At 40.2% G+C, this 220,956-nt stretch carries 179 protein-coding genes and 2 tRNA genes (2 of these 181 only partly in view); 52 read left to right on the top strand and 129 right to left on the bottom strand.

Translation table 11 applies throughout. The features are described from left to right. On the bottom strand, nt 1-251 hold the start of the coding sequence (gene msrP, locus ACUR5C_RS06140) for a protein-methionine-sulfoxide reductase catalytic subunit MsrP (RefSeq protein ID WP_454467480.1). 718 nt of this gene lie to the left of the window's left edge; 251 of the gene's 969 nt are visible here — the first part of the coding sequence; the start codon lies at nt 249-251; its stop codon lies off the left edge, out of view. A 343-nt stretch (nt 252-594) separates the two neighbouring features. On the opposite strand from msrP, the gene ACUR5C_RS06135 reads away from it, so the two are divergent. Together ACUR5C_RS06135 and ACUR5C_RS06130 are read left to right on the top strand one after the other, a co-directional pair. Further along, entirely contained in the window at nt 595-870 is a 276-nt protein-coding gene (locus ACUR5C_RS06135) for a DUF3579 domain-containing protein (protein WP_454467479.1), read from the top strand. Nucleotides 871-981: 111 nt separating this feature from the next. After that, nucleotides 982-1,434: a DUF4124 domain-containing protein gene (locus ACUR5C_RS06130; RefSeq protein WP_454467478.1), complete on the top strand. Its 453-nt coding sequence runs from the start codon at nt 982-984 to the stop codon at nt 1,432-1,434. 28 nt (nt 1,435-1,462) lie between these two features. On the opposite strand, the gene ACUR5C_RS06125 is transcribed toward ACUR5C_RS06130, so the two are convergent. The 3 genes from ACUR5C_RS06125 to pyrD all read right to left on the bottom strand — a co-directional run bounded on the left by ACUR5C_RS06125 (nt 1,463) and on the right by pyrD (nt 5,064). After that, nucleotides 1,463-1,747, bottom strand: coding sequence for a glutaredoxin family protein (locus tag ACUR5C_RS06125; protein ID WP_454467870.1), 285 nt, complete (start codon nt 1,745-1,747; stop codon nt 1,463-1,465). Further along, complete coding sequence (rlmKL, locus tag ACUR5C_RS06120; protein ID WP_454467477.1) at nt 1,747-3,912, bottom strand: bifunctional 23S rRNA (guanine(2069)-N(7))-methyltransferase RlmK/23S rRNA (guanine(2445)-N(2))-methyltransferase RlmL; 2,166 nt, start codon at nt 3,910-3,912, stop codon at nt 1,747-1,749. Before rlmKL ends, ACUR5C_RS06125 begins: the two co-directional genes overlap by 1 nt. Before the next feature lie 132 nt (nt 3,913-4,044). Next, on the bottom strand, nt 4,045-5,064 hold the full coding sequence (gene pyrD / locus ACUR5C_RS06115) for a quinone-dependent dihydroorotate dehydrogenase (RefSeq protein WP_454467476.1): 1,020 nt from the start codon (nt 5,062-5,064) through the stop codon (nt 4,045-4,047). Nucleotides 5,065-5,409: 345 nt separating this feature from the next. Here pyrD and ACUR5C_RS06110 point away from each other — a divergent pair, with 345 nt between their 5' ends. The 5 genes from ACUR5C_RS06110 to ACUR5C_RS06090 all read left to right on the top strand — a co-directional run bounded on the left by ACUR5C_RS06110 (nt 5,410) and on the right by ACUR5C_RS06090 (nt 12,798). Then, a complete protein-coding gene (locus tag ACUR5C_RS06110) occupies nt 5,410-6,666 on the top strand; it encodes an efflux RND transporter periplasmic adaptor subunit (RefSeq protein ID WP_454467475.1) in 1,257 nt (418 codons plus the stop codon). A gap of 37 nt (nt 6,667-6,703) precedes the next feature. Beyond that, entirely contained in the window at nt 6,704-7,441 is a 738-nt protein-coding gene (locus ACUR5C_RS06105) for an ABC transporter ATP-binding protein (RefSeq protein WP_454467474.1), read from the top strand. A gap of 23 nt (nt 7,442-7,464) precedes the next feature. Next, on the top strand, nt 7,465-9,888 hold the full coding sequence (locus tag ACUR5C_RS06100) for an FtsX-like permease family protein (protein ID WP_454467473.1): 2,424 nt from the start codon (nt 7,465-7,467) through the stop codon (nt 9,886-9,888). Between the two features lie 110 nt (nt 9,889-9,998). Further along, the gene (locus ACUR5C_RS06095) at nt 9,999-11,411 is read left to right on the top strand and encodes a sigma-54-dependent transcriptional regulator (protein ID WP_454467472.1); all 1,413 of its coding nucleotides are present in this window, start codon (nt 9,999-10,001) and stop codon (nt 11,409-11,411) included. Between the two features lies 1 nt (nt 11,412). After that, nucleotides 11,413-12,798 carry a sensor histidine kinase gene (locus ACUR5C_RS06090; protein WP_454467471.1) on the top strand — a complete coding sequence of 462 codons (1,386 nt, stop codon included), beginning with the start codon at nt 11,413-11,415 and terminating at the stop codon, nt 12,796-12,798. Between the two features lie 389 nt (nt 12,799-13,187). Here ACUR5C_RS06090 and topA read toward each other — a convergent pair whose 3' ends face one another. The 3 genes from topA to ACUR5C_RS06075 form a co-directional block, all read right to left on the bottom strand. Next, nucleotides 13,188-15,893, bottom strand: coding sequence for a type I DNA topoisomerase (gene topA / locus ACUR5C_RS06085; RefSeq protein WP_454467470.1), 2,706 nt, complete (start codon nt 15,891-15,893; stop codon nt 13,188-13,190). Between the two features lie 302 nt (nt 15,894-16,195). Next, complete coding sequence (locus ACUR5C_RS06080) at nt 16,196-18,700, bottom strand: ABC transporter permease (RefSeq protein WP_454467469.1); 2,505 nt, start codon at nt 18,698-18,700, stop codon at nt 16,196-16,198. After that, entirely contained in the window at nt 18,697-19,416 is a 720-nt protein-coding gene (locus tag ACUR5C_RS06075; RefSeq protein WP_454467468.1) for an ABC transporter ATP-binding protein, read from the bottom strand. Before ACUR5C_RS06075 ends, ACUR5C_RS06080 begins: the two co-directional genes overlap by 4 nt. A 144-nt stretch (nt 19,417-19,560) precedes the next feature. On the opposite strand from ACUR5C_RS06075, the gene ACUR5C_RS06070 reads away from it, so the two are divergent. Then, complete coding sequence (locus tag ACUR5C_RS06070) at nt 19,561-20,250, top strand: arylesterase (protein WP_454467467.1); 690 nt, start codon at nt 19,561-19,563, stop codon at nt 20,248-20,250. A gap of 401 nt (nt 20,251-20,651) precedes the next feature. Further along, a complete protein-coding gene (megL, locus tag ACUR5C_RS06065; RefSeq protein ID WP_454467466.1) occupies nt 20,652-21,857 on the top strand; it encodes a methionine gamma-lyase in 1,206 nt (401 codons plus the stop codon). A 172-nt stretch (nt 21,858-22,029) separates the two neighbouring features. Here the strand turns inward: megL and ACUR5C_RS06060 are convergent, their stop codons facing one another. Together ACUR5C_RS06060 and ACUR5C_RS06055 are read right to left on the bottom strand one after the other, a co-directional pair. Continuing rightward, nucleotides 22,030-23,763 (bottom strand): thiamine pyrophosphate-binding protein, encoded by a 1,734-nt coding sequence (locus tag ACUR5C_RS06060; protein WP_454467465.1) that lies wholly within the window; start codon nt 23,761-23,763, stop codon nt 22,030-22,032. Between the two features lie 282 nt (nt 23,764-24,045). Beyond that, entirely contained in the window at nt 24,046-25,254 is a 1,209-nt protein-coding gene (locus ACUR5C_RS06055) for an aspartate aminotransferase family protein (protein WP_454467464.1), read from the bottom strand. 269 nt (nt 25,255-25,523) lie between these two features. Here ACUR5C_RS06055 and astA point away from each other — a divergent pair, with 269 nt between their 5' ends. From astA to ACUR5C_RS06040, 3 genes are all read left to right on the top strand, one after another. After that, nucleotides 25,524-26,543, top strand: a complete 1,020-nt coding sequence (gene astA / locus ACUR5C_RS06050) for an arginine N-succinyltransferase (protein ID WP_454467463.1) — start codon at nt 25,524-25,526, stop codon at nt 26,541-26,543. Nucleotides 26,544-26,675: 132 nt separating this feature from the next. After that, nucleotides 26,676-28,013: an N-succinylarginine dihydrolase gene (gene astB, locus ACUR5C_RS06045; protein WP_454467462.1), complete on the top strand. Its 1,338-nt coding sequence runs from the start codon at nt 26,676-26,678 to the stop codon at nt 28,011-28,013. A 131-nt stretch (nt 28,014-28,144) separates the two neighbouring features. Continuing rightward, on the top strand, nt 28,145-29,434 hold the full coding sequence (locus tag ACUR5C_RS06040; RefSeq protein WP_454467461.1) for a dicarboxylate/amino acid:cation symporter: 1,290 nt from the start codon (nt 28,145-28,147) through the stop codon (nt 29,432-29,434). 125 nt (nt 29,435-29,559) lie between these two features. Here the strand turns inward: ACUR5C_RS06040 and ACUR5C_RS06035 are convergent, their stop codons facing one another. The 3 genes from ACUR5C_RS06035 to ACUR5C_RS06025 form a co-directional block, all read right to left on the bottom strand. Beyond that, nucleotides 29,560-31,497: a S9 family peptidase gene (locus ACUR5C_RS06035; protein ID WP_454467460.1), complete on the bottom strand. Its 1,938-nt coding sequence runs from the start codon at nt 31,495-31,497 to the stop codon at nt 29,560-29,562. Between the two features lie 193 nt (nt 31,498-31,690). Next, nucleotides 31,691-32,821 (bottom strand): protease SohB, encoded by a 1,131-nt coding sequence (sohB, locus tag ACUR5C_RS06030; protein ID WP_454467459.1) that lies wholly within the window; start codon nt 32,819-32,821, stop codon nt 31,691-31,693. Nucleotides 32,822-32,946: 125 nt separating this feature from the next. Continuing rightward, nucleotides 32,947-35,157, bottom strand: a complete 2,211-nt coding sequence (locus tag ACUR5C_RS06025; protein WP_454467458.1) for a hypothetical protein — start codon at nt 35,155-35,157, stop codon at nt 32,947-32,949. Nucleotides 35,158-36,042: 885 nt separating this feature from the next. On the opposite strand from ACUR5C_RS06025, the gene ACUR5C_RS06020 reads away from it, so the two are divergent. From ACUR5C_RS06020 to ACUR5C_RS06010, 3 genes are read left to right on the top strand one after another with little or no spacing between them, the layout of a single operon-like run. Continuing rightward, nucleotides 36,043-37,965: a PrkA family serine protein kinase gene (locus ACUR5C_RS06020; protein WP_454467457.1), complete on the top strand. Its 1,923-nt coding sequence runs from the start codon at nt 36,043-36,045 to the stop codon at nt 37,963-37,965. A 14-nt stretch (nt 37,966-37,979) separates the two neighbouring features. Then, nucleotides 37,980-39,236, top strand: a complete 1,257-nt coding sequence (locus ACUR5C_RS06015) for a YeaH/YhbH family protein (protein WP_454467456.1) — start codon at nt 37,980-37,982, stop codon at nt 39,234-39,236. A 19-nt stretch (nt 39,237-39,255) separates the two neighbouring features. Beyond that, on the top strand, nt 39,256-40,776 hold the full coding sequence (locus ACUR5C_RS06010) for a SpoVR family protein (RefSeq protein WP_454467869.1): 1,521 nt from the start codon (nt 39,256-39,258) through the stop codon (nt 40,774-40,776). Nucleotides 40,777-40,791: 15 nt separating this feature from the next. On the opposite strand, the gene fadR is transcribed toward ACUR5C_RS06010, so the two are convergent. Continuing rightward, nucleotides 40,792-41,526 (bottom strand): fatty acid metabolism transcriptional regulator FadR, encoded by a 735-nt coding sequence (gene fadR, locus ACUR5C_RS06005; protein WP_454467455.1) that lies wholly within the window; start codon nt 41,524-41,526, stop codon nt 40,792-40,794. Nucleotides 41,527-42,045: 519 nt separating this feature from the next. Between fadR and nhaB the strand changes: the two genes are divergently transcribed. After that, complete coding sequence (gene nhaB / locus ACUR5C_RS06000) at nt 42,046-43,683, top strand: sodium/proton antiporter NhaB (protein ID WP_454467454.1); 1,638 nt, start codon at nt 42,046-42,048, stop codon at nt 43,681-43,683. 780 nt (nt 43,684-44,463) lie between these two features. Here nhaB and ACUR5C_RS05995 read toward each other — a convergent pair. The 5 genes from ACUR5C_RS05995 to ACUR5C_RS05975 form a co-directional block, all read right to left on the bottom strand. Next, nucleotides 44,464-44,961 (bottom strand): GNAT family N-acetyltransferase, encoded by a 498-nt coding sequence (locus tag ACUR5C_RS05995; RefSeq protein ID WP_454467453.1) that lies wholly within the window; start codon nt 44,959-44,961, stop codon nt 44,464-44,466. Between the two features lie 4 nt (nt 44,962-44,965). Beyond that, on the bottom strand, nt 44,966-46,480 hold the full coding sequence (putP, locus tag ACUR5C_RS05990) for a sodium/proline symporter PutP (RefSeq protein ID WP_454467452.1): 1,515 nt from the start codon (nt 46,478-46,480) through the stop codon (nt 44,966-44,968). A gap of 144 nt (nt 46,481-46,624) precedes the next feature. Then, on the bottom strand, nt 46,625-48,181 hold the full coding sequence (gene gshA / locus ACUR5C_RS05985) for a glutamate--cysteine ligase (RefSeq protein WP_454467450.1): 1,557 nt from the start codon (nt 48,179-48,181) through the stop codon (nt 46,625-46,627). Between the two features lie 280 nt (nt 48,182-48,461). Continuing rightward, complete coding sequence (locus tag ACUR5C_RS05980) at nt 48,462-48,929, bottom strand: DUF2802 domain-containing protein (RefSeq protein WP_454467449.1); 468 nt, start codon at nt 48,927-48,929, stop codon at nt 48,462-48,464. Nucleotides 48,930-48,971: 42 nt separating this feature from the next. Further along, nucleotides 48,972-49,472, bottom strand: a complete 501-nt coding sequence (locus tag ACUR5C_RS05975; RefSeq protein ID WP_454467448.1) for a chemotaxis protein CheW — start codon at nt 49,470-49,472, stop codon at nt 48,972-48,974. A gap of 689 nt (nt 49,473-50,161) precedes the next feature. On the opposite strand from ACUR5C_RS05975, the gene aroF reads away from it, so the two are divergent. From aroF to trpA, 7 genes are all read left to right on the top strand, one after another. Next, nucleotides 50,162-51,181 (top strand): 3-deoxy-7-phosphoheptulonate synthase, encoded by a 1,020-nt coding sequence (gene aroF / locus ACUR5C_RS05970; protein ID WP_454467447.1) that lies wholly within the window; start codon nt 50,162-50,164, stop codon nt 51,179-51,181. Next, complete coding sequence (locus ACUR5C_RS05965; protein WP_454467446.1) at nt 51,178-52,851, top strand: anthranilate synthase component 1; 1,674 nt, start codon at nt 51,178-51,180, stop codon at nt 52,849-52,851. Before aroF ends, ACUR5C_RS05965 begins: the two co-directional genes overlap by 4 nt. 30 nt (nt 52,852-52,881) lie before the next feature. Next, entirely contained in the window at nt 52,882-53,505 is a 624-nt protein-coding gene (locus ACUR5C_RS05960; RefSeq protein WP_454467445.1) for an anthranilate synthase component II, read from the top strand. 88 nt (nt 53,506-53,593) lie between these two features. Next, nucleotides 53,594-54,613, top strand: coding sequence for an anthranilate phosphoribosyltransferase (gene trpD / locus ACUR5C_RS05955; RefSeq protein ID WP_454467444.1), 1,020 nt, complete (start codon nt 53,594-53,596; stop codon nt 54,611-54,613). Beyond that, nucleotides 54,610-55,992, top strand: a complete 1,383-nt coding sequence (gene trpCF, locus ACUR5C_RS05950) for a bifunctional indole-3-glycerol-phosphate synthase TrpC/phosphoribosylanthranilate isomerase TrpF (protein WP_454467443.1) — start codon at nt 54,610-54,612, stop codon at nt 55,990-55,992. The genes trpD and trpCF overlap by 4 nt, the downstream gene beginning before the upstream one ends. Before the next feature lie 39 nt (nt 55,993-56,031). Further along, a complete protein-coding gene (trpB, locus tag ACUR5C_RS05945; RefSeq protein ID WP_454467442.1) occupies nt 56,032-57,210 on the top strand; it encodes a tryptophan synthase subunit beta in 1,179 nt (392 codons plus the stop codon). 68 nt (nt 57,211-57,278) lie between these two features. Beyond that, entirely contained in the window at nt 57,279-58,091 is an 813-nt protein-coding gene (gene trpA / locus ACUR5C_RS05940) for a tryptophan synthase subunit alpha (RefSeq protein ID WP_454467441.1), read from the top strand. Nucleotides 58,092-58,100: 9 nt separating this feature from the next. On the opposite strand, the gene ACUR5C_RS05935 is transcribed toward trpA, so the two are convergent. The 6 genes from ACUR5C_RS05935 to purL all read right to left on the bottom strand — a co-directional run bounded on the left by ACUR5C_RS05935 (nt 58,101) and on the right by purL (nt 67,082). After that, nucleotides 58,101-59,177 carry a hypothetical protein gene (locus ACUR5C_RS05935; protein WP_454467440.1) on the bottom strand — a complete coding sequence of 359 codons (1,077 nt, stop codon included), beginning with the start codon at nt 59,175-59,177 and terminating at the stop codon, nt 58,101-58,103. A gap of 260 nt (nt 59,178-59,437) precedes the next feature. Then, nucleotides 59,438-59,815 carry a hypothetical protein gene (locus tag ACUR5C_RS05930; RefSeq protein WP_454467439.1) on the bottom strand — a complete coding sequence of 126 codons (378 nt, stop codon included), beginning with the start codon at nt 59,813-59,815 and terminating at the stop codon, nt 59,438-59,440. A 92-nt stretch (nt 59,816-59,907) separates the two neighbouring features. After that, on the bottom strand, nt 59,908-60,495 hold the full coding sequence (locus ACUR5C_RS05925) for a MarR family winged helix-turn-helix transcriptional regulator (protein WP_454467438.1): 588 nt from the start codon (nt 60,493-60,495) through the stop codon (nt 59,908-59,910). A 72-nt stretch (nt 60,496-60,567) separates the two neighbouring features. Then, nucleotides 60,568-62,142 carry a protein adenylyltransferase SelO gene (locus tag ACUR5C_RS05920; protein WP_454467437.1) on the bottom strand — a complete coding sequence of 525 codons (1,575 nt, stop codon included), beginning with the start codon at nt 62,140-62,142 and terminating at the stop codon, nt 60,568-60,570. Between the two features lie 35 nt (nt 62,143-62,177). Further along, nucleotides 62,178-63,056, bottom strand: coding sequence for an ATP-grasp domain-containing protein (locus ACUR5C_RS05915; protein ID WP_454467436.1), 879 nt, complete (start codon nt 63,054-63,056; stop codon nt 62,178-62,180). 132 nt (nt 63,057-63,188) lie between these two features. Continuing rightward, nucleotides 63,189-67,082 (bottom strand): phosphoribosylformylglycinamidine synthase, encoded by a 3,894-nt coding sequence (purL, locus tag ACUR5C_RS05910; protein WP_454467435.1) that lies wholly within the window; start codon nt 67,080-67,082, stop codon nt 63,189-63,191. Between the two features lie 370 nt (nt 67,083-67,452). Between purL and mltF the strand changes: the two genes are divergently transcribed. Continuing rightward, nucleotides 67,453-68,940: a membrane-bound lytic murein transglycosylase MltF gene (mltF, locus tag ACUR5C_RS05905; RefSeq protein WP_454467434.1), complete on the top strand. Its 1,488-nt coding sequence runs from the start codon at nt 67,453-67,455 to the stop codon at nt 68,938-68,940. Nucleotides 68,941-69,002: 62 nt separating this feature from the next. Here the strand turns inward: mltF and nhaA are convergent, their stop codons facing one another. Both nhaA and ACUR5C_RS05895 read right to left on the bottom strand, forming a co-directional pair. Continuing rightward, nucleotides 69,003-70,175 (bottom strand): Na+/H+ antiporter NhaA, encoded by a 1,173-nt coding sequence (gene nhaA, locus ACUR5C_RS05900; RefSeq protein WP_454467433.1) that lies wholly within the window; start codon nt 70,173-70,175, stop codon nt 69,003-69,005. 32 nt (nt 70,176-70,207) lie between these two features. Continuing rightward, the gene (locus ACUR5C_RS05895; protein ID WP_454467432.1) at nt 70,208-71,200 is read right to left on the bottom strand and encodes a CorA family divalent cation transporter; all 993 of its coding nucleotides are present in this window, start codon (nt 71,198-71,200) and stop codon (nt 70,208-70,210) included. Nucleotides 71,201-71,963: 763 nt separating this feature from the next. Between ACUR5C_RS05895 and ACUR5C_RS05890 the strand changes: the two genes are divergently transcribed. From ACUR5C_RS05890 to ACUR5C_RS05880, 3 genes are read left to right on the top strand one after another with little or no spacing between them, the layout of a single operon-like run. Continuing rightward, the gene (locus ACUR5C_RS05890) at nt 71,964-74,138 is read left to right on the top strand and encodes a PAS domain S-box protein (RefSeq protein ID WP_454467431.1); all 2,175 of its coding nucleotides are present in this window, start codon (nt 71,964-71,966) and stop codon (nt 74,136-74,138) included. Continuing rightward, the gene (locus ACUR5C_RS05885) at nt 74,135-74,575 is read left to right on the top strand and encodes a response regulator (protein WP_454467430.1); all 441 of its coding nucleotides are present in this window, start codon (nt 74,135-74,137) and stop codon (nt 74,573-74,575) included. The genes ACUR5C_RS05890 and ACUR5C_RS05885 overlap by 4 nt, the downstream gene beginning before the upstream one ends. Then, on the top strand, nt 74,565-76,250 hold the full coding sequence (locus ACUR5C_RS05880) for a diguanylate cyclase domain-containing protein (protein WP_454467429.1): 1,686 nt from the start codon (nt 74,565-74,567) through the stop codon (nt 76,248-76,250). The genes ACUR5C_RS05885 and ACUR5C_RS05880 overlap by 11 nt, the downstream gene beginning before the upstream one ends. A 98-nt stretch (nt 76,251-76,348) precedes the next feature. Here the strand turns inward: ACUR5C_RS05880 and ACUR5C_RS05875 are convergent, their stop codons facing one another. From ACUR5C_RS05875 to ACUR5C_RS05785, 19 genes are all read right to left on the bottom strand, one after another. After that, the gene (locus ACUR5C_RS05875; protein WP_454467428.1) at nt 76,349-77,800 is read right to left on the bottom strand and encodes an aminotransferase class V-fold PLP-dependent enzyme; all 1,452 of its coding nucleotides are present in this window, start codon (nt 77,798-77,800) and stop codon (nt 76,349-76,351) included. Between the two features lie 217 nt (nt 77,801-78,017). Continuing rightward, on the bottom strand, nt 78,018-79,391 hold the full coding sequence (gene pmbA / locus ACUR5C_RS05870; RefSeq protein WP_454467427.1) for a metalloprotease PmbA: 1,374 nt from the start codon (nt 79,389-79,391) through the stop codon (nt 78,018-78,020). 13 nt (nt 79,392-79,404) lie between these two features. Next, complete coding sequence (yjgA, locus tag ACUR5C_RS05865; RefSeq protein WP_454467426.1) at nt 79,405-79,932, bottom strand: ribosome biogenesis factor YjgA; 528 nt, start codon at nt 79,930-79,932, stop codon at nt 79,405-79,407. A gap of 46 nt (nt 79,933-79,978) precedes the next feature. Continuing rightward, a complete protein-coding gene (gene tldD, locus ACUR5C_RS05860; protein WP_454467425.1) occupies nt 79,979-81,415 on the bottom strand; it encodes a metalloprotease TldD in 1,437 nt (478 codons plus the stop codon). Nucleotides 81,416-81,468: 53 nt separating this feature from the next. After that, nucleotides 81,469-82,341 (bottom strand): carbon-nitrogen hydrolase family protein, encoded by an 873-nt coding sequence (locus tag ACUR5C_RS05855; RefSeq protein WP_454467424.1) that lies wholly within the window; start codon nt 82,339-82,341, stop codon nt 81,469-81,471. 53 nt (nt 82,342-82,394) lie between these two features. Then, a complete protein-coding gene (locus ACUR5C_RS05850; RefSeq protein WP_454467423.1) occupies nt 82,395-86,543 on the bottom strand; it encodes a YhdP family protein in 4,149 nt (1,382 codons plus the stop codon). 23 nt (nt 86,544-86,566) lie between these two features. Beyond that, entirely contained in the window at nt 86,567-88,039 is a 1,473-nt protein-coding gene (gene rng, locus ACUR5C_RS05845) for a ribonuclease G (RefSeq protein ID WP_454467422.1), read from the bottom strand. Further along, a complete protein-coding gene (locus tag ACUR5C_RS05840; protein ID WP_454467421.1) occupies nt 88,036-88,641 on the bottom strand; it encodes a Maf family protein in 606 nt (201 codons plus the stop codon). Before ACUR5C_RS05840 ends, rng begins: the two co-directional genes overlap by 4 nt. 57 nt (nt 88,642-88,698) lie before the next feature. Then, nucleotides 88,699-89,184 (bottom strand): rod shape-determining protein MreD, encoded by a 486-nt coding sequence (gene mreD, locus ACUR5C_RS05835; protein ID WP_454467420.1) that lies wholly within the window; start codon nt 89,182-89,184, stop codon nt 88,699-88,701. Next, nucleotides 89,168-90,019: a rod shape-determining protein MreC gene (gene mreC, locus ACUR5C_RS05830; protein ID WP_454467868.1), complete on the bottom strand. Its 852-nt coding sequence runs from the start codon at nt 90,017-90,019 to the stop codon at nt 89,168-89,170. Before mreC ends, mreD begins: the two co-directional genes overlap by 17 nt. A gap of 119 nt (nt 90,020-90,138) precedes the next feature. Further along, a complete protein-coding gene (gene acpS, locus ACUR5C_RS05825) occupies nt 90,139-90,528 on the bottom strand; it encodes a holo-ACP synthase (protein ID WP_454467419.1) in 390 nt (129 codons plus the stop codon). Beyond that, entirely contained in the window at nt 90,525-91,265 is a 741-nt protein-coding gene (gene pdxJ / locus ACUR5C_RS05820; protein WP_454467418.1) for a pyridoxine 5'-phosphate synthase, read from the bottom strand. The genes acpS and pdxJ overlap by 4 nt, the downstream gene beginning before the upstream one ends. Nucleotides 91,266-91,301: 36 nt before the next feature. Further along, nucleotides 91,302-92,030: a DNA repair protein RecO gene (gene recO, locus ACUR5C_RS05815; protein ID WP_454467417.1), complete on the bottom strand. Its 729-nt coding sequence runs from the start codon at nt 92,028-92,030 to the stop codon at nt 91,302-91,304. A gap of 52 nt (nt 92,031-92,082) precedes the next feature. Next, on the bottom strand, nt 92,083-92,997 hold the full coding sequence (era, locus tag ACUR5C_RS05810) for a GTPase Era (protein WP_454467416.1): 915 nt from the start codon (nt 92,995-92,997) through the stop codon (nt 92,083-92,085). Continuing rightward, entirely contained in the window at nt 92,978-93,673 is a 696-nt protein-coding gene (gene rnc / locus ACUR5C_RS05805) for a ribonuclease III (protein WP_454467415.1), read from the bottom strand. The genes era and rnc overlap by 20 nt, the downstream gene beginning before the upstream one ends. A 9-nt stretch (nt 93,674-93,682) precedes the next feature. Beyond that, nucleotides 93,683-94,090 (bottom strand): DUF4845 domain-containing protein, encoded by a 408-nt coding sequence (locus tag ACUR5C_RS05800; protein WP_454467414.1) that lies wholly within the window; start codon nt 94,088-94,090, stop codon nt 93,683-93,685. Between the two features lie 81 nt (nt 94,091-94,171). After that, a complete protein-coding gene (gene lepB / locus ACUR5C_RS05795; protein WP_454467413.1) occupies nt 94,172-95,104 on the bottom strand; it encodes a signal peptidase I in 933 nt (310 codons plus the stop codon). A gap of 58 nt (nt 95,105-95,162) precedes the next feature. Next, nucleotides 95,163-96,965 carry a translation elongation factor 4 gene (lepA, locus tag ACUR5C_RS05790; protein WP_454467412.1) on the bottom strand — a complete coding sequence of 601 codons (1,803 nt, stop codon included), beginning with the start codon at nt 96,963-96,965 and terminating at the stop codon, nt 95,163-95,165. A gap of 273 nt (nt 96,966-97,238) precedes the next feature. Continuing rightward, nucleotides 97,239-97,709 carry a Dps family protein gene (locus ACUR5C_RS05785; RefSeq protein WP_454467411.1) on the bottom strand — a complete coding sequence of 157 codons (471 nt, stop codon included), beginning with the start codon at nt 97,707-97,709 and terminating at the stop codon, nt 97,239-97,241. A gap of 316 nt (nt 97,710-98,025) precedes the next feature. Between ACUR5C_RS05785 and ACUR5C_RS05780 the strand changes: the two genes are divergently transcribed. Next, the gene (locus ACUR5C_RS05780; RefSeq protein ID WP_454467410.1) at nt 98,026-100,032 is read left to right on the top strand and encodes an amidohydrolase family protein; all 2,007 of its coding nucleotides are present in this window, start codon (nt 98,026-98,028) and stop codon (nt 100,030-100,032) included. Nucleotides 100,033-100,159: 127 nt separating this feature from the next. Here the strand turns inward: ACUR5C_RS05780 and ACUR5C_RS05775 are convergent, their stop codons facing one another. Further along, a complete protein-coding gene (locus ACUR5C_RS05775; RefSeq protein ID WP_454467409.1) occupies nt 100,160-102,169 on the bottom strand; it encodes a methyl-accepting chemotaxis protein in 2,010 nt (669 codons plus the stop codon). 165 nt (nt 102,170-102,334) lie between these two features. After that, nucleotides 102,335-103,459, bottom strand: coding sequence for a tRNA-queuosine alpha-mannosyltransferase domain-containing protein (locus ACUR5C_RS05770; RefSeq protein ID WP_454467408.1), 1,125 nt, complete (start codon nt 103,457-103,459; stop codon nt 102,335-102,337). Between the two features lie 218 nt (nt 103,460-103,677). Between ACUR5C_RS05770 and ACUR5C_RS05765 the strand changes: the two genes are divergently transcribed. Then, complete coding sequence (locus tag ACUR5C_RS05765) at nt 103,678-104,499, top strand: mechanosensitive ion channel family protein (protein ID WP_454467407.1); 822 nt, start codon at nt 103,678-103,680, stop codon at nt 104,497-104,499. 100 nt (nt 104,500-104,599) lie between these two features. Here the strand turns inward: ACUR5C_RS05765 and ACUR5C_RS05760 are convergent, their stop codons facing one another. From ACUR5C_RS05760 to ffh, 28 genes are all read right to left on the bottom strand, one after another. Continuing rightward, the gene (locus ACUR5C_RS05760) at nt 104,600-105,922 is read right to left on the bottom strand and encodes a chemotaxis protein CheW (protein ID WP_454467406.1); all 1,323 of its coding nucleotides are present in this window, start codon (nt 105,920-105,922) and stop codon (nt 104,600-104,602) included. Between the two features lie 90 nt (nt 105,923-106,012). Beyond that, nucleotides 106,013-106,783 (bottom strand): ParA family protein, encoded by a 771-nt coding sequence (locus tag ACUR5C_RS05755; RefSeq protein WP_454467405.1) that lies wholly within the window; start codon nt 106,781-106,783, stop codon nt 106,013-106,015. A gap of 32 nt (nt 106,784-106,815) precedes the next feature. Next, complete coding sequence (locus tag ACUR5C_RS05750; protein ID WP_454467404.1) at nt 106,816-107,751, bottom strand: OmpA family protein; 936 nt, start codon at nt 107,749-107,751, stop codon at nt 106,816-106,818. A 4-nt stretch (nt 107,752-107,755) separates the two neighbouring features. After that, entirely contained in the window at nt 107,756-108,499 is a 744-nt protein-coding gene (locus tag ACUR5C_RS05745; RefSeq protein WP_454467403.1) for a flagellar motor protein, read from the bottom strand. Continuing rightward, nucleotides 108,499-109,590 carry a protein-glutamate methylesterase/protein-glutamine glutaminase gene (locus tag ACUR5C_RS05740; protein ID WP_454467402.1) on the bottom strand — a complete coding sequence of 364 codons (1,092 nt, stop codon included), beginning with the start codon at nt 109,588-109,590 and terminating at the stop codon, nt 108,499-108,501. The genes ACUR5C_RS05745 and ACUR5C_RS05740 overlap by 1 nt, the downstream gene beginning before the upstream one ends. 63 nt (nt 109,591-109,653) lie before the next feature. Beyond that, entirely contained in the window at nt 109,654-111,882 is a 2,229-nt protein-coding gene (locus ACUR5C_RS05735) for a chemotaxis protein CheA (protein ID WP_454467401.1), read from the bottom strand. Nucleotides 111,883-111,891: 9 nt separating this feature from the next. Further along, nucleotides 111,892-112,638, bottom strand: coding sequence for a protein phosphatase CheZ (locus tag ACUR5C_RS05730; RefSeq protein WP_454467400.1), 747 nt, complete (start codon nt 112,636-112,638; stop codon nt 111,892-111,894). A 28-nt stretch (nt 112,639-112,666) separates the two neighbouring features. Continuing rightward, entirely contained in the window at nt 112,667-113,041 is a 375-nt protein-coding gene (cheY, locus tag ACUR5C_RS05725; RefSeq protein ID WP_454467399.1) for a chemotaxis response regulator CheY, read from the bottom strand. 102 nt (nt 113,042-113,143) lie between these two features. Next, nucleotides 113,144-113,860, bottom strand: coding sequence for an RNA polymerase sigma factor FliA (locus tag ACUR5C_RS05720; protein ID WP_454467398.1), 717 nt, complete (start codon nt 113,858-113,860; stop codon nt 113,144-113,146). Nucleotides 113,861-113,941: 81 nt separating this feature from the next. Beyond that, a complete protein-coding gene (locus ACUR5C_RS05715; RefSeq protein ID WP_454467397.1) occupies nt 113,942-114,778 on the bottom strand; it encodes a MinD/ParA family protein in 837 nt (278 codons plus the stop codon). A 125-nt stretch (nt 114,779-114,903) separates the two neighbouring features. Next, on the bottom strand, nt 114,904-116,433 hold the full coding sequence (gene flhF / locus ACUR5C_RS05710) for a flagellar biosynthesis GTPase FlhF (RefSeq protein ID WP_454467396.1): 1,530 nt from the start codon (nt 116,431-116,433) through the stop codon (nt 114,904-114,906). A 118-nt stretch (nt 116,434-116,551) separates the two neighbouring features. Next, nucleotides 116,552-118,654: a flagellar biosynthesis protein FlhA gene (gene flhA, locus ACUR5C_RS05705; protein WP_454467395.1), complete on the bottom strand. Its 2,103-nt coding sequence runs from the start codon at nt 118,652-118,654 to the stop codon at nt 116,552-116,554. A gap of 45 nt (nt 118,655-118,699) precedes the next feature. Beyond that, nucleotides 118,700-119,827: a flagellar biosynthesis protein FlhB gene (flhB, locus tag ACUR5C_RS05700; protein ID WP_454467394.1), complete on the bottom strand. Its 1,128-nt coding sequence runs from the start codon at nt 119,825-119,827 to the stop codon at nt 118,700-118,702. 3 nt (nt 119,828-119,830) lie between these two features. Then, nucleotides 119,831-120,610, bottom strand: a complete 780-nt coding sequence (gene fliR, locus ACUR5C_RS05695; protein ID WP_454467393.1) for a flagellar biosynthetic protein FliR — start codon at nt 120,608-120,610, stop codon at nt 119,831-119,833. 12 nt (nt 120,611-120,622) lie between these two features. Continuing rightward, nucleotides 120,623-120,892, bottom strand: coding sequence for a flagellar biosynthesis protein FliQ (gene fliQ, locus ACUR5C_RS05690; protein ID WP_454467392.1), 270 nt, complete (start codon nt 120,890-120,892; stop codon nt 120,623-120,625). A gap of 22 nt (nt 120,893-120,914) precedes the next feature. After that, a complete protein-coding gene (gene fliP / locus ACUR5C_RS05685; protein WP_454467391.1) occupies nt 120,915-121,652 on the bottom strand; it encodes a flagellar type III secretion system pore protein FliP in 738 nt (245 codons plus the stop codon). After that, entirely contained in the window at nt 121,649-122,134 is a 486-nt protein-coding gene (fliO, locus tag ACUR5C_RS05680; protein WP_454467390.1) for a flagellar biosynthetic protein FliO, read from the bottom strand. The genes fliP and fliO overlap by 4 nt, the downstream gene beginning before the upstream one ends. A 14-nt stretch (nt 122,135-122,148) precedes the next feature. Continuing rightward, nucleotides 122,149-122,535 carry a flagellar motor switch protein FliN gene (gene fliN, locus ACUR5C_RS05675; RefSeq protein WP_454467389.1) on the bottom strand — a complete coding sequence of 129 codons (387 nt, stop codon included), beginning with the start codon at nt 122,533-122,535 and terminating at the stop codon, nt 122,149-122,151. Nucleotides 122,536-122,538: 3 nt separating this feature from the next. Beyond that, entirely contained in the window at nt 122,539-123,534 is a 996-nt protein-coding gene (fliM, locus tag ACUR5C_RS05670) for a flagellar motor switch protein FliM (protein WP_454467388.1), read from the bottom strand. Nucleotides 123,535-123,540: 6 nt separating this feature from the next. Then, a complete protein-coding gene (locus ACUR5C_RS05665; protein WP_454467387.1) occupies nt 123,541-124,086 on the bottom strand; it encodes a flagellar basal body-associated FliL family protein in 546 nt (181 codons plus the stop codon). Between the two features lie 445 nt (nt 124,087-124,531). Further along, nucleotides 124,532-125,983, bottom strand: coding sequence for a flagellar hook-length control protein FliK (locus ACUR5C_RS05660; RefSeq protein WP_454467386.1), 1,452 nt, complete (start codon nt 125,981-125,983; stop codon nt 124,532-124,534). A gap of 153 nt (nt 125,984-126,136) precedes the next feature. Next, a complete protein-coding gene (locus ACUR5C_RS05655; protein ID WP_454467385.1) occupies nt 126,137-127,861 on the bottom strand; it encodes an acyl-CoA dehydrogenase family protein in 1,725 nt (574 codons plus the stop codon). 82 nt (nt 127,862-127,943) lie between these two features. After that, nucleotides 127,944-128,360, bottom strand: coding sequence for a response regulator (locus ACUR5C_RS05650; protein WP_454467384.1), 417 nt, complete (start codon nt 128,358-128,360; stop codon nt 127,944-127,946). A gap of 706 nt (nt 128,361-129,066) precedes the next feature. Next, a complete protein-coding gene (rplS, locus tag ACUR5C_RS05645) occupies nt 129,067-129,423 on the bottom strand; it encodes a 50S ribosomal protein L19 (protein ID WP_454467383.1) in 357 nt (118 codons plus the stop codon). Next, nucleotides 129,416-130,210: a tRNA (guanosine(37)-N1)-methyltransferase TrmD gene (trmD, locus tag ACUR5C_RS05640; protein WP_454467867.1), complete on the bottom strand. Its 795-nt coding sequence runs from the start codon at nt 130,208-130,210 to the stop codon at nt 129,416-129,418. The genes rplS and trmD overlap by 8 nt, the downstream gene beginning before the upstream one ends. A 16-nt stretch (nt 130,211-130,226) precedes the next feature. Continuing rightward, nucleotides 130,227-130,757 (bottom strand): ribosome maturation factor RimM, encoded by a 531-nt coding sequence (gene rimM, locus ACUR5C_RS05635; protein ID WP_454467382.1) that lies wholly within the window; start codon nt 130,755-130,757, stop codon nt 130,227-130,229. Nucleotides 130,758-130,773: 16 nt separating this feature from the next. Next, nucleotides 130,774-131,019, bottom strand: coding sequence for a 30S ribosomal protein S16 (gene rpsP / locus ACUR5C_RS05630; protein WP_454467381.1), 246 nt, complete (start codon nt 131,017-131,019; stop codon nt 130,774-130,776). 226 nt (nt 131,020-131,245) lie between these two features. Then, entirely contained in the window at nt 131,246-132,628 is a 1,383-nt protein-coding gene (gene ffh, locus ACUR5C_RS05625; RefSeq protein WP_454467380.1) for a signal recognition particle protein, read from the bottom strand. A gap of 216 nt (nt 132,629-132,844) precedes the next feature. Between ffh and ACUR5C_RS05620 the strand changes: the two genes are divergently transcribed. The 3 genes from ACUR5C_RS05620 to ACUR5C_RS05610 all read left to right on the top strand — a co-directional run bounded on the left by ACUR5C_RS05620 (nt 132,845) and on the right by ACUR5C_RS05610 (nt 135,464). Continuing rightward, complete coding sequence (locus ACUR5C_RS05620) at nt 132,845-133,636, top strand: cytochrome C assembly family protein (RefSeq protein ID WP_454467379.1); 792 nt, start codon at nt 132,845-132,847, stop codon at nt 133,634-133,636. Between the two features lie 26 nt (nt 133,637-133,662). Beyond that, nucleotides 133,663-134,961: an HlyC/CorC family transporter gene (locus ACUR5C_RS05615; protein WP_454467378.1), complete on the top strand. Its 1,299-nt coding sequence runs from the start codon at nt 133,663-133,665 to the stop codon at nt 134,959-134,961. A gap of 206 nt (nt 134,962-135,167) precedes the next feature. Beyond that, on the top strand, nt 135,168-135,464 hold the full coding sequence (locus ACUR5C_RS05610; RefSeq protein WP_454467377.1) for a DUF6316 family protein: 297 nt from the start codon (nt 135,168-135,170) through the stop codon (nt 135,462-135,464). A gap of 70 nt (nt 135,465-135,534) precedes the next feature. Here the strand turns inward: ACUR5C_RS05610 and ACUR5C_RS05605 are convergent, their stop codons facing one another. The 6 genes from ACUR5C_RS05605 to ACUR5C_RS05580 are packed head-to-tail and all read right to left on the bottom strand — an operon-like array spanning nt 135,535 to nt 141,559. Continuing rightward, complete coding sequence (locus tag ACUR5C_RS05605) at nt 135,535-136,695, bottom strand: DUF3570 domain-containing protein (RefSeq protein ID WP_454467376.1); 1,161 nt, start codon at nt 136,693-136,695, stop codon at nt 135,535-135,537. Further along, nucleotides 136,682-136,915: a DUF4266 domain-containing protein gene (locus ACUR5C_RS05600; RefSeq protein WP_454467375.1), complete on the bottom strand. Its 234-nt coding sequence runs from the start codon at nt 136,913-136,915 to the stop codon at nt 136,682-136,684. Before ACUR5C_RS05600 ends, ACUR5C_RS05605 begins: the two co-directional genes overlap by 14 nt. Before the next feature lie 3 nt (nt 136,916-136,918). Then, nucleotides 136,919-137,422 carry a TlpA family protein disulfide reductase gene (locus ACUR5C_RS05595; RefSeq protein WP_454467374.1) on the bottom strand — a complete coding sequence of 168 codons (504 nt, stop codon included), beginning with the start codon at nt 137,420-137,422 and terminating at the stop codon, nt 136,919-136,921. Between the two features lie 48 nt (nt 137,423-137,470). Then, nucleotides 137,471-138,133 carry an outer membrane beta-barrel domain-containing protein gene (locus tag ACUR5C_RS05590; RefSeq protein ID WP_454467373.1) on the bottom strand — a complete coding sequence of 221 codons (663 nt, stop codon included), beginning with the start codon at nt 138,131-138,133 and terminating at the stop codon, nt 137,471-137,473. Further along, on the bottom strand, nt 138,103-138,861 hold the full coding sequence (locus ACUR5C_RS05585) for an outer membrane beta-barrel protein (RefSeq protein WP_454467372.1): 759 nt from the start codon (nt 138,859-138,861) through the stop codon (nt 138,103-138,105). Before ACUR5C_RS05585 ends, ACUR5C_RS05590 begins: the two co-directional genes overlap by 31 nt. Nucleotides 138,862-138,898: 37 nt before the next feature. Further along, the gene (locus tag ACUR5C_RS05580; RefSeq protein ID WP_454467371.1) at nt 138,899-141,559 is read right to left on the bottom strand and encodes an HzsA-related protein; all 2,661 of its coding nucleotides are present in this window, start codon (nt 141,557-141,559) and stop codon (nt 138,899-138,901) included. Nucleotides 141,560-142,324: 765 nt separating this feature from the next. On the opposite strand from ACUR5C_RS05580, the gene ACUR5C_RS05575 reads away from it, so the two are divergent. The 4 genes from ACUR5C_RS05575 (at nt 142,325) to ACUR5C_RS05560 (ending at nt 148,353) form a co-directional block, all read left to right on the top strand. Then, nucleotides 142,325-143,554, top strand: coding sequence for a hypothetical protein (locus tag ACUR5C_RS05575; protein WP_454467370.1), 1,230 nt, complete (start codon nt 142,325-142,327; stop codon nt 143,552-143,554). Between the two features lie 2 nt (nt 143,555-143,556). Next, complete coding sequence (locus ACUR5C_RS05570) at nt 143,557-146,031, top strand: LamG domain-containing protein (RefSeq protein WP_454467369.1); 2,475 nt, start codon at nt 143,557-143,559, stop codon at nt 146,029-146,031. 13 nt (nt 146,032-146,044) lie between these two features. Beyond that, nucleotides 146,045-147,643 carry a hypothetical protein gene (locus tag ACUR5C_RS05565; protein ID WP_454467368.1) on the top strand — a complete coding sequence of 533 codons (1,599 nt, stop codon included), beginning with the start codon at nt 146,045-146,047 and terminating at the stop codon, nt 147,641-147,643. A 131-nt stretch (nt 147,644-147,774) separates the two neighbouring features. Beyond that, on the top strand, nt 147,775-148,353 hold the full coding sequence (locus ACUR5C_RS05560) for a hypothetical protein (protein WP_454467367.1): 579 nt from the start codon (nt 147,775-147,777) through the stop codon (nt 148,351-148,353). A gap of 34 nt (nt 148,354-148,387) precedes the next feature. Here ACUR5C_RS05560 and ACUR5C_RS05555 read toward each other — a convergent pair whose 3' ends face one another. From ACUR5C_RS05555 to ACUR5C_RS05540, 4 genes are all read right to left on the bottom strand, one after another. Further along, entirely contained in the window at nt 148,388-149,761 is a 1,374-nt protein-coding gene (locus ACUR5C_RS05555; RefSeq protein WP_454467366.1) for a B-box zinc finger protein, read from the bottom strand. Nucleotides 149,762-149,797: 36 nt separating this feature from the next. Further along, nucleotides 149,798-150,199, bottom strand: coding sequence for a group II truncated hemoglobin (locus ACUR5C_RS05550; protein WP_454467365.1), 402 nt, complete (start codon nt 150,197-150,199; stop codon nt 149,798-149,800). A 454-nt stretch (nt 150,200-150,653) separates the two neighbouring features. Further along, nucleotides 150,654-151,460, bottom strand: a complete 807-nt coding sequence (locus ACUR5C_RS05545; protein WP_454467364.1) for a CheR family methyltransferase — start codon at nt 151,458-151,460, stop codon at nt 150,654-150,656. A 16-nt stretch (nt 151,461-151,476) separates the two neighbouring features. Then, nucleotides 151,477-152,403, bottom strand: a complete 927-nt coding sequence (locus ACUR5C_RS05540; protein ID WP_454467363.1) for a chemotaxis protein — start codon at nt 152,401-152,403, stop codon at nt 151,477-151,479. A 199-nt stretch (nt 152,404-152,602) separates the two neighbouring features. Here ACUR5C_RS05540 and flgA point away from each other — a divergent pair, with 199 nt between their 5' ends. Genes flgA through flgN form a run of 3 tightly spaced genes read left to right on the top strand, consistent with a single transcriptional unit; the run spans nt 152,603 to nt 154,194 of the window. Continuing rightward, nucleotides 152,603-153,370 carry a flagellar basal body P-ring formation chaperone FlgA gene (gene flgA / locus ACUR5C_RS05535; protein WP_454467362.1) on the top strand — a complete coding sequence of 256 codons (768 nt, stop codon included), beginning with the start codon at nt 152,603-152,605 and terminating at the stop codon, nt 153,368-153,370. Between the two features lie 9 nt (nt 153,371-153,379). Beyond that, nucleotides 153,380-153,682, top strand: coding sequence for a flagellar biosynthesis anti-sigma factor FlgM (gene flgM / locus ACUR5C_RS05530; RefSeq protein ID WP_454467361.1), 303 nt, complete (start codon nt 153,380-153,382; stop codon nt 153,680-153,682). Between the two features lie 50 nt (nt 153,683-153,732). Then, complete coding sequence (gene flgN / locus ACUR5C_RS05525) at nt 153,733-154,194, top strand: flagellar export chaperone FlgN (RefSeq protein WP_454467360.1); 462 nt, start codon at nt 153,733-153,735, stop codon at nt 154,192-154,194. Between the two features lie 95 nt (nt 154,195-154,289). On the opposite strand, the gene rnt is transcribed toward flgN, so the two are convergent. Beyond that, nucleotides 154,290-154,898 carry a ribonuclease T gene (gene rnt, locus ACUR5C_RS05520; protein ID WP_454467866.1) on the bottom strand — a complete coding sequence of 203 codons (609 nt, stop codon included), beginning with the start codon at nt 154,896-154,898 and terminating at the stop codon, nt 154,290-154,292. Between the two features lie 265 nt (nt 154,899-155,163). On the opposite strand from rnt, the gene ACUR5C_RS05515 reads away from it, so the two are divergent. After that, entirely contained in the window at nt 155,164-156,063 is a 900-nt protein-coding gene (locus ACUR5C_RS05515) for a flagellar protein MotY (protein ID WP_454467359.1), read from the top strand. Nucleotides 156,064-156,073: 10 nt separating this feature from the next. On the opposite strand, the gene ACUR5C_RS05510 is transcribed toward ACUR5C_RS05515, so the two are convergent. Continuing rightward, entirely contained in the window at nt 156,074-156,964 is an 891-nt protein-coding gene (locus ACUR5C_RS05510; RefSeq protein WP_454467358.1) for a fatty acid desaturase, read from the bottom strand. Between the two features lie 105 nt (nt 156,965-157,069). Then, nucleotides 157,070-159,445 carry a phosphoenolpyruvate synthase gene (gene ppsA / locus ACUR5C_RS05505; RefSeq protein WP_454467357.1) on the bottom strand — a complete coding sequence of 792 codons (2,376 nt, stop codon included), beginning with the start codon at nt 159,443-159,445 and terminating at the stop codon, nt 157,070-157,072. Between the two features lie 125 nt (nt 159,446-159,570). On the opposite strand from ppsA, the gene ppsR reads away from it, so the two are divergent. Next, on the top strand, nt 159,571-160,389 hold the full coding sequence (gene ppsR / locus ACUR5C_RS05500) for a posphoenolpyruvate synthetase regulatory kinase/phosphorylase PpsR (RefSeq protein WP_454467356.1): 819 nt from the start codon (nt 159,571-159,573) through the stop codon (nt 160,387-160,389). A 175-nt stretch (nt 160,390-160,564) separates the two neighbouring features. Here ppsR and ACUR5C_RS05495 read toward each other — a convergent pair whose 3' ends face one another. Continuing rightward, complete coding sequence (locus ACUR5C_RS05495) at nt 160,565-161,005, bottom strand: FAD synthase family protein (protein WP_454467355.1); 441 nt, start codon at nt 161,003-161,005, stop codon at nt 160,565-160,567. Nucleotides 161,006-161,248: 243 nt separating this feature from the next. Here ACUR5C_RS05495 and ACUR5C_RS05490 point away from each other — a divergent pair, with 243 nt between their 5' ends. Then, on the top strand, nt 161,249-162,694 hold the full coding sequence (locus ACUR5C_RS05490) for an OmpA family protein (RefSeq protein WP_454467354.1): 1,446 nt from the start codon (nt 161,249-161,251) through the stop codon (nt 162,692-162,694). A 379-nt stretch (nt 162,695-163,073) separates the two neighbouring features. Here the strand turns inward: ACUR5C_RS05490 and ACUR5C_RS05485 are convergent, their stop codons facing one another. From ACUR5C_RS05485 to ACUR5C_RS05385, 21 genes are all read right to left on the bottom strand, one after another. Next, nucleotides 163,074-163,802: a hypothetical protein gene (locus tag ACUR5C_RS05485; protein WP_454467353.1), complete on the bottom strand. Its 729-nt coding sequence runs from the start codon at nt 163,800-163,802 to the stop codon at nt 163,074-163,076. A 148-nt stretch (nt 163,803-163,950) separates the two neighbouring features. Then, nucleotides 163,951-164,097 carry a hypothetical protein gene (locus tag ACUR5C_RS05480; RefSeq protein ID WP_454467352.1) on the bottom strand — a complete coding sequence of 49 codons (147 nt, stop codon included), beginning with the start codon at nt 164,095-164,097 and terminating at the stop codon, nt 163,951-163,953. Nucleotides 164,098-164,431: 334 nt separating this feature from the next. Further along, nucleotides 164,432-164,851 carry a hypothetical protein gene (locus ACUR5C_RS05475; protein ID WP_454467351.1) on the bottom strand — a complete coding sequence of 140 codons (420 nt, stop codon included), beginning with the start codon at nt 164,849-164,851 and terminating at the stop codon, nt 164,432-164,434. Between the two features lie 169 nt (nt 164,852-165,020). Then, nucleotides 165,021-165,359, bottom strand: a complete 339-nt coding sequence (locus ACUR5C_RS05470; protein WP_454467350.1) for a hypothetical protein — start codon at nt 165,357-165,359, stop codon at nt 165,021-165,023. Nucleotides 165,360-166,466: 1,107 nt separating this feature from the next. Then, entirely contained in the window at nt 166,467-167,477 is a 1,011-nt protein-coding gene (locus ACUR5C_RS05465) for a hypothetical protein (RefSeq protein WP_454467349.1), read from the bottom strand. A 4-nt stretch (nt 167,478-167,481) separates the two neighbouring features. Then, nucleotides 167,482-167,919, bottom strand: coding sequence for a hypothetical protein (locus ACUR5C_RS05460; protein ID WP_454467348.1), 438 nt, complete (start codon nt 167,917-167,919; stop codon nt 167,482-167,484). 3 nt (nt 167,920-167,922) lie between these two features. Then, nucleotides 167,923-172,140: an IPT/TIG domain-containing protein gene (locus ACUR5C_RS05455; RefSeq protein ID WP_454467347.1), complete on the bottom strand. Its 4,218-nt coding sequence runs from the start codon at nt 172,138-172,140 to the stop codon at nt 167,923-167,925. Between the two features lie 46 nt (nt 172,141-172,186). Next, entirely contained in the window at nt 172,187-172,894 is a 708-nt protein-coding gene (locus tag ACUR5C_RS05450; protein WP_454467346.1) for a TadE/TadG family type IV pilus assembly protein, read from the bottom strand. Between the two features lie 3 nt (nt 172,895-172,897). Further along, complete coding sequence (locus tag ACUR5C_RS05445; protein ID WP_454467345.1) at nt 172,898-173,326, bottom strand: tetratricopeptide repeat protein; 429 nt, start codon at nt 173,324-173,326, stop codon at nt 172,898-172,900. After that, nucleotides 173,319-173,681, bottom strand: a complete 363-nt coding sequence (locus ACUR5C_RS05440) for a DUF192 domain-containing protein (RefSeq protein WP_454467344.1) — start codon at nt 173,679-173,681, stop codon at nt 173,319-173,321. Before ACUR5C_RS05440 ends, ACUR5C_RS05445 begins: the two co-directional genes overlap by 8 nt. Next, entirely contained in the window at nt 173,671-174,534 is an 864-nt protein-coding gene (locus tag ACUR5C_RS05435; protein ID WP_454467343.1) for a type II secretion system F family protein, read from the bottom strand. The genes ACUR5C_RS05440 and ACUR5C_RS05435 overlap by 11 nt, the downstream gene beginning before the upstream one ends. Nucleotides 174,535-174,542: 8 nt before the next feature. Then, nucleotides 174,543-175,391, bottom strand: a complete 849-nt coding sequence (locus tag ACUR5C_RS05430; protein ID WP_454467342.1) for a type II secretion system F family protein — start codon at nt 175,389-175,391, stop codon at nt 174,543-174,545. Beyond that, nucleotides 175,384-177,105, bottom strand: coding sequence for a TadA family conjugal transfer-associated ATPase (locus ACUR5C_RS05425; RefSeq protein ID WP_454467341.1), 1,722 nt, complete (start codon nt 177,103-177,105; stop codon nt 175,384-175,386). Before ACUR5C_RS05425 ends, ACUR5C_RS05430 begins: the two co-directional genes overlap by 8 nt. 2 nt (nt 177,106-177,107) lie before the next feature. Continuing rightward, the gene (locus ACUR5C_RS05420) at nt 177,108-178,421 is read right to left on the bottom strand and encodes a type II and III secretion system protein family protein (protein WP_454467340.1); all 1,314 of its coding nucleotides are present in this window, start codon (nt 178,419-178,421) and stop codon (nt 177,108-177,110) included. Nucleotides 178,422-178,460: 39 nt separating this feature from the next. Further along, the gene (cpaB, locus tag ACUR5C_RS05415) at nt 178,461-179,393 is read right to left on the bottom strand and encodes a Flp pilus assembly protein CpaB (RefSeq protein ID WP_454467339.1); all 933 of its coding nucleotides are present in this window, start codon (nt 179,391-179,393) and stop codon (nt 178,461-178,463) included. A 27-nt stretch (nt 179,394-179,420) separates the two neighbouring features. Continuing rightward, nucleotides 179,421-179,621: a hypothetical protein gene (locus tag ACUR5C_RS05410; protein ID WP_454467338.1), complete on the bottom strand. Its 201-nt coding sequence runs from the start codon at nt 179,619-179,621 to the stop codon at nt 179,421-179,423. Between the two features lie 25 nt (nt 179,622-179,646). Continuing rightward, nucleotides 179,647-180,339, bottom strand: coding sequence for a hypothetical protein (locus ACUR5C_RS05405; protein ID WP_454467337.1), 693 nt, complete (start codon nt 180,337-180,339; stop codon nt 179,647-179,649). Next, nucleotides 180,339-181,208: a hypothetical protein gene (locus ACUR5C_RS05400; RefSeq protein ID WP_454467336.1), complete on the bottom strand. Its 870-nt coding sequence runs from the start codon at nt 181,206-181,208 to the stop codon at nt 180,339-180,341. Before ACUR5C_RS05400 ends, ACUR5C_RS05405 begins: the two co-directional genes overlap by 1 nt. Before the next feature lie 8 nt (nt 181,209-181,216). Then, on the bottom strand, nt 181,217-182,632 hold the full coding sequence (locus ACUR5C_RS05395; protein ID WP_454467335.1) for a Tad domain-containing protein: 1,416 nt from the start codon (nt 182,630-182,632) through the stop codon (nt 181,217-181,219). An 88-nt stretch (nt 182,633-182,720) separates the two neighbouring features. Further along, nucleotides 182,721-183,014 carry a Flp family type IVb pilin gene (locus ACUR5C_RS05390; RefSeq protein WP_454467334.1) on the bottom strand — a complete coding sequence of 98 codons (294 nt, stop codon included), beginning with the start codon at nt 183,012-183,014 and terminating at the stop codon, nt 182,721-182,723. Nucleotides 183,015-183,287: 273 nt separating this feature from the next. Next, nucleotides 183,288-184,226 (bottom strand): OmpA family protein, encoded by a 939-nt coding sequence (locus ACUR5C_RS05385; protein WP_454467333.1) that lies wholly within the window; start codon nt 184,224-184,226, stop codon nt 183,288-183,290. Between the two features lie 668 nt (nt 184,227-184,894). Here ACUR5C_RS05385 and ACUR5C_RS05380 point away from each other — a divergent pair. From ACUR5C_RS05380 to ACUR5C_RS05365, 4 genes are read left to right on the top strand one after another with little or no spacing between them, the layout of a single operon-like run. Further along, entirely contained in the window at nt 184,895-185,599 is a 705-nt protein-coding gene (locus ACUR5C_RS05380) for a YIP1 family protein (RefSeq protein ID WP_454467332.1), read from the top strand. A gap of 18 nt (nt 185,600-185,617) precedes the next feature. After that, nucleotides 185,618-186,799 (top strand): efflux RND transporter periplasmic adaptor subunit, encoded by a 1,182-nt coding sequence (locus tag ACUR5C_RS05375; RefSeq protein WP_454467331.1) that lies wholly within the window; start codon nt 185,618-185,620, stop codon nt 186,797-186,799. Nucleotides 186,800-186,805: 6 nt separating this feature from the next. Continuing rightward, nucleotides 186,806-187,510 (top strand): ABC transporter ATP-binding protein, encoded by a 705-nt coding sequence (locus ACUR5C_RS05370; RefSeq protein WP_454467330.1) that lies wholly within the window; start codon nt 186,806-186,808, stop codon nt 187,508-187,510. Next, nucleotides 187,503-188,732, top strand: a complete 1,230-nt coding sequence (locus ACUR5C_RS05365; RefSeq protein WP_454467329.1) for an ABC transporter permease — start codon at nt 187,503-187,505, stop codon at nt 188,730-188,732. The genes ACUR5C_RS05370 and ACUR5C_RS05365 overlap by 8 nt, the downstream gene beginning before the upstream one ends. Nucleotides 188,733-189,316: 584 nt before the next feature. On the opposite strand, the gene ACUR5C_RS05360 is transcribed toward ACUR5C_RS05365, so the two are convergent. The 13 genes from ACUR5C_RS05360 to ACUR5C_RS05300 all read right to left on the bottom strand — a co-directional run bounded on the left by ACUR5C_RS05360 (nt 189,317) and on the right by ACUR5C_RS05300 (nt 208,097). Continuing rightward, nucleotides 189,317-190,606 (bottom strand): tetratricopeptide repeat protein, encoded by a 1,290-nt coding sequence (locus ACUR5C_RS05360; protein ID WP_454467328.1) that lies wholly within the window; start codon nt 190,604-190,606, stop codon nt 189,317-189,319. Nucleotides 190,607-190,624: 18 nt separating this feature from the next. Beyond that, nucleotides 190,625-191,242 carry an energy transducer TonB gene (locus ACUR5C_RS05355; protein ID WP_454467327.1) on the bottom strand — a complete coding sequence of 206 codons (618 nt, stop codon included), beginning with the start codon at nt 191,240-191,242 and terminating at the stop codon, nt 190,625-190,627. 1 nt (nt 191,243) lies between these two features. Continuing rightward, nucleotides 191,244-191,645 (bottom strand): ExbD/TolR family protein, encoded by a 402-nt coding sequence (locus ACUR5C_RS05350; RefSeq protein ID WP_454467326.1) that lies wholly within the window; start codon nt 191,643-191,645, stop codon nt 191,244-191,246. A gap of 32 nt (nt 191,646-191,677) precedes the next feature. Continuing rightward, entirely contained in the window at nt 191,678-192,202 is a 525-nt protein-coding gene (locus ACUR5C_RS05345) for a MotA/TolQ/ExbB proton channel family protein (protein ID WP_454467325.1), read from the bottom strand. Nucleotides 192,203-192,205: 3 nt separating this feature from the next. Next, nucleotides 192,206-193,582 (bottom strand): MotA/TolQ/ExbB proton channel family protein, encoded by a 1,377-nt coding sequence (locus ACUR5C_RS05340; protein WP_454467324.1) that lies wholly within the window; start codon nt 193,580-193,582, stop codon nt 192,206-192,208. A 2-nt stretch (nt 193,583-193,584) separates the two neighbouring features. After that, nucleotides 193,585-194,373 carry a DUF3450 domain-containing protein gene (locus ACUR5C_RS05335; RefSeq protein ID WP_454467323.1) on the bottom strand — a complete coding sequence of 263 codons (789 nt, stop codon included), beginning with the start codon at nt 194,371-194,373 and terminating at the stop codon, nt 193,585-193,587. A gap of 648 nt (nt 194,374-195,021) precedes the next feature. Then, entirely contained in the window at nt 195,022-197,862 is a 2,841-nt protein-coding gene (locus tag ACUR5C_RS05330) for a TonB-dependent receptor plug domain-containing protein (protein WP_454467322.1), read from the bottom strand. A 287-nt stretch (nt 197,863-198,149) separates the two neighbouring features. Next, nucleotides 198,150-203,012: a S8 family serine peptidase gene (locus tag ACUR5C_RS05325; RefSeq protein ID WP_454467321.1), complete on the bottom strand. Its 4,863-nt coding sequence runs from the start codon at nt 203,010-203,012 to the stop codon at nt 198,150-198,152. 81 nt (nt 203,013-203,093) lie between these two features. Beyond that, nucleotides 203,094-206,099 carry a TonB-dependent receptor domain-containing protein gene (locus tag ACUR5C_RS05320; RefSeq protein ID WP_454467319.1) on the bottom strand — a complete coding sequence of 1,002 codons (3,006 nt, stop codon included), beginning with the start codon at nt 206,097-206,099 and terminating at the stop codon, nt 203,094-203,096. Between the two features lie 365 nt (nt 206,100-206,464). Beyond that, nucleotides 206,465-206,926, bottom strand: coding sequence for an envelope stress response membrane protein PspC (gene pspC, locus ACUR5C_RS05315; RefSeq protein WP_454467318.1), 462 nt, complete (start codon nt 206,924-206,926; stop codon nt 206,465-206,467). Then, complete coding sequence (pspB, locus tag ACUR5C_RS05310) at nt 206,913-207,152, bottom strand: envelope stress response membrane protein PspB (protein ID WP_454467317.1); 240 nt, start codon at nt 207,150-207,152, stop codon at nt 206,913-206,915. Before pspB ends, pspC begins: the two co-directional genes overlap by 14 nt. Before the next feature lie 14 nt (nt 207,153-207,166). Continuing rightward, nucleotides 207,167-207,835, bottom strand: coding sequence for a phage shock protein PspA (gene pspA, locus ACUR5C_RS05305; RefSeq protein WP_454467316.1), 669 nt, complete (start codon nt 207,833-207,835; stop codon nt 207,167-207,169). 46 nt (nt 207,836-207,881) lie between these two features. Further along, complete coding sequence (locus tag ACUR5C_RS05300; protein WP_454467315.1) at nt 207,882-208,097, bottom strand: hypothetical protein; 216 nt, start codon at nt 208,095-208,097, stop codon at nt 207,882-207,884. A gap of 212 nt (nt 208,098-208,309) precedes the next feature. Here ACUR5C_RS05300 and pspF point away from each other — a divergent pair, with 212 nt between their 5' ends. The 6 genes from pspF to ACUR5C_RS05270 all read left to right on the top strand — a co-directional run bounded on the left by pspF (nt 208,310) and on the right by ACUR5C_RS05270 (nt 214,933). Continuing rightward, on the top strand, nt 208,310-209,413 hold the full coding sequence (gene pspF / locus ACUR5C_RS05295) for a phage shock protein operon transcriptional activator (protein ID WP_454467314.1): 1,104 nt from the start codon (nt 208,310-208,312) through the stop codon (nt 209,411-209,413). 115 nt (nt 209,414-209,528) lie between these two features. Further along, nucleotides 209,529-211,094, top strand: a complete 1,566-nt coding sequence (locus tag ACUR5C_RS05290; protein ID WP_454467313.1) for an ABC transporter substrate-binding protein — start codon at nt 209,529-209,531, stop codon at nt 211,092-211,094. Next, nucleotides 211,087-212,064: an ABC transporter permease subunit gene (locus ACUR5C_RS05285; protein ID WP_454467312.1), complete on the top strand. Its 978-nt coding sequence runs from the start codon at nt 211,087-211,089 to the stop codon at nt 212,062-212,064. Before ACUR5C_RS05290 ends, ACUR5C_RS05285 begins: the two co-directional genes overlap by 8 nt. Beyond that, nucleotides 212,061-212,948 carry an ABC transporter permease subunit gene (locus ACUR5C_RS05280; RefSeq protein WP_454467311.1) on the top strand — a complete coding sequence of 296 codons (888 nt, stop codon included), beginning with the start codon at nt 212,061-212,063 and terminating at the stop codon, nt 212,946-212,948. Before ACUR5C_RS05285 ends, ACUR5C_RS05280 begins: the two co-directional genes overlap by 4 nt. A 9-nt stretch (nt 212,949-212,957) precedes the next feature. After that, nucleotides 212,958-213,965, top strand: a complete 1,008-nt coding sequence (locus ACUR5C_RS05275) for an ABC transporter ATP-binding protein (protein ID WP_454467310.1) — start codon at nt 212,958-212,960, stop codon at nt 213,963-213,965. Continuing rightward, a complete protein-coding gene (locus tag ACUR5C_RS05270) occupies nt 213,962-214,933 on the top strand; it encodes an ABC transporter ATP-binding protein (protein WP_454467309.1) in 972 nt (323 codons plus the stop codon). Before ACUR5C_RS05275 ends, ACUR5C_RS05270 begins: the two co-directional genes overlap by 4 nt. Before the next feature lie 27 nt (nt 214,934-214,960). Here ACUR5C_RS05270 and ACUR5C_RS05265 read toward each other — a convergent pair whose 3' ends face one another. The 6 genes from ACUR5C_RS05265 to clpX all read right to left on the bottom strand — a co-directional run. Beyond that, the gene (locus ACUR5C_RS05265; protein WP_454467308.1) at nt 214,961-216,862 is read right to left on the bottom strand and encodes a SurA N-terminal domain-containing protein; all 1,902 of its coding nucleotides are present in this window, start codon (nt 216,860-216,862) and stop codon (nt 214,961-214,963) included. A gap of 83 nt (nt 216,863-216,945) precedes the next feature. Continuing rightward, nucleotides 216,946-217,022, bottom strand: a tRNA-Asp gene (locus tag ACUR5C_RS05260). Nucleotides 217,023-217,060: 38 nt separating this feature from the next. Next, a tRNA-Val gene (locus tag ACUR5C_RS05255) sits at nt 217,061-217,136 on the bottom strand. A gap of 15 nt (nt 217,137-217,151) precedes the next feature. Then, nucleotides 217,152-217,424: a nucleoid-associated protein HU-beta gene (hupB, locus tag ACUR5C_RS05250; protein WP_142942036.1), complete on the bottom strand. Its 273-nt coding sequence runs from the start codon at nt 217,422-217,424 to the stop codon at nt 217,152-217,154. Between the two features lie 237 nt (nt 217,425-217,661). Then, nucleotides 217,662-220,073: an endopeptidase La gene (lon, locus tag ACUR5C_RS05245; RefSeq protein WP_454467307.1), complete on the bottom strand. Its 2,412-nt coding sequence runs from the start codon at nt 220,071-220,073 to the stop codon at nt 217,662-217,664. Between the two features lie 291 nt (nt 220,074-220,364). Beyond that, nucleotides 220,365-220,956, bottom strand: the end of a protein-coding gene (clpX, locus tag ACUR5C_RS05240; protein WP_454467306.1) for an ATP-dependent Clp protease ATP-binding subunit ClpX. The gene runs 698 nt beyond the window's last position; 592 of the gene's 1,290 nt are visible here — the last part of the coding sequence; its start codon lies off the right edge, out of view — the gene reads right to left on this strand; its stop codon occupies nt 220,365-220,367.

Here is a 220,956-nt window from a genome sequence, read left to right as displayed (position 1 = left end):
TGTTTATTAGTAGAAAATTCATAAAAATTGTTATGGTGAGTTATCACAAACTCTGAGCTTAACTCGTTGCGAAGCGACTGGCCTGATAGGTTAACTTCATTAGCTTTACTCACCAAAGGAATCGACGCAATCCCTGCTGCTAGCCCCATTTGGCGGATAAAGTCTCTCCTTTTCCAAAAAACTTTCTCGCTTGTGACCAAGCTTTCATTTATCGCTATTTTTTTTCGAAGCTGCTGCGACTCATATCCCATACATTCAATCCAATTAGTTACCTATAATACAGAGAGTTTTACGACCCCAATCTGTTACGATTAAAGTAAAATTAAATAGGTCACAAAACTATGCCTTAACTAAAGCGAATATACGAGAGTTAACCAATTTAAGATTATTTAAATTTTACTCGCCTCTATGACAGCTTTATTTGCTACACTTAAAGTGCAATAGAGATACAGCTTAAGCAAAACACCAGCGTGATTTAAAACTTAAGTAAAATGCGAAACGCTTTAGATTGGCCGCCGAATATCTCTATTGACAAAAACCGGAAGTCTGGCATTATTCCGCGCGAAGTTTAGTATTCTGATGAGTATTTGTTAAATGATAGAAATCGATTTTAGCCGCCTAATTTTAAAAGGGATCACGCTTGAAGGACAAAAATTCAGGCCAAGTGATTGGGCTGAACGCTTGTGCGGCAATTTATGCACTTTTCGCAACCGCAGAATGTACTACTCGCCTTTGTTACGACCCGCAGTTATTGACGGCATTAAATGTGTTATTATTGATCCACGGCTTAACGATGAACATGCAAACTTACTTAAAGATGTCATTCATTTTGCTAACAAGAACAATTTACAGACTGAAAAAGAACAATAAGTTTCTCATTTTTATATAAAAAATTAACAAAAGCCTTAACTTTTCCCCCCTTTTCCGTCTATATTAGCAATAATGCAATTGATTCAACACTAAATTGAATAGGACACCCCCATGAAAAATGCTCTTTTGCTCATAAGTATTATCTTTTATGCGCTTGTAGGAAGTAGCTCAGTTAGCGCTGCTGAAGAACAGTTTATTTATAAATGGAAAGATAAAGACGGTATGGTTCACTACACCGAAAGACGCCCTGAACCAGGTATTCAATTTGAAAAAGTAAGAAAGAGAGTCGACAAAGGCTCTCTACCAACAAAATCGTCGACTTCTTCAATCGATGGCGAAAAATCAGAAGCTGAAGCTCAAGCAGAAGATTCGTATTCTAAATGGCGTCAACAAAACTGCAAAGTGGCCACTCAAAACTTGGATGTACTTCAAAATGCCGACAGAATATCCAAAGACGATGGTGAAGGCGGTAAGCGCTTAATGACCGAAGAAGAAAAGCAGGCTAATATTCAAAAAATGACCGAACAGAAAGCGAAATATTGCGGTCCAGCAAAAGAAAGTTAATTAGTACTCCATATAAAAAAAGAGAGGTTTACCTCTCTTTTTTTATATCTTTTACCCACTCCATAAGCTCAGCAAACTGAAAAGGCCAATATAATCGCTGATTAAAATTATCTAAACTAGCCTCTAGTACGGGAATTTTCTCTCCTAGCTCTTCTATAAGCTCATCGGATTCGGCAATATCAATTTCGCAAACATTAAATTCAACACCGGTAATCTTGGTTTGAGCTTTAACATAACTAAGCATTAAAACAACTTGTTCGCAAAGATGACAACCAGCAGTTGAATATAAGTTTATTTGTATGGAGGCTTTCATCACTTGTGTTTTACAATTTCCCAACAGCGGTGTAAATTTTTACGATTAAAATCAGGCGCTTGAGTTTGCTTAGAAATCTCTTTCATTGCAACTCCTACGTCTGGCTTATATTTCATTTCAAACTTGGTAAAGTTATTAGAAAAATATAAGGTCCCCCCATCAGACAGTAAGTTCAAACACTTTTCTATCAAATCTACATGGGCTTCTTGAACATCAAAATGGGTTTCCATTTTCTTTGAGTTAGAAAAAGTCGGCGGATCAAGAAAAATAACATCAAATTTTTCGTCACTGTTTTGCATTGAGTCTATCCACTCAATACAGTTTTCACGCACAAATTCGTGTTTAGAAAGGTTAATTTTATTTAAACAAAAATTACGCTTAGCCCACTCTAAATAGGTTCTCGACATATCAACATTAGTGGTCTTTTTTGCGCCAGCGGTTGCCGCATAAACTGATATGCTCGCGGTGTAGCAAAACAAATTTAAAACCGACTTACCCGCTGCTTTAGCTGCAATCATTTGACGGGTATTACGGTGGTCTAAAAATAGTCCGGTATCTAAATAATCAATTAAATTAACTTCTAGTTTTCTACCTGCCTCAACAACGGTAAAGTAATTTTCAACTTTGCGTTGATTGTCTTTCGCTGACTTTTGATACTGCCAATCACCTTTTTGTTGACGCCGCTGCTTAACAAATACGTGACTCAACGGAATTTCAAACACACCTGCAGCGACTCGCTGAATATCTTTTAAACGTCGATTAGCGGTTGCTTCATCAATCGATTTTGGTGGTTTATATTCTTGTATATGTAGTTTATTTTCGTAAACATCGATAGCGGCATTATATTCGGGTAAATCAGCATCATAAACTCGATAACAAGTGATCCCTTCTTTAGCTAAGTATTTTTTAATTTTAGCCCTGTTTTTTATGAGACGATTAGATAATTGAATCGCTTGCTCAGACAACTTAGCAGAAAAATCTTTATCAACTTCATTTTTGTTGGCTTGCTTTAAAAATTTACTTTCATCTATGTTTAGGTTTAGTAGCTCACAAGCGATACTACCGTTATTAAATTTATAAATTTTTTCTGCGCGTATTCCCAATGCGTGACCAAAAGCCTTGTCTGGCGATAATACCGACGCGCGCCATTGATTAAACTTATGCTTTAATAACTCACCTAGCTCAGAATACAATTCTATGACTTGATATCGCTCGCCTAACCTTTCACTGTACGGAGGGTTAACGATTAATAAGCCAGGTTGAGAGAAGTCTTTATCGGCTAGCTGATCAATTGCCGCGATTTGAATATTAATTTTATCTTCTAATTCGGCCAAACCTATATTCGCTTGCGCGTTTCTTACTGCTTTTGGATTTTGATCACTGCCTTCAATCACATAGTCACTTGCAGCCAACCCAGCAGCTTTACTTTGATTGGCCTCAGCAACAATTGAGTCCCATAATGCGGGGTTAAATTGATTCCACCCAGTGAGCCCTAAATACTCTCTTTTTAGCCCAGGAGCAATATTAAATGCCATCATGGCAGCTTCTACCAAAAAGGTTCCCGAGCCACACATAGGATCATAAATTCGCTTAAACTTTTTAGGCCAACCTGCTCTAATGAGTAATGCTGCTGCCAAGTTTTCTTTTATTGGCGCGCTACCACCTTGAGTTCTGTAGCCCCTATGGTGCAGTCCCTCGCCTGCTAAATCAATTGACAAAGTCACTTGGTTACGACGTATTCTGCAGTGAATAGCAACATCTGGCCGATTAAACTCTACATCCGGTCTAGACTCACCAGCATCTCTAAAATAGTCAACAACAGCATCTTTGACACGCTGTGCTATATATTGTGTATGCGATAAATTAGAGCGATAACTTTGTGCATTAACCACAAAAGAAGCGTTATTTTTAAGATGTTGCGACCAGTCAATAATAGAAGCTTGTTGGTAAAGCGTATCTTCATCTTCGGCATTAAAGGTGGCTATAGGGTAAAGCACACGGCTCGCCACGCGGCTCCACATTAAAACTTGATACACGCCACGCCAGTCAGTTTCAAATTGAACCTGAGAAAGCCCTTCTTTGGGCGACTCGATATCTAACGCTTTGAGCTCATCGACTAAAACGTACTCAAGACCTTTGGCACAAGTGGCAATAAAACGTGGCATGACATTACTCTAAGTTAATATTAGAAAGTTATCTAAAATTTTTATTTAGTATAGCGACTTCTTTTAACAAACACTAAATACCACTTATTCCTTTAAGCTAGCAAGTTTTGAATGTTTAGAAAGTGTTTAGTATTATTTGAGCTTTGCTAATTTGCTAATTAGGCTTGGCCCTTTATATATAAAGCCTGAATATATCTGGATTAGCTCGGCTCCTGCGTCTAACTTAGCTTGTGCGGTTTCAATGCTATCAATACCGCCAACTCCAATAATAGGAAACTGACCATCGACTTGTTCAACCAGTAGCTTTAATATCTTAGTGCTTTGCTCGAAAACCGGCGCTCCACTCAGTCCACCTTGCTCATGAGCATGCTTTAAACCCTGAACTTGCTCTCTACTAGCCGTCGTATTAGTGGCAATTACACCGTCAACACAATGTTTTTTAAACGTTTTAGCCAAGCTAATAACTTCCGCTTCGGTTAAATCAGGCGCGATTTTAATTAATACTGGAATTCTGCGCTTAAAACTTTCACTTAATTCAGCTTGTTTCTGTTTAATAGCAGAAATTAACTCATCGAGCGCCTCACCAAATTGCAGTTGTCTCAAGTTAGCAGTATTGGGCGATGATATATTAACCGTAATGTAGGAAGCATAAGGGTATACTTTTTCCATGCAAATCAAGTAATCTTGGGTTGCTTGCTCTACCGGTGTATCAAAATTCTTACCAATATTTATGCCTAAAACACCCGTGTATTTAGCGCTTTTTATATTTTCAATTAGCTGATCGACACCATCGTTATTAAACCCAAAACGGTTAATTAAGCCATTTGCTTGAGTAACACGGAAAAGTCTCGGCTTTGGATTGCCTGGCTGTGGCCTTGGTGTAACAGTACCAACCTCAATGTGACCAAATCCAAGCGCTGCAAAAGCATCAATACACATCCCGTTTTTATCCAATCCAGCAGCTAGCCCCAACTTATTAGGAAACTTTATGCCAAAAATCTCAACGGGATTATCCACCACTTTTTGGGTAATCATCCAACGGAAAGGCGACTTTTCAATTCGCTTTAGCCATTTAAGCGTTAAATCGTGAGTTCTTTCAGGGTCCATACGAAATAAAATAAAGCGAACAAGCGGATATAACAGTTTAGTCATTTGAGGAAATATAGGCTGAAAAATTAAGGTGGGCGATTATACCCGATTTTTTCTTCGTGTAGGAATTTTGTTCAACACAAAAACCATTTGGTTGTTTAAGCCGACCTGCTAGTGTCACTTAAACAGAGCTTAACGCCTGTCGGTTAAACTTTAGCCTCTGCTTCATCAGTGTATCAATTTAGCTACATTTCAATAAAGCTCTTTGTATCAAATTCGACACAGTCAAACATTCTTAAAAAACACCATTAGATTTAGTTCTTTGTTTTCAGAGACTTAACTTTCAGTTAAAAGATGGCACGCGACTTGATATAACTAAGCAAAGCGAGTTAATAGAGTTAATCAAAAATGGACATAAAAAGAGAACTAAGAGCAAAACCCGCATGGAAAAAATATTGGTATATTGCGCCAATAAGCCTGCTTATTTCCTTAGCGGTGTGGGGAAAATCCTTTTTAGGCGATTCTTCTTTTGTCATTGAAAAAGACAAGATTCAAATTGCAAAAATCGAGAAAGGCCAATTTAAAGTTGAGGTTAGAGCTATTGGCGTTTTAAAACCAAGCGAGGTGCTCCTGGTCCCCACCCTATCATCCGGTCGAGTAGAACAAATTTTAGTTAAACCCGGCACCAATGTTGAGAAAGGCCAAACTCTCGTAAAGCTTTCCAATCCAGAGACTTTAAGAGAACTCGATAAAGCCCAATGGGAATTTCAAGCAACAAAAGCAGAAATGCAGGCATCAATTGTTGCTTTGGAATCTCAGTTAGTTGATCTCGAAAACGCTGTGGATGATGCCGAATATAATTACAAAAGTGCAAAATTAAAACTTGATGCCGAATCGGCGTTAATCAACCAAGGAAATGCTTCGATCTCTAAACTAGATTTTCAAAGAACACAACTTTCCGTAGATCGCCAAATGCAACGCTGGCAAGCGCAAAAAAAGCGTAAACAGAAAATGATCGACAATGTGAATGCCAATAAAGTCGCTCAACAAGCTAGGCTGGAACTTGCAGAAAGTAAATATAAAAGCGTGCAACAACAGCTAGAAAACCTAACTGTAAAATCATCGATGGCCGGAGTTGTTCAAAAAGCAGATTTAGTCTTGGGTCAACAACTGAATATTGGTGCAAGCGTTGCTACAATTGCCAGCAAAGACTCTTTGTATGCGCAGCTACAAGTTCAAGAACTTCAAATTAAAGATATTCAGTTAGGTCAACAAGTAATTATAGATACACGCTCAAGTGAAATTAAGGGTTTAGTGACTCGCATAGATCCAAGTGCCAATGCAGGTTTAGTGCAGATCGATGTCGAGTTATCAAGCAAACTTCCTGGAGAAGCAAGACCGGAGTTAAACGTAGAAGGGCGAATTGTCACTGCACAAATTGAAAATGCGTTATATGTAAAGCGCCCGGCATTTGCCCCAACGAATAGCCAAGTCACTTTATTTAGGGTGTCTGATGATCACCAATTTGCTTATAAAGAAAGAGTACAGCTAGGTTTGAGTTCAGTAACTCACATTCAGGTTTTATCTGGACTAGACAATGGAGACTCGATAATTACTTCCGATATCACCGATTTTCAGCAACATAAACAAGTGCTAATTAACTAACCCATACACTACCAACTGTTATTATAGGGAGCTCCCAATGTCGGCTTTGATTCAACTCAACAATATTTGTAAACACTTTATAACCGAAGAAATTGAAACACGTGCAGTGAATAATATCGATCTTACAGTCCATAAAGGTGATTACATTTCATTGAGTGGTCCGTCAGGCTGTGGAAAGTCAACTCTACTATCTATTTTAGGTTTGTTGGATAGTGCAAGTAGCGGAACCTATACACTTGACGGTCATGATGTTTCGAAATTAAATAGAAGCCAAAGAGCTAATATTCGAAACAACCAAGTTGGGTTTGTCTTTCAATCCTTCAATTTAATTTCTGATCTCAGTGTTGCAGAAAATGTAATGCTTCCTCTAACTTATCAAAAGGGACTAGATAAAAAGTTAATTTTATCCAAAGTTAATGATGTTTTAGAAAAAGTAGAAATGTCTCACCGAAAAAACCATTACCCTTCCCAACTTTCAGGTGGACAGCAACAAAGAGTTGCAGTTGCAAGAGCACTGGTTAACGAACCATCGTTTATCTTAGCCGATGAACCGACAGGTAACTTAGATTCTAAAAATGCTCAAGCGGTTATGCATCTATTATCGGAATTGCATCAGGCTGGAAGCACCATTTGTATGGTTACCCACGACCCTCGTTCAGCTGAACTTGCTAGCCGTCGAGTTGAAATGTTCGACGGGCAAATAGTCACAGATTCAATTTCAAACACGGCTAATAAAAATGCTGATACCGTGATTCTTGAAACCGCTTTGGCTTAAACTAATAAGAAGAGTATAAATCCATGTCACTAGTTTTAGATATAAAATACGCTTCAAGGCTATTATTAAAAACACCAAAGTTCGCGGCGCTTACACTGTTCGTTCTTATTGGCGGACTTTCCATTAGTCTATATACATTTTCATTTCTTTATACGCTTGTATATAAGCCATTGCCGCTTCCTGAAGGAGAGTCAATAAAACGTCTGTTAATCGCTACCAATGGAGATGGACGAAGAATTCCCGCTTATGAATTCTTAGAAATCCGCGATAAATTAGAAAATTTTTCCGAAATAGGCGTTTACGATTCTGCGCCATTGCGTCTTTCAATTGGAGACGCTGGAAAAACGATAAACGCATCATTTGTTGAACCAGAAATGTTTAATTTCTCTAGGACTAAAGTGCTCTTGGGGAGAGAGTTGTCGGCTGAAGATATGCATTTGTCAGCTAATCCCGTCGCAGTGATAAGCCACTATACTTGGACGAATGAATTTAAATCCGACCCAGAAATTCTCGGTAAGGAAATGCGCTTAAATGACGAGTTAACCACTATTGTAGGCGTAATGCCCGAAGGATATGGTTTTCCTGTAAGCTCTCGGGTGTGGTTACCGATTCCAGAAAGACTAACTAAACTTCAGCCTGAATCACGAAATAACATTCAAGTATACGCGCGACTTAAGCCCGGAATCGACGTAAGTCAGGCGGAAGCTGAAATCGACCAGGCAATTAATGCTGTCTATCAAGAAACTTCAAAGCTCTATGACAAGGAAGACGGCCGATTGAGTGCTAGCTTACTTACATTTGGCCATGCCCAAACAGATGGGGATGGAAATGTCATGTTTACTTTTTTCAATCTCCTTGCTTTTTGTATTCTTTTATTAGCCTGTATCAATACCGGAAATTTGCTCTTGGCTAGAGCGATAGATAGACAAAAAGAAACCGCTATTCGAGCTGCGCTTGGTGCGCCGATCACAAGGCTAACATTGCAAATAATGTGGGAAGGAATAATTATTACCTTGCTTGGCAGTGTATTGGCCGTTTTACTGGTTGCCGAATTGCTCGACTTTACCGAAACTATAATGCATTCAGCATTTGGCGGTGGTCTTGCTTTCTGGTGGCATTGGGGAATGGATATACCGACTTTGCTGATGGCAGTAGGATTTACATTCGTCACATTATTTCTTGCGTCATTTATTCCAGCATGGCGAACAGCTAACCAAGACATCAATAATACTTTACGCGATGGGACGCGAGGTGCTCAAGGAAAAAAAGCGGGTAGAATGACTAAATCTTTAGTCACTCTTCAAATATTTATTATTTCAATACTTATGCTAATTGGGTCTTTCTCTGCATTTATTTCTCAGTTTTTACTCAGCATTGAAACTAAGGAGGACTTCAGTCAAATCATTAGTGGCCAAATTCTTCTACCCAACGATAAATACGAAAAGCCAGAGCAACAGCGGATCTTTTTTGAAACTTTTTATAATCGAATCAAAAGTAAGAATAATGCAACCAATGCAGTAGTCCAAGGATATTTTGGTGAAAAACAATTTACCCTTGACGATGTCAATATGATTGATACTGGCCAGCCTAACTACCTAGACGTTATCGGTATTATTGGTAGCCCAGACTTTTACGGTCCGAAATTACTTGAGGGTAGGCATTTAGATACAAGAGACAATCCAAATTCACAAAGGACTGGCTTAGTCAGCCAATCGATGGCGAAACGCTACTGGCCAAATTCTTCTGCGCTAGACAAAAGAGTTAAAGTTGCCATTAACGACAAAGAAGAATGGATCTATATTGTGGGAGTCATGGAAGATCTTCTTGAAGGTACGCCGGCAATTGTTACCAGCAACGACGCGAACGACAGACTATACGTATCTGGATATCAATACCCAAAGAGATATCAGTTTATTAATTTTCACTATATTGGAGCAGAAGAAATCGCCGTAGAGTCATTTTATCAAGTGCTATTTTCATTAGACCGAAGCATAGAGCCGTTGCGGGTTGAGCCGGCAGAACAGAATAGAAATCTTATCAAAAAAATGATGAAAATCACTTCGGACCTTACTTTTGGCATAGGCGCATTTGCTTTACTGTTGGCGTTAACAGGCATATATGGGCTGACTTCAAATTCTGTGAATCGACGAGCTCACGAAATCGGCATAAGACGAGCTGTTGGTGCAACGGATAAAGATGTTATCTCAATGTTTTTGAAACAAGGTAGTAGACAGCTTGTGATAGGACTAGGGCTAGCCTTATTACTATTTGCCTTAATGGCGTATGTTTTCAATGGGTTTAGTGGTGCAGGGATTCCTAGCGCAATATATTTATCTTTAGCTGTTACTGTTACGATTGGCTTGAGTTTGGTCGTTATGATCGCTGTGTATATACCAACAAAAAGAGCTGTCAATATGGAGCCCAGCGAAGCACTTAGATATGAGTAAAGACAGCCAAAGATTCGACTAATACCTGTTGCAGCTAGATAGGAGCTTACGTAAACTAGCTCCTATCTAGCAATTATGCTTACTGTTCAAATTAAACTAAAAACTACTCTATGAAGAAAACCATACTTATAGCTGATGATGACACAGATGTTCTAGCTGGATTGGAGTTTCTATTAACCGAAGAAGGTTTCAAAACACTTAAGGCCAACTCCCCTGCCGAAATTATCAGTATCATCAACAATCAAAGCGTTGACTTGATATTAACCGATATGAATTTCAGTCGAGACACAACTTCGGGTGGAGAAGGCATTACGCTTTTAAAAACGCTTAACCAATTAGAGCTATCTACTCCCGTAATCGTGATGACAGGCTGGGCTACAATCGATGTGGCAATTGAATCGCTAAAAGCAGGTGCTAGCGATTTTGTACAGAAACCTTGGAATAATGAGCACCTCATTAGTTTAGTTCAAACCCATTTAAAGTTCGCAACAATAGAAAAACAAGCCGTTCGTTTAAAACAACAAAACAACTTACTCAACAGCGAAGCACACCCGCTTGAAGGTAATAACATTATTGCCACTTCCAGCGTAATGAAAGAGCTAATGGCGACATTAAGCGAAGTTGCCAAATCCGATATGAATATCCTGCTTACTGGAGACAATGGAACAGGTAAAAGCATGTTAGCACAATATGTGCATCATGCTTCCAACCGTAAAAACCAAGCATTTGTCTCAGTCAACATGGGAGCAATAAGCGATAATCTCTTTGAAAGTGAAATGTTTGGTCATAATAAAGGCGCTTTTACTGACGCGAAAGAAAATCGAATTGGCCGCTTCGAAATGGCTGAAGAAGGCACTTTGTTTTTAGACGAGCTAGCCAATATCCCCCTTAACCAGCAAGCAAAACTGCTGAGAGTTTTAGAAGAAGGAAAATTTGAGCGCGTAGGCAGTAGCAAAACAATTAATGCCGATGTAAGAATTATTTCCGCCACAAATGCAAACTTAACTGAGTTTATTCAGCAATCACTCTTTAGACAGGATTTGTATTATAGGCTCAATACCATTGAAATAAAGGTACCATCATTAAGTGAGCGCCAAAGCGACATTGAACCACTAGCAGAATATTTTCTTAACAAATATAGCCGAAAATACAACAAGGCTAAGCCCGCGTTATCTAACGATGCCATAAGAATAATGCAAAGTTATTCGTGGCCAGGAAATATTCGAGAGCTCAGTCACTTAATGGAGCGAGTATTATTCATTTGTAAAAATTGTCAAATAGAACCAAACCATTTAAATCTAAATGATAACTTCGTTAACAATAACAATAACAGTAATAATCATGGCGACGATTCTAAGTTTGCGGAGCTTAATCATGGCAATTTAACCTTAGAAGAAATAGAGCAAGCAGTATTAAAGTCTCGATTAGAAATGCATGGTGGCAATGTCACAGAGACAGCAAAATCTTTAGGTCTTAGCCGCAGCGGCTATTACCGTCGCGTGCAAAAATATGGCCTTGAATAAAATGAACACTAAAATCATGATGTTATCTAGGGTTTTAGCAAAAGTTAAACAATTAAACCCATTTAAAGATTATGCTAGCGAACAGGCAGGTTTAGTTTTAATTGCTAGTGTTCCTTGCTTGACTCTCGCCCTGTTTTGTATGCGTTTTGCAGGTGCGTCCTATTACTTGATTAGCTTCTTTGCCATTATATTTTTGTTGCTAATAATCTATGCCGCACTTACAGGAAAAAATAGAGCCAACTATCAGCTACAAACACTCTCTAATTTAGTTGAAGCTATGATCGATGGTGACTACACATTAAGAGGAAGAAAGCAGTCTAACCCAGCCTTCCAAGACTTGTTGAATCGGATAAATCTACTTGCAGATAATTTGCATAAACACAAACTAAAAGCAGAAGAAAGCCAATTACTATTGGAAAAAATAATACAACAAATGGATGTGCTAGTATTTGCAACAGACAATAACAATCATATTGTGATGATTAACGACGCGGCGAGAAAAACGCTAGGCTTTAATTCCAGTTTAGACAATGGTTATAAACTTAGCGATATCGGCATGGAAGACCTAGTTGGCTATAAGAATTCGGGTGTAGTCAAACTAAACAAGAACTCAATTAGTGGAGAATTCGTTTTATTTAAAGATCAATTCTATAGTGACAACCAAAAACATCAACTTTTCCTTTTAACTCGCATAGAAAAATTGCTAAAGGAAAAAGAGCGTGAAGCGTGGCAAAATTTACTCCGAGTATTAAGCCACGAACTGAACAACTCATTAACGCCAATCGCAACCTTTAGCACTACGATGCTAAGAAAAATCAACAAGGAACAGCAAGTAACCGATATCGAGAAATTTAAAGATGGGCTGTCTATCATCAAAGAAAGAGCGGAATCATTAAATCAATTTATTACAAGTTACAGTCAACTTTCACATTTGCCACAAGCAAACAAACAAGACTTTAACTGGGCAAAAAAGCTCAAACAGCTTAGCAAGCTTTTTCCGGATTGCTGTGTAATCAACAACTTTAAGTTCAAGCAAGACCCAAAGCATGTGATACAGGCCGATCCTCATCAAATGGAACAAGTTTTTATCAATTTACTCAAAAATGCGCGTGAAGCTATGGCGGGTTTAGAGCTTAAAAAAATTGAGATAAATGCAGAAGTAGCAAACGAAAACCTAATAATCACAATAAAAGATTGTGGCTCAGGAATAGCTAACCCGAAGAATCTATTTGTTCCATTTTATACTACCAAAAAATCCGGAAGCGGGATTGGACTAACCTTGTGCCAACAAATCTTATCGAGTCACGATGCAACTCTTCATTTAACGAATAGAGAAAACTCTGCTGGCGCACAGGCAACTATTGTTTTCCCGGTAAAAGTCAATTAGCCGATAGACCCTATTATTTAATTTATAATAGGGCGTTTCACATTTGATACTCAATGTTCATGACTCTCTTACCAGATTCTCGCCTATCAATTGGTATTTTACCCACTCTTTAAATCTAGGAAGGCGAGCTAAATTTGCTTAATTGAAAAAATGAGAGCAATTGCAACTGGAGAAAGATATAACGCCTTAAATTAATGCAATTATAATTCTAGAGATGCTTACAAAGTGTTATCCGAGTGAGTCAGTAGCCTTGCTGTAACTGAAAACTTAACTAGGCTGAAGCTTATTAGACTTGATAGGTTTAATCGCGTTCAAGTGTAGCCTGTTAAAATCACTGCGAGTAACTTGTAGGTTGAAACGCTTTTTCCAACCTACAATGATTACTAAGCTTATTTTTTAGCTGCAGCCTTTTTCTTGGCAGGCGCCTTTTTCTTGGTTGCTTTCTTTTTAGTCACTTTTTTCTTTAGCGTTTCTTCCCAAGTGCCATTAACATAGTGAGCGCTCCAGCCAGTCGCTTTTCCATCTTTTTCGCTGGTGACATACTGCTCTTTCATTTTACGGCTAAAGCGATACATTGCTTTATTACCATCAGGGTCGACAACAGGTGCGGTCGTTAAATATTCAAACTTAGGGTCTAGTTGGTCTTTAACAGTTAACAACTCTTCCACTAAAGGTGCACGTGTTTCACGGTTTCTTGGAAACTGACTGGCAGCCAAGAAAATCCCTGACGCGCCATCACGCAATATGTAATGATCATCTACCTTTAGACACTTAAGATTAGGCATTGGGATTGGATCGGCTTTTGGCGGTGCCGCTTCTCCATTTCTTAACAACTTACGTGTGTTTTTACACTCGCTATTGTTACACCCAAAATATTTGCCAAAGCGGCCTACTTTAAGTTCCATGTTGTCGCCGCACTTATCACATTCGATAATTGGGCCGTCATAGCCTTTAATTTTAAAAGTACCCTCTTCAATGAGGTAGCCTTTACAAGTTGGACTATTGCCGCAAACGTGCAATTTGTGTTGCTCATCCATCAAAAAGCCATCCATTGCTGAATCGCATTTAGGGCAGCGCTTTTTCAAGAGAAGGTTTCTGCTTTCTGCTTCTTCGTCTTTGTCGACCGCTTCAATTTCATCGTCTGTGATTAAATTCATTGTATGAGAACAACGTTCTTTAGGTGGCAGCGAAAATCCACTACAACCTAAGAAAGTCCCCATTGATGAATTGCGGATCATCATGTTATGAGTTTTACACTCCGGACAAATCATTTCCATTTCAACCGATTTTTGATTTTCCATTCCGCCTTCTTCTACTGGCAGTTCAGCCTTGGCTAATCGGTTAGTTAAGTCTTCATAGAATTTAGTTAAAGTATCTTTCCAGTACTGATCACCCTGAGCGATAACATCTAATGTTTCTTCCATTTTAGCTGTGAAAGAAAAGTCCATTAAATTATTAAAGCTCTCGCTTAAACGATCGGTAACGATTTCGCCCATTTTGTTGGCGTAAAATCGTCTATTTTTCACCACTACATAACCCCGGTCTTGAATGGTCGAAATAATAGAAGCATAGGTCGATGGACGCCCAATGCCTCTCTTTTCTAATTCTTTAACCAGCGCAGCTTCACTATATCTTGGGGAAGGTTTGGTAAAATGCTGCTTAGGTAGTAACTCTTTTAGGGTTAGCTTTTCACCAACAGAGACTTCGGGTAATATCGCCTCGTCGTCATTTTTGCCCTTTCTTGGTGGCTGAACAGCCGTAAAGCCGTCAAACTTCACTACTCTGCCTTTAGCCGCCAATTTGAAATCGCCCGCTTTTACAATCAAACTCGTCACATCATAGATTGCATCTGTCATTTGACATGCAATAAATTGACGCCAAATTAAGCCGTATAATTTAATTGCATCATCATCAACACCTTTTAAGTGTTTCTCTCGTGTACCTGCGTTAGTAGGTCTTATCGCTTCATGAGCCTCTTGCGCCCCTTCTTTACTAGAATAAAATTTGGGTGATTCTGGTAAATATTTGTCGCCATAATTTTTTTGTATATAATCTCGGCACATAGCGAGTGCATCTTGGCTTAAAAACGTTGCATCGGTACGCATGTAAGTGATGTAACCCGCCTCATAAAGCCGCTGTGCCAGCATCATGGTTTTCTTAACATTGTAACCAAGTCGAGTACTCGCCGCTTGTTGCAGTGTTGAAGTTATATAGGGGGCACTTGGCTTACTCTTAGACGGCTTTGAGTCACAGCTTTCAACTATAAAGTCTTGCTGTTTAAGATCTTCAAGCGCTGCGTCACTTTCTTTTTTGTTGGTTGGGCGATATTTCTTGTCTTTAAATCTTCTAACTTCTAAGTTGATTAACTCGTTACTGTGATTAAGCGAGTCAGCATACAAACTCCAATATTCTTCTGGAATAAATGCCCGAATTTCTCGCTCCCGCTCAACAATTAGCTTAACTGCAACTGACTGTACTCTACCTGCTGAAAGGCCGCGAGAGACTTTTTTCCATAAAAGTGGAGATACCATAAACCCAACAACACGATCTAAGAAACGTCTGGTTTGCTGAGCATTAACAAAATTCATATCTAATTGAGTTGGTTTAGCGAATGCTTCACCGATAGCTTTTTTAGTTATTTCGTTAAAAACAACTCTTTGATAGCGGTCATCATCGCCGCCTATCTCTTCACGCAAATGCCATGCGATTGCCTCTCCCTCTCTATCCAAATCCGTTGCGAGATAAATAGTGTCGGCATCTTTAGCGTAAGACTTTAACTCTTTAATAACTTTTTCTTTACCTGGCAAAATATGGTAAGTGGCTTGCCAGTCTTTTTCAGGATCAATTCCCATACGCTTAAATAAAGCTTCTTTGGCTTTTTTGGCTTTGTGGATTACCTTTTGGTCAGGAGATAGTTTACGGGTTTCGGCGGCCTTTCTGGCCCGTTCTTTAGGATCAGAAGACGCAGTAGCAACTTTGGTAGGCAAATCTCTCACATGACCTACGCTCGACTTTACGATAAAGTCTTTACCTAAGTATTTGTTGATAGTCTTTGCTTTTGCCGGCGACTCGACAATAACTAATGATTTACCCATGAAGAATAAAAATTCCTGATATATTTAAAATAATAGTAAAAAGCAGATTGCTGCTTTGCAATTAAGCTTAGCCTGAGAAACGCGATATAAGATCGCTTTATATTGCGTCTCGATTTATTGTTATTTGTCACTCACCTATTTACTAGGTCACAGCTTAACGAGCACCTACTTTAGCGTCTTACTTGTTTACTGCCTTTTTATTTTATGGTCAATTACCCTAGCTTAGTCAACACTTAATTTAAGTTTTTAAATATTAACCGCCAAATGGGTAGCTATAATTGCGCAATATTGAACCGAATTAACTAACTATTTTGCCTTAACAATGTAATGGGAGATGGCTTTGTTACTCGCTTTACCCCTTGCCAAGAGGCAATTAGCATAAATCCAACCGTGGCTACAGGAAGCACCGCCCAAAGACTCCAATGAAACTCAAACTCAATTTCAAAAATAAAACGATAAAGTACAAATGAAACTAGCTCAATTGCCATAATCGCCATAATAGAGGACAAAACTCCTAGCCAAAAATACTCAAAACGAAAGCTCTTACTAATAAATTGCTTACTCGCTCCCAAGGTTCTTAGAATCGCAGATTGCTTGTATTTTGAATCAAAAGTGTGCTCCATAGCAGCCCACAGCAAAGCCAAACCAGCGGCTACTACAAAGAGCATTATCACTTCAATTGCGCGACTTATTTTTTCAATTATAGATTGAATTTCAGCTAAAATTGCGTCTAGTTCGATTATGCTAACGCTTGGATAGTCACTAACAATTTTCGCTAATAACGGCTTTTGCTCTAGCGATAATTTAAAGCTAGCGATATAAGTAGCGTTAAACTTATCTAATGCACCAGGATTTGAGATCACATAAAAGTTAGGAGTAAAAGTTTGCCAGTCGATACTTCTAATGCTCACAATTTCCGCATCCCAAGGCTCCGAGCCAATATTAAAATTAAGTTTATCCCCTATTTTAAGTTGTAGCGCGTCGGCGGTTTTTTGCTCAATAGAAATTTGTGCGGAGTCATTCTCAGCTTGCCACTGCCAGCGGCCACCGACAACTTGATTACCCAGAGGTAACTGTTGCGCCCAAGTCATATTCAGCTCACGGCGCAACGAGTTATGCGATAGTGACTTTTCCTCAACCGCTTGTTTTACATCTACACCGTTAATTCCAGTAATACGCCCCCGTACCATCGGGTACAAACCAGAAAAAGTTAAATTATTCTGTTCAAAAAATGTTTCTAGTGGTTTTACATCTTGCGGTTTAACATTGACTAAAAAGTGATTGGGCACATTGTCACCTAGACTTTGCTGCCACTTACTAAGTAGCTCACTTTTTACTAAAATGACCAACGCAATCACAAATAAAGTTATGCTAAATGACAGCAAGTGCATTAAGGTAAAACTTCTATTAGCATTAAGCTGACGAATGCTAAATTTAACTTCAGGCGATCGAATCAAAGGCAGCTTAGTCGCGGCTTTAAGTAGTAACGCTGCAATAAGCGCAAAAACAAAAGCTACCCCGACTAACCCTAATAAAACACTTAATAATAATTTTAAGTTTTGCATTTGTAACCACATGACAAAAACTAAAGTTGCCGCGGCTAAAGCATAAACACCCCAGCTTTTTAAGCTCATTGGAGCAAGTTGACGGCGCAAAACTCGCATCGGTGGTACTGACTGTATTTGCAACAAAGATGGAAAGGCAAACCCAAAGAGCAACAAAGTAGCCGCAACGAAGGGTAGCAGCAATACTTTGTAGTTAGCAGCTGGCAGTTGTTTAACCACACTCTCAGCAAAGCTTTCTACCAAAACCGCCTCAAATAAAATTCCGAAACTGGCCCCCAAGGCTATTCCTGTAACGCATACAAAAATTAGAATAAAACTAAACACACTAAATACTTGCGCCCTATTTAGCCCAAAGCAACGCATGAGTGCGCTCAAATCAAATTGGCGATGGGCATAACGGTTTGCCGCAAGTGCTACGGTGAGACCTAACAAAATCATGGTTAATAAGGTTGATAGGCTTATATATTTTTTGCTTCTAGAAATTGCAGAACCAGCAATTGGTGACTCGTCAAAAACTGTTACTAGCCGCTGACTCGAGGAAAGCAAAGGCTTTATTTTAGCGGCATACTGATTTATCGATTCAGGTTCACCAGCAAATAAGTATCGATAAACGATGCGACTGCCAGGCTGAACCACTTTGGTTTTGTCTAAATCATCTAAGTTAATGATTGCAGCCGGCGCAATATTAAACAAGGTGCTGCCTTGACCAGGCTTTAATGCGATAACCCCGCCAAGCTTTAAATGGGTGTATCCTAATTCAATTTGACTTGTTTGGGTTAAATTTAAACTATTGTAAATTCTCGGTTCTACCCATAGCTCTCCTAACGGAGGCATATTAACGGCCTGTTTTTGTGTTGCATAGGGTGTTTGACTTATTTCAATTTGACCTCTTAGCGGGTAGTTACTGCTTACGGCTTGGATTGAGGCTAGTTGCAGTTTTTCATTGGCAAATAATACACTTGAAAATTCTACCGACGTTGCTTGTTGTAGATTATTTTGACTTGCCATATCAAGCCAATCGGAAGGTAGTTCTTGCGGCGAAGTAATCACTAAATCGGCGCCAAGTACATCTGCAACTTCTTTATTTGTTGCCGCTTCAAACCGCTCTACAAGTAAAAAAATAACACTAATAGAGGCCACCGCAATACTCATAGAGAGTATTAACAGTAACAAGTCACCACGCTTAGAGTCTCGCTTAAAAATTCGCGCGGCAATTTTAAATGTAACAGCTAAAAAACTCATTCAACTGCCTCAGGCTTTAAATCATCGTTGGTATTTTTATTGCCGTTATGTTGCTTAAAATCGATAATTTTTCCCGCACGCAAAGCTAACGAATGGTCACACTTTTGAGCAAGGTGTTGGTCGTGTGTGACCAGCACCAAGGTGGTTTGGTGTTGTTCATTTAAATCAAACATTAGCTGGATAATTTTTTGACCAGTTTCAGTATCTAAGTTACCAGTTGGCTCGTCTGCAAGTAACAGTTTGGGCTGAGTCACAAATGCTCGAGCCACAGCCACGCGTTGCTGCTCTCCACCAGAAAGTTGGTTAGCGTGATGCTTGTAGCGCTTGCCTAAGCCCACCGCGTTTAGCATGGCTTTTGCTTTTGACTTTGCCGCTTTGTCGCCTTTCAGCTCTAATGGCATCATCACATTTTCAAGGGCCGTTAAACCACTGATCAGTTGAAAGCTTTGAAAAATAAACCCCAAGTTTTCCATTCTCGATAAGGCTCGCTGCTCCTCACTAATATCGAAAATAGATTGGCCATTTAGAATTACTTTGCCGCTTGTTGGCGTATCTAAACCGGCTAACAGCCCTAAAAGAGTCGTTTTACCCGAACCTGATTCACCCACAATTGCAAGACTTTTAGCTTGCGCTAACTTAAAAGAAACATCTTCGAGAATACGTAATTGACGATTTTCTATCGCAACCGACTTACTTAAGTTTTCAGCAATTAACATTCAAACTCACTTTTTGTTATTCCAAATTAATTCGTATATCATGCACTATCAAAAAATAGTTGGTGCAAGACACTCAATTGGTGGCAATCAAGCAGACCAATTCAACACTTTCATTTAACTTAGTTTCAGTTAAACAGGTACCGCATGAAAAGCAACCCTAACTTCAGTCATTTAAAAACCATCTTATTGCTAATCGTTTGTTCAACTTACGTATTTTACGCAAATTCGATCACTGCTACTGAAACTTCGATTAACAGCAACTTAGAAACGCGCATTTTGGTTTTTGGCGATAGTTTAAGTGCTGCCTACAACATGCCACAAGATAAAGGCTGGCCCAAGTTATTACAAGACCTCATAAAAAACAAGCAACTCAATATAAAAATCATTAATGCAAGTATAAGCGGTGAAACAACTGAAGGTGGACTGGCACGCCTACCAAAGCAATTAAAACAACACCAGCCTAATATTGTTTTAATTGAGCTTGGCGGAAATGACGGACTCCGTGGCTTCGACTTAAGCCAAACCCGACAAAATATCGCCAAAATGGTAGAGCTATCTCAAGCACATGGGGCCAAAGTGCTACTAGCCGGTATTCAATTGCCGCCGAACTTTGGGAGAACCTACACGACAAAATTTTATGATATTTATCAGCAAATAAAGGAAACTTACCAAGTTTCTCTAATCCCGTTTATTTTAGAGGGTGTAGCAACGAACCGCGAACTCATGCAGGCTGATGGCATTCACCCCAATGAGCTGGGCCAGCCCATCATTATGCAAACAGTTTGGCAGCATCTTCAACCCATACTTGACCTAAATAAGGTTAAATCAAGTTAAAGTAATAACTATTTAAGTTCAATCACTGAGCCTGTCATCTTGCGCATCTAAATAGAATGCGGCAAAAACTTGAGTCCCCCACTCAACATCAAAAGCAACCCTGTTTAAAACTTCAATTCACTGCTTAAATAACAGAGCCTTTAGCTTCACATGAAACAAAGCCAACTTTTAAGCTACGCCCTCAAGCAAGGCGAGACACAATGCAACGTTAAATACAGATTTTTCATTGCTTTATTCCGCAAAGACAAACCAATACATTTTTTAATTATTAGAAAAACAAATACCCCAGAATAAACTTGAAAGCCAACCGGTTCTAAGTTATTTTGCCTATATTACTGCTTAGCCTAGGTAGTTTTCTGCTAAGTAACTGGTTCGAAAAGTGAAAAAATCAAAGGTAAAAAATGACTCATTCTTCTCATCTTGACACTAAAACAATTCATGCTGGAAAAATAAAAGATAAACAGTTTGGAGCGCTTAGCACGCCTATTTATCAAACTTCGACCTTTACCTTCGAAAATGTTGCACAAGGTGCCGCCCGCTTTATGGGTGAAGAAGAAGGTTTTATTTACGGACGCTTAGGCAATCCAACGGTCCGTGAGCTTGAAATGCGAATGGCAGCACTTGAGTTAACCGAAGATGCTGCTGCCTTTGGCTCTGGTATGGGAGCTGTTTCTGCGACCTTGTTAGCCAATTTAGAGAAAGGTGATCATATAGTCGCTTCTGCAGCGCTTTATGGCTGCTCTTTTGCCTTGTTAAATCATAAATTCGCCCAGTTTGGAATAGACGTAAGCTTTGTCGATATGACTGACGCTAAAGCCATAACTGCTGCAATAAAGCCCAACACGAAAGTCATCTATTTTGAAACACCCATAAATCCCAATTTAGTTGTGATTGATATCCAGATGGTCGCAGACATCGCTAAAAAGCATAATTTAGTTAGCGTTGTTGATAACACTTTTATGTCACCGGCGCTGCAAAATCCAGCAGAATTTGGGATCGACTTAATTGTTCACAGTGCAACCAAATACCTTAATGGACACGGTGATGTTATCGCAGGCATTACTTGCGGCAGTAAAGCACAAATAGAAAACATTAAACTTACAACCCTTAAAGATATGGGTGCAGTAATGAGCCCTAATGATGCTTGGCTTATTATTAGAGGACTAAAAACCCTATCTGTGCGTGTCGAAAGGCACTGTCAAAATGCACAAAAAGTCGCAGAATACCTGCAAGCCCATCCACGCATAAAACAAGTCAACTACCCAGGGTTAGCGGATCATCAAGGATACTCTCTCATCGGTAAACAAATGAAATCTGGCGGCGGAATTATGGCTTTTGAAATTGATGGAAGCTTTGACGACGCAGTATGCTTTATGAATAGCCTGTCACTTTGTGCCATTGCCGTTAGCTTAGGCGATGCGGAAAGCCTAGTTCAACATCCTGCCTCAATGACTCACTCTCCCTACACTCCAGAAGAGAGAGCCGCCGCAGGAATTAGTGAAACCTTAGTGCGCCTTTCTGTAGGCTTAGAGTTCGCAGACGACATAATTGCCGATATTGACCAAGCCTTAAACACCATGACTAACCGACTTAAAAACGTCATTTAAACTATTAGCCGCAGCCATTAACATCATTTAATGGCTGCGGCCAAAAGCACTGATTTATATAGACTTAATAAACAGATTGCTAACAACAGACCACTAACAATAGACTATGAACAATAGACAATAGACTACAAACAACAAACACCCAAGCTCACTCACTCAACACCTAGCTTACTTACCCAACACCTAGCTTTCTTAACAGAGCTCTGTTTACCATACGTACTTTAGTATTCAGAGAGAGCCTTTTAAGGTTGGTCTTAATAACTCCTTGCGTAAAGCAAGTAGGCTTTGAATAATCAATATTAATATCCACCACTACAGGCCTCCCCTGCTCTGCTATTTCAAGAGCGCGACTTATATTACTGGCAATGGACTGATTATTTTCTATTTTTACGTAATCGCACCCATTACTTTGTGCGAATAAAGACAAATCAATGGTATTTAACTGGGTGCAAGTTTTACGGCTATAGGTTCTGTCTTGCGCTTGAGAGATCTGTGCAAGTTCGCCATCTGAGAAAACAAAATTAACGCTACCAATATTATTAGCAGCTGCACCGGCTAATTCAATGCCAGACATTAAGAATGCTCCATCACCAACAATGCTAATCACTTGTTTTTCTGGGTGGGTAAGTTTCGCTCCAATAGCGGCTGGAACAGCATATCCCATACAGTTAAAGTCGGTAGGCAGAATAACCTGCCTTGGCTGACTAAACGACATTAACTCTGCACTTAAAAAAGTATGGTTACCATCATCAATCGAGATAATCGCATCATCATCTAAGGCTAATTTTAACGCCTCGAAAAAACGCATTGGGTTAACCTTCTCGCTTTGGTCTAATGTCTCCCAGGTCTTTAAATATTGTCGTTTATCTTCTGCTATTTGCTTTAGTCGTCGAGTTTGGTCTCGTGCGCTTAAAGTAAACTCAAGCGCCGCACGCAACGCGACAAGCACTTGCTTGGCGTCCCCAATAAGTCCTACGCTGGCGTTATAGTTTCGGTTTATAACGGTCTTATCTATATCAATATGAATCAGATTCTGTGGCACTTGGATACCATAGCTGCCGGTTCCAACCTCACTAAACTTAACGCCAATAGCGATCAAACAATCGCAGTCCTTAAACGCATTACGAGCTGCTGGTACAGCTGCTTCGCCAAAACCAAAGCCACAGTGGAGCGGATGCTCACTACTAAAGCTACTTAAACCCTGTAAACTAGTGGCTACCGGCGCTGCCAAATATTCTGCAAGCCATTCAACTTCTTTGCGCGCATCGACAGCCCCCCAGCCGACGAATAATCCAACTTGTTTGGCCTCATCGATAATACTTACAGCGGCTGATACCAATCGTTTATCTACCTCATAGGTGGTGTTAGGGGGAGCATAATTAGGAATTGTATCTATAGTGCCTTTATCCAGTTGTAAATTCACTGGCACTTCAACAAAAACCGGACCAGGCACGCCGTCAATAGCGGTGTTGTATGCTTGAAAGATAGTGCTAATAAGTTGCTGGTGGCTTTCTACTTTGAACTGAGCTTTTGTAATGGGCGCTAACATGGGGTGCTGCGCAATATCGTGTAATTGGTAGCTAAACTGAGAGTCGCTTCTTATCCCTCCAGCAATAATTAATAGTGGAATACCGTCTAAAAAAGCTTCAGCAATTGCACTAGCCGCGTGAGTGACTCCAGCGCCCGGAACAATCAGTAAGCATCCAATATTTGAGCTAGTCCGACTCACCGCGTCAGCCATAAACCCTGCGTGACATTCATGGGTCACTAAAATTGGCGTAATTTTACTCGACTTATGCAGCTCGTCGTAAAGCTCAGTATTGTGAACCCCTGGAATTCCAAACGTATGCTCTATGGGTAATTGCTCTAAAGCATGCCTAACTAGCCAAGCGCCGGATCGTTTCATTTAAATTTACTACCTATGTAGGTCGATTAAATGATTTTTAGCGTAAATACCTTTAAAAATCCAATTATCTCATTATTAAAATAGAGATTACGGCCGATACTGACGAGCTAACTTTAAAGATTAATACCAGCTAGTGTTGAGGAAAATACCCAAATAACTCACCGCTCATCAGCGGCATTAGCTACCCAAACAGCTTGCTAAAGCGAGTTAAAAACACAAAAAAAGCGCCTTAACTAATCACAGTTAAGGCGCTTTAATTTTAAGGCTTTGGGAGCGCTTTATTTAAGCTGCAACAACTTGCGCAACTGCCTTTTCGAAAGCGCGCATTCCAGCATCAATTTCTGCTTCTGATACCACTAAAGAAGGAGCAAACCGAATAACGTTAGGGCCAGCCATTAAGATCATTAAATTTTGCTCTAACGCAGCAACCATAAAGTCTCTTGCTTTACCGGCAAACTTTTCGTTCAGTGCAGCGCCAATCAACAAGCCTTGACCTCTTACCTCAGAAAAAAGCGCGTATTTTTCGTTAATCATTTGCAGCTTAGTATTAAAAAGCTCACGCTTCTCATTAACACCTTGGAGCAACGCTGGCGTGTTGATTAAATCAAATGCTTTAGAAGCCACCGCGCAACCTAATGCATTTCCGCCGTAAGTGCTCCCATGAGTGCCTATTTTTAAAGCCGCAGCAAATTTGTCTTTGGCTAACATAGCGCCAATCGGAAAGCCGCCACCAAGCGCCTTAGCACTGGTTAAAACGTCTGGCTCTACATTGCTCTGCATATAGGCAAATAGTTTGCCAGTTCGCCCCATACCGGTTTGAATTTCATCTAAAATCATCACTGCGTTAAACTTATCGCATAGCTCTCTGACTTTTTGCATAAACTCAGGCGTTGCCGGAATAATTCCACCCTCGCCTTGCACTGGTTCTAATACGATGGCACAGGTTTTATCCGAAACGGCTTTTTCTAACATTTCGATATTATTAAATTCTAAATGTGTGATTCCCTGCGGTAATGGCTCAAAGCCTTCGGTATACTTTTCTTGTCCGCCTACGCTTACTGTAAACAAAGTACGTCCGTGAAAACTTTGCTTAAATGAAATAATTTCGTTTTTTTCTGAGCCAAAGTTTTCAGATGCGTATTTTCTTGCTAATTTAAACGCCGCTTCGTTGGCTTCGCCGCCAGAGTTGGCAAAAAAAACTTTGTCCGCAAAAGTATTATCAACCAACTTTTTAGCTAACTCTAACGCAGGTTCGTTGGTAAAAACATTACTTAAATGCCACAGTTTTTGTGCTTGCTCGGTTAACGCAGAAACTAACTCAGGATGACAGTGACCTAGTGCGTTTACCGCGATACCGCCTGCAAAATCGATGTACTCATTACCGTCTTTGTCCCATAATTTTGCGCCCTTGCCTTTAACCGGAATAATCTTTAATGGAGCATAATTTGGAACCATTACGTCATTGAAAGTTTCCCGAGTCACATTTGTCATGATATTTACCTGTTTAAAGTTATAAAGTTGGATAGTGTAAAGCCCCGTATCATCGCTAATTTCATACATTGTTTCCAGTGTTCAAGCGATTTTTTTTGAAAAAGTAGGAATTTACACATAATCTTAAGCTGACTTTCAAATTCCCTCCGTCCAAGGCAAATTATTCTCAATAAAATAAGCGAACACTTTTACCTTAGTCGCATTTGTTGAGTATAATGCTGGGTCAACTATTGACTCGATGACTCAGTTTTCACAGGAGAAAGCGCTATATGATGGTAATTAGGCCAGTAAAAATGGAAGATCTTCCCTCGATTGTCGCTTTATCAGCGAAAACCGGAAGTGGATTAACCACCTTGCCTCATAGCGAAGTTCATTTAAAAGCCAAAATTCAAGACTCAATAGACGCTTTTAACAAGAAAGACTTACCGCCAATGGACGAGTGTTATCTTTTTGTACTTGAAGATACCACTACAGGCGAAGTTGTTGGAACGAGCGGTATTGTGGCATCGGTAGGCAGCAGGCAGCCTTTTTATACCTATAAATTAAATACCGAAGTTCATTACTCTAAATCAATGGACATTTACCGCAAACTCAATTTTTTGACCTTAACAAACGACTTTACTCACGCATCTGAAATTTGTACTTTGTTTCTGTCTCCTGACTTTAGAGGCGGTGGTAATGGCCAGCTCTTGTCTAAATGCCGCTTTTTATTTATGGCGCAACACCCGCAGCGCTTTGGCGATAGAGTGGTTGCAGAAATGCGCGGCGTTTCCGATCAAAACGGCCAATCGCCTTTTTGGGAGAGCGTGGGACGCCACTTCTTTGGTGTTGACTTTGACACGGCAGATAAAGAAAACGGAGAAGGTAATAACCAGTTTATCGCAGAGCTCATGCCGCATCACCCGGTGTACATTCCTATGCTCTCTCCTGAAGCACAGGCCGTACTCGGACAGGTTCACCCTCAAACCAAACCAGCCTTACAAATGCTAAAAGCAGAAGGATTCCGCTATACTGGTTACGTCGATATTTTTGATGGAGGCCCCACGATTGAAACCCCAACAGAAGAAATAAGAAGCGTAAAGGAGAGCTTTGAATTAGAGGTCGAAATTGGCGCCGCGCCTAGTGAAGGAACCATGCATGCGTTGCTCAGCAACACAGGGCTCAAGTCGTTTAGAGCCTGTTTAGCTAAACTAGCTCCGCCACAAGACAATAAGGTTACTATTGCACCTGAAACAGCGAACGCATTAAATGTTCAAGCTGGGGAAAAGATTAGAATTAGATATTATTAAATCTGCCCACTTTAACTTGGTTAATTCAGTTAGTATGGCTCAATTAACCACTAACTATTTTCATAAGTGAAGGGTCTTCCACTTAACCAAGCGGCCACGTTTATCGTTTAATTCAATCAAAGAGTAATTAACATGCAAGCTTTTGAAGTTAATTTTGATGGTCTAGTAGGACCAACCCATAATTACGCGGGGTTATCAGTTGGTAATGTCGCTTCCTTAAAAAATGCTGATCAAGCGTCTAGCCCTAAACAAGGAGCGCTGCAAGGTCTGGCAAAAATGAAAGCGCTTGCGGACCTTGGGCTCAAGCAAGCAGTTTTGCCGCCGTTAGAGCGACCTGACGTTCATGTTTTACGCCAGCTGGGGTTTTCTGGCAGTGATGCCGAAGTTATTCAGCAAGCAGCCAAACAAGCGCCTGCGGTGTATGCTGCAACTTGTTCTGCCTCTAGCATGTGGACCGCCAATGCATGTACTGTTTCTCCTAGTGCAGATACAAGCGATGCTAAAGTTCATTTTACCGCAGCCAATTTATCTAATAAGTTTCATCGTTCAATCGAGTCGCCTACTACAGCCAGAGTACTTGAAGCAATCTTTGCAGATAAAGCCCATTTCGCTCATCATCAACCTTTACCTCTTGGCGATCATTTTGGTGACGAAGGTGCGGCCAATCATACTCGCTTTTGCCAAGACTATAACTCTCAAGGAGTCGAGTTTTTCGTGTTTGGCAAATATGCCTTCGACAATAGCCAACCAGCGCCTAGTCGGTTTCCTGCTAGACAAACCTTTGAAGCATCGCAAGCAATTGCACGATTGCACAAACTTTCACCACAAAAAACCGTTTTTGCTCAACAACACCCCGATGTGATTGATGCGGGCGTATTTCACAACGATGTAATTTCGGTTGGTAATCAAGACTGCTTATTTTACCATGAGCAAGCATTCTTAAATACCCAGAGCGTACTTGACCAACTACAATCGGCTTACGGCGAAAAAGAAATGCACTTTGTTGAAGTGCCTAGCGCTGCCGTTAGTGTCAATGACGCAGTTCATTCTTACCTATTTAACAGTCAGTTAGTTACCCTTAAACCAGGCCATATGGCGATAATTGCGCCAGGTGAATGCCAAGAAAACGAAAATGTTAGACGCTACCTTGAACAAGTGATCGCAGCTGACAACCCAATTAAGGAAGTAAAAATATTCGATGTTAAACAAAGTATGCAAAATGGCGGAGGCCCCGCTTGCTTAAGACAACGAGTGGTACTTAACGAAATCGAAATAGCAGCGGCAAACCAGTCAGTTTTTATGAACGACAGCTTATTTAGCACGCTAAACACTTGGGTCGAAAAACACTATCGCGACTCGTTAACTGAAAAAGACTTAGCCGATCCACAATTATTAGTCGAGTCGCGTAGCGCGTTAGACGAACTCACTCAAATCTTAAATATTGGCTCAGTTTATCCGTTTCAACGGTAATAATTACAACGATAGAACGAGGTCAGCATTGCCTCGTTCTATTCCTTAATAGCCACTTTAGTTTCTTTTTTGAAACTGCTATTCTTGCAGACAAATTAAAAGAACAACTCACTCAATAGAGACTAATTACCATGAATTTAACTTCAAAAGTGCTTATCGGCATGTTCGCTGGTTTGTGTGTCGGCCTGCTAATCAACTGGCAAGGCTTAAACACTAGCGGTTCGGTTATAAACGAATATTTTGTTAATGGATTATTTTTAGTCGTCGGAAAACTATTCGTCAATGCGCTAAAAATGTTAGTTGTGCCGCTGGTCTTTTTCTCACTTATTTGCGGCGTTTGTGGAATTGGAGATATACGCCTACTGGGTAAAATAGGCACAAAATCTTTTGCGTTATACATGATGACGACCGCAATCGCAATCGCAACCGCCATTGTAATTGCAGCAGGTTTAGGAATTGGCAAAGACATGAATATTGAGTCGGCAGCTAGCTTCAGTGCTGCTGAAGCGCCCGCATTAACTCAAGTCTTAATTGACATAATTCCAGGCAACCCAGTTCAAGCTATGGCTTCTGGCGATATGTTATCAATTATCTTCTTTGCGGTTTTGGTTGGAGTCAGCATTTTATTAGTCGGTCAAAAAGCTAACGGCTTAGTTAAAAATATCGAATTATTAAACGACGTTATGATGAAAATGGTTTCCATAGTGATGGCTACGGCGCCTTACGCAGTATTTTGCTTGCTCGCAAAGGCAATGGCAGAGCTTGGTTTTGGGTTGTTTTTAGAGTTAATTTGGTATGTCGTTGCTTTAGTCACCGCGCTTATGTTTCACCTTTTTGTGACTTTGCAAGGAACTCTCTACGTTTTTACGCGGCTAAACCCATTAACCTTTTTACTCAAAATAAGAAACGCGCAAATTTTTGCGTTTAGTACATCAAGTTCAAATGCGACCATTCCTGTCACTCTGCGAACGGTGACTGAGCGAATTGGCGTCAAAAATTCTGTTGCTTCATTTACGGTTCCCTTTGGCGCTACCATCAACATGGATGGCACCGCAATTATGCAAGGCGTAGCAACCGTATTTATTGCAAATATTTACAATGTTGATTTAGGCGTTTCGGGCTACATCACAGTAATTTTAATGGCCGTACTCGCTTCAATTGGTACTGCAGGTGTTCCTGGCGTTGGCCTCATTATGCTGTCTATGGTATTCGCTCAAGTCGGTCTACCGCTTGAAGGAATAGGTCTTATACTTGGAGTAGATAGATTACTTGATATGATAAGAACATCGGTCAATGTTTCCGGAGATGCCGTCGTTAGTACTATTGTGGCCAAGAGCGAAGGGCAACTTGATTTAGAAGTTTATCACGACGCTAATGCCGGTATTATTGAAGAGGAAGATGCAGTTCAACACGCCACTTAGGCAACTATTAGCAGCAACTATATTTTCTAGTACCAACTATTTTTTAGTATAAATTTTAAATGCCCCAATAATAAAACTGTTTATTATTGGGGACTCTAATGACAAATATTGGTGGATTAGAAAAATTAAAAGTGGTGTATTTTAATTGGCTCTAATTTTTCTTCTGACTCAATTCCTAAAATAGTTCGATAGAAATAAAGCTCTGCATTAAACGCTTTAACTATCGTTTCGGCTTGCCTAAACCCGTGACCTTCACCGGCAAATAATAGATAACTATAAGGAATTTTCTTTTTCTCTAAGGCAGCGACCATCATCTCAGCTTGATTAGGTGGAACCACTTTATCGTCTTCACCTTGCAATAATAAAATTGGACAAGACAACTTGTCACTAGAATGAATAGGCGAGCGTGCTTGGTAAACCGCTTTGTCTTCAGGATAATTTCCGACAAGTTTGTCTAAATAGCGAGCTTCAAATTTATGCGAGTCTGCCGCTAAGCACTCTAAATCAGCGACCCCGTATCGACTCATTCCGGCCGCAAAAACATCATGAAATGTCAGTGCACATAAAGTAGTATAACCACCGGCGCTACCACCACGAATTAACAATTGTTCCGCATTGGCAAGCCCTTTTTCTACTAAATAGTTTGCCGCAGCAATACAGTCTTCAACATCGACAATACCCCAGTTGCCCAATAAAAGCTCCCGGTAACGCTTTCCGTAGCCAGTACTGCCCGCATAATTCACATCAACCACGGCAAAGCCTCTATTAGTCCAAAACTGGATAGCAGGATTTAACGAGTTATCACTAAATGATGTGGGCCCGCCATGGCTCATTACAATCAGCGGTGGTGCAGTTTCGTCGTCACACTGAAAACGGCTATTTTTCGGCGCATAATAAAAAGCATACGAAGTTCTTTGTGGATCAGCCGAAGAAGGCGAATTAAAACTGATTGGCTCCGCCATACTGATGTCTTCTTGCTCTAAAATAAATTGGCTTTTATCAGATAACAAAAGGCATTGCTTGCTTTCTATGTCATAACGATAAATTGCTATTTCATCGGCCGGACTCGCAGCACAAAAATAGAGCGCATTGGCGTCGCCCAGCAACGCGCCTTCAAAGTGCTTAAACGGCAAAGGGATAGGCTCTATATGGCCAGTTTCTGGGTCAATATGCACCAGTTTTTGTTGCCCATTTTCAAAACTGAGCGCATACAAAGTGTTATCTGGGTTAATGACGTATGTTCCCAAGCCAAAAATCCATTGTGGCACACCAAAATCTCGATCAATCGGGGTTAGTGCGTTCAACACGCCATCACGTTGCGAGTAAATATTATCCCAGCCACTCGCATCGCTCAAATAATGTAAAACACCATCGTCACTCCACTCTGGCTGAAAAACCGCACTGGTTTCACCGCCACAGACTTTATGTTCTGCACTAATACTTCCATCAGCATGAAAGTCAGCCAGCCATAATTCAGAGGCATCCCACGGCATATCTGGCTGGTTCCAGCATACCCAGCTTAGTCGATGCCCACCTTTTGAAAAGCGAGGTGAAAGATAAAAGTCGAAGCCTTTATGCAATACACGACAATCCATGGTGGCTATCTCAATTAGTACTAACTCATTGATGACATTCTGCTCAAAATGTGTTTCGCGAACCGCTACCAAAAACTTTTCATTTGGTGACAGCTTAAAGTCAGCATAACGCATTTCTTGATTAGCTTGTTGCTTGGTTAAACAAGTTAATTCGCCTGCGGCAAACCGGTACACCTGATTATCTTTAGCATTAGAAAAATAAACGTTACCCTTTGAGACGCAGTAATCACCGCCGCCATACTCATGAACTTTACTGCGTACGCTAATATCTGACGGCAGAACTTCAGTTCTTTGGCCACTAGCATCAGCGCTAACTAAAGCGCCTCGGCCATTTTCTTGAGCGCGAATTTCAATCCAGTAACAACGGCTATCATCTAGTGCCAAGTGTCCAAACCGCCGCCCTTTGTCGGCAAGTATTTCAGCAGTTAAGGTAGAGGGCCAACTTCCATAGGCTTGGTTTATTTTCATAGAACCTTCTCAGTGTAATCATTTAGTTTAAATGCCAATATCAGTTCACTAGCATAAACCTAAATATAGTAATAATGCGTAAATTTGTGTAGTGAATCGGTGAGCTATTCAAAGATAAACATGACTAACGGCTCAAAATTGATTTTGATTAGCTCGCTTAAATTAGTCGAGCTAATCAGTTTTAGGTAGGCTGCTAGCTTTTAAATAATCTAGATTCAATGCTTTTTTGCCAAATACTAAAAAAGCCCTTTTGAATCGCAGTTTGAATTGAAAAAGAGAGTCTTTCTGATAAAGGCTTCTTTTCTTGATAGTTTATTTCAAACACATCGCACTCCTGTGCATTTTGTAAGATAAAATCATCACTTGTTTGAATTTCATCAATTAAACCTAATGCCAAAGCTTGTGTACCGTACCAATGCTCGCCAGTCGATACTTTATTGATATCAATACTCGGCCGGTTGTCGGTAATAAACTGTTTAAATAAGTCGTGAGTTTCTTCTAACTCCTGCTTAAACTTTTCTCTTGCCACTTCCGTATTTTCAGCGAACATAGTTAAAGTTCTTTTATACTCACCGGCAGTGTGTTGCTCATAATCTACTTTATTGTGTTTTAATAAGCGGTGGAAATTAGGCACTTCTGCAACAACGCCAATTGAGCCAATGACAGCAAAAGGTGCGGCTAATATTTTGTCTGCTACACACGCCATCATATAACCACCCGAAGCCGCAACTTGATCAACAGCGATGATCAATTCTAGTCCAGCATCTTTAATGCGAGTTAATTGAGAAGCTGCTAACCCGTAGGTATGAACCATACCGCCAGGGCTCTCAAGACGAAGCAACACCCTATCACCTTTGTCTGCTGCACTAATTACCGCAGTAATCTCTTCGCGCATGCTTTCAACATCAGAAGCTTCCATATCACCGTCAAAGTTCAATACAAATAATCGACTTTTCTCATCGGTCTCTTCGTCGCGATCTTGATTAGCTTCGTCATTACTTTCACTAGACTGCTCTGGCGTTGCTTTTGGTTTGGTTTTTTTGCTTAATTTGGCCTGTTTTTTACGCTCTTTTTCTTCTTCTTTCTCTTTCTTCTTTTTATCCTTCATTAAGGCTTTATATTCAGCTTCACTAAGGATTTCCTTTAACATGCCGTCTTTTACGTCTTCTAAATCTTCAGTTAAGTTAATAACTTCAATATGCCCTTCCATATGCTTTTTGGTCTTTTGACCGGCGGAGGCGATCACTCCAATTACAATGACTATCGCTAACACAATTGTAATTGACTGCGCTAGAAACATGCCGTATTCAGCTAAAAATTCCAATTAACACCTCGAATAAAAGTTAATAATCATTAAACCTGCTGATCTTACGGTAAATCAGCGGTTTAATAAACAAAAAAGCCTCCCGAAGGAGGCTTTAAATTGACACAGTCTTAATTGACAGCGAATTATTCAACTAACAATGACGGATCACTCACTAACACTGCTTTAGAACCCGCTGGCGTTGACAAGAATGACGCGATTTGAGTTTGCATTTCAACGGTAATTTCCATACTTTCAGCAGGAGAAAGCACCGATGAATGTCCGCCGGCATTTAACCGAGAAAAGAAGCGTTCACCAGGCACAAAACCGGCTTCGCTCGCTGTTAAGTTAGTCGCACCTAAATAAGCTGCTAAAGGTGTTGTCCCCGACTGAGGTGCATTAGCGACTAAGTTAGGAATAACCATATCATTTGCGTTTTGAAACACTAAAGTTGGAATGTTATTTGCGACCGCAAACGCCGAAGTGCTCGAAGGATCCATGCTATCAATCACAGTTTGAGTAGCAAACATAAAGCTAGCATAGTCCGCGGTTCCTCTAACCACGCCTTGAGCAGCAAGCCCTGCGTGAATTGCTGGACCAAATGCAGGAGAAGAATCTAGCATTAATGCAATTCCGCTAGATGGGTTTGCTAATACCGCTGACTCAACATAATCAGAGTGGCCTAAAAAGCCAGTACCTAAAATAGCGCCCAACGAGTGCCCCATAAACTTAACTTGAGTTACGTCAAAATCTGGAGAATCATCACCGTCGATATCCATAAAAGGGATCGCTTTTTCTAGCGCAAGTAAATCAACGATTGCTTGGCGGCCATTATCTCTTGAAACTAATAAATTAGTTAAGTTAATGGTATGAGCGCCAGAAGCGTCTGCCACTTGGTCAGGACCAGGCGCACCGGTCTCGTTATTGACATAATCGACCCCAAATGTTCTCTCTCTTACGCCGCCATTAGCATAGCCTTCAAAAATACCCAACATACCGCCAGAGCCTGCTTGTAATCCTAAGTGAACAGGGTTATTCGCGGTAATGCCATGTAACGGTAAATCCATTGAAACTACCGCAGTACAAGTTGGTGGAGCAGCCATGGTATCTGCAATACCAAGCATGGCGGTTCTATTAGAAGTAATTCCGTGTTGGAATATCATCACAGGATAGCCGCTGGCCGGTTTGGCACAGCCCAAGGCAACTTTTGGCATAGACACCAGTAAAGGCACAACCTCTTGACCAGTTGCAGCTGGAAGCTTGTTGGCATAAGTGGTTACATCACCAGCAAACGGATTTGGAATTGAGCCTCCTTGACCGTCAGGAAAAGCGCTTGCGCCACGCCAAAAATCAGTTAACACAGACATTGGATTGGCTTCGCCCAAATGACTTGGGTTACCTAAACTATCTGGTGCAGTTAAAAAGTAAGAGAGTCCAAACTCACCTTTATGTAGGTCTGCATAACCTAAACCTGTAAAAGGTGCTGTGTCGGTAAATAAAGAGCTGAAGCTCGTATAGGGAACTCCGCCTGCCGCAAGAAAACCATCAATATAAACCATTTTGGTTGTACTAATCACATCACCGATAGATTGCACCGTAAACTGAAAACTAAGTGCTATATCTTCTTTGGCAATACCGGCCTCAGCCGAAGTTGCTGTCTCCATCGCGTTAACTAATTGGCGAAGAGGTTCTAAAGCAGAAGTTGGCAATCCACTTTGGATTGGCGATGTCGTTTTTGCAATAGCGTATTGTCCATCTGGAACGATTTGGTTTCCATTGGTATCTAAAATACCATCGGTAACAACTACCATGTAGCTTTTTTGCTGAGTTAAAGGTCTTAAAGGCACGACAGCAACAGAGAGGGTTCCTGCATAAGTTGCTACAAAGTCAACTCCAGGCGTTAACTCGCGCGAAATGCCCGTCACCGGTCCGCTAGGAACAGGAATGCCGGTTCCAGGAAGCGCTTCTGGTCTTGCGACGTCAACTTCAAACATACGTACTGTAGTTCCAGGAATTACACTGCTTGGATCTAGATCTGCGCCATCTGGGTTTTTAAATGAAAAGGCAAAAGGCGCGGTTGCAGACCAACCATCAAGGGCGCTAAGCGCCACTTTGGGATCGCTATAATTCGTTTCGTCTGCTACAGGAACATTCAAGGTGAGGTTTGTAGTTCCACTGAACAGAATATCATTGGGTAAAGGTAATTTGCCTGCACCAGGCTCAAATACTGGCATAGTTAACGCTACCTGTCCTACACCGCCAGTTCCTCCTGGAATAACTGGTTCTTTAGGGGTATCACTACACCCTGCAACGCCTAATACGCTAGCTACGGCGACTCCCAAAACGAGCTTGTTCATTTATCTCTCCCATAGAGGCAATTAAAAAAGGTTTAACGTCAAGTATATTGCTTAACTATTAAAATACGCAGTAAAAAACACCGTGTATCAAAAAAAAAGCAATGTGGACTAACCCTATTTCTGATTATTAATTAATTATTGTGAGTAGCTACAGCATGCCATGCCACTCGACCAACGCTAATCCTACTCATAATCACCTTACAATAGCAAGTGTTCAGACCAGTTAAATGCAGATTTAAAAGGTTTACGGCGATAGATCGCTAATTCCACACAGCAATGTTTTCATTCGATACCAATAAACAAAGGATTCTAACTAGCGAAAATAGGATACTTTTTGAATTCATTTAGACTCAACAAACATAAAGCAAGCGCGCTAAACCGCTGATTTGGTATTATTCACTTTAGCCAATTCTTTATCTAATTTGTCGACCCAAGCCAGCCTTTTTCTGCAGCGCAACAAAGTAAACAGATTAATGTCGCTTAAATTATGAACAGCCCCACCAGAAAATCTTAAAATATACCTTTATGAGCCAACAATGCCCTTTAGTTAACAACTTGGCTAGGTTGAGTTTTTTACCCGCTAATCGGTAAAAAGGTTTTGCCAAATAATACCCAACAAGGGTTTTAAGTTTAGTTCTAACCAGTAACTAACCCTTAGGTATAACGGTTAAAACTTATTTGTTAAATTTTATTAACTTTAGCTGCATTTTTGGAATAACAAGACTAAGCTTAATATAAGCCCGGTTATTTCAAAAAAAAAAAGAATAACTGGAAAGAAATTGGGGCAGCGGAGTATTGCTATGTATCCAAATTTCGCTGTCTTATAAAGCACACTTTTACTTAACGAGTTGGTGACTTTAACTTTATTATAAAGTGGAGACAGGAATGAGCATTTTTAACCAGTATCAGCAACGCTACGAAAGTAAAAAACAAGAAGAATATAGCCTTTCAGAATATCTAGAATTATGTAAATCTGACCCTTCGGTCTATGCCAACGCTGCCGAGCGAATGTTAATGGCGATTGGTAAGCCGGAAAAAGTCGACACCTCAAAAGAGCCTCGGCTTAGTCGAATATTCTCCAATAAAGTCATTTCGGTTTACCCTGCATTTAAAGAGTTTTACGGCATGGAAGATGTGATAGAGCAAATCGTGTCTTATTTTACTCATGCTGCCCAAGGACTAGAAGAATGTAAGCAAATACTCTACTTACTTGGGCCGGTCGGCGGAGGTAAATCTTCATTAGCAGAAAAGCTAAAAAGTTTAATGCAAGCTATGCCTATTTACGCCATTAAAGACTCGCCTGTGTTTGAGTCTCCTTTGGGTTTGTTTAATGCCGATGAAGATGGCGATATTTTACAAGATGAATACGGTATACCTAAACGCCACCTAAATAACATTATGTCACCTTGGGCTGTTAAGCGGCTACACGAATATGGCGGCGACATCAGCCAGTTTAAAGTGGTTAAAATCATGCCATCTATTTTAGATCGCATCGCGATAAGCAAAACAGAGCCTGGCGACGAAAACAATCAAGACATTTCATCTCTTGTAGGTAAAGTTGATATCAGAAAGCTAGAAAACTTTGCCCAAAATGATCCCGATGCATACAGTTATGACGGTGCACTTTGTAGAGCTAATCAGGGCTTAATGGAATTTGTCGAGATGTTTAAAGCCCCAATTAAAGTTTTACACCCACTTTTAACCGCGACCCAAGAAGGCAACTTTAACGGCACCGAAGGAATGTCTGCTATGCCATTTCAGGGCGTAATTTTGGCTCACTCCAATGAATCTGAATGGACCAGCTTCAGGAACAACCGCAACAATGAAGCGTTTCTTGATAGGGTTTATATTGTCAAAGTCCCCTACTGCTTGCGAGTTAGCGAAGAAGTCAAAATTTACCAAAAACTACTCGCTCATTCATCACTATATAAAGCGCCTTGCACTCCAAATACATTACAAATGCTGGCACAATTTAGCGTGCTGTCTCGCATCGTAAAGCCTGAAAATTCGAGCGTCTACTCTAAAATGAAAGTATATGATGGAGAAAGTTTAAAAGACACTGATCCAAAAGCTAAGTCCTATCAAGAATACCGAGACTACGCCGGTGTTGATGAAGGCATGAACGGGCTTTCTACCCGCTTTGCTTTTAAAATACTGTCGAGAGTATTTAATTATGACCAAACTGAAATAGCAGCTAACCCTGTGCATTTACTTTATGTTCTGGAAAAGCAGCTAGAGAAAGAACAGTTCCCACAAGAAACCCACGAGCGTTACCTTTCGTTTATTAAAGAGTTTTTAGTGCCCAATTATGTCGACTTTATAGGCAAAGAGATTCAAACAGCTTATTTAGAATCCTACTCCGAATATGGTCAGAATATTTTTGACCGTTACGTAACTTATGCCGATTTTTGGATCCAAGACCAAGAGTTTAGAGATCCTGAAACCGGAGAGAATTTTGACCGAGCTGCACTAAACGAAGAGCTAGAAAAAATTGAGAAGCCTGCCGGCATATCTAATCCTAAAGATTTTCGAAATGAAGTGGTTAATTTTGTACTACGTGCTAGAGCTAATTACCAAGGAAAAAATCCTAAGTGGACTAGTTATGAGAAGCTTAAAGGCGTAATTGAAAAGAAAATGTTCTCTAACACCGAGGAGCTATTACCGGTCATTTCCTTTAATGCTAAGTCGTCTAAAGAAGATAGCAAAAAACATGACAACTTTGTCAACCGCATGGTCGAGAAAGGCTATACGGCCAAACAAGTCAGATTACTTTGCGAATGGTATTTACGCGTTAGAAAATCTTCTTAAGCGGAGCCTTCTGTATGCAAGTTATTGATCGCAGGTTAAATCAAAAGAACAAGAGCACTGTGAATCGACAGCGCTTTATTAGGCGCTATCGAAAGCAAATTAAGCAAGCAATCACTAAGCAAATTAATAAGCGAGGTGTTAAAGACTTTGACCTCAACGAAAATGTTAGTATTCCCAGTAAAGATATCAGCGAACCGACTTTTCGCAGCGGAGAAGGAGGAATAAAGGAAAGAATTTACCCAGGCAACAAAGAGTTTACTCCAGGTGATAGAATTAAGCGCCCTCCTACAGGCGGACAACAAGGCGGCCGGCGAGCTAGTGACAAAGGTGAAGGAGAAGATGACTTTGCGTTTGAAATTTCTAGTGAAGAATATATGGAGATACTTTTTGAAGGCTTAGAACTTCCTAACTTAAAGAAAAATAAACTTAAAAAAATCGTTAACTACAAGCCGATACGTTCAGGCTTTAATACCGATGGTACACCATCAAACATTGATATTGTTAGATCATTAAAAGGCTCATTAGCGCGCAGAATCGCGAGTCAATCACCGTTAAAAAAACTGCTAAAACAAAAACACGAACAACTCGAACAGCTGCCCGATGATTGCCCTTCAAGTGAGCGTCAAGCATTAATGGAAGAAATAGCAAAAGTTGAGCAACGTATTAAAAATGTTCCTTATCTCGATTCATTTGATCTGCGCTATAAAAACTTTGATAAATTACCACAACCCACAACCAATGCTGTCATGTTTTGCTTGATGGATGTTTCTGGCTCTATGGATCAAAAAACTAAGGAAATGGCAAAACGCTTTTACATCCTATTATATATGTTTTTAAAGCGCACCTATAAAGATGTTGAAGTGGTTTATATTCGCCACCATACCCAGGCTAAAGAAGTCGATGAAGAAGAGTTTTTTTACTCTCAAGAAACTGGCGGAACCATCGTTTCAAGTGCACTCAAGATGATGCTATCAATTATTCAAGAGCGCTTCCCTGCAACCGACTGGAATATTTATGCAGCACAAGCATCCGATGGTGATAATTGGAATGATGACTCAAAAATTTGCCATAAAATAATGAGCGAGAAATTGCTGAAATTAGTCAGATATTATACTTACGTAGAAATCACCCAGAGAGAACCACAAAACTTATGGTACGAGTATGAAAATTTAAAATCTAGCCATCAAAATTTTGCCATGCAAAAAATTGCAGAGCAAAGCGATATTTATCCTGTTTTTAGAGACTTCTTTCAAAAGCAGTCGCAACAATAATAGAGGTGATAGATTGGCTATAGAAAAAACAAAGCCTATTTCAACAACCGCTGACTGGACCTTTGATTTAATTCAAGAGTACTACGATACCATTGCGTCTATCGCAGATGACTTTGGCTTAGACACTTATCCAAATCAGTTAGAGGTGATTAGTGCCGAACAAATGCTCGATGCATATGCCAGTGTCGGTATGCCAATTGGATATAATCACTGGTCATTTGGCAAACACTTCATTCAAAATGAACAGTCCTATCGGCGCGGTAGAATGGGGCTTGCTTACGAAATAGTGATTAACTCCAGCCCTTGTATTGCCTACTTAATGGAAGAAAATAGCATGATGATGCAAGCGCTCGTCATTGCTCATGCTAGTTTTGGCCACAACTCCTTTTTTAAAGGCAATTATTTATTTAAAACATGGACCGATGCCGAAGCGATAATTGATTATTTAGTCTTTGCGAAAAACTTTATCGCCCAATGCGAGCTAAAGCATGGCGTAGACGAAGTGGAAGCAACAATTGACTCTTGCCACGCGCTTATGAATTACGGTGTTGACCGTTACAAACGCCCTAGCCCAATTTCTATGCGAGAAGAACGCCAACGACAAAAAGATCGTGAAGCTTTTTTACAATCACAGGTAAACGAACTTTGGCAAACGATTCCAAGTCACGAACGCAATAATAGTAAGGCTGAACGAGCAAGGTTTCCGTCTGAACCACAGGAAAACATTCTCTACTTTATTGAAAAAAACGCGCCATTAATTGAGCCATGGCAGCGTGAGATTGTTCGCATTGTGCGCAAACTAGGGCAATATTTTTACCCGCAAAGACAAACTCAAGTAATGAACGAAGGTTGGGCTTGTTTTTGGCACTACACCATTTTAAACGAGATGTACCATCGTGGTCACGTTACCGACGGCTTTATGTTGGAGTTTCTCCAAAGTCACACTAATGTAGTGGCACAACCTGAATTTGACAGCCCCTATTTTAACGGCATAAATCCCTACGCTTTGGGTTTTGCCATGATGACAGATATAAGACGTATTTGTGAGAACCCTACCCAAGAAGATCGTTTATGGTTCCCTGAAATTGCTGGATCGCCGTGGCGAGAAACCCTCGAGTTTGCCATGAAAAACTTTAAAGACGAAAGTTTTGTCGCGCAGTTCTTATCGCCCAAATTAATCCGAGACTTTAAACTTTTTGCAATTGTTGATGATGACGAAGACAGCGAGCTAGAAGTTGCCGCAATTCACAATGACGAAGGCTATCGCATAATACGTCAAAAACTATCTAATCAGTATAATTTGAGTATGAATGAACCAAACATTGAAGTGTATTCTGTTGATGTGAAAGGTGATCGCTCTCTAACATTACGCCATGTTCCACATAACCGCGTGCCACTAGCCGACAATACAGAAGAAGTACTTAAACATTTACATCGCTTGTGGGGTTTTGATGTAAAGCTTTGTGAACATAATGAAAACGGAGAACTAACTGAAATAGCAGCTTGCCCTCCAACATCATCAACTCAAGAAAATACTTAGGCGTTTAAAAATATTTTAACGTGCGTTGATTTCGTCTATTTCTTTTAATGACGACAAATTCGCGCGCATTTCAGACCATAACTGACCAGTTTTTCGCCCATAATTCCAAATCGCATCATTGAGTAATGCAACGTCTTGTTTGTCTATAATTTGGCTTAGCTCGTGATAATAATCTCTCGCTAACTGTCGAGTTTCTGGATTAGCAAAATAAAACCGACCAATACGATGATAGATGTTTTTAAACCCATTAAGCATTAACACGTAAACCGGATTACCAGATAACTCAGCACATTGGTGCTGCACTCGCCAGTCAAACTGAATAAAAGCTTCGGCAGATTCAGGCACTTGGTCAACTTCAGCCAAAACACTTTTCATTGATTCTGGGTTTTCTTTCATTGCAAAACGAAAGTAAATACCACCAAATTGAGTACGCACGTCTAGTAGTTGATCTGCCAACTTTAATGAACCCGCATCGTCTAATCGAGTGATAGTTTCTAAAATATGTAATCCGGCAGTTTCCCATATATTATTAACTTTAGTCGGCTTACCGTGTTGAATGGTTAACCAACCATCACGAGCTAATCTTTGCAAAACTTCTCGCAATGTCGTTCTAGTTACGCCAATTAATTCAGATAGTTCACGCTCAGCGGGCAAAATAGTGCCAGGAGCAAATTTACCATTCCAAATTGAGTCAACAATGTACTCTTCAGCAAATGCTGCAGGGCTTCTAGCAGTTATCAGGTTTGACATTAATGTTTCCTACTCCAATTGGCGGTTAATTAAACGCAATTAGTCAATTTTTTGCTTTGAACAACTATTTTTAAAAGGCAGTTTGCTCGCATTTTTTATTGTTCAGCCCACTGTTTTTTGGCAAGAGCGGTGGCTGCTTAAAAAGCCACTTCAAATGCTCATTGCAGAGCAATTATAAGGCGCTCAGCAACTCTCCGAAACCTTGAAAAAACCCACTGGTCTGATTTGTTGTAAGGATACGCTTTTTATTAATTTAACGCAAAAGAAGATTGATTCCGTCACTTTTCACACATAGCTCACTGTGTGAAGCGACTACTTCTTCGTTAAATTAACCTATTTGTACCTAAATCATTCACAAGCTTTTAATTTTTAAGCTTTTTTTTTGATTTATTTTAACGATTTCTCTGGGAAATTTGAATTTTTCCGTCTAAAATTCATAAAAGCTTTTTTAATTGTGTTTGGAATTAAAGATACTATTTTTAAGCCTATTCATAAAAATTAAACTATAAAGGAAACGTCATGAGTCGCTCACTTCCACAAGCATTTGTAGCAAACTTTCTGGGTAACTCTCCAGATTGGTACAAACTCACAATTATCGCATTTTTGATTATAAATCCTATCGCTATGGTCACATTAGGCCCCTATTTTACTGGTTGGCTATTGATTCTTGAGTTTATTTTTACCTTGGCGATGGCATTAAAATGTTACCCCTTACTGCCTGGTGGTTTACTCGCCATTGAAGCGGTAATTATTGGTCTAACATCTCCAGACACTGTATTACATGAAATTGTTAGTGCTTTAGATGTCATCCTATTACTGATGTTTATGGTGGCTGGCATTTACTTTATGAAAGACCTGTTGCTATTTATATTCACCAAGCTGCTTTTAGGCGTGCGCTCCAAAGTACTACTTTCAGTGATGTTTTCAGCTGTTGCAGCGGTTCTATCGGCATTTTTAGATGCGCTTACGGTCACAGCCGTTGTTATTGCCGTAGCAGTAGGTTTTTATGGTATCTATCACAAGGTTGCATCCGGCAAAAAATTTACTTCCGAACACGACCACGGTACTGATGATGAAGTTATAGACTTACATCGCTCTGACCTAGAAAGCTTTCGCTCATTTTTACGCAGCCTTATTATGCATGCAGCAGTTGGTACAGCGCTTGGCGGTGTGTGTACTTTAGTTGGAGAACCACAAAACCTGCTAATTGCCTCTAAAGCAAGCTGGGAATTTGGCGAGTTCTTTTTAAGAATGGCACCAGTTACCATACCAGTATTTTTCGCAGGTATTGCAACTTGTGCTTTTCTAGAACTTACTGGTTGGTTTGGTTATGGGCAAAAACTTCCTGAAAAAGTTAGGCGAGTAATGGAAGACTACGCTGAACATGAAAATGACCAACGCTCTACCGCCGATAACGCTAAATTAGTAGCACAAGCTATCACTGGCCTTTGGTTAGTTGTTGCTCTTGGGTGGCATTTAGCTGCAGTTGGTCTTATTGGATTGAGTGTAATTATCTTATGTACTGCCTTTTGTGGTGTTACTGAAGAGCATCAAATCGGTCATGCATTTGAAGAAGCACTGCCGTTTACCGCGCTGTTAACAGTATTTTTCGCTATTGTAGGGGTAATTGCAGATCAAAGCTTATTTGCGCCAATTACAGATGCCGTGCTCGCAATGGAAGGCAATACCCAAGTTGCAATGTTCTTTATTGCAAACGGTGTGCTCTCCATGATTAGTGACAATGTGTTTGTTGCAACAGTGTATATAAACGAAGTTGCCAAAGCCGTTGTTGATGGCACTATCACGCGCGATGTATTTGATATGTTAGCTGTTGCCATAAACACCGGAACCAACATTCCAAGCGTTGCCACCCCTAATGGCCAAGCCGCGTTTTTATTCTTGTTAACGTCAGCAGTCGCTCCTTTAGTTAGATTGTCATACATTAAAATGGTGATTATGGCTTTCCCATATACCATTGTTATGAGTATTGTTGGCTTAACTATGGTTATGACAACCTTAGAGCCTATGACCGAACTCATGTACGAAAAGAAGCTAATTAAGCATCATACGGCACAAGATCTTTGTGGCAATATGGGTGGAGACTGGAAAGTCGACCAGTGTCACTTGCCAGAAAAGTCGAAATCCTCTGGTCATTAATAAACAATTACACCTTGCTTCAAATAAAAAAGCGCCTTAATTGGCGCTTTTTTATTGGCTTAAAATACAGACTTAGAATGAGTAGCGCTAAGGCACGAACTGTCTATTTAAAATAAAGAGTCTGTCCTTAACATTCAGCTTACTAGATGGCTTTCGAGCGCCAGCGGATATTAACTATTAACCCGTTTCTGATCATCTGACTAAAACAGCCATAAAGTTGCCGTTGGTTCTCTCCCTTTTCTACAGGAGTTAGGGGGTAACGCCTAAATAAATTGAGCATGTCTTTTTATGCTTCAATTTTCATTGTCTTGTTAATGTTTATTCGTGGAATTGTCTTCCGAACATGTTTTCGAACTAAAGTAATTGTAAAAAAACATGCCAAGCGAAATACCTGCACCCGCACCGATTGATAATCCAGCAGGTATGTTATCGAAAGCAACTCCAAGTGAAATCCCCAAACCCGTACCAATTGACAACCCATAGCTCAGCATCAAAACAGGTAACTTCTTGCTTCTTTTATTGCACGATTTAAATTCCATTTTTCGCTCTCGACTTAGTTGATTTCGATAGTATTGACTGTACTCTAACGATCTAGAGGGATAAGTATTTCAACATAAACAGAAAGTATCAATGGCGTTAAAGTGCCTAATGCTTTAGAAAGAAAAGAACCAAAGGTCGCTTTAAGAAATTAACCGAAATCACACTGCGTGATTATATTAAGCACTCTTAATCTGTATTAGTTTAATCACTAATCCATTTAAAATATTCAAAATAAAAACTTTAAATTTTCTGCTCGGCCAGTTGAACTAAAGCCTCTCCATCAACACGCTGAACAGTCCATTCATCCATTCCTTTAGCACCGATACTCCGATAAAAGTCGATGGCATTTTGATTCCAGTCCAATACCCACCACTCAAATCGACCACAGTTATTCTGTAAAGCGATTTGAGCAAGTTTAATTAATAAGGCTTTCCCAACCTTTTGTCCCCTAGCGCTTTCGCAGACATACAAGTCTTCTAAATAGAGTCCGGGCTTAGCTAAAAATGTAGAATAGTTGTAATAGTAGAGCGCAAAGCCAACTGGCTCTCCGCTCAACTCTGCAATAATCACTTCGGCAAATGGTCGCTCGCCAAATAAAGTAACCATTAAACTCTGTGGTGTTGCTACAACCTCGTTAGCTAATTTTTCAAATTCAGCCAGCTCAGTAATAAAACGCAAAATTAATTCTACGTCGTTGGGTGTTGCTGGCCGAATAGTTAATGCAGGCGCAGGTGTCATATCACTATGACTGCTTAGCGTCAGCTAACATCAGTTCAACTTGGTCAAACTGTTCGCCTACCGCTTTTTCATTTTGAGGGCCATATAAACTGACTAAATAAACAGCTAAAGTTGCTAACACGACCCCAGGAATCATCTCGTAAAGAGCGCCCATACCAATCGACTGTTTAATATTAATCCAAACTATAACCGTAACCGCCCCTGTGACCATACCAGCTAGCGCGCCCCAAGCCGTTGTTCTTCTCCATAGTAATCCAAGAACAACCACAGGACTAAACGCAGCACCAAAACCAGCCCAGGCGTTACTAACAATATTAAGCACAGAATTGTTTCTATCGTGCGCCATAAAAACAGCAATCGCAGCAACCACAATCACACAAATTCGACCAATTAATACGAGCTCTTTATCGGTTGCGCTTTTCTTTAAAAATGCTTTATAAAAATCCTCGGTTAGCGAGCTCGAAGTCACTAGTAATTGAGACGATACAGTACTCATAATTGCAGCTAAAATTGCCGCAAGTAAGAACCCGCCTATAAGCGGATGGAAAAGCACTTGCGACAGAACAATAAAAATTGTTTCGGCATCTTTTAATTCTGTGCCTGTTTTTGCCACGTAAGCGATGCCGAAAAATCCAGTCGCTAAAGCACCAATCATGGCAACGACCATCCAACTCATGCCAATTCTGCGCGCAACCTTAATATCGCCAACAGAGCGAATCGCCATGAATCGCACAATAATATGTGGTTGTCCGAAATAGCCAAGCCCCCATGAGAAAATAGAAATCATGCCTAATACCGATGCTTCGTTTGGAAACAGCGACAATAAATGTTGTTCATTGGGTGTTTTGATTTTATCGACTTCAGCAATAGTCTCAATAATGCCAGAATAACCACCAAACTCGATTAAAACGACACTTGGTACTAACACTAACGCTATAAACATAATGCAGCCTTGCACAAAGTCGGTCATGCTAACCGCTAAAAAGCCACCTAGTAGTGTATATGCGACGACCACACCTGCTGTCACGTAAAGACCTAGCTCATAACTCAACCCAAAGGAAGACTCGAATAGTTTTCCGCCACCCACAACACCTGACGATGTATAGACAGTAAAAAAGATGATAATAACGATTGATGAAAAAATTCTCAGCAGACGAGTTTTGTCTGCAAAACGATTCTCGAAAAACTCTGGGAGCGTAATAGAGTCTGCGGCAACCTCAGTATAAATACGCAATCTCGGTGCAACAATTAGATAATTAATATAGGCTCCAACAATCAAGCCAATTGCAATCCAAGCTTCGCTATATCCGCTTAAATACATTGCGCCTGGTAAGCCCATTACCATCCAACCGCTCATATCAGAAGCACCTGCAGAAAGCGCTGTGACCGCAGGACCTAACTTACGCCCTCCTAATAAGTAGCCAGAAGAGCCCTCGTTAGCGGTTTTAAATGCAAATAAACCAATACCTAACATCGCTGCGAAATAAGCAGCTAAAGAAATAATTGTTCCCGTTTCCATAATGTCCCCTAAAAATTTAGTGACTGAATATTATCGTTATAATGAGAACAACTAATTGTGTCACACCCAAATTATTACTACAACCCACCGGCAGAAATTTGGAATTGATGTTATAAAACAATCAGTTGAGCCGCTAATTTTTAATTATTTATAGTAGTTAGCCAGAAACGCTTCAAACGAGACTCGCGTATCGCTTTCCATCGCCTTTTTTGCAGTATGCGAGCGTTCTGCTTCTTGAGCATATCGCTGATAAGTTTCCTCGGCAAAAGGTTTAGCCAAAATGCTTTCTTTGTGTTGTTGAGATAACTCTAATACATAGGGGAAAAAACCATCTTTTCGCTTTTCAATATTAGCCACAACAATGCCAGAAAGCGTTTTATCTAAATTTTTTAAAGTCTCGCGCAGCCGCTTAATTTCAAGTTGATGCTCATCAGTTGCGTAAGCTTGATCTAATAGTTTGGCCATTTTTTCAATCTGATTGAGTAGCTGACTGGCAAACTCAGGCGCTAAAACACACTTATTATTGACTGAAAGACAGAACTCTGGATGCCTTCCAAAGCGCACCGTACCGCGGAAATTTTCTTGGTACTCACCAGTTTCTCGAGGGTTAATAGGCGGTGAATCGGCAAATAAACAAGCAAGCAAAAATGAATCTAAAAATGCAATTTGGTGTTGTTCAATCCCAATCTCAGAAAACGGATTGATATCTAACGCTCTAACCTCTATGTATTCTATTCCGTGATTGCGCAATGCTTTAGTAGGCCGCTCTCCGGAGCGGGACACTCGCTTGGGTCGAATACTACTATAAAATTCATTTTCAATTTGCAACGTGTTGGTATTGAGCTGAATATACTCGCCATCTTTTTTCACCCCCAGCTCAGCGTAAAAAGGATCAGGGGTCGTAATAGCCGCTTCTAACCCAGCAATATACTCTGCTAAAGAGTTATAGCTTACATTGAGGCGACTTTGTGCTTTATTTTGATAGCCTAAGTCACTCATTCGCAACGAGGTTGCGAACTTACCATAGCGCGTTCCGGGCACTAGCTCTTCTAAATCGATGCTTTTATTTTTTAAGAAACTCTCGCATAGCGCGGGCGACGCGCCATAAAACAAAGGAATCAACCAAGAGTAACGTAAGTAGTTTCGAATTAACCCCATATACTTTTCCGAGGTAAAATCTTGTAATGGCAAGTCACTTTTTTCATGTTCATGCAGTGCTTTCCAAAATGAGTCAGGCAGTGAAAAATTATAATGCACGCCCGCAATGGTTTGCATTAAGCGCCCATAACGATGCCCCAACCCTAGGCGATAAATCTCTTTCATTTTGGCGCTGTTCGAAGTGCCATAGCGAGCGATAGGAATATCTTTTTCTTCGCTCATTACACAGGGCATGCTCGCACTCCACAATAGCTCTTTAGATAAGTTTTTATAAGCAAACTGATGGATCTCAGTTAGCTCTTGTAAGGGTCGTAAACGTTCTGAGCTTGCAGTAGTGATAAACTCTGGCAAAGCTTCTGAATAGTCTGTGGTAATGTGCGAATTAGTTAAGGTCGCACCAAGTGAGTCAGGGTGAGGGGTTTGAGCTAAATGGCCATCACTTTGAATACGCAGACTTTCTTTTTCTATTCCGCGTTTTATGCCAGTTAATAACGGACTCAAAGTGTCTGCCGTCGCTTCATTTAATTGCTCTAATGGATGCATAAAATCTCGCTTTTAAAGCCCCTACTCAATTAGCCAATCTGCGCAAAAGCGCGCTATCAAGTTTAGCTTAAAATGGGGCATGTCTAAAATTATGGATTAGTTTGCGGGTTGATGACTTCGCGGTCAAGTGATTCGCCATAAGATAGGAGTTTTTTATAGCCTAAATAGATTGCAAAATGTTTCATTGCATTAGCGTTTAATTGATATTAGGGCATCCGAGCGAGCTATGTCAGTTTATTGACACCTAAACACCGCCAAATTTAGCATTTCGCAGGAAAAATTAGGCACTTCGCTGCATTTGAGTAGGGCTTAAGCGGCCATTACCGTTCGTTTTAGTGGGCACTTGAGCAACATTTGCGGGTGCAGAGTGGCGCAAAATAGCCAGCAATTCGGCCTCTGCTGGAGAAATTCCACATACTTGGACAACTTCTTCAATACTAACGCCTTTCGCTAAGAGTACGCCCGCTTGTTCAAATGACTTGGCATTATCATCACTTTGCCCTGTTAATTGCTGGGCTTGCTCTACGCTAGCAATTTCTTGGGCAAATGCGCGCAACTTACGCCCCATACCTAAATGGCCACTATTCATTGCTCTAAATTCATTTTTTAGACTATAAAGCTGCTTATTGGCATTTAAAAGTTGGTTTTTTAAATGCTTATGCGACCAAGTTAAGGCGATAAAAGCCACACTTAGCCCCCCTACTAACAACAGCAAAAGTAAATTAAAGTCAGTTAAACCGTTTATCATAACAACGCTTTCTCATTTACCTCGGCTGATAGGGAAACTTGACTAATAATCAAGGAAATCTAGCTCGTCCCAGTCTTCTTCGCCGAGAAGTTTATTTAAATCAACAAGAATGAGTAGCTCGTTTCCTCGGTGCGATACACCTTGAATAAACTTAGCTGACTCGTCATTGCCAACATTGGGGGTTATTTCAATTTCAGACTCTCGCAAATAGACAACTTCTGCAACAGCATCAACTAAAATGCCAATAACTTGTTGATTAGTCTCAATAATCACTATCCGCGTATTGTCAGTTAGCTCAATAGGCGGAAGTCCGAATCTTTGACAAGTATCAATAACAGTAACAACATTACCGCGCAAATTGATAATCCCTAGTACATAGGGTGGAGCCCCAGGTACCGGCGCAATATCGGTAAAGCGTAAGACCTCTTGCACTTGCATCACGTTAATGCCGTATGTCTCATTAGATAACCGAAAAGTTACCCATTGCAAAACCGCATCATCTTCGCCATCTTTATTTTTTAATACTTTATCATCTGCGCTCACAACACTTTTCCTATTGTCAGATTTTTGTCGGATTCTCTCGAGTTTGAATCAACATTCAATACTAAGCAATTCTCATACCAATAAACTCATCAATTTTAACGATCTAAGCTTTATAGAATGGATAAATCACTTAATCAAATTAAACTAGCATTCGATTCTTTGTATAAATATAGACAATTTTCAAGATGTTGCGACCTTTTCCACCTTTCTCTATCGATAAAAGTTAAAATTCTTCAATATTCACGCTTGACTTTGAACATCTGCATAAGGTAACTTGCGTCCTATGCAAACGATTCAACCTAACAAGCTTATTCAACTAAGCACTAAATTAACAGCTCATTGGTGGCATAAGCACCATTGAGGGTTTAGTCGTGTACGCGTAAGCGTTATGAATTCAAAGCCCGACAGAGAAATCTTTCGGGCTTTTTTATTGGAAAAAATTAATTACAGCCAGTTACCCAACAACACTTTAATGAATAACTAAGAGCAACCAACAATGTCAAACTTTAACTATCAACAAAAGACAAGCTTGAAGGCAATCGGCCTTGTAAAAGTTTGGTGGTGGCACTCAATCCAATTGAGTGGGTAGTCGTTGCTGTAGAAAATTTTAACATCAACTTGAAAGCCCGCTTAATGCGGGCTTTTTTTTACTCTTTTTTTAATAAATTAAATTTAACAAGGAAAATTCAATGATTATCGTACTTAAGCCACAAGCGAAAGAAGCAGACGCCAAAGAGATTCTAAATAAAATAGAATCACTTAATTTAAAACCTTTATACATGCCGGGAACAGAAAGAATTGTTCTGGGCGCGCTAGGTGATGAGCGCGTATTAAATGGTTTAAATTTAGCGGCTCATCCAATGGTAGAAACCGTTAAACCAATTTTAAGTAACTACAAGCAAGTCAGTCGAGAAATGCAAAGCCATGACAGCCAAGTAAAGTTTGGCAATCAAATGATCGGCGGCGGAACATTCACTATTATTGCAGGCCCATGTGCTATCGAAAATCGCGAACAGATTTTTGCATCTGCGGCTATCGTAAAAAAATATGGCGCAACAGGACTACGCGGCGGCGCTTTTAAGCCCCGCACTTCGCCATATAGTTTTCAAGGGCTAGAAGAAGAAGGCTTAGCATTAATGCAAGAAGCTTCTTTAGAGTACGGCTTACCGAGCGTGACCGAAATCATCGACTCAGCCCATGTTGAGCTACTCGAAAAATATGTTGATGCTTTTCAGGTTGGTGCACGCAACATGCAAAACTTTAAGTTACTTAAAGCGGTTGGCCAAAGCAAAAAGCCCGTCATTCTAAAACGTGGGATGTCAGCAACTATCGAAGAGCTGCTGCTTGCTGCTGAGTATATTTACAATGAAGGCAACACCAACGTGATTATTTGTGAGCGCGGCATTCGTACTTACGAGAAATCTTATCGAAATACACTTGATCTTAATGCCGTTGCATTTATTAAAACCAGAAGTCATTTACCCGTTATTGTCGACCCTTCGCACGGCACAGGGATTAGAGAAATGGTAACGCCAATGGCAAAAGCTGCTGTTGCCTGTGGTGCCGACGGAATTATAGTGGAAGCGCACTATAACCCACAAATTGCCCTTTCAGACGGTCAACAGTCACTTGCAGAAGCAGACTTCGAAAAACTAATGCAAGAGATCACGCCCTTCATTAGCGCTGCAGGAAAGGTTTTAAATAAATGAAGCCAACAACTTTTGATTCGAGTAGCCCAGGTACTGTAGCAGATAAAGTGAAAACTTTTTCTAAGTCGATCGAGTCTCAACTTGAACCTATCGAGTTATTTGCAGGACTAGGAAAAATTCTAGGCAACGAAAATACCATGCTACTCGAGTCTAGTGAAATAGACTCTAAAGTTAATGTGAAAAGTATTTTAATGCTAAAAGCTGCAATTAGAATTCAAGCGAATAATCAGCAAGTCATACTTAAAGCCTTGACGCCCAATGGACTTAATGCACTAAACTTATTTAAGCAAACTACCCAGAATTTAGCTTCACAAACTTTTACTGTTGAAGATTCACCACAGGCTCAGCAGCTCATTGTCAGCTTTACCAAAGCGCAACAAGCAATTGACGAAGACTCTCGCTTAAAGAGCACTTCGCCAATTGATGCAATACGGATGCTGCAGACGACTTTTGCTGATAATGCCCAAAATGAGTTTTCAACCTTTATTTGTGGACTTTTTAGTTTCGACTTTATTGCTTCATTTGAAACACTTCCTCAAGTTGAACAAGGTAAAAATAGTGCGCCAGATTATGTGTTTTATTTAGCTGAAACCCTTTTAGTGTGTGATCATAAGCTCAACACTAAGCGTCTTATTTGTAATCATTTTAATGGCGAGAATGAAACTCAAACCTATTTTGAGCTAGCTAGACGTATTGAGTTAATAGAAGCATCGATTCCAATTATTGGTAAGCATAAGACAGCGCCTACACTAAAAGCTGAATCTAACTTTGCATCTAAGTGTAGTAGTTCAGCAGCAGAAGCCGAGGTAGATATTAGCAATGAAGAGTTTCAATCTATCGTCGCTGATTTAAAGCAAAAAATTATAACTGGAGATATATTCCAAGTAGTACCGTCAAGAACATTTTCACTGCACTGTGCATCTAGCTTAGAAAGCTACCGGCAACTAAAACACAGCAACCCCAGCCCGTATCTTTTTTATATGCATGATCAAGACTTTGTTCTGTTTGGTGCTTCGCCAGAAAGCGCACTCAAATATACTCAACAAACCAACAAAGTCTTGCTCTACCCTATTGCCGGCACTCGACCTAGAGGAAAGCAAAGTAATGGAGAAATCGATCTTGATTTAGATGCGCGAATAGAAGCAGAAATGAAACTTGACCATAAAGAAATCTCTGAACATATGATGTTAGTTGATTTAGCAAGAAACGATATTGCGAGAATAGCTAAACCCGGCACAACGCATGTAACTCGACTACTAGCCGTTGATAGATACTCGCAGGTCATGCATTTAGTATCTTGTGTTGAAGGTGAGTTACGTAGCGATTTAGACGCATTACACGCTTATCAAGCTTGTATGAATATGGGGACACTCACTGGCGCGCCTAAAATTAAAGCCACGCAAATCATTAGAGAGGTTGAAGGTAAGCGTCGCGGTAGCTACGGTGGTGCAGTCGGCTATATCAATGGCCAGGGTGATATGGATACTTGTATTGTGATTCGCTCAGCATTAGTTTGCCAAAATACCGCATTTATTCAGGCCGGTGCGGGTATCGTGTACGACTCTATACCCGCGCTAGAAGCACAAGAAACTGAGAGCAAAGCTAAAGCTGTCATTAACGCAGTGTTTAAGGCAAATGAGTTAGTCGAAAGACACCTTAGTCGACTCTAAATAACTAAAAAGCGAAGTTGAGACATCCAAATGTACGATAAATTAAAAATAATTATGATTGATAACTACGATTCCTTTACTTATAACCTCGTCAATCAATTTAGAATGCTTGGCGCAGAAGTGATTGTTTTTAGAAATGATACAGAGCTTGATGTGATTTTCAGTTCAAAAAGATTGAGCGAGCCAAACACGTTAATTGTTATTTCGCCAGGACCAGGTAGTCCAGATACAGCCGGAAACACGCTGCAAATAATTAACCAATACTCACACCTGCCAATTTTAGGTATATGCTTAGGGCATCAAGCCATTGTGCAAGCATTTGGCGGCAAAGTCGTTAAGGCAAAACAGGTAATGCACGGTAAGTCTGATCAACTAACATTTAACCAAGCGAGCCAATTTGCCCAAGCTACTCAGCAAAAAAACACTAGCTATAGAGTGGCTCGCTATCACTCATTAGCAACCAGCAACATTCCCAACGAACTTGAAGTGCTCGCTTCCACTAACGATGAAATTATGGCCGTGGCACACAAAACTAAACCAATATTAGGATTTCAGTTTCATCCCGAATCCATTTTAACTACCCATGGTAGCCAACTTTTAAGCGAGGCAATTAACTGGTTACTTAACTACAAGCCAGTAAAGGCAAATCAGTAACAAAAAGCTAGTTACAGACAACATGCAAGCTAAGTGAGCAACCGAGTCTAATATTAAGTTAAACACAGGTTTTGAAAGAGAAAATAAAATGCAAAACATACACCAAAAATTATTTGAAAAGTCGGCACTTTCTCAAGAAGAAAGTTGCCAAATCTTTAGTCAGTTTGTAACTGGCCAACAAAGTCCCGTGATGATCAGTGCGATATTAACTGCCTTAAAACTAAAAGGCGAAAGTCCACAAGAAGTTGCTGGAGCGGCACAAGCATTGCAACAAAATGCAAGCCTATTTAGTAAGCCCGACTACCCAACTGCCGATAGCTGCGGCACAGGTGGTAGTGGTAAACATACGCTAAACATTAGTACTTTAGTGGCTTTTATTGCCGCAGAAAAAGGCCTTAAAATGGTCAAGCACGGCAACCGTTCTATTTCAAGCCAATGTGGCTCTGCTGATGTTTTGGAAGCACTAGGAGTAAACATTAGCATGTCTCCCCAAGTCGCCCGAGCCTGTTTAGACAAAGTAGGCGTCACCTTTTTATTTGCGCCACTCTACCACCCTGGCGTAAAACACGTTATGCCAGTGCGCAACCAGCTAAAAACACGTACTATATTTAATCTTTTAGGTCCGCTAATAAATCCTGCGAAACCGGAGTTTCAGCTAATGGGGGTATATTCTGCGGAATATTGCTACGCTGCGGCTGAATCGCTACGCTTGTCAGGTTGTCAATCGGCAATGGTTGTGCATAGTATGGGGTGCGACGAAATTACCTTAGCAGGCAATACTTACGTAGCCCACTTAAACGAAGGCAAAATTAGCGAATACCAACTCAGCGCCGATGACTTTGGATTACCTAGCGTTCCACTTGAGGCACTATTTGGCGGTTCACCTACTGAAAACGCACAAACATTTGTTGAGGTTTTAAAAGGCACTGCAAAGACGCCGGTTTTGCAAACCGTCGCCGCCAATGCAGGTGCTTTATTTTATTTAAGTGGCCATGCTAGTACACTTAAGCAAGGTGTTAATGACGCACTTCAGATCATGCAATCTGGACGCGCTTTCGACTTACTTTTGGCATTTGCAGAGCTAAGCCAAACCGGAGAATTATCATGAGTCAAAACGTGCTAGCCCAAATTGTTAGCAATAAACATAAAGAAGTCTCTGCGCGTAAAACGCTGCAAAATTTAAATGACTTTAAACCATTGCTACAACCATCAGAGCGCAGTTTAAAAGCCGCGTTAAGTAACGAGCAATCTGACTTTATTCTCGAATGTAAAAAGGCTTCGCCATCCAAAGGATTAATTCGCGAAAAATTCGACTTGCCAGATATAATTCAACAATATAAAGAGTATGCAAGTGCAATTTCGGTTCTGGCCGATCAAAGTTATTTTCAAGGTAGTTTAGACTATGTAAAACAGGCCAGTGAATTAGTTGATTTACCCATTTTATGCAAAGATTTTTTTGTTGACGAGTATCAAGTTTACGAAGCAAGAAAGTATGGTGCCGACGCAATACTCTTAATGCTCTCAGTATTAACTGATCAAGAATACCTGAAGCTCGCAAAAATAGCAGAAACGCTGAACTTAGATATTTTAACTGAAGTTCATACAGAAAATGAGTTACAGCGCGCTTTAAACTTAAACGCTGAAATTATTGGAATTAATAATAGAGATTTACGTAATTTAACCACTGATTTAAAAGTTACCGAAAAGCTGGTTAAACTTATTCCCTCAGAAACAATTGTCATTTCAGAATCTGGAATTCAAACCCACCAAGATGTAAAGCGACTTGCACCACTGGTTAACGGCTTTTTAGTTGGATCGAGTATCATGGCGCAGGACGACATTCGCACTCACTGTAAAGAGTTATTATTTGGCCGGGTAAAAATATGCGGGTTAACTAACTCACAAGATGCAAAATATGCTAATAAGGCTGGCGCTGTTTACGGCGGTTTGGTCTTTCACCCAGCTTCACCAAGATACGTTACGCTTGAACAAGCAAAAGCAATTGTCAGCCAAAACCAACTAAATTTTGTGGGTGTGTTTGTAAACGAAAATCCGGCTAACATTCTAGCAATTTGTTCTCAGCTCAAGCTCTGCGTTGTGCAGCTACATGGAGGCGAGCCAGAATCGTTTATTATTGAGCTACGAGAGCTGCTTGATAATCACTCGCTAAACCACGTAACTATATGGAGTGCGCAAAGCGTGACTAAGAATTCAAATTTCAACCTCGCAACATCTGCTGAGAAAATTTTGCTCGACGCCGATTGCGGAGAAAGCTTTGGAGGCTTAGGTAAACCGTTCGACTGGCGCTTGGTACCGCAACAGCAGCAGCAAAAAATTATTGTGGCTGGAGGTATTAATTTTGAAAACTGTATACAAGCAAGCGAGCTAGGCTGTTATGCCATCGATTTGAGCTCGGGGGTTGAAAAAAGCCCAGGCCAAAAGTGCCACGCAAAAATTGAAAAACTATTTCAACAGTTACGCGCATAACTGTTGAATCAATTAATTAATTAAAATAGAGATTAAATAATGACTAAATTAGATCGTTACTTTGGAGAGTTTGGCGGAATGTTCGTGCCAGAATTACTGGTCCCGGCATTAATGCAGTTAGAGGAAGCATTTGTTGATGCAGTTGATGATCAGGCATTTCAAAGCGAGTTTAAGAGTCTACTAAAGAATTATGCCGGTAGACCCACGCCTTTAACTTTAACCAGAAACTTTTCTCCCAATAAAAAGGTAAAAATTTACTTAAAACGTGAGGATTTACTGCATGGTGGCGCTCATAAAACGAATCAGGTTTTAGGGCAAGCATTACTAGCAAAAAGAATGGGAAAAACCGAAATTATCGCCGAAACTGGCGCTGGTCAACACGGTGTTGCTACGGCAATCGCGTGTGCTTTACTTGGGTTAAAGTGTCGCATTTATATGGGCGCCGTAGATTGTGAAAGGCAACAGCCGAATGTGTTTAGAATGAAGTTAATGGGTGCAACCGTTATTCCGGTTAGTGCCGGCAGCGGTACCTTAAAAGACGCGGTAAATGAAGCATTAAGAGACTGGTCAGCAACTTATAATGAAGCTCACTACTTACTAGGTACAGCGGCAGGTCCGCACCCCTTCCCTACCATGGTAAGAGAGTTTCAAAAAATGATTGGTGAAGAAGTCCACGCTCAAATCCTAGAAGCCGAAGGTCAACTACCAGACTACGCGATAGCTTGCGTTGGCGGTGGCTCAAATGCGATTGGCTTATTTGCCGACTTAATCGATCAAACGCAAATTAAACTGATCGGCGTTGAGCCAGCAGGTAAAGGCATTGAGTCTAACCAACATGGCGCAACTCTAGCCAAAGGGAAATTGGGTATTTTACATGGCTCTCATACCTATGTAATGCAAAATGAAGACGGTCAAATAGAAGAGTCATACTCTATTTCTGCTGGCCTCGACTACCCAGCTGTAGGACCGCAACATGCGCACTTAAAAGATATTGGCCGCGTAGAGTATGTTTCAATTACGGATGACGAAGCGCTGAGCGCATTTCAAAAATTATCAAGTTGCGAAGGTATCATTCCAGCGCTTGAGTCGTCTCACGCACTTGCTTATGCGCTAAAGCTAGCAGCTAAGCAAACCCAAGAAACAACGATTGTGGTTAACTTATCAGGACGAGGCGATAAGGATTTAGCTCATGTAATGAACGTACTTAGCGTTCAATAAATTGACGCAGTCGCTTTATAGCAGCCTTTAACTTTACTTTTTACGCTTTTAATAATTAGGTTAATAAAATGAGTAACCGATATACCAACAAATTTGCCAAACTAAAACAACAATCAGCTGGCGCTTACGTTCCTTTTGTTATGCTAGCCGATCCAACAATTCAACAAAGCTTCGAAATAATAAAAACCTTGATTGATCATGGTGCCGATGCGCTTGAGCTAGGTATCCCATTTTCTGATCCTATTGCCGACGGGCCAGTGATCCAACAAGCAGCTATTCGTGCGCTATCTAACGGGACTAGTGTAAGTGCCTGCTTTGAATTGCTTAAAAAAGTGCGCGAGTATGACAATGAAATTCCGATTGGGCTATTAGTTTATTCAAACTTGGTCGTCTCTAATTCGATTAATCATTTTTATCAACAAGCAGCAGAATCTGGTGTCGATTCAGTATTAGTTGCAGATGTTCCAGTAATAGAGGCTCAACCGTTTGTTAATGCAGCCAAAAGATATAGTATTGACCCCATTTTTATTGCCACGCCTAATGCGAATGATGCAACCCTTCGCGTGGTTTCAGAATTAGGTCAAGGCTACACATACCTGTTAAGCCGTGCTGGAGTTACTGGTACTGATGTTAAAGCAGATATGCCACTCGAAAGAATTGTTCAATCGCTTAAAGCAAATCAAGCCCCGCCGGCACTTTTAGGATTTGGAATAGCTAATCCTAGCCAAGTAAAACAAGCGATTCAAAGTGGTGCCGACGGTGCAATTAGTGGCTCTGCTGTGGTCAAAATTATTGAAAAAAATTTAGCGCAGCCCCAATTAATGTTAAGCGAACTTGCGGAGTTTACTGAAAAAATGAAACTGGCGACTTTGCCAACATAGGCAATTAGCTTAGTGTCCAAACTGAATTTCAACGCGAAAGTATATTCCTGCCAGAGGCTCCCTGTGATTATCCTCTGGTTCTCTTTTCCAAATAATTTCAGGCTCTACCTCATAAAACAGCCACTCGCGCGAGGAACGCCAACGCCAGCGTGAAGCAAGGCGATATGACTCTACTAAAAAATGATAATCCGAAAAACCTTTCGCACTTGCACTTAAAGCTCTCCAACTATTTTCAGATAATTCTTTATTCCAAGTCACCTGAGTAAACCACTCGTTACCCAAACTTTTTTCAGCACGTAACAACGAATATTGCCAACGAAAAAGTTGTGTTTCGCTCACTCGTTTATCCATTTCAAACAGCGTTCTCGCACCAAAGCCTTTATTTTCTTTCCAGAATAAGTAGTTGAAATTTCGAAATGAGAAATCGTTTGTCTGATAGACATTAAATGTATGTTTAATTTGAGCAAAGGGCTTTAAGCCAGATCCTAATCCAATTCGAGAATCAAACTGAGAACGGTCATATTGGTCCGACTGATAGTTAATTGCAGCAGCAGTGGTTCCGCTCCGGTCAAGCTCACTTAACCTATCTTGATTTGTTTTTTCGTCATAGCTTCTGTCACCACTAACGTCCTCAAATAATAAGCTAAATTTATTATCAATTCCTGGCAGGTGTACTTTTGCTTTCAGTCTCGGTCGAAACTTTACTCCTTCACGCTCTTGTAAATAGAACTCACTAACTAGACTTAAATAATCGAAGCTAGCAGATTCTAGTGCGCGTTGTTCACCAAAAAACCGGTCGACCCAATTGGCAAAATCAGTGGCCGTTTCGTAGAATGCAGCTCGGGTTGTTTGTTTTTTAGCCGGTTGCGCTAGCTTGGGTTCTGGTGATTGAGGTTTAGCAGATTGAGGTTTAGCAGACTGAGTATCTGTTGGCGTTGCTGAATGTGCTTGTTCTTGTGAGGTTTGCGCAGTGTTAAGGTTTGCAGATTTTATTATTGCGTTAGAGTCTGCTCTAAGTTCTATTGCAGCAAACAATACCAACAAGCAAATTAAAACTCGGTAGAATGAGTGACAGCGAAAAGACATACAAACCTTATTTTACCCTAGTAGATTGGCTATACTAACACTTGCCAAAACATACTCAACTAGTTTTTTAATTTGTCTTATAAGGTTAGAATCTATCGAGCTAACAACTAAGCCCTATACTTCACTTGGTGTCATAGATAACAAAAGCTTGCATTGACTTATAACAATATTTTTATCCCAAATATTCTATGGCCTCTGCACCGCGCGCTATTTTTTCTTTCTCAGATCAAAATAAGCTAACCTAACACTAACCTCAAAGTTTAATTGTCACTACAAACGGTTAGTGCCTCAAAGGTTACCTTCAAATCAGCGGCTTTACTACTTACAATTTGAGGTTGAAAAAGAAAGTAAGTTGAACCGCAAATGGGGTGCGGCTTATCTTTAGCGTCGTCATACTCACAAACCCCCACTTGGTTATTATTTTCAAACCATAGTCTGCTGCGTTTAGGTGCCAGAGGCGAACGTAGATTAACTGCTTCCACCAGAGCAGCATTCGGTTTCGATAATAACTGCCAGCCATCGGTAGCAAATAGTACACATGCGCTTTCGACTGAATTACTTACTGGAGCTGTATTAATGAACGACTTGGAACAACCTGATAGTGCAACCACTACAAACAAAAGATAAAACCTAGACACTTTACTCTCCGTTAAGCAAACAGCTTAAATATTGAAAGAACCGTAACTTAAATATAGCGCTAGTTAGCCTTTTGTCCATAAAATAGACGGAATTAATCCGCTAAACTGCGCTTCCTCCAGCGAAGTAGCTCTTTTTGATCTGCGGCTAGTTCTGTTTTATCGATACTACTGGCATGTTCGGCAAGGATCTCTTCTGCTTTGTCTTCTAGCTTGGACAGCAATCTCATTAACGTTTGCTTTTCATCTGGGGTAATAGCGCTTTCTAATTGCAAAGTTCTCGTTTCTACTTGCTTTATCAAGTCAACATAAACGCTTTGTCCTTTGCTGGTTAGGTTTAAATATTTTACTTTTTTATTAGAGTCTTTTTGGTGAACAGCGATCATCTCTAAATTAATAAGCTTTTTAACTGCGCGACTTACGGTGTATGAATCCATACGAGATTGATAAGCAATATCTGCAGATTTAATAGGCTGATAAGAGCCAATATTTATAATGACTCGTAGCTCTCTAGGATCTAACTCAGCAATATTGCGAATATTTACATCTCTATTAAGCTGTAACAGATTACTGACCACGGCAATTTGAAACGGTAAATGTTCATATAAATCTAAAGGCGACTCAATTTTATTGGTTAGTTCAAAAGCAGATTTTCTGGCTCTCAATTGACGATAATCAGGCATAACTTAAATTCTCAATGTCCATGAAAGTTGTTAAGTAAAAATTAAATCTTGTTGGGTTGCTTGGCGCTTTATTTAAGAGCTACAAGAAAGTTTTGAGCATCCTGGCTTATGCCTTGCCCACTCTGGGCGCTTTTGGGCGTATTGTTCAAACCCGCTTTGCTCATCATAAGGCTTTTGAATAACTTTTAATAAGTTTTCGACTTCACTGAAGTCGCCCAAGTTTGCTTTATCAATCGCTTGCTGCGCAAGGTAATTGCGTAAAACATACTTAGGGTTAACTTTATTCATCGCTTGTTTCCTTGCTTGGTCATCACGCTCATCTTGGCTTAATCGAGTCAAGTAGCAACGCAACCAATCGCTCAATGACTGTTTAAAATTATTGTCGGGTTCATCTTGATAAAATGAGTCTGAGACTACATTCAGTAGCGCTTGGTCGGTATAGTTCTTGGTTTTACATAGATTAGCTAACTTGCGAAAGAAAATACTGAAATCAACTTCTTCCAAGCACAAACAACTAAACAGCTGATTGATAAGTGCTTCATCAGAAACACCAAGGTGTTGCATAAAACCCAACTTTTGAGCATACATTTGCTGCGATTTTTGAGCATAATTCTGAGCAAATTCCGCCAATGACTTTTCTAATGAATCTGTTCGCCCAACTACCGTATAAATTGCATTGGCTAATTGATACAAATTCCATTGACCGATTTGCGGCTGATTTGCATAAGCATAGCGCTTACCCTGTTCATCGGTTGTATTGGGCGTCCATTCAGGTTCGTATCCTTCGAGCCAACCATAAGGCCCATAGTCAATTGTTAAACCTAATATTGAAAGGTTATCAGTATTCATTACGCCGTGAACAAAGCCAACCCGCATCCAGTCAACGATTAGTTCGCAAGTTGATTCACAAACTTGCTTAAACCATTGCTCGTAAACTCGAGTTGATGGGCGACCTAAGTAACCAAAGTGATGTTTTATGGTGTAATCAATTAACGTTTTTAACTCATTAAACTCCTCTCTGGCGGCAAACAATTGATAGCTACCAAAACGTAAAAATGACGGTGCAACTCGACAAACCACGGCTCCTAATTCGCTTTCAGGGTGGCCATCGTAAAACATATCCCTAACCACTTTGTCTCCAGTTAAACACAAACTCAATGCTCTGGTAGTGGGAATACCAAGATAATACATTGCTTCGCTACACAAAAACTCTCTAACAGACGATCTTAATACCGCTAAACCGTCTGCAGTTCTTGAGTAAGGTGTTGCTCCAGCGCCTTTTAACTGCAGAGTTTGTAATTGATTATTTGTGTCATAGACTTCGCCTAAATTAATCGCGCGCCCGTCTCCAAGTTGCCCTGCCCAATGCCCAAATTGATGACCGCCATAACACATTGCGTAAGGCTGCATAGAGTCTAACACTAAATTACCACTCATCATTTGAGTAAACCAATCTTGCTCTATTTCACTTTTATCTAATTTAAGTAGACTCGCCGTGTCGGTAGAGTATGCCACGAGTTGAGGCTTTGTTGTGGGCGTTGGGTTAACTAATGAGTAACAGGCATTATAAACCTGCCTCGGCTCATTTTGTGTTTCTGGATCTTGCGGCAACTGACTAGTAAAAACATTTTCAAATTTAAGCGGCATTATATGGTGACCTAGTGATTTGGGCTCTATTTAGGTTACTTAACTTTGTTGCGGCGCTCAATTGCATCAACAAATCTTTGTGCAGAATCAGCATCTAAATTAAAGTAGAGCGAAGGTTCAATTAGCTCTGCTTCGATTAAACTAAAACCTGTTTGAGTTCTCACAAAATCAAGACGTACATAAAGTAATACCTGCGCAAATTTTTGCTTTAAAGCTTGCAACACTATTTCTGCGCAATGCTTTAAACTCACCTCAGCTTCTACTAGTTGCAAATGGCCGCCATACTCTTCTTGTACCCGAAAATCATTCGCTTTGGGTGTTTTAAGAATGCTATGGCTAAGTTCACCATCAAAATAAAACAGCGAGAACTCACCTTCGTCTATAATATTTTGCGCAAAACCTTGAACCATGCAGTCTCGATTTGAAAAAGTTTTAATTAGCATTTCTTTTTGCGCAATAGCTTGCTCTAAGTTAAGCCGAAAAGTGTCATACGCCCCCGCACTAATGCAAGGTTTTATTACGATTTCTTGGGTATCAAAGTGTTCAAAAAAACTGCCAATTTCGCTCTCTTCTATACCCCTGCGCCACAGTGTCGGTAAAATTTCAACTCCTGCTTGCTCGAGCTCTTGCATATACTGCTTATTGATATTCCAACGAACAACAGACAATGGGTTTTCAAGTTTTGCGCCAGAATTCTCAATTGACTCTAGTACCGCAAGAAACTTAGGTGTGTCGAGTTGGTAATCCCACGGTGAACGAATCAATACCAAATCAAATTGTTGCCAGTCTTGCTTACTTCGCCAGGCAACAGTTTCAACTTCCCAACCCGCTTTTTTTAAGGGCGCTTCAATTAAGTGGTCATAGACCTCAAAACCAGTAAGGTCTTCCATTGACAAAATGGCACATTTTTTCATTCTTGTTCACCTTAAGCTTTATTAATAAAACACTCTAGCACAGCCGCACAAAACAATAAAAGCGCAAGCTTTAGCAGCTTCAAAAAATAAAAAAGCGAGCCTAAGCTCGCTCTAATTTAAACCGTTAAATAACTAACCAACCCAAACTCGTGCGTTTCTAAACATTCGGGTCCAAGGGCCATCCTCTCCCCACTCTGCTGGCGCATAGGAATTTTGTAAAGTCCTGGCTACCCGCTCAGGATGAGGCATCATAATGGTGACTCGTCCATCAGTTGTAGTTAACCCGGTTATGCCATGCAAAGATCCATTGGGATTACTCGGATATTGAGTAGCCACCTGACCATAGTTATCAATAAATCTTAGGCTAACAAGGCCTGAGTTATTCGCAGCTAACGCGGCTTCTGCAGTCGGGTATTCTGCGCGCCCTTCACCATGTGAAACTGCAATAGGTAGTTTAGAACCTTGCATGCCTTGCAAAAAGATTGACGGGCTTTTCGCCACTTCAACCATTGAAAACCTTGCTTCAAACTGCTCTGAAGTATTGCGAACAAAATGAGGCCAATGCTCTGCGCCCGGTATAATTTCGCGCAAGTTAGACAACATCTGACAACCGTTACAGATGCCCAAGCTAAAAGTAGCTTCACGTTGAAAAAACTCACTAAACTGCTGCTTTAGCTGCCGGTTAAATAATATAGATTTAGCCCAGCCTTCACCAGCCCCAAGTACATCTCCATAAGAAAAACCACCGCAAGCAACAAGCCCAGTAAAATCGCTTAAACTAACTCTGCCTTCATGTAGGTCACTCATATGAACATCGATTGCATTAAAACCTGCTTTAATGAATGCCGCCGCCATTTCTAAGTGACTATTGACGCCTTGCTCTCTGAGTATCGCAACTTTAGGCTGATTGTTCAGATTTAAATAAGGCTGGGTAATATCTTCTGCGATATCAAAGGTAAGGCTAGGTTGTATCCCAGGGTTACCCGCGTCTAGGCGGAGCGTTTTTTCTTCTAAAGCACATTGCGGGTTATCGCGAAGCGCTTGCATGCGATAAGTGGTCTCTGACCAAAGCCCTCTAAGTTCCATTAATTCACGAGATAACCACAGGGCTTCTCCATGCTTCACTTCAATGTGCAACGCTTTAGTCACCGCGCCAATCTCATAGCTAATATCTTGTAACCCAAACTGTTTTAAAGTTTGTTTAACTTTTTTCAAATGTTTATTCGCAACTTGAATAACACAACCAAGCTCTTCGTTAAAGAGTACGTTGAGAGCTTGACTAGATAAAGCTTCTAAATTAATTGCCAAACCACAATGACCAGCAAAAGCCATTTCAACTAACGTAGTAATTAATCCGCCGTCAGATCGATCGTGGTAGGCTAGAATTTCATTTTCTGAATTTAAATGTTGGATCGCTTGAAAAAAGCTTTTAAGTAATTGAGCATCTTCAACGTCTGCACAATAATCACCAACTTGATTAAATACCTGCGCTAAAGCTGTGGCACCTAACCGGTTTTTACCCATTCCTAAATCAATTAAAATTAGTTGGGTATCTTCATCTTGTGCAAGTTGTGGTGTCAGTGTTCGGCTTATTTCGGTCACTGGTGCAAAAGCAGTTACAATGAGTGAAAGTGGAGAAGTTACGCTTTTCTGCTGATCGTTATCTTCCCACACCGTTCGCATCGACATAGAATCTTTACCCACAGGAATAGCAATGCCTAACTCAGGGCAAAGCTCCATTCCTACCGCTTCAACCGCTTCATAAAGACCAGCATCTTCGCCATCGGAGCCGCAAGCAGCCATCCAGTTTGCAGATAAACGTATTTGCGCAATATCGCTAATTTTGGCTGCAGCAATATTAGTAATTGACTCAGCCACAGCCATTCGAGCGGAGGCTGCATAATTTAAATTGGCGGCGGGTGTTCTTTCTCCCATTGCCATTGCTTCACCTGTGGTAGCAACCAAGCTAGAAGCCGTTACTGCACAGTCTGCGACAGGCACTTGCCAAGGGCCTACCATTTGATCACGATGGGTTAACCCACCAACGGTTCTATCACCAATTGTAATTAAGAAAGTTTTATCCGCGACGGTCGGTAGTGATAGTACACGATTTAAAGCTTCATCTAAGCTGGCTTGAATATCAATTTTTTGGCGTATAACTTGAGCGCTATTAACGTCTCTATGCATTTTAGGCGGCTTCCCAAACAGTACATCCATAGGAAGGTCGACTGGCTTATTGTCAAAATGCTCATCACTTAAGGTCAAGTGCTCTGCTTCTGTAGCTTCTCCTAAAACAGCAAAAGGACAACGCTCGCGTTCACAAATTGCCTCAAACTTGGCTAAGTTTTGCGGCGCAACGGCCATAACATAGCGCTCTTGCGATTCATTGCACCATACTTCAACAGGGCTCATTCCGGGCTCATCATTTGGCACTCGACGCAGTTCAAATGACCCGCCTCTTCCGCCATCATGTACCAGTTCAGGCACTGCATTAGACAAACCACCCGCGCCAATGTCATGAATAAATTCGATAGGATTATCCGCTCCCATTGACCAACAGCGATCAATAACTTCTTGGCAACGTCGTTCCATTTCCGGGTTTTCTCTTTGCACTGAGGCAAAGTCTAAATTTTCATCACTAGAGCCCGAGGCCATTGACGATGCAGCCCCGCCTCCTAAACCGATCAGCATGGCTGGGCCACCTAATACAATGACATGATAACCCGGTTTAATTTCAGCTTTTGCAACGTGCTGCTCTCTTATGTTGCCCATACCTCCGGCTATCATAATTGGCTTGTGGTAACCTCGCACTTGCTCACCAAAATCAAAATTCACAGTTTGCTCATAGGTTCTAAAATAGCCGCAAAGATTGGCGCGACCAAACTCATTGTTAAACGCCGCACCACCTAAAGGGCCATGCAACATAATATCTAATGCGGTCACTATTCTGCCTGGCTTACCATAATACTTTTCCCAAGGTTGCTCGAACTCTGGAATTGCTAGGTTAGACACGCTAAAACCAGTTAATCCAGCTTTTGGCTTGCCGCCTCTCCCGGTGGCGCCTTCATCTCTGATTTCCCCACCAGAACCGGTTGCCGCTCCGGGAAAAGGAGAAATTGCGGTAGGATGGTTGTGCGTTTCAACCTTCATTAAAATATGAATAGGCTCTATATGATAACGATACTCGCCCGAGTCTGCCTCTGACCATAAGCGAGGCTGCTCAAAACCTTCGATAACCGCTGCATTATCACTATAAGCTGACAGCACACCTTGCGGAGAGATTTTATGGGTATTGCGAATCATTCCAAAAAGCGAATGAGGTTTTTCTTCTCCGTTAATAGTCCAGCTGGCATTAAAGATTTTATGTCGGCAATGTTCCGAGTTGGCTTGGGCAAACATCATTAGCTCAACATCAGTGGGATTACGTTTTAGCGCGACAAAGCGTTCCACTAAATAATCTATTTCGTCATCCGCTAATGCTAAACCCAAGGTTTGGTTGGCGGTTGCTAATGCTTCTTTGCCTCCACTTAACACATCGACTCTGGTTAGCTCTTTTGGCGAGTCATGCTCAAACAATACAGCAGCTTGATTAAGCTCAGAAAACACGCTATCCATCATTCTGTCGTGTAACAGCGGCAGCAAGAGTTGCATTTCTTGCTCGCTAATCTCTTTACCTTCAACATCTTGGCAATACCATACGACACCGCGTTCTAGACGATTAACTTCTTGTAATCCACAGTTATGAGCAATATCAGTCGCCTTAGAAGACCACGGCGAAATAGTACCTTGACGCGGAACGACCAGCACAAAAGTGCCTTTAGTTTCTTTAATTTGCTTTAAAGAACCATAAGTTAATAATTTCTTTAATGTATCTAGCTTTTCCTCTACAAGCTCCTGATTTAAATCACAAAAGTGAATATATTCAGCATAAACTTGGCCTAAATGAGGTACAAGTTTCTTACCCTCTTGCAGAAGTTTTTGGCTCTTAAATTCAGATAAAGCAGGCGCACCACGAAGAATTAGCATAAAGATTTGACTCAAATAGGTTAAAATTGGGTTCGAAAATCAAGGCGCAATAATACGCTAGTTTGATCCAATAATGTAGCCAAAAGGACGCTATAAATCGAATTTTCTGCCATTTTATTAACCCTAAAAACCTTTTAATTATCAACTAAGAACACTTAAGTTGGTTAATTTTCACGCATATCAGCCGAGCTAATAACTTGCTTAATTATCGCTTAACACCGATAATTCAATATAGCAGGAAGCAATTTCAATAAACAAAAAACAGCTTAACCTATTGTTTTTATTGAAATAACAGGATTAGTTTCAGTGATTTAGGGTTGCGGATTAAAGAGGTACATCACTAATGATCTATGGGAAAATGATTTAAACTATGCCAACGTATAATTATGACGCATCAAAACAGCAAACAATCAATAAAGTAGGCTTACTCTACCGCCTTTGGCTGTCTGTGTTTTTGGCGACTTTTCTCTATGGATGCACCCAACCCCAGCTAAGCACTTTAGACAAAATTAAACAGCGCGGTAAAATCCTAGTAGTGACCCGCAATAGTCCAACCACTTACTATGAAAGTGCCACCGGATTTGCTGGCATCGAATATGAGCTTGTCGAGCAGTTTGCCCAAAAGTTAAACGTAAAAGTAGAATGGGTTATTAACGACAACCTAAAAGAAATTGTAGAACTGGTTGACCAAGGAAAAGTCGACTTTGCTGCAGCAGGTTTAACGGTCACACCAGAGCGTGAAAAAAACCTTCAATTTGCACCAGCATATCAGCAAATCACCTCAAAATTAGTGTTCAAACAAGGCAACAAGTGGCCGCGCAATGTTTCTCAATTAGACGGTGAACTGAGAGTACTCGCACACTCTTCTTTTGCCCAAGAGCTCCTAAATTTAAAGCAAAGTCACCCTGAACTCCATTGGTCGGAAACAACAGAGCACACCAGTGAAGAACTATTAATGATGATTCTCGACGAAACTATCGACTATACCATTGTCGATTCAACCGAGCTTGATTTAAACCGCCGCTTTCACCCAGAACTGGCGGTAGCTTTTACTGTAGGCAAGCCGCAAAGTTTAGCTTGGGCGTTTCCTAAATCTCAAGACTATACCCTGTTTACCCAGGTAATCGAGTTTTTTGGTGAACAGCAAGCTAGTGGACAAGTGGCCCAATTAGTTGAAAAATACTACGGCCACGTTGAGCATTTTGATTATGTTGGAGCTCGCCAATTTCATCGGGCAACTCAAGAAAAATTAGATGAATACAAAGATTACTTTGTTGAATCAGCCGAAGATGACTTAGATTGGCGTTTGCTAGCAGCCATCAGTTACCAAGAGTCACATTGGCGGCCAAAAGCCAAATCTCCCACTGGTGTGCGCGGCATGATGATGCTTACACTGCCTACTGCGAAACAGCTTGGTATTAAAAACCGACTTGACGCAGAGCAAAGCATTTTAGGCGGAGCAAAATACTTACGAAAAATATTAAGTCGTGTGCCGCAAAGAATTCAAGATCCTGATCGCACTTGGTTTGCTTTGGCCGGCTACAATGTTGGCTGGGGACATGTAGAAGACGCTAGAATTATTACCGAAAAACAAGGCGGCGATCCAGATAAGTGGGCCGATGTAAAAGAGCGGCTACCATTGCTGCAAAAGAAGCGCTGGTATAAGCAGACAAAACATGGCTATGCGCGAGGCGCAGAACCTGTAAAGTATGTCACTAACATTAGGCGCTACTATGACGTGCTAGTTTGGCAAGACGAAGAACAACAAGCAATACCAACTGATCCAGAGAAACCAAAAGACTCGCTGATTGCCAAAAATGAAAGCAAATTAAGCGACAGTCAAGTAACCCCTCAATAGATTTTTATAAACCGCTTAGATGCCAAGTACTAGCGCTATAACTCAAGCGGTTAATCAATAGGTTAGTTCGCTTGAAATCCTTTTTGACTGCGCTTTAGCAACCAAAACCCGACCACGCCCGAAATCAAAGAACCGATTAAAATACCTAACCGATCTGCCTTGGCGTCTCCTGCACCGCCATATTGAAAGGCTAAACTTCCAATAAATAGACTCATAGTGAAACCCACGCCGCAAAGTGTTGAAACCGCATATAACCCTTGCCAATTCGCTTTTTCTGGCATTGAAGCTAGCTTTATTTTTATGGCAACCCAAGCAAAACCGAAAACACCAATTTGTTTTCCGAAAAATAGCGCGATAGCAATCCCAAATGGTATTGGGTCGAGTAAACTGTTAAAGCTAAGTCCTGCAAATGAGATACCCGCGTTCGCCAACGCAAACAATGGCAAGATCGCAAAGGCAACCCATGGGTGAAGCGAGTCGATTAATAATTGATTTGGGTTCACATGAGGCTTTGCGTTAATTGGTATTAATAACCCGGTAATAACTCCAGCTAATGTCGCGTGTACGCCAGACTTTAATACGCAAATCCACATAAAAACGCCACAAAGAATATAAGCTGCCGGTCGCGTAACCTTAGCTTTATTTAAACCCAGCAAGCCCAATATACCCAACGTAGAGACTAATAGTGCGTTTAAAGATAGTTCGCTAGTATAGAATATTGCCACAACAATAATTGCGATTAAATCATCAAAAATAGCCAAAGCCATTAAGAAGATTTTTAAACTAATGGGCACTCTTTTACCGGCAAGAATCAAAATTCCTAAAGCAAAAGCAATATCTGTCGCAGTTGGAATAGCCCACCCATGGCGCGATAATTGGTTATCCCAGTTAATCGCTAAATAGATTGCCGCGGGTACTACAACGCCTCCAATTGCAGCAATAAATGGTAACGTTCTTTGCGCACTAGTACGCAAATGACCTTGCAATAACTCCTTCTTAATTTCTAACCCTACCATTAAAAAAAAGACTGCCATTAGGCCATCATTTATCCAAAGTAAAAATGGTTTATCAAGTCCAAACTCACCCACTTTCACAACAATGGGCATCATTAATAATTTTTGAAAAGCGACCGACAAGCCACTGTTTTTTATGAGCATAGCTACCGCAGTAGCTATCATTAAGACAATGCCAGGAGCAGCTTCTGCGTGAAGCATTTTAGAAATACGACTTTGCATACGATTTCCTTGTTAGATAAATATCAGGCTAATTATAGCCATTTCTTTTTCTTAAAATATATCACTTCAAAAATGCCCAAGACTAATGTTCCCACACAAACAATAGCGAAAGCCCACGGATGATTAGTTCCAGGAATACCACCAACATTAATGCCTAGCATACCGGTTAACAAGGTTAAAGGCAGAAATATTGCTGCAATAATTGAAAGCAAATACATCGTTTGGTTAGTTTGCTGTAATACGCGCTGATTCTCTAGCTCTTGATGAAAATTCACTTTTTCTTTCATGTCGGTTAATTCGTCAACATAAATAACTAGCCCATGAAATAGTTCACGCCAGCTATTTCTATAATTCTTTAACCAAACAATGTTCGACTCTCGCATTCGCGAAAGCACGTCTCGCTGTGGCGATAAATGACGTAAAAAAGTGGACGCAGTGAGCTTCACATTGGCTAAATCTTCTTTGGCGTAACTTCCTGTTGCTTCCATGGTATCTTCCACATCATCTAAATGCTGACTTAACTCATAAATAACGGGTTCTATCTTGGCATCGATATGCCGAATAAGAAACAGTAAAAGCTGGTCGATGTTTTTAATTTGATCACCCTGCTCAACTGCTTTGCGCAAAGCAATAACAGCCAGCAAGGGTTTACGCCTTACCGATACTAACCTAACGCCATCGGTCCAAACTCTTAGCGATAACATATCTTCTTTTGCAAAGCCCTGGTGAAAGTTAATCGCCCGGATGATTAACAAGACTTGCTCGTTATCTATTTCTGAAAAACGAGGTCGAGTATCATTTCTTAATAATGAACTGACAATTTCTGGCGCTATTCCGCTTTCATTCAATAACCAGTGCTCACTTTTTTCTTCAGTTAAGTCTAGATGTATCCAGATAGGCCCTTGTGATTTATCCCATGCGTTCACCTCTGCCCAAGTAAGCGATTGATGCTTTTCTTGCCCTAGCAGATAAGCGCATACAAGCCCATCTTCATGTAAAACATGATCAAAGTTTATCTCACTCATTATGCGCTCTCCGTAACTAGACTCTGATGAGAATTAGGCAGACTAAACAGAATGCAAATCTCTTTATGGAAAAGGAATGCTAATATTATATTTTTTAAACTCGCGGTCAATGGCAAAATTTAAGTTACTCACTAAATCGACTCACTGCGCAAGGCAAATGCTATGGGCAGCCTTTACTCTACTAAGGCATCCATTCGCATTCAACTAACACGTAGCTGATTAGCCAATCTGGGTGGTTAGGCAAGCTATCGCTGCGGACAAAGGTTTGGATGCGAGTTTGCCGAATTTTAAACGCTTGCACCAATTTTTAAGTTGCCCCAATTTTTATCCGGGCTGCTCGCTTTATTGAGCGCTCAAACAGTAAAATAAGCCCTAATATAAAACGCCTAACAATATGTATCCTAAACCCAATGCCGGCAGGAAGCGCACGAGCAATTAGTATAAGGCTGAAAATGTTAATTCCTGCTACGAAAAAGGCTCGCTCCCATCAACACGCAGGCGAGTTCATCTATTTCCATTAAGCCGAGCATTTAGGGTGATAATTCCTTAGCACCTATAAAAATGGTACAAAAGCCGTATGTTAGGCTTAACTGGAGTTATGTCATCGGTTCATTTTTTACCAACTAGCGTGAATTTATGTGCGATTAAGTCCCCCGTTATTTCACAAAATAGCATTTATGAGAATCTCCTAAATTAGTCATGCATTTAAGCTTAGAGCAACTATAATTAAAGCAAGTTTTTAAAAACTACAACTGAGACGGAAGTGACTCCACCCTCCCCCAAAATACAGGTTTCTGCAATAGTTTTGCTCGTTGCTGCAGCGGCCATATTTATCGGTGAGCTTTTTTGGCTCCCACATAGTGTTACGGGCAAGCTTTATCTTTTATTAGTGATTGCTGCAGGACTAGTTCAGCCAACTAACCGAGTAAACCAAATAACGATTATTTGCTCGTCACTTGTCATTATAAATTGGGGATTATTCGCAGCTAAAACCAATGGCAGTGTATTTATGCCAGACTATCTTATAACGTTAATTACGCTAATAGTTAGCTTAGCGCTGTTTAAATTCTTTGCACCACAAGTAGACTCTCGCATTGAAAGCGCGCAAATTTTTAATAAAGCGAATGATGCTGTATTTATACTTTCTAGCCAAGGGACAATTAAGTATTGCAACTTAGCGGCAACTCAAGTATTTGAGTATTCGCAACAAGAGCTAACTGGACGGCATCAAAGTGAAGTCTTTACACCATTTCTAACCGCACAAATAGAAGGTTTTCAGGCAAGTAGCGACGCAGAATCAAGTCAGCTGTCGCCTCATTTTCATACTCAGTTAGCTAGCAAAAACAATCAGCAGAATAGTTATTCGGCCTCACTTTCACGCCTTAACTCTCAACACGACACACTTTTAGTCCTACGTGACATATCTGCCCAAAAAGAATTTGAACACTCTATCCAACAAAGTGAGTCAAGACTTCGCTTAGTCCTAAATTCTGCTTTAGATGGTGTCATCATGATTACTGAGCACGGAGAAGTCACTGAATGGAACTCTCAAGCTGAAGTTATTTTCGGTTACACAAAAAAAGAAGTCATCGGCAGACCCTTAGCAGACTTTATTATTCCCGAAGAGTACCGTCAGGCTCACCAAATTGGCCTAGAAAAATTTAGACAAAACAAAGAAGGCAAAATACTGAATCGACGTGTTGAGCTAGAAGCACTGAACAAAAAGCGACAACGCCTACCAGTTGAACTCACCATTTTACCCATTGCATCAATTAATAGTTTTGAATTTTGTGCCTTCGTTAGAGACATTTCTGAACGGCGCGAAGCAGCAAAAGATCAAGCTCATTTATCGGCGATAGTGCAAAGCACCGATGTCGCTATCTTTAGCCAAGGGCCAGATGGCCGAGTGACAAGCTGGAACAAAGGGGCAGAAAAATTATTTGGCTACGCTTTTCAAGACATTGTTAACCAGCCCATCTCCGCGATAATTCCGAATAATAAATATCAAGAATATGAAAATTTATTTGGACAAGTCAGTAGCGGCAAACTTATAAAGCACTTTGAAACCGAACGAATAACGTTAGATCAAAAGACCATTGATGTATCATTGACGATTTCACCTATCATTCATCCAGATGGTCAAATAATTGGCACATCGACCATTGCTAGAGATATATCTTCACGTAAAGCCATAGAAAGGATATTGCTAAGAACCAATAATGCATTGGCCACGTCTAACAAAGAACTTCAAGAGTTTGCTTTTATCGCCTCACATGACCTACGAGAACCGCTACGCAAAGTCATTTCATTTGGTAAGTTACTTAACTCTGGCGAATACGGCGAGTTAAACGACAAAGGCAAGAACTTTCTAAATTATATATTAGATGCAGCCGAGCGAATGCAATTATTGTTAAGTAGCCTTTTAACCTATAGCCGAATAACCTCTAGTCAAACCCCATTTTCGCGAGTTGATTTGGCTCAAATTGTTGCCTCTACACTTGAAGATTTAGAATTGAGTATTCAGGCGAGTAACGCACATATTGAAGTCGGTGAGCTTCCTATCATTGAAGGTGATCCAGTCCAAATTCGCCAACTTTTGCAAAACTTAATAGAAAACAGCTTAAAGTACAGAAATACAGCCGTTGAAAAAACACGAATTAAAATTAGTGCTAAGTACGATAAACCACGAAAAAGTTGCTATATTTATATAAATGACAATGGAATAGGCTTTGAAATGAAATATAAATCTCAGATATTTGAGGTTTTTCAACGCCTACACTCACGCAAAGAATACCAAGGAAACGGAATGGGATTATCAATTTGCCGAAAAATTGTTGAAAGGCATCACGGCAGCATTCAATGCGAATCGAAAGTGGGTGAAGGTACCACCTTCATTATCCAGTTACCAATAGAGCAGTTAGAGATAGAAGCACAATGAATACGGCACCCGTTTTACTTGTTGACGATGATCCAGAAGATCAAATTCTTTGTAAGGAAGCTTTTAAGCAAGCTAAAATCGACATTCCATTAATTTGTATTGAAGATGGCGAGCTTTTAGTCGATTACTTAAACCGGCACCCTCCTTTTAATGATGTAGAAAAATCACCGCTACCGTCTATCATTTTGCTTGACCTAAATATGCCTAAAATGGATGGAAAAACAGCGCTAAAAATCATTAAGTCAGATGCTCGGTTTAGTCAAATTCCCGTTATTGTGTTAACCACATCAACCGCAGAAGAAGACATAAGAAAATGTTATGCCGCTGGAGCCAATTCGTTTATCAGTAAATCGATGAGTTTTACTGGCCTTGTTTCAATTGTTAAATCAATAAATCAATATTGGTTAAAAACTGTCGAGCTCCCTTATGGCAGATAATCAACTCAAAATACTCGTTGTCGATGACGACGATGTCGATAGAATTTTAATACGAGAACTTCTGTCAAAGGTCAGTCAGTCAGAGGTGACGGTGGTCGAAGCGAGTACGCTCGAAGAAGCTAAACGAAAAATTGGAAGTGAAGAGTTCGATGCATTTTTAATTGACTATTTACTCGGACACGTGAATGGCACTGAGTTTATTCATGAAGCTAAAGCCATTGGTTGCAAAACCCCCATAATCGTAATTACCGGAGTTGAAGACGAAAAACTTGATAATGAAGTCATCCAAGCAGGCGCTTCAGACTACATACCTAAAAGCGAATTGTCTCCAGCGCTTTTAGAGCGAACGATTGTTCACGCAATAGACAGAAGAGTTGAGTCAGAGAAGCTAGAGCAGTTAGTTAAGCAAGATCCATTGACCGGGCTGGCTAATAGAACGCTATTTAATACCAACTTAGAAAACGCGATGGCACGAGCAAATCGCAATAAAGCTCAGCTAGCAGTGATGCTTTTAGACTTAGATCGTTTTAAGGATATCAATGATAGCTTAGGCCACTTAGTTGGAGATGAGCTTTTAGAGTGTGTTGCTTCGCGCTTAACTGACACCGTACGAACTGAAGACATAGTCGCGCGATTAGGCGGCGATGAGTTTTCATTATTACTTGAAAATGTCGAAAGCTTAAACTCAGTATCTAGAATCGCTGAAAAAATATTAAAAGCATTAAGCACCCCCATGCAAATTGAGGAACATGAAATAGTCATTTCTGCCAGCATTGGAATTTCAATTTACCCGCAAGCCGGCCAAAGTAGAGAAGAAATACTTAAGAATGCAGACTTGGCCCTTTACCAAGTCAAAGAAAAAGGCCGCAATGGATATCATATTTTCGATGCATCCATTGAGTCTAATACCAAGCTAGAAAAGTCAGTTCGTGAAAAATTAGCTTATGCACTAAGAGAACAAAACTTATTTATGGAGTTTGCTCCGCAAAACTCGCTTAAAGATAAAATAACCAAAGCGGTTGAAGCAAGAGTCATCGCGCGTTATGAAAACGAATCTTATTCAATCGCAGACTCATTTAATCAAAGTCTTATTTCAGCGAACCTGATGATTGAAGCAGAAAAGTGGGCGCTCGACAGAATATGTGAGCAACTTTGCCGTGTAAAAAAAGACGCATCTGATTTAAAAATTGTAATTAAACCATCAAAAACATTTTTATATAATAAGAACTTTCTTAAACAGTTAAAGGGTTGCGTTTCAGATAGAAATACTCAACTGAATGGTTTAGAACTATTAATCGACGAATCTATATTAACTTCGCTGTATGCAAACCAACCAAACTTACTATTTTCTTTGCAGAAACTGGGTATAAAAATTATTCTTGATGAGTTTGGAAGTAGTATCTGTTCGTTAAAACTTATTCACCCTGCCATTATCAATAAAATAAGGGTTTCACCAAGCTTGCTTAATGATACTAGTATAGATTCTCATGCGTTAGCTTTACTTGAAAACTTATCTGCAATCAAAGCTAAGCAAAATATTCCCGTTATTATGGACGGTATTAATAACCAAAACCATTTAGTATTAATTGAGTCCTTTGGGTTTGATTTAATCCAAGGGGAGTTTGTGAAGTCAAGCGAGGGAATTAAAACACTGTTAGCCTCGTCAGATCGTTAAGCTAAAAATCACTGGCGGTTAAACTCATAAATCTTAAGTTAGGCTGTAGGAAAGTTTGCACAAGCCTACAGCGCCCATGATAGCTAAATCTTTTCTTTCTATATTCCGTTAAAGTCAGCCAATTTAATTGGCATTTTATTTTCGTTAATGGGTATATAGTCCCCTTGCGAACTCGAAAATTCATAGGCTTGCTTCCATTCGTCTATGTTTTCAATTACTTGTTTGATTGAACTCGTAATGTAACTTACTTCTTCATCGGTAGTCGTCGGGTGAAGCGAAACTCTTACCCAGCCTGGTTTGAGTGATAAGTCACCTTCATCAATCATAGAGGTAATTGAGCAAGATGTTTCCTGGTCAACGCCAAGCAGAATATGGCCATAAGTTCCAGCGCATGAGCAGCCTCCTCGAGTCTGGATACCAAAACGGTCACTCAAAATACGGACAATTAAATTGTAATGGATATCGGCAACATAAAGAGAGATAACACAGAGTCTATTTTTATTATTAGAATGAAGTACGTTTACTTGAGGGATTTTACTCAGCTGTTGGCACATTAAATCCACTAGCTCTTGTTCTCTTTGATGAATTTTGTCAGTGCCCATTTGGTTTTTCAATCTAATCGCCAAAGCCGTTCGAATCGTTTGCATAAAACCAGGTGTGCCGCCGTCTTCTCTCACTTCAATATCTTCATAAAAGCGATGCTGTCCCCAAGGGTTTGTCCAGGTAACGGTTCCTCCACCAGGGTTGTCAGGCACTTTATTGGTATATAGTGATTTATTGAAAACCAGTACACCGCAACTTCCAGGACCGCCCAAAAATTTATGTGGTGAAAACATAACTGCATCAAGTCGATGTAGCGGGTTTTCTGGGTGCATATCGATATCAACGTAAGGCGCGGAAGCAGCAAAATCCATAAAGCAAAAGCCACCATGACGATGCATAATTTCTGCAAATTGGTAATAGTCTGTTTTAATTCCTGTCACATTGCTACAAGCAGTAAAAGCACCAATTTTCATTGGGCGGCTTGCATATTGTTGTAGCAAACTTTCTAAGGCTTGAGTGTCAGGCATATTTTCTTCATTGGCAGGAACAACCACCAGAGTTACCGCACATTCGTTCCAAGACGTATGATTAGAGTGGTGCTCCATATGCGTAATAAAAACTACCGGCTTTTCTGCTTCTGTTATGGTAATTCGCTCACTCCATTTTTCTGGAATACGCAGCCCTAAAATGCGCTGAAATTTATTAATAACAGATGTCATTCCAGAACCCGAACAAATTAGTACGTCTTCGGAGTTAGCGTTCAAGTGCTTTTTTATTTCTTGTTGTGCTTGATGATACAAATTGGTCATTGCACAGCCAGAATAGCTGGCTTCGGTGTGAGTGTTAGCAACTAATGGTCCGACTTGATTTGTTAGGAAGTCTTCAATGGGCGCGTAGAGCCTGCCACTTGCGGTCCAGTCAGCGTAAATCATTTTATTGCCGGCATAGCTATAGTCTCTACCAACGATATTTTCACGAAATGGACGGAAGTAATTTTCTAAACTCATAGTGAACACCTGAAAAATAAGTAACCTTTTGATATTAAAAACTAAAACCTTGCTTTCGCTTTTTATATCAAACAGAAACAGCTTACTCCAGCAAGTTACGCCGCAGGAAATTGGCGCTTTTACCCAATGGGAAGCTTGAATGACCGATATATTAACAAACCCTAATATAAAAGCCCATTCATTTTAATCAAGTTATGCGTAAACGGTGTTCTCCCGCCTAGTTGCTGGCAATGGTCATTTCATTTAACAACCAAGAACCTGTAAGTTGGCTACTACGAAAATCAAGATCATTACTGATTGCTTGCAGTCCAGAAAACATTGCTTTGAGATTGCTAGCAATTGTGATCTCTTCGACAAAGTGCTGAATTTCCCCATTTTCAACCCAATAACCTGAAGCCCCTCGAGAATAGTCTCCAGTGACTAAATTGACACCCTGCCCCATTACGTCAGTCACAATTAAGCCTCGATCCATTTTCTTTATCAATTCTTGCTGACTAAAGTCAGAATAACTCAGCTGCACATTATGCAATCCGCCAGCGTGACCGGTAGGACTCATATTTAGCCGTCTTGCACTGTAACTACCGAGTAAATAAGTCTGTGGTTTGCCCTCGGCTACAATCATTTGCTCACGCGTGGCAACACCCTCATTATCAAACCAACTACTCGCAAGACCTTGCTCTATAAAAGGCATTTCTTTAATGTTAAAAAATGCGGGAAAAATTTGCTCTCCTATACAGTCAATTAAAAAGCTCGACTGCCGATAAATACTCGAACCAGAAAGCGCCCCAAACAAACTACTTAAAAGCCCTCTAGCGACTTCTGGAGTCATTAATACTGGCGCCTTTTGCGTCTTAATTTTTCCTAAATTAAGTCGCGCTATAGTTCTTTGTGCCGCTTTCACCCCAATCTCTTGAGGTGATTGTAAATTATTGGCGTTGCGCGCAACCGAGTACCAATAGTCTCTTTGCATTCCATTGGCACCTGCTGCAATTAAAACGCAGCTAAGGCTATGGCGAGAAGAAGGGACTGCAGCAGAAAATCCATGACTATTAGCATAAAAGCGTAGGTGTCTATGGCTGTTATAAGTCGCACCTTCACTTTGAGATACCTTACTGTCAAATTCTAAGCCTGCTGTTTCACACTCCAAAGCGATTTGTTTCGCTTGCTCTGCGGTAATGCCGGAAGGGTGATCTAGTTTTAAGTCGACTGGTTTATCGGCCATTAGCTCAGCATCTGCAAGCCCAGAGCAAGAATCTTCTTGAGTATATTTTGCTATATTGCAGGCTGCATTTAGGGTTTCATCGAGTGACTTCATAGATAAATCACTGCTTGTGGCAACTCCCTTCTTGTGCCCAAAATAAACAGTTAAACCCAAACTATTGTCTCGATTGAACTCTAAAGTTTCTATATCTTGGTTTCTAACTTGTACCGATAGCCCCAAGTCTTTAGAAATACCAATTTCAGCCTGAGTGGCCCCTTTTTGCTTCGCCTTTTTTAACAAATCGACAGCTAACTCGTTTAACCGTTCGCTTTCTTGCGCTATATTGAGCTCATCTGCAGCTCTTTGATTTACTTGACTTGAATCATTCATCAATCAATTCTCATTAACTACTTATAGTTATTTCATTTAAATATGCTTGCAACTTACTTTTGGCCGCATCTTTCTTAGGTTGCGTTTTAGCATTTTTCCAATTTCTAGCAAACTGACGCAAGGTTTGACGATCAAGCTGCGGATTGTTTTGCAGTAAAGCCTCGATTGCGCCATCGCCGCCTTCGAGCAACTCTGTTACTTGGTCTGTTTTAGGTGAGTCGTCTTCTACTTTGGATTTATGTCGCAAGTTATCAAAATTTTCGCCTTCCAAAATATTCAGCACTTGCGAAGTATCTTCATTGCGAAGACACTTTCCAATGTAAGCTAAATGCCGTCGTTTAGCGATGTTTCCACTTTGCTTATGAAAATCCTTAACCGCAGCAATGGTATTGTCAGAAAGTGGTAACAATTCAAGCTTGCTTTCACTAAGCTCAATTAATCGCTTACCAAAATTTTGTAATGCTTTGGCTTCGTTTTTCTTTTGGGTTTTACTTACAATTAAACTATAGTCACTATCGATTTGACTGTCATCGTCTGTCATTTTATTTACTCAACAATTACAATTAATTCTTTCATTCAAAATAGGCTTAGTTTGTTCCGCCAACCGTTATTTGGTCTAATTTTAAAGTAGGCTGACCTACGCCTACCGGAACACTTTGACCATCTTTACCGCACACGCCAACGCCCTTGTCTAAGGCTAAATCATTGCCAACCATACTTACTTTGGTCAGAACATCTGGGCCATTACCTATTAACGTCGCGCCTTTAACCGGCTGAGTCACTTTACCGTTTTCAATTAAATAGGCTTCACTGGTTGAAAAAACAAACTTACCAGAGGTAATATCAACTTGACCGCCGCCAAAATTGGGCGCATAAATTCCTCGCTTTACTGAAGCAATAATATCCGATGGCTCACTTTCTCCCGCCAACATGTAGGTATTAGTCATTCTAGGCAAAGGTAAATGCGCGTATGATTCTCGGCGACCATTTCCAGTCGATTGAACTCCCATTAATCGTGCATTTTTCTTATCCTGCATATAGCCCATCAAAACACCATCTTTAATTAAAGTAGTCGCTTGAGACTCGGTACCTTCGTCGTCAATGGTCAGCGAGCCGCGACGTGAAGCTATGGTTCCATCATCTACTATGGTGCACAGCTCAGAAGCAACTCTTTGCCCTATTTTGCCACTAAAGGCAGATGAGCCTTTGCGATTAAAATCTCCTTCTAGGCCGTGCCCGATTGCTTCGTGTAACAAAACGCCTGGCCATCCAGCACCTAACACCACAGGCATAGCACCAGCCGGTGCTGCAATAGCTTGCAAATTAATACTCGCTTGATGCACCGCTTCTTTTGCAAGCTGCTGTAAACTAGCGTCGCTTAAATCGGTAAAGTCGTAACGCCCTCCCATACCAGCTGAACCGCGTTCAGTTTTTCCATTTTGCTTCATAATCACGCTAACATTGGCACGAATTAAAGGACGTACATCGCTGGCGAAAGTCCCATCGCTAGCACAAACAAGTACTTTATCAAATGAGCCAGAAATAGATGCAATGACTTCAGAAACACGAGAGTCTAACTGGCGTGCAAATTGGTCAAGTTTTTGTAAGATATCGACTTTTGCTGCTTCGTTTAAACTTAAAATGGGATCTTGCTGCGTATAAAGAGGTTTGGCCGAGTGAGTTGGTGCCAAATGAATTTTCTTGTTCTCACCACGCACCGCAATGCTACGAGAAGCCACCGCGGCTTGCTCTAATGCAGGAAGCAGTAGATCTTCAGTATACGCAAAACCGGTTTTTTCACCACTTAAAGCTCTAACACCAACCCCTTTATCACTGCTAAAACTAGCATCTTTAACAATGCCGGCTTCTAATACCCATGCTTCATGACGCGAGCTTTGAAAATACAGTTCGGCAAAATCTACTTGATGATTTAGCATCGACTCTAAAACGCGAGTCAAATCGGTTTGATCTAACTGTGCAGGAAGTAGAAACTCTTGCTGGGTAATCGATTGCACACTATTCATTTAATCTACCTAATAAATAACTTTATAATTTTCTTAGTCTTACGACATGACCGCTATTTCGAAACCACGTCTCGCCGATGCTTAAGCGCAGGAAAAGTTTGGCGGTAAGCCTCGAGCTGCGCAAAGTCAAGATCAGCTAACGCTATGCCTACCTCTTGCTTAAGCGTTTTAATAACTTCTCCGTGAGGTGATATTATACACGAATGCCCCCAAGTCTCTCGACCGTTTTCATGTACACCCGCTTGGGCCGAAGCTATCACGTAGGCTTGGTTTTCGATTGCTCTGGCGCGCAACAATACTTCCCAGTGAGCCGCACCTGTTTTTGCGGTAAAAGCGGCTGGTAGAAATATCATTTGCGCCCCCTGGGCTACCATTTCTCTGAAAAGCTCTGGAAACCGTAAATCGTAACAAATAGCTACGCCAGCTTTTCCCCAGGGTGTATCAAACACACAGACGTCTTTTCCAGGCGTACACCCAGCAGATTCACGGTAGCTTTTAGTATTGTCAGCAACGCTCACATCAAACAAATGTATTTTGTCGTAACTTGTTACTAACTCACCACTGGCTGAATAAATCAAACAGCGTCCGTATGGGCGCTTTTGATCGTTTGATTCAACTGCATGACTGCCACCGACAATCCATGTATTTAAACGTTTCGCCAAGCCTTTAAGAAAAACATGAACTTTACCACTACTATTTACGTCAACAACTTTAAGCCTATCACTTTCACTATTTCCCATAATAGAAAAGTATTCAGGTAAAACCACTAAATTGGCACCCGCTTGAACGGCTTGCTCGACTAATGTTTCGGCATCGGCAAGATTTTTATCCAAGTCACAACCAGTTTTCATTTGAATGGCTGCTACTCTTGGTAATGCATTGTTGCGTGTTTTACTCGTAGTATTTGTTTGGCTAATAGGATTCATTTCTCTACTCCTTATTAGAAAGGTGCGCTGCTATTCGATTAGACCAACAGACGTTATTCCTTTTCGCTGCTATCAACAGGCTCTAAATCTAATTGCTGTTTGGCTTTTTCAATATCACTGGGCGTTACTTGATATTTGACCGTTGAGTGTTGTGCTTTAATTTCTTCTACTTGAGGTTGCGCAAGATCTCCATGAATTCGGTATTCTATTTGTGATACCACTTCAATTGCGGGCTCAAACATTTTGTTGAGCAAAAATATAAGAATACCCGTTGTTGGCTCAACCGCCCAGCCAATTAAAACGGGTAAACTAGAAGTTAACTGCGGCGTAACCAAGGCTCTTTGCTCAATTGATTGATCAACTAAATTAAGGCTTCCACCGACCGCAACTTTAGCCGCACTGCCGTCGATATAAATATTATCACTCACCAATTCGCCTTGATTTAACTGAATATCGCCAGTTATCTTTTCGTAAAAAAATCCATCTTTATAAACATCTTTGAAATCAAGCTTCAGCCTTCGCGACAATGATTGCAAACTAAACAACGAAAATAAACGTGCTTTGGCATCACTTACATCATTTAAATAGCCTTGAGAGAGTTCAAAGTGAGCATCACCACGCAACGACTGCAAATTAAAGTTAAACGGTGTGTCACTCCAGTTTAGTCTGCCACTAAACACTCCGCCACTGTCACTTATACCAACAGGATACTGCCAATTTTTCATGAGTTTTCCAACATCATCACTTGATAGTTGATATTCTAAACTCGTCTGATTGATAGCTCGGCAAGCGCTGCCCTCGTTAGCGCATTGAGCAAAGGACATTAGTTGGTTTGTGTCATCTTGACTGCTAAAGTAATTTAACCAGTAGCCATGAAAATTTAAGTTATGACGACTATTGTCAAGCAAATTACCTTTAACAAAATAACCTAACTGGTTTTGTTTTAATCTCGCTTTAAAGTCTCCAATTCGTATTTTATCGAGCTCACAGTTAATGCAAGCTATGTCTACTTGCGCCTGTTCAAGCGGCTGGTAAAATTCGACTAACCGATTGAGTGAATAATCAATTGGCTTGCCTGCAGCAGAATCATTGGCTTGAACTGGTTTTTGCATCTGCTCATCGGCGTCAGTAATTTCGCTTTTAGAATAAAATGATTGTGCAAAACCCGGAGTGAATTTTAATTGCAGATCATTGGCGAGAATATTCCAGTGTTGATTTAACCCAGAAAAATCAAGCTCTCCTTGATCTAATTTTAGTTTTAAATCCCAGCCATTTTTAGCTGAAACGCTACCATCAAGGCTAATATTGTTAAGTAAAAAATAAGGGTTTTGAATATCTTCGAATCTTAAAGTTAACGCAAGTTCCGGTAACTTCTTGTCTTGCTCTGGCGTAAAGCTCGATTCAACACGTTTAACGAAACTAAGCCAGTCATCAAGTTTAAGCTGTTTAAAAGAAAGGTCGGCAACAAACTTGCCCGGATTAATATCGGGCACGCGATATTCAGAGTTATATAAAATTGCGCCGCCACTGTGCTCAACTTTACCGTCTAGATTTTGCCACCACCACCGGCTTTGTATTCCCTGCCAATTAATTTTTGCATTGGCGCTATTATCTGGAGCAAATTGCATTTGCATACTAAAAGGTGTTTTTTGCTTAACTTGTTTGGCAAATTGCGCGGGAAAATCTACCGTGAGTCCAACTAAATCACTGTCAACATTAACTAACAAAACACCGGGCTTATCGACTGGCGAAAAAATAAGTTCTGTATTAAACGCTGTTTCTCCGCTTAAAAACTGTGACCAAGCATTTCCTAAAACATCAGTTAAAGCTAGCTGGTTAAGCAAACCGTCTATTTTCACACTTAGCTCTGGCGAGCCTTCGCCTTTAGGTGACTCTACCGCAATAGTTAAAGGCGCAGAAAAATAATTAGCCTTAAGTTTGCTCGGTTTGATACCATCTTTATCAATTAAAATTTTGCCAGCTAACTCAGTAACCTTAAATCCACCGGCAATAATATAATTATCCTTTGTGAGCGGTTCAATCACACCGTCTAAACTTGTTATCTTAGACTCGCCTAAATTGATGTGCATTTTGGCTTTAGTTTTTATTTCGCCAAAAAAGTCAATGTTGTCTAAAGTTTCTGCTAAATCATTTAAGGTAGATCCATGTAAATAAGCCTGCCCCGAATTATTAATAGAGTTAGCATCAAAAAATAACTCCATAGGCGTGTGTTCAGCAGAAAAATCTTTAATAATTGCCTCAGCGGAATTTATTTTTACTTTTTCTGATGAGCCACTTAGTGCAGTTAAGTGCATGCCATTACCTTCAAATATTAAGTAGGCATCTAAATTTTTAACAACTGGCCATTGCGGAAGAAACTGATAATTCGCTTGGTTTAACCAAGCATGAATATTAAAGGTCCCAGAATTATCCTGGAACGGAAAGCGCTGTATAGGACCATGTAAAAGTGAGCTAACCCAACTCAGTTTTCCTGCCTGAACACTTTCATCAAGATAGCCTGTTAAAGAATCCGTCATTACTCCCACGGGCAAGTACTTAGACTTTTGAGCAACATCAACATTGTTTAGCTGAGAAGCTAGCGCGACTTGGAGCTCGCCATTTTCGGTAAAAAATCTGCCTCGAGTATTTAGCTCTAGATCGGTGTTTTTAAAATCAAAATTATTTATGGCAACTTGCAGATCATCTGCACTATTTTTTTCAACTGTTAGCGCCGCACTTAGCTCGCCAATGGTGAGCTTTTCTCTAAACATTGCCGGGTAGAAAAACTCAGCATCTGAGCTACTGAGTTTAATATGAGACTGTTTGTCGGCAACTAGCAAGCTACCTTCTAACTGGCTAATACTGGGAATACCTTTAATGGCGTCGCTTACTAGCCCATTAAATTTTAAAATCATTTCTGGCGCAGCCCAGCCGTTAGTTTCTTTTTTGAAGGTAGCCGCTAAATCGTTTATATTAAGGGCTAACAAGCTCGAGTCATCGACAAGTCCCTTAGTATCAAAGAGCTGCCACCACTGTGCTAAATTACTAAATTGCCAATCATGAGTAGCCACTCGCCATTCCGGTTGTTGTCGAGAATTACGTAAATAACTAATGCCTATTATCGGGAGCGTGACAGCTTGCTGCTCAGTCAACTTTAAACCTAAATCATGAAAGATAAGCTCGCCCGTATTTTGAGTTTTAAACGCCCAGTTAAAGTTTGCCTTAAATAGCTCAATTTTATTTTGATTTATAGCCTGTGCTTTAGGCTGCGCGCTTTGCTGATTAGATGAATTATTTTCTATTCCATTGGAAAGGTTTAATACCGTAGCCTCCCAATCTATATCCGTTAATTCAACCTCACCGCTAGCAGAATCCCAACGCCCTTGCTGCCACACTGCCCAGACTTGCCAATCAAGCTCGCCATGTTCAGGCTTTAATTGTGGGTAAGACTCAAAAATAGGCAACTGCTTTAGTTGAATTTGATTGCCTTTTAAATACACATTGGTATAGCTTGAGTCAGAAGAAGGTTCGCCATGCATTTCGGCGACGAGCTTTATGCTACCTGTTTTTTGATTAGCAAGTTCGCCTTGTATTTGGTGCACCTGAGGAAAGTTATTAACATTTAGCTGAGTGACCTGATACTCAAAAGATTTGCCAGCTAAAGTAACAAATTCGATTTGCGAATTAACTATTGCAATATCTTTTTGATTAAATAGAATATTAAAAACCTGATGGCTTATCTGGCTTATATCAATATTATTCTGTTGCTGATAGGGTTCAATTTTAAAACCTAAATTTCTATCAACTAAAAAGCGCAAATTCGCACCATGAACTTTAATTTTTTCAGTAACAACTTGCTGGTTAATAAGCGTATTTAAGCCATCAATAGAAAATTCGATTTGTGATGCACTAAATAGCTCTTCCGTAGTATCTTTAGCACTTAAAGAAATGTTATTAACATAAATGATAGGGCCGTGAGATTTCCATTCGGCCGTTAACAAGTCGATTGATAGATCGACCTGGTAGTGCGTTTCTACCCATTGAATTAAATCATCTTTAAAATAATTAATCTGCGGTAAGCTGACTCTTAGTAAAGTAAAAATAAGTGCAATTAAGATTATACTTGCCGCAATAAACAGCCATAGCTTATTAATAATATAAGCTAATGTTTTGCTAAACCAATGGCTATTTAATTTACTCACCTGCAATACTCAATGTTAGCTAACTAAAGCAACACAACATCAAATTGTTCTTGGGTATAAAGCCGCTCTGCTTGGAATCGAATAGGTTTACCAATCATGGACTCTAACTCGGCTAAATGAGAAGCCTCTTCGTCTAACATTCGATCAACAACGCCTTGCGTTGCAAGCACTAAATATTGACTCGCATCATAAGCTCTTGCGCTTCGATATAACTCTCTAAATATTTCATAGCAAATAGTTTGCGCCGTTTTAACGCTGCCTTTGCTATCACAGGTTGGACAAGGCTCGCATAAAATATGTTCCAAGCTTTCGCGGTTACGTTTGCGGGTCATTTGGACTAGTCCAAGTGACGACACTTCTGAAATATGAGTTTTGGCATGATCACGTTCAAGTGCTTTTTCTAAGGTTCGAATAACTTGACGCTTGTGCTCTTCTTCCTTCATATCAATAAAGTCGATAATAACAATTCCGCCTAAGTTCCGCAGCCGTAGCTGCCTCGCCAACGCTGAAGCGGCTTCTAGATTGGTTTTAAAAATAGTATCTTCTAAATTTCTATAACCGACAAAAGCACCGGTATTCACATCAATCGTTACCATCGCTTCGGTTTGCTCAATAATTAAATAACCGCCCGACTTTAGTTGGACTTTGCGGTGCAGCGCTTTTTCAATTTCATCTTCTACATTAAAAACATCAAACAGTGGACGCTCTCCACCATAAAGTTCGACACAAGGCTTTAATGCCGGCACAAATTGATCAACAAAATTAAGCAACCTTTGGTATACCGGTTCTGAGTCAATTCTAATTCGCTCGACATTTGCCGGAGCCAAGTCACGAATTAAACGCAGCGTTAAATCTAAGTCTTCGTGCACTAAACAAGGGGCTTTGGCTGCCTTTATATTGTTTCCAATGGTTTTCCAAAGCCGCGCTAAAAAATCGACATCGTGTCTGAGCTCTTCTTCTTTTGCTCCTTCGGCTGCAGTACGAATAATAAACCCCTGACCTTTTTCGGGTAATTCTGACTGAAGCAGACAATTTTTTAAGCGCTTGCGCTCAGTTTCGTCTTCGATTCGTTGCGAAACACCAATATGCGGATTGTCTGGCATCATCACTAAAAACCGCGAAGGAATGGTCAAGTGAGTAGTTAAGCGAGCTCCTTTGGTACCTAATTCATCTTTTATTACTTGAACGGTGATGGTTTGACCGTCATGTAACAACTCATTTATGTCTGGCGTGGTGATATTGTCGTTTTCTATTAGCTCAGTTTCAGATATTGGCAAAATTTCTGCGGCATGTAAAAATGCAGAGCGTTCTCGTCCAATATTAATAAACGCCGCTTGCATCCCCGGTAAAACGCGAATCACTTTACCTCGATAAATATTACCAACTAGCCCTCTGCTAGAAGCGCGCTCAATAAGTAGCTCTTGCAGCATGCCATTTTCGATCACAGCAGCCCGAGACTCTTGTGGGGTTACGCTAAATAAGATTTCTTCTTTCATTGGCTATTTCCTAAACAATCCTCAAGCAATTTAGCTGTCTCGTATAAGGGTAGCCCTACCACACCACTATAGCTACCTTGAATCGATTGAATAAAGCGCGCAGCGTTTCCTTGAATGGCATAACTGCCTGCTTTGTCAGCTCCCTCACCAGAAGCGATATAGTTAACTATGGTAGCATCAGTAATCTCACCAAAAGTGACCTGAGTGATACTATTCACCACTTTAGAGCGACTGTTCGCACGCGCGCATACGCTCGTAATCACCTGGTGAGTTTGCCCACTGAGAGATTGTAGCATTTGCATTGCTTGGGCATCATTCTTTGGTTTACCAAGAATTTTCTGGTTCAATATTACGCTAGTATCAGCGCCTAAAATAATGCAACTAGCGGGGTTAACCCCCTGTTTTAATAAGTCGTTCTCTCCCGCACAGGCCTTTTCTTGCGCCATACGCGAAACATAATCTAACGCAGATTCGCTGGGGTTAACTGACTCGTCAATATCCACGTTAAGACTCTCAAACTGCACCTTAATTTGAGTGAGTAGCTCTTTTCTTCTAGGAGATTGAGAAGCAAGGTAAACTTTTCGCTCGGGTTGCTCCGGCATGACTAAATCGTCCCTTTATTGTCTTAGTGAAAAAATTACTAGGTTATAAGCCCTTTTTTAACAAGACTTACGTCGAATATCTCTTAATAAAATAAAAACCCATGGCCAAAAAACCATCGCACCAAACAGCGGCAACCAGTAACTTAATTGGAAACTCACCGGCTCTACCAAACCATTAAGATTAAACACAATCAAACGATGAATTCCAACAATAACCGCTACATTAAGGGCCTGTTTCCAACGAGGAAATAGTCTTAAACGGTGATATAAGGCTTGTATTAAAAAGGCGACCACAGCCAACGACAATGCATTAATTCCAAACAATGAACCATTTAACACATCGACAAATAAACCCAAAATCCAGCCGCTTACCACACCGATACGATTAGGTAACGCCATAACCCAATAAATTAATACCACTACAACCCAGTCGGGCATAATCACATCAATCATTGATGGCAGTGGCATAGCGTCCATTAATAAAGCGACCGCAAAGGTCATAATAATGACAAATCCACCCTTAGAGTCAGCTTTTTGGCTCATTACCCACCTCCTGAGCTCTTTCTGACCAAATGAGTAGTACCATGGATGACTGTGCTAACTTCGCCATTGGCGTCGCTTGGACGCGAGCAAAAGGTGCGCTGGGATCATTTTCAATAGAAGAAACGGTGGCAACAGGGTAACCATCAGGAAACTTTTGACCTAAGCCTGAACTGAGTAGTAAATCGCCTACTTTAATATCGGTAGTATCAGGTACAAATTGCAATTCTAATAAGTCAATCCGCCCTGTACCCACCAATGTTGAACGAACCCCATTCCGATTAACCCGCACCGGGATAGCGTGAGTGGCATCGGTAATCATTAATACTCTAGCGTAAAGCGGTGCAACCTCGACCACTTGGCCGACAATACCGTATGCATCGATGACTGTTTGCCCTTCGAAAACATCGTGTACGCTGCCCTTGTTAATTAAAAAATTAAGACTAAAAGGGTCACTATCAATTTGAATAATTTCTGCAACTAGCTTTTTATCAAACCACTTATTTTCGGTACCCAGTAGGTTTCTTAACCGCGCATTTTCAGCTTGCAGCCCAACTAGCGTTTGTAATTGTGACTTTAAAATAAGCGACTCATCTTTTAAGCGGGCATTCTCTTGGCGTAATTGACTGCGTGAGACTAAGTTCTCTCCGCCCCAAGCGAAGAACTCACCAGGAATGTCGGCTAAATAAACAATGGGAGTAATAAAAGTCGCGATCCCGTTACGTAACCATTTAAGATGCTGCTCGTGGTGATCAACAAACATTAATATACTCGAAAGCACCACGACAATAAAAAGCCGTGTGGTATGCGAAGCGCCTTGCGAGAATAAAGTTTTAATTACGACAGCCTTATTGGTAAGCAGTTGAATTTATAAGATTTTTGTTATTTTATCTCAGTCAACAAGCAATATTCAACGGGAAACAGCTTTCAATCAAAGATAAACCATTAAAAAACTAACTAATCACTCAGTTTTTCAATAATGACTTGCGCTTGAGCGAGGTTTTTTTCGTCACTAATGCTTAAATGAACGCGGCAATTTCCCCAACTCGCGAGCTTTTCGCGGGTTGTCTCGTGTAATAGGATACTCGGTTTGCCAAGCTCATCATTAACTACTTCAATGTAGGGCAAACTGACGCCTTCAGCGACACCAGTTCCCATTGCTTTAGCAAATGCCTCTTTAGCCGCAAAACGTTTTGCTAAATAACGGGCTCTTAGTTTTAAATTACGATAAACAACTAATTCATTAGGGTGCAAAATTTTTTTCGCAAAAAGCTCGCCATGTTTATCGATTGAGCTCTGAACTCGCTCAATTTCACACAGGTCAATCCCTATGCCTAATATACTCATTGGCGGGCTGCCAACATAATTGACTTCATATCACTTACCGCTTTGTGTAGCCCACTAAATACGGCCTGAGAAATAATGGAATGTCCAATATTAAGCTCGTAAATATCCTTGATCGCGGCGACTTCTGCAACATTATGATAATGCAACCCATGTCCAGCGTTTACCATTAGTCCGAGGCTTTTAGCATGCTTCACCCCTTCTTCAATTAGAGTCAACTGGGCTTTACGCTCAGATTCTGTTTTCGCTTCGGCATAATGTCCAGTGTGAATCTCAATAAAAGGCGCGCCTACTTTGTGAGCCATATCAATTTGTTCGGCTTGCGCGTCAATAAACAAAGATACTTGAATTCCTTGCTCGCCTAATTCATCGCAAGCGCTTTTAACCTTATCATAGTTTGCAACCACATTAAGGCCACCTTCTGTTGTTAATTCTTCGCGTTTTTCTGGTACTAAACAAACAAACGCTGGCTGGGTCTTTTTGGCAATAGCGAGCATTTCTGAAGTGACGGCCATTTCAAAGTTTAATCGAGAATTAATACATTCTCTAACTAACTCTACATCTCTATCTTGGATATGACGACGATCTTCGCGCAAATGAATAGTAATTCCATCAGCTCCAGCTTGCTCTGCGACCAAAGCAGCCTGAACAACTTGCGGATAATCAACGCCTCTGGCTTGACGTAAAGTTGCCACATGATCGACGTTTACACCTAAATAGATTGGATTTTTAATGCTCATGTTACTCAACTCTTCTGTTAAATTCTTGGTATTCAATTAGTCGCGAATATGTTGCCACATTTTTCGGCTCTGTAAAGGTCTATTCCCAATAACTTGACGCAATAACAGCTGCATAACTAACTTACTTTCCGTTGCAATTTTTGTACTAATTTGGTTATTCGCAAGCCCAATAATTGCGGCTCCAGATACAAGGTTGCCGCGCAAAGGCGCCGCAGTCAATTGAAACCCACTATCGGGAAACAGCTGATAAAAACATTCGGCGTTTATCGGCTTTCCTTGCGTGTCAAAATTAAAGTCGGGGGCATGTCCAAGTTGTTTTAATAAGTACATTTCAAAGCGCCGCAACTGCCCATGTAACTCTTCTAACTCTTGTGTAGTACTTAACGCGATCAGCGTTTCTTTGTAAGCCCCAAATACCTCGGGAAATTCTTGTTGCTCTGGCAAACAGCGAGTTAAAAGCTCATTGCAATAGTAGCCACACGCCATTGCTTTTGGGGCATTGACAAAAGTATTGGTTAACAATAATTCGCTAGCATCAACCTGGGTTATGGTTTTTAAGTTACCCCGTCCAGCCAATACGAAATTCAGTAAATTAAACGGTTGCAGTAGCGCTTTACGCGCTTGTGATTTTTTACTTTTAATGCCTTTACCAATAGCGCTAATAAAACCGTAATCTAAAGTAAAAAGCTGTAATGTTAAACTATTCTCTTGAAATGCTCGTGAGTGAAGTACAAAACCTTGGGTTTCAATAGCAGTTTGGCTCATAAGCGTGTGGTTAACTTAGCGTAACAAAAGTAGATCGTTGCAACAGCGTTCACTATTGGTCGTTTTCATCAAACCCTAAGGAACGCAAGGCTCTTTCATCATCAGCCCAGCCGTCCTTAACCTTTACCCAAAGTTCCATATAAATTTTTTGGCCGAACAAACGCTGCAAATCGGCTCTAGCGTCTGTACCTACCTGCTTTAATCGTGACCCGCCTTTGCCTATCACGATAGATTTTTGTCCATTCCTTTCAACTAGAATAAGTCCGTTAATATGAATAGTGCCTTTTTCATCGGTTTTAAACTGCTCAATTTCTACGGTAATTGAATAAGGCAGTTCGTCACCTAATTGGCGAATAAGCTTTTCACGGATTATTTCTGCAGCTAAAAATCGCTCACTTCGATCAGTGTAATAATCTTCTGGAAAGACAAAATCTCCTTGCGGCATCGCATTAGCAAGATAGTTTTTTAAAGCCTCAACTTGCTGACCTTTTAGCGCTGAACCGGGAATAATTTCAACAAAATCATGCTTGCTTGCCAGGGATTGTAACTGTGGCAACAGTGCTTCTTTATTAGCTAGTTTATCAATTTTATTAATAAACAGTACCACTGGGCGCTTCGCTTCTTTAATGTGCTCTAACACTAGCTGATCATCTTCGGTCCATTTTTCTGGCTCAACGACAAAAACAACAATATCGACGTCAGCAATGGTACTAGACGCAGCTCTATTCATTAACCGATTAATTGCGCGCGCTTCTTTTCGGTGAAGCCCTGGTGTGTCCACATAAATCATTTGAGTGGAGTCAAATGTGTCAATCCCTAAAATTCTGTGACGGGTGGTTTGCGGCTTACGTGAAGTAATACTCAGCTTTTGCCCAAGGAGATTATTCAATAATGTCGACTTGCCAACATTGGGCCGCCCAACAAAAGCGACAAAACCACAATGTGGACTATTTTTCGACTGATTCATTATTAATTTTCTCCAAAATTTTTGCGGCAGCGGCTTGCTCTGCTTTACGCCGACCAGACCCTTCGCCTTCGGCTTGTAATGATTGATAACTCACATGACAATTGACCCAATAAGTTTTCGCATGATCTTTACCATTAGAGCGAACGACTTCGTAAACGGGTGTGTCAAAGTTACGTGCTTGTAACCATTCTTGGAGTTGTGTTTTAGGATCTTTTTTGGCCATATCTAGCGATAGAGCCTGTATTCTTGATTGGTACAAATTTAAAATAAACTGTCGTGCAGTTTCAAAACCATTATCTAAATAAACCGCACCAATGATCGCTTCAAAAGCGTCGGAAAGAATAGAGGCTCGTCGGAAGCCACCACTTTTCAATTCGCCGCTGCCTAGTCTTAAAAAATCACCTAATTGTAATTCTTGCGCGATTTCAAACAGGGCTTTTTCTTTTACCAAAAAAGAACGTAAACGACTCAGTTGCCCTTCGTCAGCTTCTGCAAACTGAGTAAATAGCTGATCAGCTATTACCGCACCTAAAATTGCATCACCTAAAAACTCTAAGCGTTCGTTATGCTCGTTTGACGCAGAACGATGCGTCAATGCTGTATCTAATAAAGCGGTGTCTTTAAACTGGTAATTAAAGCGTTTTTGAAGAATTTTTAGGTTTGGTAAGATTGCCATAAATGTGTTCTAACTTCCTTTGCGCCTAACTTCTTCTTCAAACTCAATTAATATATAAATGTTGCTCATGAAATTTTCTTTCTTAGAATATTTTATGACAATATATTTTTCTCCAGACTTTTCTCTCATCACTTTAAATGCGTCTTTTTCGAAGCCGCGTACACTATCAATATTTAAGCGTTTTTGTACATTAGTGTAGATTTGTTTTGGTGTCATTTCTTTAAAATTAGCTTGATTAACAATATTCTGCATGGAGCTAGTAATGACATTATGCTCCAAATAAATAGGAATCATTTTAAACGCTAGCATGCCGAAAAACACAATAACAAATATCAGCATTAACTTGGTCCACATGGTAGACCCCTGTTGCTTAGATAGCTTGTTAAGATGACTTTGAGACAATAAGTTATTATTCATTTTTTTAATTCCTCAAGCATTCCATAGGTTAACCATTAGCATAGCACAAAAGAGCAGATTCTTTTTAATCGCATTTTATAACTATTCAATAGCACCTACTCGTGAAAAGTCTACGCCAGTAGGCACCCAGCCAAAATATTTATTTTGAATATCAAAATCTAAGTGCAACCAAATAGCAACAGCTTCACCGACTAAATTTTCTTCTGGAACAAAATTTGTCCCTTCCCAAAAGCGGCTATCATGACTATTGTCTCGATTATCACCCATCATAAAGTAGGATTTCTCAGGTACCGTGAAACGGTAATCAAATGCTCTTCCATAACGATCTTGGTGGAGTACTTGCGGGTTATTGAGAATATGGTGACTTTCGCCATTAACACTTTCTACATATTCATAGTTATTACGCTCTGTTCCCGTCTCTGGGTTTCGGTCAATATAAAATGGCCCTTCAACTTTTTCCTTCTTAAAGTGTATTTTACCCGGACACTCTTCATCCGCAGACTGATTGCAACGCGGTATAACGTATAGTTCCTTGTTAGCGGTGTAAACGACCGTATCACCCGGTAGCCCGATAACACGTTTGATGTAATCTTCGTGCGGCCAGTTAGGCGCTTTAAAAACAGCGACATCTCCACGCTCTGGCAGGCCAATATTAACCACTTTTTTGGAATTAACTGGCAACCTTAAACCATAGTTATACTTATTAACTAAAATAAAGTCGCCTTCTGTCAGAGTGGGCTTCATTGATGCAGATGGAATTTGGAAAGGCTCGTATAAAAAAGAGCGCAGCACTACTATAAATAATAAAATAGGAAAGAAAGATTTAGCATAGTCTACATGAATAGGTTCTTGCGAAACTGCCTTTAAGGCCTCTTCTGCAGGCTCACTGGTTTGCTCATAAAGCTTAGCAATTGCTGCTTTACGTTTTTTACCTGCAGTTAAGCTATCGATTAACCAAATAATTCCAGACACGGCGGTTAATAAAACTAAAATTAATCCGTAATAACTACTCATTAAATCAATATTCCTTAAAAGTTAAAGTCACAAGCTTAAGTTAACCCTTTTTAAATGGTTACTCTTTACCCACCTGTAATACAGCTAAAAACGCTTCTTGCGGAATTTCGACTCGTCCAACTTGCTTCATACGTTTTTTACCTGCTTTTTGTTTTTCAAGTAATTTACGTTTCCGGCTAACGTCACCACCGTAACATTTCGCAGTGACATTTTTGCGCAACGCTTTAACGGTAGAGCGGGCAACAACGTGATTGCCAATAGCTGCCTGTATTGCTACTTCGAACATTTGGCGAGGAATAAGTTCACGCATTTTATCAACTAGCTCTCTCCCGCGGTATTGAGCTTGATCTTTATGCACAATAATTGCCAATGCATCCACTTTATCACCGTTTATTAGTACGTCTAATCGCACTAATTCAGCCGCTTGAAAACGAATAAAGTTATAATCTAGAGAAGCATAGCCGCGACTCACTGACTTTAATCGGTCAAAAAAGTCTAACACCACTTCATTCATAGGTAAGTGATAAGACAACGCCACTTGCGTTCCCACATACTCCATTTTGGTTTGCACACCACGTTTTTCAACACACAGGGTAATAACACTGCCCAAATGCTCTTGGGGTACAAGAATATTAGCTTCAACGATAGGCTCTCTCATTTCTTCAATAGCCCCTGGCTCGGGTAACTTTGAAGGGTTATCAACGTAAATGGTCTCGCCTTTTGCTGAAATAACTTCAAAAACTACCGTTGGTGCCGTTGTAATTAAGTCAAGATCGTATTCGCGCTCTAAACGCTCTTGAATAATTTCCATATGCAACATACCTAAGAAGCCACAGCGAAAGCCAAATCCTAGCGCCTGCGAGTTTTCTGGTTCGTAAAATAAAGACGCGTCATTCAAGCTCAGCTTGGCTAAAGCATCTCGAAATGCTTCATAGTCGTCTGATGAGACCGGAAATAAGCCCGCGTATACTTGCGGCTTCACCTTTTTAAAGCCAGGTAGTGCTTTATCGGCTGGGCTCTTAGCAAGAGTTAAAGTATCACCTACTGGCGCGCCTTGAATTTCTTTAATACCAGCAATAACGTATCCAACTTCACCGGCTCTTAGCTCCGGTAAATCATGTCGTTTTGGCGTAAAAATACCAACAAAATCAACTAAGTGGCTTTTAGCGGTGGACATAACCTGCATTTTGTCGCCTTTTTTCAAAGTCCCTTGAACAACCCGAACTAAAGAAACAACACCTAAATAGTTATCAAACCACGAATCAATAATCAGCGCTTGCAAAGGGGCATCACAGTCGCCCACTGGAGCAGGTACTTTGGCGACTAACTCTTCTAAAAGCTCATTAATCCCAACCCCCGTTTTTGCGCTACATTGCACAGCGTCCATAGCTTCTAGACCAATGATGTCTTCAATTTCTTGGGCTACTCTATCTGGGTCTGCTTGCGGTAAATCAATTTTATTTAAAACAGGAATTACTTCTAAATCTTGTTCAATGGCGGTATAACAGTTGGCTAAAGTTTGCGCTTCGACTCCTTGCCCGGCATCCACTACCAACAGCGCACCTTCGCATGCTGCTAATGATCGTGAAACTTCATAGGAAAAATCAACGTGTCCAGGCGTGTCGATAAAGTTTAACTGATAGGTGTTACCATCGTTTGCTTTGTACTCTAAAGTAACACTCTGGGCTTTTATCGTTATGCCTCTTTCTCGCTCTAAGTCCATAGAATCAAGGACTTGCGCAGACATTTCTCGCTCAGTTAAGCCACCGCACACTTGAATTAAGCGATCGGAAAGTGTCGACTTACCATGGTCGATATGGGCAATAATAGAAAAGTTTCGAATAAATTGGGTATAGGACATATAACGCTGTTTTGCCGAGTTTCAAAAAGGCACGAATTGTACCCTATTTTAGCTAAAAGTTGTGCTTTTATGTGTAAAATATTGCATCTGTTGGCTTTATTTAGGCTTAGTGAGCGCAGCGTTGCCGCTTCACTTAAGCCTTTACCTTATCGAGCCTCGCGATTGTTCGGCAAGGCTGACCAACATTGGCTATTTAGAATAACCTAACTGTCCTGAAAATTAGCGCTATTCAGAGCCAAGTGAACTAGGCCTGATTATTGTTGGCGATTCACATTATTGACGCAACGCTCTTAGCATCCAAGCGGTTTTTTCATGAATTCGCATACGGTCAGACACCAGCGCAGCGCTTGACTCATCGTTTGCCTCTTGCGCTAACATTAAGACCTTTCGGCATGTTTTGACTACTTGCTCGTGGCTTTTAGTTAATATGTCCACCATTTCAGTTGCTTCTGGTACGCCTTCTACCTCGTCAATAGAACTAAGCCTAGCAAACTCTTTATAAGTACCCGGTGCGGCTACATCTAAAGTTCGGATTCTTTCAGCAATATCGTCTACCGCGACAGCGAGTTCTGTGTAATGTTCCTCAAACATTAAATGGAGCTCTCTAAACTGTGGCCCGGTGACATTCCAATGAAAATTATGGGTTTGCAAATACAATGTGTACGAATCAGCTAACAAAGCTTTCAGCTCTTGTGCTATTGATAAGCGATTAGACTCATTAATTCCAATATCGATAGTGCTCATAACTCACTCCTTTTCAATGACTAGCGAGCTCAATTGCTCGACTAAATATCAGTATACGCAGTTACACTCAAACTAAAACAAGATTTGCTTTTGACTATGCGACCAATTGAATTTGGCTAATTGATAAAGCCGAGTAATCTAGATAAAAAGCATCTAAATAGTAAAGGGATACAAATTAGTAAAAGTTTATGAATTTGTAAAAGGTTATGAATTAACAACCGATGATGCTCAAAGTAGGCAATTGCTTAATAGTGGGATATAGTGTTGTTGGTCTTTAAAATCAGATAATAAGTATCAATAATCAAGGAGCTTCACCATGCTAAAGAAAATGATATTCACGCTGCTTATGTTATGTTGCCTTAAAGTTAATGCCAACGAAACCATTGTCTTAGAACTTTATAATGACAAAGGACTAATGGGCAAACAAATCACTCAAATGAATGGCCCCAACAGCTTAACCAGTAGCACAGAATTAAGTTGGAATAATCGCCGCTTAAACACTCAAGAAAATTATGTATTTAATCAAAAAGGTTTTCCAGTAGAAGTTAAGATTAGCGGCATTTCCGCTTTTGGCGCACCAGTTGAAGAATACTTTAAAATTGAAGACGGTGTAGCAACTTGGAATAGCCGTGCAGATGAAGGCACAGCGGACATTTCAGAAAAGCAATTTTATATTGCTGTTGATGGCATTAATAATACAGCGCTTGTTAAAGCGCTACTTAATTCACCATTTAATCAAATTGATCTGTTTCCTTCCGGGCGCGCAGAATTACATAAAATTACTGAAACGGAAGTCACTAAAGACGGGAACAAACAAACCGTCTATTTATATGCCATTTCAGGCATTGGAATGACGCCACAGTTTTATTGGTACGACCAAAACTCACACCTATTTTCTATCAATATTGGCGGTTTTATTAAAGGGATCCAGCAAGGCTGGGGAATGGACACTTTTCAGCAGCTTAAAGAAATTTCTGACAAAGCAGAGCATGAGTATTATAAAGAACAATCTGCGCAGTTAACCCATCATGTTGATACCCCCATTTTGTTTAAGTCAGCCAATGTGGTTGATGTAGAAAATAAAAAGCTGCTAGAAAACTACGACGTATTAGTCAGTAATAATAAAATTAAAAAGGTAGCTCAAAATATTAAAGCGCCAAACAACGCCAAAGTAATTAACGCTAAAGGTAAAACTTTAATTCCTGGACTTTGGGATATGCACGGCCACCTTTCTAAAACACAAGGGTTTAACTATTTAGCGGCTGGTGTCACTAGCGTTAGAGACATAGGAAATAGCCCTGCCAACATGGAGGAAATTAGCAAACTCTATCAAGAAGGCTACTTAGGAACTCATGTTTATAAAGCAGGATTTATTGACAAACAAAGTGAGTACTCTGCGGGTAATGGTATAACCGTAAACTCATTACAAGAGGCAAAAGATGCTGTCGACTGGTATGCCGATAGAGGTTACATTCAAATAAAAACTTATTCGTCCATGGATCCAAAATGGATGAAAGCGTTAGCAAAACACATTCATAAACGCGGGTTAAGATTAAGTGGCCATATACCAGCCTTTATGTCTGCTCAGCAAGCAGTCGAAGCAGGCTTCGATGAAATTCAGCACATCAATATGTTATTTCTTAATTTTTTGGGCGGAGATAAAATTGATACCCGGCAGCGATTACGTTTTACTTTAATTGGCGAAAAGGCTAAAGATTTAGATCTCAATAGTCCAGAAGTTAAAAAGTTTGTAAAAATGCTCGCAAAAAAAGATATTGAAGTCGACTTAACGGTCTCAACCTTTAACAGTTTGTTGTTAACAAGAGACAAGCAAATTGATCCTGAGTACGCCAATATTGCCGAACATTTACCGCCAGCATTTCAACGTTCACTAAAAACTGCCACTATGAAAATAGCGAACCCAGAAGAAGATGCTTCTTACCGTGCTGCTGGCGATGCCTTATTAAAAATGACGAAGTTATTGTTTGATAATGGCGTGCCTATTATTCCAGGCACAGATGCTCACACAGGCTTTACCCTACTCAGAGAATTAGAGCTTTACTCTATGGCCGGCATACCCAACATCGATGTGCTAAGAATTGCGACACTTCAATGTGCTAAAGTTGTTGGCCAAGCGGATAAAACAGGATCAATCAGTGAAGGCAAATATGCTGACTTGGTATTAATTGACGGAAATCCACTACAAGATATTGCCGACTTGCGTAAAGCGGCATTAGTGTTAAAAGGCGATAAATTATACCAACCGGAAAAAATTTATAACAGCTTAGGTGTAAAACCATTTACCGAAAGTATTGAGCTATAATTTACCGCTCTAACAAAAAAGGCTTTGATTTTAATCAAAGCCTTTTTTATATTACCGCTAAGGTATATTCACTTAAATCCGTTCGACACTTTTAAGTTTTTGCATCAATATTAATACTAACAACGAATTAAATTTTAAACACACTGATCAATTCAGATAACTTATGAATATCTTCTCGCTGTAAGCGAGTACCGTCTTGCACTTTAACAATTTGCTCCGCGGTTTCATTTGCAAGCTCTCTTATTGCAGCAGCTCTTTGGGTAATTTCATCTGAGGCTTTAGCCTGCTCGTCAGTTGAGTTAGCAATTTCAGATGATTGTACTTTAATTTCTGCGATTGCTTGCGCGATGCTTTCTAAAACCGTTTGCACTAACAATGACTTATCAACACCAATTTGCGCATGCTCTTTACCGGTTTGCATAGCGTCAACTGCGCTAGCAGCATTTTTTTGCAGTCCTTCAATAATGTGCTGAATAGACTCTGTTGATTCTTGCGTACGGCTAGCTAAAGAGCGAACTTCGTCAGCAACAACCGCAAAACCTCTGCCTTGTTCACCGGCTCGTGCCGCTTCTATTGCTGCGTTTAATGCTAGCAAATTAGTTTGTTCAGCAATACTTCTAATGACTTCTAAAACCTCACCAATTTTAGCGCTATCACTATTTAAGTCATCGACAACGGTCGATGCATTGGTAACGGTTTCCGCTAGTGTTTGAATACTACGAGAGGCTTCGTCGACAACTTTAACGCCTTTAGATACCTGTTGATCGGCTTCATCAGCTGAACGTCTCGCGGACTCAGAGTTTGCAGAAACACTAGTCACTGAATAACTTAACTCTTCCGCAGAGGTTGCAACTAAATCTGTAGCCTCTTTTTGTTGTTGCGCTTTATGGGTCGTTGCATTAGTTATTTGAGTTACGTTCTCTGCACTTTCATAGAGCTCATCAACGGTTTCTTTATTTCGCGAAATCAACTGATGAATGCGATCGATAAATAAATTAAATTGATGGGCGAATTGAGAAACTTCGTTACCCCCTTCCTCTTCTATACGCTTGGTTAAGTCACCTTCGCCATGAGCAACGTCATAAATCGCATCAAGTACTCTTTTTAATGGTTTGGTTATACGTGCACTAACTCCCCAAATGACGGCACAAATCACTAAAATAATGACTAAGTTACTCAACACCGCAGCTTTTACACTTTCATAAAATGGCGCTTCATAAACTTCAGTCGAAACAATTAGTCCCGCCATCCACTCCATTTCTGGTGACTCTAGTGCGATATCGTCAAACGCAACTAAGTGAGGCTTACCTTTCCAAGTTACTTCAACGATTCCGCGTGGTTTTAAACTTATTTCTCTTTGCAGTTGCGCGAAACCACTTGAGTTAGGCAGTACTAAGTCCACGTCGGCAATATTAGAGTTGGCTTTAACAATTTCTGGATCAGCGGGAAAAACAATAATGCGGCCATCTTTATTAATAATAAAGGGCTCTCCCTGATCTTTGTATTTGAGCTGTGACGCAACATCTTCGCGAATTGTAGACAGCAAGATATCAACTCCCGCAATACCGATAAGCTCACCACTGGCGCTGTACACGGTACGTTTTATCGACGAAAGTATCGATTTATCAATTAAGTCGACTTCTGGCTGGGTTATAAATAATTTGTTTTTACCTACCGCAACAGGCCACCAGGGACGTTTGCGAGCATCATATGGAGCATCTGCTGAGCCTGCATAACGCTGATTACTACTATCAAAATATTCTCCGGTATGCGCACTCGCAAAGAAAAACGCTTTCGCTGCCGGATCTCTGGCTTCTAAGTTTCTAAACATACTAATTATACGAGGGAAACCTTGATCGCTAGAAAGATCTTTTCCGCGCTGTTTATAAGCGCTAAACCAATCAATCACAAATGGCGACGATAGCATGCCTTCGACGACCTCGGATCTTTTACTAATAAAGCTTTCAATTTTGTTAGACTGCAAAGCTAAAGAGCTTGCAAGCCCCTGTTCAACAGATTCTCTGGTTTCATCAGCCACTTTATTTAAGTAAACCAACGAAGTAATTACCAATATCACAACCAATGAAAAGGTTAAAACAATGGTGAGTTCAGTGCGAATGGATTTAAAGTTAAACATATTCAAAACTTCTCTTTATATAATTAGTATTTAGAAGGGAGAAATAGCAAAGCAATTGGTGCGGCTATACTGCCGAAGAGCTAACTCAAAACCTCAGTAGCTAACAAATTTCGCCTTACTTGAATATAGGAAAGTTTTCTCAGAATCTCAAACTTTAAGGTCTTTTTATTCTATTAAATTTAATATTTGCTCGCGATATTGGGGAATTAACCGAGAAGTGCGATAAAAACCTAAAGAAGGCCGAGTAAAAGCTTGTTTATCAAGCCGGTTAAGTATGTGTAGTGCCAAGTTTTCGGCTTCAATATCTGGGTTGTTATCTGCTTGATAGAGATATTGCTCCGCTAAGTATTCAGGGTAGGCAACTCGATTAGGTGCCACTGGAGAGCAACCGGTTAAAATTGCTTCTTGTACACTCAAACCTTGAAAATCATGTAAAGCCGAAGAAATACACAAGTCAGACTGTTGTAAAATATTAATATAGTCTTGGCGGCTTTTTTGATATCCCCAATGAGCAATAACCGATTTAAGTTCACTTTCAGCTTGATAAAAACATTCGGGTATTTGTCTAAAAGCTTGACCTAGCACACTTAATCGTAAACTCACTCCAGCGTTAATTAACAGATTCATCGCCGCAAAAAAAACTTCAGGCTGTTTGTCATATTCCCAGCGGTGATTCCACACCACTTTAAGCGGACGTTCAGCGGAACCAATCCGGTAATCACTCTGTTGCGCTTTAGTTGATAATTGCGCAGAAACTTGTTCATTTAATGGCACCGGCAAAACTAACATTTTAGCTTTAAGTTGTTGTAACCAGCCCCTAGGCGGCTTTTGTGGTAGCTTCTTAAATAATTGATTAACGCCTTCCCAAAAGCTGTTTAAGTTAAACTGACTGTTAAATACGACTTTATCTGCACAAAAAGCCGCATATAAACTTGTTAACTGTGCATTCAGAATATTCGGCTGTGCTCTATCGAGCGGGTATACAAATTGATTTTCATGAAAATAAAGTAAAGTAGGAATATTACAGAGCTTAGCTTTAAAGCCTCTTAAACTAGCCAAATCAACCATGGACGTAGCTATAATTAGGTCGTAATCAAGCGCTAGCAATTCAGCATGCTCTGTGGCAATAGATAAACTACTACCTCTCACTCGCCAAGCAAAGTCACGCGGCGGTAAGGCAATTTGGGTCCATTCAAACTCGCTCAATTGCTCGGCAAGCAGCTTACGCCAATAGGCATGACTCGCAGCATCATAACCTGATAATAGTAAAATTCGCTTTTTAGAAGTCATTTTTGGATTTGCCTAAGCTTAACTATTGCGATAAAACATTTTAATTTCAAGCGGTTAATTGATGAAACATATCACAACCACTATAATAACGTGGCTAATAATTAAAGGATAGTCATTAAGCTACAAGTATACTAGCGCTAAAATAAATATATAAAGTAACCGATTTAACCTTTCACTTATAAAAAATGAAAGCCAATAAAGTTAACCAAGGAGAGTTCATGGATATTTCGTCTGAGTCGATTTCAAATATTATTACCACCTATGTAATTCCATATAGTATAAATTTCATTTTCGCAATTCTTATATTTTTAGTGGGTAAGTTTGTTGTTAAAAACCTCACTAAACTCGTTGGAAAAATATTAACCAAAGCCAAAGTTGATCCGGTACTTGTCAGCTTCACTCGGGGAATTGTTCGTAGTTTATTAATGCTATTTGTGATTATAGCTGCGGTTGGAGAATTAGGAGTTGATACCACTTCACTAGTCGCTATTGTAGGTGCCGCCGGTTTAGCAATTGGTTTATCGTTACAAAGTTCATTACAAAACTTTGCCTCAGGAGTGATGATAATTACTTTTAGACCGTTTACTGCAGGCAATTTTGTCGATATTGCCGGTGTTGCGGGTACAGTAGAAAAAATCAGTATTTTCTCCACCATTCTAAAAACTGGCGACAATAAAGAAATTATTATTCCAAACGGAAAAATCTACGGTGACGTGATCATTAATTATTCAGCTAAGCCAACTCGTCGTGTCGATATGGTTTTTGGAATTGGTTATGACGATGACTTAAAAAAAGCTAAGCAAATTATCACAGATATTCTAGCTGAAGATGAACGAGTTTTAGCAGAGCCTGCGCCATTGGTCGCGGTAGCAGAGCTTGCCGATTCTTCTGTTAATTTTAATGTTAGACCGTGGGTAAATTCGGCTGATTATTGGTCGGTATATTATGACTTACACGAAAAAATTAAACTTAAATTTGATGCAGAGAATATTTCTATTCCCTACCCTCAAATGGATATTCATATGAACAAACTCAACTAGTTTAATCTGATCTAACCTATCCTAATCAATCTAACCAAATCAATCTAACTAAACAAGGCGATAATAATATCGCCTTGTTTCTGTTAATAATATGTTCGCATCAGTCAGACACACTTTCAACTAGCATATTAATTAATGCGTCTACTTCAATTAAAGCACTCATATAATCTACTACCATACCTGCGAACCAAGGTCTTCGTGATGACTTTTCTGCCCAACGTACATCGTTATGGGTAAGGTTTTTGGCGTCACCAACAGAATGGCAGGCTAAAGCCCAGTTCGAATCATCTAATAAAATAATATATTGATATTCTTGCGTTTTATCGACAGCTTGCTCTGGCATTAAATACTTTTGAGTATCAATAACCATTAAGCTGCCTCTTTCATTAGGAACTAATCCGATAAACCAATCTGGCGTTCCCACCATTGGAGTTATATCTTGCACACTAATTTTAGATATGCCGCCTAATTTAATTAATGGAACGGCTAGAGGCAGTTTTCCGACTTTAAAAATAAGCGTTTGAAAAACTTCGGGCAAAAAGTCTTTAGCTTTTTCTGGTTGGCGTTCGACAAAAGTAGCTTGTTCGACTTGAACTTGCTGCTCTTCACTGATTATTGCTTGATTTTTAAGGGTAGTTTTATCTGCCGTTGAATGGTCGCTCTCAGGTAATGTTTTAAACGCAATTCTAGCTAATAATTTTTCAACCGTTTTTAAACGCTGGTCAGGTGATTCTTGTGAAAGTGGCGCACTATCGGTTTGAGGGTTGGGTTTTGGTAAATAATCTCCCACTAAAGATTCAGTTTCTTGGTGCGAAGTTTTGTTTGACGCGTACTGATTTAAAGCGTCTTGCGCTGGTTTCTTGTCGGCTTTCTTTGCTGCAGAAAGGTCTGCTCGGTGGTCGATATTTTCGTCTGGATGCTCTTTTAAATAAGTTTGTTCTTTCTCTTGGGTTATCAACGCATCCCACTGCTTTAACTGCTCTTCTTCTGGCGCTTCTTGTGCTAGTTCAGTTTGCTCTAGTGACCTTCGCCCGTCAGAGGTGTTATTTACGGCTGCATTTTCTAACGGCGGATTAGGCTGTGAATGCACTTTAGGTGCTGGTTCCGATTCTGCGCTTACTGATGGGTTTTCTGGCACTGATTCAGGATTAAGCTTATCACCATCATTAACTTTTAATTGAGACTCATTAAGGTCTTTTGAAAGAGATAAATCTGAACTGGCTTTCGAGTTTTCACTACTCGTTTTAACAGCGCCGGTATTACTTTCGCTAGTTTTATCTTGGCTAGTTTTATCATCATTAGCCTCAATGACTTTTATTTTTTGGCGTATCGGGTGAACATTGGAATTATCCACCAATAAGAACTCAACATACTCTTCGAGTATGCTTTGCTCTTCACTCACTGGCGGTTTATTTAACTTCATGTTCAATCTCAAAATCGTTTTACAAAAAATAAGCCATTTACATGCTTGCCGTATTACCAAATAGCTTGGCTATTTAAACTCAAAGTTTTACTAGCTAGACTGCAGCAGCATGTGTTCAGCTAACTTGAAATATGCTTTTACCCCATGGGTGTCTGGAAAGGCTAAGCTAGGCGTTTGATGAAACCGAGAGGCGTCTCTAAACTTAGTATCTACCGGAATAACTCTTTCCCATAAATGCCCGCCAAATTCATCGCGCATATTTCTTAGCGCTTGTATTGAAGCCTTGGTTCTGCGATCAAACATGGTAGGAACTATAGTATACCCTATTGAGTGATGTTGCGCTTTTATTACCATATTAAGGGTGTTCATCATTCTTTCTAGCCCCTTAATCGCTAAAAATTCGGTTTGCACAGGAATTATTAGCTGTTGGCACGCAGCGAGTGCATTAATCAACAAAACACCTAAAACAGGAGGACAATCAATTAACACAATATCGAAGTCTTGTTCTAGCAGTTTAAGGCTGCGAGTCATAACTAGCCCCATACCTTCGCGACTGCTAAAGCGCTTATCTAAAGTGGCTAAACTCAGTGATGCTGGCAATAAACTGATATTTTTTTCATCCAGCTTTACAATACACTGCTGCGCTTGCGAAGCTGACACAGGCGGCTCAGCAAACCAATTAAATAGGGTTTTACCGAGCGCTTCACTGTCATAGCCAAAATAGGAAGTTAAAGACGCATGCGGATCACTGTCTACCACCAAAATACGGTAACCTTGCTGCGCTAATATTCCCGCTAACGAGGCAACACTGGTTGTTTTACCTACCCCGCCTTTTTGATTGGCAACAGTCCAAACTTTCACAACTAACCTCGAATAAATTAAAGGACGGAATCTTATTGATTATTTTGCGAGTTTTCCGGCAAATCTTTGCCTCGAATCAAAATTCCACCGCCGGGCAACCTAATAATTTGAAACTCAGGTTCCTTATCTTTTTGCTCCGTTACGCTGGCGGGCTGAGGTTGTTCAACAACAGAAGTTGTTGTAGGAGGCTCTGCGACGGCTTGCTTTCTCGATATAGCAATTACCACGCGTCGGTTTTTGGTTCTGTTTTCTGCGGTATCATTTGACGCAACCGGTTTGAACTCTCCATGCCCCTCTACACTTAAGCGTGCGGGATTGACATCTAAGTTCTGCAATTTCCGTACCACTGCGACGCCACGCGCGCTAGAAAGCTCCCAATTAGAAGGAAACTTTTCCGTATTAATAGGAATATTGTCGGTGTGACCATGCACTAAAACCAGTTGCTGATTGGTGTTTAAATGTTGCGCTACTTCCGCAAGCAAGGGGTCGGCTCCTTCATTGAGTTGATCACTTCCCGACGGAAAAAGTAAACCGCTGCGCAAACTAATGTTTATCCAATCTGAGTTACTGGATATTTGCGCGAGCTCTTGCTCAATAAGACCACCTAAAGATTCTCTTAATCCATTTTCAAGATCTTTAAACTCTTCTGTGCTAGCAAAGTTAGTCGCATCATTACTTCCAGACTCTTCATTTTGATCGATATCTGGCTGCTCAATATTATCGCCAGTAATCGGCTGTAAGCTGCGATTAACTTCTCCCACTTGAATTGGTTTTAGGCTGCGTTGCGGCGTATCAAAGGCTTGTACTAAAGAGTCAGTTAGTAATTTATATTTACTTTCATTAATCTGTGAAATGGAATACATCACAACAAAAAAAGCAAACAGCAGCGTGATAAAGTCTGCATAAGAAATAAGCCAACGTCCGGTGTCTTGCTCATCGTCAAATAAGTTTATACGGTTTCGGCGCATCGGTTTAGCCTACTAAATATCCGTTTAACTTACCCTCGATAACTCGAGGATTTTCTCCTTCTGCAATACAGGCTATCCCCTCAATAAGCATTTCTCGATATTGCGATTGCTGAGCAATAATTGCGCGTAATTTATGATAAATGGGAATAAAAAATAAGTTTGCGAAACCTACACCGTAAATAGTGGCAACAAAAGCCGTGGCAATTCCCGCACCTAATAATTCTGGGTTGCTTAAATTGCCCATTACGTGAATGAGACCTAACACAGCACCCACTATGCCAATCGTTGGCGAATAGCCGCCAATCGACTCATATATTTTTGCTGCCTCTAACAAGTGTTTATCATTAACATCTAACTCAACATACATGGCTTCACGAATTGCTTTAGCGTCATTGCCATCAACTAACATATTTAAGCCTCTCAGCACAAAGGGCTCAATATCTTCTTCTAGTTTTTTTTCTAGTCCAAGCAATCCTTCTCTGCGAGCCACAAAACTCCAATCAGCTATTTGTTTAATACCATCGGCCACGGGCAATACAGGCGGCTTAAAAATCCATTTAGTGATACTGAGCGCTCTCACAAATGTTTTCGCATGCGATTGAACCATGACAGCACCAACACTACCACCGACGACAATCACAAACGCCGATGCGTCTAGTAACGCCTCGATGCTACCGCCTTCGAGTAATTGCCCACTAAAAATCGCAAGAACCGCGATTAAAATGCCAATGATAGTTAACTTATCCATTATATTTGCTTTATCAGTGCAGCTGAAAATTGATCAATAGCCAGTTGCGAATCAACCAAACCCGCTTTTTTTACTGACATAGGCATGCCATAAACTACACAAGAGGCTTCATCTTGCGCCCAAACGGTTCCGCCTTTTTGCTTTATTAAGCGACTTCCCTCAGTTCCATCTGAGCCCATACCCGTTAAAATAATCGCTAACACTTGACCGTTAAAGATTTTCGCCGCTGAACCAAAAGTTAAATCGACTGAAGGAGAAAACTGTAGTCGCGGATCTGTTGGCCTAACTTGTATTCTCGGCTGATTAGCCGAACCACTAAAAACCATTTGCTTTCCGCCCGGAGCAATATAGACATAACCGCGCTGTAAATTCATTCCATCTTGCGCTTCCACCACGTTTAACTTAGATAAACTATTCAATCGCGTCGCAAATGCACCAGTAAAAGTACCGGGCATATGTTGAGTCACAGTAATCGGATAAGGGAAGTTGGCAGGCAAGCTGGCTAGTACTTTCTGTAGCGCAACAGGGCCTCCGGTTGATGCGCCAATAGCCACCAGTTTTAATTGGTTGCTGAGCTTGCTAACAATCGGTTTTGCATTGCCCACTGGACTTTTACGCGCAGGTTGCAATGCGCTTTTATTTTGTACGCTAGGTTGAGACTTTTCAATTGTTGGGCTAGTTCTTACAAATCGTTTGGCGGCACCTAACTCTCTAATCTTTGTTTGTAACTGCATTACTAGATTAGTGTTATCTGAAGAAAGAGACTCATACGACTTCAATAAAAAATCTGTAGCTCCAGCGTCTAGCGCGTCAAGAGTTGTTTTGGCATTTTCATAAGTTAACGATGACAGCATTAATACTTTGGCTTTACAAACCTTAACAATTTCACCTAATGCCGTAATGCCATCCATAATTGGCATTTCAACATCAAGCGTAATTACATCTGGTTGCAAGGCTTCAGCTTTTTGAATTGCTTCACGCCCATTGTTGGCAACTCCAACAATTTTAATATCAGAAACAGCATTTAAAATTGAGCCGACTCGACGGCAAAAAAACTGAGAGTCGTCAACAATAAGTACTTTTATTGCCACTTAATACCCCTCACTTTTATCAATAGATAAACTTTAAATTTGATTTGATTAAGCAGTTTTAGTTTATCCCACATAGTGTTTCAACAAGCTAGGTATATCTACAATAAGCGCAATACCACCATCACTGGTAATAGTAGCTCCCGCCATTCCAGGCGTGCCATGAAGTGATTTTCCTAACGGCTTAATGACAACTTCTTCTTGGCCAATGAGTGAATCAACCACAAAGCCCACTTGCTTAGTTCCAACTTGCACAAGCACAACATGACCTTCTTTTTCTCGTTCACCATTGCCATTTACGGTTAGCCATTCGTTTAAGTAAAACAATGGCAAGGCTTTTTCTCTAACCACTATCATCATTTGACCATCAACAATATTGGTTTTAGTTAAATCTAAATGAAAAATTTCATTAACTGCGGTTAATGGCAATGCAAAAGTTTGCTGCTTTACCTTGACCATCAAAGTCGGCAGTATCGCTAATGTTAATGGTACTTTAATTAATATTTTAGTGCCTTTGCCAAGGGTCGACTCGATAGACAAAGAACCATTTAATTGGGTAATTTTGGTTTTAACCACATCCATACCCACACCACGCCCGGAAATATCAGAAATTTCTTGCTTGGTAGAAAATCCTGCCATAAAAATCAGGTTATAACACTCAACATCGGTCAGTCGATCAGCTTGCTCGCGGTCCATTAGGCCTTTTTCTACGGCAATATCTTTTAAACGCTCGGCATCCATTCCTTTGCCGTCATCTTCAATGGCGAGCATAATATGATCACCCTCTTGCGCGGCAGACAAAATAATTTTACCGTTTCTCGTTTTATCTGCAGCAACACGCTCTTCTGGTGATTCAATTCCGTGATCAACTGAATTTCTAACTAAGTGAACCAGCGGGTCGGCTAAGGCTTCAACTAAATTTTTATCTAAATCGGTTTCTTCACCAATCATTTCTAATGTGATTTCTTTCTTGAGGCTCCGCGCCAAATCTCTCACAACTCTTGGGAATCGACCAAAAACCTTTTTAATTGGTTGCATGCGGGTTTTCATTACCGCACCTTGCAAATCAGCCGTCACAATGTCTAGGTTGCTTATGGCTTTGCCTAAATGTTCATCTTGAGTTTTTTGACCTAATGTTTTTAAGCGGTTACGCGCAAGAACAAGCTCTCCAACCATATTCATAATATCGTCAAGTCGCTTGGTATCAACCCTTACGGTAGCTTCTGCGAGGTTTCCTCCACCTCGTTTAGCAGGCGCTTTACCTCCTGCAGCAGGTTTAGGTTTTGCTGTGTTAGCTGCAGGCGCGACTGGCTTCGCGGCTGCCGGCGGTGGTGGCGGTGGTGGCGGTGGTGGCGGTGGTGGTGGCGGTGAAGCAGCCCCTCCAACATTGCCTTTTGTTGGGCCTGCACCAGCACCATGGAGCTCATCTAACAAAGCTTCAAACTCATCATCATTAATTTCATCTGAATTTGTAGCAGCTGCACTTGGCGCTTTGGAAACGGCTGGGGTGCTAGGAGCAGTAACTGAACCACCCTTGCCATGCAGTTCGTCTAATAGAGATTCAAATTCGTCATCGGTTATTTCATCTCCTGCTTTTGGCTCAACACTCGCTGCAGCTGGAGCTTTAGTCGGCTCTGCAGAACTAATCGACTTACCTTTGCCGTGCAGTTCATCTAATAGCGCTTCAAATTCATCGTCAGTGATGTCATCTGCAGTTGACTCCGCAGAGTCCTCAATTTTAACCTCAGGATTTAACTCAGGTGGTTTAATATCTTTACTAGACTCAGACTGCAGCTCGTCGAGTAGTGCATCAAATTCACTATCCGTAATTTCATCGCTTTCTGCATTCGTGTTTTCGGGTTGAACAGGCGCAGTTTCTGCCGGCACAGCCGGAGCAGCTTCTCCTTCTGCCGTTGCGAAAGTGCCTAATTTAGCCAATAGCTCTCTTTCGGCTGGTTCTGGGTATTCACCATTACGTACACACTCAAACATTTCATTAACAACGTCGAGTGCTTGAAGAATATAATCCATTAAATCGGCGTCAGCTTTTCTGCCGCCATTGCGCAAAATATCAAAAATATTTTCAGTAATATGACAAATTTCAACCAGCGGCTCTAAAGAAAGAAAACCGGCTCCACCTTTGACCGTATGAAAGCCTCTAAAAATACCATTCAGTAAATCCATGTCTTCTGGCTCATTTTCTAAAGCAACCAGCTGCTCAGACATTTCTTCTAGTATTTCCCCAGCTTCGATCAAGAAGTCCTGAAGGATTTCCTCGTCCGCTTCAAACGACATTCAGACCTCCTAAAATCCTAGACTTGAAAGAAGGTCATCTACTTCATCTTGACCACTCACTACATCCGTACGCTTGTCTTTGTTGGTAATGGGGCCTTCAACTCCTTCTTTAACTTTAACCTCACTCGCATTTGAGTGGTAATCATCTAAATTACCAAACATTTTAATTACGTTAACCATGCTCTCTTCAACATCTTGCACCAAGGTAATTACTTGGCGAATCACCTGTCCGGTTAAGTCTTGGTAATCTTGTGCCATTAACACTTCAGATAAGCCACTACGAAGTTGGTCTGATGTATTTTTATTTTTCACTAAATGTGCTTCAATTTTTTTGCACAACTTTCTAAAATCACCCGGCTCTAACTCTCGCCGATAAAGCTTTTGCCATTCATCTAATAGCTCTTGTGAGTCTTTCGAAATGGTATCTGCCATTTGATGACAGTTATCCACTTGATCCATAGTTTTATTAGCCGCAGCTTCAGTTTTCTCAATCACATAGTTTAAGCGGTCTTTTGCATTGGGAATGTCTTGAGCAGCAAGATCGGTAATTTTTGAGTCTAACTGAAAGTTAGTTAATGCTTCATGTAAGTGGCGAGTTAATTTACCTATTTCAACAAATAGATCTTCATTACCATCGTCATTAAGCGAATCGATTAATTCTTGAGCATCTTCAATTTCATCGGCTTCTAAATGGGCTAACAACTCTCTTGTTTGCACAATGGTTTTTTCGAGCTGCTGTTTATCTGATAAATTCATTAGCAATATCCTTTTATTATCAAAAGCCTTAGCTTTCGATGCGCTCGAAAATTTTACTTAACTTTTCGTTTAATGTTGCGGCGGTAAAAGGCTTTACAATGTATCCATTGACACCTGCTTGGGCTGCTTCAATTATTTGTTCACGTTTCGACTCAGCAGTTACCATTAATACAGGTAAAGTTTTGAGTTTGTCATCAGCTCTAACGGCTTTAAGTAAGTCGATACCTTGCATACCAGGCATATTCCAGTCAGTGACTAAGAAGTCAAAATTACCCGTTTGTAACATAGGTAAAGCCGTATTGCCGTCATCAGCTTCATGGGTGTTGGTAAACCCGAGATCTCTGAGTAGATTCTTAATTATCCGACGCATCGTCGAAAAATCATCTACTACTAAGATTTTCATATTCTTGTCCAAAGTCTATCTCCGGTTGGATTTTTCAATAGGTTAAAGTTATTTAAAAAATTATAGTTTTTAAGAAGTTACCTTAAATTTAGTCAAGAATACTTATTTCTTCCAATCTTTTAATCGAGATTGTAGTCTCAACATCGCCTGACTGTTAATTTGGCTAATTCGTGACTCACTAACTCCAAGCACTTCACCAATTTCTTTTAAGTTTAATTCTTCATCATAATAAAGCGCTAAAACAAGCTTTTCTCGCTCTGGTAGCGATGAAATAGCACCAGCTAATGAGTTTCTAAAGTCTTCTTTTTGTATTCTTTCTTCTGGGGTTAGGCCACTATCTGACAAACCTTGGCTAAAATACTCTTCATCTACCCCCATACCGTCGAAGTCCATCATATGACCATTGCTAACTTCCATTAGCATTTGTCGATAATCATCTACTTCAACACCTAGTCTTTCTGCGACTTCGGTATCTCGGGCGTCTCGCCCTGTTTCTTGTTCTATGTCAGCAATCGCTGCGGCAATTGAGCGCGAGTTCTTATGCACCGAGCGTGGTACCCAATCACCACGGCGTATTTCATCAATCATGGCACCGCGAATTCTTATTCCCGCAAAGGTTTCAAAGCTTGCACCTTTACTCGCGTCAAAGTTATTACGGGCTTCCAATAGCCCGAGCATTCCTGCCTGTAATAAATCGTCCAGTAACACACTCGCCGGTAGCCTTGCCATAACATGATGCGCTATGCGTTTGACTAACGGAGCATAACGCGAGGCAAAGTCATCCTGTTGAACTCGACTGTAGGTATCCGCACCTGTCACACTGTTTTCTCGTCTATAGTTTGCAAATATTCGTTGTTCACATTGAATTAGTTGACTTAATTATTTTGCGTTAAGCGAAAACTAAGAAACTAATCGCTCCATAAAAAACTGTATATAACCACTGGCATCTTTAGGTGTTGGCCACTGCTGTACTTTTTTGGCCAGGCTTTTAATCGCAATCGCAGCGGGGCTTCGAGGAAAAGCATCAACTAACGGCTTTTGCTTCTTTACCGATTTACGTACGTTTTCATCAAAAGGAATCGATCCCATATAATCTAAGGTAACGTCTAAAAAGCGGCCGCATACACCATTTAGCTTTGCGTAAAGCTCGCGCCCTTCTTGGCTTGTTCTCACCATATTAGCGAGCACGTGAAACCTAACTAAGCCGTGGTCTTTGTTTAATACTTTCATTAAAGCATAAGCATCGGTGATTGAAGTAGGCTCGTCACAAACCACGGTTAATACATCTTGGGCAGCTCGGGTAAAGCTAACAACCATGTCAGTAATTCCGGCGGCAGTGTCAACAATTAGAAAATCAATATTGTCGCCTATATCGCTGAAAGCTTGAATAATTCCGGCGTGTTCAGCTTTAGATAGTTCGGCCATATTTTGGGTGCCGGAAGACGCAGGTACAATTTTTATACCTGATGGACCTTCCAAAACCGTGTCTTTTAACTCACACTCTCCACGCAAAACATGAGATAAATTGTGCTTAGTATGCAGCCCTAACATTACGTCGACATTGGCAAGACCAAGATCTGCGTCTAGTAACATGACTTTATGGCCTAACTGGCTTAACGCCACCGCGAGATTAACCGATACATTGGTTTTTCCAACCCCGCCTTTTCCGCCTGTCACCGCAATGACCTTTACTGGCTTTGATTGATTTCTAGACACAATATCCACAACCTTATTCAAAAAAGAGTGCTCCTCTCCAAAATATGACTAAAAATAATTAGTTAGCTTATCTTTTCAATCTTTTAACCTACTTCTAAGCATAGATCATTTTGGAATTTTTGTGAGTTTGATTATAAATTTTTTCCTTAGGCACTTTTTACTCGCTCAAATGACTGAGCTAAATCCCATTCATCTGTGTGCCGAGGAAACTTATTGGCTAGCCAAACGGCCTTTGAAACTAAATGATGACTTTTTGCAGCCCTTATATCTTCTGGGATCCGCTGTCCATCGGTGGTAAATATTACGGGAATTTGAGACTTCAACACACTGCTCAAAATTTCACCCATTCCCGCCGCTTCGTCGAGTTTGGTAATAGTAATAAATTCGGGCTTAAAACGGCTAAATAATGTTAATGACTTGTCTAGTACCCGGCTTTGACTGGCGGCAGACATTAAAAGCACCTTTTTAATTGGCAAACGGCACTCAGATATTGACTCTAGTGGCCGGCTTAATTGGTTATCTTCATTACTAATGCCTGCGGTATCGATCAAAATTAGCTTTTTATCGGCAAATTTCTTTATTTGACGCTCGAGATCGTCGGCATCAGTAACTTTAGCTACCGGGAGTTGTAATATTTTTCCAAAAGTAGCTAACTGCTCTTGTGCAGAAATTCGGTAATTGTCGGTGGTAATCAATGCAACTGAATTGGCGCCATGCTTTATGACATAGCGGGCCGCAAGTTTGGCTATTGTGGTAGTTTTACCTACCCCAGTGGGTCCCATAAATGCGTAAATCCCGCCGTTTTCAAGTAGGTTGTTATCTACAACGGGGAGCGACTTAGCAAGTGTGGCTAAGGTTTGTTGCCACTGACATTCTGGATCTTGTTCAAGATCAACTTGGGGAGAAATTTTTTGCACTATGTCAAAATCTAACCCTAAATTAGCTAATCGGCGGGTAATCATAGCGCTAACAGGGTTGTTTTCTGTGTAACGATTCCAAGCGATACCTTTAAGCTGCTCAGACATCATATTGCGCATTAAGCTTAACTCTTCGCGCATTGCTTGCAAGCTTGGGTCAAGACTCCACTCTACTTGCTGTTGACGACTATTTGGCTTAGGAATAGTCTGATGCTCTCTCTGCAAGGCTTGCTTGGCAATAGAGTCAACCATTTTAGCTTGTTCACTTTGATCAAGGTGCGCTCTCAAACCAGGAGTTGGTTGCGTTTGCTGCGCTTGCTTTAATACTCGCTCTAAGCCTTCACTAAAGCCTTGGCTACTTGGCTCCGTTTGTTCAGCGCCATTATTTTGGATTGCTGTTGGGCTCTGTACTGGTGCTGAGTGGTGAACTGGTGACGATTGAAACTGAGCTTCACTTTGAGCAGCTGCTTCAGCGCCTAAATGATCATTCTGATTAGACTCAGTTTGCACACAGGTTTGTGGCTTAGTTTTTATAAGCTCTTCCGCTAAGTTTTGGCTATGACTTAATGACGAGCGGCCTTTACTCATATTTTTGGCGGCTTCTGGGACTAGAGATTCGTCGTAGTCTAGCGCGGCTATGACTTCGACCCCGCCAGGCACTTTTTTATTCGACAAAATTGCGGCGTCGTTACCAAACTCTTCTGTAACTTGGCGTAACGCAGCGCGTAAATTTGCTCCATAAAATCGTCTTATTTTCATATCAATAGTATCTCTAGTCTAATCGCCCACTACAAAGTCAGTTTGTAGGTAACGGCAAGTTTGAATTACAACTCAGTGACGCACTAACTTAAATTGCTCACTTTACACAACAGTTAAACTAGTTTTGCTCTACATTACCGACAGTTGCAATGACTTTAATTTGTTTATTGTCTGGAACTTCTTGGTAACTTAATACATGTAAGCCTTTAATTCCAAAACGAGCAAATTTAGCCAGTGAAGGTCGTAATGCTGGTGCCGTAAGCAATACCGCTGGTTGGCCAGCTGCTTCCTGTTGTGCTACCACATCACGTAGCGACGACTGAATTCTATCTGCCAGCCCAGGTTCAATCCCGACTGAGTCGCCACCACCACTTGATAATGACTGCTGCAATATTTGTTCCAAGTCTGGAGCTAATGTTACTACGGGTATTTCTTGCGCTAACCCATTGATATTCTGAATAATTAGTCGGCTAAGTGCAATTCTTACTGCGCCTGTTAAAACGGCGGGATCTTGACTTCTATTAGAGTACTCCGCCAAAGTTTCGGCGATCGTGCGCATATCTTTTAAAGGCACTTGCTCTAACAACAAGTTTTGCAGCACTTTAACGAGCGTTCCTAGCGGCACATTGTCAGGCACTAAGCTTTCCGCCAATTTAGGTGCGGTTTTTGCTAATCCTTTTAACATTTGCTCTGCTTCTTCGTGCCCAAAAAGCTCAGCTGCATGGTTTTGTATAAGATGGCTTAAATGAGTCGCAATAACGGTACTGGCATCAACTACGGTATAACCCAAAGCTTGGGCGTTATCTTTTTGCTCAGATTCGATCCATACAGCCTCTAATCCAAATGCCGGATCTTGAGTACTAATCCCTTCTAAGTTACCAAAAACCTGGCCTGGATTAATCGCCATTTCTTTATCTGGATAAACTTCTGCTTCGCCGACCGTTGCACCCAAAATTGCAATTCGATAAGCATTGGGTGATAAGTCTAAGTTATCTCTTATGTGCACGGGCGAAACTAAAAATCCAAGCTCTTGTGATATTTTTTTGCGAACGCCTTTTATCCGTCCCATCAGTTTTCCATCTTGCGCTGGGTCGACCATTGGAATTAATCGATAACCTACTTCTAGCCCAATTTGATCAACCGGAGGGACATCTTCCCAACTGAGCTCTTTAATTGTTGGCGCTTCGGGTGCGGCTTGTAGCTCTTGTGCCTCTTGCGCTTGCGCTTGAACCGCTTCTTTAGCGAGCTTAAGCTGCATATAATAACCTAATCCAATTGCCGCAAATGCGAGGGTTAAAAAAGCTAAGTGAGGCATCCCCGGAATAACACCCATAATGAACAAAACACCGCCACTAATATAAAGCGCTTTCGGCTTAGTCACTAATTGAGCGATTAATTGCTCTCCCATGTTCTGCGCTGCGTTTTGCCGCGTTACCATAATCGCAGCAGATGTTGATAATAAAATGGCTGGAATTTGTGCCACTAAACCATCACCAATTGTTAATAGCGCGTAATATTTCATTGCAGTCGAAAAATCTAAACTATGTTGCCCCATACCAATAGCAACACCGCCTAGTATGTTGATTAAAAGAATTAACAAACCAGCCACCGCGTCACCGCGCACAAATTTAGAAGCACCATCCATTGCACCGTAAAAATCTGCTTCTTGTGAAACTTCTTGGCGTCGCTCACGAGCCTCTTCTTGAGTTAATAACCCTGCGTTTAAATCGGCATCAATTGCCATTTGCTTACCCGGCATTGCATCTAAAGTGAAACGCGCGCTCACTTCTGAAATTCTGCCTGCGCCTTTGGTTACTACGACAAAATTAATGATGACTAATATTGCAAACACCACCAGTCCAACAGCGTAATTTCCACCAATCACGACAGAGCCAAAAGACTCAATAACACTACCCGCAGCACCTGCACCAGTATGCCCATTAATTAGCACAACCCGAGTCGAGGCAACATTTAAAGCCAAACGCATTAATGTAGTCACAAGCAAAATCGTAGGAAACACAGCAAAGTCTAATGGCCGGTTGGCGTATACCGTAGCTAGCAATACCACGAGTGCTAAGGAAATATTAAAAGTAAATAAAATATCCAAGATAGGGGTTGGCATTGGCAATACCATCATGCCTAAAAGCACCAACAATAAAATAGGCGTGCCTAACCCAGAAAGGCTTCTTGATGAAAATTTTTGTCCTGCTAGTTCTGCCATAAATTACTCTTTAACATGCATTGTATTTACTGGTTTAAACATAACTTAATGTTTAAACTCATCAGGAATTGGAATATCGCCCAAAGGCTTAGGTTTGTCCGCTTTGCCTTGCATAAAACTACGCATTTGAAATATATATGCGAGCGCTTGTGCAACCGCTAAATAAAGTCCGTTAGGCACTTCATGATCAATTTCTGTTGTGTGGTAGATCGCTCTCGCTAGTGGCGGCATCGGTAAAATTGGCACATCATTGGCAATTGCCACTTTTCTAATTTGCATGGCGATAATATCAACACCTTTAGCTACGACTTTAGGTGCGCCAGATTTAATCGGGTCATATTTTAGCGCCACTGAATAATGCTCTGGGTTAGTTACAACAACATCGGCATCGGGAATAGCGTCCATCATTCTTTTTTGCGCTAACTCTCGCTGAACTTGTCGTATTTTTCCTTTAACTTCTGGACGACCTTCCGACTCTTTATATTCATCTTTGACTTCTTGCTTGGTCATTTTAAGCTGCTTAGCATGATTCCAAATTTGATAAGGCACATCGATTAGGGCAATAATTAATAGCGATAAAGAAATTAAAAAAAAGCTTCTCGCGACTAAATCCATAGAGCGGCCAATTCCGGCAGTAACCGAGCCATTTCCTAACCCGACCAATTCGGGGAACACTTGCAGCATGACTAAATAACCAACCAAAAAAACGACCCCAACTTTAGCAAGTGCTTTTACCAACTCCATTAAGGCATGCATACCAAACATACGCTTAAAGCCTTTAGCCGGAGACATTCGGTTAGCTTGTGGCGCAAAAGCTTTACTACTAAAAGACAAGCCGCCAGTTAACAACGATGAGAATAATGCGATAGAAAATAAAATAAGAAAAAATGGCGCTGTAGCAACAATCACATCACCCAACAACTCAGCCAATGCATTGAGCATAAATTTTTCATTAAATATATGCTTCCTGTCTGGCGAAAAAGCTTTGCCTGCGGCTTCTGCAAAGCCTTTCCCCATAGGAGTTGAAAAGCTATACAACAGGGTAGAAGCGGCCATTAAGAGCAATGCGGTCGTTAGCTCTTTTGAGCGCGCAACTTGGCCTTTTTCTCGCGCTTCTTTTAAGCGCTTGGGAGTGGCCTGTTCTGAACGTTCTCCAGCATCATTTTGAGCCATAATTTAGCACTCCGCTCCAACCATGCTACACATTAAAGTTGCAGCTAAACTTAATTGTGACTCAAAGTGCGGAATAAAATAACTCAAGGTCAACCAAACTAATATTAAGCCAGACAACATAGTCATAGGAAAACCAACTGCAAAAACATTAATTTGCGGCGCAGCACGAGTCATAACGCCAAATGACAAGTTAACAATAAGTAAGCTTGCAATACTAACCAAAGCCATTAACAAGGCGGTGGCAAACACCCACTTAGCCCAGCTAACAAGCTGCCATGCCATTGTCCAAATTGGCTCTGGACTATTAATGGGAAAGCTAGTAAAGCTTTCAACAACAATTCTTAACATTAAAGAGTGACCATTTAATGCCAAAAATAATAGTGTACTCATTAATAGAAAAAATTGACCTAGTGCAGGAACACTCGTACCGTTTGAAGGATCAACTAACGAAGCAAAACCTAATCCAGATTGCATAGCTATGATTTGAGCGCCTACAACAAAAGTTTCTAACATTAAGCGACTAACAAATCCCAACATCACCCCGATTAATGTTTGCTCTATTACTAACAATGTGCCTTCGCCGGTAAACAATTTCACTTCGGGAATAGCAGGTAACGTTGGCGCAACTAAAATGGTTATAGCAACTGCAAATAATAACCGAAAGCGTGGTGGAAAGTTACGTGAACCAATCACAGCTAAAGTCATTAAAAAGCCAGACAAACGCGCAAATGGCAAAATATATAAAGCCATAGTTGCGAGAATTTGCTCTGCACTTATTAACAATTTAACGCTCCCCTAACCGATTAACTGAGGAATTGAAAGGTAAAGCTCATTGGCAAATCCAACTAAAGTAGCAAATATCCAATTAGCTAAAAATATCATTGTACCTAGCGTGACGAGTAGCCTTGGTAAGAAAGAAAGTGTTTGTTCATTGATACTGGTAGCAGCCTGAAAAATAGCCACAATCAGGCCTACAATTAGCCCAGGAACAACCACCGCAGCGACTAACAGAATAATCACATAAAGTGCGTTTTGAAACACTTCAACTACTATTTCGGGTGTCATTTAGCTTCTCCCATGAAAGTAGTTATGTAAAACTAGTGGCTAAAGTACCAACAACTAAGGCCCAGCCATCGACTAGTACAAAAAGCATAATTTTAAATGGTAACGATATAATTAATGGAGACAGCATCATCATACCCATTGCCATTAAAATACTGGCGATAACTAAATCAATAATTAAAAAAGGGATAAATAATAAAAAGCCAATTTGAAAAGCGGTTTTAAGTTCGCTGATAATAAAAGCTGGAACCAACACTTTAAAAGGAATGCTTTCGCCTTCATTTAAAGGTGGCGTGCCAGAGAGTTCCATAAACAATACAATATCGCTTTCTCTGGTTTGCATTGTCATAAACTCGCTAAATGGTGCTTGTGCGTTACTAATAGCTTGTTGCGCATTAATGCTTTCATTTAAATAAGGTTGTACTGAGTTAGTATTTACCTGCTCAATAACGGGCGACATAATGAAAAAAGTTAAAAACAAGCTTAACCCAATCAGTATTTGATTAGACGGTGTTTGCTGCATTCCGAGGGCTTGCCTTAAGATAGCAAATACAACGGTTACACGAATAAATGAAGTCATCATCATGACAATTGCTGGTAAAAATGTTAGCAATGTCATTAACCCAAGTACTTGTAAGGTCACACTGTACTCTTGGTTACCAGACTCGTTAGTTTCTACAGATAAAACAGGGATCCCAGTATCGGCACTAACCGAGTTAGCTATAAAAATTAATCCGATTACCAATAGACTTTTAAACTTCATACGGCATCTCTGCTAATTGGCTTTTTGGCTTGCTTGGCTTGCTCAAACCGCTTTTGAGGGTTCATTAATTGCTGCATTACTTTTTCAAAAGGCATTTTGACAGCTTTTTTTTCAATTTTATTTTCTAGCTCGCAAACTTTGTTGATTGAGTGCGCGGTAACGCCTAATACTAATTGCTTATCTTGAATTTCTACGATAACCAGCTTTTCTTTACTACCAATACTTTGCGACTCAATCACTTTAATATTGTTAGAAACTATATTGAGACTCGTAAATCGCTTTAATAAAAAAGCTAAAAAAAAGATCACTACCAAAACTAAAAATAGTCCAACCAGCATTGAGCTAATATTATTTGCAGGGCTAACGCTAAGCGTATTTTTTTCTATTGACTCTTGCGCCTGAATAGAAAAAGCAACGCTAGTTAGCAATAACGCACTGGCGTATCGAGCAGAACAAATTAAGTAAGCTAAAAAAGTTTTCATCAGTTGCCTAGCGCTTATTTAAGTTTCTTAATTCGTTCAGACGGGCTCATTACATCTGTTAGCCGAATACCATATTTTTCGTTCACCACTACCACTTCGCCGTGGGCAATTAAAGTACCATTCACCATAACATCTAATGGTTCACCGGCTAATCGGTCAAGTTCAACTACCGAACCTTGTGTTAGTTGCAATAAGTTGCGGATTGGAATTTGAGTACGCCCTACTTCCATTGAAAGTGAAACCGGAATATCTAAAATAACATCAAGCTTCTCATTATCAACAGACTGAGAACTACCTTCATCTTCTTCTAGTTGAGGCATTTCTGCGCTTTGCGATTCTGACTCTGCTTGCTCGTTCATTGCATCTGCCCAATCGTCAGTGCCGTTATCTTCACCTGCCATGAATTAATCCTCTACAATCGAACGCATGATATGTTCACGCGAAATCTGTTCTTTAATTTTTACTGCCATATAGCCATTAGATGTACCAAAACTCGCTCTAAAGCATGGCATGTTGCCAGCATTTAAAGTCACTTGATCTGGTAACTCGATGGGTATAATGTCACCCTCTTTAAAATCCATTACATCGCGTAAGCTCACTTCTGTTTCAACCAAAGTGCTACTGAGTTCGACTTCTGCGGTTAAAATTTCTTCACGCAAAGTATCAGTCCAGCGATCGTCTACGTCATCGCGATCGCTTTGAATACCAGCATCTAACTTGTCCCGAATGGGCTCTAGCATTGAGTATGGAATGGTGACATGAAAATTACCGCCACCACCATCAAGCTCAATATTAAAACTGCACACACACACTACTTCACTCGGACTTACAATTGTCGCTAGCGCAGGGTTAACTTCTGAATCCATATATTCAAAGTCTACCTTCATTACCGGAGACCAGGCTTCGCGTAAATCGACAAAGGCTTGTTGCAAAAGCAATTGAATAATGCGTCTTTCAGTTGGAGTAAATTCTCGGCCTTCTATTTTTGCATGGAAACGTCCGTCTCCACCAAAGAAGTTATCAACCAAAATAAAGACTAATTTGGCTTCTAAGGTAAATAAAGCGGTACCTCTTAATGGTTTTATTTTCACCATATTAAGGCTGGTAGGAACAAACAAACTATGAATGTACTCACTAAACTTTATCATTTGTATGCCATTCACAGAAATTTCAGCGCTTCGCCGCATCATATTAAACAGGCTTATTCTCATATGACGTGCAAAACGCTCATTAACCATTTCTAGCGAAGGCATTCGCCCGCGGACAATACGATCTTGTGAAGAAAAATCATAAGGCCGAGCAACCGAGGGATCTAGCGAATCCTCATCGGTATCAATATCACCATCGTCGACACCATGTAATAGCGCATCGATTTCATCTTGGCTTAATAAATCAGACATATATCATCACTGCATTACAAAGCTAACAAACAAGACTTTTTCAACTGTTGGCTTTCCTACCAATTCAGTTAATGTGGCTTGGATAGTTTCTAATGCCTTCTCCTGTAGTTTAATGCGCCCGTCCGGCACTTTCACGTCTTCGACGGTTTGTTGACTAATCAACATTAAGACATCGTTCTTTAACTGCGGCATATGCTGTTTAACGGCATCTTGCGCGTCACTTCCACGCACCATAAAAACCATTTTTATTTGCACCGTGCGATTTTTAGGTTTACCCGGTAGGTTGGCAGTAATTGCATTAGGGACACCGATATAAATAGGCTTCTCTTTAGGCTCACCAGGAGCCGGCGCTGCTGCCGCAGCAGCTTCTCCATCAGCTGCGCCTTCAGCAGCTGGTGGGGTTTCATCGCCGCCCATTAAGAAAAATGCCGCTGCCCCACCACCAATTAATAGAACCGCCGCAATAATAATAATGAGTTTGCCTTTGCCACCTTTCGCAGCTTCGCCATCTCCACCTACATCAATTTCTAAATCTTGATCATCATTTGCCATAATTTATTCCAATGTTAGTCATTTACTATAAAAGTAAAGGCTATATATCGGAAAAATGCAAAACTTATACCAGAAAAACAACTTTCAACAATATCCTTATAAATCAACAGCCTAGTTTCATTCAGACTCTACTGCTTAATAAAAATGTCAAAAAGTTGTCTATTAAAAACAACAAGCTAGTGGAAACAATAGGAAAAACCTTCGAGGAGTCATTTTTATGACATTGCGCGTATGAAGGCGAGTTTTTCTAGGGTAAATAGACTCTATGATAGAAAAGCTTAAACGAACAAGAATTAAGTCAGCAGCCAGAAAGTTTAAGGCTTTTGTTTTTATTCGCTTTAAAAAAAACCGTTAAATAACTCGCTTAACAACTCATTTAATAGCAAATATTAGCAAAGCGAATTTATTGAATGAAACTGACCAAGCTAAAATAACGGCTGCGCAGTTAACTATAAACATCAACAAGGTTGTGATTAATCTCTTGAGTTATGGTTTGTTGGTCGCCAGTCTGATTTTCCGCGAGCATGCCCGCTTGCTCTTTATTATCAGAAGAATCGTCTTTTTGCTCGCCGGCGCCTCGCTGGTTGACACTGGCTTCGCCTAAATTAATTCCACTGTCTGCAAGCATTTCTTTTAGCTTTTCCATGTGCTCCGACAAAGCATCTTTGGCCGCTTGATTATTCACCTGAAAAACAATATTAGTCTCACCGTTGGTTTGCTGAATTTTTACATTCATTGGGCCTAACTCTGGCGGATCGAGCATAATTTCTGCACTAGACATTGCCTGTTTAAACATCCATTGAATTCGCATAGCTAAATTAGCTGGAATATTACCTTTTAACTGCAACTGTTGAGGCATTTCTGGCTGCACAGACGTTTTTAAGCCTGCTTTAGTGTCACTATGCTCTACATTAGAAAGCGCTCTAATGCCTTCAACAGACTCTAATGCACTTAAATTGGAACGCGCGTTAGACTGCGTTTTAGATTGGGTTTCGTTGAGTAAGCTGGCAACCCTATTTAAGCTCCCTAATTGATTGTCTAGATTTGTGGCCGAAGGACTCATTTGTAACTGACTAAAAAACTCCTGGCGTTCAAGCTTAGACGCGTTGGCTTGGGCTAAGCCAAGTTTATGGTTAAGTTTTGATTCATTTGCGGCATCATCGCTGCCATGTAGCGCATTTTGAATTGCGGCTAAATCTTTGCCCGCATTTTTTGAAAGCGTTGCCACTCCCTCTCTGCCTAATTCAACTTCAGCTGCGCCACTTTTTTCTGGCATCAAGGCGCTTAGCTGTTCAGCTTTTTGCAAAGCCGCTTGGTCAGCTTTAACTTGACCCGGACTTTCTTGACCCTGACTTACTTGCCCAGCATTAACTTTATCGGCTTTGCTAGCTAACAATGCACCACCTAAAAGCTGATTGCTCGCATTGCTGTCTGTGCTCTTAATTTCTATCGATGCAGAGTGAAGTGTCGGGTCAAGGCTATCTAACATACTAGCAGACTTTGCAACCATCTCTTCTACTGGATCTTTAGGTAAATCAATAACGATTAAATCGTCTTTTTGCTTTTTATTTTTAGTAAAACTAACTTCAAAATTGTTAACAATGGGGAGTGGTTCCATGTCTAACGGTAACTGGTTGCCACTTTTTGCGGCAAAATGTGGCGAGTCGTTAGCTGATAAATCAAGCGTTGGGGTATTTTTATCAGCTAAATCGCCTTCATTTTTCAGAAAATTTAAAACGGATGTGAAGCTTTCAGGTCTGTCATGAGAACTATAGGTTAAATCTAATAGGCTTTCTTTCCCATTGATTTTAAAGAAAAAATTAGCATCACTCGCATTTGAGGCTCCCTCTTGCTGTGAGCTTTGGGTAGACCACAAAGGTGATAATAAATTTAGCATATCTGTTCTCCGCGCAACAATTTAACCAACAGCACTATTATTAGTAAACTTTGGTTAGTCATAGTCTTTACGAAAATACAGCATTAAAAGTGCCAACTTTGCAGCTTAACCGTTAAGAAAAACAAATAAGCCACTACTCAACAGCCTATCTTTTTAGCAAGTTAATTTAGGGGCGGCTCTTTCTATCAGTTGTTCAAATGCAGTATTACTTTGCAACGCGCCATACATTTGACTTGGCCGACTTCCTAAACGACCGTTTATAAATGCCTCAGCTACAAATGCTGGTGAGTAATTAATTAATACCGACGCTTGCCACAGAAGTGCCATTTTCTCTACCCAGTATCTCAAGTCTGTTTCTGCAATTTTATTTTGGGCTAATGCATTTTTGAGTTGGCCTAATGAATCATCGTAAGCTTTAAATTTTGCCTGAGCTTGCTCCAACTCGTTTATAAAATTAGCTGTGACTTTAGGCTCTTTAATAATAGCGCGCGCGACATCTAAGCACTGAATATTACCCGACCCTTCCCAAATGGCGTTAACTGGAGACTCTCGATACAAACGGGCAAGGACATTATCCTCAACTACTCCCACCCCGCCAATGGACTCCATGGCTTCATAGGTATGTTGTGGTGCACGTTTACAAATCCAATACTTTCCAATGGCTGTGCCAATTCGCAATAGCAGCCTTTCAGACTCTTGGGCTTGATTATCTAGCGCTTTTGCCAGCCTTAAACTAATCGCTAGCGCAGCTTCAGACTCCAATGCTAAATCGGCCAGCACATTTTTCATTAGCGGCTGCTGTTGTAAGTTTTGCCCGAAAACTTCTCTTCCGCCCGTATGGTGTATAGCTTGAGCCACGGCCAACCGCATAATTGCGGAAGAGCCAAGCATACAGTCGAATCGTGTTAACGACACCATTTCTAAAATAGTCTTAACTCCGCGTCCTTCTTCGCCAATTAACCACGCAAAAGCTTCTCTAAACTCTACTTCTGACGACGCATTAGAAATATTGCCCATTTTGTTTTTTAGGCGCTGAATAAACATTGAGTTTTTGGTGCCATCAGGTCGCCACCTAGGTAATAAAAAACAAGACAATCCACCTTCTGCTTGGGCTAAAACTAAGAATGCATCGCACATGGGTGCGGAACAAAACCATTTGTGACCGGTAAGTAAATAGCTTTTTCCACCGCCACGAAGGTCTATTGGTAGCGCTTTAGTTGTATTCGCCCTAACATCTGATCCGCCCTGCTTTTCTGTCATGGCCATACCGATGGTAACGCCTTGTTTTTCATAAAAAGGTCGATTTTGAGGATCATAATGGTTCGCTGTTATTTTCGGCAACCAAACTTTGGCAATATCTGGTTGGTGTTTGATCGCTGGAACCGCAGAAAAAGTCATGGTTAAAGGACAGCCGCTTCCCGGATCGGCTTGAGTATGTAAATAGGCAATACCGGCTCTAATTACATGCGAACCTAAATCGGGCGTTGTCCAAGGTAAGCTATGATGACCTGCTCGAATCGCTGCGTCCATTAACTGGTGATAGGCAGGGTGAAAGTTGACTTGGTCGATTCTATGCCCAAACCGATCATGCGTTTCAAATTCGGGTTTAAATTGGTTGGCTGAAAATCCAGCGGTTAACAATTGATTCCCGACCTGATGACCATAATCACTTAAACGCTCCTGCCCCCATGCGCCACCAAACTTTTCAATGTAATGGTTTAAAACTTGGTCACTAGTGTATGCGTTATAATTTTCAAGCGCAGTAGGCTGATTAAAAACTTGGTGGGTCTCAATAGCAGGATTAGTGTGGCTGAACCGGTTATTCTGGTTGTTGTGTTTGTCTTTTTTAATTTGATTGCTTTGATCGTTACTGCCCATGGGATTCTCTCACTGCGACGACGATTAGTAGAATATATCATAATCACCGTTTTAATCGAGCAGCTTAACTTGGCAAGCCCAATTATTGCAGCCAGGTTCGGTGTAAATCTCGCATTATTTCAACCAACTCTTCAAACTTGTAAGGCTTTACCACAAAGCGATCGGCATTAGACTGGCGCCCAATGATAATTTGCTTTTCTTCTATTGTGCCTGAAAACAAAACCACAGGAATATCGGCGAAACTAGGTGTTGCCTTAAGCTCAGCTAAGGCATCAAGCCCGCCCTTTACTGGCATAATTAAATCTAAAAGAATTAAACCAGGCTTGGGGAATTTGTCTACGTCTTCAAAAGGAGGCTGATTATTCAAATAATCAAATAGCTCAACCCCATTTTCAACCGTAACTAAAGGGTTAAAAGCGGCAATTTCGTGTAAGGCGAGCTGAACCAGCAAGTGATCTTCTTTGTCATCATCTGCAAAAACTATCGGGAGTAAACTCATCGACTACACTCCAAGTTAAACCATAGGGCAAAACATTTTGCCTTCACGCCCAAGTCGGATGCAGCCTGAATAGCTCATATTGAACTTTTCACAGTAACTAGTCAATTGATTAAGCTGTTTAACGTCTTCTATTTGATAAGTAAATTGAAAATTCGCCTTTTACAAAAATCGACCTATTAAAGCGTTCAAGCTTATTTGATCTGGTTTGTAAAGTCTCGGTTCCTCCCCTTTCTAAGGGGAGGTTAGGTGGGGTTGTTAGCACTCCCAGTCGAATACTCGGGATAATTCTTTCGTTGAACGTCCGGCTTACCCCCTCTAACTCCCCCTTGAAAAGGGGGAGGAGCAATATCCGCTTTATGCCAGCTTTTGCCGGTCGAGCAGTAACCCAGTAATGTCAGCTTATGGCCGTTTTCAAAATAGCCAGTTGTACGATTAGCTCGAACTCTTTATTCTATTTAGCCAAGTCAAGTATGAGCTACTAGCCATTAATTTATTAACACACTAATTTAAAATACTTCAACTTTAAACCTGAATATAGAATTTAACTCAAGCGCTACTAGCTAAAATCAAGCCGACGTAAGAGCAAGTTTTTTACGGTTTAAGTTATCATAGGTGAAGGCATCAATACGTATATTACTATCGTGTATAAAACCCACCCACAAAAAAAGGCGCTAAAAAGCGCCTTTTTTAAAAAATCAGTCGTTAATTATTTTTTAACGTCTAACTTTTCTTTGATTCTAGCAGACTTACCGCTACGCTCACGTAGATAGTAAAGTTTAGCTTGACGTACATCACCACGACGCTTAACAGTAATGCTGTCAACCATTGGGCTGTATGTTTGGAAAACACGCTCAACGCCTTCACCGTAAGAAATTTTTCTTACTGTAAATGCAGAGTTTAGGCCACGGTTTTTAACACCGATAACAACACCTTCAAACGCCTGTAAACGCTCACGGTCACCTTCTTTTACCTTCACCTGAACAACGACAGTATCACCTGGTGCAAAATCAGGGATTTCTTTACTCATTTGTTCCTGTTCCAGTTGATCAATTATCTTACTCATTGTCCACTCCTGGGTTTCTAATATCTAACGAATCTTTATTTTTAGTTTCTAGCGCAGCTTGATGCTCTGCTTGAAACTCCGCGAGCAACTTTTGCTCTTGTTGGGTTAATTCTTTTTGTTGCAGTAAATCAGGTCGCCTTAACCAAGTTCGCCCTAACCTTTGCTTTAATCGCCAGCGTTCTATGTGCTGATGATTTCCGCTCAACAATACTTTTGGAACTGACTGACCTTGGTACACTTCTGGTCGAGTATAATGAGGATGATCGAGTAAACCATCAACAAAAGAATCCTCTAACGCAGAGTCTTCGTGTCCAAGTACACTGGGTAATAATCGAGTCACCGAATCAATTATTGCCAAAGCGCCTAGTTCGCCGCCGCTTAGCACAAAATCGCCAAGCGAAATTTCTAAATCAATATGCTGCTCAATAAATCGCTCATCTATGCCTTCGTATCGACCACTTACTAAAACTAGATGTTCTGTTTCTGCAAGTTGTGTCACTAACTGATGATTTAATGGCTGCCCTTGAGGCGATAAATAAATCACAGTTGCTGGCTTAGTTTGCTTAGCAGCTAGAATCGCTTTTTCAAGCGGTTCAACTTTCATCAACATCCCCGGACCACCACCATAAGGTCTATCGTCAACGGTTCGATGTTTATCTGTGGTAAAGTCGCGTGGATTGATGTGTTCCAGTGAAACGCTACCTTCTTTTATAGCTCGGCCAACAACTCCATACTCACTCATTGCTGAAAACATTTCAGGAAATAGTGAAACTGAGGAAAACCGTATTAATGGTTCTGCCTGCTTAGTAGTCATTGTCCCAGTCAACCTCAATTGTTTGAGCATTAAGATCGACTTTTTTAATTACACTCTCTGGAATATAAGGAATCATCATTTCCTTCTCTTTACTTCCAGCAGCTTTCTCTGCCGATAACTTAACAACTAATACATCGTTAGCACCGGTTTCGATTAAATGCGATACTATACCCAAAGTTTCCCCTTGAGTATCAATCACTTGCAATCCTTCTAAGTCTCGCCAATAAAATTCATTGTCGGCCAGCGGTTGCATTTGAGACGGCATAATTGCAATCTCAGTTCCGATCATTGCATGCGCAGAATTTCTATCATTTATCCCCTCTAGCTGGGCAACAATAGTCTTTCCTTGAGAACGTCCATTTAAAAGCTTAATTGAACGCCATTCATTCTTTTGCTTAATAAGCCACGGGTTATACTTAACAATGTTAAGTCTTGGCTCGGTATGGGAAAAAACCTTAACCCAGCCTTGCACCCCATGGACGCCAGTTATTTTACCGACAATAACTGGAGATTCTTCCATCAGAATAATCTTTTAATTAAGCTGCAGCGTGATCTTTAACTAATTTTTTAACACGGTCACTCATTTGGGCGCCCTGTTCAATCCAGTGATCGATACGTGCGTTATCAACGCGTATACGCTCTTCTTGACCTGTAGCAACAGGGTTGAAAAAGCCAACACGCTCAATGAAACGACCGTCACGAGCATTACGCTTGTCAGTTACGACCATGTGATAAAATGGGCGCTTTTTTGAACCGCCACGAGCTAAACGTATGCTTACCATGCGTTATAATTCCTCTAAATTCTTTACTATATAGCCTGTCGAAACCGCTTGAAAAACTGTTCAAGAATTCCCCAGACCTCAAAGGACGCGCATTTTATCCTTAAATCTTGCGTTTGGAAACCCTTTTTTGTGTTTTAAGGGGTATAAATTAAGTTCACACTCAGTTTTTCTGAAAAAAGCGATTAAACTGAGTAAAATTCCCCCTTTAATAGCTTAAAGCTAGGGTTTATCGCCCCATAGGTGGCATACCTCCACCACCGCCCGGAGGCATCATTCCTTGAAGGCCGCGCATCATTTTCATCATGCCGCCTTTGCCTTTCATTTTCTTCATCATCTTTTGCATTTGCTTAAATTGCTTTAATAGTCGATTAACCGCTTGAATATCGGTTCCAGAACCACTTGCAATACGGCGTTTTCGCGAGCCTTTGATCATATCAGGTGCGGCTCTTTCTTTAGCGGTCATTGAGTTAATAATGGCTTCCATATGCACCGTGGCCTTATCACTCATTTGATCCTTGGCTGCTTGTGGCACATTGCCCATGCCAGGTAGCTTGTCCATCATGCTAGTTAAGCCACCCATGCTTTTCATTTGCACTAGTTGCTCTCTAAAGTCTTCTAAATCAAAACCTTGACCTTTTATAACCTTTTTAGCGAGCTTTTCTGCTTTGTCTTTATCAACCTTGCGTTCCACTTCTTCAATTAAGGAAAGCATGTCTCCCATACCCAGAATACGTGACGCAATTCGCTCAGGGTGAAATGGTTCTAAAGCATCAAGTTTTTCGCCCATACCAATAAACTTAATCGGTTTACCGGTAATTTGACGTATTGATAATGCCGCTCCACCACGGGCATCACCATCGGCTTTAGTTAAGATTACGCCGGTTAACGGAAGTGCCTCGTCAAATGCTTTTGCCGTATTAGCTGCATCTTGACCGGTCATACTATCAACGACAAACAGCGTTTCTGCTGGGTTAACGGCTGCATGAAGCTGTTTAATCTCGTTCATCATCTCTTCGTCAACCGCTAAACGACCCGCAGTATCTAGAATTAAAACGTCGGCAAAGGCTTTTTTAGCGGCTTTTATGGCTGCTTTGGCTATATCTATAGGCTTTTGGTCAACGGAACTTGGAAAAAATTCTGCGCCAACATCACCCGCAACCTTTTCAAGCTGGGCAATTGCCGCCGGACGATAAACGTCGGCACTCACCACCATAACCGACTTTTTCTCTCGCTCGATTAAATAACGCGCAAGCTTTGCGGTCGAAGTCGTTTTACCAGCGCCTTGCAAGCCAGCCATTAATACGACTGCCGGAGGTGTCGCTTTCAGCTCTAAGCTTTCATTCGCGGCTCCCATGGCTTTTACCAACTCATCGTTGACCACTTTTATAAACGCTTGGCCAGGAGTTAAGCTTGCTTTAACCTCTTTCCCTAATGCTCGATATTTTATTTTGGTGACAAACTCTTTTACAACCGGCAAGGCTACGTCGGCCTCTAGCAGCGCCATACGCACTTCGCGTAACGTTGTTTTTATATTGTCTTCGGTAATTCTGCCTTTACCACTGACTTTTTTCAGTACCCGATTTAGGCGATCACTTAAGCTATCAAACATATTATTTTCCTAATTAATCGATTCATGCTTGCATCAATGGTGGCTATTATAGCCAGATCACAGCTCATCACAAGCACTCTTCAACACAATCTAAGCGCCATTTTAACGCCAAAGCGTAAACAATTGGGTGAATATTAATTGTTTACTGATATTAGTGGTTTACAGGGTTTACAAGCTATCAGATAATAACGACACTATTGTTTAAGGATATCTCCATTGAATTTGCTGATTCTTGAGTCAACTAGCATCATTCTTTATAGCGGACTTTTTATTTACACTTGGCTTCGCTTATCTAAGTCGCAGCCGCTTCACCCTGTTTCTGCAGTTATTTTTGGACTAGCTTGGTTTATCCACGGCTACCTAGCTTATTGGCTAATAGACGGTGGCCAAGGCCAAAACCTAAGCCTTTTTAATATTTTTTGCATGACAACCTGGATTGCTTCTAGTTTAGTGGGCTGGAACTGGTTTAAACATCAAGCATACCCATTATTACTAGTGTCTTTGCCCATTGCGGCAATAAGCATTTTAGAAGCTGCACTGTTTAAAAGTGAGTCACAACTCTATCTCAGCGGTAAAGTTATAAACTTATTGCATATTTTAACCGGCATAACCGCTCTGAGCTTCTTACTTATGGCTGCAATGCAGGCATCATTAGTACTTTACTTAGACCGAGGGTTACGCAAACACCCTGCAAATATCCACCGCTGGCTTGGTTCTTTAGAAAGCATGGAGCGCTATTTAATACAGCTTTTAGTCATTGGTTTCATCAGTATGAGTATTTCACTTGGTCTAGTCACATTTATTCCTAGCGATGTATTTTCTCAGCAGGCGCTTCACAAGGTGGTTTTAACTATTGCCTCTTGGGTTGTACTAGGCATATTAATGTACGGTCATTTTATGCGAGGCTGGAGAGGCACATTTGCTGCTAAATTGAGCTTAGTTGGCTCAATTCTACTTCTCATAGGCTACTTTGGCACTAAACTCGTTGTTGAGTTTTTAATCGTTTAAATCAATTAAAGTGAGTTAATAATCCCTTGGAACACATTTCAACCGAAACACTAATTATTATATTAGTGGTGTTAATCATTTGTTCTGGCTTTTTCTCTGGCTCAGAAACCGGCATGATGTCGCTTAATCGATATCGCTTAAAACACCATGTAAAAAATAAAAAACGCGGCGCAATATTAACCCAAGGTTTACTCAATCGCCCAGATAGGCTGATTGGTTTAATCTTAATTGGTAATAACTTTGTGAATATAATGGCCGCGTCAATCGCTACCATTATTTGCGAAAGGATTTGGGGAGCAGGACCGGCTAGTGTGCTTATCGCCACTATCGGGCTTACCTTCATTGTGTTAGTTTTTGCCGAAGTCACTCCAAAAACCTTAGCCGCACTACACCCAGAAAAAGTCGCGTTTCCAGCCTCTTATATTTTAACGCCATTATATAAACTGCTTATTCCGGCAGTAGTAGGCCTTAACTTCATAACCAACGGGCTTTTAAAACTTATTAGAGTCGATGTACACGCCGCAGCTAAAGACACTCTAGACAGTGACGAATTAAAAATTATCGTTAACGAAGCCGGCGCGCTCATTCCTAAACGACATCAAAATATGTTGCTTAGTATTCTTGATTTAGAAAAAGTTACCGTCGAAGACATTATGATTCCGCGTAGTGAAATTACCGGCATAGATATTGAGCAGCCTATTGAAATAATTTTAAGTCAATTAAAAAACTCAGTTCATTCTAGGTTACCGGTATACCGCACCGAAATAGATCATGTTGTGGGCTTTTTACATGCAAGGCAAATGGTAAAGTTACTCACTGCAGACGACGATCACTTGTCCAAAGATGCCATTTTAGACGCGATCAACCCCGTCTACTTCATACCAGAAGGCACACCGCTAAACACTCAACTACTTAACTTTCAAAGAAAAAAGCTTCGAATAGGCCTAGTTGTAGATGAGTACGGTGACATTTTAGGTTTAGCTACAATAGAAGATATATTAGAAGAAATTGTCGGTGAATTTACGACAGACTTCGCCGACACAAGCAAAGATATTCAACGTTCGGACGACGGCAGTATTATAATCGATGGCTCAACTACAGTAAGAGATATTAATCGTAATTTAAGCTGGAAATTGCCTACTGACGGCCCAAAAACTCTAAACGGTTTAATCTTAGAGTATATTGAGTCAATCCCGCAGGCTGGCACAGGGATGCGTTTATATGGTTACCCAATGGAAATATTACAAGTTAAAGCGAATATGGTAAAAAGTGTTAAAGTATGGCCTTCTTTATACAAAAAACCGATTCCTAGAGTCGCAGAATAGGCCAATGCAAACAAAACGATCTAATTAATCAATGCTGTAATAATATTTAACAATAGTTGTCATATATTTGGTTAAAAATTCCACAAAATCAGTTTTCATCATCTACAATAAGTGATATCTTCTCAGTATGTGATCTACTTCTCATTCTGGGATGTGGTAGTAGGTTACACGTAGATAACCTCACAAATGGATGCTCGGAGGATTTGATGCCCACACAACACCAAGAGTCAGAAGTAAATAAACCTGACTACAACAGCCGTTCAGGCGAATCTAATGTGAAAGAATTTCCGCGAAGTGGCCGTTTCTTTTGTACAAGAGGTCTGTGGTTTTTTAAAACCCGAGAAGGTTTAGACTATGGTCCTTACAATTCTAGGACAGAATGTAAATATGCCTATAATGAATTTATCGAAGTGGTCAGTACCTTAAGCGATATTTCTAGTGAGCCAACCAACTTTGAAGAAGGTGAAACTCACTGGAAAATGCCAAAAATAAACTTTAGTTAGTTTTTACTTGCTACCAGATACTAAAAAGAGCGCTCAATGCGCTCTTTTTTATAGCTTGCTTAAAATCACACTAATAAAATACCGAAAAATAAATTCGAATTACATTCGCATTATAAGAATATAAAGGTTCATCACCCGGAGTATCTACCTCTACTCTGAGATCTTTAAAGTCTTCAAAATCAAAATAGATACGATCAAAGCTGACATTGGCGGTAAATTTATCTAGTAACTCCCAACCTTTTAGCTCTTTAGTGTAAGCAATTCCAAAACCAAAGGCATTAGCATTAAAAGTACTCATTTCTTTGTCTCTTGCTCTAAAATTTTGTGCGTCAATTTGAGAGAACAAATCACTATAGAAATTCGCTTTGGTTTGCGCATAATGACGTAACTTAAAGTCAAACATCCATTCATCACCAAGCGGATGTACATAACCTGTTTCAATAGTGTCTGCTTCTATTCCCCAGGTATCGGCAAATCGTTTATATTCTAGTTTTAACGAGGCTCGATACGGAAGGTAGTACATTCCCCTAATAGCAACCGAATCACTCGTTCTGGTTTCTGGATAAAGCTCTTCTTGACGCGCATACTCTGTGGGAGACACTAAATAACGTACTGAGCGATAAGGGTTATTTAAATAGCCCTGATCAGTAATAGTTTCTAAACTGAGGTTTATTAAACTATTTTTAGTGAGTATTTGTGAGACCCCGACTCTGAAGTGACGGCGTTTTGCCTCTGCCGCAAACGATTCATCTTCACGTTTTCCAACGTCGTCCCAACCTTGCGAGAAACCCAAGTTTAAGGTGGTTAAATCACCAAAAAAATCTTGGCTAATACCAAAGTGTGCCGATCGGGCAGAAAAATCATTTTCATCACTTGCGGTATAGTTAAGGCTCATGGTGGTTTTATCATGCAAGTAGTCTATGCCTAAACTCTTTTCTACGCGGCGCTCGGTGTAGGCGCTGGCGGTTGTTACCACATCAATTGACGCACTACTGACATTGTCGACGTAATAATTAGCGGAAATAGAGACAGTATCTTTAATTGACTTGCGCAATAAAATAGAAGGTCCTTGAATGTCGACTCCCCCTCCTTCGTAGTAATGATATAAGGCATCACTTCTATCTTCGGGAAGCACTGCAGATTCTACTATTGGCAGCCAACTAAATAAAAATATGACTTTAAAGAGAACTTTACAGTTTAGAAAAATTGCTATTTTTCTAGTTACAGCCACACCCACCTCCGGCACTTCCTTCTGCGCCACGCGCCCCTTCTCTTGCTTGATGTACATGGTGTAAATAATTATCTGAAACCGGTGCACGCCCAAACGCCATAATAGGATCGGCTAAATTTTGACGCTCATAGGGCTTTAGCCAGGGTTTAATGGTGCAGCCACTCAATAACAAGAGTGAGGAAATGGTAATCAGCTTAATAACAATACTGCTTATTTTCACTCATTACTCCCGCATTAACTTTTTAATTTGTGCTTTGTATTTATCTTCGTCACCACTTTTATAGCCAGGGTGAACCATTCTTACATTGCCATCTCTATCAATAATTGCGGTACTCGGCATGGCAGAAACACTATACATTTCACTGACTTTACTTTCTGGGTCGTATAAAACAGGGAAATCTACTGGAGTGTCTTTTAAATACCCAATCGCTTTAGACGAATCAGCATCAACATTAACGCCTAATACGGCAAAACCGAGCGGCGAATATTTATTATGTAGATCGTTTAAAATAGGCATTTCTTGTCGGCAAGGACCACACCAAGAGGCCCAAAAGTTAAGTAAAACGACTTGACCACGAAAATCTGAGAGACGTAAGTTTTTACCGGAGTTGCTTTTTAAAGTGAAATCCGGCGCGGGTATTTTCGTATCTGCGGCACTAACTAGGCCACAAGAAAACACTAACACAAGTGCCACTAACTTTAACGATATACTGGTCAATTTTGTCATTGTTACTTCCAATAGATTAAAAAAACATGGCTAAATTATAGCGTTATCCTAGAAAAATAGTGTGAATCCTGTTGAGATTTCAAGATCACTGGCAGTTTTAACCCCAACAATTTCGATTTTATAAATGTAATCTCTCACATTAACGTTAAAAGCCATCCAATCATTAAAGAGCACTTGATAACCGCCACCAACCACTGCTGTTGAATGGTTATCTCCGGCAAAGTTAGTACTTCCTAAGCCCGCTAACAGGTAAAAATTGCTAGTGAAAGCAATATCTCTACCTAAAAACCCTTCTCCCGGTAATATATTAAAGCCCAGCGAGATATCGTAATGAGAATACTTTCGTTCACCGGCAAGAATAGAAATTCCGGTGAGAATTTCTGCGCTGGTTAAATCGGCTTCTGACTGACCGTAGTTTGCAGCGATAAACAAATCTTCAGTCACATGGTAAGCTACTGTAGCTCCAACAATGTCGTTGGCACCAAAGTCTTCAATGCTTATAACGCCATAATAAGCACCGATTTCCCAGTTTTCTGTATCTATCGCGTCTTTATCGACTTCGCGGCGCTCTACCTGCGGGTCAAAGACTTTAATATTAGACAGGCCGCTTTCGGTTTCTTGTTGCTCTGCTGCTAACACAGAAACACCAAGCCCCGCTAATAAGACGCCTAAAATCGCTTTTAAAAAAATACGCTGAATCCTAATTTCCATTCTTCCACTTCATCATTTTCATTCCGACTGGTTAAAATTGTATGTGAATTATACTCTGCGCGAAGAAAAAATTGACGCGACACATACACCCTAGCTCCCACCCCAACATTAACGGTTTCATCTTGCCGATCTTCCGGAAAGACCAATGTTGCTCTGGGCTTTGTTTTAATCATTCCTGCCCCTAATTTAAAATAAGGCGATACAATCCATTCAGGGAAAGGCTGATGCATAATGTTAATATTGGCAAACTGAATATCCGAGACGTTCCCTAAAGCTTGTGATACTGCAAGTTCGGTGGCAATGTTTTCGGTCCAATTCCACCCCCAGTAAAGCGTCATGACATTGGCCCCACCAAATTCGCCACTTAATGCCCCCACCTCAAAATCTCGCTGTACAAATTGTATTTGGTCAGGTTTATTTGTTTTGTATTGGGTTCCATCTAAGTTTAGGGTGCGCTGCATTTGATCCTCGTGAACCCAGCCCAGCTTACCTTTAGGAGAAATAATTTTATACCACTGAGTTTTCTTTTTTACTAATTGAATCAGTTGGTGCTTTTCAACAATATGAAAAACAGGATAACCACGTCCAGGACCGCTGTGCATTTCTATAAATGCCTCAGCAACCTGTACTTTTTGATATTGGTCTTCTGCTAGTGTCTCAAACACAAAACTCGCACAAAAACACCAAGCAAAAATTAATTGAGTGAAAAGCTTACCTGCAAATTTCAAAATTTTAGATTCCTACTACGGCTTATTTTTATTCACATCACTGTGGTACATCAAACGGATTATTATAGTATTGGCCGCCAATATCCAGCCATTCCGAAATTAATTTTAATTCTGCGTCGGTTAACCAGCCTTCATGGGTACCGCCTGGGTTGAACACATTAAAGAATCTTTGGCTATTGCGCGCCGCATTAACGTTCATTGACGCAGCCACATTGACGGTGTTCATGACCGGTATAGGGTTACCATCGTCATCAAGTATTAAGTTTCCGTCTGCATCCGTTTCGTAAATTGGGTTTCCGTTAGCGTCCAGTGCAGGCTCTAAGCGGTCGATTAATGCCCCGTTGGCAAGCTCTAATTCATTATCATTAAACATTAACTCGCGATACGAGGTGAGTTGATCGGGTTCATCTACCGAGGGGGTACCAATTAATTCAAGCTGTCCTAACGGTACCCGGGTTTGATCCATTTCGTCGGTCGGGCTATGACAACTGACACAAGTATAATCTGAAACTAAATTTCCCATAGAGTCAAAGGTTTGTCTTGGCAATTCCCATAAAGGTTGAATAACATCAATGTAGTTAATTGTTATTCGGCAAAGCCCATTCCATTCACTCATACACGCCAAGTTAGTGGGTGAAGGCGTTGTTAAGTCTTGATAAAGGTAATTAATGCTGGGATCTAAAGCGCGCACATTGGGATCAGTCCATTCATCAATAAACTCAATATTAACTGATAAGTCTCTTACGCCATTAATGCGCGCATAAACTTGTGCCATGGTTTCGCCTTCGTCAGCAAATAATGCAGGATTAGTATTAGGAAAAGGTGAACCTGTGACCGCTGAGCCTAAGTTAATAGAACTTGGTTGAGCATCAATGCGCCCATGTGGCTGCTCAGAGTTGTTTGCGTGACACCCATTACATTGCTTTTCTTCACCAGCGGTAACGCTTATCCAGTTTTGGTGACGCGGGCTAATTCTTTGACCGTTTGCATCAACAATACTAATACTAAAAGCAACATCTGCCGGTACTTTAAACATCACACTACCGTCCGGTTCAATCGGTACATAGCCCAATATGTCACGCATTAATTGGGCTTGGCTACGCCCAAAAGCAGTGCCATCAAGGTCAACTAAATCATCATCTGGCATAGATACGGCTTTCACGACCCTTAAAAACCGCGCAGGTCGGTCAGCGGCGGTCGACTGTAAAGGGTCAGCCATTGCACTAATCCCCAAGGGGCTAACATCAACACCATCAACGTCATAAACACTTCTAATATGTACAACGCCTAAATTGGCATCTAAAAGCTCATTACTTGCGTTCTCGCTAAGCGGCGGAATTACACTCGGTAATTGTTTAGGCGCTAGAGGCACAACCTCATGATAAACGATTCCTTCTTCCGCAATGACAATCGGCAACTGCGTTTGGTTAAGCGGATTATAAATCCATATGCCATATAAAGGGTCTGACTCTTGTACATCGGCTTGGGCTAAGTTTTCAGCGTTACAGTCAACAGAGTAAGGTTGATTATTTTCATCAAGTTGAGTAATTCGGCAAGGTGACCAGCTCATTAACATCCGTTGAGTACCATCAAACAACGGAAACAGATCAGCAAAACGCCCTCCTATTGAGATCTCATTATCAGTTCTCACATCATAGGGTGTGGCGCTCACTTGCCCAACACTTCCACCGCTGGCATTCGCGCTTTGCGTATTAATATCAATAAAGTTTTGCCAATCAATATAAGCGAGCTCACCACCTAAGCGGTTAGATTGAGACGGTTTTAGCGCAGTTAATAATCGACCATCTTCTATTTCTCGCGGTTTGATAAAGTCGACATTGCTGTTATCGCTACCACTATTATGGCTATGCCTTCCGTATAGTATTTCAAGTTGAGAGCCATCCGGGTTAACTTGGTAAAGATTTATGGTGTTATTTTGGGCAACATTATCCCATCGGCTAAATACAATTTTGCCATTTGTGAGCACACTCGGGTGCATGTCATGACTTTGATTAAAAGTAATTTGTTTAATATTTTCGCCCGTTTCGCTCATGACGTGAAGCGATAAAGTTTGTACATTGCGATCTTCATCTAAAGCAATAAACTGGGGCTTTCCCTCATCGAGTAAAACGGCTTTTGCTTGGCGTTGACGAGTAGACGCAAAAACAATTCGGCCATCGGGCAAATATTGTGGAGACACATCGTCGCCAGCTTCTGCACTAATATCTGATGAAATGATGCGGCGCAAGTTATCGGCGCTAACGTCATATTCCCAAATATTCCATTTAGGTTGTTCGTCTTCATCTGCGTTTTCTATTTCCGGTGCACGCATTGCAAAAAGCAGCTTACTGCCATCCGCTGATACCGCTAGATCTTTAACGTCATAGAGTGCTCCTTCTTCAAAAATACCTTCAGTTAATACTCGGTCTTGCGCAGAAAGGCTAGCTCTGTCACGTATAATAAGCTCGGCGCCGGGGTTAAAGCTAACAGGCTCGCGCAACTCAAACATGACAGGGGTTGGATTACCAGCTTGATCCATTTCAACTGGAATCGGTCTTTTAACAAAGGCAATAGGAAAGTCGACAACCACCGGATCAGGCTGCTGCCCTGAGCCTACTAAATCGCCATTACTCCCAGTGCAGCTTGCCACAAGCAAAACACTAACAAATATAAGGATTAAGTCTCTAAAGTTTTTCATGCAACTCACTTCCTAGGGTAATTGGCTGGTATAAATTTGCTTTGGGTGGATAGCTATTTTAAAAGTATTGACTAACTGCGCATACTTAAACCAAGTTTTGCTCAGCATAGCACGGCCAAATATCTCAAAAACAAATAAAGCGCTGTTGTCATTGCATACCATCAAATTAAAAAACTCATGGGTCAAATATCGCATAGGTGTTTTCAAACAAAACCAACACAATAGTAACCTATTGGAAATCAATCCACTTGCTTAAATTAATTCAATATAGCGATATTAATAAGCAACTAGCACTGCTTTTACAAGTAAACTAGCACTACCTTAATAAGTTAATAATAGATAATCTACAAACTTAATCTCAAAATTTGCATTCACAACAAATTAAAGGAATCAGCGGTTAAAAAGCCTCTATCAGCGGTATTATGCAGAATTTAATTGTGGTTTTCTGTGCGTAGAATCACGAAAACTCATCTAGCTATTAGTTATACTCAGTATTGGTCAATGGTTCAGCGGCCTTAGCAAGACAAAGCCAAAGTCGTTAATGTAAATTACACTTTAGCCGATATTACCGCTAACAAGAAAGAAACCTTTAGCGTAAGAGTGAAGCGTTAAATAGAGCATGAATGATATACACAGAAGCTTAAGCCGCTAATGTACTAAGTTCGCACCTATAAACACATTCACTTCCGCAAAAATAGTTACTTTTTTAATCTCGCAGTATGAAGTCTCGCATTCTAGGCTGATACAAACTTTCAGGTTGTCACCATGAACAATATAAAAACTTTTAAATCTTGGCATACACTAATCAGTAGCGTCTTACTTGTTGGTCTATTTAGCTTTAGCACTCACTCTAATGCAGGCCCAAGAGAACAAGCCAAAAGAATCCATGATCGGCTAGCTGGCATTCCTCCTAGCGAGAGTGTTTTAAACGATATGCAAGCCGCCATCGAAAACAATGATGCTATTGGTGCCGCCTACACCGCAATGCAAAATGACGCTTTTTACAGTGTCACCTTAAAAAACTGGGTCACCCCTTGGACTAATGAACCACAAACCGTATTTGCCCCTTTAAACGACTATACTGCAACGGTTATTGGCATGATTCGTGACGACGAAGATATTCGCTCTATGCTCTATGGTGACATTTTATATGTTGGCCAGTCTGGCAATGGCTTACCTAATTACTCTAATACCTCAAATGCACATTATGAAGAAATGGAAATGCGCGCTTTGCCGCTCAGCCAAGTTTTACAAAAGACCACACAGTCTAGTGTCACTGGCCTCCCTCAAGAAGCAACAGCCGGAGTATTAACAACACGGGCTGCTGCAAAAGCGTTTTTAATCGACGGTACCAACAGGGCTTTGTTTCGGTTCACGCTTATGAATCAATTATGCACCGATTTAGAACCACTAAAAGATATTGAAAGAGCCGCAGACAGAATTCGCCAGGACGTGTCGCGAAGCCCAGGCGGAGACAGTCGCATATTTATGAACTCCTGTTATGGCTGTCACGCAGGAATGGATCCTATGGTGCAGTCATTAGCTTATTATGATTTTGATTATGACACTGCTAATGACCCTGACGGCGAAAATGGCCAAATAGTGTATAACGATGTAGGTACGAGCGATCCGGTTACTGGTACTCGTGTTGTTTCTAAGTATTTCAATAATAACCAAAACTTTCCTTCTGGTTATGTCACCCAAGACGATAGCTGGATTAATTACTGGCGAAAAGGCCCAAATCAATTAGTCAATTGGGATACTGCGTTGCCCGGTGAAGGCAACGGGGCAAAATCAATGGGACAAGAGCTTGCGCACAGTCAAAAATTTGCTCGCTGCCAAGTTGAAAAAGTCTTTAAAAATGTTTGTTTAAGAAAACCTGGTAATGCCAGCGACAGAAATCAAGTTAACGCCATGATTGACTCGCTCGTCGCAAACGGTTTTGCCCTAAAACAAACTTTTGCTGAATCTGCAATTTATTGCATGGGAGAATAAAAATGACTCAAACTAGCCACTTCTCTCATTTAAAAAACAAATATAAAAATGCTATTTTTGGAATGACGGGTAGCTTAATTTTAGCGGCGTGTTCTGGTGGAGGTCCTGCAGTAGAAGAAAACCCAGTAGACACTTCACCTCCGGCTTCTAGTTATTCTGGGCCTGCACCCGCCACCGAAGATGTTCAAGCTTTTAAGTTAAACGTTTGGGATAACTTGTCGCCTACTAACCGCTGTGGCGAGTGTCATGGAAAAGGACAGGCACCCGAGTTTGTCGACTTAACTGACGTAAATCTTGCTTATGCTGCCGCCAATACAATTGTAAACCTAGAGCGCCCGAGCGAATCTAGAATGGTCACCAAGGTTGCGGGTGGACACAACTGTTGGCTAACGAGTGATGCTGCTTGTGCTGATACCATTACCAATTACATCGCTGCGTGGGCTGGTGAAACTGCAGGCGGGAGTACTACCATCGAGTTAACCCCTCCTCCGCTTAGAGATCCGGGTAGTAGCAAAACCTTCCCAGACTCACCAGACTTATTTGCAACCACTGTTTATCCATTATTAGGCACTTATTGTTCAAGCTGTCATAACGAAAACTCTGCCAATCCAATCTCGCCATTTTTTGCAAATGATGACGTAGACAGCGCCTATGCCGCAGCCAAAGCTAGAATTAATTTAGATGCACCTGCGAGCTCTCGATTTGTCGTTCGCTTAGGTAGCGAATTTCATAACTGTTGGTCAGATTGCACAAGTAACTCGGCCGAAATGGAAGCCGCAATTGCTGATTTTGCGAATCAAATACCTTTGACTCAAGTAGATGAAAACTTATTAATTAGTAAATCACTCTTTCTCACCGACGGCATTGTGGCCAGTGGCGGTGGTCGACATGACACTAACGTAATTGCTTTATGGAACTTTAAAACTGGCACTGGCACTACTGCGTTTGATACCAGCGGTGTTGAGCCAGCAATTAATTTAACGCTCAGCGGAAGCTACAACTGGGTTGGCGGCTGGGGCATTCAAATTGTTGATGGAAAAGCCCAAGGCTCTACTAGTAATTCGAAAAAGCTCCATGACATGATTAAATCAACTGGTGAATACTCAATCGAAGCATGGGTTGCTCCCGCCAATGTAACTCAAGAAGGACCAGCAGGTATTGTTAGTTATTCTGCAGGCACAACCGAGCGTAATTTTACTCTCGGTCAAACTTTGTATAATTATGAATTTTTAAACCGCTCTAGCGAAACCGATCAAAACGGTGACGAGTCGCTGTCTACGCCAAATGCAGATGAAGTATTACAAACCGCATTACAGCATGTTGTCGCGACCTTTTCACCGAGTGAAGGAAGAAAAATATTTGTGAATGGTCAGCTCGTTGCGCAAGAACAAGTGGAAACCGGTGGTACATTAAACGACTGGAACGACACTTACGCGGTTGTCATGGGTAATGAAGTTTCGGGGGATCGATTGTGGCAAGGAACTCTGCGCATGGTCGCTATTCATAATAGAGCCTTAAACCAAGAACAAATTGTCCAAAACTTTGATGTAGGTGTTGGCGAAAAATTTTACATGCTTTTCAGTATCAGTCATTTAATTGACTTGCCAGACTCATACATAGTGTACGAAGTGAGCCAGTGGGATAGTTATGGCTATCTGTTTGATAAGCCCTATTTTATTAATTTAAATAATCAAACCATACCAGACAACATTGATATTGAAAAAATCCGCATCGCAGTGAATGGTCGTGAAATTAAAAATGGACAAGCATACAAAAACCTCGCAATTAATTTAAATGCAAGTAGTTACGATACAACTTCTGGTCAAGTTATTTCGCCTTTAGGCACTATCATAGCGCTAGAAAAAGGCCCTACAGCAGATGAGTTTTTCTTAACTTTTGAAAAAATTGCTACACAAGAAAATCCTTTTGTAGAGCCTCCTCCGCCAACGCCTGCGGTACCCGCAGACCTACCAGCGAGACCAGAAATAGGTATTAGAGACTTTTTTGAAATTCATGCCAGTATGTCTAAAGCGACCGGTATTAGTATGGCACAAGCAGATGTTGCGCAAACTTACGAGCAAGTTAAACAGCAACTTCCAACGCTAACAGATATTGACTTTTTCACTTCTGCGCAGCAAATGGGTGTTACCCAACTAGCGATAGAATATTGCAATACTTTAGTCGAAGACGAAACCTTAAGAGATAATTACTTTAGCTCGTTTGACTTTAGTCAGCCAGCCAATACTGCTTTTGATTCAGAAAGCAAACGAGATTCGATTTACGACCCTATTATTAGCAATGTTGTTGGTAATGGGTTAGCGTCTCAACCTAGTATTGCTGATATAAAAGCGGAACTAACCGACTTAACAACTAAACTCACTGCCTGTGGTAGTGGATGCGCAGCAGACAGAACGAATACTGTTGTTAAAGCCGTTTGTGCAGCTACCTTAGGTAGCGCAGTTATGTTAGTCCAATAACCGGAGTAAGACGATGAAAAAATATACCAAAGAACAACTGCTAAACGCTCCGTTATTACATAACTCTCATAAGCGCCCAACAACGCGCCGTGACTTTATAGCGCAAGGTTTTACTGCAGGCACAGCCAGTATTATGGCCCCTTCTGTTCTAGGACTTTTTGCAAATCCTGGCACTGCACATGCAACTTTATCTCCGGACATTGAAGCATTAAAAAGCGCTTGTGGCATCGCGGTTCAAGGCGCAGGAAAGATCCCTTTTATTTGCTTTGACCTAGCTGGCGGTGCCAATATAGCAGGATCAAACGTGCTCATTGGAGGACGAGGTGGTCAACTGGATTTTCTATCAGCCGCGGGCTATAGCCGCCAAGGCTTGCCGGGAGACATGACGCCAGCAATCATGAATCCTCAAACGGGCCTGTCAGACTTTATCAATCAAGACTACGGTTTGGCATTTCATTCAGATAGCGCTTTTTTGCGCGGTATAATGGACAAATCAACCGCTGCGACTGCGGCAAATACTAACGGAGCGGTGATTCCAGCTCGCTCCGATAACGACACGGGCAACAACCCTCACAACCCTATGTATGGCATTAATAAGGTCGGTGCAGATGGCTCCTTATTAACGCTAATTGGTTCTCGAAATAGTGACTCAGGGGGCAATTCTATGGCTCCCGCATCAATGATTGATTTAGCCTTGCGCCCCACGAAAATTGATCGACCCAGTGATGTTACCGGACTGGTTGACGTTGGTGACTTGGTTGGCCTTTTAAGTCAAGAAGATGCCGTTTCAGTAATGGAATCAATTTATCGTGTGTCAGACAAAAAGATGGACCAAGTTAACACTCAAATCAGCAGTGACGAAGTGATTAAAGAAATGGTTCGTTGCGGTTACGTGAAAAGTGCTGATCTCGCGGATAGATTCGGCGACCCTAGTACCTTAGACCCTGCGCTTGATCCTGACATTGTTGGCGACAATGGTATTTTCAGCCAAGCAGAGTTTGACAGTGACGGCGAGTTTAGAAAAACAGCCTCTGTAATGAAAATGGTCATCAATGGCTTTGCAGGAGCCGGTACGATTACTATGGGAGGTTTTGACTATCACGGGCAAGGCCGCTCAACTGGCGAAGTAAGAGACTTTAGAGCTGGTCGATGTATGGGGGCATGTTTAGAATACGCAGCTAAAGTTGGCGTACCATTAATGATGTATGTTTTTAGTGATGGTTCAGTGAGTAGTAACGGCGTGGTAGATAATACTGCTGAAGGCCGTGGCAAATTTATGTGGCAGAGTGATAACTCATCCACCGCCGGCTCGTTTTTTATGGTGTATAACCCTAATGGACGCGCAGAATTAATTGGAGGCACCCCAGAAGAGCAAGCAATTCATCAACAAATTGGTTATATGCGCTCCGACGGCTCTACCGAAACCGCCTCGTCACCGGCGGCAAATAACCCTAACTTGTTAGTGGAGACTGTCATTCTTAACTATATGGCGCTACATGGGGAACAAAATAATTTTGCTAACCTTTTCCCTAACCACGGCTTAGGCAACGCTTCTCTAATGGACAGTTTAACCGCTTTCGATAGTATCGTGAATGGCACTATTGGCAGCTGAACTGGGGAAATATAGACAACAACGAGCTAACCGAGAGATCACTCTATCAATTGGCAAGCTAATTCTTTACCGCCGCAGCTTTTACTGCGGCGTTTTAACGTTATCCTCTACAATTAACAATTTGGGTAGCAATGTTAGATTATAGACAAACTTTAGATAAGGCGAGCACTCTAGTCCGCCGCTTAGAACTAGCTGCCGCCGCAGACTTACTCTTAGATTTACTATCTGAAAATCCAACCGACTTCGAGTTAATTGAGCGAGTGTTTAAGTTAACTAAGAATAACCCACAAACTGCAGGATTTTACCGGCTTTGCGTTTTCTTATTTAGTTACTACCAGTCGCTACCCCAAAAGCATGACTTAACCATAGAAGCCTATAAAATACTTAAAGAACAGCAACCCATAGAGGCGCCCCACGCGTTTTTGGCAGAACTTCCAGACAGTGCATTTTTTAATTTATTTAAACACCTTGCGCGCTCTTACCTAACTCAAGATGCCAAAATTGCGCTTCAACTAATGAAACAAAAGTACCCCGAGAAACAGCAAACGCCAGAAGCGATTTGGTTTTACTGCGAATTTTTAATTCAATCACAAAATTACATTGAGGCTCGTGATCAATTAAAATATTTAATTAATTTTTATGCTGAAAATTCAATTTCCAGCCACGCCATTAAAGCACTGAAAATCACCCAACAAAAAATAAAAGTCTAACCGCTTCTATCTAATCACTACTAGGGGATCATGGCTAACTGCAAACAACTTTTAAATAATTATCAGCTTGTTCGATTTTGGCTTGATCGACTGATCGCTTTACAATTAACCTCAATAACGATTTAGCTTGATCTAAATCATCTAAATACTCTGCAAGCACCTTAGCTTTTATAAAAGTTAACTCTTCCCAGCCTTTTGCTAACGGGCTTGTTTTTAAATATCGGTCAACAAGCTTCAAAAGTAATCCAAAGTGCTGATGGCATTGTAACTCAGGTAACAAAGCGAGCAATAAATCGGCTGGCAAATTGAGATGGTATTCTCGCGACTCTAATTTAACTAAAAAACTGGCTCCTCGCTGTAGCTGTTGATTAGAAACCAAATAATGAAAGTAGTCTAAAGCCATATTATGGAAGTGATTTTGCCCGCGAACAGCCAATAACAGAATAAGTTTTTCTTTCACTCTGCGGCTGAAAGTTTGCTCTTGATCAAACAATATTAATTTAGTTTGGGCTTCCTCTAAACGTCCTTCATGTAGGAAAATATCAACTTCATTTAAACACTGCACCACCGGATCTTGAGCAAGGTTGATCAAACTGCGTTTATCAACCCCAAAATTGAGTTCTTTATGATACAAATAAACTAAATATCCCGCGCACGCAGAAAAACTATACAGTAAATAAAAAACACTAAACCACCCGGCAGTCTCCATTACCAATGATTGTTGCCTACTAAGCTGCTGATAGGCGATCACTCCCATTGCGGCCAACAGCATCAATAAAAACAGATAATTAGCTTTAAAGGTTTTAATAATAAAACCTATTTTAATCGGGTTAACCATGGCGACACTAGACTTTTCCATCATTAAAATAATAAGTCCAGCGGGAATAGAAAATAATAAAAGCGCGATTAATACGAACGCAAAAGTTGGTAGACTTTGCATTAGCTGATATACCACATATAAGGTAAAAGCACTCATCAACGCAAATTGAATAGACTGATTTTTATTCTTAGAACTTAACAGCGATGACAAAGACTGTTTGAGTCTTTCACCAGCAGCAATTCGTTCCATTATTTCGAATGCCAACTCAATAACTGGCACTGAGAATATTGCAAGAAAGACTAATCCTAAGGCGGACTTAGGTAAAATTGAAAAAGTGATAGCGAAAACAAAAACAAATAAAACAACTGGTCGCTTGACACTTACTGCCAGTAACCCTAAAAGATTTTGGAATAAACTCGGCAGCGACTTGCTCACGCTTAAGCTCTGTAAAGATTTAGTGCATAACATGCACTGCGGTATAAGCTGTTCGGGCTTTAACACCACACACTGTTTACAATAATTAACTTTACAGTGGTCACAACGCCAAGTCGCAACTTCCAAATTATGATATTTACAACGACTTGTCATTCTTTTAACCCTAAGCTTGCTCGCACCATCAATAACTTATTGATTCATCACGCGGTTGGCTGGCATGCTAATTTGCTTCATAAAGTAAGATTTAAACTCTTCACTAAATGGCTGTTTTTCAACCGCTTGCTGCATACAAAGCAACCAAGCATCTCTTTCACTTTCACCAATCGCTAAGTGCGCGTGTACTTTGGGAATACTAATTGGGCCATATTTCTCTTGAAATAGGCGAGGCCCACCTAACCAGCCGCACAAAAACCGAAATAACTTATCGCGTGAAACTTCTAAGTCAGCAGGATGCATTTCTAGAATAGCCTTAGCTCGCTTAATGCTTTGCATATTGTCATAAAAATCATCAACTAGTTGACGTACCCCCTGCTCGCCACCGGCAGCTTGAAATGAGGCGTCTAATTGACCAAATCGTAAAATCTCGTGCATTTAATTCTCGCTTGTTTCATTTATTTGCAGCAACTAAAGAACAAACCTGACTCAGATAAATTATGTTGCCATTATGCAGTTTTTTGCAGTTTTTAGAAACCAAAACTTAGCCCTAAAATATTTAGGTTTATTTGCTTCTTTTAAACAGCAATCACAAACGCTGAAAAAAGGCCAAAACTTTAAACTCCCTGTTATGGTTTTAGCGATAGATAGTCTTGTAATATTGAGGCGAGATTGATAATTAATTAACTTTAGATTGAGAAAAGCTTTAGGATAAAGATTTATTTAGGTGCTAATGACAATGGAAATACTTAACCGGTTTTGCCAATCAAGGCAAACTGAAACACTTACTTAAAAGTGTCATAATTCAACACCCTTTATCTTTCCCAAAAAATACTAAGCAGAAAAAGCAGCTCATAGATTTTGAAAATTGAATAGCAAAAGTCACTAAATTTTAAATTGTTTTTTTATAAACGAGTCCAGGGTTGCAGCGAACCATCTCAAGCTTTTGACTATCACGAGTAAGGGACTCTGAAGCACCTAAAAATAAATAACCACCAGGCTTTAAGTTATTTATTAACCCATTAATGACTTTGGTTTTATTCTGATTGGAAAAATAAATCAGTACATTGCGACAAAATATAATATCAAACTTGCCTAAACTATAAGGAGCGTTTAAGAGGTTGAGTGGTTGGAATTTTATTTTGCTACGCAACCTTTCATTAACCTGCCACTCATCGGGGTTTAGCTGCTTAAAATACCGACTTAATTTATCTTTAGGTAACCCGCGATTTAACTCTAAGGACTGATAAACACCTGTTTTAGCTTTATTAAGCACTCGCTCAGATAGATCCGTTGCAATAATTTCACTAGAAGTTAATGCTGCAGCTTCTTCTAACTGCATAGCTACCGAGTATGGCTCTTGGCCGGTAGAACAAGCAGCACACCATATTCTTAACCCTTGGCTATTGCGCCTTATTTCTGGAACTAACGTTTTTTTTAAGTATTCAAATGGGTAGCTGTCTCTAAACCAGAGAGTTTCGTTGGTTGTCATTTTATCGACAACTTGCTTTAACAGTTGATTACCGGATAGCAGCGTTACTTTGTCTAGCAACTCGCCCATTGAAGTGAGTCCGTTCTCTTGTATAAAGCTACTTAGCCGGCTAATAACAAGGTATTGTTTGTTGTCACCTAGCAAAATACCACTTTGCTTTTCAAGTACAACCTTAAAACGCTCGTAATCGGAATTTGAAATTTCCATTCATTAATTCTTTTATTTAATCTTCAAGATCCATACGTTTTTGTACGGCATTAGCGAGCTCATCAGGATTAAACTTTGGAATAAAATCATTTGCTCCGACTTTTTGCACCATGGCTTCGTTAAATACACCGCTTAACGAGGTATGTAACATGACCCACATACCTTTTAATTTTTCATTATTACGAATTTCTGCCGTTAGGGTATAACCATCCATTTCCGGCATTTCAATATCGGAAATTAACATTAAGACTTCGTTCTCTACTGGAGAGCCATCTTCTACTATGCTTTCTAAGAACTCAAATGCCTCACGGCCATCTTTACATAGCTTAGTTTTAAACCCAAGCTGCTCCACGGTGCGTTTTATTTGCCCTCTAGCCACAGAAGAGTCATCTGCGATAAGCACAACTTTATCTAATGGTGCTTTACCCGCATGCTGCTCTACTAACTCTTGGCTCACTACAGCATCGTTTGGCGTTATTTCTGCAAGAATTTTCTCAACGTCGATAATTTCAACCAGCTCGCCATCTATATCTGTTACCGCAGTTAAGTAACTAGACTTACCTGATCCTTTGGGCGGTGGATGAATGTCACTCCAATTCATGTTAACGATTCTTTCTACCGCTTTTACCAAGAACCCTTGAACTTTGCGGTTATACTCTGCAATCACTACAAAGCATTCCCGCACATCTCCGAGTGATGGTCCGCCAACAGCTAAACTTAAATCAATAACCGATATTGTTGCACCACGAATATGAGCCACTCCCCTCACTACGGGGTTACGATGCGGTAACTCAGTCAGCTCGGGACACTGCAGAACTTCTCTAACTTTAAATACATTGATTCCATATACTTGGCGGCCCTTTAACTTAAATAGCAATAACTCAAGTCGATTTTGCCCAACCATTTGGGTTCTTTGATTGACAGAATCAAGAATACTAGACATTGCACGTCTTCCTTTTAAACATTTTAATTTCTAAACGGCACGATATTTGCTGTTAGTTAACTTAAGTTAGCTTAAAAGGTCGCTTCAAAACCAATCGTTTAACCAACTTGGAGATAAAAAGTGAGCTTATAATCTACTAACTGTAAGCCGTGATAATTAACCTAAGTATAGACAAATTTAGAAAAACCACAGGAAAATCATGAAATTAATTAGATTTTTTAAAAATGACTTCAGTTTTAACAAAAAACTGCTAAGGTTAATTAAGTCATTGTTTTTATTGGCTATTAGTATTACAAGCGTCAATGCAGCGCAAACCGGTGTAGCCAGTAATGTCCACTCAGTGGAAAAAATACGCCAAGCGGCAAAAAAATTCCTTGAGGAAAAGCAACAAGCTGCCGATAACCCCAATATAGTTATTAAAATTGGGCATATTGATAACCGATTACGGCTAACGCAATGCGACAGCCAACTTGAAATGTTTTTACCACAGGCAATTAGAAGCAGTGGAAAAACAACGGTTGGGGTTAAATGTGATGCGCCAGTTAGCTGGAAAATTTATGTGGCTGCAGAAATTAATTGGTTTCAACAAGCTTGGGTACTTAATCGGAATGTTGCGCGCGATACTTTGTTATCAAAAAATGATGTAAGTCAGCGCAAAATTAAAATGACAGCGGGCAGAAGGATCCCTTTGTTAGATGTTAATCAAATAATCAACTCTACCACCAAAAATAACATGCGTAGAGGTGCAGTAGTTTTTCAAGACAGTGTTTGTTTTGTATGTAGAGGAGACAAGGTGACTGTAACAGCAAAAAGCCAGTTTTTAAATGTCGACGTAGAAGGTGTTGCATTAAGTGACGCCATGCTTGGTGAGTCCGTACAGGTTAGAAACTCTAGCTCTAAAAAGATTTTTGCAGCACAAGTAACTTCTAAAAGCCAACTCAGTGTTAACTTAACAGGAATCAACTAGATTATGGTTATGGATATTAAAAGTCTCGTTCCGGGTCAAGTAAAAGCTGATTTTAACCGTTCAGAGAAAGCACGCAAGAAATCTCAGTCTGGCGGTAGTACCGCAGCAGATGAAGCAGATGACTCTGTTAGCTTAACTGGAAAAGCCTCACAAATAGGACAATTAATTCAACAAATGAAAGCCGCACCTGTAGTAGACCAAAGTCGAGTGGAACCACTTAAAGATAAGCTCGACAAAAAGCAATATGAAATTGAATATCAAAGAGTCGCTAACAAAATGCTCGACTTTGAAAGCAACTTTCAAGGCTACTAAGCACTTCAATTTAGCCGATTATACAAAGTTAATCGCCAAGGAATAGTCAAATGAAAAACCGACAATTAGCTAAAACCCTTATCAACGTTTGGAAGCAAGACTACCAAACATTGTATGACTGCCTAAACCAAGAACAACGAGCGTTAGAAAAGCGAGATTTTGACGGCCTTTCTTGCAGCGTAAAAGAAAAGGACGAAATGGTCGCAAAAATTAACAGTCATCAAGTTCCGCCGATGCTGTCTGACTCAGGCACGCAAATTTTATCTCAAGGTCAATTTGCAGAATTTTGTCTTAGCTGTAATGAGCTAAGTGGATACTGGAAAGAGTTAATGGGACTGGTAAAAAAATGCTGCCTGAAAAATGAAGTTAATGCTAGATTAATCGAATTAATTAATGTTTCTAGTCAAAGAACATTTAACTTAATTAAAGGCTTCGATCCAGACAACAACATATATAATGCTAAAGGTAACAGAACCACCGTTCGTTATCATAATGATTCTGTTTCTGCTTAACAGTTAAAAACGACTAAGAAGAAGTGGCCAGTTAAACCTTTTCAATTGCTTAAAAAAAGTTCCTGCTATTTACTGCAAATGACTTTAACTTAGCTTTAATCGCCTAGCGGCCACCCGCCTAGTTTTTTCCAGCGATTAACTATATAACAAAATAATTCAGCGGTTCGTTCAGTATCATATAAAGCTGAATGGGCCTGGTCATTATCAAACGGAATTTTCGCCACAGCGCACGACTTAGCTAAAACCGTTTGCCCTAAAGCTAACCCAGCTAATGTCGCTGTATCGAAAGTTGTAAATGGATGAAAAGGGTTACGCTTTGCTTTAATTCGGTTAGCTGCCGCCATTAAGAAGCCCATATCAAAACCAGGGTTATGGCCCACCAAAACACACCGCTGACATTCATTTTCTTTTTGCTCGGCTTTTAATTCAGTAAAGATTTCACTTAAAGCCAGCTTTTCAGACACTGCGTTTCTTAAAGGATTAAAAGGATCAATGCCGTTAAAGTCGATTGATGCTTGTTCAATGTTTGCGCCTTTAAATGGTTCAACATGAAAGTGCCATTTATTGGCCGGTTTTAAAAAGCCTAAATCATCAAATTTTAGTGAAACTGCCGCAATTTCTAAAAGTGCATCGGTCGCGCAGTTAAAGCCCGCAGTCTCAATATCGACAACTACGGGATAAAAGCCCCTAAATCGGCGGCTCATCATGCTCATGTTTAGGCCTTAGGTAAGTTGACTTACCAATATTGTTATAATTAATTCGAAGATCTTGATTCTACCACTAGATTAGAAACATGACCATAAACAGCACCAAAGCCTGATTATTTGCTCTAGCGCTTAGGTTTCAACCTAGACTTTAATGGCCTTAGCTAAAAATTAGCCAAGCGACCTAAATTTAATTTAAGTCGACATTTTTACAGCCGATAAAGCGTTATAAAGTTATTTATACTCAATAAAACAGGATGCAACCATGAAGGAAAAGGCTTTTACAACTAAAAATATCTTTCTCTTTTCTGCTGCCTTTGTATACCTATTCACAAGTTTTATGGTTTCAGCCAATATAAAATACTTTGAGGCTGACATGCAGAACTCAAGCTGGGACTTTGAAGGCAACCCATTAGAATGTCACCTCTCACACGACATTCCTTTATTTGGGCAAGCAGCATTTAGACAAAGCGCTGGTCAGAAATCGCAACTAGACTTTTTACTAAGCTACAAACGCCACCCCTTAAAGGGCGAAAAAACCGCACAAGTGGTATCGATTGCTCCTTCGTGGCAACCGCTACGATCTAGCAAGCCATTGGGCGAAATTAAACTCAACGATGGCCGCTATGTTATATCAAGCCAATCAATTGCCAGTTGGCAGTTACTTTACGAGCTAGAAGCAGGCAGATTTCCTACATTTAGTTACCAAGATATCCCCAAAGCAGACGAGCGCGTTTCTGTCGCCCTGTCATCTGTGAGGTTTAGACATGCTTATGAAGATTTTTTAGACTGCGTAAGCTCATTAGTTAAATACGACCTAAACCAAATAAGTCGAATGACTTTGTATTTCGATTTTGACAAACACTCGATTCGGCCAAACTACCAAGCAAAGCTAGATGCTTTAGCCGCGTACGTTAAATATGATCCTTCCGTTGAAGTCGTTTTTATTGACGGACACACCGACAGCAAAGGTTCGCGCAGCTATAATGAAAAGCTCGCTAAAAAAAGAATTCAGTCGGTTAAAAAAGTCTTACAGTTAGACGGCGTGCCAGATGATAAATTTAAAACCAGTAACTATGGCGAAAAAAAACCCGCGGCAACTAACCGAAACGCTAAGGGGCGAGCTCAAAACCGTCGCGTTTACATTAAAATTGCGCAAACTTAATTTGCTGCAATTAAACCCGTTTTAGATCTTCACATTGCGATTGAGGACGTGGCATTTGAATATTGTTAGCCAGCTTTAATTTTTTTAACAGCAAAATAAACCACCAAGCAGGATCGACTTGACCTTTTTCTAATCCAATTTTAGCCGACTCTGGAAAAGCGTGATGGTTGTTATGCCAGCACTCTCCATAGGTGAGCAAGCCTAACCCAGAAATATTTGAGGCTTGTACGCCGGCACCTAACACCCGCCAGCTACCAGGCCCAGGATTATGGCAAAAATAAGTAATTGTCCAGTGCCCTACTATACTAACCGCAATGCGCAAGAAAACGCCCCAAACAACAAAAGACCAACCACCCCAATAGAAAAGTATTGCGATTACCGGCAGTTGATGCCAACGCCATGTTTTTTCCAAAAAAACGATAAAACGGTCGTTTGCAAATTCGGGCTCGATAATAACTTGAGGTGCTTCTTTAAATCGAAACTTGGCCGTAAGCTGCCACCAAATATCTTGCAGATAATTTTTTCTATGCGAGAAAAACTCGGGACAGCTTGATTTTCTTTGCGCCCAGTCTCTTATATCGTGAATTCTAATAATCCCGAAAGGTCCACTCATACCAACTAACACGCCAATATAAATTAATACCCATCGCACCGGTTTAGGGCACTCAAACGTGCGGTGAATCATCATTCTATGCATACCCACACTGTGACCAACCAATAGTGAACTATAAGTTGAAATAATAAATAGAAAAAACGCACTCCAAGTAAATGTAAAAGGGGCGCAAATGACAGCAACTAGAATAATACTCACATTCCAAAGCAGTTTTGCAGGATCATAAACCACCTCTCCGTCAATGTCCGACAAGCCACTAGCGTTAATCCTTTTCACTGATTCCATCATACAACTTAGTCCCATTGATAAACCGAAATTTGCAGCGTTACAACTCACAATCGGCAAAAAAAAAGCGGAAATAAATTCCGCTTTTTTGCCGTAATTAATCAGCTATTAACTTTCTTTACCTGCAAGGAATAACCAAGTTTCCAGAACGGAGTCTGGATTCAGCGAAACGCTATCTATCCCCTGCTCCATTAACCAACGCGCTAAGTCTGGGTGATCAGACGGGCCTTGACCACAAATTCCAACATATTTATTAGCTTTACGGCATGCTTGAATCGCCATACTTAAAAGCTTTTTAATTGCAGGGTTTCGTTCATCAAATAGATGCGAAATGATGCCGCTATCTCTATCTAGCCCTAAAGTTAATTGTGTTAAGTCATTGGAGCCAATTGAAAAACCATCGAAGTATTCTAAAAACTCTTCTGCTAAAAGCGCATTAGAAGGCAGCTCACACATCATAATAACGCGCAGCCCGTTTTCGCCCCGTTTTAGACCATATTTGGCTAATAAATCAATAACTTGAGAAGCTTCTTCTAGGGTACGAACAAATGGGATCATAATTTCTACATTGCTTAACCCCATAGTTTCACGAACTTGCTTAATAGCCTCACACTCTAAGGCAAAACAGTCTTCAAATTCGTTTGAAATATACCGCGAAGCTCCACGGAAACCTAACATTGGGTTTTCTTCTTCTGGCTCGTATAAATGCCCACCAATAAGGTTCGCGTATTCATTAGACTTAAAGTCTGACATTCTCACTATGACTTTTTCAGGTGAAAATGCCGCCGCTAGTGTAGAAATACCTTCTACTAACTTATCAACATAAAAACTTCGCGGCGAATCATAACCTGCCATATTTTCTTCTATGGTCATTTTTAGATCTTCGTCTTCTAGACTATCAAAATCTAATAAAGCACGCGGATGAACCCCAATCATTCGATTAATAATAAACTCCAATCGGGCTAGACCAATTCCAAAATGCGGTAAACGAGCAAAATCAAAAGCGCGATCTGGATTACCAACGTTCATCATTATTTTAAATGGCAGCTCAGGCATATCATCAATTTGACTATGATTAACATTAAAGTCTAAAAGCCCCTGATAAATATTACCTGTATCACCCTCGGCACAAGAAACAGTAACTTCTTGGCCTGCTTTTATTTTACTGGTGGCGTCACCACAACCAACAACCGCCGGTATACCGAGTTCACGCGCGATAATTGCCGCGTGACAAGTTCTACCACCACGATTAGTCACAATAGCTGACGCACGCTTCATAATAGGTTCCCAATCTGGGTCGGTCATATCGGTTACTAAAACATCGCCATCTTGAACTTGCGACATTTCAGACAAATCCGAAATTACTTTAGCCGGACCTTTACCAATTTTTTGGCCGATTGCGCGACCAGTCACTACAACTTCAGATGTTTGGTCTAAAACGTAACGTTCTATCACTCTGCCATCATCGCGGCTACGCACCGTTTCTGGGCGAGCTTGTACAATATAAAGTTTTCCGTCAGCACCATCTTTTGCCCACTCAATATCCATTGGACGTTGATAGTGCTTCTCAATAATCATCGCTTGCTTAGCTAACTCTTCTACTTCGTCCTGAGTAATACAAAATTGGTGTCTTAAACTCGGATCTACTTCGATTGTTTCAACAGACTTTCCATGGCCGGTATCTTCTGTGTAAACCATTTTAATTGCTTTACCGCCCAAAGTTTTTCTAACCACAGCGGGCTTACCAGCATTTAAAGTCGGCTTATGAACATAAAATTCATCTGGATTTACAGCACCTTGAACCACGGTTTCACCTAAACCATAAGCACCGGTGATAAATACCACGTCAGAAAAGCCCGACTCGGTATCTATAGTAAACATTACACCGCTAGAGGCGATGTCACTACGCACCATTTTTTGGACACCAGCGCTCAATGCAACGTCGGCATGGGCAAAGCCCTGATGTACTCGATAAGAAATCGCTCTATCATTAAATAGAGAAGCAAACACTTCTTTCAATGCTAATTTAACATTTTCCCAACCACGAACGTTTAAGAAGGTTTCTTGCTGACCGGCAAACGAAGCATCAGGTAAGTCTTCGGCTGTGGCAGATGAGCGGACAGCCACAGCAAACTCTTCGTTAGAGTCACCTTTTAGCTCAATATAAGCTTTTTCTATGGCTTCTTCTAATGCAGGCTGAAATGGCGTTTCGATAACCCACTGACGAATTTTAGCGCCAACTTTAGCCAAAGTATCGACATCTTCAACATCCAAAACATCAAGTTCAGCTTGAATTTTGTCATGCAGACCACTTTGCGCCATAAAATCCCTAAACGCGTCGGCAGTTGTTGCAAAGCCGTTTGGTACACTAACCCCCATATTGCTAAGATTGCTGATCATTTCACCTAGCGAGGCGTTCTTTCCGCCAACTCGCTCAACGTCGTTCATCCCTAATCCGTTATACCAAAGTACGTAGTCTTGCACAGCTTATCTCTCCTAAAGTGGTGAATTTATTCATTAAAAATGCGACAACCTTGCCGATTTTTCGTTCGCGTGGTTAAATTCATTCAAATCAAAGTATGGGTATTTTACTGCAAGGGCGCGAAAATATGAAACGGAAGGTGTTTTTTATATCAGATAGAACCGGAATAACGGCCGAAATGTTCGGTCAATCGCTACTTTCTCAGTTTGAAGGGGTCGAATTTGACGAAACTACCCTGCCGTTTATCGATTCAATCAAAAAAGCCAACGAGGCTTGCGAGCTAATTAAAGCGGCTGGAGAAGAAGCAGAATTGCGGCCGATAGTGTTCGACACCATAGTTACCCCAGAAATTCGCAAGGTTATTCAGTCTAGCGGCGCCCTTGTTTTAGACTTTTTCCACACCTTTATTGGGCCTTTAGAAACAGAGTTAGGCGAAACTTCAGGCTTTAGAGTGGGTAAAACTCACTCATTAGCTAATGGTAAAGCCTATGACTCTCGAATTGAGTCAGTTAACTTTGCGTTAAATAACGACGATGGCATCACTACTCGCCACTACGACCAAGCCGATGTTATATTGGTCGGCGTTTCACGCTGTGGTAAGACTCCCACATCCCTTTATATGGCAATGCAGTTTGGCATAAAAGCGGCAAACTACCCCTTCACTGAAGATGATATGGAAAAGCTGACATTACCGCCTACGCTTAAGAAATATAAACAAAAGATATTTGGACTGACTATCAATCCAAGTCGACTTCACGAAATAAGAACCGAACGTAAAGCTAACTCTCGTTATGCTTCGTTAAACCAGTGTAAATACGAAGTACGAGAGGTAGAAGCCTTGTATCGGCGAGAAAAAATACCTAGTTTAAACACTACGCGGCGGTCAGTAGAAGAATTAGCCACCAAAATACTGGCGACTACGGGAATTAAGCGTAAAGTATTTTAGCCATTTAGATTTAGAGAATTGACTGAGTTGCTGGTGGCTAACGGCCTCCCCTGCCTTCAGGGAGACGTAAGCTGGCTGTAAACACTTAATGAAACGCCAAGGTTAAAGGCTTAGAACAATGAATACCGAAATTTATATGCGCAACTGAAAGCGTGAACTCTTATCACGCGCTATTTTAACTGGACTCTTGGTTTCGGCTCATTTTTACAACTTCTATCACAGAGGTTGTTGAAATTGAGGGCGTTCTCGGTAAGTAAACGACTTTGCAAATATCTGAAAACTCGTCAAACTTACCTTCCCAATCATCGCCCATCACTAAAATATCAGCCTTGTGCTCAATGATATAATCGCGCTTTTTCTCCAGCGACTCCTCTAGAAAAACCTGATCAACCCCTTTAAAAGCAGAAACTAAAAACATCCTTTCGTGCTGAGAATAAACTGGATTACGGCCTTTTTTAGCAAAGTTTAAGGCGTCTGACGAAACTCCAACAATGAGCTTATCACCTAGCTCTTTGGCTCTATTAAGTATTTTGACATGGCCAATATGAGGCATGTCAAATGTTCCAAAGGTAATCACATTCATCGCTTGAGCAAACTCCACAATCCTAAACGGCATTATAGCCGCAATCATAAGGTATTTTAGTTAGAGCGAATTATACACACTTAAAAAAAACTCGCATCTTTCGAGTATTTTGAGATTGATTTGTATTTTTGTAATCTATTTACTTGAACAAAATGCTTTTTGAAGGCAGCATGACAATCCTTTCAGTAAAGCCAAAGCTCAACAAGCTTAGCACCACTATGTTGCTAATTAAGAAGCACAAAAACTTAGACTCAGAAATGTAGAAGGAACTCAAATATGCAAAATACCTTTCATATGAAAATATGGCTAACCCTATTAACTTTAGCGTTTAGCTTTAATCTAGTGGCAGCCGATTTATTTAGCCAGCTCCCCAACTCTAAACTAGAAAAAAAACAGCTAAGGCACTTTGACCATTATCAGATTATTACTGATAGACAAAATAATCAGTTCAAAACATTAAAAGTCATGGGCAAAGTAGAAAGATATCATTATACATCGTCTAAAACTGATTCAGCGGTTAGTATTTATAATAACTATTTAAATAGTATTAAAAGTGCCGCTGGAGAGATACTGTTTCAATGTGCAGAGCAAGCTGAATGTGGCAAGTTGAAGCGTTTACAAAATAAAGTAAAACCGCTGTCTAGCGTTGGTCATTTATCACCTTATTTAGTGACAGCAAAAATAAATAAGGACAAAACAACGATTTATACATCGGTACTTATTTTCTCAACCGGCAAGTTCAGCCGGGTTCAAGTTGATATTATAACCAAAACGCCACCCCCCTTAGATTTAGTAAAACTGAACCCAGATTTTTTAGACAAAGCGACCGAAGAATTAAAAATATCAAAGCTATCTCTAAAAGATAAAAAAGGATCTAAAGATCATCCGCTACTGACTCGCTTGCCCAAAAGTGTTATCACCAAATACCAAGCACAAGGTTTCCTAGAAAATCACCTTGTTTCGGAAATTACCAAAGGCAGCTACAAAAAAACGCAAGTCAGTGGTAAAACAACCCGCATAGGTTATCAGCTACCGAGAGAATATTCAGAAGCGGAAGTAGTCAAAAACTATCAGAACGCTCTCACCAAGGCCGGGTTTACTCAAATAACTGCCTGTGAAGGAAATCAATGCGGTAGTCACAAAAAATTTGCTCACGCTATCAATTCGCTTGTGGACATTGGCTCAAATAATAGCCAGAAATATTTGCTCGCAAAACTAGAGCGTGCGCAAGGCAACATATGGGCGAGTATCTATGTCATTGGATACACTGGTGGCCTGTGGGCAAACGTTCACTTAGTCGAAGAAAGCGCCTTAAACAATGAAAGAATTAGTATTGACCTAGAAGCGCTAACAAATGGAATTGAGCAACACGGACACATAGCGTTAGATGGGTTGTTGTTTAAATACGACAGTGACGACTTGCTAAAAGAGTCAGATCCAGTATTAAAACAAGTCGCTCAGTATGTTAAAAGCCAGCCCGACAAACTTTTTTATGTGATAGGCCACACTGACGATAAGGGCGCGCAAGCATATAACTATAACCTCGCTAACAAGCGAGCAAGCCGCGTTGTAGACTTGCTAGTCAAGCAGTATAAAGTGAATAAAAAACAGCTCACAAGTGGTAGCGCCGGAGAACTAGTACCTGCAGCCAATAATCTGACTGAAACTGGCCGAGAGCAAAATCGCAGAGTTGAACTGGTTTTACGCTCTGATAATTTATAGCCCGATAGAAAAACTTTAATGAAAGCACACTAGTCGCAACAAAGGCCATTATTTGCAACTAGTGTGTTTAAATGAGTGAATGCGAGAAAGCCAGGCTGGTAACAGCTGCAATACTGGTTAAGGCAAATCTCTGCTATGAGTAATGAGCAAACAAACGGCTTATCTAGGCTTTACCAATTTTCTCCAATTTTAATCAGGTTATAACTGACTGCTGCGACTAACCCGATTTAATACCCTTGTAATCCTCCCAAATACGCAATCGCCCCCCGCCAGTTAGCACGATGCACTCGTGTTGTTTTACCCTGTACAATTTATACATAATTTAGCCAACCCCAAGCAATAAAGGTTTCCGTTCGCCTGCTTTTAACTTTTAATCAAGTTAAAACTTAGCAAGCTCTAACCAGGTAAAATAACCTCCAACAAGCAACACCAGTAGCGTTATAGCCAGTAACGTTCTATGAATTACAGTTACATATAAAGCCTCCTTGCGCTTAAGATAAACCGAATATTGATTGGATAACAACACAAACGCCAACTGCGAAATCGATGCAGTTAATGCAGTGATTTGATACTCACGCCCATCAAGCAGTCTAAACTTAATAGCATGAAAGTTACTCATACCCGCAGCTCCGGTGCCACTATCCAAATTTAAAGAACGGTACTTATACCATTCAAGGGTAATATCTTGAATGCTACTACGGGGGATCTCTAATTCTTTTTGCTTTTGATTAATGATAAAGGGCAGGCTTATACGACTGGTGTTTACTTGTATATTAGCAGCACCTTTTGCCTTTACTAGCTTACGGACAAGTGCAACACGGAATATAATCAGAAAGCCAACGGCGAGCAGCCAAAGCGCCAAGTTAAATGCAAATTCGAGTTCATTTGACCGAACGTTTGAAGATATCCAGTAATTGATGTAACCAACCCCCGCAATAAAAATGAGAAAGCAACTCTCGATTAGCAGCGGAAGGCGAGCGAAAAAATAAAATATCTTTACTTGCGAAGTGTTGTGCTGATCGACTTTTGGTATTAAAGGAGATTTTTTGGCAATTTGTAACAACTGCGTTTGATCGAGTTTTTCATTTAATTGATTCGATTTATTCAACTTTAGATCCTATCTTTTCTTTCTTTTCTTTCTTTTCTTTCTTTTCTTTCTTTTCTTTCTTTTCTTTCTTTTCTTTCTTTATAAATGCTTTAAATTCTAAACTTAAAAGCCCCGATGAAAAGCCGCAACCTACGCGCCTAATACATTTTTAAGGTGCTTGAATATAAGGTAATCCTGTAAATTTTGAAAGCTCTAAGGCGAGCTTCTCCATCTCCTGTTTACTACCACGACAAATCGCAACGTCGTTTCCAGCAACCAATGATAAGTGATAATGCTGGTATTCTTTGTTTATCAATTCGACTAGTGAAAATCCTTTTAATGCGAAAAATGGGATCCGTTGAGTGTTCAAAGAACACAAAGTGCTTCGGTGTGCGCAGTGCCACTGATTTAGCGTCCTGTGGCACACGTAGCATGCTTTTCACTCTGCTGGGTAACTGTTGAATATCCATGCTAATTAGTTGCGGCTCATTGAGTTAATGAAATAAACAAGCTAGTTTTGATATGTCGTTAAACCAAGCTTAAAACAATCATAATACTTAGTCGCTATTTAACGATAAAATAGCTAAAAGCTTAGGCTACAAGAGTCACTATTTCTATGAACAGTGCCAATAGACTACCAACATTCTAATTTAAAAAGGCGTACCAACAAGACGCCATTGGTCATTAATGAGTCCAAATTTACACGATGGATATCGCATTCCTCCATTTCCATCTTTGCCCAAAAACCTAACAGTCGCTAACTTAACAACGCCTATAGCTTTAAACTTTTCACTTACTTTGGAGCTGATATTCATCTTCTTATATTCAACACTGAACCCTTTCTTCTTGACCATCATTTTATGATGTTTCTTTTCTAAACTACCTTTAGCCAGCGCAGGGCTAAAAACGCCTTCGACTGGCTCAGGATAAAGGTGTTTAATTTTGGAGTCATCGTTACTTTTAATTGCATCAAAGACATCACTACAAGACTCAACAAACCATTTTTCATCTTTTGCATTCGCATTTACGCTCGCAGTTATAAGAGCAAGTACTATTAGTAAGTTTTTCATACATTTCCACTTTTTGGCTAATTAAATAATATTTGAGATACTAACTACTTTATTAATCTGTCGTTATTCTTTTAATACTTTCTCCTCGAACAATTTCGCAATTCTCTGACGAGCAGAAGTAGTAAGTAAATCTGGCGCATCAACACTAAATCACGGAGTGGTTTGAAAACTAATCGTTACATTCAGACAATTCCTCTTTAGTAGCGCCAGTTTCCGAAAGCAGGTCACTTTCAAAACATAGGGCTAAATCTTTTTCTTTTGACATGTCATTTGCTATTAGCGGAACATACTTTGGATAGCACTTCATGAAAGCCTTTTTATAGGCTTGTATAAATTGTTCTTGATTAACACCATAACACTTAAGCATTTCATGTGGTGGAGGAGATTGCTTTAGTTCTAACACAGCAGCTTCAAGCTGCGACTCCCAATCATTAGCTAGCGAAGATTGATTAAAGCCAACAACGATTGTAGCGAGTACGACTAAAGAATATTGTTTAATAGATTTCACATTCATAACCCTCATAATGATTCCTTTTAATTTTACGGTTATTCCTTTTTGATGTCATTTTTCTATAACGTCTATCGGATAATCATAATAAATCAGCAGATAGAAAAAACTCTTTAACGGAAATGCAAAGCCAGAAAATTCGTACTTTTGATTCTTTCTAAGATTTAAAACAATCTTGAACACCCTATTTTCTCTATCATTGGTGTAGAGCGTTTCATGCCAATAGACTTTAATCAATTCAACATCGCCCTTTTTTACCGACAGAACTTGATTTTGACCAATAATAACGGGCGGTATCTCTAACCGATTTCTTGAAACTACAAGAGGTACTTTGAACACTTCGCCATAATGTATTCTAATCAATGCTTTGCGCGCAATAATATATATATTCCCAGAGAGATGACCACAGAAATTGGTATTAGAATGGAGTAAGTTATTTTATCAGATTCGAGCAGAGCCACTGCTAAGAGTACCTCCAACAAAACAATAGAAAGTAATCCTAGTTCTTTCAACAGTGGCAAAGTCAGAAACAGCGGGTAAGTTTTCAATTCCACTGCTTCAGATCGTTCCAGTAGCTTTTTAAGCCGTTTTTGAGTATATCGATCAAACCACTTTTTATGAGTTAACAATTCTTTCAAAATTTCAGCCTAACTTAGCTTCTTTATCCCTAAAAACGACTACTAAAACCAGCTCATTGCTCATGCACTTTTTTTAAGGTGCAAACCTTAAATAGAAGTGTTCACCAGTTTTATTGAATTTACAATAAGTAGTGCTGCTACTATTATTTCCTTTAATCCGTACATATACCTTCCAAGCAGTTTCAACTCCAAACTCAGACTCTTCTCGAGAATGAGGCTTAACCTCTTTTATCCCTTTAAAAGTAATATCTTTAGGCGCATTCGGATAGTACTTGCGAAATTTCTTATTTTTCTTTAGGTGCACTTCTTGAAAGTGTTTTTCAGTTCGAACTTTAACTCACTTTGGCTCATGAAGCTCTAGAAACTTCTCCGGACTTTATTCTAAATAAGAACTAAATTACAGGTGCTTTAAGCCTAAGCGTAAATTACTGCTGATTATGCTTAGGCTTAAAGAACATCAATAGAGTAGCTAACTAATGCGCACACATTTTGACTTAGCCTTATTCAGCCAGTTTTGCACAAACTGCGCTTCATCTATAGTGAATCTTTTACCAATTCTGAGCGAAGACTGAGCGAAAATAAGCTGCAAGTCGCTACCTAGAATAACACAGCCTTTCACTTGCTCGAGAGGAATTTCCCTAGAAAACCAACCTCTTATTGATAAACGAAGTACTTCGCTAGTGGCAGTTAAGCTTGTTTTAAGATAAGCATATGATGCCAGCCAAATAGTAAAAACAGTGCAACAAAGTAAACTAAACATTATCGTTTTGGAGGTGAAAGGCTCATTTAAAATCACATAGATTAGCAGTAACAAACCAAAATAAAGCATTCCAAAGCAAACGCCTAAAACCAAACCAATAAAACTAGTAAATGGAACGCTATAAATTTCTAAGCGGTTTGGCTCTTCGATAAACTTTGTTTTAGAGCATTTATTAAGCTTAACGTCTTGACTGGAAAAAACATCCTCTAGACTTTCGACTGGCCCACCAACTCCCTTTTCAAAAAATTGGAGTATCGCCGTTTTCTTGTGTATAAATTCAAACAATACTATAACATCGGTAACCGAAATAAGTCGAAAGGAGCGCTCACCGCCAGAATACTCGAACTTTACTGTATAGTAAGTTTTTCTTTCAGCTTCTGACAGAAGCTTAATATATCGAAGATCTACTGCGCCCCCATAAACTATTTTTTGAACTTGTGAAAACGAGAGCTTCTGTTCTCTATAAGGAATTCCAAACCATTTAGTGTAGTAAGTTAGACTTTCATTAACTAAATTTAATGTAAAAATCGATCGTTTAAAAACTGCCAAAATAAAAAATGGCGATATCAAAAAAACTAATTCAAAATCACTTATATTATCTATTGAATATGAATGAGCAGCAAGTCCAATAAAAACGACTAATGAAATCAACCAGATAAATAAACCGCCGCCCTGTTCAAAAACTATTTCGTGAGGGCTTTCTTTTTTAAGAGTGTACATAATTCTAAGGTAGGCGACCTAAGTACCACGCACCATTTTCATTTTTTTTGAAATAGCATGATGAGGTCAACCTGAACTTCATTGCATTTGTTTTAAAGCCGTATTCTACCTCTGCGATTTTGACACCTTTATGAACAAAACGCTCTATTGGTTTAAACTCTAGGATAGTGAATTTTTTGTCTTTATTACCAAACCTTTTCAGGTGTTTTTTATGAAAGCTCTTTATCACCTTCTCTTCTTTCTTCTTCATTATTGGCGGAACTAATTTCATATAATAATCTGGGTCATCTTTGCTAAACGATGTGTTTAAATAGTCTTTACAAACCTGCAAAAGATTCTTGTCACTGCCATCTATGACACCTTTATACCAATCATTATCTGCCGAAGCATAAGCTGTAAAAACACAAAAACCTAACACCACAAAGCTCACGTAAAATTTCACTATCTAATCTCCTAACATTATATTACTTTTAACTTGGCTATTACTTGGCTGCCCTTCACAAGTATTGATCTCACTAGAATTAGAGCTTAACACATTTATTTCAATACGATTCTCAAACAAACCTGACTCATTACTTTCTTCATCTGTCGTTATTCTTCCAATACTTTCTCCTCGAACAATTTCGCTATTCTCTGACGAGCAGAAGTAGTAAGTAGCAAGTAAATCTGGCGCATAAACCCCCTTTACAACAATCGAGTGCCTTCCAGGAGAAAGTGAAAGATAAACGTCTTTCTTCCTTTGCCCGGCAGTAGTTCTACTAACTTCGGTACCCTGATAGCTAATAGTAAATTGGTCATCCTCCAAATTCCCATTATCTCCAAAGCGCACTAACACTCTAGAGTCTATTATTGTAATGTCATACGGTTCTGATCTGACATTATTAACTTCGAGAATCAATTCTCCAGATATCGCGTTAACAGGAATTTTTATCTTTGCAACACCGTCACTGGAAAACTCCATTACAGGTATCTCAATAAAGCCACCATTCTTAGATGTTAAATAAAAACTATTTTCTGAAATAACAGGAGAAAAGCCAATCGCACTTACTTCTACTACTTGGCCAATACTACTTGGATCTGGATTCACATTACCGATCGCTACTCCCTCTCCAAAAGTGATGTAAGGCGGTTTAGAGGGCTCTTTATTTGGGTTATTCGTTCCCGCTGATGAAGCACTATCATCCCTATGAGAAACATCAACTCTTACTTTTTTTCTTCCTTGCTGATAAAAATCTTCTGCCCATGCCCCAGGAATTTTCACTTTGATTTCTCTACAATCATCACTTATGTCGTCTTCTTGAATATCTACAGATTCTATTGCATAAGAGGTATCTTCAAAGTCACTAAAAGAAAATTGCGGTATTTCATCAGAAGAGAACCAACCTCCCTCTTCAATACAATAACCGACACCTTCTATCGTAATTTCAATATCACTCCCTGTAGGCTCTACTACTGCGGGACTCATTCTCTTTATTTCAATACCCCAGGCGATATCAAAGTCAATTTTAGTTTTAACTGTCGTTAAGTCAACAATTGTTCCTGCACCTTGTGCAATTCCATCAGTTAATTTAGCAATATCATATATTAGCTCTGCTTGACCTAAAATAGGCACAGCTTTTTGAGCTGCTTGCTTTGCAGCGACTATAACAATTGCAAGCTCTAGCCTACTTACAATTACTTCTTCTACTAATTCCTTGTATAGGTTTACATCTGTAATTGAATCTACATTCATAAGAGACTCGTCAAGCGTGGCTGCCAATATAACCTTTGTTAAGGGTCCAAACTCTCCCTTTAAAAGATTTTTGACCTCCTTACCTAGCATTCCTTTTACTGTATCCCCAATGGCATCATAGTTAGAACTACTTCCGCCTTGTTGTTCGACCGTCGCAATCGCATTTATAACGTCAGGGTAGTATGCCTCAAGGACAGAATACAGATAGCTCAACTTTACTTTCTTTATAGCCCTTTTATCAGCTATTCCAGTAAACTCAAGCACCGCTTTTAATGGTCCCCACACTGCTCGTTCTAAAATAGTTCTAATCCGGAGGTCTCTAACTACCCGCGCTTGTAAGTCGTTTAAAACAATATTCCCTTCACTCTCAAAACCTGGGGTTAGAACTTCAACTCTACAATCATCAAATTTGCAAACTCGAAGGGCGACATCAGTATCTAATAACTCAAACCCCATCAGACTAAAGTAAGCAGGAGAAATGATTTTACTGTCACCAAGATTAGTAATATGATCATATTTCTTAGACTTTCCCCCAGAATCGTTACTCGTTGCGTAATCATCCGCAAGCTCGCCATCTGGTAAGCGCTTAATAACTCCCGCACTCAGATATAATTGAGTGTCATTATTTAGGTTTGTATAACCGTAAGCCGAATCATCGTAAAACCAGGTAAAATCAAAAAAACCACTACCCGTAAAAAATCGTGAGAGTTCGGTAACTTTTATGTCGTCAACTTCTTCTGGCCGAATCGTTGCTTGGAGCTCTCGGGGATTATCAGGCTCTTCCGGCACTATTTGCACTTTATTTCCCGCATGATTGACTTTGGAAAGCGCTTCTAAAGCGAGTCTGCCTCGATTATAGCTGTCTACAAACTGACCAATTAGCGAGTAAAAGTTAGCCAAATCATTGTCATTATCAAAATTAAAGTAATATGGATTTTCTTCTAGTTCTGAATAAATCGATTGATAAAGTTCTTCATAAGCTGGGCTAGCGATCATTTCAGCTAAACTAATCTCCGAGATGCTTCCACGAACCCAAGTCCAAAGTGTTGAGTCAAGAGAAATTGTTACTAGCTCATTACTCAAAATTGGCGTCGTAAAAAAATCAAAATATTCATTCCCACTTTTTAAAAATAATGCGACTTGTGGGTTAAGTGGTGGAATTGCAACTCGATTCACAACACTACTATAAAATCTTTCATAGTCACCAGCAGCATTAACATAGTAAATAGCATCTTCTGTAATAGATAAACCTTGCGGAATCTGCAGTTCAACATCTACTTTATTAAAGATTTTCGTTTTAAAACTATTACCAACCCCCCAACCATTTCTGATAGAAAAGCTTTGACTCGACACATAGTTCGGCAGCTTAAACTTTGCTTCATAACTCGAGACTAATTCAGAAATTGTTATTGCGGTGTTGGAGATTAAAAGCTCTGATGAATTGGTAAAATTCCATCCATTCACAGTTATAATTTCTCCGACCTCATAAGCATCTTTATCAGTCCCTGTTACAATTGGAACTTGTGGGTCAATTAAATCAAACTGAAATCTATTACTTAATCTGTTTTCAGCAGCATCATAGAGTGAAATAAAGGCTATAGCGTTACCACTTTGTATCTGCCTTCCTCGTGGAATATGAATTTCAATCTCATTGTCACTATCACTCATAACCCTAACATTAATAGTCTCATCGCCGAATTCGAGAATACCAACGTACTCTTTATTTGAAGTTAATCCTCCTCTTATTGCTAAATGCTTTCCTCTTAGCCCTTGGTTAGAAAGGTTATAAGCTTCTGAAAGTTGAGTGCTAACATGTTTAATTATGTAACCAGAACTGTTATTTTCTCTAGCAGCCTGCTGTAAACGACTCATATCAAACAAGTCTCTTACAGTATCATTATCATCATCTAAATCTTTGTAATCAGGAACTCCGTCATAATCAGAATCAGTGGGCTGCTGCACATTTTCAGCTTCTACAACATCAGCTAAATCGTTCCCATCAGAATCTAAATCAACAAAGTTCCCGTAAGTATCTCCATCTAAGTCATCGCCGCCTTCATCTTTATCTAACAGTCCATCCCCATCAGAGTCGTCATCCATCGCATTTGATTTATTATCCATATCTAAATCGACCATTAGGGAACCGTCAATGTCTAGCACATAAAGCTCAATTGAATCAATAATGCTATCATTATCAGAGTCAACAGCATTTACATTCGTCCCAATTGCATACTCAGTCATATCACTTAGACCGTCTCTGTCACTATCAACAAAGGCATCTATAGTGTAGTCTTGAGCTCCCTCTTGATAAGAGGACGATACAGATAAAAACAATTCATTTTGGCTTTTAGGATAAAATAAAAGAAGCGACTTGAGTACACCACTTTGCTTAAAGTAGCTTGGTTTAAATGTATCCTGAACATTCCCTTCCTTATCAAATAGATTTATTGTCGGAGCGAAATTAACTCCAGTTGCTTTAACTACAAATGAAATTGAAGAGTTAGCTTCAACTATTTCTCGTGGAAACCTAATGCTAAATGTATCAGTATCTCCGGCACTAGATAGGCTTCCTTTAATTCTTATTGGTAATATTTGACCAACTTCATTTGCTTCACTTATTAAATTATTTGACTCTTCTTCTATAATTGTAACAAACTGGCTCTTTGTCGAATCAAACGGAAAATCATCATCTTCATCAAGCACTCCGTCACCATCCTCGTCCTTATTTTCCCAAGTACCGGTTGTAGGGTCGATTATGCCGCTTCCTCCATCATTACCACCATCACCACCGTCATTGCCACCATCACCACCAGTAGGCTGGTCGGTACCAGAATCCGCAGACGGGTTATATTCACCACTACACGCGCCTACCCCTAGAGTTAACAACGCGATTACTATTAAGCTGAATAATCGTTTTTTTGAATCCAACATGGTAAGTTCCTTTTAGTCTCTTAACTTAAATTTTATTAATTCTTTTTCATTGCCTAAATGGCGTTTGCATTCGGTATGTTGCAATGCTTTGCATTGCTAATAATGGCTTACCTTGCGCTTTACCTATCGCATTGCATCTAATTTGCGCAGCGCTAGGCACAAATAATGCGCCATTAAAAAAACCACTAGCCCATTCAACAAACATATCGCCAACAACGGGAACAACAAGCTCTTCACACCAATTTACCCTTATTTTTAGAAGATTAGCGTCTTGAAGAGTCATTTTAACTTTACTATCTATGGTAACTTCCGTTGATGGCCGGTACATTAAATTGTCGTTTGGGATTTCTTTAAATTTTTTATTTTTAAGCGGATAAACGATATTCTTTGAAAACTTTTTAAAGACTTTATCACTTGGACTCAAAATATCGATATCTGCATTTAACCTTGTGGCAAGACGAGAACGAAGCGCTGCGCTTCTCATTCCGCTTGCAGAGGCATTACCTTGCATAAATAGTGGTACCATACCGTGTGAAAAAGCTCTTTGAATAGCGCCTTGACTGCCATGATTTAATGCGCCTGCTCTTGCAGCCATTTCAGTTGCGGTATTTAAGGTCGCTTTTGAACGCGAAATATAACCCCATTGAATAATGCTAAAAATCATCAGCAATAAAAACGGAAATACCACAAGAATTTCAAACATTCCCTGGCCTGTCTGTTGCTGTTTAAAATGATAATTTTTAATTGGTTGCATAATTTAGCCTGACTTTTGCAGCTCTAACAATTTCTTTAATAAAAAATCTAACTCCGCAGTTTGCTTGGAATTTATATTACTTTGCCCTTCTACCAAAGTTGCAGTTGCTTGACGTACTCTTGCCAATGCTAAGTTGTGCCAAGCTTTTGCTTGAGTCCGATCATACTCTAAGGATTTCTCATAATGGTTTATAGCTGCGTCTAACTGATTCGTTCTAAGATAAATATTACCTAGTCTAAACCAAGCTTTAGCATACCTTGGTGTAATCTTGAGCAGTTCTCTAAACTCAGCTTCTGCAAGCTGTAAATTTGCCGAACGGTAGTACTCTTCTGCTCTAGCTTCAACCTCCGCAGCATTAGACCGCGATACGCTAGGCTTAGCTGCGCAGCCTGATAAAAAAGCGAGAATAAAAACTACAATTACTTTATTCATGTACACTCCACTCAAATTTGTCACCGATTTTTATACCTAATTTTTCACTTACTTTTGCTTTTAGCTCAATTGCTACAACAGCACCAGAACAGAAAGAAACTTGCCAGGGACGTAGTTCTTTTACTATTTTTTTAATTTTATTTTGGTTACACAAATAGATAATATCTAAAGCGTAACTCATTCCAAACATATGCACTGAATTACAAGAGCTAATTAATAATCCCTGGCGATTAGTCAACTCGTCTCTTCCAAGTAAGCCCCGCATTCTTTGCCACCAAGAGCTTGCAATAAAAAGCTCATCGATCACTGGCTGACCATTAATAAAAGCAACCCGCTTAGTTAATTTACATTCCATGGATCATTTTCATCGCTATAGGAAAACCAATGACCATAAAAGTGACAGGAAATATAAATGCTATTAGAGGAAAAACCAGTTTAACGGGCGCTTCCATGGCTTTTTTCTCAGCTCTTTGAAAGCGCTCGATGCGTCGTTGATCAGCTTGTATTCTTAAGGTATCGCTTAAACTTGCACCAGTTTTTTCGGCTTGAACAAGCGCACTGACTAAATTACCGACTTCTTTTACTCTAACTCTTTCAGCCATTGCACGTAACGCATCGGTACGACTCATGCCTGCCCTTAGGTCTCGAATCACACCTTCAAACTCAGAATGAAGTGGGCCTGCAGGGCCTTTATCAACAGACTGTTGAATAGCCCCAGATAAGTTAAGCCCCGCTTGAACAGACATAGTGATATAGTCTAAGTAAGTTGGTAGATCTCTAATGATTTTTAATTTACGTTTTTGATGCAAATCATTTAAAGTAATTCTTGGTAAAAAGTATCCAAATATTGTAAGCCCAAGCAACCACCTAAAATTAATTTCTCCTAACGCGCCCATGCAAAATATAGTCATTAAAAATGCACAGATTGCTGCAACAATTCTTACCGCAAAATATTGCTCCGCCGTTAAAATGTATGAAACACCTGATAACTTTAATTTTCGTGTGCTTTTTTCAAGGTAATCAACTGGTAGTCGCTCGCCTAAGTAGTAAGCAAAAAATTGAATCATTGGCCAAAGCAGCTTTAGCATTGGCGGCAATGGATCCATAAAAATTCGCTCATACTTTGGTACTGCTGCGCGAATCTGATTTTGCGCGTAGAAGAATAAGAACATGGCCGCAGCGAACAAAAGGATAATTAAAATAGTCATACAGTCACCTACACGTCTATTGTGACAATTTTTTTAATAAAGCGATAACCGATGTACTGCATGGTCACCGCAATAGCAATTACAATCCAACCAGCGGGCTCTGTCCAAAGCCGTTGCATTGCCTCTGGTTCAATATGATTTAAAGCAAATACAATGAACGCTGGTAGCAGTGACATTACAATACCTTGAGCTTTTCCCTGTGAAGTTAGCGCAACTATTTTTCCTTCCATCTCAAGTTTTCGTCTTAAGGTATCAGCTAAACGTTCTAACATGTCTGCTAAGTTTCCACCGACTTCTTTGGAAATTTTCATTCCAGAAATAACCATCTTAACTTCTGGTTCATTTATCCGGTTCGCCATATTATCCAAACTTTCACCAAAGTCTCTTCCAATTCTAAGCTCTCTTAGAAAAAGACTGAATTCTTGACTAGTAGGCGCTGGTGAATCTGCAACCATAGTCTCTAAGGCAGATGTAAGACTACCGCCAGCTTTTAAGCTAGAAGATAACATCATTAAGGTATCTGGCATTTGGTGTAAAAAAGCTTTCTTGCGGCGATTTCTTAAAAACTGGTAAATCTTTTTAGGTGCGGCAAGCAAAATAATTGACACAATTAGTGCTGGGAACCAATTTCCTGTCAGCCACCATACCACTAAGAAGCCTAATACAATGGCGAGCAAATTAAGCTTAAATAATGTTTGCGAGTCTACAAATAAAAAAAGGTCAGTTAAGTTTTTAGACGCGGTCTCATTAAACTGCTCTTTGTAATTTTTTGCCATGACGGCTGAAACTTGCGCACCAGCAAGTACCAACAATATAGTTGCTATAAAAATAATACTAGGCACTATCCAATCAGTCATAAGCAAACTCTTTCTTACCAAATAGACTTAAATTAACTTCAACACCATTCTTAGAAAGCTCATTGTAAAATTCTGGTATAAGGCCTGTTGCTTCAAAATCACCTAATACTTTTCCTTTAGCATCAATGCCTTTTCGCTTAAACCTAAAAATTTCAGCTAATTGAACGATTCCAGACTCTATCCCAGTAACTTCACAGATTGAGGTAATTCTACGTGAACCATCTGAAAACCTAGTTTGTTGAACAATTAAGTTTACCGCTGACGCTATTTGCTCTCTTATGGCCTGAACAGGTAAATCCATGCCCGACATCATTACCATGACTTCTAGTCTAGAAATACAATCTCTTGGCTTATTGGCGTGAGCAGTGGTGAGTGAGCCATCATGCCCAGTATTCATCGCCTGCAGCATATCTAAAGCTTCGCCACTACGACACTCACCAACAACCACTCGGTCAGGGCGCATTCGTAAACAGTTTTTAACTAAATCACGAATTTCCACGGCGCCTTTTCCTTCTTGATTTGGCGGGCGAGCTTCCAATGAAACCAAGTTTGGTTGCGAGAGTTTAAGCTCGGCAGAGTCTTCAACGGTCACAATTCTTTCATCGTCTGGTATATAGCTAGACAGTACGTTCAGCAAGGTCGTTTTACCAGAACCAGTCCCTCCGGAAATCACCATGTTTTGCTTATACAAAACTGAGGTTTTTAAAAACTCCATCATTTCATAATTCATCGCACCAAAACCAACGAGATCTTCTGCTGTTAGTTTACTTTGCATAAATTTTCTTATGGTGATGCTAGGGCCTTTTAATGCTAATGGCGGAATTATCGCATTTACGCGTGAGCCATCTTTCAGGCGAGCATCAACCATAGGTGAGCTTTCATCAATTCGTCGGCCTAATGGCGTAACAATTCTCTCTATCGCACCAATTACCGCTCGGTCATCTGTAAAAGCAATATCTGATAAAAATAGTTTACCTTGCTTCTCATAGAATATTTGATCATGAGAGTTCACCATAATTTCAGAAATGTCATCATCCGCTAAGAGTTTTTCAAGTGGTCCTAAGCCAACAGTTTCATCTAACACTTCATTGGCAAGCTCATCCTTATTTATTTCTACTGGAATGCCATCGAGTTTGCTCATCACTTGAACAACTAGCTCTCGACTTTTCTCCCGTAGTAAATCATCACTCATTTCATTAACTTTAATGCGGCGTAAATCAATTTGCTTTAACAGTGCATCGTGGACTTTTTTACGCCACACATTTCGCAGTTCAGTTTGTGCTCTAGTTTCATTTTTACTAGTGCTCTGCGCTATAGAATCAATTATTGTTTGAGTTGAGCCTTGCGTATCTGCAAAGTCTTGTTTATTAGTTGATTCATTTATTGCGGGTGTCGCTGGAGCATTTTGACTAAAATTCCTTTGTGATTTTACTTGTATTAAGTAACCACCAATCACTATTTTGTCTGATTCTTTTAAAGGACCGGCATGTTTAACTTTATCGCCATTAACAACAACACCCATAGAAGTATTTGAAATATCCTCAACAAATAAACCAGACTCTTCTATTTTAATTAGCGCATGCTCTGCTGCGACTTTCATCCCATGTAGTACGACTAAATTAGACTTCGCCTTCCCTAATTTACAAAACTCTGTCGCACACCTGACTGTTCCAACATTGGTACCTTTTTTCGTGCTTAAAATAATTTCAAACATAATTAATCCAATACCGTAATGCCGGTTTGACTGCGAAAAGTTTCAATCATTTCTTGTGCTCTATTTAGCGTATTCTGACTAGAAGCTTTATCTAGCTCGACAATCGTAGGAGTTACAAAAATCACTAATTCAGTTTTATCATTTTGAAAATCTGTTGACTTAAATAACTCGCCTATAATTGGAATATCTCCCAGTAATGGAAATTTACTAATCGTTCGTGATAAAGAAGAGCTCACTAAGCCTGATAAAACTATAGTCTCGCCCTCTTTAACACCAATAACGGTATTAGTTTTACGGCTTAATAAGCCTGGTACACCCTGGATTGCAACTGAGTAATCTAAAGTACTTACTTCAGTGCTAATTGACGACTGAATATTACCTTCTCCATCGGCTACAGGCTCTATATCAAGTAGAATTCCATACTCTTTGAATTCTATTGTGTTAGTACCACCATCTTGCGGTACAGCAATTGGAAACTCTCCTCCGGCCAAAAACTCAGCTGAGTGTCCACTTCTCGTACTTAACATAGGTTCCGCTAATAACTTTGCTTCACCACTTTCTATCATTAAGTTAATGCGCGAGCTTATTCCTGAAACAATTCCAGCGTAACCAAAGTGTGCATTTTCTAATAAACTTGAACCACTCCCAGTTAATGTTTCAGCAATTTTTGAACCAAGTCCATTACCGCCATCGCTGTATACCCCAAAGTACTCGTTGGTAGTAGCAGCGCCCGCGTAGCCTGCAGCAGGCCCGCCAATAACGCTATCCCACTTAATGCCTAAGTTTTTTAAGTTTTTCTTACTAAACTCAACAACTTTTAACTCCATTTTAATCATCTTTTCAAGAGCAACTTTTTTCTGCTTAACCATTACTATTAGGTTGGGCATTAATGATTTGAGTTCTTTCAATGACTTTATTTCTACTTCTGAAGCATATCCTTCTAAAATAACAGCGCCGTTTACTTCACGCGCTGATACTTCTGGATAGTTTTTGATTAACCCTTTTACCGAAGAAATTAGAAGCGCAGGATCATCGGGTGTTACACTAATAGAAACTCTGGTTTCTCTCTCACCCTCTCGCCAAACTCTTAATTCAGTTCTCCCAGGTTTTTCGGCAATTAATAGCAAACCTTTTTCTTCAATGATTTTGGTACTAACCACATCACCCTTACCGATAGCGACACGAATAATGTTTTTTATTGGAAGCATCTTTAGCGAGCCTACATGCATTTGTACATTGGCACTTTCTAAAGCGATTGATTGAGTGCTGATAATAGCTAAAACAATTATCCATAATTGAAATTTAAAATACCGCATAATTCCCTACTAAATTTTTATTGTTCAATTAACGCTGTTTTAGTTTCCACTAACATCAGCAAGTTTTTTTAAGTCTGTAATTCTTTTATTAACTTCATCAACATCAAAAGCTTGCGTGCTACTAGCAGCGACACCTTTAGATCCTTTTCCACCAATAATAAATTCAACTTGTCGGGCAGACTTACCCGTCCTAGAATATACATCACTGGCTTCTACGAGCGTATGTTTTACTCGCTCTAAATCTTGACGGTTACGTAGCATGGCTACAAATTCACCGTCTTTTCTAGCAAGACCTATTCGAGCCGCATCTTTTAATGGAACGCCTAAGGTAACGGTACTATATTCACTACTGGCAAAATCATCAGCATCATCTACTGTTGACTCATCTATTAATTTTTGACCCGTTGCTAAAACTACTGCATTTTCTAAAATCAAAAACAAAACCGAGTCTTTGCTCTTTTGCTTTAAGGTTACTTTGTCGTTATCCGTCATTAAAAATAAATCGATTCTATCGCCAGCGGTTAACAAACCAGAGGTAGAGTTATATTCATCGACCTTTATAGTTACCGCTCTGTGACCTGATTCTAATAAATCTGAAAACTGCTCAACGCCAACACTTGAAATTTTACTATCTAAAACAGGCTTACCGGCACTAAGACTACCTGTTACGGTTCTGCCAACAAGAGATTGGAATTCAGCTGGAGAGAAAGCGCCGTCGGGCACAAATTTCTTAGGGATTTCTCGAACCACCATGTTGGAAGCGTCAATAACATCACCAGAGCCCAAGTTAAATCGGGGCACTACAACTGGCACTTTGATTTCTTTTTTACCCGTGATAGAAGAGCGAATTTCATTCTCTTTATTTTTTAAGTAGACGCTAGATAGCCACGCGGCACCCGCCGCTAACACAATAGCGACGACTAAAATAATCCAGTTTTTCTTGCCCGAATGATCACTTATTTTGTCGTTCATAAAAATTTCCTTATACTGCTGAATAAATTAAGGTAAAGGTAGCGTTGCGACTGAGTTAGCATACTTATAAGCTTCGTATTCAGTTTTCACTGCCTCAACGAGAATTTCAATTACACTCTCATTGGTATCTGGGTCACCGTCTGGAATGGGAGAAAAAAGGGCTAAAACAAGTGCGCTGCAAACGACGATATATTCAACTGTTGCTTGACCTTGGATATTCTTCTTCACTTTTAATCCTTCCATTTATCTATACCTAATCAAAAAATAAAGTTTTGGTAACAATATTTGCGCTAACTTGAGTGGCAGAATTCATTTTAGTTAAAGTCAGGTTCATCTCTTGTTTATCGTCATTTAATGCAATTACCCCACCACCGCCTTTCGGATCGAGTGAGGCAACACTGACTTCCCAGCCTTTAGCTTGAAAAGTGTCAATGTAAAAACGATAGACATCTCCTACACTTCGCTTTGAATTTAAGATTATGTAGCGACTTTTCTTACCTGTGTCATTTTCAGTAATTTCAGTAATGGCATTAGTTGAGCGAGGCTTTGGAAATCCTTTGCCGATTACAAAGTCTGGGTCAATTTGGCTTAAGTCTGAGATACCTAAATAACCTTGACTTCGGCCTAATTGACTTTGAAGTTTTGCGGTAAGCAAAAAGTCGCCTTGCTTAGAGTTTATAAAAACCCAGCCGCCGTGAGACTGCTCATCATAAAGTGAATCCGCAACGTTCTTCCATTGGTTACGAAAATGGTTTACAAGAGCTCCTTTATCTCCATCAAAAGTCAAAGCCCATGTTTTCATAGGGGTACCGTTATATTTCATATCGGTAGAAACCGCCGCAACTTCGGCATCTTTTGGTACTGGCATTGTGGGCCATTGTTTAGCTTGCAGCGTGCTAACTATCAAACTGGATAAAGTGATTCCTAAAAATACTAAATATTTCATTATTTTCTCTTCCGTAGACATCGGTTGCCACTTTGTCGACAGGTTCTTTGTTCTGGAACTTGCTCTGTATCAACTCTGCCAAACTGTAGCGAGCTACTGCGTATTTCTTTGGCAAAAGGTAGCCATCCAATACCATCTCTTACCGTATTTAAAAAGCCGACATCCAGTAAGCTACTTGGTGTTAAACCTTGCACTTTCTTTTGAGTGTCCCTTCGACCCGACGCATTCCAACCATCGCTAAGTACAAACAACTCGTCTTTAACACTTAAATCAATATCTTCGAAAGGTGCAATTCCATTTAAATTGGCAAACTTAAAGCTCACTTCGCTACCAAAGAGTCCTTTTTGATTTAGCTTAAAGCCAGCAAAATCCAATACAGACAAAATACTGCCGATAGTACTACCAAAACCAGGCGTTTTTGATTCTTTAGAAGTGATTGAAAAAAGCTGCTCCGACTTGCTCTTATTAGAAGCGCTTGAGCTTGAGCTATTGTTCTCTAGGCCAGCAATTAAATTATCTGGCTTAAATTGATGGGTTTGCTGCGTTGTTAGCATAGGGTTAATGTTTTTATCTGAACTCCAGGTTTTACTCGATAGTTTATCGTCGCTACTTAAAGCTGCGTCTTGATTAGATAAAAAACGCCAGTGGACCTCATTTTGTAACTCACTATTAGACTTAACCGCCAATTTATTTGAGCCCGACTGTTTCCAAACTGTTCGTTCCCACGCAACATATCTAGCCGCTTGTTCGCTGGCCTGTCTAGTTTCAATAAACTTAGTCAACAATGGCAGTAATATTGCGGCTACAATTAAAACACTACTGATTGCTATAATCGCTTCTACTATAGCCTGACCCTTTACTCTATTCATAAAGTTACCTATAGGAAAATTTGATTGATAAGTATTGTGGCAATGCGCCGATCGGCATTATCCGAATCAATTAAACGGGGGTACCAGTATGGACTATACAGATTACCAAACTCGATTTGTCCATCGAGCCGACGCATACTTGAAATATCATTTGGACGTTTAAAATAGGCCTGAGCTTTTCCTATGGCACTCATAGTGTCTTTTGCTAGCTCTGCATTTTCTTCTAGATTCATACGGCCCGCACCAAGCTGCACTGATTTTCCATTGGCTCCGTCACTAATCGCATGCTTGCTGGTACGTATTTTATTAGCCGACTTTGCGACCACAACTCTTAATTTCGGTGTTTCTTCAATATGACCTTCTTTTTTAAGGTCATAAAAATCTTGTAGCCCGTCATATTCTCCAACTTCATTTAAATTAGATGCAGCAAACCTTGAAGTATTGGGGTTTTTCTTCCAAGTTTCGCCCCAGATAATTTTATCTCTGCTCTTACTATACATATTAAAGTTTTCGCCGCTTCGCGCTGAAGCCCAACCAGAAGGTAACCACTCTTTCCACTTCCACCGGCATTTAAACCATTTACATTTATAGTTACCCTGCCAGATAGCAACCGTATCCATGGCAGTCCATGTTTCATCATTTTGACTTGACTCTATTAAGTCACTACCACCAGCTTTTTCTATTCTAAATGCCGGAATAAATGGAATTTTGGGTGTTGATAGCCAAGTGTAAGTTCGCCTTTTAGTGAACCTATCGCGGGAGTTATTCGTAATATCATGAAATTCTTTTTTACGTGCTTTATCGGTGCGATTATTAGAGTCTACATCAATGTTGTCACTAAAATTTAGCCAAATATCAACCGTATCGGCAGTGAGTAAAGCTGTAGAAATTGCACCAAATGAAACATCTTTATCATTCGCATCGATTACTTTTTTAGCCATTTCTATCGTTGCAATGCCCATTGCAAAGTGAAAACCTTTTTGCCCTGCGGAAATGCCGATGTTTACATAGTTGGTAAATGTCGTTGCTATTTCAAGCACTGGTTGCGCGACGCTATTAACCGCATTCATTACTTGCTTAATGGCATTGGTTATAGCGCCAACATAGGGAATCCAAGAAGTAACCGTCGCTAAATTATCCGTTGAGTTGTACATCATCTCCATCCATGAAGATAATCCAACGTACTGACCAATAGCCACATGATTAGCGACCATCGCACGGTTAGTGTAGGCTTTAAAGTTGAGATCTCTGGCAGCAAATACTGAAGCGCTATACGCCGCTGCATCTGCCGTGTTTTGTAATTGCATTTTTTCTTTGGAAAGCATTCCGGAGTTGAACGCAACGAAGATAACTAAGGAAATGGCGCCTAAAAACGCGCTAACTAAAATTAGACTTTGGCCTCTTTGACGATCCCTGTTTAACATATTACTTTCCATGCTTTAAAACGGTTAAAATATGCAAGAATGGAAAGAGCGAAACTATGCCACTCTAACCATTCACGGAACTTATAACTTAGTCGTTACCGCCGCCAGAACCCTGGTCAGCACCTTCGTTATAGTTGCCTAAGTTATACTCTTGGTTCGCTTCAACAGTAGCTGCTGTCGCTGCAGTTTGAGCCGCAGTGATTTGAGTACCAGAGTCATTACCAGAAATTTCCGTCGCTAACGCAGAAACTTGGTTTCGCATTGATTGACCAAAATAACCATAAGTACCAATTGCTGCAACTGCAATAAGAGCAACAATAATGATATATTCAGTCATACCTTGACCAAGCTGACGTTGCTTGAACTGTGAAAAGTTTTTCATCCGTTATTCCTTTTTCCGTTAGATTAGAAATGTATATTACGTCCTGAAAAGTTAGCCGCCTTGCCAACAAAAATTTTAAACAACTACAACAAAAAAACTGCTTGAACTTTTTCTAAACTCAGCGCTAATTTTTCTCGGCCATTCTCTATTTATCTCATAAATTGTTCAAGTAGATTTAAAAATTGTTTAATAAAAAAGCTAACCACTTCTCATTTTTATTTTCACTATCAACGTTAGATATATTTATTTGAGATTTGAAATTATGGTCCACCACTAAGCCCGTACATTTTCTAAGGATATTTCCACTCTTCTATCAAGGCGCAGCTTACTTTCGTTCGTTGTTTTCTGTTTAACTGCTTTTTCGCCATTGGCAACTACCTTTATCTGTTCCTCAGCAAGTTCTAATGCTTGCGCTAAATACTTTTTTACACTAAGTGCTCTTTCAAGTGACAGCTGATGATTTTCACTATCTTTACCACGAAAGTCGGCATAACCAGAAACTACAATTTGCATATCCTTAAGGTTGGCTAACTTTGGTTTTAACGACGAGATTAAATTTTTATGGTTTCTGTCTAAATTGGATCTTCCGGTCGGAAAGTAAATATCTAATAATTTGTTTTGTGCCGTTTTATTAGCTGACTCATCTATCTCCACTATCCCTATAACGGCACGAGTTTGGCTTGCTATTTCACTAGCATAAAACACAACCAAATGTGATTCAGACTCTACCACAAAGTACTCCTGAGTATCTTTTAACCCTTCTATACTAGCATTTACGAAAGATTTCCAACCGGAGACTACACCGCAATCCGTCTTTGAACATTTAAATATTGGTTGAAAATTACTAACTGACAACTGCCTCATAAAATAGTTAGCTGCAGCACTAGGAGAAACCTTTTCCGGTAGGTCATAAACAAGTTGCGTCAAATTGCCAGATACTTTTTTGGCGTTAGTAACTTCGTAAAAATAATCTGAATCAACTTCTGAATAGACTTCTGAGACCGCGCTTAAAACTACATCAACCTGAGCAAAACTTTGCTTTGTGTAGTCAAAGATAACTGATTTAGGAAAGCGTTTTAGTAAGGGGTGATCTTTAGCAGCAATAATCTCAGCATCTTTTTGTTTGAACTTCACATCATAACTTATTGCATTTGCAACAAAAATTGGTGAGGCGATAGCTAAACCGATAAAAGTCTTAACTAAAAGATTCATAAATAATTCCTTTTACTTTTTTATTGGTAATCAAAGTCAACTATTTGGCTGCAAACTACACCCAAATTAATCTAGATAAGTGCGGCACATATTAACTGTTTTAGATATTTTTTTCGCTATCTAAAACTATTTTGAAAACTACCAAATTAAAAACTGTGTTCTTGTTCACATTAAATTGCTATTAAATTTTGATACATACCTCTATTGTTTAACACTCAATTAATATTACTTCACTTTAAACTCAGACATAAACCTCAGGCATAAACCTCAGGCATAAACCTCTGACATAAACCTCTGACATAAACCTCTGACATAAACCTCTGGCATAAACCTCTGACAAAACACGCTCTATTCAAGACATCTAGTAAAGCCCTGTCTTGTTTAAATTTAACTATCAACATAAAACAAGTGCCAAGCATAAAACTAACTGAGTAGCCACTTTTATATACACAACCTAATATTGAGCTCTGCTAATCCTCCCAAATGGTCGATTTTTCTTTTTATACACAAACTCTGAAATAAATATCGCTTTTAAGCGATTTACTGTAATAAAAACTGAAATGGTGTGACTAAGCTTCTATAGAAACAGTATTTAGGGGCTACCTAGCGCGCTTTTGCGACTAGGCGCATAATTATGTAACAGCAAACAAAATAATAAGGACTCAAAAATGGACAATAATCCGAGCAGTATTTCAATACTTAACAACATATTGCTTTCTCCACAAAAAGCATTTGCCGATTTAACAGTTAATTACCCAGTGTTATTACCAATGGGTTTAGTATTAGTGCTTAACGCACTATTGGTTGTCACTTTATTTACTAACATAGACTATCAGTGGTATACCGATCACATGGTTCAACTTCAAGCAGGAGAGCTATCAAAAGCTGAACAAACCGCGACGCGGCAGGCTTTTGAAATGATGAGTCCTGGTGTTATGGCGGGAATTGGCGCCGTTAGTAGCGCTCTATTTATGGGCGTAATATTTTGTTTATTGGCATTGTATTTTGTTATTGTTTCCAACGTTACCAACGACGGCTTCCAGTTTAAACAATGGTTGTCTTTTGTGAGCTGGACCAGTATTCCTTCACTTATTGCCGTTTTAGCTTCATTTATGGTGATTTTTACCAGCAGTAACGGACAAATTGCACCTGAGTCACTTAATCCACTTAGCTTTAATGAGCTTTTCTTTGGTTTAAATGCAATATCCGGAGTAGGAAATATCTTAGCCACTAGCGATATCACCATGCTTTGGAGTATCGGATTAATGATTATAGGTTACTCCGCATGGACTAAAAAAACGATGCTCAATTCAAGTTTTATTGTATTACTGCCTTACGTCTTATATTTCGGCATTCGCTTTGCTATCGCCTAGTCATTTAAGGAAAATACAATGAAAAAGCCTTTAATCATTATTGCCATCTTAACCTTAGTCATTGGTATTCCAGTTTCTAAGAAATACTTTTCTAGTGAAAATGAAAAGCTAGTTGAAGTAGAAGCGCTCGATAAGCGCTTGATAAGAGCTTCTATCTTAGCTTCTGGACAACTTAAACATGAAGACGAAGTAAAGTTAACCAGCGAAGTTATTGGGCGAGTTAGTAAGCTGTTTGTGAAAGAAGGCGATAAAGTGATTAAAGGCCAAGTTGTATTAACCATTGATGACGAAACTTATAGAGCAGCGGTTGCGCAGCAACAAGCAGCGGTCGATCAACAGCTGGTTGCTATTGAAAAACAAAAGCTGATTGTTGAAAACTTAACTACTCAACTCAATCGAAAAAAAGCTTTGTTTAAACAAAAGCTTTTAGACAATGACGCTTACGAGCTAGCCGAACACCAATTGCAAGTTTCTAAAGTTGATTTAAAGGCGAACTTAGAAATCTTAAAGCAAGTTCAGGCGAGGCTAGACCAAGCGAAAGATCAACTCTCTAAAACAAGGATAGTCTCGCCCATCAACGGCAAGATTACCTCACTTGATATTAAAGAGGGTGAAACGGCAATCTCGAGCACAACAAATATTGCCGGCTCGGCTTTAATGACTATAGCCAACCCAAGCAGCATGTTGGCAGAAATTAATGTTGACGAAGCAGATATAGCCGATGTTCGAGTGGGTCAAAAATCAGAAATTATAGCCATTGCCTTCGATGATAAAACTATCCAAGGCGAAGTCTATTCTATTGCTTCTAGCGCAAAACAGGCCTTAGGCCGACAAAGCTTAAGTTTTGCGGTTAAATTGAAAATTACAGACGCTAATTTTAATGGCCTAAAGCCAGGTATGACTTGCCGCGCTGAAGTGTTTACGCAGGGTGACAGCGAAGTATTGGCAGTTCCAATTAAAGCAATACATACCGAGGAAGACATAGATAGTCAACAGGTTGAAAATTTTGTATTTGTGTATGAAAACGAAAAAGCTCACAAACGTAAAGTAAGCACCGGAATTTCCGATGATGAATATCAAGCAATTATAAACGGCTTAACAGATAGCGCTCAAATAATTATAGGACCAGACAAAATATTAAGACACCTAAAAGACGGTGAAGCAGTTAGTTTAGCTACTTTAACCAACCAGTCTGAGTAAAACCTTATGAGCCTTATTCAATTAAAGCAAGTATGTAAGTACTATCACATGGGTGATCAAGTCGTTAAAGCACTCGACGGAATTAATTTAACCATTCGACAGAATGAGTATTTAGCGTTTATTGGTTCTTCCGGTTCGGGCAAGTCTACCATGATGAATATTCTTGGTTGTTTAGATCAAGCCACGAGTGGCGATTACTTATTAAATAACAAGCAAGTGGCGCGGCTCACGCAAAACGAATTAGCTGAAATTCGTAATATAGAAATTGGGTTTATCTTTCAAAGTTTCAATTTACTTCCTAGAGCGACGGCACTAAGTAATGTGATGCTACCACTCGTTTACCAAGGTGTTCCGCTCAAAGAACGCCAAGCGTTAGCAACCGCAGCGCTTCAGAAAGTCAACTTAGATAATCGCATGGATCATCTCCCAAACCAGTTATCTGGCGGTCAACGACAACGAGTTGCTATTGCTAGAGCGCTTGTTACTTCACCTTCTATTTTATTAGCCGACGAACCTACCGGTAACTTAGACTCACAAACTACCGCAGATATAATGCAGTTATTTGATCAATTACATAGTGAAGGCCAAACCATTATTTTAGTTACCCATGAAGATGAAATAGCTGAGCACTGCCAACGTACTATACGGCTATCCGACGGTAAAATTGTCAGTGACCTATGCAATGATAAAAGTGAGGCTGTAAATGTTTAGCTTAATTGAAAGTTTTAGAAGTGCTATAGCCTCGGTTAAAGCGCATGGGTTTAGAAGCTTTTTGACCACATTGGGAATTATTATTGGTGTCGCTTCAACAATTGCTGTTGTCTCAGTTATTCAGGGTTTAAGTTATTCAATTAATCAACAATTTGAGGGCTTTGGCGCTAACTCAATTTCAATTAGATCAGACACGCCAAGAAGCGAGCGTTTAAAAGGTAAAATTGCACGAATAAGTGCCGATGATATTCAGCTTATAAAAGATAAAGTCGAAGGAATTAAATACATCACTCCGACGCTTGGCTCAACCGTTGGTGGAACCAACCCCGTTAAATATAAAAGTAACCAAGTATTCGCCCAAGTCACCGGTACCACTTATACCTATCAGAGTGTTCAAAATATAGATATGCAGTATGGCCGTTTTTTATCTTACGCTGATAACCAAAGCCGCAGGAAAGTTGCGGTTATAGGTGAAGAATTAAGAAAGGACTTGGACTTACCCAAAGATCCTACCGGTGAGTATATTTCTTATGCAGGCGAATGGTTAAAAGTTATTGGGTTAGCAGAGCCCAAAGGGTCGTTCTTTGGTTTTAGCCAAGATAACTTTATTGTGCTTCCTTATTCATTAATGCAAACCTTAAACGGCAATCTTTTAGAGCCAGATATATTTGTTCAGTTGCAACTTAAATCATTAGATAATTTAGAACAAACTAAAAATCACATAACACGAATTTTACGCAAACAACACAACCTATCTATTGACGATGACAATGACTTTAAAATTGAGACACCGGAACAACTGACTTCAGGTATATCAAAAGTAATCGATACTTTAACTATTGTTTTAGGTGGAATAGTTTCTATTTCATTAATCGTTGGTGGCATCGGAATAATGAATATCATGTTAGTCTCTGTTACAGAACGCACCCGAGAGATAGGAATTTGCAAAGCTATTGGTGCTAAGCGCCACCACATATTACTGCAGTTTTTAATTGAATCTATCGTTTTGTCATTATTAGGCGGGATAATTGGCGTGGCTTTAGGTTACGGTTTAGGGCTAATTGCTTCTGCTTCAATTCCTGGGTTTCCACCTGCAACCGTGCCGCTATGGGCAATAGGAGTAGCTTTTGGTTTCTCTGCTTTTGTCGGTATATTTTTTGGTATATTACCTGCAGCTAAAGCGGCAAACTTAGATCCTATAGAGGCACTTAGGTACGAATAAAAAACATTTGTACCTAAACGGTATTTTCAAGAGAACAGACTTTCCAAACAAGACTTAAGCGACTGCTAAAAGCGACTGCTAAAAGCGACTAACTATTATAAATAACAGACAATATTACCTTTAAGCTTTGCAACGCGTAGTCACATATGGCTGTCATAACTATGACATTTAGAAACCTATTAGTAAAAGTAGGTTTTCAAATCTTTTAACTTAGATAGAGCTTATTTTTGCAAGGTGGGCTTACCAGATTTGCTAGGTTCTTATTTATCACATAAAGATTAAAGACATAAAGGTTTAAGACATAAAAATTAAAAAATAAAACTTCGCTATTTTAAATAATAATGCCTAGCATGGGCTTGCGAAGCTAGGTTTTAAATTTGCGAGCAATCGTTAACTCGCTTAAATATTACTACATACACCGGCACTAAATTCTAATTTGCGAGGAGTAAGAGTGCTACTAACGGTTACTGAAGCACCCAATCAACTCTCAAACAATAACTACACCCCCAAAACGCAATTATAGAAAATAAAAAAAGCCGCTTTGGTTGCCCAAAGCGGCTTTATAAAGAAACGAGAAGTTTAAACTAGCACTTGTCGTGACGTTGCCTATCTTTAACATAAGCTATCCACGCATTAGCGCGCTGACGCCATTTGCTATATTTAGTTGCTTGTTCAAAAGTTTCTAAAGACTTTTTGCACTGACCTAAGCTAGCTTCTGCACTACCTCTAGTGAAGAAGGCTCTGCCTGTATCTTTAACACCTTTATTAAGTGCTTTATTTAACGCACTAATTGCTTTTCGCCAGTCTTCTTTTTCGGCGTATAAATCAGCTTGTGTTAAATAGTGCTCTCCATCTTCCGCTACTTCAGCAGTTCTACCATAGGCATCAATAGCTTTATCAATCTCTCTACTTACCTGGTAATTAGTGGCAATAGTTTTAAGATTACTAATTTCTGGTTTAACTAAGCCTTTATCAATGCCTTCTTTAAGGATTTCTGCTGAGCGATACGGAATCTCTTCGTAGGCAAAAAGGTTTGCTAAACTTTTATAGTCAGCCTCAGTCTCAAGACCGCCTTTTAAATATAACATCTCCATTACCGCTAAAGACTCTTTCACTCTATCTAGCTGTAAATATAGATTAGAAAGTTGACGCCAGTAAGTTTTTTCAGCAGGAAATAACTGAACCATTTCCTTTAATATTTCAGCTGAACCGCGTAAATCTTTAAGCTCATAATGCGAAACCAAAAGTACACTGTAATAGTTCTTTTTAGGTTTTGGTTCGTGCATTATTGCGTAATACGCAGGACACAAAGCCGTTTTATAATCCCCTTCTTCGGCTTTAATAACAGAATAAAGAATATAGGCATTAGCATTGTCTTTAATTGAGTATTTAAACCAATCATTCAACAAGCGCATGGTTTCAGACTTATTATCGATACCATACATAAGACTAGCAACGTTCAATCGTAAATCTTGCAAACGTTGATGGTCTAACTCACCATCACCAAACTTTAACGATTTAGTGTAATGCGGTAAAGCTTTGTCATATTTACTCTGTTGAGCATACGAACTCGCAATGTTTAAATGCACAATCGACTTAATGTAATTGTCAGAGCTTGAATCTGCTAAAGACTCAAGTGCAACAATGCCTTCGTCATACTGCTCATTTGCAATTAACTCAAGCGCACGAGTTAAACGTTTGTGAACTCTTTCTGTCATACCACGAACAGGCGGATTTTCAATTTTCTGATTTTTATTAATTAAAGGCTTGCAAGACTTTATTAAATCAGTCACTGGTAGAGAAAATGCCGTTTGCGAAATACACGCGCCGAATAGAGTTACAGCAAACAATTTAAATAATTTGTTTTTTTTCATAGTCATCACTCAACTCAGTTATTCGCCTAATTTAAATTCCATCGTATATCGCATGTTTGGCTGCTCAACAGCTTTACCATCAATAACACGAGGTTTAAATTTCCACTTGTAGATAGCTCTACGAGCATCTCTTTCGAATACTCTTTTAGGATCCGCATCGATAACTTGGACATCCTTTGGAGAACCGTCAGGCGCTACCGTGAACTCAAATCTAACCCAACCTTCTATGCCTTCCATAGCCGCTTTTCGAGGGTATTGAGGCTGAATAATTACCATAGGAATCGCATCACCATCAGATAAATTTCCTGCTTGGTTCATCGTTCCTAAGTAAGTTCCAGTATTAACAGACGCATCAAACTTGCCTAAATTTAGGTTAAGTGATCTGACTGGTTTTTGTACCTTGGCAACCTTTCGCACTTGCGGAGGCGGCGGATTTTTAGGCGGTTCTGGTGGTTTCGGTAGCCTTCTGTCTCTTATCCTAAGGTCTTCTTCAGCTTTAGGCATAACAAACTCGACTACGTTACTATCTGAGCGGCCTGGCGGCTTAAGTTCAGACTTAATTAAGTAGGACATAACAACAAAAAGCGCAAAAGTTACGCCTCCGCCTATGCCTAAACCTATTAGTATTCTTTGCATATTATATCTCCGCTGCTACAGATATATTTTTAACACCTGCAGCCTTTGCTGCGTCCATAACATCCAATAGTACGCCTGATTTAGCTAGCTCATCTGCTTGAATTACTATACTACTTTCAGGGTTCTCTAAAAGCATCGTTTCCACGGTTGTGCGAACTTCATCTTTCTCTATTTTACGTTTTTGCATATATATTTCACTATCGGCGGTAATACCAATAAATATATTTGCTTTCGGCTTCTTTTCAGCAGTCACTGCAGTTGGTTCGGTAACCGTTACACCTGACTCTTTTACAAAAGAAGTGGTAACAATAAAGAAAATAAGCATAATGAAAACGATGTCTAGCATCGGTGTCATATCAATTGCAGCTTCTTCTTCTTTTGGCTTTAAACTCTTCTTTGCCATAAATTTGGTCCTTAGCTTATTTGATCCTTAGCTTAATGATGCGGCATATGATCAGCGAGTTCTTGTGCATGCACATTCGCTGAATACTCAAGCCGCGAGCTAATAAATAATCCAGACAATGCCGCAACCATCCCAGCCATCGTAGGAATTGTCGCTTGCGTTATACCTGCTGCCATAAGTCTTGCGCTTCCAGTACCAGATAAAGCCATGATTTCAAATACATTAACCATTCCCGTAACGGTGCCAAGTAGCCCAATCATAGGACAAATAGCAACAATGGTTTTTATCACAAGAAGACCATTTTGGAGCTTCTCGTTCATTTGTGAAATCCAGGCTTCTCTAATTCTGTGAGCTTGCCACGATGTAGTGTCTTTTCTAGAGTCCCATTGCGCGATTAATAATCGCGCTTGCTTAGGATAGGTATAAGCATAAAACCAAAGACGCTCAATAATCATGGTCCACATAATAACCAAGGCGACAGCGATAACCCATAAAACGTCGCCCCCGGCTTCCATAAACCGGGAGACTGTTTCAGAAAGTTCTTGAAGAAATAGCATTAACTATGCCCCTTTTTCTTCTTGATGCTGGGCAATCAATCCTGTGCTTTGCTCTTCTAACATGTGTACTAAACCTTTAGAAATTCCAGATACAATACTGTGAGTCAGAATTAAAGGTAGCGCAGCAACAATACCAAGTACAGTTGTGATCAATGCAGATGAAATACCACCAGCCATAATCTTAGGATCACCCGTTCCGTATAACTGGATACTTTGGAAAGTTTCAATCATACCGGTTACAGTACCTAAAAGACCCATTAAAGGAGCTACAGCAGCAAATACTTTAATGATGGTAATTCCACGCTCAATACGAGGAGTCTCTTTTAAGATGGCTTCGTCAAGTTTTAGTTCTAAGTTATCAACGTCATCATCTTTATTAGCCAAGTAAACCGCCATAATACGACCTAGTGGGTTGTTTCCAGGCGTGCTAGATTTAGCTTGCTTACGCATTTTGCCGCGTAAAGCTAACAATGTAATTAATCTTTCTAAAACAAGCAGTAAACCAATCGCTAATACAACACCAATAGCCGCACCAACATAACCTGCGTAGTTCATAACACGCTCAGGCCAAGATTCACGTTTAACTTCAAGCGTTAAAATACCACCGCGCGATGGGTCGAGAGCCAAAGGCGCAACACCCGAGTTTGCAGATAAATAGTCGTCGATAAGACCAGTGATTCGGCTTGCTGGAGAACGAGTAAGCTGTTTAATATCACCAGCTGTACCGTCATAAACTAAATACTCGCCATCAGATACTAAGTTAAACGCACCAACACGAACCATGCTGCGTTGCTCTTTTTTACCTTCTGTATTGATGATTTCAGCATCAAAACGAACGGTTTTACCTTGTTCGGTCATTTCGTTTTGCATAGCAACCCAAAGGCTACGAATTTCAGGTATTTTAGGGAAAACTTTTGATTGAGCTAACTCTTCAAGTCCCTGGTGACGATTAGGATATTGCGCTGATACGACTGAACGCTTTAGTCCCGATGCCATGTTGCCAGCGATTTGACGAACCACACCAATCATTTCACCTAAAGAACCCGCTTTAATTAGCTTGGCTTCTTCTAATTCGCCCAGCTTTTTAGTGTTTGCTTCAAATTGTGCCTTTAAGCGCTCGCTTCGCTCTTCTTCACGCTTTTTCTCAGCCAAGGCTTCATTCAATAATGCACGTTGGTTGTTTCTTTCGCGTGCAAAGCGATCTTCTCTCGCTTTGTTAACATTATCTTGGCGAAGTTTATTTTGTTTTACTAACTTTAACAGCTCATCTAAGCTTTCTACTGCTGGCGCTTTTACTGCACCAGTATTTTGCTCAGCGGCGGTTGCTAGTGTTGTCGTGCCAGCTAATAAGATGGCAATCAATAGATTCTTAATTTTCATTTTTATTGAGCCTCAGTTGCTGCAGGAACAGGAAGTTTAACAAGTTCTGGACTGGCTTGCTTATTAGCCATTTTGATGCCTTGCTCAATTGAGCGAATATAAGATTCATCTAGCGCTTCAAAACGACTGCTTTGTGGATTCCAGTAGCCTGCTTTACTGCCATCTAATGTTAAATAAACCAGTAATACTCGACCGAACCTTAGAAACTCAACTTGCTGTGGCTCATTGTTACTATCGCTGATTTCACCAGTATAAGACTCAAAGCCTTCACCGTATTTTATTTCCATGTCGTAAGCTGCAAGAATATGTCGGTATTTCTCCGCAGTTGCAACGTCAGCACGTAACATATTGTTTTTTAACTTATTAGCACGATCAAGACGCTCATCACGCTTAAACGGTAAATCGAGTTCGATAAACTTTTCAAGCGATGCGATCATTTCATTCATTAATGGAACAACACCACGCTCAGTTGCATCAATGTTGTCAATTTCATCTTGAATGGTAATCATTTCTTGCTCTTGATTAGCAATTAATGCTTCTAAAGAGTCGTTATAAACCTTCAAACTTTCGATTAGACGTAGAGTATTTTTGTACTCCATTGCCATAGTTAAGGTTTGCTCTGCAAAGCGGTTAATTTTCTTCTGAGACTTGGTTGAAGTTTCGGCGATCTTAGTTTCTATATTGATCGCTGTATCTAACTTGCCTGCTGCGGATGCTGCTCCAGTACTAAGTATTGCTACTAGACCGAGAACAAATGCGCTTAGTTTTGTTGTTTTATTGCGATTAAGCATATTGTTTCCAAACTTATCTAAGGGTTAAAAACAAATCGAAATTGAATAGAAAGCCGAAGACATTCCTTTCTTTTTCGCTACGAGATTCGGTATTTTTATTGTTATCGATGTATGATTCAAGTTGCCGCGCCAATCCAGCTACAACTGACAAGATCATACAATAGTGCCGACTATAAACAGAAAATATTCATGAGTCAATCGGTTATAAAACTCCCCTTTCATGGTTTCTCAACAATTTAACTTTTCGTGCACTTATGGATTAACTAACTCTTTGAAATTAAAGTAGATTTAATTAAACAATGAGCATTACTTTAATTCCATAAAATCGCTATAAAAATAACTAAAATGTTGAATTTTTGTGGTTACTTTAGGCTTAGTTAACTAAAAAAATTACCTGTGACTAAGTGATTTAATGACTTGACAAACATCAGCAGCTTAGCAAGGTAAAACTAAACGAACTTTAATTAAACATGTCGCTATAACTAACGAAGTTTGTTATCTAAAAGGGTTAAATTTTTTCCAGTATAGTCATTAAAAATTTGAATAGGCCAATGTTTTAACCTTATAGAAATACTTTAACATTTGTTTTAGGCGAAAAAAAACCGCTGAACAAGTCAGCGGTTTTTTATTTTCTCTTAACTAATCAGATTAGAAAGAGTGGTTCAAACGTACAAACCAGCTACGACCGAATAAACGATAGTTACTTTCATCAGTGTTACCATTGAAAGCAGGCTCGATATAAGGAGGTAATTCGTCTGTTAAGTTAGTGATACCAACAGAGACTTTAGTACCTTGACCGAAGTCATAGATAGCAGTTAAGTCATGATACATTTGAGCTTCAACTGTGTAAATGTGTCCGTCAGTAGTACCCCAGTATAATAACTCGTCATACTCTAATTCAGAGATATAGTTGCTAGCATAAGCAAGCGTTAAGTTATCATAAGTGTAAGTAGCACTTAAGTTCATTTTGTCAGTTGCGTAGTTAGTATCATTTTCATACAAACCTACTACATCTTCCATATCGAATGAGAAAGTAGTGTCGTTATATACTTGGTTTTCTCTTTCTAAGAAATGAGTCCAAGATAAAACAACGTTAAACTCACCTTCTAATGCTTCAAACTTGTAACGAGTTTCAAAGTCGATACCTTTTGCAGTCATTTTTGATAAGTTAGTTGCTTGTGCAGTGATGAAAGTGATTTCACCGTTAGCACGATTAACGTTTTCACAAAGCTCTGCAACACCACCTAAGTAACAACCTTGAAGTGAGTCAGCAGCACCAATAGCGCCAATAACTTCTTCAAGTTCAACAGACCAGTAGTCAACCGTAAAGCTTAAACCGTCAACAAAATCTGGAGAGTATGCAACACCAACTGTGAAAGTTTCGCCTTCTTCTGGCTCCAAGTTCACATTACCACCAACTTTTGCAAGTTGTTGGCTATCAGTATTTGCACTACCACCTGCTGGTACGCCGTCTGCTTGACAGTTTGCTTGCTGTGCAGCAGTTAACGCAGACCAGTTAGTAGAAGAACAAGGATCTGTCGCTGAAGGGAAAGAGTCATTCGCTGCGCTGAATAAGTTACCGATAGTAGGTGCACGGTAAACAGTACCAAAAGTACCACGAGCAGCTAAGCCGTCCATAATAGTCCATTTAATACCAACTTGACCGGTAGTAGATGCACCAAATGCGCTGAAGTCATCATAACGTAAACCAGCTGTTAGGTCTAAAGACTCTAATAAAGGAGCGTTAAATTCTGCGAAGAAACTTGTTACGTCAAACTCACCGCTTGTACCGCGAGATTTGTTACCCGTAACTTGGCTTAAGTATTTACCAGAGTCAACTTGTTGCTCTAGTGATTCTTCACGATACTCAACACCGAAACCACCCACTAATGGGCCTGCATCTAATTCCATTAAGTCGCCGCTAACAAAACCTGTTAACTGCTTAAGTGTGAAGTTAGACGAATCAACTAAAGGTGCTGAAACGAAGTCTAGCATTTCTTGAGTGATAGAACCTGGACCACCAAAAACGTTCATTGATACACAGTTGGCGATTGGCGCAGTTGGCGTACCACAAACAATGCTACCGTCTGTATCTTGGAAAGAAGGACCCATAGCTAAACCAAGGTTAGTACCATTTAACTGACCAAAATCAGTTGATACGGTTTGGCTGTGACCATAGTTATAACTTACGTCATATACCCAAGTCTCACCTAGCTCACCTTCAACACCGAAAACTTGTTGGAAACGCATGATGTCTTGCTCAAAGCTACGTCCGCCTTCTAACATACGACGACGTGAACGAACAACATCTTCACCAAATGGGTTATAGAAGTTATCTCTAGAAACACCATTAAATGCATCACCTGAAGGAGTAGTACCTTTGTACGCAGGATCGAAACGAGTATCGTAAGGAACTGCTGCTAACTCTTGACGAGAAGTACGCTTGTTGATACGAGTCTCAGAATAAAGAGTCACGTTATCAGCAATTTCCATTGTACCTTCCATGAAAACGTTAATTTTCTTGTAAGGAGTTTGCATGTAGTTAACAGGCGCATAGTTGTAAGTGTCATTGTTTGGACCGCCACCTACGAAATCACGCATATCAGCTAAAGTAGCGATACCGCCGTCACATGTGTCATTAGTTTGAGTAGGACCGCCGCTATCTAAATAGAACTGACCACAAGGAACAGAACCAGAACCAATGATAATTACGTTTGAATCTGGGTCATTTGTACCGATTAGGCCATTTTGCCAGAAAGATTCTTCTGCTGCTGTACCCCAAACTTGCCAAGGGTATTGGAAGAACTCAACATCTTTAACGTCGCCTTGATAAACAGGATTCTGTTCAACAATGTCAACACCAAATACTAAGTTACCAGCGTCAAACGTTTTACCAGCAATTACGCTGAAACTTGTTTGGTCGTTAGCGCCAACGTTAAAAGAACCAGATTGTTGTAGGTTTACTTCAATGCCTTCGTAATCTTTTTTAGTGATGATGTTAACAACACCAGCAACCGCGTCTGCACCATAAACAGCAGAAGCACCGTCTTTAAGTACGTCGATTCTTTCGATCATTGAGCTTGGAATGCCCTGGAAGTCTGAACTGATTGGACGACGACCATTGATTAATACTAATGTACGAGCTGAACCTAAACCACGTAACTCAACAAAAGTACCACCGTTACCACCATTGTTGGTAGTAGTCATTGCTGGAGAACCAGACATTACAGCGCTGCTTTGTAGGAACTGACCAACGTCTTGAATACCAGCCATTTCCATTTGTAAACCGCTTATAACAGTTACAGGAGATGCTGATTCAACGTCAGTACGAGTTAAACGTGAACCCGTAATAGTGATTTTTTGACTTTCTTCTGCTTCTTCTTCAGCTGCGAAAGCCGCTGGGGTATTTAACATTGAAATTCCAGCTGTAGCGAATAAAGCTAACTTTATTGCTTTAGCGATTGGATTTCGCTTTTCTAATGTTCTCAATTTAATTCTCCTAGGTTGTCATGGAGGTTGTTAATATAGTGAGTTTCGCTAATCGTTATACTCGATAAGTCATAAACACACCTAATAAAAGCCTTTCGGCCTGATCTGCCAAGAAAGATACTAACCGTTATTAAACTCACAGGTCAACTTTTTGTTCATATTTTTACATTTAGAAAATCAGACCGCCAAAAGTTTGGCTTTTCATAAAAAATTCTTTTATTTCAAAGAGGTAGAAAGAAAAAAGGCCGCAAAGCGGCCTTTTTTCCTACTGAACACTCACTAAAACTTTATTTATTAATGAGTTTTTTTCTTGAAATCAACAACGTGGGTATCAACAATAATAGCCAACCTATTGATCCTGAGCCTTTTTTGCTCCCTGTAATGGTAATAGTTACTTCATCAGTAGATGAAAACTCACCATCAGAAACTTCTAACATAAACGTATAGGTTCCGTTAGCTGCATCTTTTAATTTAAAGTGAGATTGGATTGAGCCAGAACCATATAAGGTAATAGCGTTTCCACCCACTTGTGTCCATTTATAAGACAAACGATCTTCGTCATTATCTTGAGTAGACTCAGCACTCAAAGAAACTTGCGACGCCACAGTTGGGTCACTTTTATCGTAAGCTTTATCAGGTCCTGCATTTGCAATAGGTGCAACATTCACAAGCTCAACTCTTGTTGCTGAAACACTTAAATCCGAAGTTCCTTCCATATCAGAAACAACAGTAACTAGTGGCGCTGCATCTTGCCCCAAATAACCTGCTTGTGGCACAACTCGGAAAGTAATTTCATAAGATTCAGCTGTTTGAATTGCATCAAAACAAATCTGCTCGCCTGCTGCAATCATGCTAGAAGCATCAGTTCCTAATGTTCCGTTACTGTTTTCAACACCTGCAGTAGCACCAACTAGTACGTTAGCACCTACTTGAGTTGGAGAGTATGAGTAAACTACTTCATATGCACCAGGAGCGTCTGAAACAGAAGTGGCTAAGAACATACCAAAGCTAATTCTATCGTCAGTAACTCCCCAACGCTGAACCTCATCGTAATCAACATAAATAAGGCTTGAGTTACCTGCTACTCTAACTCCTCGCGTGGCGGAATTAACGATTTCCATATCTTGCCATAAGCCCGCTAGCGTACTGTTAGGCGCTGAAGCCGTAGGCAGAACAGTATTGGACCAAGGTGAATTGCCAACATCGGAATATGTTGCAAACCCATCATCTGTGATAGTGAGTATTGATTCATTATTTCCGTAGAACGGCAAGTTAACGTTCAGAGAAATGCTTGTAGTATCACCTGTTAAAGGTAATGTGCCTATGTTTAAGTCTTCTAGCGCTAAATAACCACCCAAACCAGCAGAAGCACAGCTAGCATCAGTTACGCTGCTCACTACAGAGTAATCAGCATAAGGCATTTGCTGAGTAACGTTCCACACAAAGCCTTCACCTAATTGCGGTGTTGAAGTAACAACTAGCGTACCTGTGTCATTTTCTAAATTATTTTCATAATTTTGAACGACAATACTATAGGTACCTACCTCTGGGTTATTCAGGCTGACAGACTCATTTGAACCAAAGGCTGCAGAATAGCCGACTAAAGTCCCTAAGCTGCTGCCATCAGCACTAAAGTACACCCATAAATCTAAATCAGGTGAAGTTGTTTCTGTAATAGTCGCTGTTAAGTTTGAGCTTGCAGAAGCGATAACTACTGGATAGACAAATACTTCTGATAAATCGTCAACAGGGTCACCCACTGTCGAGTCTTGACCAACGGTAAAGTCTTCAGAAATATCAAGTCCAACTGCATTGGGATCTTTCACAGCAAAGCTACCATTGCTCGCAGTAATCGAACCTTCAACTAATGACATATTAGCGGGCATATCTATAGCAATTTCAAGATTTTGGTCAATGTTATAGACACTTTGGTTTACCATCATAGTGTATTCAATTTCTTCACCACGACTTACTAGCGTTTGCGCACTCGTTACGGTGAAATCATCTTCAACTCTATTTAATGTAACTCTAAAGCTTCCTAACTCCGCATCATTAACATTAATGGTAACGTCAGCGTAATAAGAGTCTCCTTCGGCAAAATCTATATCCCAAAAGAATCGCATCTCAACTGGCTCAATGCCATTTGAATAACTCGCAGCTTCAAGAGTTAACCCTTCTACTGGATCAGTTACTGGAATTACATCAATACTGACGCTTCCGGTATCTTCGCCTGCTCCACTTGCTTCATAGTTTTGAACAATCACTCGATATTCACCAGCTTCAGGTGACGATGTACTAGTAGACTCAGCAGAACCAGCGGCAGCTGAATAGGCAACAAGCCCCCAAGAGTCAGTAGTCGAGTCGTATTTTTCAATAAATAAATCAAGATCAGGAGAAGTAGTCTCTACAATTGCTGAACGCAAAAACGCAGTATTATTAGGGACACTGAACTCATAAACGAAGGTTTCATCTAAGTTATCGTTGTAAGTTGTAGTTGAATCTTCTGCAAGCGAAAAATCCTCAACAGTATTAAAGCCTGTCGCGTTAGCGTCATACAAACCATCAACTGTATAAGTGATATTAGTCGTCGCAAAAAGCTCAAAACTTGATAACAAATACGAACCGTCATTTCTTCCTGCATTTATAACTAGATCACCGGGAATTGCTTCTCTTTTGACCTTAATATATAAAGGAAGATGCATTTCAGGTTGACCAGTTGCAGCAATCATTACGTTAGCATACAGCTCGTCTCCTTCATCCATTAGAGCGGTGTCTACGCTCACTTCAACTTCTTGAGTTTGTCCAGCCGTTAAAGTAAAAGTTGCCGGAGTGACACTAACTACAGAGCTATCAGCCGTCAACGTGTAAGTGCCATCTCTTACCGCGGTGAAAGTTCTAGTCCAACTACAACCTAAACTACAGCCGTAGTTTGCAAGACTAGGAATATTAAGAGCCCGTGGGTTGCCTCCATTATTTGGATCGGCATTAGTATAATTGTCTAAAGTCTCAGACATTACTAAACCAACATTAATTGCTTTATCAACTTGGATACGACCTGCGCCTATATCAAAGTGATCTGCAGCGGTAGCTCCGTCTTCTTTTAAAACATTATTTGTTGAAGTCAACATTAATGCTGAACGGATTTGATCCGGGTTCCAGGTTGGGTGAGCATTTTTAACCAATGCTGCAGCACCTGCTACATGAGGTGCAGCCATTGACGTACCACTTAAGAAATCAAAATCTGAAGGGTTTGGCGAAGTCACATCTAAGTATGGCTGTTCGTCAGCATATGCAGCGTAAACTGCTACACCTGGTGCCGCAACTTGCGGAGTAATAATTTGACCAAAATCATTTGGCCCACGTGAAGAGAACGATGCCATCACATCGCTTGGCCCAGTAACAATTTTAAAATAATCATTATTAAGCGAGACAGCTAAGTCAGGAGTAGCCGATAAAGTAGCAACCATTGACTCACCATCTGTTTGAGAAACAAACAGTGACGGAATACTTGTTGCGGAACCTACAGACATTGCAACTAAAGAGTCACCACTGTTATTAAATACAATCACTGCGTTGGCACCTGCAGTCGCTGCATTATTTACTTTCGCCTCAAATGAGCAACCGCCACGGCTAATTAAAGCAACAGAGTCTGTAAAAGAACCTGCCGCAAAAGCATTACACCCAGTAAAGTTTGCAGCGTCTATGTCACCTGCATATTTTAAAGGCGCGGTAATTCCTGCATCAGGAAGCGCGGGTCCACTACTAATTTGAAAGATAAACTCTTCGCTGTCAAAACTTAAAGCTCTTCCAGCAGAACGCCCATGAGTTACCGCGGCTACGGCAGTATACCAAGGCGATGCTTTGGTTACAGTTTTTGCAGAAGGTCCAGAGTTACCTGCAGAAGTGGCAACAAAAATGCCTGCTGCTTGAGCATTCAAGAACCCGACTTCTGTTGCACTCAACCATGGATTAAATGGTGTCGTACCGCCAACAGAATAGTTAATTACATCAACATTATCTGCAATTGCATCGTCGATTGCGCCAATTGCTGCGGCGCTGAAACAACCACTTAATGAGTCACCACTATTGCCTGGAAGACAAGTTTGATATGAGATTATATTTGCATGCGGAGCAACCCCCGACAAACGAGGAAAAGTAACATTTGAAGGAATGCCGTCACCGCTTTCTCCCGACTCATTAATAAGCAAAGGAACGTCTAATAGTACGTTACCGCCGGCAGTACCAGCTGTATGTGAGCCATGTCCATTATAGTCTTCACCATTTCCTGGGCTCACAAAACCTGCCCCTGCAAAACTATCTAACAACTGAGAATAACTACGAACACCTATAAGTTTAGAGTTACATAAAGTTGCGTCTTCTACGCAATCTCCAACATAAACACCATCGCCCCATGGGTTAACAACAGTATAGTCATCATCGCCAGTCGCAGCAAAAGAAACGTGGTCTGTGTTAATACCGGTATCTAAAATACCAATAACAATACCTTCGCCTTTTAGCTCAGTTCCTGTTGCAGAACCATCCCAAACTTCTCCAGCGCCAATAAATTCTGGGCCAGTATCGGTATTCAAAGGTAATATTTCATTTTTCTCAATGAACGCTACTTGCGGCATTTTTGCAAGTTTTTTGGCTTCATCGAAGGTTAGCTCAGTCAAAATACCATTAATCGCGTAATTAAATCGCTTTAAATCTTTAACCGTCTTTCCAAGCTTTGAAGAAGCAAGATTAATAAAATCTGATTGCTTTCTTTCTAAGTAAGACTTGTAGGCAAATACTTCTGGCGCCGATTTCCGTGCTTGTTTACTCACTGATTTGCTAAAGATTTTACTGGTTGCCTTTAGGCCAGGAATGTCGCCTTTATACGAAGGAACGGCATCATTCACCAGTCTTACGATATACAGGGCTTTACCTGTGTGACTATTTTGCTTGAAATACTCTTCTTGCATCACTTTATCTTGAAGTGAAACAAGCTTGTCTTTTACTCTATTATTTTGGATTTGATTAATTGGTTTAGCTTTAAACTTTAGCGGCGCGAGTGAGTTTCTATTTAACTCAGCTTGGCTCACTGTATAAGCGCTAGCACCAAATGTACAAGCTGTTAACACAGCTGTAACAATTGACTTAATTTTCATTATTTATCTCCCAAATAGGAATATAACTGTTAGCAAATATCTCGCAGGGGGTGCCCCCGCGAGATTACGACTTGTCTAAATTTAGAAGCGGTACTCAAGATTCATTGAGTAAAAAGTTCCAATATTGTCGTATATTGCAGAACCAGTACCTGTACCAAAGAATGGATGCGGAGGTAACTCATCAGTTGCGTTATTAATAAGCAATTGAACACTCATATCTTCCATCACATTGTACTTAGCGCCTAAGTTCAAATAGTATTTAGACTCTAAGAAAAGATTATCTGAAGCATCTAAGTTAGGATCGTCTGCATCAAAAATACTTTCCTTTTCGCCATTTAATTGCTCATCAATAAAGGTAACCGAACCGAAAACTGTTAAATCGTCAATTTCCCAGTTTAGTGACAATCGATATTGAAGCTCAGGAGAACCAACTTCGCCCTCAACACTGTCAGTATTGTCAGCAGTATTTAATATAAAGGTTCTTTCTTGCAAATAAGAACCAGCTAAACGTGCTGTTAGTACGCCAGAATCAGCCAAATCAAACTTATAATCCATTTCAAAGTCAATGCCTTTAGACTGAAACTCATTTAAGTTAACCGGAGAAGAGCGAATAAAGCTAACGTCACCCGTCGCTGGGTCACGGTCATTTAAAGCACAAAACTGGTTATTAATTCCATTTGGATCATCAACACAACGGTTTAAGATCGCTTGAGCGCCTGTGTTTGCAATTGCTTTTGTAATTTCAAAATCGTACATATCGACAGCAATGTTAAAGCCCTCTAAGAAGCTCGGCGAGTATACAAATCCTATGGTAGAAGTAGTTGATTCTTCGCCTACTAAGTTAGGGTTACCACCAGAAGACCCCGGTACAGTAACACTATCATTTGCAACAAAGTTTTCTGGATCTGCGATTCCCAAAGCTTGACAGTTGGCAATGCGGTTATCAATACCATTAGCAGCGTTCGCTAACTGATCCATGTCACATGGGTCGTTAATTCCAAAGAAGTTTTGACCTGGAGGTGAAAACAGTTCGCCAATGTCTGGTGCACGTAAAGATTCACCAGTTGTATATCTAATCGTTAGATCAGAGTTAACTTCCCAATTTAATCGACCTTCCCAAGTGGTATTTTTACCTATCGTAGAATAGTCAGAGCTACGCGCAGCAACTTCGACGGTTAAATCTTCTACTAACATAACGCCATTTAGTAAAGGTATTGACATTTCAGTGAAAAATTCTGATGTTTGATAGTTACCGCGGCTAACTGATAAAGCGTTGAAGAAAGTTAAACCGAGTGCAGAAGCGGTATCTTCTTCACCTCCAGCTCGCTCATCGCGGAACTCAGCACCAAAAATAAAACCAGCAGGTCCTGCCCAAGTGTTAAACAAATCTTGGTTTGCGACAAACGCCTGAACTTGAGTTTGTTCTAGATCAAACTGACCAATTGCAGTTTGCGAAAACCAGTCAATCGCTTCTTGGCTCGGAGCTCCGAAACCAAATAAGTTTACTGGAACACAACCAGTATAAGCATAAGGGCTAAGTCCACTGCTGCCACCAGTTGCTTCTTGTAGAAGTGCTCGACAAGTTACATCGCCCGCTTGAACATCTTGAAACTCATCGAAGCCAGCGCCTGTAGCATTAATTAAGTCAACGTCTGCTTGAGTTAAACGTACCGCATCTGCAGATGCATAGAAACGCTCGTCAATTCGATTGTTAAAGTTACTTCGTTGGATATCTGTACGACCATAATTTGCGAAAGCTTCCCATTCCCAATCTATGCCGATAAAACCACGCGCTCCAACAACCATTCGAAAAGTATTTCTGTCGTTTAATTCTTTTCTGCGTCCAAAGTCAGTATGAAAACGGCGTAATCCAAAGTCAGCTCCACCTGTCAATGCTGCAACTTCAGGCGAAATGTAGGCATTATCAGACTGTATTGTAAGTGTGCCAAAATCAAATGAAGGCTGACCTTGTTGATTTGACTGGACAGAAGCAAAGCGTGTTTCTACAAATAGTTCTGTTTCGTCTGTTAAGTTATATTTAAAGTTCGCATCTAAAGTGAACCTTTCAAAACCTACTTGAAGATCATTAAAGGTGCTTAAATCTAGAGGGCGACAACCAGCGCCAGCACAACGAATACCGTCTACATATTCAAAATCTGCAGAAGGATTAAATGAGGTAAATGACCCATCTGGGTTAAATTGTCCAATTACGCCACCACCAAAAATCGCACCGCCATCAGAAATTGTATAGTGGCCTTGGTTTGGTACCGTAATTCTATCAGGAATGCCATCATCAACTTGAACCCCATTGCTTATGGTATCACCATCAGCTGGGTTATTGATTGTTCCCCATTTTTGAGTAAAAACACCGCCTCGTTCTGCGGCTGTTAACTCGTCTTGCTTATCGTAAGAGAAAGCAAAAATAACACTACCTTTATTCTCAGCAAAATTAGAACCAGAAGTAAAACTTACTCCTCTGCGTTCAAAGCCGCTATCACCAGCAATGCCGTAATTTGCTCTAACTTCACTTCCTTCGATGTTGTCTTTTAAAATAAAATTGACAACACCTGTCACCGCGTCGGCACCATATACAGCAGCATTTGCGCCAGTGATAATATCAACTCGCTCAATTAAAATAGCCGGTATACTGTTGACGTCGACAGCTGATGAACCAGGACTTCCCGAAACATGACGACGCCCATTAACCAGAACTAGCGTTCGCTGTGTACCTAGCCCACGTAAATCAAGAGAGCCAATTCCCGCGGTGCCAATAAAATTACCTGAATTTTGAGAGGTGAACGTAGAGTCAAGCTGTGGAAATGTTGCAAGAACATCCCCTAAAGCAACAGCTCCTGAACGCTCAATTTGTTCTGCTGTTATAACATTAACGGGTGAGGGAGATTCAAAGCCTTCCCTTCTTAATCTCGAACCAGTAATAACGACTCTGTTCGTGTCTTTGTCTGCTTCTTCTTCCGCTTCAGCAGCAAGTAACGTAGCAGGTGTTGATAGTGCCGATACCGTAGCCGTAGCTAGCAGCGCTAATTTAACCGCCTTTGCGATTGGATTTTTTGCGTCATGGATTCTCAATTTGAATCTCCCCGTGGTTGTTTTAATAGTGTTTTTATTTTTAACATAACTCCCAAAAAGCTAAGCTATGCATTTAATAACAGTTGTAAAAACTTAGTCTGTCCATCGATAATCATATAGCTAGAATTAAGGTTGGGACAATCAGATTGGTAATAATTACAATGTTAGTTATTATTTTACCTAAACCACTTTAGACTAGAATTAATTAAAATGCACAGAATTATTGATGTACCAACACTTGTGGCATCATAGTATTTTATGCTGAGTCAGGTATAAATGAGGGACTAAAATTACGAAAGGAGTTGCAACAATCAACATTTTGATGCTGTGCAACATCCTAATTTGTTCAAATGGCTTGTATACTTTTACTTCATTTTGTTAAATTCTTTTTCTAAATCAAACTGTTTTGAAGTCACAAAAGATTCAATATTGCGTAGTTTAGTTTCCGCAACTGCAAATTTTTCTGAGACTTGCTTGAGTGTCGTTTTAGGATCAGTCCCTTTTTGCCAAACTTCTTTAACACTGCTGCGGTATGGCCTATCTGGGCTTTCGCTTGCTTGCGGCTTGGCTTTTCGACCGAAGCAGCCTTTATTAGAGCGACTGCCGGGCTTTGGCTCTAAAATAAAGTTAAGTATAAAGTAGGCAAGAATGATGGTGCCGTTAAACCAGTTTAACAAGAGTAACGAAACCGCGATAATTCTCACTACCCAAGTTTCAAAGCCAAAGTACTCTGCTATACCGGCACAGACACCACATATTTTCGCTGAATCCGGCAGTTTGTATAGCTTGCGCTGCGAGCTAGGGGGGTAACGATTATCTTCGCTCATGTTTTCTTCTCCACCCAGGAGTTTCATCGTCAAGAATTGCTTCTAGCGTTTCAACCCGTTCTAGCATTTTATCGGCGATATGCATTAACTCTTGCAGCTTATTGTGGTCAGCCTCTGAAATACCATTTTCTTTTTGTCTTTTTGAACGGTAATGCATAATGACCCAAATCGGTGCGACGAAAATTGTAAATAAAACAAAGGGTACAAACAAAAAATCACTATCCATGCTAGAGCTCCTGATTAATCTGAGTTTTTAGAAACGCGCGCTTTTAGCTCGGCTAACTGCTTATCGACTTCGTCTTGCTGCTCTAATTCGTTAATTTCATCTGAAAGACTACGGTTTTTGCCAAGGTCATAGGACTCAACCTCTGATTCAAGTTCGTCTAATTTACGCTCAAAACGCTCAAATCGTGTCACGGCATCCTCAGACGACTGTGCATACAAGCTTTTCTTTACTTTTAACCTTGATGAGCTAGTGCTGTGACGCATTAGTAAGGCTTTTTGACGCGCTTTAGCATCGTTGAGCTTTTCTTGTAGCTGAGTAACTTCATTTGAAAGGCGCGCTAATACGTCTTCAACTTTATCTAGCTCGTGTTGTAACTCATTTGCGACTGACTGCGCTTGATTTTTTTCCATTAAAGCCGCTTTTGCTAAATCCTCTCGCTCTTTAGAAATTGCTAACTCTGCTTTACGCTCCCATTCTTGGGCTTCAGCGTTAAGCTTCTCGATTCGGCGGCATATATCTTTTTTATCCGCAATGGTTCTAGCAGAAGAAGTTCTTACCTCAACTAATGTATCTTCCATTTCCTGAATAATTAAGCGAATTAACTTTTCTGGATCTTCGGCTTTATCTAATAGCGCATTGATGTTGGCATTAACAATGTCTGCAAATCTTGAAAAAATACCCATTTAAACTTCTCCTAAACGACGATATTAAGTATTGTGCTTAATTCTATTAAAATAACAACTCTAACCAATTAACTGGTGTTTGTAAGGGCGGTAATTCACTCATATTCTGACTAAACTGCCGCTCTTTAAGCCCAAAATCCTTGTTGGTGTGGTCAATTTGAGCCACCATAATTCCTAACAGCCCAATGACCCCAATGATTATCTCGACTATGGTTTTACTGTGACGACGAGAAAATGCCACTTTAGTCTTTGTTGATAACATCCGTTTTTACCTTTTAGTTAATTTGACTATTTGCGTTAAACTTACCAAAAGTAATACAGCAATCATGCCAACTATTTATTGACTCACTAACTTATTGTATTTATTTGATTTTATAAAATAATCGCGTGACTTAGTGAGTCCCAGTATGCAAAAATACTCCATCATTTAGTCAATTTGACTAACTTGCAAAAATAAAAAGAGCTAAAACTATTATGAAATCGGAAAACGTCGATAATTTAATTGGTGAAGCGAGCAGCTTTTTAGAAGTTATTGAACAGGTTTCATTATTAGCAGCGCTAGATAAACCCATACTAATTGTTGGCGAACGCGGTACAGGTAAAGAGCTGATTGCCGCGAGGATGCATTATCTCTCACCTCGTTGGGAGCAACCTTTCGTTAAATTAAACTGTGCGGCAATTAATGAAAATTTGCTAGAAACAGAGCTGTTTGGGCATGAGTCTGGCGCTTTTACTGGCGCAAACAAGCGCCACCTAGGCCGGTTTGAGTTAGCTGACAAAGGAACTCTTTTTCTAGATGAGCTAGGTAATAGTTCGCTCGCAGTGCAAGAGAAGCTACTTAGAGTGATTGAATATGGCGAAATGGAACGCGTTGGCGGCAATAAAACCATTAAAGTCGATGTACGCATTGTCGCAGCGACTAATGAAAATTTACCGCAAAAAGCGCAACAAGGAAAATTTAGAGCAGATTTACTCGATAGGCTAGCTTTTGACGTAGTTACAATACCACCACTGCGCGCGAGAATCTCAGACATATTAATTCTTGCGCAACATTTTGGGCTAGCGATGACCCGAGAGCTAGAAAGAGAATACTTCGCTGGTTTTAGTAAACAAGCAGAGCTAGAGCTACTTAACTACCCTTGGCCAGGCAATGTGAGAGAACTTAAAAATGTCGTTGAGCGAAATATCTATAAAAACCAGCCAGACCAAATAATAGAGTCTATCCAGTTTAATCCTTTTGACTCACCCTATTTACTGAGTGGAGATAATAGCAATCATTCTATGCAGAGTTGGAACGACAGTACACCGCCAGATGCTGCATTTAAAAACCAAGAGACTTGTTCACCCTCTTCAATTGAAAACTCAGAGGATTTAATCAGTTCCAAAAGCAACCTCACTAGCGCGCCTAATTTTCCTATCGATTTAAAGCAAACCATGGCCGATCAAGAAGTCGATTTAATTAATCAAGCCTTAGAGACAGCACAGTTTAATCAGAAAAAGTGTGCAGAATTACTCGGCTTGACTTATCATCAACTCAGAGGCTACCTCAAAAAATACCAATTACTCGACCAAAAGTGATCTAGTGGTGTTATTCAAATTACAAAAATTATTCCCTGTACTGTTTTCTTGCAGCGTAAGCTGTTTGCTTTTAAGCAGCTGCAGCTACCAAACAAGCTCTGCAGTAAAAGCCAATGTGTTAATTTATTGCTCCGAAGGTAGCCCAGAAACTTTTAACCCGCAATTGTCCACATCTGGGACAACATTTGACGCGTCTTCACGCACTTTATATAACCGACTGGTTGAGTTTATTCCCGGTACAACCAATATTAAACCGGCACTTGCCTCTCGCTGGAGCGTGTCAAAAAACGGTAAAGAATTCACCTTTTTTCTGCGCAAAGATGTCGAGTTTCACAGTAATAAACTGTTTACTCCGTCTCGCCCGTTAAACGCAGATGACGTCTTATTTAGCTTTAACCGACAACGATTGCCCGACCATCCGTTTCATAATATATCTAACCTGCGTTTTGGCTACTTTAATTCGATGGCACTCGATAAGCTCATCGAAGATATAATAAAAATCGACGAGTATACGGTTAAATTCAAATTAAGCCGCTCTGAGAGCCCATTTTTAGCAACTTTAGCAATGGATTTTGCTTCTATTTTGTCTGCAGAATATGCGCAAAATTTACTAGCAAATAACACGCCGCAACTTATCGACAACCAACCTATTGGTACTGGCCCATTTCAATTAATAAGATACCAACCCGACGCTTACATTCGGTTTAGGGCACATCAAGAATACTGGCAAGGCAAGCCCGAACTTGAGAACTTAGTTTTTGCGATCACTCCAGATCCCTCTCTTAGATTCGCGCGCATGATTGCAGGTGAATGTGATGTGATGGCTAACCCATTGCCGGTGCATATTGATGTGGCCAGTTCGCATAAAAACCTAAAGGTTTTAAGTGAACCAGGACTTAATGTGGCTTACCTATCTTTAAACACGCGTAAGGCGCCTTTTAACAACCTTAAAGTTCGTCAAGCCATCAACTTAGCCATTGATAAAAAGTCAATTATAAGTACGGTGTATCAAAACACCGCGACGGTAGCCAAAAGTCCAATTCCGCCCAGTATTTGGTCTTATGATCTGCGACTACAAGATTACGGATTTAATTTAGCCACCGCAAAACGTCTAATGCAAGAAGCAGGATATGAGCAAGGTTTTGATATGCAAATTTGGACAATGTCAGCACAGCGCGCTTACAATCCAAATGCAAAAAAAATGGCCGAACTAATACAGCAAGATCTTCGTCAATTAAATATTAACGTGTCTATTAGCACTTTCGAGTTTGGAACTTTTTTATATAATACTCGGCGCGGACAACACCATGCTGCGCTCATGGGTTGGATTAGTGATAATGGTGATCCAGATAATTTTTTCTCTCCTTTGCTAAGTTGCAGCGCAACCATCTCTGGTACTAATTCTGCCTTTTGGTGCGATCCAAACTTTGACCAGCTCATTGACAGTGCGCGCGCACTCACCCTCAAAGAAGATAGAATACAGCTTTACAAAAAAGCTCAGCAAGTTTTTATCAATAATGCACCTTGGGTACCGATTGCACACTCGACTCAACACTCTATTATCAATAAACGGGTAGAAAATTTTCAAATTATTCCTGCGGGTGGTGTTTATTTTGGCGGCGTAACTTTAAAAGCACTGCAAGCCTCGCAGGAAATTGAGGAGTTAAGCTCCGATGATTAATATTGTTTTGCGCCAAACTGGGCTGCTTTTAATTAGTCTGTTTACCTTAAGTATTTTAACCTTTACTTTTACCGAGCTCATTCCTAAAGAACACTCTTTTTATTTTAATGAGTTAATTAATAATCAAGCGAGCTTTTTAGAACGCTATTTTGATTATTTACAGTTAATTTTACAGGGCGAATGGGGCCAGTCTCGGATAAGTGGTAACAGTGTACTTTCTGAATTTTTAACCCACATTCCAGCCACACTTGAACTTGCAATTGCCGCCTTATTACTCGCCTTATGTGTTGGCTTACCTTTGGGAGTTTTTGCCGCAGAAAATAAAAACAAGTGGCCTGACAAACTGGTTATTTCAACCACTTTAATCGGCTACTCCATGCCTATTTTTTGGTGGGGCATGTTATTAGTTTTATTCTTCTCGCTTACATTGGGTATTACCCCAGTAGCCAGCCGAATTGGTTTTGAATACGACATTTTGCCCGTTACTGGATTTATGCTAATCGACACTTTAATTAGTACTCAACCTTATGCATTAGAAGCTTTTTTTAATGCAGTTCAACACTTGATTTTACCGACAATTGTTTTAGCGACTATTCCTGTTGCTATTTTTGCCCGAGTGACTCGCTCAGCCATGATCGAAGTGTTATCAAGTGATTATATTCGCAATGCCAAAGCGAAAGGCTTGCCCTACTCTCGAATTATTTGGGTACACGCATTACGCAACGCGCTTATTCCTATCATTACCGTTGTTGGGTTACAAATCAGTGTTTTAATCACAGGCACGTTAATTACAGAAACTATTTTCTCATGGCCAGGCATTGGGAAATGGCTATTAGAAGCAGTTCACAGAAGAGACTTAATTACTATTCATGGCGGGCTACTTGGTATTGCTATCATTGTTATATTCACCAATATTTTAGTGGAAATAGCAACCTACCTATTGAATCCTAGAATAAGGCATAGAAAATGATTAGCTCGCCACAATTTTATCAAGAGTCAGAAATACCCAGCACCTTTGCACGTTGGCGACAAAAATTTGTTAGCAATAAACTGGCGCTTGGCTCTGCTATCATTTTACTTTTTATTATTATTGTCGCTATTTTTGCTCCGTGGATTGCACCTTTTGATCCGGCCTTTCAGTTCGAACATCAAAAAGTTCCGCCTATTTGGACAGCCGAAGGCATGCCCAAGTATTTATTGGGTACCGATGATTTAGGTAGAGACTTATTCTCTCGACTGGTTCATGGCGCAAGGCTATCGTTAAAGCTAGCTGCAACGGTTGTTTTGATCGCTGGTATTATCGGCATAACCCTTGGCTGTATCACTGCGTTATCTAATCGAGTGATTGACCAAATTATTTTACGCCTTATGGATTTAATTTTAGCATTGCCGTCTTTATTGCTAGCCATCGTTATTGTGGCAATAATTGGTCCAGGGCTACCTAATGCGATTTATGCTGTTGCCATTGTATTAATTCCTCACTTTGTTTTGCTAACTCGTAATGCCATTAATCAAGAGCTTAGTAAGGAATATATTACCGCTATGATGCTTGATGGTGCACGCCGTTACCGTTTATTTACTCGCTCTATTCTACCCAATATAATTCCCACACTCATTGTACAATTAACACTCGCGTTTTCTACCGCAATTTTAGAGATTGCCGCGCTCGGCTTTTTGGGGCTAGGTGCGCAAGCTCCTCACCCTGAATGGGGAACCATACTGTCAGAGTCTTATGTTTATATTACCGTTGCGCCTTGGACCGTTGCACTGCCGGGTTTAGCAATATTTTTTACTTTACTGTCAATTAATCTGGTCGGTGATGGGTTAAGAGACGCAATGGATTTGGATAATTAAGCGCCTACTATGCCACTATTACGAATAGAAAATTTGTCGGTCGACTATCACACAGACTCAGGAACTTTCCCAATTATTGAGCGCCTGTCTTTAAAGATGAGCAATGGTGAAATTCTGGGAATTGTTGGTGAATCTGGCTCTGGTAAAAGCGTTCTTGCACTTGCCATAATGGGCTTACTTTCGCCCAAAATGGAAATGCGCGCTGATTATATCAATTTAGATGGCCAGGATTTAATGAAGCTTTCTGCAGAAGAGCGCGCCATATTTGTCGCATCTAAAGTATCGATCATATTTCAAGAACCGCAAGCAAGTTTAAATCCTTGTTTTTCAATCGCGACGCATTTAGAAGAAACAATCGCTATTCATCAAGGCGGAAGTCAAAAAATGCGCCGAACCCGCGCGCTAGAATTATTAGATTCGGTGGGAATTTTTCAACCCGAGTATATCCTCAAAATGTATCCTCACCAGCTGTCTGGTGGAATGAATCAGCGTGTTGCTATTGCGACCGCTTTGGCTTGTAAACCTCGATTACTTATTGCCGACGAACCGACTACTGCATTAGATGTGACTATACAATCACAAATTATTGATTTGTTAGTTAATTTAAGTCGAGCCGAAAACGCGGGGCTTATGTTTATTACTCATGACTTTGCACTGCTCTCTGAAAATACTGATCGCATCGGCGTTTTTTACTCTGGACAACTCATGGAACACGCCGCAACCGAAAATATTTTAACTAACCCGCGCCACCCCTATACCAAAGCATTGATGGACAGCATTCCTCAAATGGGTGATCGACATAAAAAGGGTTCTCGGTTATTTGCATTAAACGGCAATATTCCAGCGCTTGATCAATTACCAGTAGGCTGCCGACTCGGGCCACGCTGCCCTATTGCTGAAAGGCAATGTGTTAAAAAACAAATCTTAAAAAGCGTTCCCAACTACGGCAAAGTTCGCTGCCATGTTGCAGCACGCAGAAAACCGACCAAGCTTACACAAATAAGGGCAAGCGAATGAGCTTACTTATTGCTAAGAGTATTTCTAAAAAGTACCCCATAAAAGGGCTTGGGTTTGGTCGAGCCAGTCATTTAGACGCCATAACCGATGTAAGTTTTAGTCTCGATAAAGGCAAAACTTTAGCCATTGTGGGTGAGTCAGGCTCAGGCAAATCGACACTTGCTCGCCAAATTATTGGAATTGAAAAACCCTCTTCTGGAGAAATTTATTTTAATGGCAAAAAGCTAAACTATCACAGCCGCAAACAGCGTAAAGAACGCTTTCAAAATATTCGAATGATTTTTCAAAATCCTTTTGGTTCGCTCAACCCACAAGCCAGAATTGGCGATATTTTAGCCGAGCCGTTAAGAATAAATACTAAATTAAGCAATAAAGAAATTAGTGATAAAGTTGCTCTAACCTTAAACCGGGTAGGACTTTTATCTGAACACCAATATCGATACCCACATATGTTCTCTGGGGGGCAACGCCAACGAATTGCTATAGCTAGGGCAATTATTCTTGACCCACAAATTATTATCGCTGACGAGCCGCTTTCAGCGCTGGATGTATCAATTCAGGCGCAAATACTCAACTTACTACAAGAGTTACAAGAAGAAATGGGAATTTCTTATTTGTTTATTTCACATGATTTGAATGTGGTTGAGCATATAGCCGATGAAGTTATGGTAATGTATCGTGGAGAAATTGTTGAGTGCGGGGAAATCGCGCAAATATTTGACCAGCCGCAACACCCATACACCCAAGCACTATTTGCTAGCACGCCAATGTATCGCAAACGTTTTCCAAACTTCCCTACGCCAAACTTCGCGACTTCAAAAAAGTCTAACCTTAATGGCTGTAATTTTTTAAGCCGGTGTCCACACGCGACCGAGCAATGCGAGCAAGAAAAACCGCCACTGTTAAACACGAGTGATCGCTTCCGCATTGCTTGCTTTAATAGTCAGCAACAAAAAAGCGGCAATTAAGCCGCTTTTTATCAACACTTCTCAAACTTACTGAACTAAATTATTTAAGTTTCTCGTTACTTCCGATTTTAGGCGCTTTTCTTCAATAAAAGCACTTATCTCTGCATTCGAATAGTAAGAATTTAAAAATAACATACGCTGGTTTATTTCAGCTTCTTCAGCAGTTGAATAGTCGCCTTTTTCAACCTGGTTTAACATTAACAATGTCGCCCCCTGAATACCTTCAACAATATTATAAACAACTTCACCTTCATTTGGTTTAGTCATCTTAAAGAACTCTGCATTAGCCAAAAAGGGCAGCTGTGCGTTATTTCTTTGTAGCTTATTTAAGTCTTGCCACGCCAAGTTATGCTCTGCCATTATTTGGCTTGCTGCTTGGCCTTGTTTGAGCTGCTCTAAAATACTATTCGCTACTTGTTGAGCTTTTTGTTTCGCTTGAGTTTGCTTTAAGTTTTGCTCAACTCTCGCCTTAACTTCACTAAGCGCTTGAACACGACTTGGAACATGTTCTTTAACACGTAAAACCACGGCATGCTTATCAGCAATCTCTACCAGTTCAGAGTTTAACTGAGCTTCAATAACATCTGAGCTAAACGCAGCATTTTTTAGTTGTTGATTTGCAAATAACCCTTGCTTGTAACTTTGCCCAAATAACGGGCTAGTCTTTACCTCTAACCCTGTTGCACTCGCCGCTTCGGTTAAAGAGTCTGCAATTTCAAATGCTAATTTAGCTAATTGAGTTGACTTAGCGTAATAATCTTCTTCCGCTTTTGTCGTTTGTATAGCCACTTTAATTTCGTCTTTTACCTCAGCCAAAGGAATAGCCGAACCATCTTTTACTTCAGTTAGCTGAATTAATTGATAACCAAAATCACTTTTAACCGGTTCAGAAACATCACCAATATTTTGCAGGGCTTGTGCCGCTTCTTCAAAAGAAGCTTCCATAGCTCCCTCTAAAAGGAACCCTAAATCACCACCAGACTCTTTGGTAGGGACATCGTCTGAGAATTGTTTGGCCAACTCAGCAAAAGATTCACCAGCATCAATTTTCGCTTTAATTTCTTGAATTTTTTCAAGTGCAGCACTTTCATCATCATTGGCCAATACTAGAATATGTGAAACTCGCTTTTGTTCTTCGGTTTTGTATTTCTCTATATTATTTTCGTAAAAAGCAGTTATTTCTTCGTCAGTGACTTGTTGAGCTGCTTTTAATTTATCTAAAGAAATCTCAATATATTCCACCGAAACTTTTTCTTCCACTCGAAACGCTTCTAAGTTTTCTTGATAATAGGCTTGTATTGCTTCGTCGGATAATTCAATTTTGTCGATAAAAGCTGCACTATCCACTTGTAATGCTTTACCGCTGCGAGACTCTGTCATTATCTCAAAGTCAGCTTTAGCTTCGCCTTGTAAAGCAAACTCACTATCCATTAAGCCAGCGACAAGTTGCTGAGTCACACCTTGTTGAGCATAAATGCTTTTAAATTTACTCTTACTCATCTGAGCTCGAATAATCGTTTGTTCTACTAACCCTGGCGAGTACTGCCCATCTACCACGTAGTTAGGATCAGTTTGAATCAATTGGCGTAATGCATCAGTCGAAAGGCGCATTTCAAGGTCAACAATAGCTTGTTTACGAACCTCTTCATCAATTAAACGCTGTAACACATCTTCTTGAAACTTACGTTCGTCTTCGTCCGTTTTAACCGTCGCATTATAGTAATCTTGACGTTGTGACTTGGTGTTATTGTAGGCACGCTGAAAGTCTATTCTAGAGATACTATTGCCATTTACTATAGCTACGGCATTGGGATCACCAAGGAAAAACGAAGATGAGAAATAGCCTGCAAAAACAAAGGATATTACGATGATGAAAATGACGATTTTAACCCAGGGTTTTTTAACCCCTTCTCTGATGCTTTCTAACATAGCGAGTTGCTCTTCTGAATGTTGATCTATATTTTTGTTATAACACTGAATAAAAAAACGCGCCGATTAAGGCGCGCTTATTCTGGCGGAGCGGACGGGACTCGAACCCGCGACCCCCGGCGTGACAGGCCGGTATTCTAACCAGCTGAACTACCGCTCCTAAAACTCTTCATCTAAAAAGTTGTCACACATTTTAGATGGTGGGCGCTAGTGGGCTCGAACCACTGACCCTCGCCTTGTAAGGGCGATGCTCTCCCAACTGAGCTAAGCGCCCATCTAAAAAGGAGCGCTAGTTTACCGCGTCTTTAAGCCCTTTACCAGCCTTAAATCCAGGAACTCTTGCTGCTGGAATTTCGATAGTTTTACCTGTTTGTGGATTGCGTCCTGTACGAGCTGCACGATCTTTAACAGAAAATGTTCCAAAACCAACTAATGCTACTTGATCACCTTTACGAAGTGTTTCTGTGATTGAGTCGATCATCGCGTCTAATGCACGTCCTGCTGAAGCTTTAGAAATGTCGGCACCTGATGCAATCGCATCTACTAGTTCAGATTTATTCACTTAATTCCCCTTTAATTCTTATCTTTAAAAATAAGAGCACGTTTTTTCTAACATGTGTGCCCCTTGCGGATAACTTTATACCAATGGAGTAAATTGTCTGTCAAGCGACAAATGCTCGAAACCCCAGAAAAACCGAGGCTTTGGTTAAAATAGCAGCGTTTTCCTTATTTTCGTTAGTTCACTAGGATATTTTACATTATATGTTACAAATATTCGGCTTTACTCTTGACCCGTTTTTTAGTGGGGTTTAACCGCTGCCTTTCTTGATTTTGTGCCTGCCTGTGCTTTTTTCCCCTTCGCTTCGGTTTTACTCTCTTCGCTAATGGGTGTCGGCATATGCACTAGCGCTTGCTCTAACACTTCATCAATCCATCTAACCGGCACTATTTCCAATCCACCAATCACGTTTTGAGGTATTTCTTTCAAGTCGCGAACGTTCTTTTGCGGAATTAAAACCTTTTTAATCCCCCCACGATGAGCTGCAAGCAGTTTTTCTTTTAAGCCGCCGATTGGTAAGACTTCACCGCGTAAAGTTATCTCACCTGTCATGGCGACGTCCCTGCGCACTGGAATATCAGTTAACGCACTGACTAAAGCGGTACACATAGCACCACCGGCACTTGGTCCGTCTTTCGGGGTAGCACCTTCAGGAACATGCACATGAATGTCTTTTGATTGATAAAACTCTTCATCTACCCCTAAAGACTTCGCTCGGCTGCGTACAACCGTCATAGCGGCCTTAATAGACTCTTGCATTACATTCCCTAAATGCCCAGTCGAAAGCGCCTTACCGGTACCGCTAGTGACAGCAGCCTCTATGGTTAATAAATCACCGCCCACCTGTGTCCAAGCAAGTCCAGTAACTTGTCCTACTTGATCGGTTTCGCCAGCGCGGCCAAAATCATACTTTTCGACCCCTAAATATTTACCTAGGTTTTTCGCATTAATTTTGATTTGCTTCTTTTTAGGGTCTAGCATTAACTGCTTTACCACCTTACGACAAATTTTAGACAGTTCACGCTCTAAGTTTCTAACTCCCGCTTCACGAGTGTAGTAGCGAACAATGTTAATTAAAGCTGACTGTGATATTTTTATATCGTCTTCGGCCAAACCATTGACCCTAATTTGTTTAGGCAGCAAGTAGCGCGAAGCAATATTCAGTTTTTCATCTTCGGTGTAGCCTGACAAAGTAATTACTTCCATTCGATCTAAAAGTGGCCCGGGTATATTCATTGAGTTTGCAGTACACACAAACATCACTTCCGAAAGATCGTAATCAACTTCTAAATAATGGTCGTTAAAACTAGAGTTTTGCTCAGGATCGAGCACTTCTAATAATGCCGAAGCCGGATCGCCACGCATATCCATTGCCATTTTATCGATTTCATCTAACAAAAATAATGGATTTTTAACTTTCGTTTTACTCAACTTTTGGATGATTTTTCCCGGCATAGAGCCAATATAAGTGCGGCGGTGCCCTCTAATTTCAGCTTCATCTCTCACGCCGCCGAGTGACATTCTGACAAACTCTCGTCCTGTCGCCTTTGCAATTGATTCACCCAGTGAGGTTTTACCCACACCGGGAGGCCCTACCAGGCAAAGCACTGAACCTTTAAGTTGTTTAACGCGAGTTTGCACCGCTAAAAACTCGAGTATTCGCTCTTTGACTTCCTCTAAACCATAATGGTCTGACTCAAGAGTGTCTTGTGCGCGGTCAATTTCTGCAAATAGTTTCGAACGCTTTTTCCACGGAATATTCAGCATCCAGTCAATGTAGCCTCTTACGACAGTGGCTTCTGCAGACATTGGAGACATCATTTTTAATTTTTTAAGCTCAGACTCAGCCTTCTCTTTCGCTTCTTTAGGCATACCTGCGGCTTTGATCTTTTTCATCAACTCTTCAATATCAGAAGCACCGTCTTCGTCACCTAACTCTTTTTGTATCGCCTTTATTTGTTCGTTTAAATAATAATCTCGCTGGCTTTTATCCATTTGCTGTTTAACCCGGCCACGAATTTTCTTTTCAACGTTTAATAAGTCGATTTCAGCTTCCATCAGGCCCATTAAATATTCTAAGCGTTGCGCGACGCTTTCCATTTCAAGAATATTTTGCTTCTCTTCAATCTTTAGAACTAAGTGGGCTGCTATTATGTCTGACAGTTTTTCTGGCTCATCTACTGCAGACACAGTATTCATGACCTCGGAAGGGATCTTTTTATTCAATTTAATATAATTATCAAACATTGATTTAATTGAACGTGTAAGCGCGTTTTTCTCGGCTTCCTTAACCTCAACGTTGGCTACCGGTTTATGCGTAGCGATCAAAAATTCGTCTTTTAATGCTAATTGTTCAATTTTGCTGCGGCTAACGCCTTCTACCAAAACCTTTAAATTGCCGTCAGGTAGACGTAACATTTGTAAAATATTTGCCACGCAGCCTAAACCAAATACATCTTTTGCATCAGGCTCATCTTTGTTTGCATCTTTTTGTGCAACTAATAGTACTTGATTACCGTTTTCCGAGGCGTATTCCAGCGCTTTAATCGACTTTTCTCGCCCCACAAACAGGGGAATAACCATATGTGGGAAAACAACCACGTCTCTTAATGGCAACACGGGTAACTGTAGACTTTCAACCGGCTCTGGCATATTTGCTCTCTTAACTTTTTGACTGATTAATTTTATGGGTATTATTCGATACTCAAAAAATTGTCTTATATATTTAATGATTACTTACTAGTCAACTTGGGTTATAACAAATCCAATGGGTATTAAAGTATTTCTTAGAATTGACAATTATTAGCAAGTATATAGTCAATGAAAAATTAACATAACCATTTCATTTAAAATTATTACTGGTTTTATATGGGGGTTGGAAACTGTTATTCAATAGAAATTGTAATAAAAAGCTGGCGATTGCCAGCTTTTTATTTTTTTGCTTTATTTTTCTGATGCGGCTTTCTTTTCATGGCTCTCATAAATAAGCAATGGTTCAGACTCACCATCAACCACCGCTGCATCTATGGCAATTTTAGTAACGCCCTCCATAGACGGTAGGTCATACATGGTATCTAACAAAACTTTCTCTAAAATCGAGCGTAGTCCGCGAGCCCCTGTTTTTCTTTCCATTGCTTTTTGAGCAATTGCTTTTAAAGCATCATCTCTAAACTCTAAAGTCACGTTTTCCATTTCAAATAGCTTAGAGTATTGCTTGGTCAGAGCGTTTTTAGGCTCACATAAAATTCGTACTAATGACTCTTCATCTAGCTCTTCTAGCGTTGCTACAACCGGTAGCCTGCCGACAAACTCAGGAATTAATCCATATTTCACTAAGTCATCTGGTTCAATTTCTTTAAAGATTTCGCCAATGTTTTTTGACTCATCTTTACTTCGTACTTCTGCCGAAAAGCCAATACCCGAACGTTCAGAGCGGTCTCGTATGATTTTATCCATGCCGGCAAACGCTCCACCGCAAATAAATAAAATACTACTGGTATCAACTTGTAAGAACTCCTGTTGTGGGTGCTTGCGA

It is taken from the genome of Aliikangiella aequoris (assembly GCF_053709105.1).
Note: the sequence above shows the minus strand (reverse complement) of the source record. Positions and strands in the feature narration are given on the sequence as shown.

Excerpts from the sequence above, each read along its gene's own strand:
- fliP (WP_454467391.1), bottom strand. The coding sequence starts at position 121,652 with ATGAAGTTTAAAAGTCTATTGGTAATCGGATTAATTTTTATAGCTAAC.
- pspF (WP_454467314.1), top strand. The coding sequence starts at position 208,310 with ATGAAATCGGAAAACGTCGATAATTTAATTGGTGAAGCGAGCAGCTTT.
- pdxJ (WP_454467418.1), bottom strand. The coding sequence starts at position 91,265 with ATGAGCATTAAAAATCCAATCTATTTAGGTGTAAACGTCGATCATGTG.
- era (WP_454467416.1), bottom strand. The coding sequence starts at position 92,997 with ATGAATCAGTCGAAAAATAGTCCACATTGTGGTTTTGTCGCTTTTGTT.
- ACUR5C_RS05510 (WP_454467358.1), bottom strand. The coding sequence starts at position 156,964 with ATGATGGAATCAGTGAAAAGGATTAACGCTAGTGGCTTGTCGGACATT.
- ACUR5C_RS05445 (WP_454467345.1), bottom strand. The coding sequence starts at position 173,326 with ATGAATAAAGTAATTGTAGTTTTTATTCTCGCTTTTTTATCAGGCTGC.
- cheY (WP_454467399.1), bottom strand. The coding sequence starts at position 113,041 with ATGAAAATCTTAGTAGTAGATGATTTTTCGACGATGCGTCGGATAATT.
- ACUR5C_RS05435 (WP_454467343.1), bottom strand. The coding sequence starts at position 174,534 with ATGACTATTTTAATTATCCTTTTGTTCGCTGCGGCCATGTTCTTATTC.
- gshA (WP_454467450.1), bottom strand. The coding sequence starts at position 48,181 with ATGCATCCATTAGAGCAATTAAATGAAGCGACGGCAGACACTTTGAGT.
- rplS (WP_454467383.1), bottom strand. The coding sequence starts at position 129,423 with ATGAGTAAGATAATTGATCAACTGGAACAGGAACAAATGAGTAAAGAA.
- lepB (WP_454467413.1), bottom strand. The coding sequence starts at position 95,104 with ATGAGTAGTTATTACGGATTAATTTTAGTTTTATTAACCGCCGTGTCT.
- ACUR5C_RS05405 (WP_454467337.1), bottom strand. The coding sequence starts at position 180,339 with ATGAAATATTTAGTATTTTTAGGAATCACTTTATCCAGTTTGATAGTT.
- topA (WP_454467470.1), bottom strand. The coding sequence starts at position 15,893 with ATGGGTAAATCATTAGTTATTGTCGAGTCGCCGGCAAAAGCAAAGACT.
- ACUR5C_RS06080 (WP_454467469.1), bottom strand. The coding sequence starts at position 18,700 with ATGAGTTTTTTAGCTGTTACATTTAAAATTGCCGCGCGAATTTTTAAG.
- ACUR5C_RS06015 (WP_454467456.1), top strand. The coding sequence starts at position 37,980 with ATGCAAGTTATTGATCGCAGGTTAAATCAAAAGAACAAGAGCACTGTG.
- ACUR5C_RS05375 (WP_454467331.1), top strand. The coding sequence starts at position 185,618 with ATGAAAAAGCCTTTAATCATTATTGCCATCTTAACCTTAGTCATTGGT.
- fadR (WP_454467455.1), bottom strand. The coding sequence starts at position 41,526 with ATGTCAAACCTGATAACTGCTAGAAGCCCTGCAGCATTTGCTGAAGAG.
- ffh (WP_454467380.1), bottom strand. The coding sequence starts at position 132,628 with ATGTTTGATAGCTTAAGTGATCGCCTAAATCGGGTACTGAAAAAAGTC.
- ACUR5C_RS05875 (WP_454467428.1), bottom strand. The coding sequence starts at position 77,800 with ATGAGTTTAGAAAATTACTTCCGTCCATTTCGTGAAAATATCGTTGGT.
- fliM (WP_454467388.1), bottom strand. The coding sequence starts at position 123,534 with ATGTCTGATTTATTAAGCCAAGATGAAATCGATGCGCTATTACATGGT.
- ACUR5C_RS05420 (WP_454467340.1), bottom strand. The coding sequence starts at position 178,421 with ATGCGGTATTTTAAATTTCAATTATGGATAATTGTTTTAGCTATTATC.
- ACUR5C_RS05995 (WP_454467453.1), bottom strand. The coding sequence starts at position 44,961 with ATGACACCTGCGCCTGCATTAACTATTCGGCCAGCAACACCCAACGAC.
- ACUR5C_RS05270 (WP_454467309.1), top strand. The coding sequence starts at position 213,962 with ATGAGCTTACTTATTGCTAAGAGTATTTCTAAAAAGTACCCCATAAAA.
- ACUR5C_RS05300 (WP_454467315.1), bottom strand. The coding sequence starts at position 208,097 with ATGTTATCAACAAAGACTAAAGTGGCATTTTCTCGTCGTCACAGTAAA.
- ACUR5C_RS06135 (WP_454467479.1), top strand. The coding sequence starts at position 595 with ATGATAGAAATCGATTTTAGCCGCCTAATTTTAAAAGGGATCACGCTT.
- ppsR (WP_454467356.1), top strand. The coding sequence starts at position 159,571 with ATGAAACGGAAGGTGTTTTTTATATCAGATAGAACCGGAATAACGGCC.
- ACUR5C_RS05365 (WP_454467329.1), top strand. The coding sequence starts at position 187,503 with ATGTTTAGCTTAATTGAAAGTTTTAGAAGTGCTATAGCCTCGGTTAAA.
- flgM (WP_454467361.1), top strand. The coding sequence starts at position 153,380 with ATGGATATTAAAAGTCTCGTTCCGGGTCAAGTAAAAGCTGATTTTAAC.
- tldD (WP_454467425.1), bottom strand. The coding sequence starts at position 81,415 with ATGAATAGTGTGCAATCGATTACCCAGCAAGAGTTTCTACTTCCTGCA.
- ACUR5C_RS05550 (WP_454467365.1), bottom strand. The coding sequence starts at position 150,199 with ATGCACGAGATTTTACGATTTGGTCAATTAGACGCCTCATTTCAAGCT.
- pyrD (WP_454467476.1), bottom strand. The coding sequence starts at position 5,064 with ATGACTAAACTGTTATATCCGCTTGTTCGCTTTATTTTATTTCGTATG.
- rng (WP_454467422.1), bottom strand. The coding sequence starts at position 88,039 with ATGAAAGAAGAAATCTTATTTAGCGTAACCCCACAAGAGTCTCGGGCT.
- flgN (WP_454467360.1), top strand. The coding sequence starts at position 153,733 with ATGAAAAACCGACAATTAGCTAAAACCCTTATCAACGTTTGGAAGCAA.
- astA (WP_454467463.1), top strand. The coding sequence starts at position 25,524 with ATGATGGTAATTAGGCCAGTAAAAATGGAAGATCTTCCCTCGATTGTC.
- rpsP (WP_454467381.1), bottom strand. The coding sequence starts at position 131,019 with ATGGTAAGCATACGTTTAGCTCGTGGCGGTTCAAAAAAGCGCCCATTT.
- ACUR5C_RS05770 (WP_454467408.1), bottom strand. The coding sequence starts at position 103,459 with ATGACTTCTAAAAAGCGAATTTTACTATTATCAGGTTATGATGCTGCG.
- ACUR5C_RS05730 (WP_454467400.1), bottom strand. The coding sequence starts at position 112,638 with ATGAATTTATCAGATAAACAGCAGCTCGAAAAAACCATTGTGCAAACA.
- ACUR5C_RS05340 (WP_454467324.1), bottom strand. The coding sequence starts at position 193,582 with ATGAAAATTAAGAATCTATTGATTGCCATCTTATTAGCTGGCACGACA.
- ACUR5C_RS05925 (WP_454467438.1), bottom strand. The coding sequence starts at position 60,495 with ATGCCTGATTATCGTCAATTGAGAGCCAGAAAATCTGCTTTTGAACTA.
- ACUR5C_RS05350 (WP_454467326.1), bottom strand. The coding sequence starts at position 191,645 with ATGGCAAAGAAGAGTTTAAAGCCAAAAGAAGAAGAAGCTGCAATTGAT.
- ACUR5C_RS05980 (WP_454467449.1), bottom strand. The coding sequence starts at position 48,929 with ATGATAAACGGTTTAACTGACTTTAATTTACTTTTGCTGTTGTTAGTA.
- rlmKL (WP_454467477.1), bottom strand. The coding sequence starts at position 3,912 with ATGCCACGTTTTATTGCCACTTGTGCCAAAGGTCTTGAGTACGTTTTA.
- cpaB (WP_454467339.1), bottom strand. The coding sequence starts at position 179,393 with ATGAACGACAAAATAAGTGATCATTCGGGCAAGAAAAACTGGATTATT.
- astB (WP_454467462.1), top strand. The coding sequence starts at position 26,676 with ATGCAAGCTTTTGAAGTTAATTTTGATGGTCTAGTAGGACCAACCCAT.
- fliQ (WP_454467392.1), bottom strand. The coding sequence starts at position 120,892 with ATGACACCCGAAATAGTAGTTGAAGTGTTTCAAAACGCACTTTATGTG.
- ACUR5C_RS05965 (WP_454467446.1), top strand. The coding sequence starts at position 51,178 with ATGAAGCCAACAACTTTTGATTCGAGTAGCCCAGGTACTGTAGCAGAT.
- acpS (WP_454467419.1), bottom strand. The coding sequence starts at position 90,528 with ATGAGTATATTAGGCATAGGGATTGACCTGTGTGAAATTGAGCGAGTT.
- ACUR5C_RS05935 (WP_454467440.1), bottom strand. The coding sequence starts at position 59,177 with ATGTCTTTTCGCTGTCACTCATTCTACCGAGTTTTAATTTGCTTGTTG.
- ACUR5C_RS06095 (WP_454467472.1), top strand. The coding sequence starts at position 9,999 with ATGAAGAAAACCATACTTATAGCTGATGATGACACAGATGTTCTAGCT.
- ACUR5C_RS05285 (WP_454467312.1), top strand. The coding sequence starts at position 211,087 with ATGATTAATATTGTTTTGCGCCAAACTGGGCTGCTTTTAATTAGTCTG.
- mltF (WP_454467434.1), top strand. The coding sequence starts at position 67,453 with ATGCCAACGTATAATTATGACGCATCAAAACAGCAAACAATCAATAAA.
- ACUR5C_RS05345 (WP_454467325.1), bottom strand. The coding sequence starts at position 192,202 with ATGCTATTTCTTCAAGAACTTTCTGAAACAGTCTCCCGGTTTATGGAA.
- trpA (WP_454467441.1), top strand. The coding sequence starts at position 57,279 with ATGAGTAACCGATATACCAACAAATTTGCCAAACTAAAACAACAATCA.
- ACUR5C_RS05570 (WP_454467369.1), top strand. The coding sequence starts at position 143,557 with ATGACTCAAACTAGCCACTTCTCTCATTTAAAAAACAAATATAAAAAT.
- pmbA (WP_454467427.1), bottom strand. The coding sequence starts at position 79,391 with ATGAATGATTCAAGTCAAGTAAATCAAAGAGCTGCAGATGAGCTCAAT.
- ACUR5C_RS05360 (WP_454467328.1), bottom strand. The coding sequence starts at position 190,606 with ATGAAAAAAAACAAATTATTTAAATTGTTTGCTGTAACTCTATTCGGC.
- ACUR5C_RS05465 (WP_454467349.1), bottom strand. The coding sequence starts at position 167,477 with ATGTACACTCTTAAAAAAGAAAGCCCTCACGAAATAGTTTTTGAACAG.
- ACUR5C_RS06020 (WP_454467457.1), top strand. The coding sequence starts at position 36,043 with ATGAGCATTTTTAACCAGTATCAGCAACGCTACGAAAGTAAAAAACAA.
- ACUR5C_RS06125 (WP_454467870.1), bottom strand. The coding sequence starts at position 1,747 with ATGAAAGCCTCCATACAAATAAACTTATATTCAACTGCTGGTTGTCAT.
- ACUR5C_RS05545 (WP_454467364.1), bottom strand. The coding sequence starts at position 151,460 with ATGGAAATTTCAAATTCCGATTACGAGCGTTTTAAGGTTGTACTTGAA.
- ACUR5C_RS05915 (WP_454467436.1), bottom strand. The coding sequence starts at position 63,056 with ATGAAAAAATGTGCCATTTTGTCAATGGAAGACCTTACTGGTTTTGAG.
- rnc (WP_454467415.1), bottom strand. The coding sequence starts at position 93,673 with ATGGCAATCTTACCAAACCTAAAAATTCTTCAAAAACGCTTTAATTAC.
- ACUR5C_RS05880 (WP_454467429.1), top strand. The coding sequence starts at position 74,565 with ATGGCAGATAATCAACTCAAAATACTCGTTGTCGATGACGACGATGTC.
- ACUR5C_RS05765 (WP_454467407.1), top strand. The coding sequence starts at position 103,678 with ATGGATATTTCGTCTGAGTCGATTTCAAATATTATTACCACCTATGTA.
- ACUR5C_RS06100 (WP_454467473.1), top strand. The coding sequence starts at position 7,465 with ATGTCACTAGTTTTAGATATAAAATACGCTTCAAGGCTATTATTAAAA.
- ACUR5C_RS06035 (WP_454467460.1), bottom strand. The coding sequence starts at position 31,497 with ATGAAAATAAACCAAGCCTATGGAAGTTGGCCCTCTACCTTAACTGCT.
- ACUR5C_RS05495 (WP_454467355.1), bottom strand. The coding sequence starts at position 161,005 with ATGCCGTTTAGGATTGTGGAGTTTGCTCAAGCGATGAATGTGATTACC.
- lepA (WP_454467412.1), bottom strand. The coding sequence starts at position 96,965 with ATGTCCTATACCCAATTTATTCGAAACTTTTCTATTATTGCCCATATC.
- ACUR5C_RS05785 (WP_454467411.1), bottom strand. The coding sequence starts at position 97,709 with ATGAGCACTATCGATATTGGAATTAATGAGTCTAATCGCTTATCAATA.
- ACUR5C_RS05490 (WP_454467354.1), top strand. The coding sequence starts at position 161,249 with ATGCAAAATACCTTTCATATGAAAATATGGCTAACCCTATTAACTTTA.
- megL (WP_454467466.1), top strand. The coding sequence starts at position 20,652 with ATGACTCATTCTTCTCATCTTGACACTAAAACAATTCATGCTGGAAAA.
- ACUR5C_RS06060 (WP_454467465.1), bottom strand. The coding sequence starts at position 23,763 with ATGAAACGATCCGGCGCTTGGCTAGTTAGGCATGCTTTAGAGCAATTA.
- ACUR5C_RS05555 (WP_454467366.1), bottom strand. The coding sequence starts at position 149,761 with ATGACAAGTCGTTGTAAATATCATAATTTGGAAGTTGCGACTTGGCGT.
- ACUR5C_RS05370 (WP_454467330.1), top strand. The coding sequence starts at position 186,806 with ATGAGCCTTATTCAATTAAAGCAAGTATGTAAGTACTATCACATGGGT.
- ACUR5C_RS05660 (WP_454467386.1), bottom strand. The coding sequence starts at position 125,983 with ATGCTAAATTTATTATCACCTTTGTGGTCTACCCAAAGCTCACAGCAA.
- recO (WP_454467417.1), bottom strand. The coding sequence starts at position 92,030 with ATGAGCCAAACTGCTATTGAAACCCAAGGTTTTGTACTTCACTCACGA.
- ACUR5C_RS05280 (WP_454467311.1), top strand. The coding sequence starts at position 212,061 with ATGATTAGCTCGCCACAATTTTATCAAGAGTCAGAAATACCCAGCACC.
- ACUR5C_RS05430 (WP_454467342.1), bottom strand. The coding sequence starts at position 175,391 with ATGACTGATTGGATAGTGCCTAGTATTATTTTTATAGCAACTATATTG.
- ACUR5C_RS05440 (WP_454467344.1), bottom strand. The coding sequence starts at position 173,681 with ATGGAATGTAAATTAACTAAGCGGGTTGCTTTTATTAATGGTCAGCCA.
- aroF (WP_454467447.1), top strand. The coding sequence starts at position 50,162 with ATGATTATCGTACTTAAGCCACAAGCGAAAGAAGCAGACGCCAAAGAG.
- yjgA (WP_454467426.1), bottom strand. The coding sequence starts at position 79,932 with ATGACAGACGATGACAGTCAAATCGATAGTGACTATAGTTTAATTGTA.
- pspA (WP_454467316.1), bottom strand. The coding sequence starts at position 207,835 with ATGGGTATTTTTTCAAGATTTGCAGACATTGTTAATGCCAACATCAAT.
- flhB (WP_454467394.1), bottom strand. The coding sequence starts at position 119,827 with ATGGCTCAAAATGATGCTGGAGAACGTTCAGAACAGGCCACTCCCAAG.
- ACUR5C_RS06090 (WP_454467471.1), top strand. The coding sequence starts at position 11,413 with ATGAACACTAAAATCATGATGTTATCTAGGGTTTTAGCAAAAGTTAAA.
- flhF (WP_454467396.1), bottom strand. The coding sequence starts at position 116,433 with ATGAAAATAAGACGATTTTATGGAGCAAATTTACGCGCTGCGTTACGC.
- ACUR5C_RS05335 (WP_454467323.1), bottom strand. The coding sequence starts at position 194,373 with ATGCTTAATCGCAATAAAACAACAAAACTAAGCGCATTTGTTCTCGGT.
- ACUR5C_RS05560 (WP_454467367.1), top strand. The coding sequence starts at position 147,775 with ATGTTAGATTATAGACAAACTTTAGATAAGGCGAGCACTCTAGTCCGC.
- ACUR5C_RS05380 (WP_454467332.1), top strand. The coding sequence starts at position 184,895 with ATGGACAATAATCCGAGCAGTATTTCAATACTTAACAACATATTGCTT.
- ACUR5C_RS06110 (WP_454467475.1), top strand. The coding sequence starts at position 5,410 with ATGGACATAAAAAGAGAACTAAGAGCAAAACCCGCATGGAAAAAATAT.
- flhA (WP_454467395.1), bottom strand. The coding sequence starts at position 118,654 with ATGGCAGAACTAGCAGGACAAAAATTTTCATCAAGAAGCCTTTCTGGG.
- trpCF (WP_454467443.1), top strand. The coding sequence starts at position 54,610 with ATGAGTCAAAACGTGCTAGCCCAAATTGTTAGCAATAAACATAAAGAA.
- ACUR5C_RS05595 (WP_454467374.1), bottom strand. The coding sequence starts at position 137,422 with ATGACAAAATTGACCAGTATATCGTTAAAGTTAGTGGCACTTGTGTTA.
- pspB (WP_454467317.1), bottom strand. The coding sequence starts at position 207,152 with ATGGATAGTGATTTTTTGTTTGTACCCTTTGTTTTATTTACAATTTTC.
- rnt (WP_454467866.1), bottom strand. The coding sequence starts at position 154,898 with ATGAGCCGCCGATTTAGGGGCTTTTATCCCGTAGTTGTCGATATTGAG.
- nhaA (WP_454467433.1), bottom strand. The coding sequence starts at position 70,175 with ATGCAAAGTCGTATTTCTAAAATGCTTCACGCAGAAGCTGCTCCTGGC.
- ACUR5C_RS05395 (WP_454467335.1), bottom strand. The coding sequence starts at position 182,632 with ATGTTAAACAGGGATCGTCAAAGAGGCCAAAGTCTAATTTTAGTTAGC.
- fliO (WP_454467390.1), bottom strand. The coding sequence starts at position 122,134 with ATGAAAACTTTTTTAGCTTACTTAATTTGTTCTGCTCGATACGCCAGT.
- ACUR5C_RS05275 (WP_454467310.1), top strand. The coding sequence starts at position 212,958 with ATGCCACTATTACGAATAGAAAATTTGTCGGTCGACTATCACACAGAC.
- ACUR5C_RS06055 (WP_454467464.1), bottom strand. The coding sequence starts at position 25,254 with ATGACAAATGTGACTCGGGAAACTTTCAATGACGTAATGGTTCCAAAT.
- ACUR5C_RS05885 (WP_454467430.1), top strand. The coding sequence starts at position 74,135 with ATGAATACGGCACCCGTTTTACTTGTTGACGATGATCCAGAAGATCAA.
- ACUR5C_RS05895 (WP_454467432.1), bottom strand. The coding sequence starts at position 71,200 with ATGAGTGAGATAAACTTTGATCATGTTTTACATGAAGATGGGCTTGTA.
- fliN (WP_454467389.1), bottom strand. The coding sequence starts at position 122,535 with ATGGCAGGTGAAGATAACGGCACTGACGATTGGGCAGATGCAATGAAC.
- ACUR5C_RS05590 (WP_454467373.1), bottom strand. The coding sequence starts at position 138,133 with ATGGAAATTAGGATTCAGCGTATTTTTTTAAAAGCGATTTTAGGCGTC.
- ACUR5C_RS05475 (WP_454467351.1), bottom strand. The coding sequence starts at position 164,851 with ATGAAAAACTTACTAATAGTACTTGCTCTTATAACTGCGAGCGTAAAT.
- ACUR5C_RS05580 (WP_454467371.1), bottom strand. The coding sequence starts at position 141,559 with ATGAAAAACTTTAGAGACTTAATCCTTATATTTGTTAGTGTTTTGCTT.
- ACUR5C_RS05455 (WP_454467347.1), bottom strand. The coding sequence starts at position 172,140 with ATGTTGGATTCAAAAAAACGATTATTCAGCTTAATAGTAATCGCGTTG.
- ACUR5C_RS05735 (WP_454467401.1), bottom strand. The coding sequence starts at position 111,882 with ATGTCGTTTGAAGCGGACGAGGAAATCCTTCAGGACTTCTTGATCGAA.
- ACUR5C_RS05800 (WP_454467414.1), bottom strand. The coding sequence starts at position 94,090 with ATGAATAATAACTTATTGTCTCAAAGTCATCTTAACAAGCTATCTAAG.
- ACUR5C_RS05425 (WP_454467341.1), bottom strand. The coding sequence starts at position 177,105 with ATGTTTGAAATTATTTTAAGCACGAAAAAAGGTACCAATGTTGGAACA.
- flgA (WP_454467362.1), top strand. The coding sequence starts at position 152,603 with ATGAAATTAATTAGATTTTTTAAAAATGACTTCAGTTTTAACAAAAAA.
- rimM (WP_454467382.1), bottom strand. The coding sequence starts at position 130,757 with ATGGAAGAATCTCCAGTTATTGTCGGTAAAATAACTGGCGTCCATGGG.
- ACUR5C_RS05775 (WP_454467409.1), bottom strand. The coding sequence starts at position 102,169 with ATGTTTAACTTTAAATCCATTCGCACTGAACTCACCATTGTTTTAACC.
- ACUR5C_RS05760 (WP_454467406.1), bottom strand. The coding sequence starts at position 105,922 with ATGAAGTTAAATAAACCGCCAGTGAGTGAAGAGCAAAGCATACTCGAA.
- ACUR5C_RS05855 (WP_454467424.1), bottom strand. The coding sequence starts at position 82,341 with ATGAATCCTATTAGCCAAACAAATACTACGAGTAAAACACGCAACAAT.
- pspC (WP_454467318.1), bottom strand. The coding sequence starts at position 206,926 with ATGAGCGAAGATAATCGTTACCCCCCTAGCTCGCAGCGCAAGCTATAC.
- ACUR5C_RS05575 (WP_454467370.1), top strand. The coding sequence starts at position 142,325 with ATGAACAATATAAAAACTTTTAAATCTTGGCATACACTAATCAGTAGC.
- ACUR5C_RS05655 (WP_454467385.1), bottom strand. The coding sequence starts at position 127,861 with ATGGGCAGTAACGATCAAAGCAATCAAATTAAAAAAGACAAACACAAC.
- ACUR5C_RS06130 (WP_454467478.1), top strand. The coding sequence starts at position 982 with ATGAAAAATGCTCTTTTGCTCATAAGTATTATCTTTTATGCGCTTGTA.
- putP (WP_454467452.1), bottom strand. The coding sequence starts at position 46,480 with ATGGAAACGGGAACAATTATTTCTTTAGCTGCTTATTTCGCAGCGATG.
- ACUR5C_RS05390 (WP_454467334.1), bottom strand. The coding sequence starts at position 183,014 with ATGAAAAACTTTTCACAGTTCAAGCAACGTCAGCTTGGTCAAGGTATG.
- ACUR5C_RS05385 (WP_454467333.1), bottom strand. The coding sequence starts at position 184,226 with ATGAATCTTTTAGTTAAGACTTTTATCGGTTTAGCTATCGCCTCACCA.
- purL (WP_454467435.1), bottom strand. The coding sequence starts at position 67,082 with ATGCTAATTCTTCGTGGTGCGCCTGCTTTATCTGAATTTAAGAGCCAA.
- ACUR5C_RS05515 (WP_454467359.1), top strand. The coding sequence starts at position 155,164 with ATGAAGGAAAAGGCTTTTACAACTAAAAATATCTTTCTCTTTTCTGCT.
- lon (WP_454467307.1), bottom strand. The coding sequence starts at position 220,073 with ATGCCAGAGCCGGTTGAAAGTCTACAGTTACCCGTGTTGCCATTAAGA.
- ACUR5C_RS06070 (WP_454467467.1), top strand. The coding sequence starts at position 19,561 with ATGAAAAGCAACCCTAACTTCAGTCATTTAAAAACCATCTTATTGCTA.
- trpB (WP_454467442.1), top strand. The coding sequence starts at position 56,032 with ATGACTAAATTAGATCGTTACTTTGGAGAGTTTGGCGGAATGTTCGTG.
- ACUR5C_RS05780 (WP_454467410.1), top strand. The coding sequence starts at position 98,026 with ATGCTAAAGAAAATGATATTCACGCTGCTTATGTTATGTTGCCTTAAA.
- ACUR5C_RS06025 (WP_454467458.1), bottom strand. The coding sequence starts at position 35,157 with ATGAACAAGCTCGTTTTGGGAGTCGCCGTAGCTAGCGTATTAGGCGTT.
- ACUR5C_RS06075 (WP_454467468.1), bottom strand. The coding sequence starts at position 19,416 with ATGTTAATTGCTGAAAACTTAAGTAAGTCGGTTGCGATAGAAAATCGT.
- ACUR5C_RS05960 (WP_454467445.1), top strand. The coding sequence starts at position 52,882 with ATGTACGATAAATTAAAAATAATTATGATTGATAACTACGATTCCTTT.
- ACUR5C_RS05325 (WP_454467321.1), bottom strand. The coding sequence starts at position 203,012 with ATGAAAATTAAGTCAATTGTTACAGCTGTGTTAACAGCTTGTACATTT.
- ACUR5C_RS05610 (WP_454467377.1), top strand. The coding sequence starts at position 135,168 with ATGCCCACACAACACCAAGAGTCAGAAGTAAATAAACCTGACTACAAC.
- ACUR5C_RS05750 (WP_454467404.1), bottom strand. The coding sequence starts at position 107,751 with ATGCGCCGAAACCGTATAAACTTATTTGACGATGAGCAAGACACCGGA.
- ACUR5C_RS06105 (WP_454467474.1), top strand. The coding sequence starts at position 6,704 with ATGTCGGCTTTGATTCAACTCAACAATATTTGTAAACACTTTATAACC.
- ACUR5C_RS05355 (WP_454467327.1), bottom strand. The coding sequence starts at position 191,242 with ATGCAAAGAATACTAATAGGTTTAGGCATAGGCGGAGGCGTAACTTTT.
- ACUR5C_RS05920 (WP_454467437.1), bottom strand. The coding sequence starts at position 62,142 with ATGCCGCTTAAATTTGAAAATGTTTTTACTAGTCAGTTGCCGCAAGAT.
- ACUR5C_RS05665 (WP_454467387.1), bottom strand. The coding sequence starts at position 124,086 with ATGGCAAATGATGATCAAGATTTAGAAATTGATGTAGGTGGAGATGGC.
- ACUR5C_RS05265 (WP_454467308.1), bottom strand. The coding sequence starts at position 216,862 with ATGTTAGAAAGCATCAGAGAAGGGGTTAAAAAACCCTGGGTTAAAATC.
- trpD (WP_454467444.1), top strand. The coding sequence starts at position 53,594 with ATGCAAAACATACACCAAAAATTATTTGAAAAGTCGGCACTTTCTCAA.
- nhaB (WP_454467454.1), top strand. The coding sequence starts at position 42,046 with ATGAGTCGCTCACTTCCACAAGCATTTGTAGCAAACTTTCTGGGTAAC.
- ACUR5C_RS05565 (WP_454467368.1), top strand. The coding sequence starts at position 146,045 with ATGAAAAAATATACCAAAGAACAACTGCTAAACGCTCCGTTATTACAT.
- ACUR5C_RS05650 (WP_454467384.1), bottom strand. The coding sequence starts at position 128,360 with ATGAGTTTACTCCCGATAGTTTTTGCAGATGATGACAAAGAAGATCAC.
- ACUR5C_RS05400 (WP_454467336.1), bottom strand. The coding sequence starts at position 181,208 with ATGAATAGAGTAAAGGGTCAGGCTATAGTAGAAGCGATTATAGCAATC.
- ACUR5C_RS05745 (WP_454467403.1), bottom strand. The coding sequence starts at position 108,499 with ATGGATAAGTTAACTATCATTGGCATTTTAATCGCGGTTCTTGCGATT.
- ACUR5C_RS06040 (WP_454467461.1), top strand. The coding sequence starts at position 28,145 with ATGAATTTAACTTCAAAAGTGCTTATCGGCATGTTCGCTGGTTTGTGT.
- mreD (WP_454467420.1), bottom strand. The coding sequence starts at position 89,184 with ATGAGCCAAAAAGCTGACTCTAAGGGTGGATTTGTCATTATTATGACC.
- ACUR5C_RS05450 (WP_454467346.1), bottom strand. The coding sequence starts at position 172,894 with ATGCAACCAATTAAAAATTATCATTTTAAACAGCAACAGACAGGCCAG.
- ACUR5C_RS05840 (WP_454467421.1), bottom strand. The coding sequence starts at position 88,641 with ATGCCGGAGCAACCCGAGCGAAAAGTTTACCTTGCTTCTCAATCTCCT.
- ACUR5C_RS05540 (WP_454467363.1), bottom strand. The coding sequence starts at position 152,403 with ATGTCTAGTATTCTTGATTCTGTCAATCAAAGAACCCAAATGGTTGGG.